The sequence below is a fragment of the Microbacterium meiriae genome, assembly GCF_040685015.1.
In the GTDB taxonomy this organism is placed as follows: domain Bacteria; phylum Actinomycetota; class Actinomycetes; order Actinomycetales; family Microbacteriaceae; genus Microbacterium; species Microbacterium meiriae.
The window spans coordinates 620,064-842,908 of record NZ_JBFBHD010000002.1 but is presented as its reverse complement, the minus strand read 5'-3'; the positions used below and the strand labels follow the sequence as shown (position 1 = coordinate 842,908).

Here is a 222,845-nt window from a genome sequence, read left to right as displayed (position 1 = left end):
CTCTTGCGTCGGAACTCGCGCCGCGTCTGCGGGGCGTTGGCGGCGTGCACGGCGGAATCGCCGTCGAGGTGGGCCTCGCCCTGCCGGTGGTGCGCGTTCTTCTTCTCGAGCGCTTCCTTGAACTTGCGCTTCATGTCCTCCGAGGAGGAGCCGGCGCCTTCTTCGGTGCTCATGCTCCCGAGCCTAGGGCACGGCAGGAGCAGCGGCGAGGGTCACCGCTCCCGTCCCCGCGTGAACCGGTCGAGCCCGAGCCCGAGACCGACGGCCAGGGCGACCGACACCGGGACCGCGACGAGGGCGCCGCCGGGCAGCACCGCGGCGACGAGCGCGCCGACCGCGGCCTGGTACGCCGCCCACCCGGTCGCAGCCAGCGTCACGAGTGCCAGGTAGCGGGGCGGGTGGATCCGGGAGGCGCCCGCCACGAGGTTCACGGCGAGCCGGGCGAACGGGACGAAACGAGCGGTGAACAGCACCGTGGCCGTGCCGCGGTCCAGCCGGTCGCGTGCCCAGCCGAGGGCCTGCCGCATGCGGCGGCCTCTCATCCAGCCCCAGCGCTCGGTGCCGACGACGCACCCGATCAGATAGCAGCAGGCGTCACCGAGCGCTGCCGCCCCCGCCGCGCAGAGCACCACCGCCCAGAGCGCGGGCGTTCCGGTCGTCATCGCGACCGCGCCGAGGGCTGTCACGGCGATCTCGCCGGGGACGACGACGAAGAACGCGTCCCCGAGCACGAGCAGGCTCATCGCGGCCAGGCTCCAGGGACCGGCGAGGACGTCAGCGAGCAGGTCTGTCGACACCCCGCCACCCTGCCCCGAGACGGTGAACGGGAACCAACGCGCGGATAGCCGGTGACCCGTGATCCAGCATCCGGTGAACATCCGGTGCTCGACGCCGGTTTCTCGCAGCGGGGGCGAGGTGCACCGTCATCCTGGGGGTGTGAGAGTCGCGATCGTCACCGAGTCCTTCCTTCCGCACATGAACGGCGTGACCGGATCCGTGATGCAGATCCTCCGCCACCTGGAGCGCCGAGGGCACGAGGCCTGTGTGCTCGCTCCCGCCGCCACGGGCATCCCGGAGCGGTTGCACGGTGCCCCCGTCACGGCGATCCGCAGCGTGCCACTCCCCGGATACCGGGATGTCCGCGTCGGCGCGGCGACGACCCGTCGGATCGGAACGGAGCTCGGCCGCTTCCGCCCCGATGTCGTCCACCTGGCGTCGCCGTTCGCCCTCGGGTGGCGCGGGCTGCTCGCCGCAGAACGCGGCGGCATCGGGACGGTCGCGGCCTACCAGACCGATGTGGCCGCATACACGGAGAGGTATCGCGTCGCCGCGACGACCGGCATGGCCCACGCCCATATCGCACGGCTCCACCGGCGAGCGACCCTCACGCTCGCGCCGTCCTCCGAATCCGCGCAGCAGCTGGGTCACCTCGGCGTCGACCGACTCCGATCCTGGGGGAGAGGGGTGGACGCGGAGCGCTTCCACCCCTCCCGGCGCAGCGACGCGCTCCGAGCGGAATGGGGAGCGGAGATCGTCATCGGCTACGTCGGACGCCTCGCCGCCGAGAAGCAGGTGGAGGATCTCGCCGCGCTGCACGGCATCCCCGGCGCCCGTCTGGTCATCGTCGGCGACGGGCCACGGCGGGACCGGCTGCAGGAACAGCTTCCCGACGCTCTGTTCCTCGGGAGGCTCGACGGGGATGCGCTCGCCACCGCGCTGGCCTCCTTCGACGTGTTCGTGCATCCGGGAGAGAGCGAGACGTTCGGCCAGACGCTGCAGGAGGCCCACGCGAGCGGGGTGCCCGTGGTCGCCACCGGTCGCGGAGGGCCGCTCGATCTGGTGAGGGCCGGCGTGGACGGTTGGCTCTACCGCCCCGGGGACCTCGCCGACCTCCGCCGACGCGTGACCGCTCTCGCCGGGGACGAGCAGACCCGCCGAGCGTTCGGGCACGCGGGCTGGAGCGCTGTGCAGGGACGAAGCTGGGAGCACCTCGGGGATCAGCTCCTGGGGCACTTCGAGGAGGCGCGGGCGCTGCACGCCGTGGACAGCCGTCTGCGCGCTCGCCGCCTCGTCCGACCGGAACCCGCCGCGCCCGCCCCGTCGCGACGGTGGCGGCGGGTGGTCGCGCTCGGCGACTCCTTGACCGAGGGACTGTGCGACCCCGGGCCGGACGGTGCACTCCGCGGGTGGGCGGACCGGCTCGCCCTTCTCCTCGCCGCGCGGGGCGGCCTCCACTACGCCAACCTCGCGGTCCGCTCGAAGCGCGTGGCCGACGTGTGCGGCCCGCAACTGGAGCGCGCACTGGAGCTCCGACCCGATCTGGTCACCGTGCTGGTGGGCGCCAACGATCTCGTGAAGCACCGTGCCGCCGTGCCGGCGCTCGCCGCGAGTCTGGAGGCCGCCGTGCGGCGAGTGCGCGCGACCGGCGCCGACGTGGTCCTGGTCACCCCGTTCCTCCCGGACCGACGCGCGGCGGCGCTGTACACCCGGCGCTTCTCCGCCTTCGCCACGGCCCTCGCGGGGATCGCTGCGCGGACCGGTGCGATCCTCATCGACACGGATCTGCATCCGGTGCTGGCGGAGCGGCAGCACTGGGGCGAGGACCTGGTGCACCTCAGCAGTCGCGGACACCGCTTCCTCGCCTATCGGGTCGCCGAGGTGCTCGGGGTGCCGCACGCGGACGCGCTCGGACTGCTGGATGCGGCCCTGCACGAGAACGAGCCGATCGGCCGCGCGGCCTGGTGGCGGCGGCACGCGCTGCCGTGGGTGTGGCGGCGACTCCACGGCCGTGCCGCGGGAGACGGCCGTCGGGCGAAGCACGACGACTACGTCTACGTGGGACGCTCCTCCGTCGAGCGTGACGCCAGCGTGGTCTGAGGGACGGCAGCCCTCAGCGTCGCCCCATCCCGCGGTACGTCCAGCCGGCGGCTCGCCAGGCGGCGGCGTCCAGACAGTTCCGTCCGTCGATCACGATCCGGCCCCGCACGAGCCCGCCGGCGTGCTGCGGACTGAGCTCGCGGCGGTACTCGTCCCACTCCGTGACGACGACGACGGCGTCCGCGTCCCGCAGGGCCTCATCCCTGGACGACGTGTATCCGAGCTGCGGATGCCGCGCACGGGCGTTCTCGATCGCCGCCGGGTCCGTCACCACGACATCCGCGCCGAGTCCGCGCAGCCGCACGGCCACCTCCAGCGCGGGAGAATCGCGGACGTCGTCGCTGAAGGGTTTGAAGGCCGCGCCGAGCACGGCGATCCTCCGCCCGAAGACCAGGCCGTCCAGGGCATCGACGACCAGACGCACGGCGCGATCACGCCGGCGGAGATTGATGGCGTCCACCTCGTGCAGGAAGGCGACGGCCTCGCCGCGGCCGAGCTCCTCGGCGCGGGCGGCGAACGCGCGGATGTCCTTCGGGAGGCAGCCGCCTCCGAACCCGATCCCGGAGCCGAGATAGCGGCGGCCGATGCGTGAGTCGTGGCCGAGGGCTTCGGCGAGGAGGGTGACGTCGGCACCGGCCGCTTCGGCGACCTCAGCCATGGCGTTGATGAAGGAGATCTTCGTCGCGAGGAAAGCGTTGGCGGCACCCTTGACGAGCTCCGCGGTGGCGAGGTCCGTGACCAGGAACGGGGAGCCCGCATCGATCGCCGCGGCGTATACGCGGCGGAGCAGGTCGACGGCGGCGGCACCCTCCGGGGTGTCATCGGCCCCCACCACCAGGCGGTCGGGGGTGAGCGTGTCGTGGACGGCCCAGCCTTCCCGGAGGAACTCGGGGTTCCAGGCGAGCGTCGCCCCGGTCTGTGCGATCCGACGGGCGAGGCGCGCGGCCGTGCCCACGGGGACCGTCGACTTCCCGGCCACCACCGCGCCCGGCCGCAGGTGGGGGAGCAGCCCGTCGATCGCCGCGTGGATGTAGCGGAGGTCGGCCGCGGGACCGGAGGCGGACTGCGGGGTGCCGACGGCGAGGAAGTGCACATCCGCCCCGGAAGCGGCCGCCGCATCCGAGGCGAAGCGCAACCGCCCGGATCGCAGCCCCGCGTCGAGGAGCTCGTCGAGGCCCGGCTCGAAGAAGGGCGCGGCGCCTGCGGCGAGGTCGGCCACCTTGCGCTCGTCCACGTCGATGCCCACGACGTCGTGACCGAGCGAGGCCATCGCCGCAGCGTGCACCGCTCCCAGATACCCGCAACCGATCACCGACATCCGCATGCGTCCAGCACAGCCGACCCGTCCCTCGCCCCGGCGGACGCGCGGTGAACGTCGGGTGACGGTGGGGTGTCGTGACCGAACCGCGTGAGGAACCCTCGGGACTGAGGGCGCACGCTGGTAGTGTGGTCGAGGGTGACCCCGGTCATCCGACAATTTCATATCGACTCATGGAGCGATCGGCGGAGAAGCTGGTCCCCTGTGGTGGGTTCCTCGGCACACGTCGGGTGGCTTTCTACTGGTGGCCAGCGCAGGCGAGATTCGCGGGAGTGCCCGCGCGCCCGAACCCTTCCGTTCCGCTCCTTTGAACATGCTCGCGCGTCACACGGATTCGCGAGTCTAAACAAAGAAGGAGAGACCTCTTGGAAGGTCCTGAAATCACCGCCACCGAGGCCGTTCTCGACAACGGCCGCTTCGGCACCCGCACCATCCGCTTCGAGACCGGCCGCCTCGCGCAGCAGGCTCAGGGCGCCGTCGCCGCCTACCTGGACGGCGAGACCATGCTGCTCTCGGCCACGAGCGCGGGCAAGCACCCGCGTGAGGGCTTCGACTTCTTCCCGCTGACGGTCGACGTCGAGGAGCGCTCCTACGCCGCCGGCAAGATCCCCGGCTCGTTCTTCCGTCGTGAGGGTCGCCCCTCGACCGAGGCGATCCTGGTCTGCCGTCTGATCGACCGTCCGCTGCGTCCGTCGTTCGTCGACGGTCTGCGCAACGAGGTCCAGATCGTCATCACGGTCCTCTCGATCGCCCCGGGCGAGTTCTACGACGCCCTCGCGATCAACGCCGCCTCCGCGTCGACGCAGATCTCGGGTCTGCCGTTCTCGGGCCCCGTCGCCGGTGTGCGCCTCGCGTTCATCCCCGGTCACGGCCAGCACGAGGACCAGTGGGTCGCGTTCCCGACCGCCGAGCAGGTCTCCGAGGCCGTGTTCGACCTGATCGTCGCCGGTCGCGTAGTCACCAAGGCCGACGGCTCCGAAGACGTCGCGATCATGATGGTCGAGGCCGAGGCGACCGAGGGCAGCTGGAACCTGATCAAGGCCGGCGCCACCAAGCCCGACGAGACCATCGTGGCCCAGGGCCTCGAGGCCTCGAAGCCCTTCATCGCCCAGCTCGTCAAGGCGCAGGCCGAGCTCGCCGCCACCGCGTCGAAGGAGCCGGGCGTCTACCCGGTCTTCCCCGCGTACAGCGACGAGGTCTATGACTTCGTGTCCGAGCGTGCCTTCGCCGAGCTGAGCGACGTGTACCAGATCGCGGACAAGAGCGAGCGTCAGAACGCCGACGACGCGATCAAGGATCGCGTCAAGGCCGAGCTCATCGAGGCCACCGAGGCGGGCTCGCTCCCGGCTGCGGCACCGCTGGAGTTCTCCGCGGCGTACAAGTCCGTCACGAAGAAGATCGTCCGCGGTCGCATCCTCACCGAGGGCACCCGCATCGACGGCCGCGGCCTGGCGGACATCCGTCCGCTCGACGCCGAGGTGCAGGTCATCCCGCGCGTGCACGGCTCCGCGATCTTCCAGCGCGGCGAGACCCAGATCCTGGGCGTCACCACGCTGAACATGCTCAAGATGGAGCAGCAGATCGACTCGCTGTCGCCCACGACGAGCAAGCGCTACATGCACCACTACAACTTCCCGCCCTACTCGACCGGTGAGACCGGCCGCGTGGGTTCGCCGAAGCGTCGCGAGATCGGGCACGGCTTCCTCGCCGAGCGCGCGCTCGTGCCGGTGCTGCCGAGCCGCGAGGAGTTCCCTTACGCGATCCGTCAGGTGTCCGAGGCGCTCAGCTCCAACGGCTCCACGTCGATGGGTTCGGTGTGCGCCTCGACCCTGTCGCTGCTGAACGCGGGTGTGCCGCTGCGCGCTCCCGTCGCCGGCATCGCGATGGGTCTGGTCTCCGACGAGGTGAACGGCGAGACCCGTTACGCGGCGCTGACCGACATCCTGGGTGCCGAGGACGCGCTGGGTGACATGGACTTCAAGGTCGCCGGTACCAGCGAGTTCGTCACCGCCATCCAGCTCGACACGAAGCTCGACGGCATCCCGTCGTCGGTGCTCGCGGGCGCGCTGACCCAGGCCAAGGATGCTCGTCTGACCATCCTCAACGTCCTCAACGCCGCGATCGACGCGCCTGACGAGATGGCGCCCACCGCGCCGCGCGTCATCAGCGTCCAGATCCCGGTCGACAAGATCGGTGAGCTGATCGGCCCGAAGGGCAAGACGATCAACGCGATCCAGGACGAGACCGGTGCGCAGATCTCCATCGAGGAGGACGGCACCGTCTACATCGGCGCGACCGACGGCCCCTCGGCCGAGGCCGCCCGCGCCCAGGTCAACGCGATCGCCAACCCGACCAACCCGGAGGTCGGCGAGCAGTTCCTCGGCACCGTCGTGAAGATCGCCACCTTCGGCGCCTTCATCTCGCTGCTGCCGGGCAAGGACGGCCTGCTGCACGTCACCGAGGTGCGCAAGCTCGCCGGTGGCAAGCGTGTGGAGAACGTCGAGGACGTGCTCTCCGTCGGCCAGAAGATCCTCGTCAAGATCACGAAGATCGACGACCGCGGCAAGCTGTCGCTCGAGCCCGTGCTCGACGACGCACCCGCCGCGGACGAGGCTCCGGCCGAGGACGCCGCCGCCGAGTAGGACACGGTCGGCACGGAACCCGGGTCCCTCCGTCGGGAGGGGCCCGGGTTCCGTCGTTTGATCCGTGATCGAAACGTTATGGGAAGTTTGCGCGCCGTTCCCCGGATTGGCCGGGACGCTCGCGCACGTCGCATACCCTCGAAGTACGCACCGGGGGGTGCCGGAGAAGCAGTGATGTCGATCGGTCCAGCCGATCGCAGCGGGGGTGAGAGTATGCGGTTGTTCGGCGTAGGCGCAGGTCCCGACGCGGAACGCGTCGCGCTCGAGCACGAGGATCATCCCTCCGCCCCGATCCCCATCGTCGGCCCCGGTGTGGGGGAGTCCATCCGCACCGCCATCGGCGAGACCGGATACGAGACGTTCCCGTTGATGCTCGGCGCCGCGGAGTTCGGGTGGAACGTCGATCTCGAGACGAGCCACGGCATCCTCGATCGCTACGTGGAGTTCGGCGGCAACGCCATCCATACGGCGGACGGATTCTCCGGCGGTCGGAGCGAGCACATCCTCGGGCAGTGGCTGCGGTCGCGCGACCAACGGGAGCGCGTCGTCCTCAGCGTCCGCATCGGAGCGCATGCCGACAACCCCGGTCTGGGGTCGGTCAACCTCGTCCGCGCCGTCGAGGGGTCGCTCACCCGGCTCGGCGTCGAGCGCATCGACGTGCTGTACCTGGACGCCACGCTGGATGCGACCACCAACCTCGAAGACACGCTGGCCACGGTCGAGTGGCTCGTCGAGGCCGGGAAGATCGGCGCGCTCGGCGCGTACGGCTTCACCCCGGAGCGGCTGGTGGAGGCCCGCATCCTCGCGTCCGCAGGGTACCCCCGGATCACTGTGATCGACACGCCCTACAACCTCGTGCGGCGGCAGCCGTTCGAAGGCGATCTGCGGCTCGTGGCCGGCGCGCAGAACCTCGCGGTCACGCCCTCCCATGCGCTGGAGCACGGGTTCCTGTCCGGGCGCCACCGCACCAAGGCGCTCGCGTCACGAGGCGTCCGCGGAGAGCAGTTGCGAGGGAATCTCAACCGCCGCGGTACGAAGGTGCTGCGCGCGCTGGATCAGGTGGCCGCCGAACTGGCAGTGCCGGTGGCCGCTGTGTCCATCGCCTGGCTGCTCGCGCAGCGCACGGTCGCCGCGCCGATCGTGAACACGTTCGCGACCGACCATGTCGACGAGCTCATGCAGGGCGCCGGTGTGACGCTGTCCCGGGCGCAGGTGGCCGACCTCACCCGCGCGGGCGCCTGAGCTTCCGCTGCCCGTGACATAGGGTGGAAGAGGAAGACCGGCGGATGCTGGCGATGAGGCGAGCGAGCGAGTTGTGACGCACTACATATATCTGGTCAGACACGGTGAACATCAGGATGCCGAGCACGGTCTCGCCGACGGACCCCTTTCGCCGCGCGGCCAGCGGCAGGCGGAGCTGATCGCGGATCGGCTGTCCGGGCTCCCGCTCGACGCCGTGTGGCATTCGCCGCTGCTCCGCGCGGCCGAGACGGCGCGATCGATCGCCGGTCGCCTCCCGTCCGTGGACCCCGCGCCGTCCGCTCTGCTGTTCGACTGCGTCCCCACGGGGATGACAGAGGAGACCCCGGCGGTGTTCGAACCCTTCTTCGGATCGGTGACCGAAGCCGAGATCGAGGCCGGTCGCGCCCAGATGTCCGACGCCGTCAACGAGTTCCTCGTGCGGAAGACCGGAGACGTGCACGAGGTGCTCATCACACACAACTTCGTGATCTCGTGGTTCGTGCGCGAGGTGCTCGCCGCACCCGACTGGCGGTGGATGACGCTGAACCAGTCGCACTGCGGACTGACGGTGATCGCCCAGAAGCAGGGTCGGCCGTGGACCCTGCTCACGCACAACGACACCGGCCACCTGCCGATGGAGTTGCGGACGGGGATTCCCGACGCGCTGTTGGTGTGATCACCGTATCCGCGCGCCGCGGCCTCCGCTCGACGCCCGGAAAATAGACTGGACGCATGACCACGAAGGTAGCCCTCGTCGGCGGGACCGGAAAGCTCGGAACGATCATCGGCGCGGTGATCGGCGAGCTGGAAGGCTTCGAGGTGAGCCGGGTGCTGACCTCGGCGAGTGACCTTTCGGAGCTCGCGGGAGCGGACCTCGTGATCGACGCGTCCACTCCGCAGATCAGCATCGATGTGGTCCGCACCGCCGTCGAGCACGGCCTCAACATCCTCGTCGCCACCTCCGGCTGGTCGGCCGAGCGGATCGCGCTCGTGCGGCCGCTGGTCGAGGCCGCTGACACCGGAGCGGTCTTCATCCCCAACTTCTCCCTCGGCTCCGTGCTCGGTTCGGCCCTCGCCGCGGCCGCCGCGCCGTACTTCGGCTCCGCGGAGATCGTCGAGGCGCATCGGGAGACCAAGGTCGACTCCCCGAGCGGTACCGCCGTCCGCACGGCGGAGTTGATCGCCGCCGCGAGGGCGTCCCAGGGCCCCGTCAGCGCCCCGCATGCGGATCAGCGCGCGCGGGGGCAGCAGGTCGGCAGCGTGCCCATCCACTCCCTCCGGCGGCCCGGGGTGATCGCGAAGCAGGAGGTGATCCTGTCCGGGCCGGGGGAGTCGCTCACGTTCACGCATGACACCACCGACCCGGCGCTGGCCTACGCGCCGGGGATCCGGCTGGCTGTGCCGTATGCGGCCACCGCGTCCGGAGTCGTGGTCGGTCTGGAGAACATGCTCGACATCGGCATCCGCTCGTGATGTCGCGGATCGGGGTCGCACTGATGGCGGCGGCCCTCCTGCTGTACCTCGCGGTCGCGGGCTGGCTCGCGGTCATGTTCCTGGCCGTCGGGACGCCGGTCTCCATCGGGATGGGCGTCACCCTCCTCGTGCTCGCCCCCGTCGGCGGATGGGCCCTGGTTCGCGAGATGCTCTTCGGTTTCGGAGCGGATCGTCTGGGGCGTCTGCTCGACGCCGAAGGCGGAATGCCGCCGGTCGAGACCGAGCTCACGCCCAGTGGCCGCATCGCCAGGAAGGACGCGGACGCGCTCGTCGCGCGCTACACGGCGGAAGCGGAGGCGGCACCCACGGACTGGCGTGCGCGCTACCGGCTCGGCGTCGTGCAGGATGCCGCGGGGCGCAGGAAGGACGCCAGGGCGAGCATCCGGCAGGCGATCAGCCTGTCCCGCGCCTGACGTCCACGGAGCTCAGGCGAGCGTCGCCTCGAGGGTGATCTCGATGCCTGCGAGAGCCTGGGACACCGGGCACCCGGTCTTGGCGCCCTCGGCGATCTCCTGGAACTTCTCCGGAGTCAGACCCGGAACCGTGGCGTTGACGTTGAGGTGGCTGCCGGTGATGCCGACGCCTGGCTTGAAAGTGACCGAGGCGCTGGTGTCGACGCGCTCCGGCGGGGTGCCGTTCTCGGCGAGGGCGTGCGAGAGCGCCATGCTGAAGCAGGAGGCGTGGGCCGCGGCGATGAGCTCTTCCGGCGTCGTGGTGGTGTCGCTGCCCTCGCTGCGGGACTTCCAGTCGATCGGGAACGTCCCCAGATGCGAGGAGGAGAAGGCGACCGTGCCGGAACCCTCCATGAGCGATCCGGTCCAGGTGGCGGCGGCTTCACTGGTGACGGGCATGGTTCCTCCGGTTCTGACGCCACCGGGGGAGCGGCGTCGCTTGGTCGCCAGCCTACCGAGCGACCCGGCCGTCGGAAACCGGGATCACGCGGTGCGGCGCGTTCTCCCGGTCAGCCCGACGCGCTGCAGCAGGAGGTAGAGCTGGCAGCCGAGACAGAATGCGAACACGGCGTTGAGGAAAGCGGCGAGGAACGCTGCGGCGGTGGCGATCGGAAGGGCCCACGGCACGCCGGCGAGGTGGAGCAGGAGGCCGAGCCCCACCACGACGAGGCCCACGCCTTGGGCGAACCGCGGGGGGCGGGGATCCTCCAGTTCGACGGGCGGCGCCAGGCGCGGACGGACGAGGCGGCGGTAGAGCACGCCCCACGGTGCGGTGGCCGGCGAGACCACTCCCCAGAGGAACAGCAGCGCGATCAGCGTCGCAAGGAGGAAGCCCGGGTCGAGCACGCGCGCGACGGGCTCTACTGACGGCAGTGCCCACGCGCCCGCCGGTACGAAGACGGAGCCGCTCTGCGGCTGGACGGCGAACCAGCCGGCGCGCTCTGCGCCGGCGGGAGTCGTGGAGATGCCGATGAGTGCGAGGAACGTCGCAACGGCGAGGAGGAATGCGGTGATCGCGGCGGCGAAACGGGGGCCTCGCGGGTCGATCCCAGCGGATGTCGTCATCGGGTTCTCCAGACTGCGCTTCAGACGAGGGTGGCGACGGCTGTGGCCAGGGCATCCCGGGCGGGCACGCCCCCGAATCGGGCTCGGACGACACCCGAGGCGTCGACGAGGAACGTGGTGGGGGTCTGCAACACCCGGTACCGGGCGGAGAGGTCGGGTCGGTGCGTGAGGTCGACCTCGATGTGTGCGAGCCCTGTCGTCTCGGCAGCGTACGCGCCGAGCAGCCGGCGCACCTGCGGACACCGGGTGCACATCTCGGTGCTGAACTGCACGAGGGTCGCGCTCGCGCCGAAGGCTGCGCCCGCCGCATCCGCCGGCTCGAACCTCAGGTCGCCGCCGTTGCGTCGACGACCCTCACGCCGACGAAGCGCGAGACCGACGAGGGTGGCGAGTGCGAGAAGCGCGGCCACGGCGGCGAGGGCGAGTGCGGGGGACACACGTCGAGCGTACGGCCGGAGGACCAGGGGTGCCGCGATGTGTCCATCCGTGACGAGAACATCGCGCCGATGACACCGCCTTCGGGGCGACCGAGGCGGGTATCCTGACAACCATGAGCGCCGCTGTCCCGACTCCGTACGAAGACCTGCTCCGCGACGTGCTCGAGACGGGCACGCACAAGAGCGATCGCACAGGGACCGGGACCACGAGCGTGTTCGGGCGGCAGATCCGCTTCGATCTCGCGGAGGGCTTCCCGCTCATCACCACGAAGCGCGTCCACTTCAAGTCCATCGCGTATGAGCTGCTCTGGTTCCTGCGCGGCGATTCCAATGTCCGCTGGCTGCAGGAGAACGGCGTCTCGATCTGGGACGAGTGGGCGGCCGAGGACGGCGACCTCGGCCCCGTGTACGGCGTCCAGTGGCGATCCTGGCCGACTCCCGACGGCGGCAGCATCGATCAGCTGGCCGAGGTCATCGAGCAGATCCGGACGTCGCCGGACTCGCGGCGCCTTCTCGTGTCTGCCTGGAACCCCGCGGACATCCCGGACATGGCCCTCGCACCGTGCCACGCGCTGTTCCAGTTCTACGTCGCCGACGGCAAGCTCTCCTGTCAGCTCTACCAGCGCAGCGCGGACATGTTCCTCGGCGTGCCCTTCAACATCGCCTCCTACGCGTTGCTGACGATGATGATCGCGCAGCAGGTGGGGCTGGAGCCGGGCGACTTCGTCTGGACCGGCGGGGACTGCCACGTCTACGACAACCACGTCGAGCAGGTGCGTGAGCAGCTCACGCGAGAGGCCTACCCGTACCCGACGCTGCGGTTCGCGCGGAAGCCGGACTCGATCTTCGACTACCGGTTCGAGGACTTCGTCGTCGAGGACTACCAGCACCATGCACCGATCCGGGCGGCGGTGGCGGTATGACCTGGGTGGGACTCATCTGGGCCGAGGCCGCCGGAGGCGTCATCGGTGCTGAGGGCGGTATGCCCTGGTATGTGCCGGAGGACCTGGCGCACTTCAAGGAGACCACGCAGGGCGCACCTGTCGTCATGGGACGGAAGACCTGGGATTCGCTGCCGGAACGGTTCCGGCCGCTCCCCGGGCGCGACAACATCGTCGTGACCCGCCAGCAGGACTGGGCGGCCGACGGCGCCCGCCGTGCGGCCACGGTGTCCGAGGCCGTCCGCGGCCAGGAGAAGGTGTGGATCATCGGCGGGGCGGAGATCTTCCGTCAGGTGATCGCCGACGCTGACCGGCTCGAGGTCACCGAGCTCGACCTCGAGGTCGCCGGCGACACGTTCGCTCCGCCCAAGACCGGGTGGCGCGTGGTCGACGAGGGGGACTGGCTGACGTCCCGTACCGGCGTCCGGTATCGCTTCGTGAGGTACGAGCGCTGATGCCCACCGCACTGATCACCGGAGCCAGCGCCGGGCTGGGAGCCGAGTTCGCCCGTCAGCTGGCTCGTCGGCGCGCCGATCTCGTGCTCGTGGCCCGCTCGGAGGAGTCGCTGTCGGCTCTTGCGACGGAGCTGCGCGGCGAGTGGGGAGTGGCCGTCGAGGTGCTTCCGGCCGACCTGTCCGAGGAGGACGGCGTCGAACGCGTCACGGCTCGGCTCCGCGACCGGGACGACCCGATCGACCTGCTCGTGAACAACGCCGGCTTCGGGCTGCCGCTGCAGTTCGCCGACAATGACATCGAGGACGAGGTGCGGCATCTGCGCCTGCACGTCGAGGCCTCCATGCGCCTCATGCACGCGGCCCTGCAGACCATGCGGGGGCGGGGCGGCCGGATCATCAACGTCGCCTCGGTCGCAGGTTTCATCTCTCGATCGACGTACTCCGCGTGCAAGGCCTGGCTCATCGACTTCAGCCGCTGGGCGAACACGGCCTACGGTCCGGACGGCGTGAGCGTCACCGCGCTCTGCCCCGGCTTCACGCACACGTCGTTCCACGAGCGGATGGGTCTCGCGGTCGGCGAGGAGGGCGTGCCGTCGTTCCTGTGGCTCGATGCCCGAGACGTCGTGCGCGAAGGCCTCCGGGACGCCGCGCGCGGGAAGTCCGTGTCCATCCCCTCGCTGCGTTACAAGGCCGTCGTCGCCGTGACGAAGGTGCTGCCCCGATCCCTCACCGCGGCGGTCGCGCGTCGGGGTCGGGTCTGACGGTTCCCGTCACCGTCCGCGGCAGCGGCATCCGACCCGATACGCTGGACGCATGACGCACTCGGGCAACCCTTTCGGACAGGTTCTCGTCGCGCTCGTCACTCCGATGACGGCCGACGGCGAAGTCGACTGGCCCGCCGTCGAGAAGCACATCGATGACGTGATCACCGCAGGCGCGGACGGCATCGTCGTGACGGGAACGACCGGCGAGACCTCGACCCTGACGGACCCCGAGAAGCTCAAGCTCGTCGAGGTCGGGAAGTCCGTCTCCGCCGGCCGGGCGAAGATCATCACGGGCGGCGGATCGAACGAGACCGCGCACGCCATCGAGCTGTACAAGGCCAGCGAGAAGGCCGGCGCCGACGGCATCATGATCGTCACGCCGTATTACAACAAGCCGACGCAGGCCGGCATCCTCACCCACTTCCGGCTCGTCGCCGACGCGACCGATCTGCCGGTCATCCTGTACGACATCCCCGGGCGCACCGGTGTGCCGATCAAGTACGAGACGATCCTCCGGCTCGCCAAGCACCCGAACATCCTCGCGGTGAAGGACGCCAAGGGCGACTTCTCCGAGGTGAGCCGCGTGCTCAATCAGACCGACCTCATGTACTTCTCCGGTGATGACGCGAATGTGCTTCCGCACCTGTCGATCGGTGCGACCGGCCTCATCGGCGTGACCGCGAACGTGGCGTCCGCGCCCTACCGCACGATCATCGACGCCGTGAACCGCGGCGACCTCGCCACGGCGACTGCGGAGCACAAGCGCCTGGAGCCGCTGGTCCGCGCTGTCATGACGCACGTCCCCGGCACCGTCGCCGCGAAGTACATCCTGCACGGGCTGGGTCGCATCTCCAGCCCGCGCGTCCGCCTTCCCCTCGTCGGCCCGGAAGAGTGGGAGGCCGCCCTCATCGAGGACGAGCTCGACCTCGTCAGCGGCGTGCCGGGGGCGGACTTCTCGAACTTCCGGCCCGACCGCAACGCGGCCGCGGGCGGCGCCCTGCCGAAGGTGCACGGCACGACGCGCTGAGCCGCGTCACCATGAACGAACGGACGCGTGGAGTGTCCGACTGAGGAGACAGCATGTCCATTCCCCTGGCCGAACCGTCCGCTCTCGACGAAGGGACGCTCCGGGTCATCCCGATCGGCGGCCTGGGGGAGATCGGTCGCAACATGACCATGTTCGAGTACGACGGGAAGATCCTGATCGTCGACTGCGGCGTGCTCTTCCCGGAGGAGCACCAGCCGGGGGTCGACCTGATCCTCCCGGACTTCGAGCCGATCCGTGATCGCCTCGATGACATCGTCGGCGTGGTGCTCACACACGGTCACGAGGACCACATCGGTGCCGTGCCCTACCTCCTGCGTCTGAAGAGCGACATCCCCCTGATCGGCTCCGGGCTCACGCTCGCGCTGGTCGAGGCGAAGCTCAAGGAGCACCGCATCAAGGCCTTCACCCTCACCGTGAAGGAGGGTCAGGAGGAGCGGGTCGGTCCGTTCGACCTGGAGTTCGTCGCGGTCAACCACTCCATCCCGGACGCCTTGGCGGTGGCCATCCGCACCCCTGCCGGCATGGTCCTCGCCACCGGCGACTTCAAGATGGACCAGCTGCCGCTGGACGGTCGGATCACCGACCTGCGCGCGTTCGCCCGCCTCGGGGAAGAGGGCGTCGACCTGTTCCTCGTCGACTCGACCAACGCCGACGTTCCCGGTTTCACCCCGACGGAACGCTCCATCGGCCCCGTGCTCGACCAGGTCATCGCGAAGGCGCCGCGTCGCGTCATCGTCGCGAGCTTCTCCAGCCACGTCCATCGCGTGCAGCAGGTGATCGATGCCGCACACGCCAACGGGCGCCGCGTCGCGTTCCTCGGACGCAGCATGGTGCGGAACATGACGATCGCCGAGCAGCTCGGCTATCTGAAGGTGCCGTCGGGCGTGCTGATCGACTTCAAGAAGGCACGCGACCTCCCGGACGAGCAGATCGTCTACATGTCGACAGGGTCGCAGGGCGAGCCGATGGCCGTGCTGAGCCGGATGGCGAACATGGACCACGCGATCGAGATCAGCGAGGGCGACACCGTCATCCTCGCCTCCAGCCTCATCCCGGGCAACGAGAACGCGGTCTACCGCGTCATCGACGGCTTGACCAAGCTCGGCGCCAACGTCGTGCACAAGGCGAACGCGAAGGTGCATGTCTCCGGACACGCCGCCGCGGGTGAGCTCATCTACTGCTACAACATCCTCAAGCCGAAGAACGTCCTGCCGGTCCACGGCGAGTACCGGCACCTCATCGCCAATGCCAAGCTTGCACAGGACACCGGGGTGCCGGAGGACAACACGATCATCGCCTCGAACGGCACCGTGATCGACCTCAAGGGCGGCATCGCGAAGGTCGCGGGCCAGCTCGACCTCGGCTTCGTCTACGTCGACGGCTCGACCGTCGGCGAGATCACCGATGCCGACCTCAAGGACCGCCGCATCCTCGGAGAAGAGGGCTTCATCTCGGTCATCGTCGTCGTGGACGCCACGACCGGACGCATCATCTCGGGTCCCGAGATCCACGCCCGAGGTGTGGCGGAGGACGACGCGGTCTTCGACGACGTCGCGCCGAAGATCGTCGCCGCGCTCAAGGAGGCGTCGGGCAACGGGGTGCGTGACACGCATGCGCTGTCCCAGGTCGTCCGCCGGACGATCGGTCGTTGGGTGAACCAGAAGCTGCGCCGCCGTCCGATGATCGTGCCTCTCGTCATCGAGGCCTGACCCTCCGATACGGCGTGCTGTCGCGCGCCGTATCGGCGAATTCCGCGTGGTGACGCGGAGATGTCGGTCGCGGGTCGTACCGTGGAGGCATGGCCAGGAGCAGCACCAAGACCGAGCGCGCCTCGACGAGCGCGCCGTCGCGCCCCAAGCGGCAGGCGGCTCCCAAGGCGCAGCCCGCCCCCAAGAAGTACATCGATGACGCGGACAAGCCGTCTGTCGCCGCGCGCGCCTGGACCGGGCTCGCGCACGGCGTCGGCGGACTCTTCCGCGCATTCGGACCGGAGACGCTGCAGAAGGACGACCGGAGGGACGGATTCCCGTTGCTCCTGGTCATCCTGGCGGCCCTCGGTGCCGTCAACGAGTGGTTCTTCATCGGCAACGAGGTCGCGTCGAACATCAGTGCCTACTCCGTGGGCCTCTTCGTGGGCCGCGTGGCGTTCATCATGCCCGTGCTTCTGCTGCTCTTGGCGGGCTGGCTGTTCCGGCACCCGTCGTCGGTGCACGACAACGGCCGCATCGGGATCGGCTTCGGCATGTTCGTCCTCGCCCTCGCGGGGATCTTCCACGTCGCCGGTCCCCGTCCCCACCCCAACCAGGGCATGCCCGCGCTGAGCGAGTCCGGCGGTCTGCTCGGCTGGCTTGTGGGGCAGCCCCTCACGTACCTCACCGACATCCCCGCCTACATCGTCCTCGGGCTCCTCGCCGCCCTCAGCATCCTGATCCTCACGAAGACACCGCCGAACCGCATCGGTGCGCGGCTCGGAGACCTCTACGCCTGGATGTTCGACGCCGAGCGCCCGGAGAAGCCGGCGAAGGACGCCTCGGCCACGGTCGACGAGGCCGACAAGGTCGACGACCCCGACGTGCTGCCCTGGTGGCGGCGCAACAAGACCGGCCGCGAGGAAGATCCTGACGAGGGCACGCTCGCGTCCGACGACATCACGGCGCTCCTGTCCACCACGGAGGCCACCCCGGCGTACGACCAGGCGGTGACGGTGGCGAACCCGTACGATGCCGCGACCGAGGTGCTGAGCGACGTCCGCTCCGTCACCGACACGCTCGCGGAGCAGCAGACGACCGCGCTGCTGGACGATGAGTCCGACACCGGCGAGATGCCGGAGCTCCCCGGGCTCGACGGGTTCGGCACTGAGGGACCCGGCGACCGCGGTCCGCAGGCGCCGGTGGCCCCGTACATCCTCCCGTCGCCGGGAGTGCTGTCCGAGGGTCCGCCATCGGTCGCCCGCTCCGAGGCGAACGACCGCATCGTCGAGCAGATCACCAGCGTCCTGGACCAGTTCAAGGTCGATGCCAAGGTCACCGGCTTCTCCCGCGGTCCGACGGTCACCCAGTACGAGGTCGAGGTCGGCCACGGCGTCAAGGTGGAGAAGATCCTCCAGCTGAGCAACAACTTCGCCTATGCCGTCGCTTCCAACGACGTGCGCATCCTCTCACCGATCCCCGGCAAGAGTGCGATCGGCATCGAGATCCCGAACACCGACCGCGAGACGGTCGCCCTCGGCGACGTGCTGCGCTCAGGTGCAGCGCAGAAGAGCACGCACCCGCTCACGATCGGCGTCGGCAAGGACGTGGGCGGCAACTTCGTCGTCGCCAACCTCGCGAAGATGCCGCACCTCCTGGTGGCGGGCTCGACGGGGTCCGGTAAGTCGAGCTTCGTGAACTCGATGATCACGAGCCTCCTCATGCGGGCCCGCCCCTCCGACGTGCGCATGGTCCTCATCGACCCGAAGCGCGTGGAGCTCACCAGCTACGCGGGTGTCCCGCACCTGATCACCCCCATCATCACGAACCCGAAGAAGGCCGCAGAGGCGCTGCAGTGGGTCGTGAAGGAGATGGACATGCGGTACGACGACCTCGCGTCGTTCGGCTTCCGCCACATCGACGACTTCAACCGCGCCGTGCGAGCGGGGGAGGTGGAGGTGCCCCCGGGCAGCGAGCGCGTGCTCAAGCCGTACCCGTACCTCCTCGTCGTGGTCGACGAGCTCGCGGACCTCATGATGGTCGCGCCGCGGGACGTCGAGGACTCGATCGTCCGCATCACGCAGCTCGCCCGTGCCTCCGGCATCCACCTGGTGCTCGCCACGCAGCGCCCGAGCGTCGACGTGGTCACCGGCCTCATCAAGGCGAACGTGCCGTCCCGCCTCGCGTTCGCGGTGACGAGCGTCACGGACAGCCGCGTGATCCTCGACAGCCCCGGCGCCGACAAGCTCATCGGCCAGGGTGATGCCCTGTTCTCGCCCATGGGATCGTCGAAGCCGTTCCGCCTGCAGGGCGCGTGGGTCGACGAGAAGGAGATCGACGCGGTCGTCAAGCACGTCACGCGTCAGGCGCGTCCCGAGTACCGCGCGGACGTCCAGGAGGCGATGGAGCCGGCGAAGAAGAAGGAGGTCGACGAGGACATCGGCGACGACCTCGAGCTCCTGCTCGCGGCGGCCGAGCTCATCGTCTCCTCGCAGTTCGGATCGACGTCCATGCTCCAGCGCAAACTGCGGGTCGGGTTCGCCAAGGCGGGACGCCTGATGGATCTCCTCGAGTCGCGTGAGGTCGTCGGCCCCTCGGAGGGCTCGAAGGCCCGGGATGTGCTCGCGACCCCCGAGCAGCTGCCGCAGGTCATGGCGAAGCTCCGTGGCGAGGACGTGCCGTCGGCTCCCGCTGCACCGGCTGCGCCCGCCGCCGCAGCGCCACCGGCCGAACGCGATCCGCTGGAGGCTCAGTACGACGGCCTGCCGGTCGTCGAAGCAGAGGGCGACGAAGACGCCTGGGGCCTGACGGGACGCGACTGATGGCGATTCCCCGACAGCTCCCCAACGCGATCACCGTGGCGCGCATCCCGCTCGCCGTGGTGTTCTTCGTCCTCCTGCTCGTCGGCGGGACATACGGTCTCACCGACCTCACCGTGCGCTGGATCGCCGCCGTCCTCTTCATCGTGGCCATCTCCACCGACTGGGTTGACGGCTATCTCGCCCGCCGGTACGACATCGTCAGCGACTTCGGGAAGCTGTGGGATCCGATCGCGGACAAGCTCCTCACCGGCGCGGGATTCGTAGGGCTGGCGATCCTCGGCGAGGTCTCCTGGTGGATCGTCGCGGTCATCCTCGTCCGCGAGTGGGGGATCACCATCCATCGCCTGGTCGTCGCGAGCGAGCACGTGGTGGCGGCCGCCTGGATGGGCAAGATCAAGACAGCGTTTCAGGGCGTCGCTCTCGGGTGGGCCCTCCTGCCGTTGCATGTGTTCATCGGTCTCGGGCCCTGGACCGTCGTGACCACCGTCCTGATGGTCATCGTTCTGGTGCTCACCGTGGTCAGCGGCATCGACTACATCGTCGCGCAGGTCCGCGGCGCCCGTCAGAGCCGATGAGCGGGACGACGCCGACCGAGGCGCTGACCGCTCTGCGGGGGCGGGGCTGGACGCTCGGCGTCGCGGAGTCCCTCACCGGCGGTGCGGTGTCTGCGGCGCTCGTCGCGGTCCCCGGCGCCTCGGCGGTGCTTCTCGGCGGCGTCGTCGCCTACGCGACCCCGGTCAAGCACACCCTGCTCGCGGTCGATGCCGAGCTTCTGGAACGATACGGGCCGGTGCACGCGGAGGTCGCGCGGCAGATGGCCGCCGGTGTGCGAGAGGCCGTCGCGGTCGACGGGCGCCCTGCCGACGTCGGAGTGTCCACCACCGGGATCGCGGGGCCGGAGTCCCCGGACGGCCAACCTGTGGGTACCGTCCACATCGGAGTGGTGACGCCGACCATGAGCCGCACCGAGCAGTTCCGCTTCGGAGGCGACCGCGACGCGGTGCGGGCGCAGACGGTCGCGGCCGTCCTCGACGTGATGGCCGCCGCACTGCGGGAATAGGGACGTGCAGCGTCATGTTGATACGGATGTGCTCACATTCAAACCACAGAGTGCAAGGGTAGATTCTGTGCAAGCCAGGAGGACTAGACTGGCCGTCTCTTCGGGGGAGACCCCGATCCATGAACTGCGGAGGAGGTTCCGATGATTCTTGTACGACAGGAGATCGGCGACGTGCTGAGGGACTTCCGTCTGCAGAAGGGGCGGACGCTCCGCCAGGTCGCGAGCAAGGCTTCGGTCGCTCTCGGTTACCTCAGTGAGGTCGAGCGCGGTCAGAAGGAGGCCTCGAGCGAGATCCTCGCCTCGGTGGCGGAGGCGCTCGACGTCCCCATCTCCACGATCATGCGCGAGGTCGGGGACCGCATCTCGGTCCTCGAGGGTATCCAGGTCTTCCCGGACGTCGTTCCGGACGACCTGGTCGCGTCCGTGGAACCCGAGCTCTCGCTCCGCTGAGTCCCGGAGATCCCTTCTATGCGACGCAGTGAGTTCCTGCGCGCCGTCGATGCCGAGTTCCACGCCCGAGCATCATCTCTGGTGAACGACCTCGTGCTGTCCGGGATGGACGGGCGCACCGCGCTCGAAGCGCTCGACGCCGGGGTGCCGCCGCGGGACATCTGGTTGGCGCTCTGTGCGGACATGGACGTCCCGGAGTCCCGCCGTCATGGCGTCGGACGCCTGGAGCCGCGAGGGCGATGACGGTCACGTCCCGGTGTGCGGATGTCCGACACGCCGATCCCGGCGTGGTGTCGAAAATCTGTTCGAAGCGGGCGTAGTCTTCTGCACAAGTGGTCAGACGGATCTGATCCCCACGATCCCCGGCTCCTGCGACCGAATGTCGGAGGCCCGCCGTACCGTGAGGGCCAGGCTGAAAAGCCATACGCCTTGTCGGAGAGTTCCTTCCAGCCGGAAGAGCCGCGACAGCCTACAGGCGGCAGCACACGCGCAGAAGGAGCACACCATGCCATCACCCGCCGACCGCGAGAAGTCCCTCGAGACAGCCCTCGCTCAGATCGACCGCCAGTTCGGAAAGGGCTCGGTCATGCGGCTGGGCAGCGATGAGCGCGCCCCTGTGGCCGTCATCCCCACCGGCTCCATCGCCCTTGACGTCGCTCTCGGCGTGGGAGGTCTGCCGCGTGGACGCATCGTCGAGATCTACGGCCCGGAGTCCTCGGGTAAGACGACGCTGACGCTGCACGCCATCGCGAACGCCCAGCGGGCCGGCGGCATCGCGGCGTTCATCGACGCCGAGCACGCCCTCGACCCCGACTACGCCGCGAAGCTCGGCGTCGACATCGACGCCCTTCTCGTCTCGCAGCCCGACACGGGTGAGCAGGCGCTGGAGATCGCCGACATGCTGGTGCGCTCCGGAGCCATCGACCTCATCGTCATCGACTCAGTGGCAGCGCTCGTGCCCCGTGCCGAGATCGAGGGCGAGATGGGTGACTCGCACGTGGGTCTGCAGGCGCGACTCATGTCGCAGGCCCTTCGTAAGCTCACCGGTGGGCTGAACCAGACCAACACCACCATGATCTTCATCAACCAGCTGCGCGAGAAGATCGGCGTCTTCTTCGGTTCTCCCGAGACCACCGCCGGTGGTAAGGCGCTGAAGTTCTACGCGTCGGTCCGCATGGACATCCGTCGTATCGAGACGCTGAAGGACGGAACCGACGCCGTCGGAAACCGCACCAGGGTCAAGGTCGTGAAGAACAAGATGGCCCCGCCCTTCAAGCAGGCGGAGTTCGACATCCTCTACGGCGTCGGCATCTCCCGCGAGGGCAGTCTGATCGACTTCGGCGTCGAGCACGGCATCGTCAAGAAGTCCGGGTCGTGGTACACCTACGACGGCGATCAGCTGGGCCAGGGCAAGGAGAACGCGCGGACGTTCCTGCTCAACAACGCGGACATCGCGTTGGCGATCGAGAGCCAGATCAAGCAGAAGCTCGGTATCGGCGGCCCGGCCGCGGCTCCGGGTGCTGATGAGCTGGCCGAGCGTCGCCCGGCCTGATGAGTGATCAGCGTGGGGGCGATTCCGAGCGGATCGCCCCCATCATCCCTCTCTTCGGCGGCACCGCGCGTGCCGAGCGCCCGGCGGATGACGGTGCGAGCGGCGCGTCGCCCGGTCGGCACGGCCGGTCGGCGCCGTCTACGGACGCTGCGGGACTCTGGCGGTCGACCTGGGACGATCCCGCGACAGCCGAGAAGCGGACTGCTGACGACGATGGTTCTCCCAGCGCACGTCATCCCGCACGCGGGACCGCGGGTGCGAAGAAGACCAGGCTGCGTGCAGTGGGTGACACGTCCCGGTCGGACGGTGGGGGAGAGGCCGGCGAGAGCGCGCCCTCCGCGGAGGAGGTCCGCACCACGGCGGAGGAGTCGTTGGTGCGGAAGCTCCGTACGCGATCGCTGTCCGTCTCCGAAGCGCGGCTGGTGCTGAAGGGCCATGGGCTCGCCGCAGACGCGATCGAAGACGTCATCGACGACTTCATGCGGCGAGGCTATCTCGACGATGCGGTACTCGCCGAGCTCCTCGTCACGGCCGGGGTCGAGCGCAAGGGCCAGGGCCGGGTCGCGCTGTCCCGGGCGCTGGCACAGCGGGGCATCCCTCGTGAGGTCATCGATGCCGCTCTCGACGAGCTCCCGGACGATGACGCGGAGCGGGCGCTGGAGTTCGCACGGACCAAAGCGCGCTCGATGAGCCGCCTCGATCCCGACGCGGCACTACGGCGATTGGTCGGGCAGCTGTCGCGCCGCGGATACGCCGGTTCCGTCGCCATGAACGCCGCGAAGACGGCGCTGCGGGAGGCGTCTTTCGGTAGCGGCGTCTCCGGCGTCCGGTTCGTGGATTCCGACTGACAGCCGCACGCGGTCGCCTCTCGGTGACGCTCGTACAATGGGAACATCATGACTATCCCCCGCAGCGAACCGACGATCATCAGCGCGTCGTCAGCGGCCGTCGACGATGACGGGCGCCAGCGATCGTACGAAGTGCGCACGTTCGGTTGTCAGATGAACGTGCACGACTCCGAGCGCCTGTCAGGGTCTCTGGAGAGTGCCGGCTACATCCGTGCCGACGCCGGGACCGAGGCCGACGTGGTGATCATCAACACCTGTGCCGTGCGGGACAACGCTGCCGGCAAACTCTACGGAACGCTCGGCCATCTGGCCGCCGTGAAGCGGCGCAAGGCCGGTATGCAGATCGCGGTCGGCGGCTGCCTCGCGCAGATGGACAAGCAGGCCGTGCTCGACAAGGCGCCCTGGGTCGACGTGGTTTTCGGTACCCACAACATGGGCTCCTTGCCCGGTCTGCTCGAGCGCGCCCGTCACAACGGCGACGCGGAGCTCGAGATCCTCGAATCCCTCGAGGTGTTCCCCTCGACGCTTCCCACCAAGCGCGACTCCGCGCACAGCGGCTGGGTGTCGATCTCCGTCGGCTGCAACAACACCTGCACGTTCTGCATCGTCCCCAGTCTCCGCGGCAAGGAGAAGGACCGTCGACCGGGCGACATCCTCAACGAGATCCGTCTTCTCGTCGAGGACGGCGCCATCGAGGTCACCCTCCTCGGGCAGAACGTCAACTCCTACGGGGTGGAGTTCGGGGATCGTCAGGCGTTCGGCAAGCTTCTCCGTGCCGCCGGTGAGATCGAGGGCCTCGAGCGCATCCGCTTCACGAGCCCGCACCCCGCTGCCTTCACCGACGACGTGATCGACGCGATGGCGGAGACCCCCGCGGTCATGCCGCAGCTCCACATGCCGCTGCAGTCCGGAAGCGATCGGATCCTCAAGGCGATGCGGCGCTCGTACCGCAGCGAGCGCTTCCTCGGCATCCTGGACCGCGTTCGGGAACGCATCCCGCACGCGGCCATCACGACCGACATCATCGTGGGCTTCCCCGGCGAGACCGAGGAGGACTTCGAGGACACGATGCGCGTCGTCGAGCAGTCCCGATTCTCCGGAGCCTTCACCTTCCAGTACTCGATCCGCGAAGGGACCCCCGCGGCCACCATGCCGGATCAGGTGCCCAAGGAGGTCGTGCAGGCCCGCTACGATCGGCTGATCGCGCTCCAGGAGCGCATCTCGTTGGAGGAGAACCAGAAGCAGGTCGGCCGGGAGGTCGAGGTGCTCGTCTCCACGGGTGAAGGCAAGAAGGACACGGAGACCCGTCGACTGACCGGACGAGCTCAGGACAACCGGCTCGTGCACTTCGAGGTGACCCCGGGTTCGGAGCTGCCGCGTCCGGGTGACGTCGTCACCGTGAGGGTGACCCACGCCGCACCGTTCCACCTCCTCGCCGACGATCCGACCGGCGCGCCGCTGCGCATCCGCCGTACGCGCGGTGGAGATGCCTGGGATCGGGGACAGGCGGAGTCGTGCGCCGTGCCGGCTCCGAGCGACGGGGCACCGCGCGCCGTCTCCCTCGGCCTGCCGACTCTCCGCGTCGGAGTGTGACCACACCTCGGCTCTGGGCCGTCGTCGGCGCGACAGGCACCGGGAAGAGCGATCTGGCGCTCGATCTCGCCGAGGAGCTCCGGCGTCGCGGCAACCCGGCGGAGATCGTCAACGCGGATGCGATGCAGCTCTACCGCGGCATGGACATCGGAACGGCCAAGCTGCCCGTCTCCGAACGACGCGGCATTCCGCACCATCTCTTCGACGTGCGAGAGGTGACGCAGGATGCCGCTGTGGCCTGGTATCAACCGCTCGCACGCGAGGCCGTGCAGAGGATTCACGCGGGGGGCGGCGACGCGATCCTCGTCGGCGGATCCGGACTCTACGTGTCCAGTGTCGTCTACGAGTTCCACTTCCCGCCTCGAGACCCCGTGATCCGCGAGCGTCTCGAGCAGGAGCTGGATCGGGATGGCGTCGATGCCCTCCTCCAGCGGCTGCGTGCGCGCGATCCGGAAGCCGCAGCCCGGGTGGACCCGCGCAACGGCAGACGAGTGATCCGTGCTCTCGAAGTCGTCGAACAGGGGAGCGCGACGCACGGCGCGACACTGCCCGAGAAGCCGACGCTCTGGTATCCGCGCACCCGGCTGATCGGTCTGCACGTGGATCGCTCCGATCTCGTCGCCCGACTGGATGCTCGTGTCCGGCGGATGTGGGAGCACGGCCTCGTGGCCGAGGTCGCGCGGCTGCGCGACGAGGGTCTGGAGCGCGGGACGACGGCTCCCCGGGCCATCGGGTACGCGCAGGCGCTCGCACAGCTGGAGGGACGCTCCACCGCCGAGGAGGCGATCGCTGAGACGCAGGCACTCACCCGGCGCTACGCGCGTCGTCAGGTGTCGTGGTTCAAGCGCTATCCGGAGCTCGAATGGATGGCGCCGCCGGTGGCCGTCGCCGACCTGCTGGCGCCCTGACCTGATGTCGGTGGCCCGTGCGACGATGCGCGCATGGCCACTCATTACTTCACCGCGTCCAGCCTTGACGGGTACATCGCCACGACGGAGCATTCGTTGGATTGGCTTCTGACGCAGGACATCGACATGGAAGGTCCCATGGCCTATCCGGCGTTCGAGAAGAGTATCGGGGCGCTCGTGATGGGGTCATCGACGTACGAATGGGTCATGCGCCACGAGGAGGGCCGGTGGGCGTATGAGCAGCCCACGTGGGTGCTCTCGCATCGTGAGCTCGCCGTGCCGACCGGGGCGGACGTCCGTGTGACGAGCGCGGCGATCCCCGACGTCCATGCCGCGATGCACGAGGCGGCGGAAGGAAAGGACCTCTGGGTCGTCGGCGGGGGAGACGTGGCAGGACAGTTCGCAGACGCGGGCCTCCTGGACGAGGTCTGGGTCCAATACGCCCCGGTGACCCTCGGGGGTGGTGCCCCACTGTTGCCCCGGCGTCTCGACCTGGATCTGATCGAGGTGGCCCGCAACCGCAGCTTCCTCTGCGGGCGTTACCGCGTCGCGGGGCGGAGCGCCGGCTCGACGGCTCCCTAGACTGGTCCCATGGTCGCATTCACCAAGGGGCACGGTACCGGCAACGACTTCATCATCATCGCCGATCCCGACGGCCAGCTGGAGCTGACCGCGGAGCAGGTCGCGGTGCTCTGCGATCGCCATTTCGGCATCGGGGCCGACGGCGTTCTCCGAGTCGTGCGTTCGTCCGCGATCGCGGAGGGGGCAGCGGCCCTGGCGGAGGAGCCGGATGCCGAGTGGTTCATGGACTACCGCAACGCGGACGGCTCGGTCGCCGAGATGTGCGGCAACGGGATCCGAGTCTTCGCGCACTACCTCGTGCGCTCCGGTCTCGCCGACATCGAGGCCGGCAGTACTCTCCCCATCGGCACCAGGGCTGGCGTCCGTGACGTCACGCGCGGCGTGAGCGGTTACCAGGTCGACCTGGGCGCGTGGCGCCTGTCGGGCGTCGACCCGCTGGTGCGCGCGGACGGGCTGACCGTGACCCGGCCCGGACTGGGCATCGACGTCGGGAACCCGCACGTCGTGGTGGCGCTCGCCTCCGACGCCGAGCTCGGCCTGCTGGAACTCACGCGCGCGCCCGAGTTGGAACCGGCTCCGCCCGCCGGGGCGAACGTCGAGTTCGTGGTGCCCGGCGAGCCCCTCGTGCGCGACGGCGTCGGCCACGTGCGGATGCGTGTGTTCGAACGCGGCGTCGGCGAGACCCTGAGCTGCGGCACGGGCGTGGCCGCCACCGCACTCGCCGTGCGCTACTGGGCCGGTGCCCAGGCGCCTGACAACTGGAAGGTCGAGGTTCCGGGTGGCACGCTCGGAGTCCGGATGTTGCCCGCCGAGGACGGGGAGCACGTCGCGCTGTCCGGACCTGCTCAGCTCGTCTACCAGGGCGAAGTCGATCTGGTCTGAGGGGTGAGGGGGGGCTCAGACGACGTCGATCGGTTCCGTCGGCGGCGTCCCGTGCTTCCTCACCTTGAGGATGCGGTAGCCCTTGCCCGTCGCCGTGCGGAAGACGCTGAAACCGGGGTGGAAGGTCGCAGCGATCCAGCGCTGCAGAGAGTCGGCGCCGAGATTGCGCTGGACGACGAGCCACGCGTCGCTGCGTTCGTCGAGCCGCGGGATCCACTTCTCCAGCAGCCCATGCAGTTCGTTCTTCCCGACGCGGATCGGCGGATTGGACCGGATCGTGCGGAAGGTCACGTCGTCGGGAACATCTTCGGGCAGGGAGGCGTTGATATTGGTGAGGCCAAGGGCAGCCGCGTTGCGACGTACGAGATCCAAGGCCCGCTCGTTCACGTCCACCGCCCAGACGGTCGCGTGCGGCGAGGCCAGTGCCATCGACAGGGAGATCGGCCCCCACCCGCTCCCGAGGTCGAGAAGATGACCTCCGGGAGGAACGGGAGGCATGTTGGCGAGGAGCACTGCGGTGCCGGCGTCGAGTCGATCCGGGCTGAAGACACCACCCGCGGTGGTCACTTCGAGCTCACGGCCTGCAAGGGATACGCGGATCTTGCGCAGGTTCTCGGGGCTAGCCGGGGCCGCAGTGAAATAGTGGTCGGACCCCATACGGTGAGCGTACCGGACAGCGCGGGCTAAGGTTAAGGCTCGCGAGGAAACCAGAGACAGGAACGGATGACGGAGACGAAGACACCCTCCACCGACGACCAGACGGTCGACCGCGTGCTGGCGAACGCAGAGAAGCGCTCCGAGGTGCGCACGTTCGGCGCCGCGCAGGCACTCCAGGACGAAGCGACGGCCGCGCATTCGACGGCCGACGGCGAACAGTGGGACCTCGAAGATCGGCACGCGCTGCGGCGCGTGGGTGGTCTGTCCACCGAACTCGAGGACGTCACCGAGGTCGAGTACCGCCAGCTCCGGCTGGAGAACGTCGTGCTCGTCGGGGTGTACCCGCAGGGTGCCCAGGAGGACGCGGAGAATTCGCTGCGCGAACTCGCGGCGCTCGCGGAGACAGCGGGCGCGGTCGTGCTCGACGGCGTGCTGCAGCGCCGCCCGCACCCGGATGCCGCCACCTACCTCGGGCGAGGCAAGGCCCAGGAGCTGAAGGACATCGTCGCGGCGGTCGGCGCCGACACGGTCATCGCCGACACCGAGCTGGCGCCCAGCCAGCGACGAGCGCTCGAGGACGTCGTGAAGGTCAAGGTGATCGACCGGACCACTGTGATCCTCGACATCTTCAGCCAGCATGCCAAAAGCCGGGAGGGCAAGGCCCAGGTCGAGCTCGCACAGCTCGAGTACCTGCTGCCGCGCCTGCGTGGTTGGGGTGAATCGATGAGCCGTCAGGCCGGTGGACAGGTCGGCGCCGGCGGCGCCGGTATGGGTTCGCGCGGTCCTGGTGAGACGAAGATCGAGCTCGACCGTCGACGTATCCGGACGAAGATGGCGCTGCTGCGCAAGCAGATCCGCGACTTCGCCCCGGCGCGTGAGGCGAAGCGCGCCGAGCGCAAGCGGAACACGATCCCGTCTGTCGCCATCGCCGGATACACGAACGCCGGAAAGTCCAGTCTGCTCAATGCGCTGACGAGCGCGGGCGTCCTCGTGGAGAACGCGCTGTTCGCCACCCTCGACGCGACCGTGCGGCGCTCGGAGACCGAGGACGGCCGCGTGTACACGCTGACCGACACCGTCGGCTTCGTGCGCAACCTGCCGCACCAGCTCGTCGAAGCCTTCCGTTCGACGCTGGAGGAGGTCGGGGACGCAGACGTCGTCCTCCACGTGGTCGACGGCTCGCACCCCGATCCGGCGGGACAGCTGCAGACCGTGCGTGACGTGATGGGCGACGTCGGTGTGCGTGACATGCCGGAGCTCGTCGTCTTCAACAAGGCCGATCTGATCCCCGAAGACGAGCGGCTGGTTCTCCGCGGCCTGGAGCCGCGGGCGCACTTCGTGTCGTCGCGGTCGGGGGAGGGCATCGCCGAACTCCGTGCAGCGATCGAGGAGGCCCTGCCGAAGCCCGCGGTCGAGCTCCACGCCGTGATCCCTTACGACCGTGGAGACCTTGTCGCCGCGATCCACGAGACCGGGATGCTGCTGTCGGTCGAGCACGAGGAGGCGGGTACCGCCGTCCACGCGCACGTGTCGGAGCGCCTCGCCGCCGACCTCGCCCCCTTCGTCGTCGCCGACTGAGGGCGCGGGTCAGCGAGCGAGGAACCGCGCCTCGACGGTTGCCGTGAGCACGATATCCTGCGGCTCGTACTCCATGGCCGGGGCGGCATCGGCCGCGAAGGCGACGGCGCCGCGTGCCTTCCCGAGCGGAGCGCCCGGCGCCGGCGTCGTGGAGGAGAGCAGGCCGGTGTCAGCGATCTCCACGGGAGTCACCTGGGCGAGACCGAGAGCAGCGGCGTAGGCCTCGGCCCTCGTCACGGCCACGCCGATGGCCTGTGCGGCGACCTCTCGTTCCACGCGGACGCGGGTCTCCGGGGTGAGATGCCAGTCGACCCAACCGATCTCGACACCGTCCCACGCGGAGATGTCGGAGATCCAGAGGGAAAGCTCCGAGGCCTCCGCGAAGGTCGCGGTCACGTCGATGCTCGCGTAGTACACCGGGGCGAGACGCTTCCCCTCGGCGTTCCACGGGCGCTCGGCACGCACCGAGAGTCGCGTGCTGCTCCAGTCGAGGGCGGTGCCGGCATCCACACGTCCCACGATGCTGCTGCGGACAGGTTCGGTCAGACGCAGGACGTGGTCGACGACGGTCGCGCGCTCCGGACCCTCTGCGCGCACCGTGACGCGGATGGTCGCCCGTTCCGGCGACAGACGCGCCTCGTGTTCGCCGCGGACGGTGACTGTCACATCGCTCATGGGCCGACTCTACGCGACGGGCATCGGCGGCGGGGAATGGCGGCCGAGGCGCGAACGTTGTAGTCTGAGATGCTCGGGTGTTCGTCGCCCGGGAGTGACAATTCCACAGTGTGACAGCGGCTCCTTCGAGAGAAGGACCACGGGGCTGATCGGTTTCGACAGCGCCTGTGAATCCACGAGAAGCGGGCCGAGGATGCAGAGTTATCTCGTAAACGCTCTCTGCAAAACAATAGTTGCCGAAACCAAGCGCAACGACTTCGCCCTCGCTGCCTAAGCGAGCCCGATAGTCCGTCAGACCGTATGTGATTCCGATACGGATCCTGGCGTCATCTAGGAATCTTGCTGCGTGACGGCGTCTGGACGTCACGTGGGACTCTTCCCAGGCTGGGCTCGTCGACTTAGGTGTCTGTGACAAAGGTCGGAGCCGAGCAGAACGCTTCCACAGACTGCGCCCGGAGAAGGCGTGGAGACTCAGCGTTGGACGGGGGTTCGATTCCCCCCAGCTCCACCAGGTCGCTGTCACCAGAAAGAAGCCCCGGTGGCTCGGACTCTCGTCCGGGACACCGGGGCTTCTCTTATGAGGTCACCCAGCGGACGCCGTCGGCGTCCGGACGGAAGCGGTGCGCGGCGTCCGTCTCCAGCTCCTCCATGAGGGGGACGATGACGCTCCACAGCGCCCAGTGCTCTGATGTCCCCTCTCCGCCCTGGACACGACCCTCCCACCGCGCGGCATTCGGGAGCGCCACGCGCATGCCGAATCGCGAGCCGGCGGGGTCGGCCACCTGAGCAGTCAACGATCCGGCATCGACCGTCACCTCCGTCAGCTGGAATCCCGAGGGCACGAGGATCGTTCCCCGCGCCCTGGCCCACGCCTCGCGGACTGCTGCCACCAGCGGCTCCGCAACGACATCGATCGTCATGAGAAGTCCTTCCGATCATGAGCGCCGGGCGATGCTCGGCGTGACCGGCCATCGACGCTCGCACCTCTCGTATCTCGCACGAGTCCCCTGATCCGGCCAGAGTATCGACGTATGCCAGGAGCCGTCTGTCCCCTCTTCGGGGGACGTCACTCAGCGGTGGGCGCTCATACAGACATGCTCGCGCTCAGATCCCGGCGGCCATGAACTCCAGAGGACCTGACTGCCTCTGGTGACGGATGGAACGCGGGCCTACGATTCGCACATGGGGTTCATCATGTACGACGGCACGAGCCAGCTCCACATCGAAGACCGAGCGCTCGCGCACCTCAAGGTCGTGATCGCGACGAAGCTCCGACGCAACGAGAGCTTCACGGTGTCCTGGACCCACCCCGAGGGAGAGGCCTACGGTCGCTCTACGATCTGGCTGCATCCGGCGATCCCGCTGCGCTTCACGTTCGAAGGTCGGGAGCCGCCGAAACTGAATCCGCAGTGGATCGAGGATCTGATGCAGTCGGCCAACTCGACTGGGGGGATCCACCTCGTCGACGAGATCGTCCAGGGGTCGACGCCCGGACGAGACGACAGGAGCCCCGCCTCGTCATGAGGCGGGGCTCCTGTGTTCGACAGGCTCAGTGCGAGCGGTCCGGATCCTCCGCGAGGACGTCGTCCCCGTCATCGTCGGACCGATCCGTGGGCGGAACCGTTCGCGGCTCGCCCTTGTTGTCCTCGGCGCCGAGGTTGTCGTTCTCCTCCGGGCCGGGGGAGGGCTCGGTGCTGATGTCGTTGCGGTCGCTGTCGTTAGCCATGCGCGTTCCTTTCCTCGACGAATACCTCCAGCATGCTCTCTCCGCGGAGAGGAGCCCAGACGCTTGACAACGTCGTCGGGATGATGCGCTGCTCAGTCCCGGCCTTCGACCAGAAGCAGCCCCTGTTTGGTGTCGGCGACCTTCACCCAGCCGTCGCCGAAGAGGTACGTCATGCCGTAGCCGTCTTCGTCGGTGCTCATCGCGTACTGAGGGTCCTCCGTGACGTAGACGCCCTGGGCGCTCTCCTCGCTCCGCCAGCCCTCGTCCTCGAGGCCCTCCCGCGCCCGTTCGGCGTCGGCGGGGGAGAGCGCAGACCAGCCGTACATCTGACCGTGATCGGACGGGACGGTGAAGTCCGCCCAGAAGCACAGGAGTCCCTCCGAGAGCTCGACGCCGCCGACGCGGAATTCCCGCGGCTCGGCGGTCCACCCGGCTTCGGTGAGGGCGGCGACCGTGCCCTCCGAGATCATCGACTCGCACGTCAGCTCATCCGTGGCCGCCGGCGTCGCCGCGGCGTCACCCGCGGCGGACGTGGGCTCCTGCGAGGGCGACGGGTCGGGTGCGCCGTCGTCGGTACACGCCGTGAGGAGCGCCCCGATCAGTACGAGGCTGGTCAGAGCCGCGAGTCGTCGGGGGTTCATGGTGCCTCGGAGGTATCAGTCGTGCAGAAGACGGAGGAAGTCGTCGTGAAGGATGCCGTTGGTGGCGAGTGTCGAGCGCGCCGAGATCGTCTCGGAACCGTCGAAAGCCGTCATGCGCCCACCCGCCTCGGTGACAATGGCCACGGCGGCGGCGATGTCGTATTCCTTCACATCGAACTCGGCGACGGCTTCCAATCGTCCCTCCGCCAGGAGCATGTACGCATAGACATCGCCGTACGCCCGATCGCGCCAGACGTGCTCGCTCAGACGCAGCAGGGCGTCCAGCTGCCCGGCGTCGCGCCACTGGGCGATGCTCTGGAAACTCACGCTGGCCTCATCCAGCGCCGAGACGGAGGAGGTGGCGAGGCGTCGCTCCGTGCGGTCATCGACGGTCCAGGCGCCGTGTCCCGTCGCCGCCCACCACCGTCGACCGAGCGCCGGCATGCTGACCACGCCGACCCGTGGCACACCGTCGATCGCGAGAGCGATCATCGTGCCCCACAGCGGGACGCCCCGGAGGAAGTTCGCCGTGCCGTCGATCGGATCGATGATCCACTGCCGGACGGTGCTGCCCTGGGCGCCGAACTCCTCGCCGAAGATGCCGTCGTCGGGACGTTCCTCCTCGAGGAGTCGGCGGATCGCGCGCTCCGTGGCGAGGTCGGCGTCGGTCACGTGGGAGTGATCCGCCTTCGTGGAGATCTCCAGATCCGCAGCGTCGAACCGGGGGAGCGACTGCGCGTCCGCGGCGTCGGCGAGGCGAAGGGCGAGCTGGAGATCGGCGCGCAGGTCAGCGGCGTCGGAAGTGGCGGTCACGCTCTCAGAATAGTCGCCGTCATCGACGCAGCCGCAGAGACCATCGGCCAGGATCGGCGGGCGAAACGCCCGAGCCACGCCCGGGTCGCCGTGGATTTCGTCTCGACGCCAACCGCTGGTAATGTAATTCCTCGGTCGGGGTTATCCCGGGCCACGCACCTCTAGCTCAATCGGCAGAGCAACTGACTCTTAATCAGTGGGTTCAGGGTTCAAGTCCCTGGGGGTGCACGGAACAAGCCTCAGAGATCTCGCCATCTCCGAGGCTTTTTCTTTTGTCTGTACGAACGAGACGCTCGCTGCATCCGCGGTCGCGTCCATGCCGGCCGCCAGGGCGCTCTTAGCGGGATCGAAACCGCGCCTCTGCAGGCTCGGGCAGGAGCCTTTTCGAGCCCGCACGGTGCGTGCGGGTCGACCTGCGCGAGAGGGTGGGAAACGTGCGCTCGGGTGGGCGGGTCGCGCGTCAGGCGCGACGGACCGACAGCAACTGCCAGCCCTCGGGCACTTTGGCCTCGATGCCTGCCATGTCGTCGGCCTCGATCTGCTCGACGCCGTCGATGCGATGGAACGTTCCCGTCGCCTCCATCTTCGCCTCGCCCTTGAGCATGCGCACCGGGGCGGACGTGAGCGCGTAGCCTGGCTCGCGATGAGTATCGAGCTGCGTGTGGACGTCTTCGAGGGATGTCCCGGTGACGTCGATGGTCATGGATCCTCGGGGGCGGATGAGAGCGACGAGCATCGGTCCAGTCTACGAGCGGGCCGCGCTCCTCAGAGATCCCAGTCGAGCGTCGAACGGGCGTCGATGGGGGCATCCTGCCCCGTGTCCTCGCGGATGAGGTAGACGACCACCCGGGATTGGGCGGTGATGAGCACGCTCGTCAGCGCATCGCCCGTCGCCAAGTCGACGAAGGTCGGTTGCGAGCGGGCGGCCGCTTCGATCCGAGACATGAGGTCCGCGACGTCCGTGCTGCGAGGCAGGAGGAAGTCGTGCCCATCGATCTCGATGTGCGTCGTCGTCATTCCCGTATGGTTCCCCATGGCTCCACGGTACGAAGGGACAGGACCGATACGAAGGGGGGTTGAACCCGCTCCGTCGGCGTGTTAGGAGCGCGTGAGAGCGCTCTCGCGCTCGTCCGGCTGCTGCTGCTCCGCGGGCTCGGGGACGAGATACAGCCCGCTCGGGGCGTTCGCCGTGAATGCGAGAGCCTCGATCCAGGCGCGGTTCACGCTGGGCTGACGGCTGCCGTGGTACTTGTACACGAGCGAGCTGCCGGCATGGATCCAGACCGTCGTCCGGCCGCCGCCCATGCTGACGTCGTCCTTCCACGTGAAGCCGAAGGGCTCGCCACGGCGGAGCTTCGCGGTCATGACCAGCTGGATGTGAGTGAGAGCGCGGTCTTCGATGTCGACCTTGACGCTGTTCTCGTAGATGAACTTGCCCATTGCAAGATTCCCTTCTCGCCACGGGAACCTGTGCCAAGAGGCGCGGACGCGATGACCGCTGGTGTGGGGTGTGCTCAGCGTTTCACACTTCTGCCCGTTCTCCTACCCGACCGGGGTGTCGTGCGTCGTCGCGTGTCTCCCCGTTTCAGGCCACCGGATCGAGAAGCGTGGGATCGGACGGGTCGACGGTGCGGGTGTTGCTCACCTTGCGGTCCACGACGTGGCCGCGGAGCGTCGCCGCGACGTCGGCGGAGGTGTGATCGAGCATTGCCAGCGTGTCCAACTTGGTCTGCCCGGTGAGCTTCTCCGGTGTGAGCCAGGCGTCCCACGTGTCGGGGGTCAGGAAGGCGGGCATCCGGTCGTGCACCTCGCCGCCGGCGTCGCGCGCCTCCCTGGTGACGACGACGAAGCAGCGCACCTTCTCGCCCTCGTGCTCCATCGACCAGGTGAGGCCGGCGGCGGCGAGCAGGCCGTCCCCGTGGAGGAAATGCGGCGTCTTGTGCCCCTTCTCACCTGTCCACTCGAAGTACCCGCGCATCGGGACGAGGCAGCGGGCCGCAGAAAACGCCGGCGCCCAGAATCCGGCGGCGAGCTTCTCCATCCGTGCATTGATCAGCGGGGCGCGCTGGGGACGGTTGGGGGGACTCTGCCAGTCCCACCGCACGAGTTCGAGGATGCGGCCCTCACCCCGGTCCCGGACGATGGGGGCGCTCTCGGTGGGCGCGATCGAGTAGGCGCCGTGCCAGGACTTCCACCAGTCCTCCGGTCGGCCGCCCTCGGCGACGAACTCCCGGATCAGCTCGTCCGTCGTCGCGTCGTTCGCGAATCGTCCGCACATGTCGTCGCCTCCCTGTCGTCGGTCACCCGACCGCGGCCGGTATCGCCTCCATCATGGGGCATGGGGCGGACATCCGGTCAGACGACCTCGATCACCGTGCCGGCGGTGAGGCTCGACAGCTGGGCGAAGGTCAGCGGCATGACGGTGTGCGGATGGCCCGCCGCGGCCCAGATCGCGTCGTGCTGCTGCAGGGCGCGGTCGATGAAGGTGGGGAGGGGTGCGGGATGGCCGACGGGCGCCACTCCGCCGATCGCCTGTCCGGTGGCCTCGCGGACGGCGGCGGGTGGCGCCATGACCACCTCGCTCGCTCCGATGTTCCGCGACAGAACGGCGAGGTCGGCGCGGTGCCCGCCGCTGGTCATGACGAGGACGGGGCGGCCGTCGGCGAGGAAGACGAGACTGTTGGCGATCGCGGCGACGTCGCAGTCGATGGCGGCGGCCGCCTCCGCAGCGGTGCGTGCCGAGTCCGGCAGGACCCGGATCTCGGTCTCGACACCGGCCGCAAGGAGGTGCTCCTGCACCCGTCGGCTGCGCTCGGGGAGGGAAGAGGGGTCGCTCATGCCCCCACGGTAGTCGAGCGTGTCAGCCGGCGTCACCGACGAGGATCGCCGCCGCGTCCTCCGCGGTCGCGTCGGCAGGTTCGTCGTCGATGTGCGCGAGGACCTTCCGGCCGAGGAGGATCGTCAGCGCTGCCAGAAGGACGGCGGCGGCGGCGAAGAGGTACGGCACGGTCGCGCTGAACAGGTGCCACAGGAGAGCCGCGATCGGCGGGGCCATCGCGCCGCCGAGGAAGCGGACCGCGGAGTAGGCCGAGGAGGCGACGGAGCGGGGGAGGTCGGTCGCCTCCATCACGGCTTCGGTCAGCACGGTGTTCATGACGCCGAGCAGCAGGCCGCCCACGATGATGCACACGACGAGAGCGGCAGGTTCGGCGACCACCAGCCCCGCGACGACGAGGTCGACGGCGAGCAGCGGCAGCACGGTGAGGATGACGTGGGTCCTCGGCATCCGGCGCATCAGCACGGGCGCGACCCACACGCTGGTGACCGCGAGGGCGACGCCCCAGCCGAAGAACGTCAGGCCGATGCCCATGGCCCCGAAGCCCAGGGGGAACGGCGAGAACGCCAGCAGCACGAAGAAGCCGATGTTGTAGAACAGGGCGGCCACGGCGAGGATCGCGAGAGCGGGACGGCGCAGGGCGGTGAAGGGGGCGGAGAACTTCACGGGGGTGCGCTTCTCGCCCGGCCCCCGCAGCAGCACCAGGACGGCGATGAACGCGATGGCCATCAGGGCGACGACGCCGAAGAACGGTCCGCGCCAGCTCTGCTCGCCGAGGATGCCGCCGAGCAGCGGGCCCACGGCGATGCCGAGGCCGAGAGCAGCCTCGTACAGCACGATCGCCGCGCTGCTGCCGCCGGATGCCGCGCCGACGATGGTGGCCAGCGCGGTCGAGATGAACAGCGCGTTGCCCAGACCCCAGCCGGCCCGGAATCCGATGACGGCGTCGACGCTGCCGCTGATCGCGCAGAGGAAGGCGAACACCACGATCAGTCCGAGTCCGACCAGGAGCGTGGCCTTGGCGCCGATCCGGCTGGAGATCCAGCTCGTGACGAGCATCGCGAGGCCGGTGACCAGGAGATAGCTGGTGAAGAGGAGCTCCGTCTCGACCGGCGTCGCTTCGAGGGACTCCGCGATAGCCGGGAGGATCGGATCGACGAGGCCGATGCCCATGAAGGCGACGACGCACGCGAAGGCGACGGCCCACACCTGGGCGGGCTGCTTCCAGACCGACGGGGTGCGGGATGCGGGGGCGGTGTTCAACGGATCTCTCCTGTCCGGTCTGCGGAGGTGCGGGCGGCGAGGATCTCTGCCGCACGGGTGAGGGCGTGCCAGTCATCGTCGTCGAGGTCGGTGAACCGCGGCGCGATCGTCTCCCGGAACTCGGAGCGCCAGGCAGTCAGGGCCGCCGTCCCGTCCGGGGTCACGGCGACGACGGTGGCACGGGAGTCGTCGGCATCGGGGGAGCGATGCACGAGACCCTCGCGTTCGAGCGTGCCGAGCAGCCGGGTCATCCCGGGCTGCGTGGTGCGAGCTGCTGCGGCGAGCTCGCCGACACGGCGGGGACCGGACTGATCGAGCAGGCTGAGCACCCGCCACTGCGCCGCGGGGGCGTCGTTCCCCGCGTCCTGGGCGGCGATGCGACCCAGCGCGTACCCCGACAGGACGAGCGACGGGATGACCTCCGAGCGATTCATACCAGAAAGTATATACCTACTGATATGTATCGAGGTCACCGCCGGGCGTGGGCGATCCTCGCCGAGAGCTGATGGGCGTGGGCGAGGAGGATCCGGCCCAGCTCGGCCTGACGCTCCGGGCTGAAGCGGAAGGCGACGCCGGTGAGGCTGAGCGCCCATTCCGGGCGCCCTGCACGGTCGAACACCGCCGCGCCGAGGCCCCAGCTCCCCTCGACGATCAGGCCGGGGTTGACGGCGAATCCGCGTTCCTTCGTCTCGGCGAGGCGCTTCCGCAGCGGGCGCTCGCCATGAGCACGCCCCCAGCTCTCGACGAGCTCAGGATGGCGCTCCAGATAGGCATCCACATCATGGTCGGGGAGGAACGCGAGGATCGCGAGGCCGGCGCTCGCCACTCCGAGCGGGAAGCGCACCCCCTCGCTCAGCACGAAGGAGCGGATGGGGAACGAGCCCTCCTCGCGCAGCAGGCAGACCGTCTCGTCCGCGCGCCGGACGGAGAAGAAGGCGCTCTCCTCGGTCTTCACGGCGAGCGACCGCACGATGTCCCGGGCCAGGGCCGTCACGTCGTATCGAGCGGCGGCCACGGATCCCATGAGGAAAAGCTCGGGTCCCGGCATCCAGCGGCTGCTGTCGCCGTCCCGGTCCACGAGCCCCTCCACGCGCAGGGCGCTGAGCAGGCGATGCGTCGTGGGGCGGGAGAGACCGGCGCTGCCGGCGAGTTCCTGCAGGGTGGCGCCGTCGGTGCCGGCGGCCGTCACCAGTCGCAGGAGCCGCGCCGCCCGCGCGACAGCCTGAGTGCCGGGGACGGGGTTCGTCGCAGTGTCCACATCGTGGACGCTAGTGGCGCGGGCGTCCACATCGCAAGAGGGTGCTGGCCGTGACTCCGCCGGGGCGGGAGGCTGGTGGGGACACGGAACCGAAGGAGCAGACGTGATCGACAAGCAGTGGGAATCCGCGGAGGCCGCCGTCGCCGACATCCCGGACGGCGCTTCGCTCGCCGTCGGAGGCTTCGGACTCTCCGGGAACCCGATCGCGCTCATCGAAGCGCTCCTCGCACAGGGCACGACCGACCTGAGCGTGGTGAGCAACAACTGCGGGGTGGACGACTGGGGGCTCGGCGTGCTGCTCGCCGCGCAGCGCATCCGCAAGATGACCTCGTCGTACGTGGGGGAGAACAAGGAGTTCGAGCGGCAGTTCCTGTCCGGGGAGCTCGAGCTGGAGCTGACGCCGCAGGGCACGCTCGCCGAGAAGCTGCGAGCGGGAGGATCCGGGATCGCCGCGTTCTACACCCAGACGGGCGTCGGCACCCAGGTGGCCGACGGGGGCCTGCCCCGCCGGTATCACCCCGAGGGATCGATCGCGGTGGGATCACCGCCCAAGGACGTGCGCACGTTCGCGGTGCACGGCGAGCCCCGCGAGTTCGTGCTGGAGGAGGCCATCACCACCGACTTCGCCCTGGTGCATGCGGCGCGCGGCGACCGGCACGGCAACCTCGTGTTCCGGAAGGCAGCCCGGAACTTCAACCCGCTCGCCGCGATGGCGGGACGCGTGTGCATCGCGCAGGTGGAGCGGCTCGTGGAACCGGGGGAGCTGGATCCGGACACGATCCACTTGCCCGGGGTCTTCGTGCACCGGATCGTCGAGGTCGGCGAGGACATCCCCAAGCGCATCGAGCGGCGGACCGTCGCCGCGGAAGGAGCCTGACATGGCGCTCACCAGAGATCAGATGGCCGCGCGCGCTGCGGTCGAGCTCCCGGACGGCGCGTACGTGAACCTCGGCATCGGCCTGCCCACGCTCGTCCCGAACCACGTCCCGTCCGACGTGACCGTGGTGCTGCAGTCGGAGAACGGCATCCTCGGGGTCGGGCCCTACCCGCGGGAGGACGAGGTCGACCCGGATCTCATCAACGCGGGGAAGGAGACGGTGACCACGCTCCCCGGAGCGGCGTTCTTCGACTCCGCCCTCAGCTTCGGCATGATCCGCGGCGGGAAGATCGATGCCGCCATCCTCGGGGCGATGCAGGTCTCCGCCTCCGGCGACCTCGCGAACTGGATGATCCCGGGCAAGGTGGTCAAGGGCCCCGGGGGCGCCATGGACCTCGTGCACGGCGCCGGACGGGTGATCGTGCTGATGGAGCACGTCGCCAAGGACGGCTCGGCGAAGATCGTCGACGCCTGCACGCTGCCGCTGACCGGCCGCGGCGTCGTGGACCGGATCATCACGGACCTCGCGGTGATCGACGTGACGCGGGAGGGCCTCGTGCTGGTCGAGGTCGCGCCCGATGTCACGGTGCAGCAGGTACGGGAGGCCACGGAGCCGTCCCTCCGCCTCGCCCCGGAACTGGAGAACGGAAGGACCGAGCAATGAGTGAGAACGATGTCGTCATCGTCGCCGCGGCGCGCACCCCGCAGGGCCGGCTGAAAGGACAGCTCGCCGCCTTCACCGCGCCGCAGCTCGGATCGTTCGCGATCCGCGGCGCCCTGGAGCAGGGGGGAGTGGATCCGGCAGACGTCGACGCGGTGATCGTGGGACAGGTGCTCGCCGCCGGATCCGGGCAGAACGCCGCCCGTCAGGCGGCGATCGGCGCAGGGATCGGCTGGGACGTGCCCGCGCACTCCGTGAACAAGGTGTGCCTGTCCGGGCTCACCGCGGTGATCGACGCGGCGCGCATGATCCGGACCGGGGACGCCGAGGTGGTCGTCGCCGCCGGCATGGAGTCCATGACCCGCGCGCCGCACCTGCTCATGGGATCGCGCGACGGCTGGACCTACGGCACCGTCGAGGTCCTCGACCACATGGCCTACGACGGGCTGACGGACGCCTACGACCGGGAGAGCATGGGCGCGTCGACGGAACGGCACAACGCGCGATACGAGCTCACCAGAGAGATGCAGGACCAGGTGGCGGCGCTCTCGCATCAGCGGGCCGCCGCCGCCCAGGAGAGCGGGGCGCTGGACGCGGAGATCGTCGCCGTCGAGGTGCCGCAGCGCCGGGGCGAGCCCGTGCGGGTGACCCGAGACGAGGGGGTGCGCCCCGAGACCACGGTGGAGACCCTCGCGGGACTGCGTGCCGCCTTCGCCGAGGGCGGGTCGATCACCGCAGGCAACTCGTCCCAGATCTCGGACGGCGCCTCCGCCGTGGTCGTCACGACGCGTGGGACGGCCGAGGCCAAAGGCTGGCCGGTGCTCGTGACCGTCGGGGCGAGCGGCCAGACCGCCGGCCCGGACAACTCGCTCCAGGCGCAGCCGGCGCGGGCGATCGAGCAGGCGTGCCGAAAACAGGGCATCACGCCGCAGGATCTGGATCTCGTGGAGATCAACGAGGCGTTCGGGGCCGTGGTCGCCCGCTCGCAGACCGAGCTCGGGCTGCACGGCGACATCGTCAACGTGCACGGCGGCGGCATCGCGATCGGTCATCCGATCGGCGCCTCCGGCAACCGTCTCGTGGTGCACGTCGCGCACGAGCTGGCCCGCCGGGGTGGCGGAACCGCGGCGGTCGGCCTGTGCGGCGGCGGCGGTCAGGGCGAGGCGCTGATCCTCACCCGTTGACGCGGGAGGCGCGGGGGTGCGTCAGGACCGCTTGTCCTGGGCGTGCCCCTGCGCATCGGCGAGGGCCTTCTGCGAACGGAACTGCAGACGCTGCGCCTTCTTGGACTTCTTCACCGACTGTGGGGAGTCGGCGTCCACCGGCACGCCGTGGCGTTCGCGGCGCATGTCGACGACCGCGCCGACCGCGAGCGCCATCGTGATGCCCCAGCTCACCCACGACAGGAGCGAGCGCCAGGTGATGGGTTCATTGCGGGTGCCGCGCAGCAGCGAGATCCCAGCCGAGATCGCGGCGACGAGTCCGGTGCTGAAGAGGTAGCGCATGCCCCTACGGTACCCGCAGCCGGGGCGCGGGGGCCGGAGCCTTGACAAGCCGGGTAGGAGGCTGGCAGGGCGTCCGTCCAGGGCCACCGGATATCATGGGAGGGTCGCGGTTCACCCGCGGCCGCAGAAACCGTGTATCTACCGGCCGTCGGCGTCTCCGGCGGACAGCGGCGGCACCCGACACGCGTCATCGACGCGCGAGAGCCATGACACACACCAGCACCACGCCTGACACCGCCGAGCCGAGCCTCTTCCGCCTCGCCGGCCTGCCGTACTTCCTCATCGCGTTCATCGCGCGACTGCCGTTCGCCATGATGGTGGTCGGCGTCCTCACCGTCGTCGTGTCGGCGCGGGGGTCGCTCTCCCTCGGCGGACTCACTTCGGCTGCGGTCGGTCTCGGTACCGCCTGCTTCGGACCGCTCCTGGGCGCCGCCGCCGACCGCTTCGGTCAGCGCACGGTCCTCCTCGCGCTCGCCGTGGGCAACGCGGCGATGCTCCTGCTCTTCACGGCGGTCGTCTACGGCCCGGCCGCTGATGGGTTCGTGCTCCTCGCCGCGATCGGCATCGGCGCGACCGCGCCCCAGGTGGCGCCGCTCTCGCGCTCCCGGCTGGTGACGATCATCGGCGAGCGGATGCCCGCGGAGCGCCGCGCGCGCACCGTCTCCGGCACGATGGCGTACGAGTCGGCCGCGGACGAGACCGTCTTCGTCTTCGGGCCCTTCCTCGTGGGTGTGCTCGCCTCGGCGCTCGCGCCGTGGGCCCCGCTGGTCGGGGCCGCCGCGCTGACCCTGGTGTTCGTCGGAGCCTTCGCCCTGCACCCGAGCGGGCGGCACGTCTCCCAGGACCGCACCGACGACGGTCGGGCACCGTCCGCCGTGTCCGAGCTGTTCCGTCCGCAGCTCCTCATCGTCGTCCTCGGCATCCTCGGCGTCGGGATCTTCTTCGGCACCATGCTCACCTCGCTCACCTCGTTCATGGCCGACCTCGGAGCCCCGGAGCAGGCGGGGCTGCTGTACGGCGTGATGGGCGTCGGCTCCGCGGTGCTCGCCCTCGGCGTCGCCTGGCTCCCCGTCCGGTTCTCCCTGCGCGCGCGCTGGCTCGTGTTCTCGGGGATCCTGCTCGCCGGATCGCTGCTCCTCGGCATCGTCGACTCCCCGGCGGGCATGATGCTGGCCCTGGCCATCATGGGCATCGGCATCGGTCCGACCCTCGTCACCCAGTACAGCTTCGGAGCCGCTCGAAGCCCCCGTGGCCGGTCCGCGACGGTGATGACGATGCTCGGCTCCGGTGTGATCGTCGGTCAGTCGATCGGCGCCGCGGTGGCGGGGGAGATCGCGGAGAGCCTCGGCACCTCCGCTGCGCTCGTCCTCCCGATGATCGCGGCCGGCATCGCGTTCGCGGCGGGCCTCGGGAACTGGGCTCTCAGCGGTGTGCACCGCGCGGCGTCCGCTGTCAAGGCCTGAGGGAGGACCGGCGGTCGGCGCGCATCCTCGATAGGTTGGAAGCTACTGGACCGAGGAGTGCCCCTGTGACCGCTGCTGATTTCGTCGTCGTCGCCAACCGCCTCCCGGTGGACCGGGTCGTGGGCCCCGACGGCGAGGAGACCTGGCGGACGTCGCCCGGCGGCCTCGTCGCCGCGCTCGAGCCCATGATGCGCCGTGTACACGGCGCCTGGGTCGGCTGGCCGGGCCAGCCCGACGTGGAGCTCGAGGCCTTCGACGCCGACGGCATCCACCTGATCCCGGTGGCGTTGAGCTCCGACGAGGTCGCCGACTACTACGAGGGCTTCGCCAACGACACGATCTGGCCGCTGTACCACGACGTCATCGCGCCGCCGCAGTATCACCGCGAGTGGTGGGACGCGTACGTGCGGGTGAACCGACGCTTCGCGGAGGCGGCCGCGGCCGCGGCCGCGCAGGACGGCACCGTCTGGGTGCACGACTATCAACTCCAGCTGGTGCCGCAGATGGTCCGCGAGCTGCGCCCCGACGTCACCATCGGCTACTTCCACCACATCCCCTTCCCGGCCCACGGCCTCTATGCCCAGCTTCCCTGGCGGGACCAGGTGCTGCGCGGACTGCTCGGCGCCGACGTCATCGGCTTCCAGCGGGCGCAGGACGCGACCTACTTCCTCACCGCGGTCCGGCGCCGGCTGCGCTACGAGGTGAAGGGGTCGAGCATCGCGGTCCCGGATGAGGGGGGCTCGCGGACGGCCATCGCCAAGGCCTTCCCGATCTCCATCGACACCGCCCCGTACCTCGAACTCGCCGCCCGCGAAGACGTCAGGGCGCGGGCCGCGGAGATCCGCGCCAGCCTCGGCAACCCCAAGCGCATCCTCCTCGGCGTCGACCGCCTGGACTACACCAAGGGCATCGGGCACCGGATCAAGGCATACGGCGAGCTCCTCGAAGACGGCCGCCTGGACGTGGAGGACGTCACCCTCATCCAGGTGGCGAGCCCGAGCCGGGAGCGGGTGGACGCCTACGCGCACCTCCGGGACGAGATCGAGCTCGCGGTGGCCCGCATCAACGGCGACCACGACACGGTCGGTCACTCCGCCATCCGCTACCTCCACCAGGGGTACCCGCGCGAGGAGATGGTCGCTCTGTACCTCGCGGCCGACGTCATGCTCGTGACAGCGCTGCGTGACGGCATGAACCTGGTGGCGAAGGAGTATGTGGCCACCCGGACCGACAACCGCGGCGTCCTCGTGCTCAGCGAGTTCACCGGCGCGGCGGACGAGCTCCGCCAGGCCGTGCGCGTCAACCCGCACGACATCGCGGGCCTCAAGGACGCGATCATGGAGGCGGTGGAGATGTCCCCCGCGGAGCAGTCGCGGCGCATGCGCTCCCTCCGCCGCCGGGTGCTGGACAACGATGTGAACGCCTGGTCGTCATCCTTCCTTGACGCTCTGGCCGACGTCCGCCGCCGCTGACCGCACTCCCTGCACACCCTTCTTCATCTCGATCGGAGACACCGTGACGCGCCCCTGGATCCCCGGAACCGCCGACGCCGACCTCACCGCCCTCGCGACGACGCCGCGCTTGGTCGTGGCCCTCGACTTCGACGGCACCGCGTCCCCGCTCGTCGCGGACCCGATGGCCGCGCGGGCGCTGCCGGAGGTCGCCGTGCAGATGGCCCGTCTCGCGGCGATGCCCGACACGATCGTGGCCTACGTCTCCGGTCGCAGCATGCACGACCTCAGAGAGATCACCGAGCACACCGACGACTCCGTGTTCGTCCTCGCCGGCTCCCACGGCGCGCAGTACTGGTTCCCCGGTGAGGGGGCCGCCGACGCCCCGGGGGACACGACCGAGCCCGGGGCGCGCGAGGAGCTGTGGGCCGCCGCGCAGCCGATCATCGACCGCTACGAGGGCGCGGAACTGGAGCCGAAGACCTTCGGCATGGGCGTGCACACCCGGCGCGCGGATCGGGAGACGGAGGAGAGGGTCTTCGCCGAGATCGACGCCCTCGTCGCCGAGCGCTTCCCGCAGTGGCGCCGGCGCGCCGGCCATCGGGTGCTGGAGTTCTCGTCGCGGAACGAGGGCAAGGACGCCGCGATGATCGCCCTTCGGGAGCGCTTCGACGCGACGGGCATCCTCTTCGCCGGTGACGACGTGACCGACGAGGATGCGATGCGTGTGCTGCAGGAGGGCGACCTCGGTGTGCGCGTCGGACCGGGGGAGAGCGCCGCGACCCTCCGTGTGGACTCTCCACAACAGATCGCCGCGCTTCTGGAGACGCTCGCGAACGAGAGGGCCGTCGCGCAGGAATAGACTCTCGTCATGTCCTCGCATGATCCCTCCACCAGCGCGCCCATCGACATCAAGCCCCGCAGTCGCGTCGTCACCGACGGCATCGAGGCCACGACCTCCCGCGGCATGCTCCGCGCGGTCGGGATGGGGGACGCCGACTGGGACAAGCCGCAGATCGGCATCGCGTCCAGCTGGAACGAGATCACACCCTGCAACCTGAGCCTCGACCGGTTGGCGCAGGGGGCGAAGGAGGGCGTGCACTCCGGCGGTGGCTACCCGCTGCAGTTCGGCACCATCTCCGTCTCGGACGGCATCTCGATGGGCCACGAGGGGATGCACTTCTCGCTCGTGTCGCGCGAGGTCATCGCCGACTCGGTCGAGACCGTCATGATGGCCGAGCGCCTCGACGGCTCCGTCCTGCTCGCGGGCTGCGACAAGTCGATCCCCGGCATGCTCATGGCCAGTGCCCGGCTCGACCTGTCCAGCGTGTTCCTGTACGCCGGATCGATCGCGCCGGGCTGGGTCAAGCTCTCCGACGGCACCGAGAAGGACGTCACCATCATCGACTCCTTCGAGGCGGTCGGTGCCTGCCGGGCCGGCCTCATGAGCGAGGAGGACCTCAAGCGCATCGAGTGCGCCATCGCTCCCGGCGAGGGCGCCTGCGGCGGCATGTACACGGCCAACACGATGGCCTCCGTCGCCGAGGCCCTCGGGCTGAGCCTGCCGGGCTCCGCCGCGCCGCCCGCTGCCGACCGCCGCCGCGACTACTTCGCGCACCGGTCGGGCGAGGCCGTCGTCAACCTGCTCCGCCAGGGCATCACGACCCGCGACATCCTGACCAAGGAGGCGTTCGAGAACGCGATCGCCCTGGCGATGGCCCTCGGCGGCTCGACCAACGTCGTGCTCCACCTCCTCGCGATCGCCCGGGAGGCCGAGGTCGAGCTGAGCCTGCACGACTTCAACCGCATCGGCGACAAGGTCCCGCACGTGGCCGACATGAAGCCGTTCGGCAAGTACGTCATGAACGACGTCGACCGGCACGGCGGCATCCCCGTCATCATGAAGGCGATGCTCGACGAAGGGCTGCTGCACGGCGACGCGCTCACCGTCACCGGCAAGACGCTCGCCGAGAACCTCGCCGAGCTCGACCCGCAGCCGATCGACGGCGAGGTCATCCACACGTTCGACAACCCCATCCACGCCACGGGCGGCCTGACGATCCTGCACGGGTCGCTCGCTCCGGAGGGTGCCGTGGTCAAGACCGCCGGCTTCGACGCGGCCGTCTTCGAGGGTCCCGCGCGGGTCTTCGAGCGCGAGCGCGCCGCCATGGACGCGGTCGCCGCGGGGACCATCGAGCCGGGGACGGTCATCGTCATCCGGTACGAGGGCCCCAAGGGCGGACCGGGTATGCGCGAGATGCTCGCCATCACCGCGGCCATCAAGGGCGCGGGGCTCGGAAAAGATGTACTACTCTTGACGGACGGTCGATTCTCAGGCGGCACAACCGGCCTGTGCATCGGACATATAGCACCCGAAGCGGTGGACGCAGGTCCTATCGCCTTCGTGCGCGATGGTGATCTGATACGGGTCGATATCGCAGCTCGCTCTCTCGACCTACTCGTCGACGAGGCGGAGCTCGCCTCCCGCCGCTCTGGCTGGGAGCCGCTTCCCCCGCGCTACACCCGAGGCGTTCTTGCCAAGTACTCGCGCCTCGTGCGGTCCGCCGCCGAGGGAGCGACGACCGGCTGATCCATCGACCGGCTCAGGAACCGCTCGATCGGAGCGCCGGTGTCCCGCACAGTTCATCAGAAGGAAAGTCATGACTGCTGACTCCGTCTCGGCCGTGCCGAGGCCGCCCGCCCGTCCATCCGCTCCGGAGATCACCGGTGCGGAGGCCGTCGTCCGCTCGCTCGAGCTTCTCGGTGTCACGGACGTCTTCGGCCTTCCCGGCGGAGCGATCCTCCCGGTCTACGACCCGCTGATGGATGCGTCGCAGCTGCGTCACATCCTCGTGCGGCACGAGCAGGGCGCGGGCCACGCGGCCGAGGGATACGCCTCCGCATCCGGCAAGGTCGGCGTGTGCATCGCCACCTCGGGCCCCGGGGCGACCAACCTCGTCACGGCGATCGCGGACGCCTACATGGACTCGGTGCCGCTGCTCGCGATCACCGGTCAGGTGTTCTCGACGCTGATGGGCACGGATGCGTTCCAGGAGGCCGACATCGTGGGTATCACGATGCCGATCACGAAGCACTCGTTCCTCGTGAAGGACGCCGCGGACATCCCCGGCGCCATCGCGGCTGCCTACGAGATCGCCGGCACCGGTCGCCCCGGTCCGGTGCTGGTGGACATCACCAAGGATGCGCAGCAGGCGACCGCGCCCTTCGTGTGGCCGCCGAAGATCGAGCTCCCCGGGTACCGCCCGGTGACGAAGGCGCACGGCAAGCAGATCCAGGCGGCGGCCGCCCTCCTCGCGGAGGCGAAGAAGCCGGTGCTGTACGTGGGCGGCGGTGTCGTCCGCGGCCGGGCCGCGGCCGAGCTGCTCGAACTGGCCGAGTCGACCGGTGCGCCCGTCGTCACGACGCTGATGGCGCGAGGTGCTTTCCCCGACTCGCATCCGCAGCACCTGGGAATGCCGGGCATGCACGGCACGGTCCCCGCCGTGCTGGCGCTGCAGGAGGCCGACCTCCTCGTCTCGCTGGGCGCACGGTTCGACGACCGCGTCACGGGCAAGGCGGCACTGTTCGCGCCGCACGCGAAGGTGGTGCACGTCGACATCGACCCGGCGGAGATCTCCAAGATCCGCACGGCCGACGTGCCGATCGTCGGAGACGTGCGCGACGTGCTCACCGATCTCGACGCGGCCTTCCGCGGAGCGACGGCCGACACGAAGCCCGACATCGAGGAGTGGTGGTCGTACCTCGACGGCCTCCGGAACGAGTTCCCCCTCGGGTACGCGCCGACGACCGACGGCCTGCTCGCGCCCCAGTACGTGATCCAGCGCATCGGCGAGCTCACCGGACCGGAGGGCATCTTCGCCTCCGGTGTGGGGCAGCACCAGATGTGGGCCGCGCAGTTCATCAAGTACGAGCGTCCGAACGCCTGGCTGAACTCCGGCGGTGCGGGCACGATGGGCTACTCGGTGCCGGCGGCCATGGGAGCGAAGGTCGCCGAGCCGGAGCGCCAGGTCTGGGCGATCGACGGCGACGGCTGCTTCCAGATGACCAATCAGGAGCTCGCCACCTGCGCGATCAACAACATCCCGATCAAGGTCGCGATCATCAACAACTCGTCGCTGGGCATGGTCCGGCAGTGGCAGACGCTGTTCTACGACGGCCGCCACTCCAACACCGACCTGAACACCGGGCACGGCACGATCCGCATCCCCGACTTCGTGAAGCTCGCGGAGGCATACGGCTGCCTCGCGATCCGCGTGGAGAAGGAGGAGGAGGTCGACGCCGCCATCCAGCTCGCGCTGGAGACGAACGACCGCCCCGTGGTGATCGACTTCGTGGTGAGCGCCGACTCCATGGTGTGGCCGATGGTGCCGCAGGGGGTCAGCAACAGCTATGTCCAGTACGCGCGCGACCACGCGCCCGCGTTCGACGAGGAGGACTGAGCCATGTCGACCCATGTCCTGAGCCTGCTGGTGGAGAACACCCCCGGCCTTCTGACCCGCGTCGCCGGCCTGTTCGCGCGCCGCGGCTTCAACATCGACTCCCTCGCCGTCGGCGTGACCGAGGTGCCGGGGATCTCCCGCATCACGGTCGTCGTCGACGTGGAGGAACTGCCGCTCGAGCAGGTGACCAAGCAGCTCAACAAGCTGATCAACGTCATCAAGATCGTCGAGCTCGACCCGGCGTCGTCCGTGCAGCGCGAGCACATGCTCGTGAAGGTGCGCACGGACAACGCCAGCCGCTCGAACGTGATCGAGGTCGTCAACCTCTTCCGCGCGTCGGTCGTCGACTACGCCGCCGACGCCCTCGTCATCGAGGTCACCGGCGACAAGGGCAAGGTCGAGGCGCTGCTTCGCGCTCTGGAGCCCTTCGGCATCAAGGAGATCGCCCAGTCCGGCCTCCTCGCGATCGGCCGCGGCGGCAAGAGCATCACCGAGCGCGTCTTGCGCGGCTGACCCTTCGACAGACTCTGGGACCGCGCGTCCCGCACAACCACAACCAAGGAGAGAAACCAGTGAGCACCGAGATCTTCTACGACGACGACGCCGACCTGTCCCTGATCCAGGGCAAGAAGGTCGCGATCGTCGGCTACGGCTCGCAGGGCCACGCCCACGCCCAGAACCTGCGCGACTCGGGTGTCGAGGTGGCGATCGCCCTCAAGGAGGGCTCGAAGTCCGCCGCGAAGGCCGAGGAGGCCGGCTTCCCCGTGAAGACCGTCGCCGAGGCGACCGAGTGGGCCGACGTCATCATGATCCTCGCGCCGGACCAGCACCAGCGCACGATCTACAGCGAGTCCATCGCCCCGAACCTGACGGCGGGCAAGACCCTGGCCTTCGCGCACGGCTTCAACATCCGCTTCGGCTACATCGACGCGCCCGAGGGCGTCGACGTGATCCTCGTCGCCCCGAAGGCTCCCGGCCACACGGTGCGTCGCGAGTTCGTCGCCGGCCGCGGCATCCCCGACATCATCGCCGTCGAGCGTGACGCCTCCGGCCAGGCCTGGGACCTCGCGCTGTCGTACGCGAAGGCCATCGGCGGCACCCGTGCCGGCGTCATCAAGACGACCTTCACCGAGGAGACCGAGACCGACCTCTTCGGCGAGCAGGCCGTGCTCTGCGGTGGCATGAGCCACCTGGTGCAGGCTGGCTTCGAGACCCTCGTCGAGGCGGGCTACCAGCCGCAGATCGCCTACTTCGAGGTGCTGCACGAGCTCAAGCTCATCGTCGACCTCATGTGGGAGGGCGGCATCGCCAAGCAGCGCTGGTCGATCTCCGACACCGCCGAGTTCGGCGACTACGTGTCCGGCCCGCGCGTGATCGACGAGCGCGTCAAGGAGAGCATGAAGGGCGTCCTGTCCGACATCCAGTCCGGCGCGTTCGCGAAGCGCTTCATCGAGGACCAGGACAACGGGGCCGAGGAGTTCCTCGCTCTCCGCGCCAAGGAGGAGCAGCACCCCATCGAGGCGACCGGCAAGGAGCTGCGTTCGCTCTTCGCCTGGAAGCAGCAGGACGAGGACTACGTCGACGGTAGCGCCGCGCGCTGATTCGACTCGCGAACGAACGGGCGTCCCTCCGGGGGCGCCCGTTCGGCGTTCCGTACGGCATTCCGCGGCGCAGACATCCGATGTCTGTGCCAGGATGGACGCATGCGACAGGAATGGTTTGATGACGCCCGCTTCGGCATGTTCGTCCACTTCGGCCTCTACAGCGGGGCCGCGCGGCACGAGTGGGTGCAGAACTACGAACGCCTCACCGACGAGGAGTACCGCCCGTACTTCGACAACTTCGATCCCGACCTCTTCGATGCCGCGGCCCTGGCGAAGACCGCCAAGGAGACGGGGATGGGCTACGTCGTGCTCACGACGAAGCACCACGACGGCTTCTGCCTCTGGGACTCGAAGCTGACCGACTTCACCTCCGTCGCGGCGGTCGGGCGCGACCTGGTGCGCGAGTACGTCGACGCCCTCCGTGCCGAGGGGATCCGGGTCGGCCTCTACCACTCGGTCATCGACTGGCATCACCCCGACTTCACGGTGGACTGGAACCACCCGCGACGCGACGACGAGAACGCGCACGCCCTGAACGAGGGGCGCGACATGGCCCGCTACCGCGAGTACCTGCACGGTCAGGTCCGCGAGCTGCTCACCGGGTACGGCGACATCGACTACCTGTTCTTCGACTTCACCTATCCCGAGTCCAAGGGCGGCTGGGAGGGGAAGGGGCCGCAGGACTGGGACGCCGAGGCGCTGCTCGCGCTGTGTCGGGAGCTGCAGCCGGAGATGCTCGTCAACGACCGGCTCGGCATCCCCGCGGACTTCGTGACGCCCGAGCAGTATCAGCCGACGGCTCCCATCGTCCGCGACGGCGTGCCCCTCGTGTGGGAGGCATGCCAGACGCTCAACGGCTCCTGGGGGTACCACCGGGACAACACCGACCAGAAGTCGCCGGTGCTGCTCGCGCAGATGCTCGTCGACTCGGTGTCGATGGGCGGCAACATGCTCCTGAACATCGGCCCGGACGGGCGTGGCGCGATCGCGCCCCGGGATGCGGAGACCCTCGCCGAGATCGGGGAGTGGATGCGCCTGCACGACCGCGCCGTGATCGGGGCCGGTCACGCGCCGTTCACGCCGCCCCGTGAGGGCGTGTACACGCTCCGCGGCGACCGGCTCTACCTGAGCCTGTTCAGCTGGCCGCTGGGCTTCGTGCATCTGCCCGGTCTTGCGGGCAAGGTCTCGTATGCGCGGCTGCTGAACGACGGCTCCTGGCTGCGTACGAGCGTCAGCGACCCGGACCAGCAGGCCGACCTGATGACGCCGGCGGGCGAGGCCGAGGGGACGCTCACGGTGCATCTTCCGGTACGGCGTCCCGACGTGCTGATGCCGGTCATCGAACTGCGCCTCACGGGGGAGTGAGGCTGACGGTGGCGGCGGCTCAGGCCGTCGCCACCGGGATGTCCATGCCCTCGAGCGCGAGGCGGGCGGCGCCGTGCAGGATCGCGTCCGCGCCGGTGGCCGCGGCCTCGATCCGCAGACGCTGGGTCGCGAGCGGGTGGCAGGCCTCGTAGACCCGGCTGCGCACCGCGGCGATGAACGGCTCGGAGGCGCTCATGCTCCCGGTGAGGAACAGGGCGTGCGGGTTGAAGAAGTTCACGACGCCGGACAGTGCCTGACCCAGGTGGGTCCCCGCGGTGCGGACGAGGGTCGTGGCGAGGGGGTCCGCGTCCCGCGCCAGCGTGAGGACGTCGGCCGTGGTGCGGACCTCGGTGTTGCCGCGCTCGCGCATCTGGCGGACGAGGCTCGCGCCGCTGGCCACGGTCTCCAGGCAGCCGGTGTTGCCGCAGGAGCAGGGGATGTCGCCGCTGCCGTCGATCCGCGTATGCGTGATGTCGCCGGCTGCGGCGGTCGCTCCCCGATGGATGTGCCCGTCCACGATGATCCCGCTGCCGATCGCGGTGCCCGCCTTGACGGTGATGCTGTGCTGGGTGTGCCCGAGCTGGCGACGGTGCTCGCCGAGCGCGGCGAGGTTGGCGTCGTTGTCGACGACGACGGGGACGCCGTGGCGCTCCGCGAGGTGCTCGCCGACGCGGAATCCGGGCCACCCCGGCATCCGCGAGGGCTGATCCACGGAGCCGGTCGCGACGTCGACGGGGCCGGGCAGGCTCACGCCGATCGCGTGGACCCGTGTCTCGGCGAGCAGGCGCTCGAAGACCTCCGACACTCTCTCCAGCGTCGCTTCCGGGCCGTCCGCGACGTCGATCGCGATGGTCTCCGAGTGGAGCAGGCCGCCGCTGAGGTCGTGCCGTCCGATGCGGGCATGGCGTCCGCCGAGATCGGCGGACAGCACGATGCCGTCGCCGGCGATCCGCAGCACGCGCGGCCGTCGTCCGCCGCGGGAGGTGCCGGCCCCCGCCTCCTCCAGCACGCCGGCATCGAGGAGCGCCTGTACGCGCAGGCCGACGGTCGACGCGGCCACGCCGAGGGCGGAGGCGAGTTCGGAGCGGGAGCGCGCCTGTCCGCGGGCGACGAAGTCGAGGATGCGCCGCGTGTGCGGGTCGTCGACGGTGGTGTCGGCGGGGTTCGTCATGGAGGCCCTTCGTCTCGAGGCATCGTCAGCGTAGCGGGGGTGCCGCGTGTTTCAGGCGAGTGACGAATTATCACCACCCTATAAACATCGGATGTTCAGCTTGCGGCACCTTGCGAACTATGACAGCGTAACTTCATACGAAATCCTAATTGGTTAGTTCGAGTCTCGAAATAACCTATCCCTTCTCAGGAGGCATTCAATGAAGAAGTTGCGTGTGGGGGCTGTCGCCGCTGTCGCGGGCGTGGCCGTGGCGATGACCGGCTGTGCGAGCAGCGGGGGATCCGGGGGCTCGGCTGACGGCGACACCATTGTGGTGGACATGTGGGCCGGCAGCGAGTCGGACGTCGATGCGCTGGAAGCGCAGATCGAGTTCGCGCAGAAGCAGAACCCGGACATCAAGATCAAGCTGCAGACGTCGCCGTGGAGCGACTTCTTCACCAAGCTCACGACCAACATGGCCAGCGGCAACATGGCGTGCATCACCGGCATGAGCGGCGCGCAGCTCGGCGGCTACACGGCCGGCTTCCGCGAGCTCAGCGACGAGGATCTCAAGACCGCGGGAATCGACTGGTCGGAGTTCAACCCGAGCGCCGACGGCATCCTCAGCTTCGAGGGCAAGGTCTACGGCGTGCCGTTCGACGTCGCCACGATGCTCGTCTACTACAACCAGGACATGCTCAGCGCCGCCGGTGCCGCCACGCCGGAGATCGGCTGGACGTTCGACGACTTCGACACGATCGCCGCCGACGCCACGAAGGACGGCAAGTACGGGTTCGGCATGGGCATGGGCGGCTACCAGTGGATGTCGATGCCGATCGCGTACTCCGCCACGCAGCCCGCCTCCGAGGACGGCACGCTGCACATCGACGACGAGGACTTCGTCGACGCCGCGTCCTGGTACGCCGGCCTGGTCACGGAGAAGAAGGTCGCGGCTCCGGTCGCCTCCGCCTCCGACACCGGCTGGGGCGAGAACCAGTACACGGGTGGCAACGCGGCCATGGCCGTCGACGGCACCTGGAACGCCGTCAGCTACCTCAACAACGAGTCCGGCTTCGCCGCCGGCATGGTGCCGCTGCCCGCGGGCGTGGACGGCAACCCCGGTCCCATCCTCGGTTCCGGCTACGGCATCGCCGAGAACTGCAAGAACCCGGAGGCCGCGCTGAAGGTGCTCGGCTCCCTCGTCGGCGAGGACGCGCAGGACTACATCGCGTCGTCCGGCCGCTCCTACCCGGCCCGCATCTCGTCGCAGCCGCTGTACTTCGAGTCGATCGACGAGCAGTACCGCGACCAGGTCCAGTCGGTGTTCGAGGCCGCGTTCGGCGACACGGTGCCGCTGTACATGACCAAGAACTGGCAGAAGCTCGACAGCTACATCCAGCCCAACCTCGTCAGCGTCTACAACGGCCAGATGACGATGGAGGAGCTGCTGTCGAACGCCCAGGCGCAGTTCGGCGAGTGAGCCGGATCCGGCCCGCACAGCAGTAACAGAGAAAGACAACGAGATGACGATCACGACGAGACGTCGAGGATCGCTCGCCAAGGTCGAGGGCCGCCAGGCGCTGGGTTTCGCAAGCCCAGCCCTGGTGGGCCTCGCCCTGTTCACGATCGTGCCCGTGGGGCTCTCGATCGTGATGAGCGTCTTCGACTGGCCGACCTTCGGCGAACGCACCTTCAACGGGGTGGACAACTACGTCAAGCTGTTCACCAGCAGCCCGGACTTCTGGCCCGCGCTGCGCAACTCGGCCGTGTACACGCTGCTGTACGTGCCGTTGAGCGTCGCTCTCTCGCTCGTGCTCGCCCTCGGCCTCGGTCCCCGCATCCGCGGCCGCGGTGCCCTGCGCGTCCTCTTCTTCATCCCCGTCGTGACCCCGATGGTCGCGAACGTCCTGGTGTGGAAGATGATGCTGCAGCCGCAGGGGCTCTTCAACGGCCTCTCGGTCACCTGGTTCGGCATCGAGCTGCCGAACTTCCTCGCCGACCCCAACTGGGCGATGATCATGGTCGTCGTGATGAGCGTCTGGCAGGGACTCGGCTACAACATGCTGATCTTCTCCGCCGCCCTCGAGCAGCTCCCGGAGAGCGTCCTGGAAGCGGCCAGTATCGATGGCGCACAGGGCATCCGGCGTGTGTGGAGCATCATCATCCCGATGATCTCGCCGTCGATCTTCTTCGCGACGATCATGACGATGATCACCTCGCTCCAGGTCTTCGTCCAGCCGCAGATGCTCACCGGAGGCGGCCCCGGCAACGCCACCAAGCCCCTCGTGATGTACATCTGGGAGCAGGGCTTCACCTTCGGCGATCTCGGACTCGCCGCCGCCGCCGCGTGGATCCTGTTCGCGATCATCATCGCGATCACGGGCATCCAGTTCGCCGCACAGAAGAAGTGGGTGCACTATGAGCACTGAGACCCTCGTCCGGCCCACCGGCACCGCCCCGCGGCGTCAGCGCGAGCGGGAGAAGGCGCGTGGTGCGGCGACCACGCCGGGCGCGCGCGCCCGGCTGATCCTCGCGCACGTCACCATCTACGTCGCGGCGCTCATCTTCATCGCGCCGCTCGTCTACGCGTTCTTCTCGGCCCTCAAGCCGAACTCCGAGATGTTCTCGATGCCGCCGACGCTCGTGGGCTCCGAGCTCCGCTGGAGCAACTTCGTCGACGTCTTCGCCTACGGACCGTTCCTCACGTACATCATGAACTCGTTCATCGTGGCGATCGGCGGCACCCTGGTCGTGCTCGTGGTGTCCACGACCGCCGGATACGCGTTCGGGCGCCTGCGGTGGAAGGGCCGCGACGCGGTCTTCGTCCTCTTCCTGGCCACGCTGATGGTGCCCGCCGAGGTGCTCGTCATCCCCATGTTCCAGGTCATGCAGTGGTTCAACTGGGTCGACACCTATCAGGCGCTCATCCTTCCCTTCGCGTTCGGCGCCTTCGGCACGTTCCTGATGCGGCAGTTCTTCCGCGGCATCCCCTACGAGCTGGAGGAGGCGGCCCGTGTCGACGGTGCCGGCCCTGTCCGGTCCTTCCTGCAGATCATCCTGCCGCTGTCGAAGTCCGCGGTCGCGGTACTCGCGGTCTTCACGTTCCTGTCCTTCTGGAACAGCTACCTCTGGCCCCTCATCGTCACGGTCGACTACAACGCGCACGGCACGCTGCCGGTCGGTCTGGCGAGCTTCGCCGGTCTCACCGGCACCCGGTGGGACCTGCAGATGGCCGCCGCGATCATCTCGATGATCCCGACCACCCTGCTCGTGATCGTGCTGCAGAAGCACCTGGTCAAGGGCATCGCGATGGCCGGACTGGGCGGACGATGAGCGCGGTCGGACAGCAGACGGACGACCCTCGACGAACGACCACGAGCCCCGGGTCCGACCTCGCGCTGGCGGGGGTGGACATCGGGGGCACGAAGATCGCGGCCCTCGTCGTGGACGCCTTCGGAGACGTCCTCGCACGCGGAAGCGTCCCGGCGCCCGCGAGCGTCGGCGGCTCGGCCATGGCGGATGCGGCGGCCGACCTCGTCGCGCGGCTGGCGGCCGAAGCCGGTGTCGCCGTCGCCGCGGTGGGGGTGGGTGCCGCGGGCGTCATCGACCATGAGAGCGGCACCATCCGTGCCGCGTCCGCCCTGTTCGCAGACTGGGCGGGTTTCCCGCTCGGCCCGGAGCTGGCGCAGCGCGTCGGCGTCCCGGTGCGGGTCGAGAACGACGTGAACGCCTTCCTCCTCGGAGAAGCCGCCGCGGCGGGTCCGAGCGTTCCCGATGTTCTCGGTGTGATGCTCGGCACGGGCGTCGGCGGCGCGCTGGTCATCGGCGGGGAGCTGCACCACGGCCCCCACGGCGCGGCCGGCGAGATCGGGCACACGCCCGGTTACAGCGACCTCGTCTGCACCTGCGGGCAGACCGGTCACCTGGAGACCCTGGCGTCCGGGACGTCGATCGCCCGGCGGTTCGAGGAGCGCACCGGTCGTCCGGTGAACGATGCCAGGGAGGTCGCGGAGGCCGCACGGGCCGGCGACGCCGACGCCCGCGCCGTGTTCGACGCCGCCGGACGGGCGCTCGCTCTCGCCTGCGCCAGTGCCGCGACGCTCCTCGACCTGCCGATCGCCATCGTCGGCGGCGGGGTCACGGCCGCCTGGGACCTCCTGGAGCCGTCGATCGAGCGGACGCTCGGTACCGATGCCCCAGTGTCGGGCATCGCGCTGCGCGTCGTCCCCGCCGTCCTCGGAGCCGACGCCGTCGCGCTCGGCGCCATCGAGAGCGCACGACGCGCCCTCGCCCCCGTTTCCTGACCACGACTGCGACCGCAGAGGAGAACACCACCGTGACCGCACGCCCGGAAGCCCACGAGATCTGGATGGGTCCGCTGCCGCCGCTCGCCGAGGGCGGGCTCGCGCGGCCCCGGATCGGCATCGGCGGCATCTCCATCGAGTCGAGCACTTTCTCCCCGCATATCTCCGGGGACGAGGCCTTCACGATCCGCACCGGCGATGCACTGCGGGCGTACTACCCGTTCCTCGACGCCGGACGCGAGCTCGCCGAGGCCGCGGAGTGGGTCCCGCTCACGCACGGCCGTTCGCTGCCCGGCGGTGCCGTGGACCCGGACACCTACCGCCGGATGAAGGACGCGATCGTCGAGGGGATCCGCACGCAGGGGCCGTTCGACGGATTCTTCTTCGACATCCACGGCGCGATGAGCGTCGTCGGGATGGACGATGCCGAGGGCGACCTCGCTCTCGCGGTGCGGGACGCCCTGGGCCCGGACACCCTCGTCTCCACATCGATGGACCTGCACGGCAACGTCTCGGAGACTCTGCGCGACGCGGTGGATCTGCTCACCTGCTACCGGATGGCGCCGCATGAGGACTGGCTGAACACGAAGGAGCGGGCGGTGTGGAACCTGCTCGACCGTCTCCGCGGCCCGCACGGCAGCGACGTGCAGGCACGGCGGCCCTTCACGGCCTGGGTGCCCGTGCCCGTGCTGCTGCCCGGGGAGAAGACGAGCACGCGACTGGAGCCCGCGCGGAGCATCTACGCCGAGCTGCCGGAGATCGAGGCGCTGCCTGGCGTCGTGGACGCGTCGGTGTGGATCGGCTATGCATGGGCCGACGAGCCGCGCTGCCAGGCGTACGTCGTGGTCACCGGGGACGACAGGGAGGTCATCGCCCGTGAGGCGGAGCGCGTGGCCCGGATGTTCTGGGAGGCACGGAAGGACTTCGTCTTCGTCGCGAAGACGGGAAGCCTCGACGACGCGCTGGAGGAGGCGCTGGCCCCCGGTGCCCCGCATCCGTACGTGATCTCCGACTCCGGGGACAACCCGACGGCCGGGGGAGCGGGCGATGTGACCTGGACCCTCGCCCACCTGCTGCAGCGACCCGAGCTCACCGACGGCACGCACACGACGCTGGTCGCCTCGATCTTCGATCCGCGGGCCGTCGCCGAAGCCGTGGAGGCGGGCGTCGGTGCGACGGTCACGCTGTCAGCCGGAGCCGCGGTCGATTCCGGGCCCCACGGACCGGTCGAGATCACCGGCACGGTGTTCTCCGTCACCGACGGCGACCCGGACGCCGGCACCCAGGTGGTGCTCGCGGTCGGCGGGCTGCACGCCATCCTGACCGAGCGCCGCAAGCCCTTCCACCACCTCTCCGACTTCCGGATTCTGGGGCTCGAGCCGACGACGGCCGAGATCGTGGTCGTGAAGATCGGCTACCTGGAGCCGGAGCTGTACGAGCTGGCAGCGGGATGGACGCTGGCGCTCACCCCGGGCGGGGTGGACCAGGACCTGCTCCGCCTCGGACACCATCGCCTGCGCCCCGGGGTGTTCCCGTTCGACACGACAGGCGACCCCGATCTGACCGCGGTGGTCGTGCGCCGCGGGGCCGACGAGGAGGACACGGCATCATGATGAACTTCGAGAAGCGCACCGGCCCCGACTTCGGTGCGGCGTCCCCGGTGTACCCCGCGAACGGCGTGCCGGACTGGTACCGCGACGCCAAGCTCGGCTTCTTCGTGCACTGGGGGCTGTATTCCGTGCCGGCGTGGGCCGTGCAGCACGGGGAGGGCGTGAACATCCCCACCGAGGATGCTTATGCGTGGCACCAGTACGCGGAGTGGTACGGCAACACGGTGCGCATCCCGGGCAGCCCGACGTGGGAGCGCCACCAGCGCACCTACGGTCCTGGGACCTCGTACGAGGACCTCGCCGACCGGTGGGACGCCGACGCCTTCGATGCCGAGGCCTTCGTCGGTGAACTCGTCGCGGCCGGAGCGCGCTATGTCGTGCCCACGACCAAGCACCACGAGGGGTTCTGTCTGTGGGACACCGCCACGACCGGATTCAACGCCGTCGCGCGCGGCCCTCGCCGTGACCTCATCTCCGAGTTCCACGACGCCACGCGGCGGGCGGGAGCCAAGTTCGGCGTGTACTACTCCGGAGCGCTCGACTGGCACGTCAGCGACTTCCCGCCGATCGAGTCGGACACCGACCTGTTCCGGTTCCGTCGCAACGACGCCCACTTCTCCCGGTACGCCGCCGCGCAGCTCGAGGAGCTCGTGGAGCGGTTCGCGCCCGACGTGCTCTGGAACGACATCGAGTGGCCGGACGGCGGCAAGGGCACGGAGGAGTACGCCGTGGCCGCACTGCTGCAGAGGTACTTCGACGCCGTCCCGGACGGTGTGGTCAACGACCGCTGGGGTGTGCCGTACCACGGCTTCCTCACCCGCGAATACACGGACATCCCGGACATCATCCCCGAGCCGTGGGAGTCGACCCGCGGGCTCGGCTACTCGTTCGGGTTCAACCAGGCGGAGGACGAGCGCCACTCGCTCTCCGGCGCGGCCCTGATCCGGCTCCTCGTCGACGTCGTCGCGAAGAACGGCAACCTGCTCATCAACGTGGGCCCCGCGGCGGACGGATCCATTCCGGCGCTGCAGCGGAAGGCGATGCAGGAGCTCGGCAGCTGGCTGGCCGTGAACGGTGCGGCGATCTACGGCACGCGGCCCTGGACGCGGATGGGGGAGCGCACGGGGGCTCCTCGCCGCTACACCACGTCCACCGACGCGGTGCACGTGCATGCGCTCGACCCGGCGGACGGCGAGTTCGAGCTGCCGTCCGAGCTCACGGCCGCTGCGCTGTCGTGGGCCGACGGGACCCCGGCGGAGGCGTCCGCAGACGGCGGTTCGACCCGCATCGTGATCCCGGCCGGTCTCCGCGAGGCTCCGGTCGCCGTGCTCACCGCGCACGGCGCCTGACACACGCTCCGCAGAAGGGTCCCCGTCGGTGATCCGACGGGGCCCTTCGTCGCTGAGCTAGGGGCGCGTGCGCTCCTCGAGAACCTCGATCACGTGGCGGTACGGGCGGCCGGTGGCGCGGGTCATGCCGATCTCGCACGTGCGGTTGGCCGACACGAAGGCGTCGAAGCCGCCGCGGGCCGTATCGGCCGCGGAGACTTCGGCCGATTCCTGGGCTGTCGCGCTCGCGGTGAGCTCGGGGTGCAGCATGCCGCGGTCACCGGCGAACGCGCAGCAGCCCCAGCCGTCGGGCACGAAGACCTCGTCAGCGACGGCGGCGGCGATCGCTGTCAGCGCCCCGGTCGCGCCGAGCGCGGTCGTCGAACAGGTCGGGTGCACGGCGATCGAGGGGAGCTTCGCATCGACGGAGAGGCGCGGCAGCACCTCCCGCGCGACGAACGTGGTGGCGTCCTCGATGCGCAGACCGGCGTACTCCGGATGGGCGGCGACGGCCTGGGTGAGCATGACGTCGAGGCCCTCGGTGCAGGAGGCCGCGTCGCAGACGACCGGGAGCTCCCCGTGGCGGCTGGCGTCCCAGAGCGAGGCCAGCACCCGGTCGGACATGAGGCGATAGCCGTCGAGGTGCCCCTTGGACTTCCACGGTGTCCCGCAGCAGAGCCCGCCGTTCTCCTCCGGGACCACGACGGGGATCCCGGCGCGGTCGAGCAGGGCGCGCAGGGCGTCGCGGGAGCCGGGACCCTCGTCCTCCGGACCGAACATCGTGCCGATGCAGGCGCCGAAGAAGACGGCCTGGGCGTCGGGAGGCGAGACCGGTCGAGGCGGCGCGGTGCCGCCGCGGGGGAGACCCCCGTCGTAGAGGGGGACGGTATCGGCGCCGAGCACCGCCCGTCCGACCCGCGTCGCGCCGCGCACGAGCGGGACGGGGAGAGCATCGGCGACCGTGAGGGCGACGCCGCCGGCGCGAGTGACGGTGCTCCAGTGCTTCGCCGCCGTCCCCCAGGCCGCACCCTCCACCGCGTTCTCCTGCTCGGCCCGGAGGCGGCGGACGAGGTCGCCGGTGTTGATGTCCACCGGACACGCGACGCCGCACATGCCGTCGACCGCGCAGGTCTGCACGCCGTCGTAGTCGTAGTCCGCGCGCAGGTCCCGCAGCAGCGCCGTGTCGCCCTGCTCCTCGGCCCAGGCCATGTCCCGGCGCAGCACGATGCGCTGCCGCGGGGTGAGCGTGATGCTCTTGCTCGGGCAGGTCGGCTCGCAGTAGCCGCACTCCACGCAGCGGTCCACCTCGCGCTCCACCGTGGGCACGCGCTTGAGATCCCGGAGGTACGAGTCCGGGTCGTCGGACAGCACGACGCCGGGGTTGAGGATCCCGTCCGGATCGAACAGCCGCTTGATCTCCCACATCATGTCGGTGAGCTCGTCGCCGTACTGACGCCGCACGAACGGCGCCATGATGCGTCCGGTACCGTGCTCGGCCTTGAGGGATCCCTCCTGTGCGAGGACGAGCTCGACGAGGTCGTCCGTGAAGCGGCGGTACCGCGCCACGCTCTCGGGGTCGTCGAAGCGCTCGTTCAGCAGGAAGTGGACGTTGCCGTCCTTCGCGTGCCCGAAGATCACGGAGCCCTCGTAGCCGTGCTCCGCGAACAGCTCGATCAGTCGCTCGCAGGTGGCCAGCAGCCGGGGGACGGGGACGACGATGTCTTCGAGGAGCGCGGTCGTCCCGGACGGCCGCGCCCCGGCGACAGCGGTGTAGAGGCCCTTGCGGACGTGCCACAGTGCGGCGCGCTCGGCGGCATCGGTCGTCAGGCGTGGGGCGACGGCGAGGGGGAGGGCATCGAAGTGCGCCTGCGCTGATGCGCTCGCGACGGCGAGGGCGTCGTCATCCACGGCGTGCACCTCGACCAGGAGGGCGGCGTGGCCCTGGACGTCGATCTCGGAGATCGCGGCGGGGACGTCGCTCAGGCCCTGGGCGACGCGCAGTGAGGCGGCGTCCAGGAGCTCGATCGTCGCGAGTCCGAGCTCCGTGAGAGCGGGGAGCGCGGTCATCGCCGCCGACAGCGTCTCGAAGACGAGCAGACCGGTGGCGATCGCGGGGCGCACCTCGATGGTGCGGAAACGGGCCTCCGCGACGAAGCCGAGGGTCCCTTCCGATCCGATGAGGAGGTGCTCCAGGATCCGCACCGGGTCGTCGAAGTCGAGCAGGGCGTTCAGGCCGTAGCCCATCGTGTTCTTCATCGAGAACTGCTGCCGCAGGAACGCGACGTTCCCGGGCGAGGCGAGCAGACGCTCCCGGAGCGACGACAGCCCGGCGAACAGGGCGGGTTCCGCGGCGCGGAGCACGTCCGCGGCGTCCGCGCGTCCGGTGTCCAGGACGGTGCCGCTGGGCAGCACGACGACCATCGACGTGATCGTCTGGTACGAGTTCTCCGTGATGCCGCAGGCCATGCCGCTGGAGTTGTTCGCGACGACGCCGCCGATCGTGCAGGCGATCTCGCTGGCCGGATCCGGCCCGAGCTTGCGGCGATACCGGGCCAGCCGCGTGTTCACCTGCCGGACGGTGGCCCCGGGGCCGACCCTGACCGCGGCGCCGTCGTCCTCGATGTGGATGTCGCGGAAGTGGCTGCGCGTGTCGACCAGGATATCGCCGCTGATGCCCTGTCCGGAGAGGCTGGTGCCGCCGGAGCGGAACGTGAGCGTGCGTCCGGCCGCCCGGACCGCCGAGAACGCGCGGGCGACGCCCTCCGCGTCCGCGGGGGACAGCACCGCGTCCGGGACGAGCAGGTAATGCGAGGCGTCGTGGGCGCGGGCGAAGCGGTCGATGGATCGGGCGTGGACCTGCGTCTCGGGCCCCAGCAGTGCGGGATCGAGGGGGTGGTCGAGGGTGGTGGGCACGGTGCTCCTCTGCTCCGCTCGAAGATTGTCAGACAAGTGTACTGAACGACGGACGCCTCACTAGACTGTTCCGCATGACCTCGATCGCGGAGCGCCCCCTCGGCGTGGTCGGCGTGGTCGACGCCGTGACCGGACAGCTGCGCAGCCGGATCCTCTCCGGCGAGATCCGCTCGGGGGAGCCTCTGACCGAGGCGGCCGTCTCCCAGACCTACGGCGTCGCCCGTCCCAGCGCGAAAGCGGCCATCGAGCAGCTCGTGGCCAGCGGGCTGCTCGTGCGGACGGCGCATCGCACGGCGCGCGTGGTCGGCATCGAGGCGGAGACCGTCCGCGACGTCTACCGCACGCGGATCCGGCTGGAGAGCGCGGCACTACGCGAGCTGGCGGAGAGCGCCGCCGTGCCGGCAGCCGCCGTGGCGGCGAACGCCGAGCTGCAGGCGATGGCACCTGGCCCTGATCCCGCGACGGTCGATCCCGACCTCCGCTTCCACACGGCGCTCATCGACGCCCTGGGCAGCGAGCGGACCAGCCGCATGTACCGGAGCGTGCTGGACGAGGTGCGGCTGTGCATGGCGCAGGTGCAGGGGCGGCGTCTCCTCGATGCCGAACTCATCGCCGCGCAGCACGCGGAGATGCTCGAGGCTGTCGCCGCCGGGGACGCGGAGCGCGCCGCCGCGGTGCTGCGCGCCCACCTCGCCTCGGCGGAGGACCGTCTCGTCGAGGCCCTGAGCGCCTCCTGACGTCAGCCTTCGTCGGCCGGGGCGTCCTGGATCTCGATGGGTGCGTCCGTCGGGTCGGCCCAGACCGGAGCGGGCAGAGGCGTGTCGACCTGACCGGCCTGGATCGCGCGGAGGGCCTCGGTGATCTCGTCGGCGTTCTCGGGTACCGCCAGGCCGCAGGTGCGCAGCTCGGACGCGAACTGCAGGGTGAGCCGGATCTTCCCCGCCTCGATGGCCTCGGAGGTGGTGCCGGTGCGGATCTCGCTGCCGGTCTGGATCGCGGGCACCTCGTCGCAGACGTGATAGACCTTGCCGCCGTCGACCCACACGACCTCATCGGCCCCGAGGAGCTGGATCACGGCCGACTGGTCCGCGGTGTACTGCTCGACGGACGGCGGGGCGAAGCTCGTCCCGACGATCGCGGCGAGGACGGCCAGGACGATGCCGACGATGCCGGCGGTCGCCTTCTGCCCCTTGTCCATGTCCTTGTTCAGGAAGATGAGGATGACCAGGGGGAGGAAGGCCACGACCGCGATGATCGCGCCGAGCTGGTTCTGGATGAAGAACCGCGTCTTGTCGGCGCGGCGGGCGGGGTCGAGAGTGTTGGCCTTCTTCCACAGGATCGAGCCGATGATCGACAGCGCCGCGATCACGACCAGCAGGACGAGCAGGGCGACGAACGCCCACTGGGGGAACTGCGCCGTCGCTCCCTGCTCTTCCAGGAGGCCGGTGTCCGGATCGCGGAGCAGCGCGCCGCCCTCGTCGACGAACTCGCGCTGGCGCAGGAGCCAGAAGATGCTGACGGCCTCACCCGCGATCGCGAGCGCCCAGAGGACCGCGGCGATGATGCGGAAGCGCGTCGCGGAGGCCTTCGCCTCCGGGCTCGGCGTCCAGCCCGCGGGCGGTTCGCCGGTCGTGGCGCCGGCCGTGGAACGACGCGGCGCAGCAGACGACGTGGGCTCGTTCTCGGCCATGGTTGTCCTTTCCCCCGAAAGCCCCCGGCGACCCCGCCGAGGCATCCCCGAGCCTAGTGGTCGGGGTGTCCTACTCTGGAGAGATGACATCCGATTCGGACGACGCCCTGAGCTGGGACGGCGACGACAGCGCGGAGCAGCGCCCGCGGGACGCCGCACGGCGTTCCACGCCTGCTCCGGAACCGACGCCGGCCGAGGCCGTCGCACCCTCAGCGTCCGCACCCGCGTCGGTGGACGAGGAGACCGCAACGCCCTCCGGTCTCAGCAACGCGATGCTGGTCCTCGTCGGTGTCGTCGGGGGCGTCTACCTGCTCTACACCGTGGGGTGGATCGCCGGCGGTCTCCGCCTGCAGCCGCTCGCCTCGTTCCTCGTCGCGGATTTCATGTTCCTGCCCTGGTTCGTGCTGGCGATCGCCGCCCCCGCGCTCTGGTTCCTCGCGACGTGGGTGCTGACGCGGGGCCGGGCCTCCTGGATCCGCGCCGCCGTGCTCCTGGCCGGCGTCGTGCTGCTCGTGCCGTGGCCGTTCGTGACCGTGGGGGTGATCGGCTCATGACCGCTCCGGAGTCACCGTCCGCCGTGGCGACCGGCTCGCCGCGCTGGCTCGTGTGGACCGTCATCGCCCTCGCGGGGCTCTTCTACGCGTATGCGGTGTGGAACGCGGTCGCGCACCTCATCACCATGGCCCAGACCGGCCTCACCGGCACCGGATGGGCGACGCTGCTGTTCGGCGTGGTGTTCCCCGTGATCGTGTTCGGGTTCGCCTTCGCCATCGGCCGACGCCGTCGTGTGGGCGAGCTCGCCCTGACCTTCCTCGCCGGACTCGGCATCGTCGCGGTGTTCTGGATGAGCCTGCTCGCGCTGAGTCTGACGCTGCCCAGCGCCTGAGCCGGATCCGTCACGCCGTCACACGGCACGGAGCGGTCCCGGCGCTCCGGTAGAGTTGTCGCGATCGCGCCCCCGACGGTGTGCGGCGCATCGGCCCCTCCCGCCTGTCGCGCTGCCCCGAAGGATCCACTGTGCCGAAGCCTGTCGTGCTCATCGCCGAAGTACTCTCTCCCGCCACGATCGAGGCGCTCGGCCCCGACTTCGACGTCCGCCACGTCGACGGCACCGATCGCGAGGCGCTCTTCGCCGCCCTCGCGGAGTCGGACGCGGTGCTCATCCGCTCCGCGACCCGCATCGACGAGGAGGCGCTGTCGCACGCGCCGAAGCTCAAGGTCGTCGCGCGGGCCGGTGTCGGCCTCGACAACGTCGACATCAAGGCTGCGACCGCGGCCGGCGTCATGGTCGTTAACGCCCCGACGTCGAATATCGTCTCCGCCGCCGAGCTGACGGTCGGCCACATCCTCAGCCTCGCCCGCCGGATCCCGGCCGCGCACGCCTCGCTCTCCGCCGGCCAGTGGAAGCGCAGCTCCTTCACCGGTGCCGAGCTCTTCGAGAAGACCGTCGGCATCGTCGGACTCGGCCGGATCGGCGCTCTCGTCGCCGCTCGCCTGGCCGCCTTCGACATGCGCGTCGTCGCGTACGACCCCTACGTCACCTCGGCGCGCGCCCAGCAGCTCGGCGTGCAGCTCCTCTCGCTGGACGAGCTCGTCGCCGAAGCCGACTTCCTCACGATCCACATGCCCAAGACCCCGGAGACGACGGGCATGATCGGCGCCGAGCAGTTCGCCGCCATGAAGCCGACCGCCTTCGTCGTGAACGTCGCCCGCGGCGGGCTCATCGACGAGGAGGCGCTGCACGAAGCTCTCGTCGCCGGTGAGATCGCCGGTGCGGGTCTGGACGTCTTCACCTCCGAGCCCCCGGCCGAGGGTGGCAGCGCCCGTGCCCTGCTCGACCTCCCGAACGTCGTCGTCACGCCGCACCTCGGTGCGAGCACGGAAGAGGCACAGGAGAAGGCCGGCGTCTCGGTCGCACGCTCGGTGCGGCTCGCGCTCGGCGGTGACCTCGTCCCGGATGCGGTCAACGTCGCGGGCGGCGTCATCGACCCGTACGTGCGTCCCGGCATCTCGCTCGTGGAGAAGCTCGGTCAGATCTTCGCCGCACTGGCCACGTCGCCGCTCACGAGCCTCGACGTCGAGGTGCACGGCGAGCTCAACGACTACGACGTGAGCGTGCTCAAGCTCGCGGCCCTCAAGGGTGTCTTCACGAACATCGTGAGCGAGACCGTGTCGTACGTGAACGCGCCCCTCCTGGCGGAGCAGCGCGGCATCGCGGTGCGCCTGCTCAAGGACGACGTGAGCGAGGAGTACCGGAACGTCATCACCCTCACGGGGGCGCTGTCCGACGGATCGCAGCTCTCGGTGTCGGGCACGCTGACCGGACCGAAGCAGGCCGAGAAGCTCGTCGGCATCAACGACCATGCCCTGGAGCTGCCGATCGAGAAGCATCACGTCGTGATGCTCTACACCGACCGCCCCGGCATCGTCGCCGTCTACGGACAGAAGTTCGGCGAGGCCGGGATCAACATCGCCGGCATGCAGATCTCGCGGCTCGCGGCGGGCGATCAGGCGCTCAGCGTGCTGACGCTCGACTCGCCCGTGTCCGAGGAGCTGCTGGACGACGTGCGCGGTGCCATCGACGCCGACCTCTTCCGTCAGATCGAGATCACCGAGGTCTGACACCGCAGAGCGGGGGAGAAGGGCGGGAGCGCGAGGCTCCCGCCCTTCTCCGTACCCGCAGCCTTGTCCGGCGTCAGGCGGTGGCGCGCAGCACGAGGGCGATGAGATCGGCGAGCTCGTCGCTGCGCGGGACCAGGCGCTCCGGCCCGTGCACGTCGAGCGAGTTGTTGAAGTAGAGGCCGTCGCTCACGAGCATCACGAGGTCGAGGCTGGCGGTGTCGCGGACGTGCGGACGGATCGTCTCCGCCCAGCGACGCCGGGTATCCCGGAGCATGTCGGAGGCGGCGGTCGAGCCGCCCTGGGCCAGCCGGGTCGTGGCGATGAGCGCCCGATCGAGGGCGTCGTCCTCCATCACCGAGGTCCGCACGTAGTACGCGACGGGGCCCTCCTCGGCGGCGCGCATGCGCTCCAGGTCGAGGGTGGTCAGGTGGTCCAGGCGCTCCAGGAGCCCGGTCTCCAGGTCGTCCTTGGAGCGGAAGTGGTAGAGCAGGCCGCCCTTCGACACGCCGGCGGCCTTCGCCGTGGCCTCGAGCGTCGCGGCGCGTTCGCCGTCGCCGATGAGGATCGCCTCGAAGGCGTCGAGGACCTTCTCACGGGCGAGGGGAGGGCGGGGCATCGGTCATCCTCTGAGCGGGATCGGGAGGGCTGCATCTGTTACTATACCAGCCGGACGGTTTAGTAACGAGCGGTCCACAGGAAGGAAAGGTGTTCCATGACCCGTACTGCGTCGATCCCGACGACAGAGACGGAAGCTCCCCGCGTCGGGGCTCGGGGGTGGGCGGCGCTCGTCGTCCTCATGCTCCCGGTGCTGCTGGTGTCGGTGGACAACACGGTGCTGAGCTTCGCGCTGCCCGAGATCTCGATCTCGCTCGCGCCGAGCGGGGCCGAGCAGCTGTGGATCATCGACGTCTATCCGCTCGTGCTCGCCGGACTCCTGGTGACCATGGGGACGCTGGGCGACCGCTTCGGGCGCCGCCGCCTGCTCCTCATCGGAGCCACGGGGTTCGCCGTGGTCTCCGCTCTGGCCGCCTTCGCGCCGACCGCGGGCCTTCTCATCGCGGCGCGCGCCCTGCTCGGCTTCTTCGGCGCCATGCTCATGCCCTCGACGCTCTCGCTGCTGCGGTCGATCTTCCAGAACCGCGACCAGCGCCGCATGGCCATCGCGGTCTGGGCGTCTGCGTTCTCCGCCGGATCCGCGCTCGGCCCCATCGTCGGCGGCTTCCTCCTCGAGCACTTCGCGTGGGGCTCGGTGTTCCTCATCGCCGTCCCCGTCCTCATCCCGCTGCTCATCGCCGCGCCGCTGCTCGTGCCGGAGAGCCGTGACCCGAATCCCGGCCGCACCGACCCGCTCAGCATCGTGCTTTCGATGGCCGCGATGATCCCGGTCGTCTACGCCATCAAGTCCTTCGCGGTCGACGGCCCGTCGCTGTACGCCGGGGGATGGGCGCTGCTCGGCCTCGTGATGGGGACGTTGTTCGTGCGCCGTCAGCTCCGTGCCGACACCCCGATGCTCGACATGGCCCTGTTCCGCCGCGGGTCGTTCTCGGGGGCGATCCTGGTGAACCTGCTCAGCGTCGTGGCCCTCGTCGGGTTCCTGTACTTCGTCTCGCAGCACCTGCAGCTCGTGCTGGGGCTCTCGCCGATGGTCGCGGGCCTCGCGCTCGTGCCGGGGATGGCGGCGATGATCGTCGCCGGACTCACGGTGGTGCCGATCTCGCGGCGGGTGCCGCCGCACGTGCTCATCCCGGCGGCGCTGGTGTTCTCCGTCGCGGGGTACCTCATCGTCGCCTTCACGACGCACGAGCACGGCGTGGCACCGCTCATCCTCGCCTTCGTCGTCCTCGGCATCGGCATCGGCGCGGCCGAGACCATCTCGAACGAGCTCATCCTCTCCAGCGCCCCCGCGGCGAAGGCCGGTGCCGCGAGCGCGGTGTCCGAGACGGCGTACGAGCTCGGTGCCGTGCTCGGGACCGCGATCCTGGGCGGCATCATCACCGCGTTCTACCGCGGCGCGCTGGTGCTGCCCGAGGGGCTTCCGGCCGAGGTGGCCCGCGCTGCGCAGGAGACGCTGGCCGGCGCGTACACCGCCGCCCACGAGCTCCCGGCCGCGCTCGGCGACGCCCTGTGGCAGGCAGCGGCCGACGCGTTCGGCTCCGGCGTCACCGTGACCTCGCTCATCGGCGCGGGCCTCGTCGTCGTCGCGGCGGTCATCGCGGCCGTCACACTGCGCAAGGCACCCACGCACTGACCACTACGCTGGGGGGACCGGCCCGTTCGACCCGCGGGCGCGCCGCGGCCGGTCCACCCCCGTGCAGTGCGCAAGGAGTCTCATGTCGCGTGTCGTGAAGCTGGCCGTCATCCCGGGTGACGGCATCGGTCCCGAGGTCATCGCCGAGGCGGAGAAGGTGCTCGACACCGTCACGGCCGACAGCGACGTGACGTTCGACAAGACCCGCTTCTCGCTCGGTGCCGGCCGGTACCTCGAGACGGGCGACACGCTCACGGACGACGACCTCGCCGCGATCGCCGCACACGACGCGATCCTCCTCGGCGCGGTCGGCGGGACGCCGGGCGACCCGCGGCTGAAGGACGCGAACATCGAGCGCGGGCTGCTGCTGAAGCTCCGGTTCACGCTCGACCACTACGTGAACCTGCGTCCCTCGAAGCTCTTCACCGGAGCTCCCGGTCCGCTGTCGGACCCGGGCGAGGTCGACTTCGTCGTCGTCCGCGAGGGGACGGAAGGTCCCTACGTCGGCAACGGCGGAGCGATCCGGAAGGGGACGCCGCAGGAGGTGGCGAACGAGACCTCCGTGAACACGGCGTTCGGTGTCGAGCGGGTCGTCCGCTATGCGTTCGCCCTCGCGGAGCGCCGCCGTCAGAAGCTCACCCTGGTGCACAAGACCAACGTGCTCGTGCACGCCGGCGCGATCTGGCAGCGCATCGTGAACGAGGTCGCCGCCGAGCACCCCGACGTCGCCGTCGACTATCTGCACGTCGACGCCGCCACCATCTTCCTCGTCACCGATCCCTCGCGCTTCGACGTGATCGTGACGGACAATCTCTTCGGTGACATCCTCACCGACCTCGCCGGCGCCGTCACGGGCGGCATCGGCCTCGCCGCCTCCGGGAACATCAATCCCGATGGCAACTTCCCGTCGATGTTCGAGCCCGTGCACGGCTCGGCTCCGGACATCGCGGGTCAGCAGAAGGCCGACCCGACCGCCGCGATCCTCTCCATCGCGCTGCTGCTCGACCACCTCGGCCTGACGGCCGAGTCGGCGCGTGTGAGCGCCGCGGTCGAGGCGGACATCGCCGCCCGCAGCGGTGCCCGCACCACCGCGGAGATCGGCTCCGCGATCACTGCCCGTCTCTGAACGGCGGGCGTAGGCTGACAGGGCGCGAGGATGCGCCCACCCCACGAGGATTGGATGACGACATGACGACGATCGACGCCGAGACGAGCGTGGCTCCCCTGGAGTTCGCCGTGACGAAGAACCTGAACGCGGCCTCGCCGGCACGCGTCGCCGAAGTGCTGGAGAACCCCGGTTTCGGGGTCGTCTTCACCGACCACATGGTCGACATCTGCTGGTCGGTCAAGGGCGGCTGGCACCGTCCGCGTGTGCAGCCCTACGGCCCGATCCCGCTCGACCCCGCGGCGTCCGTGCTGCACTACGCACAGGAGATCTTCGAGGGCATCAAGGCCTACCGGCACGCCGACGGCTCGATCCACACCTTCCGTCCCGACCGCAACGCCGCGCGCCTGCAGGCGAGCGCCCGCCGCCTGGCGCTGCCGGAGCTGCCGACGGAGTACTTCATCCAGTCGCTGCGGGAGCTCATCGCCGTCGACGGCCGGTGGGTGCCGTCCGGTGCCGACCAGAGCCTGTACCTGCGACCGTTCATGTTCGCCAAGGAGGCCTTCCTCGGCGTGCGAGCGGCGCAGAAGGTCGCCTACTACGTGATCGCCAGCCCCGCGGGCGCCTACTTCACCGGAGGCGTGAAGCCGGTGCGCATCTGGCTCTCCGAGGACTACGCCCGCGCCGGCCGCGGTGGCACCGGCAAGGCGAAGACGGGGGGCAACTACGCCTCCAGCCTCCTGCCGCAGGCCGAGGCCAGCGCGAAGGGCTGCGACCAGGTCGTGTTCCTCAACGAGAACCGCGACGTCGAGGAGCTCGGTGGCATGAACGTTGTGTTCGTCTTCAAGGACGGTCGTGTCGTCACGCCGGAGTCCGACAGCATCCTCGAGGGCATCACGCGGGATTCGCTGCTGCAGCTCGCCGAGGACCGCGGCTACACGGTCGAGAAGCGACCGATCTCGATCGACGAGTGGCGCGAGGGCGTGGCCTCCGGCGACATCGTCGAGGTGTTCGCCTGTGGCACGGCCGCGGTCGTGACGCCGATCGGCGCGCTCGTGGGCGAGGGTTTCGACGAGCCGCAGCCGCTGGGCGAGCTGGCGCTGTCGCTCCGCGAGGAGCTCACCGACATCCAGTACGGCCGCCGCGAGGACAAGCACGGCTGGCTCCTCCGCCTCGACGCCTGATTCCATTCCCCGAGACCCCGTCTTCCCGCCGACACCTCGCCGTGTCGACGCGTGGTAGGCGGGGTCTCGGCGTGTAACCGGGGTCTCGCGCGCCGGGGGCGTTCCTGCACAGTGCGGGGGGAGTGGGGGATGAGGGGTGGGGGGTGTGGAGAACGGGGGGAGGAGAGAGTGAGCGGGGGAGAGTGGGGGGATGTCGCGGCGCCTCTCGTTCTCCGATGCCTGGGATCTCGTGCGGTCGCGGGAGGAGGTCCTCGATGCGGGCGTCACGGAACGAGAGCTGGCGGCGGCGGTCGCGCACGGCAGGCTACGGCGCGTGCACCGCGGGGCGTACGTCGACGCGGATGTCTGGGACGAGCTGTGGCCAGAGGGGCGGCAGCTCGTGCGGGTGTGCGCCGTCCGCAGGGCCAGTCCGGGCGGGGGTCCCGTGTTCTCGCACCTCTCCGCCGCCGCGCTCTGGGGGCTGCCGCTCGTGGGGCCGATCCGGGACGACGTGCACACCGCGATCCGCAGCCGTCGGCACACCAGGACCGAGGCCGGGGTCGTCCGACACCAGATGATGCTCGACGAGGGCGATGTCGTCCGGCGGCACGGGCTCCGGTGCACGTCGCTGGCCCGCACCGTGTTCGATCTCGCCCGACTGCTGCGACCGGAGGCCGTCGTCGCCGCGGGGGATGCGGCACTGCGGCTGGTCTCGGTCGACGGGCACGAGGTGGACCAGGATGCCGTCGCCGCCTGGCGGGCCGAAGTCGAAGGCCTGTGCGCGGCGGGACTCCGGGGTGTGCGGCGCGCGCGATGGATCGGAGCCTTCGCGGATGGACGGGCGCAGCTCCCGGGCGAGAGCGTGAGTCGCCTCCAGCTCCACCGACTCGGCTTCCGAGACATCGATCTGCAGGTCCCTATCGTGGGCTCCGACGGTGCTCGGTACTTCGCCGACTTCGGGTTCCCGCGGTCGCAGGCCTTCGGGGAGTTCGACGGGGAGGACAAGTACCGGGATGCGGAGCTGCGGACGATGCCCACGGCGGCCGATGCGGTGATGGCGGAGAAGCACCGCGAGGACGAGATCCGAGGGGTCACGGGATGGCGGGTGGTGCGCTGGGGCTCCCGGCACATCCGCACCCCCGAGGACCTCGGACGACGGCTCGCCGCGTTCGGCGTCCGTCCTCCCGGTTGAGTTCCACCGAGGCCCCGGGCTTCCGTCGAGACCCCGCCTCTCCCGCGCAAGCGAACCGGGGTCTCGACGAGAAACCGGGGTCTCGACGATAAAGGAGGGGATCTAGGCTGGAGGCATGAAGATCGCCCGGTTCAGCCACGACGACGCCATCATGTACGGGATCATCGACGACCGCGAGCTCGTGGTCCTCGCCGGGGACCCGATGTTCTCGGGGTATGAGACCACCGGCGCCCGCGTCCCGCTGACCGAGGTCACGCTGCTCGCGCCCGTCATCCCGCGCTCCAAGGTCGTGTGCGTCGGCAAGAACTACCACGATCACGCCGCCGAGATGGGCGGAGTGGCCCCCGAGGAGCCGCTGCTGTTCCTCAAGCCGAACACCGCCGTGATCGGCCCGGATGACGCGATCGTGCGTCCCACCGCGCTGTCCGAGCGCACGGAGTACGAGGGCGAGCTCGTGGTCGTGATCGGACGGATCGCGAAGAACGTGAAGGCGGAGAACGCCCTCGACCACGTGCTCGGCTACACGATCGGCAACGACGTCACCGCACGCGACCTGCAGCGCAAGGACGGGCAGTGGTCGCGGGCGAAGGGCTTCGACACGTTCTGCCCGCTCGGACCCGTGATCGAGACGGACTTCGACCCCGCGCAGGCCACGATCGAGACGCGGGTCAACGGCGAGGTTCGCCAGCACGCGCCGCTCACCGACATGATCCACTCGGTCGCCGCGATCATCGAGTACGCCTCCGCGGTGTTCACGCTCCTTCCGGGCGACGTCATCATGACGGGGACACCCGCGGGCGTCGGCACGTTCGAGGCGGGCGACACCGTCGAGGTGGAGATCTCCGGACTCGGCATCCTGCGCAACCCCGTGCGCGACGCCGCTCCCGCGTCATGACCGACGTCGCCCTCACGGCGACGCAGCAGCAGGCGGTCCAGCGCCGCACCGTGCTCGTGCTGTCGCTGGGGCAGGTGCTGGGCGGCATCGCCTTCGGCGCCACCGTGTCGCTCGGTGCGCTGCTCGCCGCGGACATCTCCGGCAGCGACGCGCTCTCCGGGCTCGCGACGGCATCGGTGACCCTGGGCGCCGCGCTCTGCGCGATCCCGCTCGCCCGGATGGCCGCACGGCTCGGACGCCGCCGCGCCCTCACCCTCGGCAATCTCTTCGCCCTCGTCGGCATCGCCGTGGTGATCCTCGCGGCGTCGGTGCGCGTCTTCCCGCTCCTGCTCGTCGGCATCCTGCTGATCGGTGCGGGGAACGCGGGCAACCTGCAATCCCGGTTCGCGGCCACGGACCTCGCGGCGCCGCAGCACCGCGGGCGTGACCTCTCGATCGTCGTCTGGTCCACCACGATCGGCGGCGTGGCGGGACCGCTGCTGCTCGGCCCGGGGGAGATCGTCGGACAGGCGATCGGGATGCCTCCGCAGACGGGTTCCTACGTCTTCTCGTTCGTCGCGCAGTGCGCGGCGCTCGCGCTCTACCTCGTCGCCCTCCGCCCCGATCCGCTGCTGGCCGCGCAGCGACTCGCTCAGGCCGCCGCCGCGACGACGAGCGCCGTCGTGGCGGACCGCCCGCGCGTGGCCCGCTACGCGATCTTCGCCATCGCGGGGTCGCACGTGGTGATGGCGTCGGTCATGGCGATGACCCCGGTGCATCTCTCGCACATGGCCCACGGCGCTCACGGTGCGGCGGCGACACCGGCGGACGTCTCAGCGCTCGTCGGCATCACCATCGCGCTGCACGTCGGCGGCATGTACGCGCTCTCGCCGGTGTTCGGCGTGCTGGCCGACCGCTGGGGGCGGCTGCGCGTGGTGCTGCTCGGGCAGGCTCTGCTCGGCGGCGCCCTGGCCTTCGCCGTCTTCGCGGGCACCGAGGCGTGGGGCGTCATGGTCGCCCTCATCCTCCTCGGCCTCGGCTGGAGTGCCGCGACGGTCGCCGGTGCCGCGCTGCTCACCGAAGCCTCCGCGCCCGAGGTGCGCACTCGTCGTCAGGGACGCAGCGACTCGCTGATGAGCCTGTCCGCCGCCGCCGGGTCCGTCCTCGCCGGCATCGTGCTGTCGAACTTCCAGTACGCCGGGCTCGGCATCGCGGCCTCGGTGCTCGTCCTCGCGATCGTCGCGCTGTCACCGCTCGCCCGGAGCAGCGCGCGGTGAAGGCCTGGGACGGCGTCGGAGAGGCCTATGCCGCTTCGTACGCCGCCCTGTGCGCCGGGACCTTCGAGCCTCTCACCGCCGCACTCGGCCCGGCGGAGGGTCGTGGCCTGCTGGACGTCGGCGCGGGGGAAGGCCGTCTCACGTCCCGCTTCGCACGCCGGGGATGGGACGTCACAGCCTGCGAGCCCGAGCCGACGATGCGTGCCGTCGCCCACCGGGAGCACCCGACGCTGCGCATCGTCGAGGGCGGGCTGCCGACGCTGCCCTTCGGCGACGGGTCCTTCGATGCCGCCGTGGCGAACTTCGTGCTGAACCACGTCTTCTCCCCGCGGACCGCCGCCCGCGAGCTGGGTCGGGTCGCGCGTGGTCCGGTCGCCGCGACGATCTGGACCCGTTCGCCGTCGTGGTTCTGGGCGGAGGTCGTCGAACGCGCGGGGTTGCCGCCGTACGCGGGGGAGAGGCTCCCCGCCGAAGAGGACTTCGCACGCACCCCGGACGGCTTCGCGGACGTGCTCACCGACGCCGGGCTCCCGGAGGTCGTGGTCACCGAGCACACCTGGACGTGGGAGGCCGACCCCGGCGCGCTGTGGACCTCCGTCGAAGGGGGTGTGGCCGGCGCCGGCGCCCAGTACGCCCTGCTCTCCACGGCCGAGCGCCGCCGGTTCCGCGCGGGGTTCGAGGAGACGGTCGCGGCGCATCGGGTGGGAACAGTGCTGCCCCTGGAGCACCGCGCGGCGGTGGCGGTCTCGCGCCGGGGCTGACCCGCCCGCACCCGTAGAATCGAAGGGCTATGGCTACTCCGCATCCCCTCACCACGACCGCCAGCGGCGCCGACGTCCGCGTCCGCTTCTGCCCCTCTCCGACGGGGCTGCCGCACGTCGGCATGGTCCGCACGGCTCTGTACAACTGGGCCTATGCCCGTCACAACGGCGGGAAGATGGTGTTCCGCATCGAGGACACCGACGCCGCGCGCGACAGCGAGGAGAGCTTCCGCCAGCTCGTCGACGCGCTCACGTGGCTGAAGATCGACTGGGACGAGGGTGTCGAGGTCGGCGGCCCGCACGCCCCGTACCGGCAGTCCGAGCGGCACGACATCTACCGCGAGGTGATCGACAAGCTCCTCGCGACGGGCGCGCTCTACGAGAGCTACTCGACGGCCGAGGAGATCGACGCCCGCAACGAGGCCAACGGCCGCGCGAAGCAGCTCGGCTACGACAACTTCGACCGTGACCTCACCGACGAGCAGAAGGCCGCCTTCCGCGCCGAGGGCCGGCAGCCCGCCCTCCGCCTGCGGGTGCCGGACGAGGACCTCACGTACGTCGACCTCATCCGCGGCGAGGTCACCTTCCCCGCGGGCTCCTTCCCGGACTTCGTCGTCGTGCGCCCGAACGGGGTGCCGCTGTACACCTTCGTGAACCCCGTCGACGACGCGCTGATGGGCATCACGCACGTGCTCCGCGGCGAAGACCTCATGCCCTCCACCGCGCGCCAGCTCTCGCTCTACGCCGCTCTCATCGACGCGGGTGTGACGACGTTCGTGCCGCGGTTCGCCCACATGCCGCTCGTGCTGGGGGAGACCGGCAACAAGAAGCTCTCCAAGCGTGACCCCCAGGCCGATCTGTTCCTGCACCGGGAGCGCGGCTTCATCCATGAGGGCCTCCTGAACTACCTCGCGCTCCTGGGCTGGTCGATCGGCCCGGACCGCGACGTGTTCTCGCTCGACGAGTTCATCGCCGCGTTCGACATCGAGAACGTGAACCCCAACCCGGCCCGCTTCGACCAGAAGAAGGCCGAGTCGATCAACGGCGACCACATCCGCATGCTCGACGTGAAGGACTTCGCCGAGCGCACGGTGCCGTACCTCGCCGCGGCCGGTCTGTTCGACGAGCCGACCCACGAGCAGCTCGTCCTCGCCTTCCGCGCGGCGCCGCTGGTGCAGGAGCGCGTGCAGCTGCTGGGCGAGGTGCCGGGCATGCTCGGCTTCCTGTTCCGCGACGAGGTGTCGTACGACGCGGATGCGCTCAAGGGGCTGCCGGCCAACGCCGCCGCGGTGCTGGACGCCTGCGTCACCGCGCTGGAGCCGGTCGCCGACTTCACCCCGGAGAAGATCCAGGAGGCGCTCTCGACGGCGCTCGTGGAGAACCTCGAGCTCAAGCCGCGCGTGGCCTACGGGCCGCCGCGCGTGGCCATCACCGGCCGCCGCGTCTCGCCGCCCCTGTTCGAGTCGATGGAGCTGCTGGGCAAGGACGAGTCGCTGCGCCGCCTGCGCGCGCTCTCGGCGTTCCTCGCGAACTGATCCGCGACGCGCCCGAGCGGCGACACGGCACCGGTGGTTTTGGTGATCGGTCGCCGCTCGGGTAAGCTTGACTCTCGGTGCGAGGCTCCGGTTTCGCCCTTGGGGTATGGTGTAATTGGCAACACGGCTGATTCTGGTTCAGTTGTTCTTGGTTCGAGTCCAGGTACCCCAGCACTTCGAAAACCCCCGCTCCGGCGGGGGTTTTCTCGTTCCCCCGGCAGGAACGTCAGTGCTCACGCAGCTTCGAGGAAGGGCTCGTACCGGTAGCCCGCCTCGTCGAGGATCGAGACCGTGGATTCGGGGACCTCTTCGAACGCACCGGGCAGATCGTTCAGCGGCTCGGAGACGATCACGTGCGCCCGGCGACCGAAGACGCGAAGACGTTCCGCATCGGGGTACATCCGACGAAGAGTCTCGATGTCGGTGGAGTGGAAGAGGGAGCGGGAGCGTCCGGCGGTCGAATAGCGGATCGCCCACACGGTGGCGCCGTCGGAGACCGCGAAGGTGCCCTGCACCGGGAAGCGGATGCCATGCTCGTGGCCCACTCGCTCGGCCTCCCGGATGGCCGCCCGCATCCCCGCGATCGGATCGTCCTGCAGGCCGAGTGTCAGGGCGAGGTGGAACAGCACCTCGGAGTCGGTGGTGCCCTGGATCTCCGGGTAGAGGGAGGGATCGACGGCGAGAGTGAGGTCGCGTTTCACCGTCAGGAAGTCCGTCAGGCCGCCGTTGTGCATGAAGAGCCAGTTCGCGTGCCGGAACGGGTGGCAGTTGGTCTGCTGGACCGGCGGCCCGGCGGCGGCTCTCACATGGCTGAAGAACAGCGGGCTGCGGATCATGCGGGAGATCTCGCGCAGGTTCAGATCGTTCCAGGCGGGCTCCATGCTCCGGAACAGCGCGGGCCCCGGCGGCTGCCCCGAGTCCTCACGGTTCGACACCGGATACCAGCCGAGGCCGAAGCCGTCTCCGTTCACGGTCTCCGCACCGAGTGGCGAGTCCAGGGACTGCGCCACGAGCGAATGTCGCGCGTCGAGGATCACCTCCGACGGGTGCAGCGGTTCTCCCACATACGCCAGCCACCGACACATGTCGACACCTCGTCCCCGACCCGATCAGGTCTGTGCCCGACGATACGCTCGGTCGGCCTCCCCGGCGAGACCCGCGGATGGTGAACCGGCTACTCGCACTCCCCGAGGAACCCCAGATAGCACACGGCCTCGTGGGTGACGGCCGGCTCAGCATCGTCGTTCGAGACCTGGCGCGTCGCCGTCTCGGGCGTCCGGGTGAGGTGTCCGAAATCGCCGAGGGAGGCCACGTACATCCCGTCCGCGTCCTCCGCGATCATCCGGTCGATCTCGGCGCGGTGCTGGGCGCACAGGTCCGCGGCGGCGGGGACGAGGTCGACCCCGGCGCAGGCGCCCGCGTACTCGGCCTCCATGAGGCCGATGCAGTCCGTCCAGTCCTGGTCCACCGCGCACGGGCTCACGCCGTCGTCGGCGACGAGGTACTTGCCGGTCTCGTACTCCTCGCTGTGGAAGGTCTCGGGCTTCTCCGGCACGTCGACCTTGGTCCAGTGGCGTGCGGTCGTGAACGCGAACACCGTGACGATCGCGGCGATCAGCAGCAGCGCGCCCACGATGCCCAGCGTCACCCAGAGGCCGACCCGGCTCTTCCTCCCGGTGCTCTCCGAAGCGGGGAACGCGATCTCCGGCCCACCGGCGGAGACGGGTCCCTGCGCGGCCGGTGCAGGCGGCGGCGCCGCAGCGAACCCGGGCGCTGCGGCGATGGGGAGTTCGTGTCCGCCGAGCCCTGCCGCCGCGGGGGCGGGCGTCGTCGGCGCCGTGGTGGCGAGCCAGTAGTCGTACCAGGCCCGGCTCGCCTGCTCGTCCGCGGCGACCTGCTGCGCCTCGGCATCGGTGAGCACGAGGCCCCAGGCCTCACGGGTCGGTGCGTGGAGCAGGGCGGAGCGGAAGTCTTCGAACGACACGGGCATGTTCGCAGAATATCGGCTTTGTTCCCGGGAGCCCGGCGGTCATCCGATGTCCGCGGCTCCTGGAACAATGACGAGGTGATCGGTATGAGGTCTTTCTGGAACGCGTTGCCCACCGAGGGGCGCTGGCTGCTGTCGACCGTGGCGATCCAGACGCTCGGGCGGGGGATGACGCTGCCGTTCACCATCATCTACCTCCACGAGGTCCGCGGCTTCGACCTCGGGTTCTCCGGGGCGCTCATGAGCCTCATCGCGATCACGGGGCTCTTCGTCACGGGCCCCGGCGGTACGCTCATCGACCGCTTCGGCGCCCGCCGTGTGCTGATCGTGGGCCTGCTCTCGATGATCGCGGGGTGCACGCTCCTCGCCTACGCCACGCATCCCGCCGTCGCGACCGTCGCGGTCGTGCTCATCGGGGTCAACTTCGGGGTGTCCTGGCCCGGCTTTAACGCGCTCATCGCCTCGGTGGTCGACGGCGAGGTCCGCCAGCAGTACTTCGGCGTGAACTTCGCCCTCGTCAACCTCGGCATCGGCGTGGGCGGCATCATCGGCGGCTTCTTCGTCGACGTGACGGAGCCGTCGACCTTCACCACGATCTTCCTCATCGACGCGGCCACGAGCCTCATCCCGCTGGCACTGCTCCTGGGTCCGCTCCGGCACGTGCGCACGCAGGCGGAGCCCGACCCGGCGGTGACCACCGAGGGCGGCTACCGGGAGATCCTCCGTCGACCGGCGGTGCTGTGGATGACGCTTTTGACCTTCTTCTCCGTCTTCATCGGGTACGGACAGATCGAGGCGGGCTTCCCCGCCTACGCCCGTCAGATCGCCCAGGTGTCGACCGCCGTGGTCGGCATCTCGTTCGCGGTGAACACGGCTGTCATCGTGCTGCTGCAGTTCGCCGTCCTCCGCCTCATCAACGGTCGCCGCCGCACCAGGGTCATGCAGGTCATGGCGCTCATCTGGGCCGTCTCCTGGGTCATGCTCGGTGCCGCGGGTCTGCTCCCCGACTCGGTCACGGCCGCGATCGCGGTGATCGCGTTCATGGGCGTCTTCGCGTTCGGGGAGACCATGATGCAGCCGACGATCCCCGCCATCTACAACGATCTCGCGACCGACCGCACTCGCGGCCGCTACAACGCCCTCAACTCCGCCGCTTTCCAGGGCGGAGCGATCCTCGGCCCGCTCGTCGCGGGGGTGCTCCTCGGCGTCGGCGTCAGCGGGTGGTTCATCGCGGTCATGGTGGCGGGCAGTCTCGCCGTCGGCGTGCTGGCGATGGTGCTGGAGCGGGTGCTCCCGGAAGCAGCCAACGGCAGCGCCGAGCTCCATCGAACGGACGAGGTCGAGCGGACGCCGCCGGTCTAGGCTCCGAGCATGGCCCTCGAACCGCTCTTCCTCCGTCTCGACCGGATCGCGGGTGGGCGGCAGGCCGGCGTACTGATCAGCGACGCCGGCCGCACTCACCCCAGGACGGTCCGTGCCTTCACCTGGATCCTCTGGCTCCTCGTCGCCGAGCTGGTGCTCGGGGTGGGCGCTGTCCTGGTCGCGCTCGTGCTCGCCGCGGACGGGGACAGTGTGCCCTTCGCCGTGTGGATGCGCACGCTCGTGGTGCTCGCGATGACGGCGACGCTGTTCTACTTCGCGTGGCGTGCGCGCCGCGGATGGCGTTGGGCCTACCTCCGACTGCGGCTGTTCGCGCAGATCTTCCCGGTCATCACGCTCGTCATGGCGGCGACCCCCGGTCTCTATCCCGTCTGGATGGTCACCGAGCAGATCGTCTTCAGCCTGATCATGATCGGCATCGCTGACTTCCTCACCAGCGACCACATGCGGGCGGTCTTCGCGAAGGACGCCGACGCGGATAGCACGTCGGCGGGGTGAGACGCCACTCCCTTCCCGCCGAGACCGGGGTCACTCCACACTCGGAGGAGCTGCACGGCGGGAGGAGAGACGCATGGCGCGACTGGTGCGAGTGGTACCCGGTCAGGACCCGGGCTTCACGCGGAAGCGGACGAGCTCGGGATTCCGGTACGTCGATCCGATGGGGGAGCCTGCGCCCGAGGCGGATCGCGAACGCATCAGCGACCTGGTGATCCCGCCGGCGTGGCAGGACGTGTGGATCGCGGCCGACCCGCTCGCGCACATCCAGGCCGTGGGGATCGACACCGCCGGTCGCAAGCAGTACCTCTACCACCCGCTCTGGCGGGTCTCCCGCGACCGTCGCAAGTTCGTCCGCGCACTGGACCTCGCCGCGGCCCTGCCCAGCGCCCGCGCGCAGGTCACCAAGGCTCTCAAGGAGGACGGCCAGACGAAGGAGCGAGCCCTCGCGATCGCCTTCCGCATGCTCGACGACGCCGCGCTGCGGATCGGTTCGGAACGCTACCTGGCGCGCCACGGCAGCCGCGGCCTGACCACGCTCCGCCGCCGCGACGTCCGCATCGACGGCGGCGACGTCGCCCTGTCCTTCCCGGCGAAGAGCGGACAGACCGCCGCGATCGAGATCACCGACGAACCCCTCGCCGAAGCCCTCACGGATTTCGCGAGCGGCGCCTCCACCGCCTTCCTCCTGGCCTACCGGAAAGGCCGGCGGCGGGTGAAGATCACGCCCGCCGAGGTCAACACGTACCTCAAGGACGTGCTGGGGGCCAGCTTCTCCGCCAAGGACTTCCGCACCCTCCACGGCACGATCATCGCCGCAGACGCCCTGGCCCGCATCGGCGTCCTCGACCGCCGCGGACAGCGGAACCAGGCCGAGCGCCTCGCGGTGCAGGCGGCGGCGACCGCCCTGGGCAACACGACTGCCGTCGCCCGCAACAGCTACATCGACCCTCGGGTGTTCCGGCAGTACGGCCGGGGGAGGACGCTCGACCTCGACGTGACCCCGGAGACGGCGATCCGGCGGCTGCTGGGCGGGCCCGAAACGTCGCGGAAGGTCAACCGGCGCGGTGCCGGGCGGCGCGGATGAGGCCGCGGGAGCTCCCCGGCTGACCTCGGGAAGATGCCAGGATGGAGGGATGCACACCGCGAACCTGACCCGTGAGGAGACCGCGGCGCGATCCGCCGCGATCACCCTGCACCGCATCCGCGTCGAGCTGGACCTGACCGGGGCCCCGGAGCGGGCGCGCACGGGCTTCCCGACGACGACGGTCCTGGAGTTCGATGCGACGGTCCAGAGCACGTGGCTGGACTTCATCGGCGAGGAGGTCCGGCGCGTCGAGGTGAACGGGGAGGAGCGGGACGTCGTCTACGACGGGGCGCGCCTCACGATCGACGACCTCGCGGCGTCGAACGTCGTGCGCATCGAAGCGGTCGGCGCCTACAGCCGGTCGGGGGAGGGCCTGCACCGGTTCCACGACCCGGCTGACGACCGCACCTACCTCTACACGCAGTACGAGCCCGCGGACTCCCGTCGCGTGATGGCCTGCTTCGAGCAGCCGGACATGAAGGCGGAGTACACCTTCGTCATTGACGCGCCGTCCGGGTGGGAGGTGCTCTCGAACCAGTCGCCGGCCCACGTCGACCTCGGCGTCGGCGTCCAGCGCGTGCAGTTCGCCCCCACGCTGCCGATCTCCAGCTACATCACGGCGGTCGCGGCCGGCCCGTACGCCCGTGTCGACGGGGAGTGGACCAGAGACGAGCAGCGAGTGGCCCTCGGCGTGCTCGTCCGCCGCTCGCTCGTCGAGCACCTCGAGGCCGACGAGATCCTCGAGGTCACCCGGCAGGGGCTCGACTTCTTCACCGACGCCTTCGCCTATCCCTACCCGTGGGGCAAGTACGACCAGATCTTCGTCCCCGAGTACAACCTCGGCGCGATGGAGAACCCCGGCCTGGTCACCTTCACGGAAGGCTACCTCTCGCGTGGTGCTGCCACCGAGGCGCAGCGGGCCGGCAGGGCCAACACGATCCTGCACGAGATGGCGCACATGTGGTTCGGCGACCTCGTCACGATGACGTGGTGGGACGACCTCTGGCTCAAGGAGTCCTTCGCCGACTACATGGGATCGCACGCCTCGGCGGTGGCCACCCGGTTCCACGACGCGTGGGTGACGTTCGCCATGCGGCGCAAGGCCTGGGCCTATCAGCAGGACCAGCTGCCGACGACGCACCCCATCGTCGCCGACATCCCCGACCTGGAGGCCGCGAAGCTGAACTTCGACGGCATCACCTACGCCAAGGGCGCCTCGGTGCTGAAGCAGCTCGTCGCGTTCGTGGGTGACGAGGCGTTCTTCGAAGGCGCCCGGCGGTACTTCGCGGCCAACGCGTTCGGCAACACCACCCTCGACGACTTCCTCGTCGAGCTCAGCGCGGTGTCCGGCAGGGACATGACCGATTGGGCGGGCGCCTGGCTGCAGACGACGGGCGTCTCGACCATCTGGGTGGAGACCGACGCCGACGGCGCACGGCACCTCGTCCAGGACGACGTCCGTCCGCACCGCCTGCGGATCGGACTGTACGACCGCGTGGACGGCCGGACCGTGCGTCGGGAGCAGCGGGAGCTGGATCTGATCGGGGAGCGGGTCGAGATCGAGCTCCCCGAGGCCGATCTCGTGCTGCTCAACGACGACGACCTCACCTACGCGAAGGCGCGCCTGGACGAGCGGTCGCTCCGCACCGTCGAGGAATCCCTCTCGGACATCGAGGACCCGCTCGCCCGGGCGCTCGTGTGGTCGTCGTTGTGGAACGCCACCCGAGACGGCGAGCTCGATGCCGCCCGTTTCGTCGCGATCGTGCGCGCGCACGCACCGCGGGAGTCGAACGGCGGTCTGCTGGCTGCGGCCCTCCTCGACGCCGGGTTCGCGCTGCGGCACTTCGTCCCCGACGACCGACGCGCCGCGGAGCAGCGCGCCTGGACCGAGACGACGTGGGCGGCACTGCAGCACGCGGACGCCGGCAGCGACGCCCAGCTCTCCTGGGCGCGTGCGCTGGCAGCCGCCTCGGCGTTCGATGACGTCCACCACGCGGAGGTCCGGGCCCTGCTCGACGGCGACGTGCCGGAGGGCCTCGTCGTGGATCCCGATCTGCGCTGGCAGCTCCTCACAGCCCTCGTCACGACCGGTCACGCCGACGCCTCGGACATCGCGGCCGAGGAGGAGAGGGACGACACCGGCGACGGACGCACCGCCGCCCGCCGCGCCCGCGCCTCCGTCCCCGACGCGGCGGTACGCGCGGCCGCCTGGACCGCCGCGTGGGAAGACCAGTCGCTGACGAACGACCACCTCGATGCCGAGATCGGCGGCTTCCGCGCCGGTGGCCGCCGCGACCTCATCGAGTCCTACGACGAGGAGTACTTCGCGCGGATCGGGACCGCGTGGACGGACCGGAGCATCGAGATCGCTCGTCGGCTGGTGATCGGGCTGTTCCCCGCCCGTTCGTCGCTGGATCTCGTCGATTCCTGGCTGTCGGCCAGCCCCGAGGCCCCGGCGGCGCTGCGACGACTCCTCATCGAGCAGCGCGACCACCTCGCGCGTGACCTGCGGGTGCGTGGCGCTCAGGGCTGACCGACAGCGATTCCGGCAGCGGTCAGCGCCTCAGGCTCTTCGCGAGGGCCTTGCCCTCAGGGGACTCTGCCAGCGTGTCCCAGAGATCTGCAGAACTCAGCGACACGTACACCCCGGGGGCGCCCTGCTCACCGCAGCCGTCCCCGTAGGACACGATGCCGATCTGGTAGGCGGTGTCGCGAGCCGGAGGTCGGCGGAACAGCGGCCCGCCGCTGTCCCCCTGACAGGAGTCCTTGCCGACGACGCCGGCGCACATGTTCACCCCCGGTCGAAAGGAGTCGTAGGCGAGTTCACACTCCTCCGTCGCGAGCATGGGCACCTGGACCTGACGGAGGCGGTCCGGGAAGTTCCCGAGGGCGGTGTCGGTGTTGCCCCAGCCGATGACCGTCGCCGACTGTCCGGGACGAAGGAGGGCATCCGTCCCCTTGGTGGGCAGTTTCACGGGCACGATCCCCGAGACCGGGCGGTCGAGCGTCACGAAGGCGAGATCGTAGGCCTCGTCCCCTTGAAGGTAGCGAGGGTGGACGATGACCGGGCCACCGGCTTCCGCGCCGGCGAGACCGCGATCCTGACCCTGACTGCCGTCGGACAGCACGGTGCGGCCGACCGTGACGGTCACTCCGTCCACCTCCGGCACCGGGAGCCCGCTGAGGGGATCGGCGCCGGTGACGCAATGCGCGGCGGTCATCACGACGCGCGGCGCCACCAGCGAGCCGCCGCAGAAGGCCTCGCCGGCGAACTGGAGGGACGCCATGAACGGATAGGCGTCGTTCGGCACTGCCGTGCCTCCGATGATCCGTGAGCTGGCGCGTTCGTCGCGGTCGCCGGAGTCGCCGTCCGCCCACGCCGTCGTCGCGGGGGTGCCGACGATGCCGGACGCGACGAGGGCGACGCCGGCGAGGGCGAGCCCGATCCTTTTCCTGCTCTGGTGAACTCCGGTCATCATCATGAGGACTGTTCCTTTCGTGACAGGTAACACGTTACGACGGCCCAGTACAGCAGCCGCTCACGGCAGGAGCAAGAGTTCCCCGGTATCCTGGCCGGCTGTCAGGAGGGGCTGTCGGACACGCGTTCCACGGTCATGCCCATCACCGTGCGCACGATCCACGGATGGGCGCGATCGTCATCGATGTGGGTCATGCCGAGCTTCTCCGCCACACCGCGGGACGCCTCGTTCGCGGGGTGGATGATGGCGGTGAGGAGCGTGGGAGCGAAGGTCCGCGCGACGAGGTCGACACAGGCGCGTGCGGCCTCGGTGGCATAGCCTCGGCGCTGGCGATCGGCGCGGACGTGGTAGCCGACTTCGCGCACGGGAGCGCCGTTCACCGACTGCCAGGTGAGGCCGCAGTCGCCGAGGAACTCGCCGTCGTGCGTCTCGATGATCCAGAGACCGTGGCCGTCCTCGCGGTAGCGCTGCTGCATCCGCGCGATCCACTCGGCGGCTTCCGCTCGCGACTTGGGCGCGGGGTAATACGCCATGACCTCCGGATCACCCAGGAGCGCCGCCATGTCGTCGAGATCGTCCGCGATCATCTCCCGGAAGGCGAGTCGCGGGGTCGGGGCGGGCAGGAGGCGGCGTGGTCCGCTCACAAATCGATGGTGTCGCCGGGCTCGAGCACGAGGAACTCGCCGCCGCCCTGCTCGGTCGCCCACTGCAGCCGCTGCCGGTGCATGTTCTTGCCGATCACGGACAGGGTCATGTCGTGCGTGCCGAACGCCCGTCGGGGCTTCACGGCCAGGACGTAGTCGATGGCGTCCCCGATCTTGAGCCACGGCGCTCCGAGCGGCGCGGCGAGGGTGCCGACCTCGACGCCTTCCGGCACGGCATAGGAATCGCCCGGATAGTAGAAAGTGTCGTTGACGAGCACGCCCACGTTGTCGATCGTTGGGATCGAGGAGTGGATCACCGCGTGCGTGCCACCGAAGAAGCGCAGAGTGAAGGCGCCGACCTCCACGGTGTCGCCGGGGGAGACGACCGTGACCTCGTAGCCCTCCGCCGCCTTCGCCACGCCCTCCGGCCCGAAGATCGGGGTCCCGGGGGCCGCGCGGAGGATCCGGTCGAGGTGCTCCGGCGTCCAGTGGTCGGGGTGCTCGTGCGTGAGCACGATGGCGACCAGTCCGCTGAGGTCGTGAAGCGGGGCTGTGAAGGATCCCGGATCGATCAGGAGGGTGTCGTCGTTCTGGTCCAGGCGGAGGGTGGCATGTTCGAACTTGGTGACGCGCATGAGACGAGTCAACTCCTTCCCGGGGTCTGCGGCAAACGGAAATCGGCGCGCCACGCCCGGGATCTCGGGTGGACTGGCCTCGATTTGGCGCAGTGAGAATCGCCGTGGCATACTTGAACGGTTGTCGCGGAACGGAAAAGTTCCGCAAGACGGCCCCATCGTATAGCGGCCTAGTACGCCGCCCTCTCACGGCGGTAACGCGGGTTCGAATCCCGCTGGGGTCACACAACACGACGAAAGCCCTCCGGTTCCCCGGGGGGCTTTCGCCGTTCCCGGGCGTGCGCGTCAGCCATCCGCGCGCAGCGACAGGGTCCGGAACGCGCGAGCCCGGAGCGGCACGAGCATGAGCGCCGTCATCGCACCACCGGCCACGACGAACGGCACCCAGACGGCGGTGACGGTCGCGAGCGCGCCGAAGCCCGCCATCGCGAGCGGCATCAGGCAATCGTCGCCGAGCCGGGTGAGGGACCCCATCCGACCGAGGAAGGCGGTGTCCACCGTCGCGGCGAAGGTCGCGCTCAGCAGCACGGAGGCGTAGCCCGCGGTGGCGCCGACGACGGTGGCGGCGACGGCCACCGTCCAGACGGGGCCGAACCCGAGCGCGACGATTCCCGCTCCCTGGACGAGGAGCGCGCCGAACCCGCTCCGCGCCTCGTGGCGCGGCCGCCATCTCGCGACCGCGGCAGCCCCCACGGCGGCGCCGAGGCCGAGGAGGCCCTCGAAGAGGCCGACCGCGGGAGCCCCCCATCCCTCGTCGTGCGCCCGCAGAGCCAGGCCGATGCCGATGGCGGGGCCCACGGCGAGATTGAGTCCGGAGAGGGCGATGACGAGAGTGCGCGTCGTGTGGTTCGCTCCGAGGTGGGCGAACGCCGCGCCGATCGCGCGCAGGGACGAGGTGCGCGGGGCCCGGGCGAGCCGGAACCGCGGGCGCAGGACGATCGCCAGGAACCCGACGACCAGGGCGAAGGTCACCGCGTTCGCGGATGCGCTCCCCGCGAGACCGGCTTGGGCGACGAGCAGGCCGCCCAGTGCGGCGCCCCCCATCGTGCCGAGGCGCGACGCCGTCTGGATGACGGCCGCGTAGGAGGGGAGATCGTCGGTGCGTACCAGCTGTCGCCCGATGGTGCCGGCGGAGGGTTCGTAGAACGCGTCGCACACCCCGAACGCCACGGCGGCGGCGAGCAGGACGGGCACGGTGGGCGCATGCGAGACCGTCCACACGGCGGCGGCGACGAGCACCCCCACACGCACCGCATTGCAGGCGATCATCACCCGGCGGGCGTCGGCGCGATCCGCGATGACCCCGCCGAAGAGCAGCACCATCGCGCGCGGAACCGTGCCGGCGGCGACGATGAGTCCGGCGACGGCGGGGGAGGCGATCTGCACGGCCGTCCACGCCAACGCGATCGTCCACACGGCGTCGCCGGCGTCGGACAGAGCCTTCACGCCGATCCACGCGTGCACCATCCGGTCACGCCGGAACGGAGGAGGACTGGTGAGCTCGAGGGGCGGGGTGAGCGCGGTCATCACGGCTCCGTGGGGAACGCGTGAGCGAAGAAGAAGACGGGCGTGCGCGCCTGGCCGTCGCCTTCGTCGATCGAGGCCTGCCAGTCCCGCACCACGTCCAGCACGCGCGCGGAGAGGTCGCGCAGTTCCTCCGGGGTCGCCCACGCGGTGGTCTCCGTGTTGGAGGCGTCGTAGGCCGCGACGGCGGGCTCCCCTCGGCGTCGGTGCCAGCGCTGGAGGCGGTCGATCTGCATGCGGATGCCCTGCCGCTGTGCTTCCCGGGCGAGAAGGGCATCGGCGGGAGAGTCGACGAAGTCCTCCACCGACCAGGTGAGGCCGCGCCGGGCGACGGTCCACCAGCTCGTGCGCCGGTCGCCGGTCGGATCGGCGGCACGCTCGACGATCCCGGCCCGCTCGAGCATCCTGAGGTGATGGCTGATGCTGCCGACCTGGCTGTCGAGCGCACGGGCGAGGCCGGTCACCTGCGAGGTGCCGTACAGCAGCAGATAGTCGTAGATGCGGCGCCGCAACGGGTGATGCACGGCGGTGATCACGGAGATGTCTTCCACGCTCCGAAGGCTAAGCAGCGACCCGGATGCGCACAAGAGTTCTTGTATACCCCGGAACTGCGCGCTATTCCTCCGTGCGGGGCGAAGTGGACGCCGCTTCCCGGCGCCGGCGGCTGCGGCGGACGAGCCAGACGACCAGCACGACGACAGCGACCACCGCGAGCCAGGGGAGGAGGAAGCCGACCGCGATCACCAGGGCGTTGAGTGAGACCACGAGCCCGTTCCACCCGGCCAGCAGACCGTCGCCGAAGCCGGCGGGGTCTGCCGGCGCCGCGGTGCCGCTGCGGGACAGCTCCACGGTGAGCGACGACAGGGCCACCTGGTCCTCCAGCGCGGCGAGCTGCTGTTCGTACGACTCGAGCTGCGCCTGGCGATCGGTGAGCGCGACTTCGGCCTCGATGAGATCGGCGACAGTGCCCGACTGCCCCATGAGCTCCGTGAGCCGCTGCACTGACGCACGGGTCGACTCCACGCGGGCGCGGAGGTCGATCGCCGTGGCGGTGACGTCCTGCTTCGTGACGGAGGACGACAACACCTCACCGGTGTCGCCGAGGGCGGCGATCACCGTGGTCAGATCGTCGGCGGGGATGCGGATCGTGATCCAGCCGTACCCGGAATCCGCGGGAGCCGCTTCGGCGGGGGCATCCGACGAGACCGCTCGGCCGACCTCGGTGCTCTCGACGTAGCCGCCGTGCTCGACGGCGAGATCGCCGATGGCGGATGCGGCGTCGGCGATGTCCCGCACCTGCACCGACGCCTGGGCGGTGGCGACGATGTCACGGGCGTCCTCGGCAGACGCCGCGGCGTCCGATCCGACGGTGCCGGGAAGGGTCGCCCCTTCGACGGCGCGGTCCGGCACGGCCGAGCCCGCCTCGTCGGTCGACCAGCCCGCGGTGCCGTCCGCTGTGGATACGGACGAGCCGCCGCCTCCGACGGCGCCGAGGATCGGAGGGGTCACCAGGACCCCGACGACGAAGGCCGCCGCGATCCCTCCGGCGGTGAGCAATCGGCGTCGACGGTTCCGGGCGCGTTCGGTTCGCGGAGACAGCGGGCGCCGCTCGCTGCGGATCTCGGTGAAGACGGCCTCCTCGATCCGGGCGACGGTCGCGTCCGACAGTGGCGGGAGGCTCTCCTGCGGGGTCTGGTGGTTCATGCGTCCCTCACTTCCTTGACGGCGCCGCGCAGCTGGGTGCGCACGCGTGAGAGACGGTTCCGGACGACGGCGTGCGTCACGCCGAGCTCGTCGGCGGCGGCCTGGTACGCGTAGCCCTCGGACGCGCACAGCCGGAAGATCTCCCGGTCGAGCTCGCTCAGGGTGCCCACCTCCGCGGCGATCCTCGCGGCGAGCGCCGCCGTGATCACCTGCTCCTCGACGCTGACGACGTCCGGGAGCTGATCGTCCGCCGCGTCCGTCGTGTGCGCCTGGTCGCGACGGCGCTGGCGCAGCCGGTTCGCGGACTGGAAGCGGCAGATCGTCGCGAGCCAGGGGAGGATCGACTCTCCCTGCAGCTCCAGATCCGGAAGCTTCCGCCAGGCGACCACGAAGGTCTCCTGCGTCACGTCCTCCGCGTCGGCGGGGGAGCCCAGGATCCCGTGGGCGATCCAGTACACGGGGCGCACGTGGGCGCGGTACAGCGCGCGGAAGGCGCTCTGATCGCCGGCCGCCGCCTGGGCGGCCCATCGCTGGTCACTCGTCTGCGCGGGCATCCTGGTTCCGTTCGGTGTCTCTCCCTCGAGAGTGTCGGCGGATGACCCATCGTCTCAGCACGGCCTCAGATCCGCAGCGGGTGGGGACTTCCTCGTCCGCGCGGCTCCCACCTCCGGTAGCATGGCCCGGGCGAGAGGGAGTATCCCGAATCCGCGCGTAACGTCATCACGAGCATCGACACCGCTGCTCCGGGCGCGCGCCGCACATCTGCGGGGGAGAGACTTTCGACTCATTCCCGACCCCTCGCGAAAGGTGCACAGCGCCCGTGGACATCCCCGTCTGGTTCGAGATCACGTCGATGGTCGTCCTCACGATCATCCTGATCGGCGACCTGCTCCTCATCCGGCTGCGCCCGCACATCCCCTCCACCAAGGAGTCGACGCTGTGGGTCGTGTTCTACGTGGGCCTCGCGCTGCTCTTCGCGGTGCTGCTGGGCAATGTGGGCGGATGGCAGAACGCCGGGGACTTCATCACCGGGTGGGCGCTGGAGTACAGCCTCTCCGTCGACAACCTGTTCGTCTTCGTGCTGATCATGGCGCAGTTCGCGGTGCCGCGACGTCTGCAGCAGCAGGTGCTGATGGTCGGGATCATCATCGCGCTGGTCCTGCGCGGGCTCTTCATCCTCGTGGGCGTGACGATCATCGAGAACTTCTCGCCGATCTTCTACCTGTTCGGCGCCTTCCTCGTCTACACCGCCATCCGGCAGGCGATGCCGGAGGGCGAGCACGAGGACGACGTCAAGCGCGAGAACTTCATCGTCCGGCTGCTCCGCCGTCGGATCGACATCAGCGAGACCTACGACGGCTCGAAGATCCGCACGACCGTCGACGGGACGCGCATGTGGACGCCCATGATCATCGTGTTCATCACGATCGGCGTCACGGACCTCATCTTCGCGATCGACTCGATCCCCGCGATCTTCGAGATCACGACCAACGGCTTCCTCGTCTTCGCCGCGAACATCTTCGCCCTCATGGGGCTGCGCCAGCTCTACTTCCTCCTCGGCGACCTCCTGGACCGCCTCCGCTACCTGCACTACGGCATCGCCGTCATCCTCGGGTTCATCGGCATCAAGCTGATCCTCCACGCGCTGCACGTCAACGAGCTCCCGTTCATCAACGGCGGCGAGCACGTGGAGTGGGTGCCCGACATCGACAACATGGTGTCGCTCGGCGTGATCCTCGTGTCGATGACGGTCGCGACGATCGCGAGCCTGATCGCGTCGTCCAGGGAGAAGCGCGCGGAGAAGCGCGTCGCCCCCGTCGGAGACTGAGTCCGCGCGGAGCGGGTCAGAACGACTGCAGGTTGGCCTGCAGGCCGCCGTCCGCGTACTCGCGCCGGAGCAGCCCGCGGCGGCGGAGGATCGGCACCAGCTCGTCGAGCGTGCGGTGCAGGGTCACGGGGTGGAAGTCGCCCCAGAGCAGCACGCCGTCGTTGCCCCACTCACCGAGCTCCTCGACGAGATCGGCGAACTCCTCTGCGGTGCCCACGAAACCGCTGCGGTCGTGCAGCCGGCCGGTGCGGGCGAGTGCGGTGAGATGCGCGCGGAGCGGGGCATCCTCTCCGCGGTCGCCGATCAGCCGCTGGATGCTCCCGCGGGAGACATGGGCTCCGAAGACCGAAGGGTCGAGGGGACGGTCCAGATCGAGGGCCGTGAGATCGGTTTCCAGATCACTCGACTGCTTCCGGGCGATCTGCGCGAGTGCGGCGTCGTCCGGGCGTGCGGAGGCGGCCACGATCCGGTCGGCCTCCTCGGCGGACGCCGTGATCACGGGCTGGATCGCGAAGAGGATCTTGACGTCCTCGGCACGGCGTCCCCGGGCGATCGCGGCGTCGTGCACGCGCTGCCGATACTCCCGTACCGCCTTCTCGTGCAGCGGTGCGAGCGCGAGCTGGACGTCCGAGTTGGCACCCGCGAACGCCAGGCCGCGCCCCGAGCCGCCGGGGGAGACGATGGTCGGCTCCCCGTCCGTGAAGGGCAGGGCGTTCAAGGGGCCGTCGAAGTCGTAGTGCGCCCCGCGGTGCTGCACCGGGCGCATGCGGGTGCCGTCCGCATAGACGCCGGAGGCGGGGTCGGCGACCAGGGCGCCCTCGTCCCAGCTCCGCCAGAGCGCGCGGATGCCGGCGAGCCATTCCTCGGCACGGTCGTACGCCTCGTCGTGGCCGAGCTGCGGGGCCGCGGAGAAGTGACGGGCGCTGCCGGAGTCGGTGACCACGTTGAGGCCGAGCCGGTGCCCGCTCAGATGCTGCAGCGTCGCGAACTGGCGCGCCGACGTGTACGGCAGCGAGGCCGCCGGATTCACGGTCGGCACGACCCCGAGGTGACGGGTCGCCTGGAAGAGGTACGGCGCGAGCAGCAGGGGATCGTGCTTCGGGCCGCCGAACGCGTGACGCACGCGCAGATCGATCGTGTCCGCTGAGCCGAGGGAGGGGCTGTCCTCGACGATCACGAGGTCGAATCCGGCCTGCTCGAGGGTGCGCGCGGCCTCCTGGTAGATCTCCGGTCGTGTCCAGTCGTAGTCCCAGTCCAGGGATGGATAGCCCCACCCCTGAGGGCCGAAGCCCCGGGCGAGGAACCACCCGAAGTGCTGCAGGCGGCTCATGCCACCGTCTCCCGGACGCTCTCGAGCACCCGCGCCAGATCGCCGATCAGGTCGTCCACGTCCTCGATGCCGATCGACAGTCGGAGGGTGCCGGGGCCCACACCGAGGATCCGGCGCTCCTCGTCGGTGCGCTGCGCATGGCTGGTGGTGCCCGGGTGCAGCACGAGCGACCGCACGTCGCCGATGTGGGTCATGTGCGTGAAGACGGACACCTCCTCCACGAAGCGACGGGCCGCGGGGAGACCCCCGCGCAACGTGAAGGTGAAGATCGAACCGAAGCCGCCGTCGAGGTAACGCACCGCGGTCTCGTGGTGCGGGTGCGTGGGCAGGCCGACGTAGTCCACGCTCTCCACGGCGTCATGCGCGGCGAGCCAGCGTGCGACGGCGAGGGCGTTCTGCGACTGCCGCTCCACGCGCAGGCCGAGCGTCTCGGTGCCCTGGCCGATCAGGAACGCGTTGAGGGGCGAGGGCGAGGCACCGAACCGCGGAGCCACCGACTCTCTGGCGTACCCGATGCGCGCGCGGCCGCCGTGCCGGGCGAAGACGCTGGGGGCGCCGCCCCGTCCCGGCAGCACGAGGTGCGGGGCGTTGTGCCCGGCGCGGTCGGCATCGAATCGGCCGTCATCGATCACCACGCCGCCGAGAACCGCGCCCTGACCCGCGAGGAACTTCGACGCCGAGTGCACCACGATGGCCGCGCCGTGCTCCAGCGGCCGGAGGAGAGCCGGGGTGGCCAGGGTGTTGTCGACGATCAGCGGAACGGCGATCTCGTCGGCCACCGCGCTCACCGCCGCGACGTCGAGGATGTCGTTCCGCGCGTTCGCGAGCGATTCCGCGAACAGCGCCCTGGTCGTCGGGCGCACGGCGTCGCGCCAGGCATCCGGGTCCGCGATGTCGTCCACGAACGTCGTCTCGATGCCGAGTCTGGCGAGGTTGTCCAGGAACAGCCCGCGGGTGCCCTCGTAGATGTGGGTCGAGGACACGATGTGATCGCCCGCCCCCACGACCGAGAGCAGGGCGGTCGTCACCGCGGCCTGTCCGCTGGCCACGAGCACGGCGTCGGCACCGGACTCCAGGCTCGCGAGCTGCCGCTCCACCGCGTGCACCGTGGGGTTGCCGGTGCGCGTGTACCCGAATCCGGTGCCGGTACCGAAGTGGTCGGCGGCGTGATCGAAGTCGTCGAACTCGAAGCCCGCCGTCAGGTAGATCGGCGTCACGCGGGAGGCGGCAGCGGCTCGGCCTCTCGCGGCGTGGACGGCGCGGGTGGCGAAGCGGGCGGTCTCGACGGTCATGCGGGGGCCTCTCGGTCGATCGGGTGAGCAACAGAGTGTCACGGCGTGTCTCGGCGTGTCCGAGCGGTGGTAACCTGACGTCATGCGGACCGTGCTCCTTCTTAGCGGCCGCGGCGAGACCTCGATCTGAGCCCCTCCTCGTCGCGGAGTCCATCGTGGGCCGAACCGCCATCCACAGGAGACACGCCATGACCACCACCGCCGGTGCGGATTCCGCACGCCCCAGGACGCTCGCCGAGAAGGTCTGGGACGACCACCTCGTCGTCAAGGGCGAGGACGGCCAGCCCGACCTCATCTACATCGACCTGCACCTCGTGCACGAGGTCACCAGCCCGCAGGCCTTCGACGGCCTCCGCAGCGAGGGACGGCCGCTCCGCCGGCTCGACCTGACCATCGCCACGGAGGACCACAACACGCCGACGTGGGAGATCGACAAGCCCATCGCCGACCTGACCAGCCGCACGCAGATCGAGACGCTGCGCCGCAACGCCGCCGAGTTCGGCGTGCGCCTGCACTCCCTGGGGGACGCGGAGCAGGGGATCGTCCACGTCGTCGGCCCGCAGCTCGGCCTCACCATGCCCGGGATCACCGTGGTCTGCGGCGACTCGCACACGTCCACGCACGGCGCGTTCGGCGCGATGGCGTTCGGCATCGGCACCAGCGAGGTCGAGCACGTCATGGCGACCCAGACGCTGCCGCTGAAGCCGTTCAAGACGATGGCCATCAACGTCGAGGGCACGCTGCGTCCCGGCGTCACGGCGAAGGACATCATCCTCGCCGTGATCGCCAAGATCGGCACCGGCGGCGGTCAGGGCTACGTGCTCGAGTACCGCGGCAGCGCGATCCGCGCGCTCTCCATGGAGGGCCGCATGACGATCTGCAACATGTCGATCGAGGCGGGGGCCCGCGCGGGCATGGTGGCTCCGGACGAGACGACCTTCGCCTACCTCGAGGGGCGTCCGCACGCGCCGAAGGGGCAGGACTGGGACGACGCGGTCGCCTACTGGCGCACCCTGCCGACCGATGAAGGTGCCACCTTCGACGCCGAGGTCTTCATCGACGCCGACGAGCTGGAGCCGTTCGTGACGTGGGGGACGAACCCCGGCCAGGGCAGCTCGCTCTCCGCCTCGGTGCCGAACCCGGCGGAGATCGGCGACCCGAACGAGCGGGCCGCCGCCGAGCGGGCGCTGGAGTACATGGACCTGACGCCGGGCACGCCCCTGAAGGAGGTGCCGGTCGACGCGGTGTTCATGGGCTCGTGCACGAACAGCCGCATCGAGGACCTCCGGGCCTTCGCCTCCATCATCCAGGGCAAGAAGAAGGCCGACGGCGTCCGGGTGATGGTCGTCCCCGGTTCCGCCCGCGTGCGACTGGAGGCCGAGGCCGAGGGCCTGGATCAGGTCATCAAGGACTTCGGGGCGGAGTGGCGCTTCGCAGGATGCTCGATGTGTCTGGGCATGAACCCCGATCAGCTCGCCCCGGGGGAGCGCTGCGCCTCCACCTCGAACCGCAACTTCGAAGGGCGCCAGGGCAAGGGCGGCCGCACACACCTCGTGTCGCCGCTCGTCGCGGCGGCGACCGCCATCCGCGGCACCCTGTCCAGCCCGAGCGATCTGGAGGCCTGACCATGGAGAAGTTCACCACCCACACGGGGATCGCCGCGCCGCTGAAGCGGTCGAACGTCGACACCGACCAGATCATCCCTGCGGTGTTCCTCAAGCGCGTCACCAAGACCGGCTTCGAGGACGCGCTGTTCCACGGCTGGCGGCAGGACCCCGGGTTCGTGCTCAACCAGGCGCCGTACCAGGGGGCGTCCGTCCTCGTCGCCGGACCCGATTTCGGTACGGGTTCCAGCCGTGAGCACGCCGTGTGGGCGCTCCGCGACTTCGGCTTCAAGGTCGTGCTGAGCCCCCGCTTCGCCGACATCTTCCGCGGGAACGCGGGCAAGCAGGGACTCCTCGCCGCGACAATCTCGGAGGCGGATCTGGAGCGGTTCTGGGCCGTCATGGACGCCGATCCCGGCGCGCGGATGACGGTCGACCTCGAGGCCCGCACCGCCTCCATCGGCGACCCGACCGGGGGCGCGGAGGCGGGCTTCCAGGCCGACATCGGGATCGACGATTACACTAGATGGCGGCTCCTCGAAGGGCTCGATGACATCGGGCTCACGCTGCGCAACGAAGACAAGATCGCGCAGTTCGAGGCCCGTCGCGAGTCGTGGCGGCCGCGGACCCTTCCCGTCCAGTGAGACGGAAGGGGCGGGGGAGCCAGGGGTAACCCCGCCCCCGATGAATGAAGTGAGGCCCCGAATGACGACACCCGTGCGCGACGCTCTCTCCGACGACGTCCCCGCGCTGACCGGAGACGTCCTCGCCATCCGCGGAGGCCGTCCGCTGCGCGGACGCGTCGACGTCAAGGGCGCGAAGAACCTCGCCACCAAGGCGATGGTCGCGTCTCTGCTCGGGGAGACCACGAGCGTCCTGCGCGACGTGCCGGCCATCAGCGACGTCGCCGTGGTGCGCTCGCTGCTCGAGGTGCACGGCGTCCGCGTGTCGGAGGGTGACGAGCCCGGCTCCCTGGTGTTCGACCCCAGCGACGTCGAGTCGGCCCACTTCGAGGAGATCGACGCGCATGCGGGCGCCTCCCGGATCCCGATCCTGTTCTGCGGTCCGCTCCTGCACCGCCTCGGCCAGGCGTTCATCCCCGACCTCGGCGGCTGCCGCATCGGCGACCGGCCGATCGACTTCCACCTGGACGCGCTGCGGAAGTTCGGCGCGATCGTCGAGAAGCTCCCCAGCGGCATCCGCCTCTCGACCGGCGGGGCCCGTCTGCACGGTGCCAACATCCACCTCCCGTACCCGAGCGTCGGCGCCACGGAGCAGGTGCTCCTCACCGCTGTACGGGCGGAGGGCATCACCGAGCTGCGCAACGCGGCGATCGAGCCCGAGATCATGGACCTCATCGCCGTCCTGCAGAAGATGGGCGCGATCATCTCCTACGAGCCCAACCGCGTCATCCTCATCGAGGGCGTCGAGAAGCTCCGCGGCTACGACCACCGGTCGATCTTCGATCGCAACGAGGCGGCCTCGTGGGCTTCGGCCGCTCTGGCCACCGACGGCGAGATCTTCGTCGGCGGCGCGAAGCAGCAGGAGATGCTCACCTTCCTCAACGTCTTCCGGAAGGCGGGCGGCTGGTTCGACATCCAGGAGGACGGCATCCTCTTCCGTCGCGACGGCGACATCAAGCCGGTCGTGATCGAGACCGACGTGCACCCCGGCTTCATGACCGACTGGCAGCAGCCGCTCGTGGTCGCGCTCACCCAGGCGCACGGCCGCTCCGTCGTGCACGAGACCGTGTACGAGAACCGCATGGGCTTCACCGAGGCGCTCGTCAAGATGGGCGCCGACATCGTCGTGCACCCGCGCGGGCTGCAGGACGGCCCGCGGCGCGTGCCGCGTCGTGACCTGGAGCAGGCCGCCGTCATCACGGGCCCGACGCCGCTCCACGGCGCCGACATCGTCGTCCCCGATCTGCGCGGTGGCTACAGCCACGTGATCGCGGCGCTGACGGCCACGGGCGAGTCGAAGGTGTCGGGGGTCGACATCCTGAGCCGCGGATACGAGAAGTTCCTCGCCAAGCTCGACGCGCTCGGCGCCGACTTCGACGTCATCCGGTGAGCCCGATGGCGTCCCGGTCTCCGGAGAAGACGCGTCCGAGCGTCTTCTGGCCGCTCGCGGCGATCGTCGTCCCGGTGGTGTCGCTGATCGCGAAGATCCGGATCGTCGGTGCGGAGAAGCTGCCGCGCGAGGGCTCATTCGTCCTCGCGCCGAACCACTACTCGGAGTTCGATCCGCTGATCGTCGCCATGGCGGTCTGGCGGATCGGGCGCGCCCCGCGGTTCATGGCCAAGGAGAGCCTCTTCCGGGTGCCCGTTCTCGGATGGTTCCTGCGCAAGACGGGGATGATCCCGGTCGCGCGCACGTCCTCGGCGTCCTCCGCGAAGCAGACGATGGCCCAGTCGGCGGCTCTCGTGGAGCACGGTCGCGGTGTCATCGTGTACCCGGAGGGCACGCTCACCCGAGACCCCGACATGTGGCCGATGCGCGGCAAGTCGGGAGCGGTGCGGCTCGCCCTCGCCGACGGCATCCCGCTGATCCCGATGGCCCAGTGGGGGACTCAGGCGATCATGGGCCGCTACCAGAAGGGGCTCAGCCTCTGGCCGCTCCGGAAGCCCGTCACCGTGATCATCGGCGACCCCGTCGACGTGTCCGACCTCCGCGGTCGCGCCGGCGAGCCGGCGGCGCTGACGGAGGCCACCAACCGCCTCATGAACGCGATCACCGCGCTGCTGGAGCAGGTGCGCGGCGAGAAGGCCCCCGCGGAGCGCTGGAATCCGGCGAGCCACGGCCAGAAGGAGACCGGACGCCTTGACCCCTAAGAGAACCGCGCCGGCCGGACCCCGCGTCGCCGTGATCGGCGCCGGCAGCTGGGGCACCACGTTCGGCAAGATCCTCGCCGACGGCGGCGCTCACGTGACGATGTGGGCGCGCCGTGCGGAGCTGGCGCACGAGATCCATGAGGCGAAGCGCAACTCGCGCTACCTGCCCGGCATCAACCTGCCCCGCACGATGGCGGCCACGCATGAGCTGGCGACCGCCCTCGAGGGCGTCGACCAGGTGTACCTGTCCGTGCCGAGTCAGTCGCTGCGGGAGAACCTCAAGGCGCTGCGCCCGCTGATCGCTTCGGGCGACGCGAAGATCGTCAGCCTCATGAAGGGCGTCGAGCGTGGCACCGGACTGCGCATGAGCCAGGTGATCCAGCAGGAGCTGCAGTGCGATCCCGACCGGGTCGCCGTCGCGTCCGGTCCCAACCTCGCGCTGGAGATCGCGCGGGAGCAGCCGACCGCGGCCGTGATCTCGTCGCGCAGCCAGGAGACGGCGGACGTCGTGGCCCGCGCCGCGCGCAACTCCTACTTCCGCACGTTCGTGAACACCGACGTCATCGGCACGGAGTTCGGCGGGGTGCTCAAGAACCTCATCGCCGTCGCCATCGGGATCGTCGACGGCGTGGGCTACGGCGAGAACACGAAGGCCTCGATCATCACCCGCGGCCTCGTCGAGATGACCGACTTCGCGGTGGCGAACGGTGCCCAGCCGGAGACCCTGCAGGGACTGGCGGGGCTCGGCGACCTCATCGCGACGTGTCAGTCGCCGCTGAGCCGCAACAACACCGCCGGGCGGCTGCTCGGACAGGGATACAGCTTCCAGGATGTGGTGAAGCAGATGCAGCAGACCGCGGAGGGTCTGGCCTCGGTCGCCCCCGTGCTGCAGCTCGCCCGCGAAGCCGATGTGCACATGCCGATCGTGGAGCAGGTGAAGATGGTGCTCGACGGCAAGATGGATCCCCGGGACATCGCCCCGCATCTGACGACGGACGACGACACCCCGCAGGGGGAGAGGACCAACCATGGACAAGCAGACGGTGGTGGTGCTCTTCGGAGGGCGCTCCAGCGAGCATTCGATCAGTTCCGCAACGGCGGGGGGAGTGCTGGGCGCGATCGATCGTGACCGGTATGCCGTGATCCCGGTGGGGATCACCCGCGAGGGCGCCTTCGTCCTGGAGGACGACGACCCGGCGAAGTTCCCGCTCGACGCCGTGCATCTCCCGGAGGTGGTGGACAACGGCACCCGGGTGCTCTGGCCGGAACCCGGCGGCGACCGCACCCTGCGCGTCGTGCACCCCGGCGGCGCGACCGAGGGGCTGGGCGAGATCGACGTCGTGCTGCCGATCCTGCACGGACCCCACGGCGAGGACGGCACCATCCAGGGCTACTTCGACACGCTCGAGGTCCCCTATGCCGGCGGCGGCGTGCTCGACTCGGCGCTGTGCATGGACAAGCACTTCATGAAGATCGCGCTGCGGGCCGCCGGCATCTCGGTGGCACCGGGCGTGACCGTGCGCCGCCGCGAGTGGGACGTCGACCCTGCGGCCGTGCGCCGCCGTGCTGTCGAGCTCGGCCTGCCCGTCTTCGTCAAGCCGGCGCGCGCCGGATCGAGCGTCGGCGTCTCGAAGGTGACGGCTCCGGAGGAGCTCGACGCCGCCCTCGCCATCGCCTTCGCCGAGGATGACAAGGTCCTCATCGAGGCCGGTGTCACCGGGCGGGAGATCGAGGTCGCGGTCCTCGAGACCGCCGACGGCGTCCGCGCCTCTCTTCCGGGGGAGATCGTGCTGACCGATCGCGGCTTCTACGACTTCGAGGGCAAGTACCTCGGCGGCGACGGCGTGGATGTGGTGTGCCCCGCGGAGCTGACCGACGCGGAGGTGGCGGACGTCCAGGAAGCCGGCGTGCGTGCCTTCCAGGCGGTGGACGGTCGTGGCCTCGCCCGCGTCGACATGTTCCTCACCCCGGACGGCGAGCTCGTCGTCAACGAACTCAACACCATGCCCGGATTCACGCCCATCTCGATGTTCCCGAAGTGCTGGGTCGCGTCAGGGCTGAGCTACGGCGATCTCATCACCGAACTGGTCGAGGCGGGTCTGCGCCGCTGACATCGGCGTTCCCCGCAGGCGCTCAGCTCGCGGGGAACTCCACCCGGTCCGTGCACTGCGCGGTGGCCGGTGCGAGTCCGGACTGGATGTTCGACGAGAGGCTGTCGACGATCGACTGGAAGTCGACCTGCTCGCCGCGGCGGATGATGACCTCGATGGCCGGCTCCCGACCGTAGGTGACGAGGCGCTGGCGCTCGTCTTCCTGCTCCAGGACCAACCAGTCGACGCCACCGAGGGTGGTGCAGACGAGGTCGGACGGGGCGGGCGGCTCCACGCCGCAACGCAGGACGACCGTGGGATCGCCCCACGCGCCTGTCGCCTGCGCGTCGGTCCACACCCGCTCGTAGCCGCCGACGGTGTCCGGCAGGAGCACGGAGACGTTCGCGCAGGCCGGGTCGTTCGCGTCCTCCGCGGGCTCGAGATGCACGGTGGTGGAGCATCCGGCGAGTCCGGCGGCGAGGGTGATCGACCCCGCGACGGCAGCGAGGCGGCGGGAACGAAGCATGCATCCAGGCTACCTTTGACGACATGCCCTCCCGACCCGACTCCGACGATCCGCGCCTGGGAGATCTCTCGGAGGGCCGCATCCTCCGCGCCATCCTCCAGCGCACCGCGCCCGGCGCGCACACGCTCCTCGGGCCGGGTGACGACGCCGCCGTCATCGCGGCTCCCTCCGCCTCCGTCGTCGCGACGACCGACACCCTCGTGCACGGGCCGGACTTCCGCCTCGCCTGGACGAGCGGCTACGACCTCGGGTGGAAGGCGGCGGCGGTCAACCTCGCCGACATCGCCGCCATGGGCGCGCGTCCCACCGCCCTTCTCGTGGCTCTCGCCGTGCCGCGTGAGCTCCGGTTGTCCTTCGTGGAGCGCCTGGCTGACGGCTTCCGCGAGGCCTGCACGGCGCTGGCCCCCGGGTGCGCGGTCGTCGGCGGCGACCTCACGGTGTCCGAGGTGCTCACGGTCGCCGTGACGGCACTGGGCGACCTCGAAGGCCGCCCGCCGGTGACCAGGGCGGGGGCGCGACCGGGCGACGTCGTCGCCGTGGCGGGGGAGCTGGGCCATGCCGCGCACGGACTGGCGGTGCTGTTCGGACGCTTCCGGGACGGCGAGACGCCGGTGCCGGTCGATCCTGCGGTCCTCGCGGCGGGGGAGAGCGCCGCGGTCGCCGCGCAGCTGCGACCATCCCCGCCCATCGGCCTCGGCGTCGCCGCGGCGGCCGCCGGCGCGACCGCGATGATGGACGTCTCGGACGGCCTCGCCCTCGATGCGCGTCGCCTTGCGGAGGCCTCCGGCGTCACCCTCGCGCTGGACGGCGCGGCGCTCGGTGCGAACCCGGAGCGGGCGCTCGCGGGCGGTGAGGACCATGCGCTGCTCGCGACGTTCCCGGACGGCGTGCTGCCGCCGGGGTTCCGCGCGATCGGTGTCGTGCGGTCGCGCGGCGACGAGGACCTGCTCTGCGACGACCGTCCTGTGGATGTGAGCGGCTGGGATCCCTACCAGGACTGGGATTCCGTCTCCGGCTGAACGGACGCGGACGCCGGCTCGTCGCGGTCCGGCTCGGCCCACCAGAGGGTGGTGTCGCCGTAGGTCTTCTCCCGGAACACGCGGAGCCCGGCCGCCGTGAAGTCGGGGGTCGGGGAACGGCGGGCACGCTCGACGACCACGACGGCGTCGTCGCTGAGCAGCGGAGCCAGGGCGGCCAGGTCACCGTCCATCGCCTCGTCGTCGATGTCGTACGGCGGATCCGTGAACACGAGGTCGTACGACCCGGACGCTCGGCCGAGGAACGCCCGGACGGTCGCCTCCTGGACCTTCGCGGACGCGGCGCCGGATGCCTTCGTCACTGCCGCGACGTTGCGGCGTACGACGGCTGCCGCCTGCCGGTTGCGCTCCACGAGGTCGGCGCTTCGGGCGCCGCGGCTCAGGGCCTCGAGCCCGAGCGCGCCGGAGCCCGCGTAGAGGTCGAGCACCCTGGCACCCGCGATCGCGTCGAGCGACTCCAGGGCGCCGAACAGCGACTCGCGCACGCGATCGCTCGTCGGCCGTGTCCCGGCACCGGGGACGTCGAGCCGGGTGCCGCGTGCCGTTCCGGCGATGATCCTCGTCACCCGTTCACGATACGACAGGGCGCGGGCGGTCGTGTCCGTGCGGTTCCCTAGACTCGGAGCATGTCGCTCACGCTCGAATCCTCGCTGGAGGAGGCCCTTGGTGCGGCGTCGGCCAAGACGCTCGACCGCGCCTTCGGCATGAAGACCGTCGGCGACCTGCTCGCGCACTATCCGCGTCGGTACGCCGACCCCGGCGAGCTCACCCCCATCCGCGACCTCCCCATCGGAGAGACCGTCACCATCGTGGCGGAGGTCCTCTCGTCGAGCTTCCGTCGGATGCGCAACCGGCCGGGAGCCATGGTCGACGTCGTCATCGGCGACGGCGTCGGGCGCATGTCGCTGACCTTCTTCGCGAAGAACGTCGGCGCAGCGGAATGGCGCTCCAAGGATCTGGCGGTCGGACGCCGTGGCGTGTTCTCCGGCAAGGTCGGCGAGTTCAGCGGGATGACCCAGTTCGCCCACCCGGAGTACGAACTGTTCGACGACGAGGACGCGGCGCGGCGGCGTGCCGATGCCAGGGCAGCCGTGCCGATCCCGATCTACCCGGCCACCTCCGCGATCCAGACGTGGCAGATCGCCCGGCTCGTCGGTCGTGTCCTGGACGACCTCCCGACCGTGCCGGACCCGCTGACCCCGGAGATCCGCACCCGCGAGGAGCTGCTGACGGCGCGGGAGGCGCTGGAGGCGATCCACCGCCCGCGCTCCCGCAACGACATCGATCCCGCGGTGCGCACATTGCGCATGCACGAGGCGCTGACCCTGCAGACGGCCCTGCTCCAGCAGCGTGACGCGGTGCGGGCTCTGGCCGCCACCTCGCGGCCGGCGACCCCAGGCGGCCTCCTGGAACGCTTCGACGCCGCCCTGCCCTATACGCTCACGCCCGACCAGGAGACGGTCGGTGCACAGATCGCAGACGACCTCGTCGGCTCCTGGCCGATGAACCGACTGGTGCAGGGCGAGGTCGGTTCGGGAAAGACGCTGGTGGCCCTGCGGGCGATGCTGCAGGTCGCCGAGAGCGGGGGACAGGCGGCTCTGATCGCGCCGACGGAGGTCCTCGCGGGGCAGCATCTGCGTTCGATCACGAAGATGCTCGGTCCGCAGCTCGCCCCCCTGCTGATGCCGACCCTGCTCACCGGGCAGATGCCGGCTGCCGACCGTCGCAAGGCCGCGCTGCGCGTCGCCTCCGGCCAGGCGCTGATCGTGGTCGGCACCCATGCGCTCCTCGGGGAGAAGACCACGTTCGCCGACCTCGGGCTGGTCGTGGTCGACGAGCAGCATCGGTTCGGGGTCGAGCAGCGGGAGGCGCTGCGTGCGAAGGGATCCAGCCCGCACGCGCTCGTCCTCACCGCGACGCCCATCCCGCGGACGGTCGCGATGACGGTCTTCGGCGACCTCGACACCTCGGTCATCCGCACGATGCCGGCCGGCCGCGCCGGCATCGAGTCGTACGTCGCGCCGTTGGCCGAGCATCCCGGCTGGTTCAACCGGGTGTGGGAACGGGCAGCGGAGGAGATCGCGCAGGGCCGGCAGGTGTTCGCTGTCTGCGCGGCCATCGACACCGCAGCGAAGACGGCCGAGGCGGGGGAGCAGGCGCTGCTCGCCCCCGAGGGCGGCAAGGGCCCCCGCTGGGGCGTGGTCCAGCTCGACGAGGCCTTGGCCACCCATCCGACCCTCGGCGGGCTCCGGCGGGCGGTGCTCCACGGGAAGATGCCCTCCGAGGAGAAGGACGCCGTCATGCAGGCCTTCGCTCGCGGGGAGATCGACCTCCTCCTCGCGACGACCGTGATCGAGGTGGGCGTGGACGTCCCCAACGCCTCGACGATGATCGTGCTGGACGCGGACCGCTTCGGGGTCTCCCAGCTGCACCAGCTCCGCGGTCGGGTGGGGCGAGGCGGCGTCCCGGGACTCTGCCTGCTTGTGACCGAGGCCGAGGCCGGATCGGTGGCCCGTGAGCGTGTCGACGCGGTCGCCGCCACCCTCGACGGCTTCGCGCTGGCCGAGGTCGACCTCGAACTCCGCGGCGAGGGCGACGTGCTCGGCGCGGCACAGGCCGGTGTGCGGTCGTCCCTCAAACTGCTGCGCGTCGTCAAGGATGCCGCCCTCATCACCCGGGCTCGCGAGCTCGCGGAGGACATCCTCGCCATCGACCCCGAGCTGGCGGCGCATCCCGGGCTCCGGGAGGCCATCGGACGGCGCGTCACCGACGAGGATCGCGCGGCGCTCGCGAAGAACTGATCGCCGTTCCGGGTGCCCTAGGCTGGATGCCATGAGCAGCCGGATCGCCGTCGTCCCGGGTTCCTTCGATCCGCCGACCCTGGGTCACCTCGACGTGATCCGGCGTGCGGCCGCCCTCTACGACGAGCTGCACGTGCTCGTGGTGCACAACCCGGGCAAGGAGGCGATGCTGCCGATCGCGCAGCGGCTGGCACTCCTGGAGCGCTCGATCGCCGAGGACGGCATGGCGGGCGACATCGTCATCGGGTCCTGGAGCATGGGTCTGCTCGTCGACTACGCGCGCGATGTGAACGCCGGCGTGCTCGTGAAGGGGATCCGCTCGCAGGTCGACGTGGCGTACGAGTCGCCGATGGCGATCGTCAACCGGCACCTCGCCGACATCGAGACCGTCTTCCTGCTCCCTGACCCCGCGCATGCGATGGTCTCGAGCTCCCTGGTGCGGCAGGTCGCGAGCCTCGGTGGAGACGTGTCGCCTTTCGTGCCGCCGGCGGTCGCCTCGTTCCTCGACACCGGCGCGCGCGGGATCTGATCCGCGTCCCGCTCCCGGCGGTCTCCCGGCCCTCCTCTCCGGTGACCCGGGTAGCATGGCGGGGTGCGTTCCCGACTCAACAGCCCTTTCGTCCTCCCCGTCCGTGACATCGTCCGGCGCCCGGGGGAGATGCGCGAGCACTCCTTCTCGGTGCCCCTGACGGAGCAGTGGGGGGAGGGCATCGTCTCCTTCGAAGCGGGCTCGGAGCTCGATCTCGACGTGCGCCTGGAGTCCGTCCACGAGGGCATCCTCGTCACCGGAGAGGCGGAGGGCGAGTACGTCGGCGTGTGCGGTCGATGCCTCACCGACATCGCCCGGCCCGTCGAAGTCGAGTTCCAGGAGCTTTTCGCGTATCCTGGTGAGGAAGAAACTGACTTCGAGGTTCAAGACGACCACGTGGATCTTGAAACTCTCGTCAGGGATGCGGCCGTTTTGGCCCTTCCTTTTCAGCCGGTGTGTCAGCCGGATTGCCTCGGGCTCGACCCGGTCACAGGCGAGAGGCTGACCGAGAGCACCGGAACGGAGCAGGCCGCTCCCATCGATCCTCGGTGGAGCGCGCTCCAGCAGATCACAGACCAGGACGGCACGGCAGAACGCGGTGCCGCCGAGAAAGAAGAGAGCTAGTCATGGCTGGTAACCCCCCGAAGCGCAAGGTCTCCCGTTCGAACACCCGCTCGCGTCGCGCGCAGTGGAAGGCGGAGGCCCCCGCGCTCGTCAAGACCATCGAGAACGGCAAGGTCGTCTACAGCCGTCCGCACCAGGCGAAGGTCGTCACCGACTCGCAGGGCACCGAGCTCTTCCTCGAGTACAAGGGCCGCAAGGTCGCCGACGTCTGAGTCGCGAACCGTGACGGAGGTCCCCGGGGGGACGAGGCCTCTCCCAGACAAGCTCCGCGTCGATATCGACGCGGAGCTTCTGGAGTTGGCCCTCACCCACCGCTCCTACGCGTACGAGCACGGCGGCATCCCGCACAACGAGCGTCTCGAGTTCCTCGGCGACTCGGTGCTGGGGCAGGCCGTCACGGTCATGCTGTTCACACGGCACCCCGAGCTCGACGAGGGGGAGCTGGCGAAGCGTCGTGCGAGCGTCGTGTCGACGGTCGCCCTGGCGGAGGTCGCTCGCGGCATCGATCTGGGCAGTCACCTGCTGCTCGGACGCGGTGAGGAGCAGACCGGTGGTCGCGACAAGGACTCGATCCTCGCGGACACCATGGAGGCCGTCATCGGCGCCACCTACCTGTCCGCCGGGCCCGAGGCCGCGACGGCGCTCGTCCTGCGTCTGACCGAGCCGCTGCTCGCCGACCCCGAGCGGTACGGCGCGGCGATGGACCCGAAGACCAGCCTGCAGGAGCTCGCGGCACGCCTCGGCGCCACGCCGCCGCAGTACTCGGTCGAGGCCAGCGGCCCCGACCACGACCGGCGCTTCACCGCGACCGTGGCCGTCGGCGACGTTCGCATGACGGGTGCCGGCAGCAGCAAGAAGACGGCGGAGATGGCGGCGGCACTCAGCGCCTGGCGCACCCTCAGCGAACGTGCCTGAGCTCCCCGAGGTCGAGGTCGTCCGCTCGGGCCTCGCCCCGGCCGCGGTGGACGCCGTCATCACCGGCGTGAGCGTGTTCGATGAACGCGCTCTCACTCGGCATACCGCCGGAGCCGTGGACTTCGTCCATCGTCTGGAGGGTCGCCGCTTCACCGCGGCCGCGCGGCGGGGCAAATTCCTCTGGTTGCCGCTCGATTCCGACGACTCCGCTCTGATCGCGCATCTGGGCATGAGCGGCCAGATGCTGCTCCGCGCGCCGGACGCTCCATCCGAGCGGCACGAGCGGATCCGTCTGAGCATTGAGCACCCGCGACACGGCGAGCTCGCGATCGTGTTCGCCGATCAGCGCACCTTCGGATCGCTGGCCGTCGATGCCCTCGTCCCCGACGGTCCCTCCCGGATCCCGACGCAGGTGGCCCACATCGCGCGTGACCCGCTCGACCCGTTCTTCGACGACGCGGTCTTCCGTGCTGCCCTCGCCCGGCGGCACAGCGCGATCAAGCGGGTGCTGCTGGACCAGGGTGTCGTGAGCGGCATCGGCAACATCTACGCCGACGAGTCGCTGTGGGCGGCCCGCATCCATCCGGAGACACCGGCCGACGCTCTGCCGACCCGGGCCGTGAATCGCCTGCTCGCCGAGGTGCGGTCGGTCCTGCAGAAGGCTCTCGCCGAGGGCGGCACGAGCTTCGATGCCCAGTACGTCAACGTCAACGGGCAGGCCGGCTACTTCGCGCACTCCTTGAACGCCTACGGTCGTGGCGGGAAGCCCTGTCCGCGCTGCGGCACGCCGATCACCCGTGCCGCCTTCATGAACCGCTCCTCGCACTTCTGCCCGCGCTGCCAGCGGAGGCGCTGACCCGGGCCGGTATCCCCGGCCCGCGACCGCATCACGCCGGAGCGAAAGCACGATCCAGCAGCGGACGGGTCGCCCAGGTGCTCGCCCACACGACTCCGATGCCGACGGCGACGACGGTCGCGATCGTCATCAGCGAGAGGGGCGCGACAATCAGCGCGATCCCCACCAGCGGGAACACGAGCACCGCAGCGCACAGCGCGGATCCCACCGCCGTGACGAGCAGCGGCGACATGATCGCGCGACGGCGCGCGCGGTCCACGGTCTCGACGGGCATACCCAGGTGGTGCAGGCTCCGGTGCAGGTCGCTCTTGTCGAGCACGTCCGAGGCCTGATTCACACCGACGGAGGCGGCAACCATGAGGAACGAGCCGACGAGGGTGATGATGAGCCCGGTGCGGATGTCCTCCGCGAGCGCGATGCTGGAGGGATCGTCACCGGCCCCGATCGTGTCGAGGAGGGCGACGCCGGTGCCGGCGAAGACGGCCATGAAGCTCGCCATCGCGATGCCGCCGACCTGACGCCAGGCCGCCTTCGGAGCGTCGAGCACGAGGCGTGCGGCCAGCAGCCGTTCGGGACGCTCCGCCCGCCGAAGCTGACGTCCCGCCGACACCTTCAGCACCCATGGGCCGAGCACGTTCAGGACCGTGAGGGCGAGCGCGAACGTCGCCGCGAGCACCGCGATCGTCGCCACGATCCCGCCGATCATCGGGAAGACCTTGACGAGCACGAACGCGAAGGCGATGCCCACCACCGCGATGACGGCCCGGACCCAGTGCACGTTCGTCGGCGCCGTGCGCGTTCGGACTCCGAGTGGCGAGATGACGACGCGGCGCAGCCCCACGACGGCACTTCCGGCGGCGAGCACGAGCACGCCGGCCACGACAGCGGCGATCATCACCGGAGGGAGCACGACCGCAGGCAGGCCGAGCGGCTCGCCACGGAACGGGATCAGACCGATGAGCGGGCTCAGGGCCAGATGGCCGCCGACACCGATGATCGCGCCGGTGGCGGCGACGAGGACGGACTCGACGACGGTCGCCGTCGTCACCCCGCCCGGAGTCACCCCGAGCAGACGCAGAGTGGAGAGACGTTCGTCGCGGCGTCGGGCGGACAAGCGGGCGGCGGCGCCGCCGAGCGAGGCCAGCGGCACGACCAGGAGGACCAGGGCGATGGCGGCGAGCGCCTGGTACAGGACGGCCTCGTCGTCGGTCCAGGTCCAGAAGGCCTGGGCCCCGCCGACGACGGTGAGGACGAGGGTCGTGACGACCGCGAAGGCGACGATCGGGAGCGCGAGGACGCTCCGCTGTCCGGGAGCGGGACGCAGGAGCAGGCCGAGGACGGAGAGGTTCACGCGTTCACCGCCGAACCGAGGATGCGGCCGTCCCGGACAGCGACCGTGCGGGTGCAGCGGGCGGCGACGTCGGCGTCGTGCGTGACGACGATGAGGGTGCGGCCCTGTCCGGTCGTGGACCACAGGAGCGCGTCCATGACCTCGGCGGAGGTGTGCGAGTCCAGGGCGCCGGTCGGCTCGTCGGCGAAGACGAGGTCCGCACCCGTGGCCTGGGCTCTGGCGATGGCCACGCGCTGGGCCTGTCCTCCCGACAGCTCGCCGATGCGCCGTTCCTCCATGCCGCCGAGACCCAGTGCCGCGAGCCACGACGCCGCGTGGGGGAGTGCGTCCTTCTTCGCGACACCGTTGATCATCGAGGCGAGGGCGACGTTCTCCACTGCCGTCAGCTCGGGGATCAGCAGTCCCTGCTGGAAGACGAACCCGAATCGCTCGCGACGCAGCCGGGAGCGCGCCGCCTCGCCGAGCGCGGTCACCTCGATGGGCGTTCCGGTGGACGGGTGGAAGACCACGCGCCCGCTGTCCGGGGCGGTGATGCCCGCCAGCACGTGCAGGAGCGTGGTCTTGCCCGACCCCGACGCTCCCATGATGGCGACGGACTCGCCGCGGTGCACGGTGAGGTCGACTCCGGCGAGGGCGTGTGTGACGCCGTAGGTCTTCACGAGGGCGTGGGCTTCGATCACGGGAGTGTTCATGTTCCCAGCCTCGCCGGAGACCTGTGCCGGTGTCGTCGGTCAGGCGGATGAAGCTGAGCGGCAGCCGTCATCCGGGAGGATGACGGCTGCCGCTCGTCCTCAGATCTTCTTCTGCCACGCGCCCGCGTACGACACGGGAACGAAGCCGATCGCCTCGTTGATGTCGAGCATCGGCCGGTTCTCCTCGGCGTTGAACGTGGAGACCACGTCTGAATCCGGGACGAGCTCCCGCCACCGCAGGAGGTTGGCGCACTTCACGATCGTTCCGAGGCGATGGCCGCGGTGGTCCTTGGCGACCAGCGTCCCGAACTGGTGGGTGGTCCCGGTCTTCTCCGCACCGATCAGCAGCTCGTTGTACGCGACGAGGGTGCCGGACGGGACATGCTCCACGGCGACCACGGACACCGTCTGGCCGGCGCCCGTGAGACGAGCATCGCGGCGGACGACCCGATCGGCGTCGTAGACCTCGGCGACGAAGTCCATGTCGCCACTGGGGGCGTCGGTCGACAGTCGGGCGAGCACCGCGGCGTACCCGTCGCGGAACTCCGGCGGGGTGGGCAGCTCCCACTCGACCACGCGGTAGTCCGGTCCCGCGACCGCGAGCGCCGCGTCCAACGCGCGGCGCAGGGGCTCCGGGTCGGCACGCAGGTCGAGCTCGCTGTTGCGCTCCACCTGCTCCAGCGTGAAGTCGCGGGCTTCGACCACGTCGCTCAGCGGTGTCGCCGGGATTCGCCCCCATCCCGTGCGCGGCTGGAGCATGCGGTCGGCTTCCTCCGGTCGATGGAGGGTCCAGATCTGCAGGACGCTCCGGCCGCGCTCCCTGGCCTCGGTCTCGGCGCAGTCGAGCAGCGCGTCCTCGACACCGCGCCCGGTGTGGGCGGCCGGGACGAGGAGGTCGAGCTCGGCGGCGTGCGCGTCCTCCTCCTGTGCGAAGGACACGGTCACCATGCCGATGATGTCGTCCCCCTCGCGCGCCACGAATCCGAGGTCCAGCGCATCGGAGTCGTCCTGCCAGTTGGGCAGCATCTGCGCGGCGTCCGGGGCGAGGTCGGGGAGGCCGACCTGCTCGTCGCAGATCTGTCGATTGAGGGCGCCGTAGGCGCGGAAGTCCGCGGCGTTCACATCGGCGAGGGTGGCCGGGACGATCAGCGGCGTGATCGTCAGTGCGGCGGTCGTCATGTCGGGTCCTTCGTGTCGGAGGGAGGAGGTGCCGGGTGACCCGGCGTCCGTCCGCAGCTGTACGGACGGACGCCGGGTCGGCGTCGATGCGGTCGTCATCGTCTGTCAGCGCATTCCGCGCTGCATGTCGAACATGAGGAGGGCGTGCGCCTCCGCAGCCGAGCGGTGCCGCTGCTCTCCGACGAGGAACAGGTCGCCGGGATCGACGGTCCACGACCGGCGCGGACGCCGGGGCCGCTGCGCCCGCTGGAACAGCCAGAGGCCGATCCGGAGCGAGAGGCGGTCCGCGATGCCGAGCTGACGCAGCTCGTCGTCGCGGGGGATCTGGAGGACCTCGCGGTCCTCGGTATCGGGCGGATGGGTGGTGCTGCGTGACAGCGTGATGTTCACGATGGTTCCTTCGAAAGGGATGGATGGGGTGCGGAAGCACCACGTCAGGACCGAGTCGTCGGCCGCGACGGGTGCGGACGAGAGCAGCGCCTGTGGAGCCGCGGAATGCGGAGGCCGGAGGCGGGGATCCATGATCCGAGGGGATCAGAGGGTGGGACGCGACAGAACAGGCGGGAGAAGACCCGGATCGGGTCTGCGTTCCCAGGCTGCGGTTCTAGCCGAGCGAGCCGTGACGGACGCCGGCGGTCACCGATGCCGCGTGGCGCGGCGCAGAGTGCGCGGGCGCGGCGAGGCCAAAGACCTCTGCGGTGTGCTGAGTGATCATCATCGGTAACCTCCTTTCGTGTGGCGATCCGGAGGCCACCGTAGCGAAACTCTCAGGAGATCGTCAAGCATTTCGTGGTAGCACCGGCGTGTCGCGGTCGCGCCGGGGTCCGCGATGACCGCGCGGGATACCGGGCGTTCCGCGGGATTCCGGTAGCGTAGCGGCGTGAATCTCCCCGGACGAGCGGTCGCCCCATGCACCTGAAGAGCCTGACGCTCAAGGGGTTCAAGTCGTTCGCACAGCCGACGACCTTCGTGTTCGAGCCCGGCGTCACGTGCATCGTCGGACCGAACGGCTCCGGCAAGTCCAACGTCGTCGACGCCCTCGCCTGGGTGATGGGGGAGCAGGGAGCGAAGACGCTCCGCGGCGGGAAGATGGAGGACGTCATCTTCGCCGGCACGTCGACCCGCGGCCCCCTCGGGCGTGCCGAGGTGCAGCTCACCATCGACAATGCGGACGGCGCGCTGCCCATCGAATACGCCGAGGTGACCATCAGCCGCACGCTGTTCCGCAACGGCTCCAGCGAATACGCGATCAATGGGGAGGGCTGCCGTCTCCTCGATGTGCAAGAGCTGCTCAGCGACTCCGGCCTCGGCCGCGAGATGCACGTCATCGTGGGTCAAGGACGGCTCGACACGGTGCTCCAGGCCTCGCCGGAGGATCGACGCGGCTTCATCGAGGAGGCGGCGGGCATCCTCAAGCACCGTCGGCGCAAGGAGAAGACGCTGCGCAAGCTCGACGCGATGGAGGCCAACCTCACGCGTCTGAGCGATCTCGCGGGGGAGATCCGCCGCCAGCTCAAGCCGCTCGGCCGCCAGGCCGAGATCGCGCGCGAGGCGCAGACCATCGCCGCCGTCGTCCGCGATGCCAAGGCCCGACTGTTCGCCGACGACGTCGTTGCGCTGCGCACAGCCCTCGCCGACCACACCCGGACCGAGCAGGAGCGGCACACCGAGCGCCTGGTGCTGTCCGACCAGGCCGAGACCGTGCGCGCCGGGATCGCTCGGCTGGAGAAGAACCAGAACTCGATCGCCGTCGACGAGGCGCGCAGCGTCGCCTTCGGGCTCGAGCAGGTGCAGGAGCGGGTGCGCGGGCTCTACACTCTCGCCAACCAGCGCCTCGCGCTTCTCGGGTCCGAGGAAGACGACGCGGCCGTGACCGCGGTGACCGTCTCACAGGCGACGATCGACGAGGCAAAGGAGGACATCGAGACGATCTCGTCCGGCCTCGGCGATGCGCAGGACGCCGCGGCTGCGGCGAGTCGCGAGGTCGTGAACGCCCGCGCCGAGCTCGACACGCTCGACGTGGACATCGCGGAGCAGAGCGCGCTCGTCTCCGAGTACGACATGCGACTGTCCTCGCTCCGCGGGAACGCCGATGCGGCGGCATCGGCCCTGGCCGCCGTCCGCGGCGCAGTGCTCCGCCAGGAGAACGCCCTCGAAGCCGCGCACGCCCGGCGACGAGAGGCCGAAGAAGCCCTGGAGGCGATCGACGACGCCGAGGCCCCCGAGGGCACGGCCGTCGAGTACGCCGCGGCCTACGAGAGCGCTCAGCGTGCGGCGACGGCGGCGGAGGCGGAACGGGAGAGCCTGCGCGAACGGCTGCATGCCGCCGAGCGCGAGGTCGACGCCCTCACCGCGAAGGCCGCCGCCCTGAGCAGTGCCCTGTCGCTGTCGGGAGGCGCCGCCGAGATCGTTGCCGAGGGGGGTCCAGGGGTCCGCGGTCTCGTCGGTGATGCCGTGCAGGTGCGGGCGGGATACGAAGCCGCGATCGCGGCCGTCCTCGGTCCGCTGGCCGAGGGTGTGCTGGTCGGTTCCGCGGAGGATGCGTTCATCCTCGCGGCGGAGGCCGCAGAGCGCCGCCGGGGCGTGGTCGACTTCGTGGTCGCCGATGCCCCGAGGGAGCAGCCGACACCCCCGGCCGTCGACGGCGTGATCGCCGCGACGGAGACGGTGACCGCGCCGGACGGGATCCTCGGCATCCTGGCGCACGTTCTCATCGCCGACGACCTCGATGCGGCGCGTGCCGCGCGGCGCGTTCTCGACGCGAGAGGCGACACCTCGACCACGATCGTGACCACCGGCGGCGACGTCATCACCGCTCAGACCCTGCGCACGGGTTCCGGAGGGGAGCGTTCGCGCCTCGAACTCGCGGCGGAGCGGGACACCGCGACCGAGCGGCTCACCGAGATCCAGGTCGTCGTCGACTCCCTCCGCGAGGCGCGTATCGACGCCGACGAGGCCGTGGAGGAGACGCGGCGTCAGGCGAAGGACGCGCTGCGCGCGTTGCGCGAGCACGACGCCGCCCTCGCGACGCACGCGGAGCAGCTCAACAAGGTGACCGTGCGTCACGAGGCCGCTGTCGCCGAATGCGATCGCCTGGAGACCGGACTCGCCCAGGCGCAGGCCGCCGTGGCCGACGCGGAGGCGAAGGCGGAGGCGGCGAAGGCGGAGCTCGATGCCGCGGTCGCCGCGCCGCGTCCGGTGCTCGACGCCTCGGCGCGCGACGGTCTGTTGGAGGCACTGGAGAGCGCCCGCGAGGGCGAGGTCCGGGCTCGTCTGGAGGTCGAGACCCTGCGGGAGCGGGTCCGGGCGGCGCAGTCCCGGGTGACCGCATTGGAGCGGCAGCGCGAGCAGGAGCGGGACGCCGCGGCAGAGGCCGCCCGACGCGCCGTCATCCGCCGGGCGCAGCGCGAGGCGGCATCCGGAGTCGTGGACGAGCTGCCGCGCATCCTCGACTCCCTCGACCGCTCCGTGACCGAAGCCCGCGTCGCTCTCGCGGAGGCGGAAGCCGCCCGGTCGGCGCAGAACGAGGAGCTCGTCGCGCTGCGCGCCCAGGAGTCGTCGCTGCGGGAGCGTCTGGCCGGGCTCACGGAGAGCGTTCACGGCCTGGAACTGCAGATCCACGAGAAGAAGCTCCACCTGAACAGCCTGTTGGAGCGCGTCTCCTCGGAACTCGCGCTCGACGAGGACGTGCTCGTCGCCGAGTACGGGCCGGACCAGCTCGTGCCGCGGGATCCCGGGGCGGAGCCGGCCGATGGCGAGCTGCTCGACGACACCGCGATCCCGTTCGACCGCCGCATCCAGCAGCGGCGTCTCGCGGACGCGGAGCGGAAGCTCGCGCAGCTCGGGCGGGTCAACCCGCTGGCACTGGAGGAGTTCGCCGCCCTGGAGCAGCGTCACGCGTTCCTCACCACGCAGCTCACGGACCTGACGCAGACCCGGCAGGATCTGCTGACCATCATCGCCGACCTCGACGAGCGCATGCAGACGATCTTCGCCAGCGCGTTCGAGGACACCAAGGAGGCGTTCGGCCAGGTCTTCCCGCTGCTGTTCCCCGGCGGCACCGGCAGCATCTCGCTGACCGATCCGGACAACATGCTGACGACGGGCATCGAGGTCTCGGTCCGTCCCGTCGGGAAGAAGATCGAGCGGCTCTCGTTGCTGTCCGGCGGAGAACGGTCGCTGGCCGCGGTGGCGCTCCTGGTGGCGATCTTCAAGGCGCGTCCCAGCCCGTTCTACATCCTCGACGAGGTCGAGGCCGCCCTCGATGACGCGAACCTGGGCCGGCTCCTCACCGTCTTCGAGCAGCTGCGGGAGAGCTCCCAGCTCCTCGTCATCACGCACCAGAAGCGGACGATGGAGATCGCCGACGCGCTCTACGGCGTGTCGATGCGTCAGGATGGCGTCTCGGCCGTGGTGGGTCAGCGCGTCGGCGACCGCGCCGCCGCCGCCGTCTGAGTCCTGCCGCCCTCCCTCGGCGGGCACAGCTTCGGAGATCATGGCCCTCATCCGGCGTGTCGATGGTCGGATCCGGCGTGTCGCCCGCGGTCTCCGAAGCTGTGACCGGACGGACGGGGCCGGGTCACATCGCGAGGGAGCGTTCGAAGCCCGTGATCACAGTCGGGAAGTCGGGATGGTCCTGCGGGCGGTGAGCGAAGCCGGGGAGCATCATGTGGTCGGCTCCGACGTCGACGAGCCTGCTGGCGATGATCTCGTACTCCTCGTTCCATCCGCCGGTGACAACGAGGGTCGGCACGCCGGCGAGACAACGCTCCCGGATGCCGTGACCCCAGGGAAGGTTCGTGGTCGCCCACCGCTGCGCGACCGCGCGCTCGTCCTCCCAGCGCTCCCGGGTGGACGGGCCTCCGAACATGAGCGGGCGCAGGATGGACCAGAAGCCGAAGAGGTCGCCCTGCGTCACCCTCGCCCGTGCCTCCGTCACCACCGCGATATGCCGCTCGATCGGAGCTTCACCGCGGGCGATGTCGTACAGGGCGGGCTCGACGAGGACGAGGCCGGACACCCGCAGGCCGTCGGCGACGGCGCGGACGGCGGTCACCGCGCCGATCGAGTGCGCGAACACGAGCGGCGTCCGGTCACGCTCTCCCTCGACGAGAGCGCCCGCCTGCGCTTCGACGGACGACTCCGGCGGGAAGCTGAGGAAGGTCCCCGACTCCGGATCCTGCGAGGGCCACGCGGTGGTGCCGCGTCTCCCGGCACCGTGCAGGAACACCCGGTGCGGGAGCGGCGCGCGGTGCATCCCTGGATGCTACCCGTAGGCTGGACGCATGGCAGAGAAGTCCTGGTCTCTCGGTCGCGCGCTGCGCGGCATGTTCGTGAAGCCCACCATCGACGAGACGACGTGGGAAGACCTGGAGACGGCGCTCATCACGGCGGACTTCGGCCCCGACATCAGCGAACGCATCGTCGAAGAGCTGCGCGACAAGGTCGCGAAGTACCGCACCACCGACCCCAAGGACCTCCAGCGCATGTTGCGGGAGACCCTGGAGGAGCACTTCGCGAAGTTCGACACCACTCTGAAGCTCACCGAGCGGCCCGCCGTGGTCCTCGTCGTGGGTGTGAACGGCGTGGGCAAGACGACGACGATCGGGAAGTTCACGAAGTTCCTTCGCGGCTACCAGCGGAGCGTGGTGGTGGGGGCTGCCGACACCTTCCGTGCGGCCGCCGTCGACCAGCTCGCCACCTGGGCCCAGCGCGGGGGAGCGGCGATCGTCCGCCCGCAGCAGGAGGGGCAGGACCCGGCCTCCGTCGCCTTCCAGACCGTCGAATACGCCAAGCGCGAGGGCATGGAGATCGCGATCATCGACACGGCGGGGCGACTGCACACCAAGGGCGGTCTCATGGACGAGCTGGGCAAGATCCGCCGCGTCGTCGAGAAGCAGGCCCCGATCAGCGAGGTGCTCCTCGTCCTCGACGCCACGACGGGACAGAACGGGGTGATGCAGGCGGAGACCTTCCTGCAGCACGCGGGCGTGACGGGGCTCGTGCTCACGAAGCTCGACGGCTCGGCCAAGGGCGGCTTCGTGCTCGCCGTGCAGGAGCGGACGGGCATCCCGGTCAAACTCCTCGGACAGGGCGAGGGCATCGACGATCTGACCGGTTTCACGCCGCACGTGTTCGTGCAGGCGCTGGTCGGCTGACACAGGGCTTCCGCCCCGAGCACCAGGCTGGTTTCATAGCGTTATGGCGATCGAACACGACTACTTCGGACTGCTGTCGTCGGGCCCCGACGGCTCGATCTTCTGGTCGGAGACGGTCGAGCTCGGCGACCAGAGCGTGACCGTGGACCTGACGGCTCCGGACCAGGACGACGTCTCCGCCGACGCCCTCGACATCGCCGCCGGACTCATCGCCGGTCTGGAGAACGTGGACGCGACCGCGCGCCGCGGAATGCTCGCCGAGGTGGACGACCGCACGAGTGAGGTGACCGAGTACATCCTTCAGCAGCAGGAGGTGTTCGGCGACGACCTCCCCGACGTCCTCATCGACGTGTCCGGGGACGCGGCCGTGGACATCATCCGGTCGCTGCGCCTGATGAGCATGACGATCCTCGCCGACGAGCACGGTGGCTCCGAGCCGTTCGCCGTCCTGGAGTACGCGCTCGATGACAGCGCCACCGACGACGTGCTGCTCGTGAACCTCGGTTCCGACGGCAGCGTGCAGTCGGTGATGAGCGCCGACTGACCGCCGCCCGTCAGACGGCCTGCGCGAACCCGAGGTCGGCGCTGTCCGCGATGTGCGCGAGGTGAGCGGGGATCTCCCGTCCCTTCGAGCTCATCGACTGCGCCCAGAGCCGCCCGGCGCGGTACGAGGAGCGCACGAGAGGACCGGCGAGCACCCCGAGGAAGCCGATCCGCTCCGCCTCCTCCTTGAACTCGACGAACTCGGCGGGCTTCACCCACCGGGAGACCGGAAGGTGCCGCGGCGTCGGGCGGAGGTACTGGGTGATGGTGATGATGTCGCAGCCGGCGTCGTGGAGGTCCTGCAGCGCCTGGACGACCTCCTCCGGCTCCTCGCCCATGCCGAGGATGAGGTTCGACTTCGTGATGAGTCCGGCATCGCGAGCCTGCGTGAGCACGTTCAGCGAGCGCTCGTAGCGGAACGCGGGGCGGATGCGCTTGAAGATGCGGGGCACGGTCTCCACGTTGTGCGCGAACACCTCGGGGCGTGCATCGAAGATCTGGCCGAGGAAGGCGGGGTCGGCGTTGTGCTCGTTCGCCAGCAGCTCCACTCCGGTGTTCGGGTTGAGCTCGTGAATCTTCCGCACCGTCTCGGCATTGAGCCAGGCTCCGGTGTCGGGGAGATCGTCGCGGGCCACGCTCGTCACGGTCGCGTAGCGGAGGTTCATCCGCTGCACGCTCTCGGCGACGCGTCGTGGCTCGTCGGTGTCGTAGTCCGCGGGCTTGCCGGTGTCGATCTGGCAGAAGTCGCAGCGGCGCGTGCACTGCGACCCGCCGATGAGGAAGGTCGCCTCGCGGTCTTCCCAGCACTCGTAGATGTTCGGGCAGCCGGCCTCCTGACACACGGTGTGCAGGTCCTCGCTCTTCACGAGGGAATGCAGCGCCGAGTACTCCGGTCCCATCTTGGCCTTGGTCTTGATCCACTCGGGCTTGCGCTCGATCGGGGTCTCGGCGTTGCGGATCTCGAGGCGGAGGAGCTTGCGCCCCTCGGGTGCGGCGGTCATGCCGGGACTCCTGTCAGGTCGGGTGCGTGGGCGGTGCGGAAGGCGTCCTGCACGGCGTCGACGAGGTCGAGCGGGCCGATCACGCGGCCGGACACCTCGCTCACCGTGGTCACGCCGGCGTCGGTGATGCCGCAGGGGATGATGTCGCGGAAGGGCGCGAGGCTGTTGTCGCAGTTGATGGCGAAGCCGTGCATGGTGACGCCCTGCTGCACGCGCACGCCGATCGCGGCCACCTTGTCCTCCGACAACGGTCGACGCACCCATACCCCGCTCCGCCCCTCGACCTGGTGACCGTCGACTCCGAACGGGCGCAGCACCTCGATGAGGATCCGCTCCAGCCGCCGGACGTGCGCTACCACGTCCATCGGCTCCGGCAGCCGGAAGATCGGGTAGCAGACGAGTTGCCCCGGCCCGTGCCAGGTGATCTTCCCGCCGCGGTCGACGTCGATGACCGGGGTCCCGTCCTGGGGGCGCTCGTGATCCTCCGTGCGCTTCCCCGCGGTGTACACGGCCGCGTGCTCGAGCAGGATGAGGGTGTCCGGGCGGGCGCCGGAGACCACGTCCGCGTGCACGCGGCGCTGCAGGGCCCAGCCCTCTTCATAGGGGACGGGGGTCGGCATGAAGCCGGGAGTGAGGATGTCGAGCATGCGTCGTCCCTTCCCTCGAATACATGGATTGCGTCCAACAATACATCCTCGTCCGGGCCGCGGCGTCCCGCGCGGTACCGTGAAGTCATGAACCGGACTGGTCGCGCCGGCCGCCCGAAGGCTTCCTCGCGCGAGACCCTCGCCGAGGCCGCCTGCGAGCTCTTCCTGGAGCGCGGGTACGAGGCCACCTCCATCGCCGACATCACCCAGCGGGCGGGGGTCAGCCGGTCGAGCTTCTTCAACTACTTCACGTCGAAGAGCGACGTGCTGTGGTCCGGCATCGACGAGCGCATCGGCGTCGCGATCGCCGCGCTGAACGACCTCGGCCGGGCTGCCACGGGGGAGCGGGTGCGCGGGATCCTGCAGGGGATCGTGGACGATTTCGCCCCGGATCCGTTGGCGTTGGCGCTGCGGAATGCGGAGGCCATGGCGCTCGAGGTGGAGCTGGTGCGGGAGACGGGTGTCCGTCTGGCCCGCCTCGCCGCCGCGGTCTCCCGTGCGGCGTGCGCGGCGGGTATCGATGTGATGCGTGCGGACGTGCTGGGAGCGGCGCAGGCGGCCGCCGTCCTGTCCGCCCTGCGCGTCTGGGCCGAGGAGGGGGCAGGCCGCGGCACTCCGGAGTCCGTGCTCCGCGAGGCGCTCGCCCGCGTGCACGATCTGCCCTGGGGGGAGTGACGCGCGGACGGATCGGTGTCGGCCGGACACGTCAGTGATGAAGGCATCCCTGACGAGGAGGACACCATGACCACGGATCCGCTGGACGACCTGCTGGACGGCTCGGCGCCGCCCACCCCCGCCCTCGCTGGACACGAGCTGCGGGCGATGATCGACGCGTCCCGTGGGCGCGCTCGGCCCCGCCTCCGGTCGCGCGGTGTGATCGCCGCGGTCACGGCGGTGGTCCTGGTGGGCGGCGCCGGGGTGGCCACCGCCTCCTCCGACTGGCTCTGGGGCGACGGCCTCGAGGATCCCGCGCGGAGCTACCGGTTCACCGCGCCGACCTGGGGAGAGTGCGAGATCCGCTTCAGCCGCCTGGACACGCACAACCCGCTGATCCAGGCCGATGTCGATCGTGTGATCGATCAATGGTTCGCCTCGGCGGATGTGGAGGCGGAGGCCGCGCCCTACGTGCACGGCCAACTGCGGATGCTCGAGCAGGGCGACGAGGCCGCGGGTGTTCCGACGACGGATCAGAATGCGGCGGACACCCGCGCCTGGATGGCTCATGAGGGCGCGTTGAACGAGGCGCTCCACGCCGAACTCGAGGAGCACGGGTTCGGTCCGATCCCCGGAGCCGACTCCCACTCCCAGGTGCATTGCGACGACGAAGCCTGGAGCGGCGAGTGAGCAGCCGTGCCGACGACGCGGCGCTGATCGGCGCGTTCGAGGCGTGCGCCCCGGATCTCCTGGCCTACCTCGCGCGTCGGGTCGGGGCGGATGACGCCGGCGACCTGCTCGGCGAGACGATGGTCGTCGCCTGGCGGCGCGTCCGGCATCTGCCCGACGACCCCGAACGGGCGCGGATGTGGTTGTTCGGAGTCGCTCGCAAGACCCTGCTCAACCACGCCCGCGGTGAGAGGCGTCGGCGCGCCCTGCACGAACGGGTGCGGGGAGAGGGAGAGGGATCCCGGCTGCAGGCACCGCCGGCGGACGGGGGCGCGGAGGTGCGCGACGCCATCGCCCGCCTGGATCCCGACCTCGCGGAGGTCATCCGCCTGGTGCACTGGGACGGATTCAGCCTGACCGATGCGGCCGCACTGCTCGGGGTCCCCGCGTCCACGGTCCGGGGGCGTCACCAGCGGGCCAAGACACTGCTCCGTGCCGCGCTGAGCGTGGAGGCTCCGCTCGCGTAGAATCGTAGGCACCATGGCTACCTTTGGCACGCTCTCCGATCGGCTCACCGACACCTTCCGCAACCTGCGCACGAAGGGAAAGCTCACCGCCGCCGACGTCGACGGCACGGTGCGCGAGATCCGTCGTGCTCTGCTCGACGCCGACGTCGCGCTCGCGGTCGTCAAGGACTTCACCGCCAAGGTGCGCGAGCGCGCTCTCGGCGACGAGGTCAACAAGGCGCTGAACCCCGCGCAGCAGGTGGTGCAGATCGTCAACGAGGAGCTGGTCCAGATCCTCGGCGGAGAGCAGCGGCGCCTGCAGTTCGCCAAGACCGCGCCGACCGTGATCATGCTCGCCGGTCTTCAGGGCTCGGGAAAGACGACGTTCGCCGGCAAGCTGGCCAAGCAGCTCGAGGGCGAAGGGCACACGCCCCTCCTCGTCGCCGCCGACCTCCAGCGCCCGAACGCGGTGAACCAGCTCCAGGTGGTCGCCGAGCAGGCCGGAGCCACGGTGTACGCGCCCGAGCCGGGCAACGGCGTCGGCGATCCCGTCAAGGTGTCGCGCGACGGCGTCGAGCACGCCCGCCGCCAGCAGCACGACGTGGTCATCATCGACACCGCCGGCCGCCTCGGCGTCGACGCCGAGCTCATGAAGCAGGCCGCCGACATCCGCAAGGCCGTCGACCCGGACGAGGTGCTCTTCGTCATCGACGCGATGATCGGTCAGGACGCGGTCAACACCGCTAAGGCCTTCCAGGAGGGAGTGGACTTCACCGGCGTCGTCCTCTCGAAGCTCGACGGCGACGCCCGAGGCGGAGCGGCGCTCTCGGTCGCCTCGGTCACGGGGCGTCCGATCATCTTCGCCTCGACGGGCGAGCGGCTGGAGGACCTCGAGCCGTTCCACCCCGATCGTATGGCCAGCCGCATCCTCGACCTCGGTGACATCCTCACCCTCATCGAGCAGGCGCAGCAGGCGTTCGACGAGGACGAGGCGCGCAAGGTCGCCGAGAAGCTCGCGAACGAGGCCTTCACCCTGGAGGACTTCCTCGAGCAGCTTCAGCAGATGAAGAAGATGGGCTCCATGAAGAAGATGCTCGGGATGCTCCCGGGCATGGGGCAGATGAAGCAGCAGCTCGAGGACTTCGACGAGCGCGAGATCGACCGCACCGAGGCCATCATCCGCTCCATGACGCCGGTCGAGCGTCGCAACCCCAAGATCCTCAACGGTTCCCGTCGTCTGCGCATCGCGCGCGGCTCCGGCATGACCGTCACCGACGTCAACCAGCTCGTGCAGCGCTTCGAGCAGGCCGCGAAGATGATGAAGACCGTCGCTCGTGGCGGCACGCCGAACATCCCGGGCATGGGTCCGGTGCCCGGCATGGGCAAGCCCGGGGCCTCGTCGAAGCGCGGCAAGAAGGGCAAGGGCGGCGGCGGAAACCGCTCCCGCTCCGGCAACCCGGCGAAGCGCGCGGCGGAGAACGCCGGCCTCGCGGCTTCCACGGCACCCACCGGCTCGGGCTTCGGCCTCGGCGGGGGAGCGGAGGCACCGTCGGAGGCCGACCTCGCCGAGATCCAGAAGCTGTTCGGCAAGGGCTGAGCGGCCGGGACCTCAGCGCACGGCGACGGGCGCGGCCGAGGGATCGACCGCGGTCGCCGGCGTTCCTCGCGGCCCGCGCCGCGAACTGCCCGCCGACGAGGGCGGCGAGCGTGATCAGGATGCCCGCCACCTGGACCAGGGTGAAGCTCTCGCCGGCGATGAGCACGCCGAGCAGCGTCGCGACGATCGGCGAGAGCAGTGCGAGGAGGCCCGGCACGATCACGGGCAGGCGCTGGATACCGCGGAACCAGAGCGTGTAGGCGATGATCCCTCCCGCTGTCGCGAGCCAGAGGTAGCCGAGGAGCGCACCCGCGTCGAGGGCAGGAGGCGGACCCTCGACCACGAAGGTGAGGGGGAGGAGCAACAGCCCTCCCGCCGTGAGCTGCCACCCCGCGTAGGCCACGGGACCGACGCCGGAGGGGCGGCCCCAGCGCTTGGTCAGGATCATCCCGAGGCCGGTGGCGGTCACGCCGCCGAGAGCCGCGACGAGGCCCCAGAAGTCCAGCGCGGCGGCAGGGCCGAGGACGACGAGGGCGACCCCACCCGCTCCGGCGACGGCGGCGGCGGCGGATACCGGTCGGACACGTTCCCCGAGCACGATCGCTCCGAGCCCTAGCACGATCAGCGGCTGCGCTCCGGCGACGGCGGCGGCAACCCCACCGGGGAGGCGTTCGGCCGCAAGGAACAGCAGCGGGAAGAACGCGCCGATGTTCAGGGCCCCGAGCACGAGCACCTTGCCCCACCAGGACCCGTGCGGCAGACGGCGGGCCAGCAGCACCGCGAGGAGACCCGCAGGAAGCGAGCGGAGGAGGCCGGCGAGGAGCGGATGTCCGGCGGGGAGCAGCTCCGTCGTCACCAGGTACGTCGTACCCCACGTCGCAGGGGCGAGAGCCGTGACGAGGGTGAGGGTGAGGCGGTTCATGTCTCCAGGGTGCGCGCATCCGGGGTATGAGTCCAACGCATTCTTGTCACATGATCTATGAAGCGAGATCATGAGTGGATGGAGCTCCAGCATCTGCGGTATGTCGTCGCGGTGGCGGACACCGGTTCGTTCACCCGCGCGGCGGAGCGCTGTCATGTCACGCAGTCGGCGCTTAGCCACCAGGTCGCCGCTCTCGAACGCGAGTTGGGCGTGCGGCTGTTCGCGCGCACCAGTCGCAGCGTCCGCGCGACCGAGGCCGGAGAGGCGTTCCTCCGCCCCGCGCGTCTGGCGGTCCGCGCCGCAGACCAGGCCCGGGAGGACGCGGCGGCGGCGAGCGGGAAGGTGGTGGGCACGCTGCGACTGGGCGTCATCCCCACGGTGAGCGCTGTCGACGTCCCGGCGCTCCTCGTGGCCTATCGCGCCGCGCATCCAGCCGCCCGCGTGGAGCTCCGTGAGGGGAACAGCGATGCGCTCGTGGCGGCGATTCGACAGGGCGATCTCGACGCCGCATTCCTCGGGCTCCGGGAGGGCGTCGAGCCCGAGGGGGTCGCCTCCCGCGCGCTGTCCCGGGAACCGCTGGTGGCCGTGGTGCCCCGCGGGCATGAGCTGGGCCGGGCGAGGGAGGTGCAGCTGAGCGACCTCGCGGACTCCGCGTTCGCCGACTTCCCCGCCGGCACGTCGGGGCGAGCCCAGAGCGACGCGGCATTCCTGGCCGCGCGGGTGCGGCGTGATGTGGCTTTCGAATCCGACACGGCCGCGAGTCTGATCGGTCTGGTCGCGGCGGGCCTCGCCGTCACCCTGCTGGCGCCCGCGGTGGTGCGGGGGTACCGGGAGGTCGTCGACACGGTGGCGGTCCAGGATGGCCCGGTCCGTGTCGAGCACCTGGCCTGGGACGCCGCGGCAGCGCGCAGCGCCGCGCGCGCCTTCCTCGACATCGTCGCGGAAGGCCTCCTGAGCCCCTGATCGGTCTGCACGACCAGGGAACGGGTGTACGACGGAACCGCCGGAACGGGTGGGCAACCGTATTCGGATCGTGCAGGTGAACGGGCGGATGGCGGCCCGGAGACGACGAAGCGGGCCCGGGAAGAACCCGGACCCGCCTCGTCATGCGGTGATCAGCGCACGTCGTCGTCGACCCAGTCCATCGACTTGGTGACGGCCTTGCGCCACAGGCGCAGCTGACGGTCGCGCTCATCCGCGTCGAGCGAGGGCTCCCAGCGGCGGTCCTCCTGCCAGTTCGCGGACAGGTCGTCGAGACCGCTCCAGAAGCCGACCGCGAGACCGGCCGCGTAGGCCGCACCGAGCGCCGTGGTCTCCGCCACGACCGGACGCACGACCGGGACACCGAGGATGTCGGCCTGGAACTGCATGAGCGCGTCGTTGGCGACCATGCCGCCGTCGACCTTGAGCTCGCTGAGATCCACTCCGGCGTCCGCGTTGACCGCGTCGAGCACGTCACGGGTCTGGAAGGCCACGGCCTCCAGGGCGGCGCGCGCGATGTGGTTCTTGTTCGCGTAGCGGGTGAGGCCGACGATCGCGCCGCGGGCGTCAGGACGCCAGTACGGCGCGAAGAGACCCGAGAACGCGGGGACGATGTACACGCCGCCGTTGTCCTCGACCTTCTCGGCCAGCTCCTCGACCTCAGGGGCCGAGGAGATGATGCCGAGCTGGTCGCGCAGCCACTGGATGAGCGAGCCGGTGACCGCGATCGACCCCTCCAGCGCGTAGTGCGTGGGCTGGTCGCCGAGCTTGTAGCCGACGGTGGTGAGCAGTCCGTTCTTCGAGCGGACGATCTCCTCGCCCGTGTTGAAGATGAGGAAGCAGCCCGTGCCGTAGGTGTTCTTGCTCTCGCCCTTCTGGAACGCGGCCTGGCCGAACGTCGCCGCCTGCTGGTCGCCGAGGATGCCGGCGATCGGCGTCTCGCGGAGCAGCGATGAGCTCTCGGCCGCACCGTAGACCTCGGAGGAGGAGCGGATCTCCGGCATCATCGAGCGCGGCACGCCGAACGCCTCGAGGATGTCGTCGCGCCATTCCAGCGTCTCGAGGTCCATGAACATCGTGCGCGAGGCGTTGGTGACGTCGGTCGCGTGCACGCCGCCGTCGATGCCGCCCGTGAGGTTCCACAGGACCCAGGAGTCGGTCGTGCCGAAGAGCAGGTCTCCGGCCTCGGCCTTCTCGCGGGCGCCTTCGACGTTCTCCAGGATCCAGGTGATCTTGGTGCCGGAGAAGTACGTCGCCAGGGGGAGCCCGACGATCGACTTGAACCGGTCGACGCCCTCGTCGCCCGCGAGGCGGTTGACGATCTCCTGCGTGCGGGTGTCCTGCCAGACGATGGCGTTGTAGACCGGCTTGCCCGTGGTCTTGTCCCACACGACCGCGGTCTCGCGCTGATTCGTGATGCCCACGGCGGCGATGTCGTGGCGGGTGAGATCGGCGCGACCGAGGGCCAGACCGATCACCTCCTGGACATTGCGCCAGATCTCGGCGGCGTCGTGCTCGACCCATCCGGCCTTGGGAAGGATCTGCTCGTGCTCCTTCTGACCGGTGGCGACGATGCTGCCCTTCTTGTCGAAGATGATCGCGCGGCTCGACGTGGTGCCCTGGTCGATCGCGATGATGTAGTCAGCCATGTGTTCTCCTTTGAATTCCCGAGCGGTTGAGGGGGATCAGCCGGCGAGGCTGAGAAGGCCGGGGGCGGCGAGGGCGGCGATGACACCACCGATGAGCGGACCGACGACGGGCACCCACGAGTAGGACCAGTCGCTGGAACCCTTGCCCTGGATCGGGAGGATCGCGTGGGCGATGCGAGGACCGAGGTCACGCGCCGGGTTGATGGCGTATCCGGTCGGACCACCGAGCGATGCACCGATCGCGACCACCAGCAGGGCGACCGGAAGAGCGGTGAGCGGGCCGAGGCCACCGGGCGTGCCGACCTCGATGTCGCCGTAGTCCGCGAACGCGAAGATGACGAAGACGAGGACGAAGGTGCCGATGATCTCCGTGACGAGGTTCCAGCCGTACGAGCGGATGGCGGGGCCGGTGGAGAAGACGCCGAGCTTGTTGGCGGCCTCCGGCTCCTGGTCGAAGTGCTGCTTGTAGGCGAGCCAGACGACGATGGCACCGATGATCGCGCCGAGGAGTTCCGCCCCGGTCGCGGTGAGGAACATCGTGAAGTCGATGCCCTTGGCGGGATCCAGCAGGTTCTGCACCCAGAGGCCGATACCGACGGCCGGGTTCAGGATGGCACCGGAGTACGCCGAGACGAGCACACCCGCGAACACCGCGAGACCCCATCCCCAGTTGACCATCAGGAAGCCGCCGCCGAAGCCCTTGTTCTTCGCCAGGGCGACGTTCGCCACCACACCGCAGCCGAGCAGGACCAGCATCGCTGTGCCGACGAGCTCCGAGAGGAAGTAGAGACCGAGATTGACGTCAGTCATGTCTTCGTTGACCTTTCTTGCGGGTCGGGGCCCCTCTGCCCCGACCCCTTATGGGGTAGCACCGCGAGGAGGGCGCGGTGGTCGGGGCCCCGTCAGCCGCGGGTGCGGGACGGGATGTCGAGTCCGTGTCGCTCGTTCAGCAGCAGGCGCGTCTGCTCCACCTCGGCGTCGTGACGCTCTCGGTCCCATCCGAGGAGCGGTGCCAGGGCGTCGGCGATCTCGTCGAGGACTTCTGCCTGCGCTCCACCGGTGAAGGCGATGCTGGTGCGGCGGAGGATGACGTCCTCGAGACGGGCGACCATCTCCTCGTTGACCATCCACTCCAGCTCACGGGTCGACAGGTCGCCGCCGGCGAGGGGGGCGTCGTCCCCCTGCTCGACGAACGCCCAGACGGCCGCCGCTCCGGTGCCGTAACGGGCGAGGAGCTGATCGGCCCGAGCGCCGGCGCCGGCGAGGTTCTCCTGGATCCAGATCCGCTTCGCCTTCTCGGTGCGCGGGAACTCGCGTCCGCCGCCGATCGCGCGTCCGGCCGTGGAGACGGTGCGCGTGCGGCCGAGGAGGCCGAGCACGGTGTCGGAGAGCGACTCTCCCAGGGCGCGGAACGTGGTCCACTTGCCGCCCACGAGGCTCACCAGCGGGACGGCGCCCTTGCGGTCGACCTCGACGCGGTAGTCGCGCGAGACGAATCCGGGAGCGGTGTCCTCGTGGCGGGGGAGCGGCCGGATGCCGGAGAAGTTGTAGACGATCTGCTCGCGGGTCACCGAGATCGACGGGAACACGTGGTGGATGAGGTCGAAGAAGTAGTCGATCTCCTCCTCCGTGCACACCGGCACCTCGCGCGGGTCGGCGTCGATGTCGGTGGTGCCCACGAGGACGCGCCCCTTGAGCGGGTAGATCAGCACGATACGGCCGTCGGAGTGCTCGAAGAAGATCTCGCGACCTCGCGTCGCCTCGAGCAGCTCCGGGTGGTCGAGCACGATGTGCGAGCCCTTGGTGCCGCCCATGAAATGGGTGTCGGTGCCGAGCGCGTCGTTCGTGAGGTCGGTCCACGGGCCGGAGGCGTTCACGACGACATCCGCGGTCACGGTGAACTCGGTGCCGCTCTCGCGGTCACGGAGGGTGATCTGCTCGCCGTCGCGGCCGATCGCCTCGACGTAGTTGAGAGCCACCGCACCCGGGTGGCTCGCGCGGCCGTCCTGCAGCACGTCGAGCGCCAGGCGCTCCGGATCGTGCATCGAGGCGTCGTAGTACGTGGCCGTGTACTTGATCTTCGGGTCCATCGACGGCAGCTCGGCAAGGGACTTCTTGCGTCCGAGGAAGCGGTGGCGGGGCACGGTGCCGCCGTCGCGGGAGAACGTGTCGTAGATGGTGAGGCCGACCTTGATGAGGAAGGCGCCGCGCTCCTTCGGCTTCCCGCTCTTGTGCGTGAGGAACCGGAGGGGAGCGGAGAGGATCCCCGAGAACGTGGAGTAGATCGGGATCGTCGTCTGCAGCGGCTTGACGTAGTGCGGGGCGATCTTGAGCAGGCCGTTGCGCTCTTCCACCGACTCCCGGACGAGGCGGAACTCGCCGTTCTCGAGGTAGCGGATGCCGCCGTGGATCATGTGGCTCGAGGCCGCGGAGGCACCGGAGGCGAAGTCGCCGCGTTCGACCAGGACGACGTCCACACCCTGCAGGGCCAGATCACGGAACGTCGAGATGCCGTTGATGCCGCCGCCGATGACGAGGACGCTGGTGCGCCCGGATTCCCGGAGCGCGCGGACCGCGTCCCGCTCCGGGGACGTGTGGGTGGAATCGATCATCATCGACCCTCTCTTCCTTGCTTGCCACCAGCATCGACCTCCGTGACGCCGCGCGCAAGCTGGCTGCACATATGTGCAAGGATCGAGGGAGAGGAGGTCATCATGGCGGGATCCGGAGCACCGTCGCGCGACGGGAAGCTGATCGCCGCGCTCACGGCCGCGCAGCTGTACTACATGCAGGACAAGACCATGGAGGTCATCGCGCAGGAGCTCGGCACCTCCCGGTCGTCCGTGTCACGGTTGCTCAGCTTCGCGCGGGAGAGCGGCCTCGTCGACATCCGGATCAACTCCCCCCTGGAGCGTCTGGGAATGCTCGAGCAGCGCATCAGGGATCGGCACCGCGTGGTGGCGCACGTCGTGCCGATGGCGGAGATCGTGAGCGAGGTCGAGCGACTGGAGCGCGTGGCGCTGACCGCAGGACGCCTCCTGTCCCAGTTCGTCGACTCCAACATGATCGTCGGCGTGGCGTGGGGATCGACGATCAGCGCGGTCAGTCGCGGTCTCACCCAGAAGGAGACGCACAACACGACGTTCGTGCAGCTCAACGGCGCCGGGAACACCCAGACCAGCGGTGTGGAGTACTCCAGCGACATCCTGCAGCGCTTCGGGAGCGCGTTCGGTGCGCAGGTGCAGCAGTTCCCCGTGCCCGCCTTCTTCGACGACCCCGCCACCCGGGAGGCTATGTGGCGCGAGCGCAGCACCCGCCGCGTGCTCGATCTGCAGGCGAAGATGGACATTGCCGTGTTCAGCCTCGGGTCTCCGGCGGCGGAGGTGCCCAGCCGCGTCTACGTCGGCGGTTACCTCGGGCGGGAGGACTACCGCAGTCTGCGGGAGGACCATGCGATCGGCGACGTGGCGACGGTCTTCTTCCGTGCCGACGGCTCCTGGCGCGACATCCGGCTCAACGCGCGGGCGACGGGGCCGGGACTCGACCGGCTCCGGCGGGTGCCGCGTCGCGTGTGCGTCGTCTCGGGTGTGCCCAAGCTCGCGAGTCTGCGGGCGGCGATAGCCGCCGAGCTGATCACGGACGTGGTGCTCGACGAGGGTCTCGCACGTCGACTCGTCGAGGACTGAGTCGCGTCCGCGTCACTCGCCTTCGATCGACGACTGCGGTCCGGTCCGGAACTCCCGGATGAGGTGCTGGACCACGGCGCGGAGATCGCCGTCCGTGGCGTCGGCGACCGCGAGCTGACGGGCATAGCTCGCCCCGCCGTCGAGGATCGACGCGATGCTGCCGAACTCCCGGACGCATCCGAGCTCGACGGCGACCGGGGCCAGTTCCTCGATCTTCTCGGTCAGGTGCTCGCGAACGGGGCGCTGCGTGCCGATCGTGTCGACGATGACGCGCGCGTCCAGGCCGTATCGGGCCGCGCGCCACTTGTTCTCGCGGTGGAACCAGGCCGGAAGATCGGGGAGTGCCGCGCCTTCGTCGAGAAGTCGGGAGAAGTGCTCGACGAGGACCTGTACGAGCGCGGCCACCGCGGCCATCTCGGAGAGCGTCGAGAGGCCGTCGCACGCGCGGACCTCGATCGTGCCCCAGCGCGGAGCGGGGCGGATGTCCCAGCGCACCTCGGTGGCATCGGCCATCACGCCGGTGCGGACCATGTCGTCCAGATACCGCTCGAACTCCGACCAGTCCCGGAGCGGCCAGGGCAAGCCCGCCGTCGGCAGCTGCTGGAAGACGAGCGCGCGGTTGGAGGCGTACCCCGTGCGCTCCCCGGCCCAGAACGGACTGGACGCCGACAGAGCCTGGAGATGGGGAAGATACGCCGACAGTGCGTTGATGATGGGGAAGACCTTGCGCTGCTCGTCGACGCCCACGTGCACGTGGATACCCCAGATCATCATGTTGCGCCCCCACCACTGGGTGCGCTCGATGAGGCTGTGATAGCGGGTCTTGTCTGTCACCGACTGGTCGTACCACTGGGCGAAGGGGTGGCTTCCGGCGGAGAGCAGCTCGATGCCGGCCGGATCGGTGGCCGACCGCACCGCCGCGATCGCGTTCGCGATGTCATCGACGGCGTGCGCGACGGAATCGCCGATCCCGCTGGTCACCTCGATGGTGTTCGTGAGCAGCTCGCCGGTGACGGTGTGGCGCTCGTCCTCGCTCTCCGCCTCCAGTGCGGCGAGGAGCTCCGGTGCGCGACCGACGAGATCACCGGTCTCGGGATCGGCGAGCATGATCTCCCACTCGAGACCGACGGTGGAGCGGGCCGAAGCGGCGAAGTCGAGCTGCACGGGGACAGTCTGACACGGGCCGGGGCCGACTCCGCAACGCCGTGTCGCCGGGTTTCGCGCCCGGCGCGCGCATCTGGCAGAATAGAGGGTCGGACGACGTGCTCGACCCTCTATCCAGCACTCGTCCTCCTCATTTGAGCTTCCGCCGGGTGTGCACCCCACGCTCCAGGCGACCGGTTCGTTTCCTTCCACACCATTCAGGAGAATCGTGGCTGTCAAGATTCGTCTCAAGCGCATGGGCAAGATCCGCGCGCCGTACTACCGCATCGTCGTCGCCGACTCGCGCACCAAGCGCGACGGTCGTGTGATCGAGGAGATCGGCAAGTACCACCCCACCGAGGAGCCCTCCTTCATCGAGGTCGACTCCGAGCGTGCGCAGTACTGGCTCTCCGTCGGCGCGCAGCCGACCGAGCAGGTCACCGCCATCCTCAAGATCACGGGCGACTGGGGCACCTTCAAGGGCGACAAGGACGCCAAGTCCACCCTCAAGGTCGCCGAGCCGAAGGCCGCCTTCGAGGTCGACGCCTCCAAGAAGTCCGTCGTGAAGCCCAAGGCGGAGAAGAAGGAGGAGGCCCCCGCTGCGGAGGCCCCCGCCGCTGACGCCGACGCGGAGGCCGCTGAGGCTTCCGCCGCCGACGCCGAGTAATCCATCGTGCTCGCCGCCGCGCTCGAACACATCGTCAAGGGGATCGTCGATCACCCCGAAGATGTGCGCATCCACGAATCCTCGTCGCCCCGTGGCGACCTGCTCGAGGTGCGTGTGCACCCCGACGACCGTGGACGCGTGATCGGGCGCGGCGGCCGCACGGCCAAGGCCCTGCGCACCCTCGTGAGTGCACTCGCCGACGGGCGTCGTGTCCGCGTCGATGTCGCGGACGACTGACGTGGTGTCGCAGGACCGCACCCAAGGCCGTAACCAACTGCGCGTCGGGCGCCTGGTCAAGGCTCACGGGCTCAAGGGCGCGCTGAAGCTCGAGCTCTACACCGACAATCCGGAGCGGCGCTTCGTCCCCGGGGCCGCGTTCACGTTGCAGGTGCCAGAGGCATCTCCGTGGCACGGCAAGGAGATCGTCGTCCGCGAATACCGCGTGATGAACGGCAACCCCGTCGTCTTCTTCGAGGACGTGGACGATCGCACCGCCGCCGAGAGCCTCGTCCGCGCCATCCTCTGGATGGACCAGGACGAGGACGAGACCGAGGACAACGCCTGGTTCGACCACCAGCTCGTCGGCCTGGACGTCGTGCGGGACGAGGTCGTCGTCGGCCGCGTGGTCCGCGTCGAGCACCTGCCGGCGCATGACCTCCTGATCGTGAAGCCGTCGTCGGGCGGGAGCACGGACGAGGTGATGGTCCCGTTCGTCGAGGCCATCGTCCCCACCGTCGACGTCGCGGCCGGACGGGTCATCGTCACCCCTCCCGCCGGGCTCTTCGAGGAGCTTCCCGAGTCGGAGGACGAGACCACCGCCTCCGACGCTGCCGAGTGACCGCTGATACGGTTCCCCCGTGCGCATCGACGTCGTCTCCATCTTCCCCTCGTACTTCGACGGACTGACGCTCTCCCTGCTCGGCAAGGCCCGCGGCTCGGGTCTGCTCGACCTCCAGGTGCATGATCTTCGCGACTGGACGCACGACCGCCATCGCACCGTCGACGACACTCCGTACGGCGGAGGAGCGGGCATGGTCATGAAGCCCGAGCCGTGGGGGCTCGCCCTCGACGAGCTCACCGCGGATACCGCCGCGCCGCCGACCATCATCTTCCCGTCGCCGGCGGGCGAGGTCTTCACCCAGGCGACCGCGCGGGAGCTCGCGGGGCGCGACCACCTCGTGTTCGGCTGCGGGCGCTACGAGGGCATCGACGAGCGCGTCTTCGAGTACGCCGCCGAGCGTGGCGAGGTCCGGCTGCTGAGCCTCGGTGACTACGTGCTCAACGGCGGCGAGGTCGCGACGATGGCCATGATCGAGGCCATCGGCCGTCTCATCCCCGGGGTCGTCGGCAATCCGGAGAGCCTGGTCGAGGAGTCGCACGAGGACGGCCTCCTCGAGTACCCGTCGTACACGAAGCCCTCCGTCTGGCGTGACCGTGCGGTACCGGATGTGCTCCTCAGCGGCAACCACGGGGCGATCGCGGCATGGCGGCGCGAGCAGCAGCTCGTCCGCACGCGGCTGCGCCGCCCCGATCTGCTTCCGGACGCGCCGACCGACGACTGACCGCACCGCGACCGTCTGCGGCGACGACTGCTGTTAGCGTCGAGACATGGTGGATGTGACACGCGCGCGATCGTTCGAAGGCATCGGCGAGGAGTACGACCGCTACCGACCGGGCTTCCCGGAGCGTGCGGCCGACATCATCGTTCCGGCGCCGGTGGCCACGGCGCTCGACCTCGGCGCCGGCACCGGCAAGTTCACCAGCCTGCTCGTCGAGCGTGCGGCGCGGGTGATCGCCGTCGAGCCTTCCGCGCCGATGCTCGCCGTCCTCGCCCGGACGCTGCCGACGGTCGAGGCGCGGCCAGGGACCGCGGAGAGCATCCCCGTGCCGGACGGTTCCGTCGATGTCGTCAGCGTCGCGCAGGCGTTCCACTGGTTCGACCGGGATACGGCGGCGGCCGAGATCGCCCGCGCACTCGTCGCCGACGGGACGCTCGGGCTGCTCTGGAATCGCGCCGACCCCGCCTGTGCGTGGGATCTCGCCTGCCATCGGGTGGCGCATCCCGCGGTCGGCGCGGACGACGACACCTCCGCATCGGCGACCGACATCCCCGGCTTCGTCCTGGAAACCCACGAGGAGGTGCGCTGGACGGAGCGGATCAGCCGCGAGGTCTACCTCCGACGCTGGGGCACGGTGAGCAGTCTCCTCGTGGCGGACGACGCGGAGCGTGCAGGGATGGTGGCGGCCCTGGAGGCGGTGCTGGACGGCGCGGACGAGACGCGCGGGAAGGCGGAGTTCGGCCTCCCCCATCTCACCGATGTGTTCCGCTACCGCCGCGTATGAGGATCTGGTCGCTGCACCCTGAGTACCTCGACCGTCAGGGTCTCGTCGCCTGCTGGCGGGAGACGCTGCTCGCGCAGGCGGTGCTCGCCGACGCCACGAAGGGGTATCAGCGACACCCGCAGCTCGAGCGCTTCCGGGAGGCAGCGGATCCGCTGGCCGCGGTGGGCGCGTACCTCGTCGCTGTCGCCGACGAGGCGGACGCCCGCGGCTACCGTTTCGACCGCACGCGCATCCGGCGCCGGGAGCCTGCCGTTCCGACCATGCCGGTCACCGCGGGCCAGCTCGCGCGGGAATGGGAGCACCTGCGTGCGAAGCTCGCCGAGCGCAGTCCTGAGGTGCTTCAGCGGCACGGGGATGTGGCGCTCCCGAAGGCGCACCCGCTGTTCACCGTCGTGCCGGGGCCGGTCGCATCCTGGGAACGCGCCGACCCGGCGGCCGAGGTCAGTCCACCCCGAGGAACGAGCGATCCGTCAGGATGATCGGCCCGTCGTCGGTGATCGCGATGGTGTGCTCGGAGTGCGCCCCTCGGGACCCGTCCGCGCTGCGCAGCGTCCACCCGTCGGGGTCGGTGACCAGCTCGTCCGTGGTCGCGAGGAACCAGGGCTCCAGCGCGAGCACAAGGCCGGCGCGGAGCGGGAACCCGCGGCCCGCGCGGCCGTCGTTCGCGACGTGGGGGTCGCCGTGCATCGTGCGGCCCACGCCATGCCCGCCGAAGTCGGTGTTGATGGAGTACCCCTCGCCGTGCGCGATCTCTGCGATGGCAGCGGAGATGTCACCGATGCGGTGCCCGACCACCGAGGTCTCGATCGCGGCGGTCAGCGCGCGCTCGGTGGTGTCGATGAGACGCAGGTCCTCATCCCGCGGCGTGCCCACGACGAAGGAGACCGCGGAATCCGCGACCCAGCCGTCGACCGAGACGGCGAAGTCGAGGGTGACGAGGTCGCCGTCCTTGAGTGCGTAGTCATGGGGGAGACCGTGCAGCACCGCGTCGTTCACCGAGGTGCAGATGACCTTGCCGAACGGGCTCGCGCCGAACGACGGGTGGTAGTCGATGTAGCAGGACTCGGCGCCCGCCTTGCGGATCATGTCGTGGGCCCGGCGGTCGATCGCCAGGAGGTTGGTGCCGACCTTCGTCTCGTCGCGCAGGGTCGCCAGCGTCTCGGCGACGAACCGGCCTGCCGCGCGCATCTCATCGATCTCGGCAGGGGTGCGCAGTTCGATCATCAGTGTCCTCTCGTCCCGTCCATTCTCCCTGATCGTGCGGACACCCGGCGCCTCCCGCTCTCAGCGAACACCTGTGACGCGGACGTGACGTCCCCGTAGCATCGGAGCATGTGGATCCGACAGGCCTTCTTCCGCTGGCTGCTGCCCTCGGCCTTCCTCCTGCCGCTGTGGCTGCTCATCGGCTGGGCCGTCTTCCAGGGCGGGTGGTCGATCCTCTGGGTGCTGCTCATCGCGATGCCCTCGGTCTTCGTGGGACAGCTCCTGCTCACGCTGCTGACGCGTTCCCGGCCGTCTGTCCGCGCCGAGCGCGCCCTGTCGTGGTGGGACGTCGCCGGGTTCGGTCTCTGGCACGCGCTGACGATCGCGGTCGGCTTCTTCATCGATGGCGCTTTCGGTTGGCTCCTCGCCGCCGCCATCGTGGTGGGCATCGGACTGGTGTGGCTGCAGCTGTGGCAGCTCTGGAACGAAGCACGGGGGAGTGGAGCGCGGATTCGCGAGACCATCTCCTGGTCGACGATGACCGCGCCCCGCGCGGAGACGACGCAGACCAGCGTGCACGAGGTGATCGTGGTGCGGGAGACCGACGACCGGCCCTGAGCGCTCGTTTTGGTGGGGCCTGCCATCCGTGGCAGAATGGTTCTTTGTGCCGTGACCGGCTCTGCCCCAGGGGAGCCCGCGGACGCGTCAGCGCCGTTCGGCACACTCCCATTCTTGTTCCTTCCTAATCCGTGCATCCGACCTGAGGCGAGTGCAGAGAGAGACGATCATGCAGATCCTCGACGCCGTCGACGCGGCTTCGCTCCGTTCCGACATCCCCGAGTTCTTCCCCGGTGACACCGTCAAGGTGCACGTCAACATCACCGAGGGCAACCGTTCTCGTATCCAGGTCTTCCAGGGCGTCGTCATCGGCCGCCAGGGCGACAGCGTCCGCGAGACCTTCACCGTCCGGAAGATCAGCTTCCAGGTGGGCGTCGAGCGTACTTTCCCCGTGCACTCCCCGGTGATCGACCACATCGAGGTCGTCACCCGCGGTGACGTGCGTCGCGCCAAGCTCTACTACCTGCGCGAGCTCCGCGGCAAGAAGGCGAAGATCAAGGAGAAGCGCGTCAACAACTGACGCGAAGCTTCTTCACAGCACCCCGGGACACGATGTCCCGGGGTGCTTTCGTTCTGTCCCCGGTGTGCGAACCTTGTTACTGCCGTGCGCTCACGGTGCACTCTTCGAGAAGGAACCAGATGACTGACTCTCCGTCCGCACGCCCGACACGACGGCGGCGCGGGTTCCTGGTCTTCCTCCGTGACGTGCTGGTCATCGTCGTCATCGCCGCGCTGGTGTCGTTCGTCATCAAGACGTTCGTGGTCCGATCGTTCTACATCCCGTCGGCCTCCATGGAGCGCACGCTGCTGATCGACGACCGCATCCTCGTCGACGAGCTCACCCCGCGCTGGACCGGCTATGAGCGCGGTGACATCGTCGTCTTCAAGGATCCGGGCGGCTGGCTCGACCCGATGCCGCAGACACCTGCACAGCCGCCGCTGGTCCAGGCCATCGACTGGGTGCTCACATTTGTCGGCATCTCGGCAACCGACACCCAGGACCATCTGGTCAAGCGGGTGATCGGCGTCGAAGGTGACCATGTGGTGTGCTGCAACGCGCTGGGGCAGATCACGATCAACGGTGCCCCGATCGATGAGCTGAGCTACCTGAACCTCCCCGAGGGCGACACCGCGGCCTCCAACGAACCTTTCGACGTCGTCGTGCCCGAGGACTCCGTGTGGCTCCTCGGCGACAACCGGGACCGCTCCCGCGACGCCCGTGCACACCAGGAGCTGCCCAGCGGCGGTTTCGTCCCGGTGTCCAACATCGTGGGCAAGGCGTTCCTGACGACCTGGCCGCTCGACCGCTTCGGACCGATCGACGGCCACCACGAGATCTTCAACGGAGTGCCGGACCCCGAATGACTGTCATCGCGCCTCGACTGACCCTGGAGCGGAAGCTGCTGGGGGAGTGCGACCTGATCATCGCCCTCGACGAGGTCGGTCGCGGGGCGCTGGCCGGGCCGGTGGCCGTCGGGGCGGCGGTGATGGACGCCAAGGGGGCTCGTCGCCGCGTGCCGGAGGGGCTGCGCGACTCGAAGCTCGTCCCCGAGCGCCGGCGCCCCGACGTCGCCGCCCGCGCGGCTGCGTGGGTGCAGGCCTCGGGCGTCGGCTGGGCGACCGCCGCGGAGGTCGACGAGGTCGGGATCATGCGGGCGCTGGGCCTTGCCGCCTCCCGCGCCGTGCTGGCGGTGGTGGCGCAGGGTGCCACGGTCGAGAACGCTCTGGTCCTCCTCGACGGCAACCACGACTACGTCTCGCGCGTGCATCCTGGGCCCTTGAACGTCCGGCCGGTCGTCAAAGCGGACCGCGACTGCGCCTCGGTGTCGGCGGCGTCGGTGATCGCGAAGGTCGCCAGGGACGGGTACATGGCCGAGCTCCACGAGGATCACCGCGATTACCAGTGGGACCGCAACAAGGGATACGCGAGTCCGGAGCACCGGGAGGCAATCCGGTCGTTCGGCCTCTCACCGTTCCACCGTTCGTCGTGGGCGATCGCCGACGCACCGACGCTCTTCTGAGCGGTCGCGGCCGGGATGCCGCGACCGGCGCCCGCCGACCATAGGATGGACTCATCATGGATGAGGAAGCCTTCGACGACTACGACCGTGAGCTCGAGCTCGCGCTGTTCCGCGAGTACCGCGACGTCGTCTCTCAGTTCCAGTACGTCGTGGAGACCGAGCGTCGCTTCTACCTGGCCAACGAGGTCAACGTCGTGCGCCGGGACACCGAGCACGACTTCTACTTCGAGATCTCCATGAGCGATGTGTGGGTGTGGGACATCTACCGTGCGGACCGGTTCGTGAAGGCCGTCCGGGTGCTCACGTTCAAGGACGTGAACGTCGAGGAGCTGCAACGCCGCGAGTTCGAACTGCCGCAGGAGCTCTCGCTCGACGGAGAGTGACTCCAGCCGCCGTTCCTGCACAACGGTGACGTTCTCCGTTGTTTCCACAGCGGCCGGGCTGTCTGCTCCGGACCGCGGGGGTCACGGGGTGGCCCCGGGAATCCTGTGGGGATGGCAGCGAAAGACGACCTCGGGCGAGCCGGGGAACAGCAGGCAGCGGACTACCTGACGAAGCGCGGGTATCGCATCGTCGATCGAAACTGGCGGTGTCCGCAGGGCGAACTGGACATCGTCGCCGTCGTCGGTCGGCATCTGTCCGTGGTCGAGGTGAAGACACGGCGGTCGGCGTCCTTCGGGCACCCGTTCGACGCCATCGACGACCGGAAGCGCCGGCGGCTGTGGCAGCTCGCCTATGCGTGGCGGGCTGCGCATCCGGATCTGGCAAGGGGACGGGTGCTGCGGGTGGAGGCGGTCGGCATCGTGGGGGCGGTTCCGGAGACCGCGTCCATCGAGCACCTCGAGGACATCGCGTGAGCACCGCTCGGACGTGGTCGGTGGCCCTCACCGGGGCGGAGGGGCATGTCGTCGAGGTCGAGGCCGACCTCTCGCCGCAGACGCCGGAGTTCCGCATCATCGGCCTCCCCGACAAGTCTCTGGGCGAGGCGGTGCAGCGCGTGCACAACGCCTGCGTGAACTCCGGGCTCTCGCTGCCCCGGCGGCGTCTGACGGTGAACCTCTCGCCGGCGAGTCTGCCCAAGCACGGGTCCGCCTTCGACCTCGCGATCGCGGTCGCCTCCCTCGCCGCGAGCGACATGCTCGCTCGTCGTGCCGTGCGGCAGACGGTGCACCTGGGGGAGGTCGGGCTGGATGGCCGTCTGCGGCCCGTCCCCGGTGTGCTTCCCGCGGTCTTCGCCGCTGCACGCGCCGGCTTCGAGCGCGTGATCGTGCCGCACGGCAACGCGACGGAAGCCGGTCTCGTCGCCGGCGTCGAGGTGCGCGCCGCCGCGTCGCTCGCCGAGGTGGCAGTCTGGCACGGGGCCGAGGTGGAGGTGCCGGATGTCGAGCCGGTTCCCGGCCCGCAGCCGCCGGAGGGAGAACCGGACGACCGGGACCTCAGCGATGTCCTCGGACAGGAGGAAGCCGTCGAGGCCCTCATCGTCGCGGCCGCGGGCGGCCACAACATGCTCCTGAGCGGTCCGCCGGGAGCAGGCAAGACGATGCTCGCCGGGCGACTGCCCGGGATCATGCCGCCGCTGACGGAGCAGGAGGCCATCGAGGTCGCTTCCGTGCGCTCCCTCTGCGGCGAGGCCGTGACCGGGCTCGACCACCAGCCTCCGCTGGTCGCTCCGCACCACAGCGCCTCGGTGGCGGCGATGGTCGGCGGCGGGTCGCGGACGGCGCGCCCCGGCGCGGTCGCACGGGCTCATCGGGGCGTGCTCTTCCTCGACGAAGCGGCCGAGTTCCCCCGGGTGGCCTTGGACGCGCTCCGTCAGCCACTCGAGACCGGCTTCGTCGACGTGCATCGATCCGGCTTCGTCGTGCGGTTCCCGGCGCGGTTCCAGCTGCTCCTGGCGATGAACCCGTGTCCGTGCGGGAACCGGGGGGTGCGTGACGGCGACTGCATCTGCCCACCGCAGGCGCTGCGACGCTACGCGACTCGCCTCTCCGGGCCATTACGCGATCGTCTCGACATCGATCTGCCGGTCTCGCGCGTCGCCGCCTCACGCTCGCTCGCGGGGGAGCGCTCCGGGGTGACCACCGTCGAGGCCCGGCGCCGCGTCGGCGAGGCGCGCGCTCGAGCGGAGCGGCGATGGCGTGGCACGCCCTGGCGACGCAATGCGGAGGTTCCCGGGACCCTGCTCCGGCACGGCGGATTCCGCCTCCCGCCAGACGCGCGGGCCGGTCTCGATCGGGCACTGGAACGAGGGGCGTTGACGCTCCGCGGATACGACCGCGTCCTCCGGGTGGCCTGGACCATGGCCGACCTCGCCGGACACGACCTCCCCGGAACGGACGAGATCGGCCGCGCGCTCCTTCTGCGGACGGGGGTGGCGCGGTGATCGACGAACTCGTCTCCCAGCAGGATGCGCTCGACGCCGCTCGGAGACTGCGCGGCACCGACGACGTGGCGGAGGCGCTCGCACGTGTCGCCTGGTCCGTCATCGCCGATCCCGGGGACGCCGTCGCCGCGACCCTCGTGCGCGAGTTCGGACCTGTCGACGGCATGCGTTTCGCTCTCGACGCGCGGGGACGGTCATGGCCGATGGTCCGCGCCGCGGGCGCACGACGGGCGCTCGACGAGGCGCGGGCGCGGTGGCGACAGCGTGCCGATCCGGCGGCTGTGATCGATGCCCTCCGGCGGGCGCAGACGACGGGCGCCCATCTGCTCCTTCCGGGAGATCCCGACTGGCCGCTCGCCGTCGACGATCTGGATACGGAGGGTCCGGTGGTGCTGTGGGCGCGCGGGCGCCCGGAGCTCCTGACCAGCGCGGCACGCGTCGCCATCGTGGGCGCCAGGGCGGCCACCGCCTACGGGGAGCGCGTCGCCGCCGACCTCTCCGGCGATCTGGCCGCCGCGGGGACGGCTGTCGTGTCGGGCGGCGCGTACGGCATCGACGGGGCAGCCCACCGCGCCGCGTTGACTGTCGGTGGGGGGACGATCGCGGTTCTCGCCGGAGGCGTGGACCGCCCGTACCCCGCCGGGCACCGCAACCTTCTCACGCGGATTGCTGTCGACGGGGTCGTGGTCAGCGAGGTGCCCTGCGGGACGGCGCCGACCCGGTGGCGCTTCCTCGCCCGCAACCGACTGATCGCGGCACTGGGGCAGGCGACGGTGGTCGTCGAGGCCGGGTGGCGCAGTGGCTCCCTCAACACGGCGGGGCACGCGGCAACGCTCGGCAGGCCACTCGGCGCGGTGCCCGGTCCCGTCACCTCCGCCTCGTCGGCCGGCTGTCATCGGTTGCTCCGCGAGTACGACGCGGTGTGCGTCACCTCCGCGGCGGAGGTGGCCGAGATGCTCCCGATCGACGCGCGGTCGCCGCACGCACACGATGCCACGGAGGAGGGGCGGGTCCTGCTGCTCCGTGCCCTGAGCACCCGGACCGCTCGGACGGAGGCGGAGCTCGCGCAGCGCGCGGATCTCACCGTCGAGCGGACCAGGGCACTGCTCGGCCTCCTCGATCTCGACGGCCTTGCGCGGCGGGACGGGGACGGCTGGCGCGGGATCGGCGCGGCACGGACGTCATAGGACGGCTCGCGGCGGGGCGCGCGGCTCGGGGGGCGGGGGCGGGCCAGGGTGGAGGTATGGACTTCGCGGTCGCTGTCGAGGCGTTCGCCGACCACCTGGAGAAGGTGCGCCGGCTGTCGCCCGCGACCGTGAAGGCGTATCGCTCCGACCTGCGGGACCTCGGGGCGAGCGTGGCGGGCGGTCCGGTGGACCGGATCGACCTGGAGATGCTGCGTGAATGGCTGTGGCAGGCGACCCAGCGCGGCGACGCGCGAGCGACCCTGGCCCGACGTGCGGCCACCGCGCGAGCGTTCTTCGGCTGGGCGCGCGAGCAGGACATCATCCCCATCGACCCGAGTCTTCGGCTCGTGGCGCCGAAACGGGCCAAGACGCTGCCGACCGTGGCATCGAAGGACGCGATGTCCGAGCTGTTGGAACGCCATCGGCAGGCCGCATCCTCGGGCGAGCCCGTCGCCCTCCGTGACCACGCCGTCCTGGAGCTTCTCTACGGCTCCGCGGTCCGCGTCTCCGAGCTCTGCGGTCTCGACATCGACGACCTCGATCTCGACCGCGGGACGGCTCTTGTGCGGGGCAAGGGCGACAAGGAGCGCGTCGTGCCATTCGGTGCCCCGGCCAGGGATGCACTCGGTGCGTACCTGCGCCGCGCTCGCCCGGCGCTCCTCAGCAGGGCCGCGGGTGCCTCGCCTGCCGTCTTCCTCGGAAGCCGCGGCGCCCGGCTGGGACCGCGGACGGTCTACGAGGTGGTCGCCCGTGCGCTCGCACCCGTCGTCGGCGCGGAGACCGTCGGGCCGCACGCCCTCCGCCACACGGCGGCGACGCATCTGCTCGACGGCGGCGCCGACCTGCGCGCCGTGCAGGAGATCCTGGGGCACGCGAGCCTCGGCACGACGCAGATCTATACGCATGTCTCGGCGGAGCGGCTGACGGCGACGTACCGGCTGGCGCATCCTCGCGCCTGAGCGGCTGCCCGCTCGGTCGGAGATCAGGTCCCGCAGCAGGGCAGGAGACGGGCCCGCAGGACGGCGCCGAACAGCAGCATCGGGTTGATGTACTCCCCATCGCGCCGCACACCGACATGCAGCGCGCCAGGAGCCGTGTGCCCACCTGTGGAGACCCGACCGATCTCCTGACCCCGGCTGACCGTGTCGCCCGCCCGGAGCGAAGACTCCAGCGGCTCGAACGAGCTCACCAGGCCATCTGTGTGTCGGATGGTCAGCACGGGACGATCGACGACCACGCCCTGGAATGCGACCACTCCGTCCGCCGGAGCGCCGACAGCGGTACCGACGGCGGCGGTGACGTCCATGCCCCGGTGTCCGGGACCGTAGGCGTGCGCCGGTGCGCGATACGCGGCGCTCACATGGCGGCCACCGTCGACGGGCCATCGCCATGCACCCTCCGAGGCGGAACTGTCGGCCGGGGACGGGCCGGAGCGGGATGCCGTCGCCGTGTGTACGGACGCAGGGGCGGCGAGTGGGGCGCCGCCGCCGCCCAGAAGCACGAGACAGGCGAGCGCCGCCGTGATCGCGACGCGAGCGGCACGAGACGAGTGTGAACGGACAAGGTGAGGGGAACCGGAGGGAGAAGTCATGCGGTGAGTGTGCGCCGGGGGCGATCGCGCGGACCGGACGCCCGGGGGAAGAACCCTGTAGCGGGGGAGAAGGGCGAGGATTGCGCTCCTGTGCAGGACGAGCCGGCGGCGCATGATCCTGTATGCTGGACGAGCACCTCGATCTCGGGGTGACTACGCGTGCCCAGAGCGACTCCGTCGTGGCATCCACTCCCGCAGGTCCCGTTCTCCGAACGGGTGGGCGTGAGCCGGGCACCAGGATGTCCGACCGTCCGGTCGGCATGACAACCTCAACGGCGCTCCGCGCCAGAATCAGGAGACGACCATGGCTGTGGTCACCATCCGCCAGCTGCTCGACAGCGGCGTGCACTTCGGACACCAGACCCGTCGGTGGAACCCGAAGGTGAAGCGCTTCATCCTCACCGAGCGCAGCGGCATCCACATCATCGACCTCCAGCAGTCGCTCGGCTACATCGACAAGGCGTACGACTTCGTCAAGGAGACCGTGGCGCACGGCGGCACGATCCTCTTCGTCGGCACCAAGAAGCAGGCGCAGGAGATCCTCGCGGAGCAGGCCACGCGCGTCGGCCAGCCCTACGTGAACCAGCGCTGGCTCGGCGGCCTCCTCACCAACTTCTCCACCATCGCGAAGCGTCTCGCCCGCATGAAGGAGCTCGAGGAGCTCGACTACGAGAACCCCTCCGCCTCCGGCTTCACGAAGAAGGAGCTGCTGCTCAAGAAGCGCGAGCTGGACAAGCTCCACAAGTCGCTCGGCGGTATCCGCAACCTCACCAAGACGCCGTCCGCCCTCTGGGTGGTCGACGCCAAGCGTGAGCACCTCGCCATCGACGAGGCCAAGAAGCTCGGCATCCCGGTGATCGGCATCCTCGACACCAACGCCGACCCGGACGACTTCCAGTACCCGATCCCCGGCAACGACGACGCCATCCGTTCGGTGTCGCTGCTGACGCGCATCATCGCCGACGCCGCCGCCGAGGGCCTGCAGCAGAAGCACAACCCGGAGTCGGGCGACGCCGAGCCGCTGGCCGAGTGGGAGAAGGAGCTCCTCGAGGCTCCCGTCCAGGAGTCCGCTGACGCCGCCGAGGTCGTTACCGCCGACGACGAGGCCGCTGTCGTCGAGACCCCTGCCGCCGACGCCACCGCCGCCGACGAGGCCGGTGCCGAGGCGCACGACGAGGCGATCGCCGCCGCTTCCGGTGAGGAGACCGCCGAGGTCGCCGCCGCCGAGGCCGCAGACGCCAAGTAATCCCTCGTACACCCACACAACGAAGCAAGGAGCCACCACACATGGCCAACTTCACCATCGCCGACCTCAAGGCGCTGCGTGAGCAGCTCGGCACGGGAATGGTCGACACCAAGAAGGCACTCGAGGAGGCCGACGGCGACGTCGAGAAGGCCACCGAGATCCTGCGCCTGAAGGGTGCGAAGGGCAACGCCAAGCGCGCCGACCGTTCGACCAGCGAGGGCCTCGTCGTCGCTCGCGAGCAGGACGGCGCCGTGACGCTCGTCGAGCTCGCCTGCGAGACCGACTTCGTCGCGAAGAACGAGCGCTTCATCGCGCTGGCCGACAAGGTCGCCGACGCCGTCGCCGCCGTGAAGGCCGACTCGGTCGAGGCCGCTCTGGCCGCTCCGGCGGGCGACAAGACCGTCGAGCAGCTCATCTCGGAAGAGGCCGCCATCATCGGCGAGAAGGTCGAGCTCCGTCGCGTGCGCACCGTCACCGGTGACAGCGTCGAGGTCTACCTGCACCGCACGAGCAAGGACCTGCCGCCGCAGATCGGTGTCGTCGTCGCCTACACGGGTGACGACGCCGAGACTGCGCGCAGCATCGCCCAGCACATCTCGTTCGCCAACCCGTCGTACCTGTCCCGCGAGGACGTGCCGGCGGATGCGGTCGAGAAGGAGCGCGAGATCGTCACCGAGATCTCCCGCAACGAGGGCAAGCCCGAGGCCGCTCTGCCGAAGATCGTCGAGGGCCGTGTCTCCGCGTTCATCAAGCAGGTCGCCCTGCTCGAGCAGGACTACGCGAAGGACAACAAGCTCTCCGTCGCCCAGGTGGCGAAGGACGCCGGTATCACCGTGACGGACTTCGCGCGCTTCAAGGTCGGCGCGTAGCACTGTCGAAGGGGTTCGGATCGCTCGATCCGAACCCCTTCTTCATGCCCACCAGGCACTATCTTGAATCGGGACGAGAGGACATCCCCCATGACTGAACGCACCGGACGCCGTCGCGTCCTCCTCAAGCTCTCCGGAGAGGCGTTCGGCGCCGGGCAGCTCGGCGTCAACCCCGACGTGGTCAGCCAGATGGCGCGCGAGATCGCCGCTGCGGTCGACCGGGTCGAGGTGGCGGTCGTCGTCGGCGGCGGCAACTTCTTCCGCGGGGCCGAACTCAGCCAGCGGGGCATGGACCGGGGGCGGGCCGACTACATGGGCATGCTCGGCACCGTGATGAACGCGCTCGCGCTGCAGGACTTCCTGGAGCAGGCGGGCGCGGCGACGCGCGTGCAGTCGGCGATCTCGATGACACAGGTCGCCGAGCCCTACATCCCGCGTCGCGCGGAGCGGCACATGGAGAAGGGCCGCGTGGTCATCTTCGGTGCCGGTGCGGGCCTGCCGTACTTCTCCACCGACACGGTCGCCGCGCAGCGCGCACTGGAGATCGGTGCGCAGGAGGTCCTCGTCGCCAAGAACGGCGTCGACGCGATCTACACCGCCGACCCGAACAAGCACGCCGACGCCGAGCGCATCGAGCGCGTGACCTACCGCGATGCGCTCCAGCAGGGCCTCAAGGTCGTCGACTCGACGGCGTTCAGCCTGTGCATGGACAACAACATGGACATGCGCGTCTTCGGCATGGAGCCGGCGGGCAACGTCACCCGCGCTCTCCTGGGCGAGCCCATCGGCACGCTCGTCACCGCCTGAGCGCCTGCACGGGACGGGGGCCCGCTCCCGATAGAATTTCCAGAACACCCCGACGATAGGAGCCACCGTGATCGCGGACGTCCTCGCTGAAACCACCACCCGCATGTCCCGGGCCGTCGAGGCTGCCAAGGAGGACTTCTCCACGGTGCGCACGGGTCGTGCGAACCCGCAGCTCTTCCAGAAGGTGCTGGTCGACTACTACGGCACGCCGACGCCGCTCGCTCAGCTCGCGTCGCTCGCGAACCAGGAGGCGCGCACGCTCATCATCACGCCGTACGACAAGTCGGCGCTGAAGGCGATCGAGCAGGCCATCCGCGACATGCCGAACCTCGGCGCGAACCCGACGAACGACGGCAACCTCGTGCGCGTCACGATGCCCGAGCTCACGGCGGAGCGCCGTAAGGAGTACGTCAAGCTCGTGAAGTCGAAGGCGGAGGACGCCAAGGTCCACGTCCGCGGCATCCGCCGGAAGGCGAAGGACGAGCTCGACGGCCTGAAGAGCGAGCTCGGCGAGGACGAGATCTCCCGTGGTGAGAAGGAACTCGACGCGCTGACCCGTCAGCACGTCGACCTCATCGACGACGCGCTGAAGCGCAAAGAGGCAGAACTCCTCGAGGTGTAGTCCGCATGTCCGACGAATCGCGAGGCACCGACGAGGGCGCTCCGGTGGCGCGGCCGGAGGTCGGCCCCGACGGCGGCGTGCCGCTCGGCGACGCGGCCTTCCCGGCCTTCGACGCCGACCGCGTGCCCCCGCGACCGCCGCTTCCGGCGACGCCGGGTGCAGCGCCGATGACCGCCGACCGGCTGGACACCGCGGATCACAATGCGATCCGCGAGCAGTGGCGCCAGGCGCGGGACGAGTTCGGCACGCACGTGTCGCATGCGCGGGATCAGCTCGACCAGGCGAACGAACGCATCAAGCAGCGCACCGGACGTGACCTCGTCCTCGCGATCCTGATCGGCCTCGCCTTCGGTGCGGCGCTCCTCGGCTCGCTGCTCTTCATCAAGGCGCTGTTCGTCCCGTTCGCGTTGGCCGCGGCGCTCCTCGGCGTCTACGAGCTCTCGCGCGCGCTGCGCGCCGCCGGGCGTCGCGTCGACGTGATCCCGCAGTTGATAGCGGCGACCTTCCTCGTGCTCTCCGCGTACTTCGCGGAGCCCTGGCTGAGCTGGGTCATGCTGTTCGTCTCCGTGGCGTTCGTCATCGTCTGGCGCCTGCTCGCCCAGATGGTCGCGAAGGATGGGCGCACGTACGGCGATGTGCTCACCGACGCCGTGATCGGCGGGTTCGTGCAGGTGTACGTGCCATTCCTCGCGGGTGTGGCCCTCATCCTGCTCGAGCAGGAGGGTGGCCAGTGGTGGGTGCTCAGCTTCATCTCGATCGCCGTGGCGGCCGACACCGGCGCTTACGCCGCGGGGCTCGCGTTCGGGCGACACCCGATGGCGCCGCGGATCAGCCCCAAGAAGACCTGGGAGGGCTTCGGCGGTGCGGTGGTGGCGTCGCTCGCGGCGGGCGTCCTCCTGGCGATGTTCCTGCTCGACCTGCCCTGGTGGGGCGGTGTGATCTTCGGGGCCGCGATCCTGCTGTCCGCCACGCTCGGAGACCTCGGCGAGTCGATGCTGAAGCGGGATCTCGGGATCAAGGACATGAGCTCCTGGCTCCCCGGGCACGGTGGGCTCCTCGATCGGCTGGACAGCATCCTGCCGTCGACCGTCCCGGCCCTCTGCCTGTACTTCCTCCTCTCTCCCTGGTTGGTGCTGTGATGAACGACAGTGGTGCTGTGATGAACGACGACCGTCGCGAGGTCGCCACGCAACGCGCGGCCACGCCGGCCTTCGCGCTCACGACCGGACGCACGAAGGGGTACCACCGTGCGGCGGTGGACGGATTCCTCGCCTCGGCGCGGCGGGCGTTCGAGAGCGGCGCTGACGATCTCACGGCCGATGACGTCCGCACCGTCTCCTTCCCCCTCGTCAAGGAGGGGTACGTGGTGGCTGACGTCGACGCGGCCCTCGGACGGGTCGAGGACGCTTTCGCCGCCCGAGAGCGGGAACGCGCCGTGCGGTCTCTCGGAGCGGGCGCCTGGGTGGAGCAGGCCAGAGCCGACGCGCAGGTCATCCTGGACCATCTGGCGCGTCCGCGTCGCCACCGGTTCGCCCGTACCGGCTTCCTCACGTTCGGGTACCGCGTCGACGAGGTCGACCACGTCACCTCCCGGATCGTCCGCTACCTGCGGGACGGCGACGCGCTGTCCGCTGAGCAGCTGCGGTCCGCAGCGTTCCGCATGCAGCGTGGCGGCTACCGCGAGGAGCAGGTCGACGCGCTCCTGGATGCCACCATCGACGTGATCCTGGCGGTCCGCTGAGCCGTCTGATGGCCTCTTCAGGCAGGTATGCGTAAACTGTCCTCCATCGTGAACTCCCGAAACGACATGATTCCCGAACGAAGCGACGCCGTGCTGGTACCCGCAGCCACGGCTGCATCAGCCTCCCGCGGCACGCGCCGCTGGTCGCGCCGCCGCGGTGTCGTGGGCGTCTTCAGCTCGCTCGCGGTCGTCGCATTCGCGGCCGCGATGGTCGCGCCCACCGGCGTCGCGCTCGCTCAGCCCGTCGCCACGGAGGCCCCGGACTCCGTGTATGCGGTGGCCCTGGCGGACACCCAGAACCTCACGGTCACGGTGGAGGGCGCGGCGATCACTCCCGTCGAGCGCGGCTCCTTCGACGTCTACGTCAAACCCAAGCCGAAGCCCAAGCCGAAGCCGGCCCCGGTGACCACCTCCTCGTCGTCGTCCGAGGGCTCGCAGGGCGGGTCGTCCGGGGGCGGCGGACTCCCGCCGTACAGCGGCGGAGGCGCACCTGCGGAGTGGATGGCGGCCGCCGGGATCGCGCAGGGCGACTGGCAGTACGTCGACTACATCGTCTCGCGGGAGAGCGGCTGGAACCCCAACGCGACGAACTCCTCCTCCGGCGCCTGCGGCCTCGTCCAGGCCCTGCCCTGCAGCAAGGTGCCGGGGAACGGCTACAACCCGGTCGACAACCTCCGCTGGGCGACCGGATACGCCACGGGTCGCTACGGCAGCTGGGCCGGCGCGTACAACTTCTGGGTCACCAACCACTGGTGGTGAGCCGGCACCATGCCCCGCTCACGCCGACGTCCTTCCGCGCGCCCTGAGGGCGAGGACTCGTTCGACCGTCTCCTCGCCGGCTGGAAGCGCACCGAGGTCCGCCGAGGCGTGGAGTGGACGGTGCAGCCCGTCTCCGCGCTCCAAGCGCAGAAGGCGTACATCTGCCCGGGCTGCGGACGATCCGTCGAACCGGGTACCGCCCATCTCGTGGCCTGGCGCGCCGACGGCGTGCTCGGCGATGCCGCAGCCCTGGCTGACCGCAGACACTGGCACAACCACTGTTGGAGGATCGCATGACCATGGAGATCCGGGGACCGCTGGAGCTCCCGGCGCGCCGCGAGGACATCGAGCTGCACACCGCGGACGGCCTGACGCTCGTCGGCGAGCTCGCGACGCCGGAAGCCGCAGCCCCGGTGGCGACGCTGGTCACGCTGCACCCGTTGCCGACCGCCGGTGGCTTCATGGATTCGCACATCATCCGCAAGGCGTCCGCGCGTCTTCCCGCCCTGGCCGATCTCGCGGTGCTGCGGTTCAACACCCGTGGCACCACCTCGCCGCGCGGCACCAGTGAGGGGACGTTCGACGGCGGCGCTGCAGAGCAGTTCGACGTCGCGGCCGCCATGGACGTCGTCCGCGACCGCGCGCTGCCGCGCCCCTGGCTCGTCGGGTGGTCGTTCGGGACGGAACTCGCCCTCAAGTACGGTGCCGACCACGACATCGAGGGCATCATCCTCCTCTCGCCGCCGCTGCACCGCGCGACGGCGGAGGAGGTCGCCGCCTGGGGGGAGACCGGCCACCGCGTGGTCATCCTCGTGCCCGAGTTCGACGACTACCTGCGCCCGGCGGAAGCGCGGGAGCGCTTCGCGACGATCCCGCAGGCGCAGCTGATCGCCGTGGAAGGGGGCAAGCACCTGTGGGTGGGGGAGACGCAGACGCGCCGGGTGCTCACCGAGATCGTCGCCGCCGTCAATCCGTCGGCGCTGCCGCTGCCGACCCACTGGCCGGCAGCGGACTGACGGCGAGGCCCGCCCCGGTCACCGCTCGTTCATGCGCGGGATGAGCACCTGCCGGTAGAGGATCAGGATGCTGGCCGCCACGGGGATCGCGATGAGCGCCCCGAGCAGGCCCAGCAGGCTTCCTCCCGCGAGGGCTGCCACCACGACGACGGCGCCGGGCACGGAGACGGCGCGGCTCATGATGCGCGGCGAGATGACGTACGCCTCGATCTGCATGTAGATCAGGTAGTAGATCGCCGCCGCGAGAGCCGTGCCGGGGGAGCCGAGGCCCGGGATGAGGCAGACGAGGACGATGATCGTCGAGCCGGTCAGGGTGCCCACCAGGGGGATGAGCGAGAAGAAGAACGCGACGACCGCGAGAACGGCGGGGAACGGCGCGTCGATGATCGTCAGGTAGATCGCGCTGAGGACGCCGTTGATGACGCCCTGGCTGACCTGGCCCATGACGTAGTAGCCGACCGAGTCGGTGATCTGCTCGGAGAGATCGATGAAGCGATCCCGCTTGGACGCCGGGACCAGCTGGTACACCGCGCGCTTGAGCGAGGGCGTCGAAGCCGTGAGATAGATGGTCAGGATGAGGACGATGAAGGCGCCGAACACGCCGCTGAGCACGGCGCCGCTGGCGATCAGCACGCCCTGACCGATAGACCCGCCGATCTCCGCGAGATTGGTCGTCAGCCAGTCCTCCACATACGCGAAGACGTCGTCGACGAGGAGGTTCGGGAATGTCTCCTGGATCCAGCTCCTCAGATCCTCGATCGCGGTTCCCCGTTGCACGATCGCCGTGATCTGGGCGATGAGCTGCGAGATCTGGTCGACCAGCACGGGCAGCACGATGAGGATGATCCCGACGAAGACGGCCAGCACGGCGACGATCGTCACGAGGACCGCGAGCCAGCGGGGCAGGCGTCGACGCTCGAGGAACGTGACGAGAGGGTCGAGGCCGAGGCTGAGGAAGAGGGCGGTGCCGATGTAGAGCAGCACGGTCGACAGCGTCTGGACGCTGCTGATCAGGACGATCCCGAGCCCCACGCCGAGTGTCGCCACGAGGGCGGTGCGGAACGGGTTGTGGATCTTCATGCGGACTCCTCGGTACGGCTGCAGCAAGGCTACCCATGACGCGGCTCGACGCGCCGCCGACGTGCCGGACGACGGACGAGGGAGGGCCCTCGTGGTCAACACACAGGTGGGTTCGCTAGTCTGAAATGTCGAGTGTGGCGTCGTGGGCGGGAAGCCGCGATGCGTGAGGAGACTATTCGTGCGTTTCGTATGGGCCGTGGTGGCCTTCGTGCTGGCTGCCGTGCTGATCGGTGCGGGGATCGCCCAACGCACCATCTTCGTCGGCCCTTCGTCCGAGGAGGCCCGTGTCGACATCGAGGAGCCCGCGCCCTTCGTTCTCCTGGACGGCGACGTCCTGCGGATCAACGCCGGCGCGCAGAAGCTGCTCATCCGCGGCGAAGGGGAGATCTTCACCAGCTACGGGCGCACGGCCGACATGGAGGCCTGGCTCTCCGACTCCGAGTACAACCACGTGACCGTCGGGGACGAGGACGAGCTCGTCGTCGAGCATGTCGCCGCAGCGGACGACGAGGGGTCCACCGAGACGCCGGCGCCCGAGACGACCGCGACCCCGGCGCCGGAGGAGGACGCCGAGGTGCCCGCGGGCCGGAACCCTGCCGGCTCCGATCTGTGGCTCGACTCCTTCAGCGAGGAGAACTTCCTCGCCACTGACAAGATGCAGCTCCCGGAAGGGACCAGCGTGCTGATCGCCTACGACGGCACCAAGGACGCGCCGGACGACATCGTGGTCTCCTGGCCGCTGGACACGCGGACGCCGCTGGCGGGCCCGCTCATGGCGGCAGGCGGGTTGGTGCTCCTCGTGGGCCTGGTCCTGTACGTGCTCGCGATCCGTCACCAGCGCCGTGGCCGCGGCCCGCGCCGGAAGGGGCCCGGGCCGCTTCCCACGACGCAGCCGATCGACGTGGCGGCCCTTCCGCCGTCCGAGCGCGAGGCCCTGGAGGCCGCGGACGGCGAGCAGGCGCCGACACCGGCGAGGAAGGACGACGTGGAGGACGCGGAGATCGTCGACGAGAAGGAGCAGGACGGGAAGAGCACGATGCGCGCTGAGCGCCCGAGGCGTCGTCGGCGCCTGCTCGCCCTCCCCGCCCTCGGTCTGACCGCCCTCCTGGCCTCCGGCTGCACGGCGGAGTCCTGGCCGGAGTTCGGGGCCCCCTCCGCATCGCCGTCTCCGACCCCGACCGTGATCGCCCCCGAGAACCAGAAGCCGCCGGCGGTCACCGAGACGCAGGCCGAGCGGATCCTCCGGGAGGTCTCCGAGACCCTGGTGCAGGCCGATGAGGCGAAGGATCTGGACCTCGCGGCCACCCGTCTCGACGGCGCACCTCTCACGACGAGGACCACCGACTACGCCCTGCGCGCGAAGCTGCCGGATCGGGCGGCGCCCGCCGCGATCCCGACGGACGACGTCGAGGTGGTCCTCCCCGAGGCGACGGACCGCTGGCCACGCACCGTCCTCATGCTCTCGAAGAGCACCGGCGACGACACCGTGCCGCCGGTGGTGCTGACCATGACGCAGGCGGACCCCTGGTCCAACTACAAGGTCACGAACATGGCGGAGATGTCGGCGGACGCGGCGTTCCCCGAGGTGGCGGCCAGCTGGCTGGGGACCTCGCTGGTCCCGGCGGATTCGGCCTTCCTGTCGGTGCCGCCGAACGAGGTCGCCGCGGCTTTCGCCGACGTCGTCGACAACGGTGAGAAGAGCGCCTCCTACGGGCAGTTCGACGATCTGGCGCTGAACCTGGCCACATCGATCAGGGACAGCCGACAGAGCCTGGTGAAGGGACTCGCCGACGCCGGGGCTGCGAAGACCTCCAAGGCCGCGTTCGACATGAAGCCGACGACGGCGGAGCCCGTCTCGATGACGACGCTGGACAGCGGCGCCATCGTCGCCGTCTCCGTCCTCGATGTCGAGACCATCACGCCCACGTCCTCCGATGTCGTCATCCGCTTCGGTGACAACAAGGAGGCCAAGGCGCTCACCGGGGCCAACGAGTCCGCGAAGGGCGCCCAGACGACCTATGAGTTCCAGCTGTTCTTCGCCGTCCCGTCCCAGGGGTCGAGCGAACCGATCCGTCTCCTGGCGTCCCGTCAGGATCTCGTGTCCGTGAAGGTGATCAAGTGAGTGAGATGTCTCCCGCGGCCCTGCGTGGCGCCGTCGATCTGTCCAGCCTGCGCAACCGTCCGTCCCCGCCGGCGGGTGGTGCAGCGGCGCCCGCGACCGCACCGGTGGCTGACGTCGTCGTCGACGCGACCGACGAGAACTTCGGTCAGGTCCTGGAGCTGTCGCGCACCGTCCCGGTGGTCGTCGACCTGTGGGCCGAGTGGTGCGGGCCGTGCAAGCAGCTGAGCCCGATCATCGAGAAGGTCACTCGGGAGCTCGGCGGCCGCGTGCTCCTGGCGAAGGTCGACGTGGATGCGAACCCGCAGCTCGCGCAGAGCTTCCGCGCGCAGTCCATCCCGATGGTCGTCGCCCTCATCGCCGGCCAGCCGGTGCCGATGTTCACGGGCGCCGTACCGGAGCAGCAGGTGCGTGAGGTCTTCGCGCAGCTGCTCCAGGTGGCGGCGCAGAACGGCGTCTCGGGAACGCTCCCCGTCGGCGACGCCGAGACCGGGGAAGCCGAAGCCGCTGCCGAGCCCGAGCTGCCGCCGCTGCACGCGGAGGCGTTCGCCGCCATCGAGCGCGGCGACTACCGTGCGGCCATCACCGCCTATGAGAAGGCACTCGCGGAGAACCCGCGCGACGAGGACGCCATCGCCGGCCTGGGCCAGGTCCGCCTGCTCGACCGTGTGCAGGGACTCGACCTCCAGACCGCCCGAGCCGCGGCCGCAGCGGCTCCGCTGGACGTGCAGGCCCAGTTCGACGTCGCGGACCTCGACCTCGCCGGTGGACATGTCGACGACGCCTTCGGCCGGCTCCTCGACCTGTTCGCTCAGCTGCCGTCCGACCGGCGCACTCCCGTCCGGGAGCGTCTCATCGAGCTCTTCGGCCTCATCGGCGCCAGCGACCCGCGCGTGATCGCGGCTCGGAACCGACTCTCCTCGCTGCTCTTCTGATCGGCCTGCGCGGGGATCGTTCCTCCGCGCAGACCGATCGTCGCCGGCCGTCGGTCAGCCGTTGTTCACCGTCGGCACGTGCGGCTCGGGCTGGTGGCGGAGCCAGAGCGTCGACAGCGCGGGCAGCGTGATCGACGCCGTGGGGGCGCCGGCGTCCGCGGGCTCGGCGATCACCATCCCGAGGTTGCCCGACCCCCGTCCGCCGTAGGCGACGGCATCGGAGTTCAGGATCTCCTGCCACACGCCCTCTCTGGGCAGCCCGAGACGGTAGCCGGTGCGTTCCACTCCGGCGAAGTTGCTGACGACGACGAGGCGCCCGCCGTGCGCGTCCCGTCGTTCGAAGGCGATGACCGACGGGTCCCAACTCGGGGCGCCGAGGCGGGTGAACCCGGAGCCGTCGTTGTCGCGCTCCCAGAGGGGGGCCTGCGACCGGTACACCCCGTTCATCGCGGCGACGAAGTCCTGCAGCTGGGCGTGAGAGGGCTGGTCACGGAGCCACCAGTCCAGCTCCCGACCCTCCGACCACTCCGCGAGCTGACCGAACTCCTGTCCCATGAACAGCAGCTTCTTCCCGGGATGCCCCCACATGTAGGCGAGGTAGGCACGGACGTTCGCAAGCTTGTGCCAGTGGTCGCCCGGCATCTTGGACAACAGGCTGCCCTTGCCGTGCACCACCTCGTCGTGGCTGATGGGCAGGACGTAGTTCTCGCCGAACGCGTACACGAACGAGAACGTCATCTCGCCCTCGTGGTGCGCGCGGTACATCGGATCGCGTCCGATGTACTGGAGCGAGTCGTTCATCCAGCCCATGTTCCACTTGAAACCGAACCCGAGGCCGGCGTGATCCGTCGGTGCCGTGACGCCGGGGAAGCTCGTGGACTCCTCGGCGATCATCAGGATGCCGGGGTGGAGCCGGTAGGCGGTGGCGTTGACCTCCTGGAGGAAGCGGATCGCCTCGAGGTTCTCGCGTCCGCCGTGGATGTTCGGCTCCCACTCGCCCTCCCGGCGCGAGTAGTCGAGGTAGAGCATCGACGCCACGGCGTCGACCCGCAGGCCGTCGACGTGGAACTCGTTCAGCCAGTAGAGGGCGTTGGCGACGAGGAAGCCGCGTACCTCGGGCCGGCCGTAGTCGAAGATGAGTGTGCCCCAGTCCTGATGCTCGCCGCGGCGGGGATCGGGGTGCTCGTACAGGGGCTGGCCGTCGAAGCGGGCCAGCGCGAAGGCGTCCTTGGGGAAGTGCCCGGGGACCCAGTCCATGATGACGCCGATGCCGGCCTGGTGCAGGCGGTCGATGAGGTAGCGCAGGTCGTCGGGGGAGCCGTACCGGCTCGTCGGTGCGTAGTATCCACTGACCTGGTAGCCCCACGAGCCGCCGAACGGATGCTCGGCCAGCGGCATGAACTCGACGTGGGTGAACCCCGTCTCCTGCACGTGTGCGATCAGCGGATCGGCCATCTCGCGGTAGCCCAGCCCCTCGCGCCAGGAGCCGACGTGCACCTCGTACACCGACAGCGGCTGCGCGACGGCATGGGTGGCGGCGCGACGGGTCATCCACGCGCCGTCCTGCCAGGCGTAGGACGAGGCGGTGACGACCGACGCGGTCTCCGGCGGCACCTGCGCCGCCAGCGCCATCGGGTCGGCCTTGAGGATCCAGGCGCCGCTCCGGGTGCGGATCTGGTACTTGTAGCGGGTGCCGACGGGCAGGTCGGGGATGAAGATCTCCCAGACGCCGCTGGCGCCGAGCGAGCGCATGGCGTGGCTCTCGCCGTTCCAGCCGTTGTGATCGCCCACGACCCGGACGGCCGAGGCATCGGGGGCCCAGACCGCGAAGGACACGCCCTGTTCGTCGCCCTGCGTACGGGGATGCGCCCCCAGCGCCTCCCACAGACGCTCGTGCCGCCCCTCGGCGATGAGGTGCAGGTCGAGTTCGCCCAGTGTCGGTGCATGCCGGTACGGGTCGCCGGAGACGATCTCCTCCTCGCCGCGGTAGCGCGTCGCGATGCGGTAGGGGAGCGGCGGCCCTGGGTGCGTGCCCTCCCAGAGGCCGTGCGCGACGTGGGACAGGGCGAGTCGGCTTCCATCGCTGAACACGGCCTCGACGCTCTCGGCGAGCGGTCGGCGGACGCGGATGGCGGTGACGGTACGGTCGGCGGCATCCTTGGCGGGGTGCGCGCCGAGCAGGGAATGCGGGTCGTGATGCTGACCGGCCGCGACGGCCTCCCACTCGGCGTTCGGGGTGTCCTCGATGCGGCTCATGCGCGCTCCCTCACCTTCAGGATGTGGACGGGCTCGGCGAAGGCGTCGAGCCGGACGTAGTTGTGATCGCTCCAGGTCCAGACAGCGCCGGTCAGGAGATCCTCCACCTCGAAGGTCTCGCCCAGGGGGACTCCCCAGCGCGTGGTGTCGAGGTGGACGGTGGTCTCGCGCACCGAGTGCGGGTCGACGTTCGCGACGACGATGAGGGTGTCCGGTCTCCCGGTACCGGTGAAGGCGGCGTCGAGATGCTTGCTGAACACGAGGATGGCGTCGTCGTCGCTCCAGTGCAGCTCGAGGTTGCGGAGCTGGCGCAGCGCGGGATGCGCCGCACGGATCTCGTTGAGCCGCCGGAGCAGCGGGGCCAGCGACTCCCCGCGTTCCTCGGCTCCCGCCCAGTCGCGGAACTTGTACTCGTACTTCTCGTTGTCGATGTTCTCCTCGGAACCCGGGCGAGCCACGTTCTCGACGAGCTCGTACCCCGCGTAGACCCCGTACACGGGCCCTGCCGTCGCGGCGATGCAGGCGCGGATGCGATACGCCGCGCGTCCGCCGAACTGGAGGTACTCGGTGAGGATGTCGTGGGTGTTCACGAAGAGGTTCGGACGCATGTAGTCGGCCGTCTCGTGGGAGATGGAGGTGAGGAACTCCTCCAGCTCGGATTTGGTGTTGCGCCAGGTGAAGTAGCTGTAGCTCTGCTGGAAGCCCACGGCGGCGAGCGCGCGCATCACGGCGGGCCGGGTGAAGGCCTCGGCGAGGAAGATGACGTCGGGATCCGTCGCGTTGACCGTCGCGATCAGCCACTCCCAGAACTGGAGCGGCTTGGTGTGCGGGTTGTCCACGCGGAAGATCCGCACACCCTCGGCCACCCAGTGCCGGACGATCCGGAGCATCTCGGCCGCGATGCCCTCCGGGTCGTTGTCGAAGTTCAGCGGATAGATGTCCTGATACTTCTTGGGCGGGTTCTCCGCGTACGCGATGCTGCCGTCCGGGAGGGTGGTGAACCACTCGGGGTGTTCGCGGACCCACGGGTGGTCGGGGGATGCCTGCAGCGCGAGATCCAGGGCGACCTCCAGCCCCTCCTTCCGCGCGGCGCGCACGAACGCGCGGAAGTCCTGCGGGGTGCCGAGGTCGGGATGGATGGCGTCGTGCCCTCCTTCAGTGGCGCCGATCGCGTACGGCGAGCCCGGGTCTCCCGCCTCGGCGACGAGCGTGTTGTTGCGCCCCTTGCGATTGGTGCTGCCGATGGGGTGGATCGGGACGAGGTAGATCACATCGAAGCCCATCCCGGCGACCTCGGGCAGGCGCTTCGCCGCCGTGCGGAACGTGCCGCTGCGCACCGTGCCGTCCTTGAGCCGTCTGGCACCTTCGGAGCGTGGGAAGAACTCGTACCAGGCGCCCACGCCCGCACGGGTGCGCTCGACGCGGACGACCTGCTCCGCGGAGATGGAGCGGAGGGTCGCGATCGGGCGGTCGCGGAAGATCGTTGCGAGTTCGGGGTCGACGGCCATCGCCGCAGTGGTGGTGGCGTCGCCGGCCTGGAGCTCATCGGCTCGGACGCGCAGGCGCGTGCGCTGTGCCGCGGGGCGATCCTTCTCCGCCGCGGCCCGCCGCAGCAGCTCCGCGCCGAGCGCGGCCATCACGTCCACATCGACGCCTGCGGCGACCTTGACGTGCGCGGCGTGCGCCCAGGTGGCGAAGTCGTCGGAGAACGCCTCGAAGTGGAAGTGCCAGACGCCCTCCGCGTCGAGGGCGATCTCCGCCTCCCAGCGGTCGGTGCCGTCCGCGAGGGCGGTGAGCCGGTGCAGGCTCTCCTCGCCGGTCGGGGACGTCAGCCGCACGTGCACGCCGATGAGGTCGTGACCTTCCCGGAAGGCGACCACGCGGAACGGCACGACCTCGCCGGCGAAGGCCTTGGCCGGGAAGCCACCGGGGACCGCGGGGCTCCCGTCGAGCAGCGGGATCCGCGTCGTGCGCAGCGCTCCGGGGCGGTCCGCGTCGGCGGCGCGCGTCGGGATCTGAACGGGGCTCCGCAGAGCCGTGGGCCGGGTTCCAGCACGAGCAGTCACATGCCGAATCTACCGGTCGGGCGTGCGGGAACCTACCGCTCGACCAGGGCGGCGAACCGTGCTATCACTCGACGCGGAACAGGCGCATCGAGGTGCCGGGGATCGGCAGCACCTCGCCCGGTACGAAGGTCTCCTCGGCGTCCGACGGCCGCTCATCCGCGCTCGACCAGAGCGAGACGAACCGGGTGGCGCCGTCGATGTCCTCCGGGAGCCGGACGTCGATCGGAGCCTCCGTGCCGTGCACGATCAGCAGGATCCGGTTCGCGGCTTCCTTGTCCGGCGTGGACGCGGCGACGTACTGCAGGGTGCGGTTGCCGGGGTCCGTCCACTGGGCCGGCTCCATCGTCGCGCCGTCCTGGTCGTACCAGTCCATGACCGACGCGTTCGGGATGTGCTCGCCGAGGCGCGCGTACCGGCTCGGGCGCAGCGCGGGGTTCTCCTCACGGAGCCGGAGGAGGCGCGCGACGTGGGCGCGGAGGTCCTCCTGCCACGGCTCGAACTCCCAGGAGAGCCAGGACAACGGAGAGTCCTGCGCGTAGGCGTTGTTGTTGCCCCGCTGCGTCCGTCCCACTTCATCCCCGGCGGTGAGCATCGGGATGCCGGCCGAGAGCAGCAGGGTGCCGAGCAGGTTGCGCATCGCCTTCCGCCTGGCGGCGAGGATCATCGGATCGTCGGTGGGGCCCTCCACGCCGTGGTTGAAGGACCGGTTCAGATCCGCGCCGTCGCGGTTCTGCTCGCCGTTGGCCTCGTTGTGCTTCACGTCGTACGACACGAGGTCGTGGAGAGTGAAGCCGTCGTGCGCGGTGACGAAATTGATGCTCGCGAGCGGTCCCCGATCCTCGCTGAAGGTGTTGGACGAGCCGGCCAGACGTGTCGCGAAACCGCCGATCCCCACCGGTGCCGAGGCCCGCCGGGCGTAGTCGATGTCGCTGAGCCAGAAGTTGCGCACCCGGTCGCGGTAACGGTCGTTCCACTCATGCCAGCCCGAGGGGAAGTTCCCGGTCTGCCAGCCGCCCAGACCGACGTCCCAGGGTTCCGCGATGAGCTTGGTCTCCGCGAGCACGGGGTCGGCGGCGATCGCCTGCAGAAGGGGATGGTCGGGGGTGTAGGTATGCGCGCCGTCGCGGGCGATCGCCGTGGCCAGATCGAAACGGAATCCGTCGATCTGCATCTCCTCGGCCCAGTACCGGAGGGAGTCCACGACGAGGCGCGCCCCGGCGTCGGTGGCGGTATTGAGCGTGTTGCCGCATCCGGTGGTGTCGATGTAGACGCCCGCGTCGTCCTGCCGGTAGTACCGGGCATTGTCGAGGCCGCGGAGGCTGGAGCGCGGGCCGCCGATCCCCTCCTCGGATGTGTGGTTGTACACGACGTCGAGGATCACCTCGAGACCCGCTTCGTGCAGCAGCCGCACCATGCCCTTGAACTCGGCGATGATCGCCTCGGGCCCGGCCTTGCGCGCGCCCTCGGTGGCGTACGCGGCGTGCGGTGTGAAGAAGTTCAGGGTGTTGTAGCCCCAGTAGTTCGTCAGACCGCGCTCGAGGAGTCGGGGTTCCGGGACGAACGCGTGGACGGGGAGCAGCTCCACCGAGGTCACCCCGAGCGTGCGGAGGTGCGCGATCATGGCGGGATGCGCGAGGCCCGCATACGTCCCGTGCAGCGCCGGCGGGATGTCGGGGTGACGCTTGGTCAGCCCTTTCAGGTGGCCCTCGTAGATCACGGTCCGGTCGGCCGGGACCCGCGGCTTGGTGGAGTCGCCCCAGTCGAAGCCGTCCTCGATGACCACGCCGCGCCACTCCTGGTAGCCGTGGCCCTGGGCGAGACCACGCGCGTACGGGTCGAGGAGCAGCGTCTCCGGGTTGAACGTGTTGCCGGGGCCGTGCGGTCCCTCGACCCGGAGGGCATACCGCACGCCCGGCTGGAGCAACGGCGTCGTGACCTCCCAGACCCCTCCGGGCCGCCTTTCCAGCGCTGCCTGGTCGACCACCCAGTCGAGGTCCGTGGCGTCGAACACGACGAGCTCGACGGCCGAGGCGTTCTGCGACCAGACCCGGATCGTGCCGACGCCGTCGTGCAGGCGAACGCCGAGATCGTCGAGGGCCGCCCCACCGGGCACGACGGAGGCGGGGGACGAAGGCATGGATACACCCTAAACGTGCTGCATTTCAGTCTCATGACAGGACGCACCCGGTCTCACGCCCAGACGGAGCGTTCGCCGCGCGGATCGGGGAGAATCGACGTATGCGGCACTATCTCGACCACGCGGCGACGACCCCGCTGCGCCCGGAGGCCAGGGACGCGTGGCTGGAGGCGTCCGTCATCGTCGGCAACGCCTCGTCGACGCACGGGGCAGGGCAGGATGCGCGCCGGGTGCTGGAGGAGTCCAGGGAACGCGTGGCCGCGGTTCTCGGGGCCGACCCGATCGAGGTGGTGCTGACATCCGGCGGGACCGAGTCCATCAACCTCGCTCTCCAGGGCCTGTGGCGCTCGCGTCGTCCGGGCTCTTCGGCGGTCGTCGTGCCGGACGGTGAGCATCACGCGACGATGGACACGGTCGCCGCCCTCGTCTCCGACGGAGCCGAGGTGCGCGCTGTTCCTCTCTCTGCCCAGGCGCGCATCGACGGAAGCCGCTTCGCGTCGGCCCTGCCCGGTGCGGCGTTCGCGACCGCGCTCGTCGCGAACAACGAGACCGGGACGGTCAACGACGCGGCGGCTCTGACCGCGGCCGCCGCCGATGCCGGAGTGCCGCTGCACCTCGACGCGGTCGCCGCGCTCGGGCACCTCCCGCTGTCGTTCCGGGAGCTGAGGGGCGGTGCGGACGAGGGGACGGGCCTGGTGGCGCTCAGCGTCGCCGGTCACAAGGTCGGCGCGCCCGTGGGCGTCGGTGCGCTGGTGGTCGCTCGGTCCGCCCGACTGACCCCGCTTCTGCGGGGCGGGGGCCAGCAGCGGGGTCTGCGTGCGGGTACGCAGGATATGCCGGGAGCCGCGGCACTGGCGACCGCGCTCGAGCTCGCCGAACGGGAGCGGGCCGCCGAGACCGTCCGGGTGGGCCGCTTGCGCGACCGTCTCGTCGAGGGGGTCCGTGCGCGGGTGCCGGCGGCGGAGCTCCTGGGCGACCCCGATCACCGTCTTCCCGGGACCGCGCATCTGCTCTTCCCCGGTGCCGTGGGGGAGAGCCTGCTGTTCCTGCTGGACGTGGCCGGGGTCTCGGCCTCCACGGGATCCGCCTGTCAGGCGGGGGTCGCCGAGCCCTCGCACGTCGTGATGGCGATGGGGCGCAGCGAGTCGGACGCCAGGAGCGTGCTGCGATTCTCTCTCGGCCGGACCTCGACGGACGCCGACGTCGACGCGGTGCTCGGGGCGATCGGCGATGCCTACGCCCGGGCATCCGGGGCCCGTGCAGCCGAGCACTCGTAGACTGGACCCATGCGAATCCTTGCGGCCATGAGCGGCGGTGTGGACTCCGCCGTCGCGGCCGCCAGGGCCGTCGAGGCGGGGCACGATGTGGTGGGCGTGCACCTGGCGCTCTCCCGCGCCGGGGGGACCCTGCGCACCGGCAGTCGAGGCTGCTGCACGATCGAGGACGCGCTGGACGCCCGCCGGGCCGCCGACCTCCTGGGCATCCCCTTCTACGTGTGGGACTTCTCCGAGCGCTTCCGGGATGACGTGATCGACGACTTCGTCGCGGAGTACCGCGCCGGTCGTACTCCGAACCCGTGCATGCGGTGCAACGAGAAGATCAAGTTCGCGGCCCTGCTGGAGCGCGCCCTGGAGCTCGGCTTCGACGCCGTCTGCACCGGACACTACGCGACCCTGGTGGACGGTCCTGAGGGTCTCGAGCTGCACCGGGCCTCGGACAACGCGAAGGACCAGTCCTACGTGCTCGGTGTCCTGACGGCCGACCAGCTCGCGCACACCTATTTCCCGCTCGGGACCACGCCGTCGAAGGCCCTCGTGCGGGCGGAGGCGGCGCAGCGCGGTCTCAGCGTGGCCCAGAAGCCGGACAGTCACGACATCTGCTTCATCCCCGACGGCGACACCCGGGGGTGGCTGGCCGAGAAGGTCGGCACGGCCACCGGTGAGATCGTCGATCGCACGGGCGCGGTCGTCGGCGCGCACGAGGGCGCGCACGCGTTCACCGTCGGCCAGCGGCGCGGGCTCAAGCTCGGTGTCCCGGCGCCGGACGGCAAGCCCCGCTTCGTCCTCGAGGTGCGTCCCGTGTCGAACACGGTGGTCGTCGGCCCCAAGGAGGCCCTGGCGATCGCCGAGATCGCGGGGCAGCGTTTCAGCTGGGCCGGCGCCGCACCTGCCGCGTCGACGTTCGCGTGCGATGTGCAGATCCGCGCGCACGCCGAGCCGGTGCCCGCCACGGCCACCGTGACCGCGGAGGGCGTTCGCGTGGTGCCGCAGACTCCGCTCGACGGCGTCGCTCCGGGACAGACCGCCGTGCTCTACGTCGGCACACGTGTGCTCGGGCAGTTCACGATCGATACGACCGTCTCCGCCGTTCCGGTCGGCGTCTGATCCGGGTGGATGTCGGTCCCCGCTCCTAGACTGGCGGGGTGCCGGAGAACATCTCACTGGAAGACGCCCGCAGCGAGGCGGAGGAGCTGACCACCCGCATCCTCGAGGCGAAGGACGCGTACTACGGGCGCGACACGTCGCTCGTCGACGACGCGACGTACGACGGCTGGATGCGGCGCCTGGAAGAGCTCGAGCGCCTGCACCCCGAGCTCCAGGGTCAGGACTCGCCGACGCAGATGGTCGGCGCGGCCGAGGCGACAGGGCTCGCGACCATCGAGCACGCCGAGCGCATGCTCAGCCTCGACAACGTCTTCTCGATCGAGGAGTTGCGGGAGTGGGCGCAGAAGACGCGGGCGGCCGCCGGGCGCGACGTCGATTGGCTGACCGAACTCAAGATCGACGGGCTCGCGATCAATCTGCGATACGAGCACGGCGTCCTGACGTCGGCCGCGACCCGCGGTGACGGGCGGGTCGGCGAGATCGTCACCGAGAACGCGCTCCGGCTCCCCGAGATCCCGGAGCGGCTCGCCGGGGAGGGACACCCGCCGATCGTCGAGGTCCGCGGAGAGGTCTTCATCCCCGTCGCCGCGTTCGAGCGCCTGAACGCGGCGCAGGCGGCTTTCCGCGACCGCGCGTATGCCGACGCCCTCGCGCGGTGGGAGGCCAGGGGCGGCGCGAAGAGGCCGTTCGATGAGGAGAAGGCGCGCACCGCGGCGGCGCGGCGCTTCCCGGCCTTCGCCAATCCCCGCAACGCCGCCAGCGGCGGCCTGCGTCAGCAGATCGACAAGAAGGACGGCCTGGAGCTCGAAGCGGGCCTGCTGCGCATCGAGTCGCTCGCGCTCTACGTGCACGGCATCGGCGCCTGGACGAACCCGCCGGTCGCGGCGCAGAGCCAGGTCTACGAGCTGCTGGCCGCCTGGGGGCTGCCGACGAGCCCGCACACCAAGGTGTGCCGCAGCATCGACGACGTCGTCGCCTTCGTCGAGCACTACGGGGAGCACCGGCACGACATCGAGCACGAACTGGACGGCATCGTGGTCAAGGTCGACGAGCTCGACCTGCACGACGAGCTCGGGGCCACGAGCCGGGCCCCCCGCTGGGCGATCGCCTACAAGTACCCGCCGGAGGAGGTGCAGACGAAGCTCCTCGACATCGTCGTCTCCGTCGGGCGCACCGGTCGCGCCACTCCCTTCGCGGTCATGGCACCGGCTCACGTCGCCGGATCCGTGGTCCGTCAGGCCACGCTCCACAACAAGGACGTGGTCAAGGCCAAGGGCGTGCTCATCGGCGACACCGTGGTGCTCCGGAAGGCGGGCGACGTGATCCCCGAGGTGCTCGGCCCCGTGGTCGAGAAGCGGGACGGGACGGAGCGGGAGTTCGTCATGCCGGCCGACTGCCCCGAGTGCGGCACGCCGTTGCGCGCCATGAAGGAGGGCGACATCGACCTCCGCTGCCCGAACGCGCGGTCGTGCCCTGCGCAGGTGCGCGGACGCGTCGAGCACATCGGTTCCCGCGGCGCCCTCGATGTCGAGGCCCTGGGCGAGGTCACCGCGGCGGCCCTGACCCAGCCCACGACTCCGGCCGAGCCCCCTCTGAGCACGGAGGCGGGGCTGTTCGCCCTCACGCTGGAGCAGCTCGTGCCGATCGAGGTCGTCGTACGTGATGCGGAGACGGGTCTGCCGCGCGAGGACGAGGACGGCCTCGTGAAGACGCGCGCGCCGTTCCGACGGAACCCGACCGCCGCCGAGAAGAAGTCGGGTCTGGAAGGTCCGCAGCCGTCCTCGCAGGCGCTGACACTGCTCGCGGAGCTGGAGAAGGCGAAGACCAAAGACCTCTGGCGGCTGCTCGTCGCCCTCAACATCCGCCACGTCGGACCGGTCGCGGCGCGGGCGCTCGCGCAGTGGTTCGGGTCGCTCGACGCGATCCGGGAGGCATCGCGGGAAGAGCTCGCCGCGGTCGAGGGCGTGGGCGGCATCATCGCCGACTCCTTGCTCGCGTGGTTCGACGTCGACTGGCACCAGGACATCGTCCGGCAGTGGACGGATGCGGGCGTGCAGTGGGCGACGCCGGGCCACCCCGGGCCGGGAGCAGCTGTCGCCGCCGGGGGAGTGCTGGAAGGCCTCACGGTGGTCGCGACGGGATCTCTCGACGGCTACACCCGTGAGGGCGCGCAGGAGGCGATCATCAAGGCCGGCGGCAAGGCGGCCTCGAGCGTCTCCAAGAAGACCGACTTCGTGGCCGCGGGTCCCGGCGCCGGCTCCAAGCTCGCGAAGGCGGAGGAGCTCGGCGTCCGCATCCTCGACGCCGCGCAGTTCCACGTGCTGGTCACGGAGGGCCCTGCGGCGCTGGAGTGAGGCTCAGGCGCTCTCCGGGGCCGCCGTGGTGGGCGCGAGGAACTGTTGCAGCCGCGGTGAGTCCGCGAATCCCAGCTTCTGGTAGAGACCCACGGCGGCCTCGCTCGAATGCACGGTGATCCGCTCGGCACCGACGGACACGGCGTGCGCGCAGGCGGCGGCGACGAGGCCGCGGCCCGCTCCGCGCCCTCGATGCTCCGGGAGGACGAAGACGCTCTGGATGTCCGCGGAGATGCGATCGACCGCCCCGGGCCGCGGCACACGCGGCACGAGGGCGACCCAGGCGGCACCGACGATACGGTCATCCTCCTCGGCGCGCGCGACGAAGGCGACGTGGGTGCGGGCGTGCGCCTGCCACCAGTCGCCGAGTTCCGCGGTGTACGTGTCGAGCGATCGACCGGCCGTCAAGTCCCTCGGCACGTCCTGCCACTTGAGCTGGGCGAGCGCGGGGAGATCCTCCCTGCCGGCGCGGTCGATGCGCATCGTCGGTCCGCTCAGGCCTTGTGACGGGGCTTCCGGAAGGGCTTCTCCTCGCGGTCGCCGTGCGCCGGGCGCTCGTCGCGGTCGCGCTTGTCGTAGCGGGTCGGGCGACCACGGCCGTCGCCGTCGCGCGAGGACGACCCGCGTCGCGCCCCGGGGCCACGGTCGGGAGCGATCTCGATCAGTCGTCCCGAGATACGGGTGTCGCGGAGCTTGTCGAGGACGGCGGGGTCGAGGTTCGCCGGAAGCTCGACGATCGAGAAGTCGGGACGGATGTTGATCGCCCCGAAGTCGTCGCGGCCCAGACCGCCCTCGTTCGCGAGCGCGCCCACGATCTGTCGCGGCTCGACGCGGTGCCGGCGACCCACCTCGATGCGGTACGGCGTGTAGTCGCCGCGGCCGCGACGCTCCCGGGGTTCGCGCGGCTCCCGCGTCTGCCGCTCGCGCGGCGGGCGGTTGTCGGCGGCCACCGCCTGCGACAGGGCGTCCTGGGCGGGGTCGAGGAGCAGCGGCGTGGCGCCCTGGGCGACCACGGCGAGAGCGGCCGCGACGTCGCCTTCCGGCACATCGTGATGCCGCACGTAGTGGGCGATGATGTCGCGGAACGCGTCGATGCGCGTCGTCTCCGAGAGCGCGGTCGTGATGGCGTCGTCGAAGCGGGCGAGCCGCGTCGTGTTCACGTCCTCGGTGCTCGGGAGCTGCATCTGCGTGGGCTGCTGACGCGTGGCCTTCTCGATGTGCTTGAGCAGGTAGCGCTCGCGCGGGGTGATGAAGCTGATCGCGTCACCCGTCCGGCCGGCCCGCCCGGTCCGTCCGATGCGGTGGACGTACGACTCGGTGTCGGTGGGGATGTCGAAGTTGACCACGTGGCTGATGCGCTCGACGTCGAGGCCGCGGGCGGCGACGTCCGTGGCGACGAGGATGTCGAGCTTGCCGTCCTTGAGCTGGTTGACGCTGCGCTCGCGCTGCACCTGCGGCACGTCGCCGTTGATCGCGGCGGCGGAGTATCCGCGGGCGCGGAGCTTCTCGGCCAGGGTCTCGGTCTCGTTCTTCGTGCGGACGAAGACGATCATCCCGTCGAAGTTCTCCACCTCGAGGATGCGGGTCAGAGCGTCCACCTTCTGCGCGTAGGAGACGACGAGGTAGCGCTGGGTGATGTTCGTGTTGGTCGCGGTCTTGGACTTGACCGTGATCTCCTCCGGGTCGCGGAGGTACTGCTGCGCGAGGCGGCGGATCTGCGCGGGCATCGTCGCCGAGAACAGGGCGACCTGCTTCTCCTCCGGCGTCTGCGCGAGGATCTGCTCGACGTCTTCGGCGAAGCCCATCTTCAGCATCTCGTCGGCTTCGTCGAGCACGAGGTACTGCAGCTCGGAGAGGTCGAGCGTGCCCTTGGCGAGGTGGTCCATGATGCGGCCGGGGGTTCCCACGACGACGTGCACGCCACGGCGAAGCGCGGACAACTGCACCCCGTAGCCCTGACCGCCGTAGACGGGGAGCACGTGCACGCCCTTCATGCGCGACGCGTAGGACTCGAAGGCCTCGCAGACCTGCAGCGCGAGCTCGCGGGTCGGGGCGAGGACGAGGGCCTGCGGCGTCTTCTGCGTGACGTCGAGCCGCTCCAGCACGGGGAGGGCGAAGGCGGCGGTCTTGCCGGTGCCGGTCTGCGCCATGCCGACCACATCGCGGCCGGCGAGCAGCGTCGGGATGGTCGCGGCCTGGATGGGCGAGGGGGTCTCGTAACCGAGATCCTTGATGGCCTTGAGGACCGGCCCGGTGATGCCGAGGTCCTCGAATCCGGGGGTTGCGGGGGACTCGTCAGGGGCGTCGGTGGGGGTCACTTCTTCAGGGGTCACTTCCCAAGGGTAGCGCGCCCGGCGACCCGCTTCCTGTGCGACCGGGTCAGACGCCCGAGGTGAGGGCGAGCAGCTTCTCCTTCACCTGCCGGCGGAGCACCTTGCCGATCAGCGACGTCGGCAGCTCGTCGACGACGAAGACGCGGCGCGGCACCTTGTACGGCGTGAGGATGCTGCGGGCGTACTCGCGGATCGCCTCGACATCGACATCGGCCCCGGGGTCGACGACGATCGCCGCCACGACCTCCTCGCCCGAGTGGTCGCTGGGCAGTCCGACGACCGCAGCGTCGACGACCGACGGATGCTGGCGCAGAGCGTTCTCGACCTCGGTGGGGGCGACGTTGAAGCCGCCCGTGATGATGAGCTCCTTGATCCGGTCGACGATCCGCACGAATCCGGCGTCGTCGATCGTGACGATGTCGCCCGTCCGGTACCAGCCGTCGACGAACACGGCCTCCGTCTCCTCGGGCTTTCCGTAATACCCGGAGAAGACCTGAGGGCCGCGCACGACGAGCTCGCCGGCGGAACCGGCCGGGACGTCCTCGGTGGGGTTCTCCGGATCGACGACGCGGCACTCCGTCCCGGGGAGCGGGAGGCCCACCGTGCCGGGGACACGGTTGTCGGCCACCGGGTTCGCCATGAGGACGGGGGAGCACTCGCTCAGACCGTAGCCCTCGACGAGATAGCCGTGCGTCGCGGCTTCGAACGGGACGACGAGTTCGTGCGGCAGCGCCATGGCGCCGGAGATCGCCACTTCGATGCCGTCGAGGGAGACGCCCTTGGCGTTGGCGGCCGCGAGCAGCCGGTCGGCGATGGGCGGCACGAGCGGCAGGAACGTCGCCGGGTGCTTCTTGACCACGTCCAGCACGAGATCGGGATCGAACTTCGGGAACAGCACGAGGCGCGCCCCCATCGACATCGCGAAGGTGAGGCAGAGGGTCAGGCCGTAGGCGTGGAACATGGGCAGCACGGCGTACACGACGCAGCCCTTGCCGCGCTGGATGGACGGGACCCAGGCCTGGGACTGTGCCGCATTGGCGAGGAGGTTGCGGTGGGTGAGGGCGGCGCCCTTCGGCGTGCCCGTGGTCCCCGACGTGTACTGGATGATCGCCAGGTCGTCCGTGCCGGGCTGCGGATGCGAGGCGGGGATCGGGGCACCAGCGACCACCGACTCCCAGAGGACGGTGCCGCGGACGCGCTCGGTCAGCGCCGCCCGCGATTCCCTCGCCTTCGCCACCGGCAGCCGGAGCGCGAAGCGGGTGAGTGCGGGCATGGCGCGAGTGACGTCAACGGACACGAGCGTCGAGACGGCCAGGTCGCTCGGGAACTCCTGAACCGTCGCCACGACCTTGTTCCAGACGATCGCGTGCTTGGCGCCGTGGTCCTCGAACTGCTTACGCAGCTCGCGGGGCGTGTAGAGCGGGTTGTGCTCGACCACGACCGCTCCGAGTCGCAGCACGGCGTAGAACGCCACGATGTGCTGCGGGCAGTTCGGCAGGACGATGGCGACCGGGTCGCCGGCGCGCACGCCGAGATCCCGGAGCCCCGCGGCGGCGCGATCGATCGCCTCCTGCAGCTGTGCGTAGGTGGTCTCCCTGCCGAAGAACTGCAGGGCCGGGGCATCGGGATAGTCCCGCGCCGACGCGGCGACGATGTCCACGAGGGAGCCGCTGACGGGGGCGAGGTCCTCCGGGACGCCGTCGGCGTAGCTGGCGATCCACGGGCGAGGGGGCTGGAACGTGCTCACGCGCCCAGCTTAGGCGGGCCGCGCCGCACCGAGCGGCGGGCGGCTCGCCAACTAGACTGGGGAGCGTGTCTGAAATCACCCCTGATCTTGTGCGCCATCTCGGCGTGCTCGCGCGCATCCAGCTGAACGACGACGAGGTGACGCGGCTCACCGGCCAGCTCGACGCCATCGTCGACAACATCGCCAAGGTGTCCGAGGTCGCGACCGCCGATGTCGCCGCGACCAGCCACCCGATCCCGCTGAGCAACGTGTTCCGTCCCGACGTGGTCGGCGAGACGCTGACGCACGAGCAGGTGCTGCAGAACGCCCCGGACCAGGCCGACGGCCGGTTCCGCGTCACCGCGATCCTGGGAGAAGAGCAGTGAGCGACATCATCCGACTGACGGCGGCGGAGCTCGCCGACAAGCTCGCGACGCGCGAGGTCTCCAGCGTCGAGGCCACGCAGGCGCACCTCGACCGCATCGCCCAGGTCGACGGCGCCGTGCACGCGTTCCTGCACGTCAACGAGCACGCGCTCGAGGCCGCGGCCGACATCGACGCCCGCCGTGCCGCGGGGGAGGAGCTCGGACCTATCGCCGGCGTCCCGCTCGCGATCAAGGACGTACTCGTCACGACCGACCAGCCGACCACGAGCGGCTCGCGGATCCTCGAGGGCTACCGCTCGCCGTATGACGCGACGGTCGTGGCCCGCTCCCGTGCCGCCGGACTCATCCCGCTCGGCAAGACGAACATGGACGAGTTCGCGATGGGCTCGTCGACGGAGCACTCCGCCTACGGCCCGACCCGCAACCCCTGGGATCTCGACCGGATCCCCGGGGGCTCGGGTGGGGGCTCTGCCGCCGCCGTCGCCGCCTTCGAGGCCCCGCTCGCCCTCGGCTCCGACACCGGCGGATCGATCCGTCAGCCTGCACACGTGACCGGCACGGTCGGCGTGAAGCCGACGTACGGCGGTGTCAGCCGATACGGCGCCATCGCGTTGGCGTCGAGCCTCGACCAGGTCGGCCCGGTCACCCGCACGGTGCTCGATGCCGGTCTGCTGCACGACGCGATCGGCGGCCATGACCCGAAGGACTCCACGTCGCTCGACGAGCAGTGGCCGTCCTTCGCGGCGGCCGCGCGCGAGGGTGCGCGCGGGGACGACCTCAAGGGTCTGCGCGTCGGCGTCATCCGCGAGCTCCCCGACAGCGGTTTCCAGCCGGGCGTCGCGGCGTCGTTCCGCAGCGCGCTGGCGCTGCTCGAGGCGCAGGGCGCGGAGATCGTGGAGATCGGTGCGCCGCACTTCGAGTACGGCGTGGCCGCCTACTACCTGATCCTGCCGGCGGAGGCCTCGAGCAACCTGGCCAAGTTCGACTCGGTGCGCTTCGGTCTCCGCGTCACCCCGGCCGGGAACCCCACCGTCGAGGACGTGATGTCCGCCACGCGCGACGCCGGCTTCGGCGACGAGGTCAAGCGCCGCATCATCCTCGGCACCTACGCGCTGTCGGCGGGCTACTACGACGCGTACTACGGCAGCGCGCAGAAGGTCCGCACGCTGATCCAGCAGGACTTCGCCGCGGCCTTCGCCGATGTCGACGTCATCGCGACCCCGTCGGCGCCGACCACCGCGTTCAAGCTCGGTGAGAAGATCGACGACCCGCTGCAGATGTACCTCAACGACATCACGACGATCCCGGCGAACCTCGCCGGTGTCCCGGGCATCTCGATCCCGAGTGGTCTTGCGGACGACGACGGCCTGCCCGTCGGCATCCAGTTCCTCGCCCCGGCGCGGGAGGACGCTCGTCTGTACCGCGTGGGCGCCGCCCTCGAGACGCTGCTCGTGGACTCCTGGGGCGCGCCGCTGCTGTCCCGTGCCCCCCAGCTGGAAGGAGGCGCGCGCTGATGGCCGCTGCCAAGCTCATGGACTTCGACAAGGCGCTCGAGATGTTCGAGCCGGTCCTCGGATTCGAGGTGCACGTCGAGCTCAACACGAACACGAAGATGTTCTCCGACGCGCCGAACCCCGCGAACGAGGCGTACCACGCGGCGGAGCCGAACACCCTGATCGCGCCGGTCGATCTGGGTCTGCCCGGTTCGCTGCCGGTCGTCAACGAGACGGCCATCCGATCCTCGATCAGCCTCGGCCTCGCGCTCGGCTGCTCGATTGCCGAGTCCAGCCGTTTCGCCCGGAAGAACTACTTCTACCCGGACCTCGGCAAGAACTATCAGATCTCCCAGTACGACGAGCCGATCGCCTTCGAGGGCTCGGTGGAGGTGGAGCTCGAGGACGGCACGATGGTGACGATCCCGATCGAGCGCGCGCACATGGAGGAGGACGCCGGCAAGCTCACGCACATGGGCGGCTCGACCGGGCGTATCCAGGGTGCCGAGTACTCGCTCGTCGACTACAACCGTGCCGGTGTCCCGCTCGTCGAGATCGTGACGAAGACCATCTTCGGCACCGATCACCGGGCCCCCGAGGTCGCCAAGGCCTACGTCGCCGCCATCCGCGACATCGTCCGCGGGCTCGGGATCTCCGAGGCTCGCCTCGAGCGCGGCAACCTCCGTTGCGACGCCAACGTGTCTCTCCGTCCTCGTGGCGAGGAGAAGCTCGGCACGCGCACGGAGACGAAGAACGTCAACTCGATGCGCTCGGTGGAGCGTGCGGTGCGGTACGAGATCCAGCGCCAGGCGCAGATCCTCGCCGACGGCGGCACCATCACCCAGGAGACGCGGCACTGGCACGAGGACACCGGGACCACCTCTCCCGGCCGTCCGAAGTCGGATGCCGACGACTACCGCTACTTCCCCGAGCCCGACCTGCTTCCGGTGCAGCCTCCCCGCGAGCTGATCGAGGAGCTGCGTGCGGCGCTGCCCGAGCAGCCCGTCGCCCGCCGTCGCCGGCTCATGGACGAGTGGGGCTTCACCCCGCTGGAGTTCCAGGACGTGCGCAACGGCGGTCTGCTCGACGTCGTCGAGGCCACGATCGCCGCCGGGGCCACGCCCGCCGCGGCACGGAAGTGGTGGACGGGGGAGATCACCCGCCTCGCCAACGCGCAGGAGAAGGACGCGGTCGACCTGGTCAGGCCGGAGAGCGTCGCCGCACTGCAGCAGCTCGTCGATGCCGGCACGCTGACCGACAAGCTCGCGCGCCAGGTGCTGGAGGGCGTGATCGCCGGGGAAGGCACGCCGCAAGAGGTCGTCGACGCCCGTGGTCTCGCCGTGGTCTCGGACGACGGCGCCCTCATCGCGGCGATCGACGAGGCTCTCGCCGCGCAGCCCGACGTGATGGCCAAGATCCAGGATGGCAAGGTCCAGGCGGCCGGTGCCATCATCGGCGCGGTCATGAAGGCCATGAAGGGCCAGGCCGACGCCGCACGCGTCCGCGAACTCATCCTCGAGCGCGCCGCGCAGTGATTCTCGCCCCCGGGCCTCCGTGTCGGAGGCCCGGGGGACAATGGACTCATGGGACACGGTGATGGCAGAGGCCGCATGGTGTCCTCCGCCGACGCCGACGATTCCGGGACGCGGATCCTCCACGTCGACATGGATGCGTTCTACGCCGCCGTCGAGGTGCTGGATGATCCGGGTCTTCGCGGGCTGCCGCTGATCATCGGATCCCCGGACGGACGATCGGTCGTCTCCAGTGCTTCCTACGAAGCACGGCGCTACGGCGTGCGCTCCGCCATGCCCGTGTCGCAGGCTCTGCGGTTGTGTCCCACCGCACGTATCGTCCCGCCGCACTTCTCTCGGTATCAAGAGGTCTCGCGGCAGGTGATGGCGATCTTCGAGTCGTTCACGCCGCTCGTGGAACCGCTGTCGGTGGACGAGGCCTTCCTCGACGTGCAGGGTGTGCGCCGGCTCTGGGGGAGTCCCGCCCGGATCGCCGCCCAGATCCGCGAGCGCGTCCTCGCGGAGGTCGGCATCACCTGCAGCGTCGGCGTGGCCGCGACCAAGCACGTCGCGAAGATGGCATCGACCATGGCAAAGCCCGACGGAATGCTCGTAGTCGCCGAGCACGACACTCTCGCGTTCCTCGCGCCGCGCCCGGTACGGGCGCTGTGGGGAGTGGGGCCGAAGGCGGCGGAAGCTCTGGAAGCCCGCGGCCTCCGCACGATCGACGACCTGCGCACGGCGCCGCCGGAGATGCTGGACCGGGCGGTCGGGCCGGCGCTCAGCACGCGGCTCGCGCAGCTCGCCCGGGGAGAGGACCCCCGCGCCGTCGACACCGAGCGCGTGGAGAAGAGCATCGGCCACGAGGAGACGTTCGACCAGGACATCACGGATCGAGCGTTCCTCCGCGCCGAACTGCTCCGGCTCGCCGATCGCGTGGGCGCCCGCCTGCGTCGGGCCGGGTGGGAGACCTCCACGGTCGCGATCAAGATCCGCTTCGACGACTTCCGGACCGTCAACCGATCGCAGACGCTGAGTGAACCCACCGCGGTCGGGCAGCGCATCGGCGAGGCGGCGCAGGGTCTGTTCGCGCTCATCGAGCGTCGCGACCCGATCCGCCTCGTGGGAGTCCGCGCCGAGAACCTCCGGCCTGCGGGAGGCAGCGCGCTGGCGCTCTGGGATGACGACGAGGGCTGGCGCAAGGTCGAGGGGGCGGTCGACGAGGCCATGGCACGGTTCGGTTCGGCGACGATCAGCAGAGCGCGCCACATCGGACGAGGTGAAGGACGAGGTGCCGCTCGCCATCCGAAGGATCACGGCGTCGATTGACCGCGCGCCGGAGGCCGCCGTCGGCTACCGTGGGAACATGCCGAACATTGCACTGGAACTCGGGAATCAGGTCGCGTCCTTCGGCGTGAAGAGCGCATACGGGGAGCCGCAGGAGATCGACGGTGTCACCGTCACTCCGGTGGCGTTCACCTACGCCGGCTTCGGCGGCGCCAGCGGCGACGGAGGAGAAGGCGGCGGGGGCGGCGGCGTGTCGGTCCCGGTCGGTGTCTACGTCCGTCGCGAAGAGGGACTGCGCTTCGAGCCGAACATCGTGACGCTCCTGGTCGTGGCCGTGCCCTTCGTCTGGGTCACAGGTCGGGCACTCACGCGCATCATCCGTGCCCTCAAGAAGTGACGACGCGGTCGCAGCTGCTCTCTCGCACGCCGCGACACTGATCGTCGAGGACGTCCGCGCACTCGCGGCGTCCAATCCTGTCGTGATCATCGACGGGGGAAGCGGCGCCGGCAAGACCTCTCTGGCTGCGCGTGTGGCACATGCCTGGCCGGTTGCCGGCCGCGTGCAGGTCATCGCGCTGGATTCGCTGTACCCGGGCTGGGACGGACTCGACGGGGGCGCGGAGAAAGCGCTGGAGGGCATCCTCCGCCCGCACGGACGCGGCCTGCTCGGCGCCTGGCGTCGCTGGGATTGGGAGCGCGGCGAGGAGGCGGAGACCCACGCCGTGGATCCCGCACTCGGGGTCATCGTCGAGGGCAGCGGGATCCTGCGTCCGTCCACGGCACGGCTGGCGGATGTCCGCGTCTGGGTGGAGTCCGGGGAACAGTCACGCAAGTCACGGGCGCTCGCCCGGGACGGAGACACCTACCGCCCGCACTGGGACCGCTGGGCGGCGCAGGAGCGCCGTCACGTCGAGCGGGACCACCCCCGCGAACTCGCCACCCGAGTCGTCGAGGTTCCCTGAGCGCGCTCAGCGGAGGGCGTCGGCGTCGCTCTCATCCACGGCTTCGATGAGGAGCTCGAGGCGGTATCCCAGCCAGTCGTACACCGCTTGGCCATCGCCCCCGACGTCGGGCTCGTCGTCGGTGATGCCGAGGCGCGTCGCGATCACGAGGCGGATGGCGGTGAGGGTGCGCAGCCAGGCGTCCACGTGGTCACGGCGCACCACGACATCGCGGGGGATCCGGGCGTCGGCATCGGTCACCTCGGCGTCGGGGTCGAACATCTGCAGCGATGCGCGAACCGTGCGGGCGTCGTGCAACCGCCGGTCGAGGAGGTCCGCGCGCGTGGCGGAGGCGAATGCGGCCGACGCATCGTCGTCGTCCGGGTAGGCGTTCGGGGTCAGCCGGGCCACTCCCGGGTCGTCCTGTTCGGAGTCCCGCAGCACCTCCATGAAGTCATCGACGAGTCGGGCCAGGTGCATCCCCTCGATCGTGGCGACGGAGACGGTGATCGGCGTGGCGTTCATGCGGCCTTCCTGACGGTCGCCCAGAGTCCGTAGTCGTGCATCGCCTGAGCGTGCACCTCCATGGTCTCTCGCGGGCCGGTGGCGACGATCGCGTGGCCGTCGTGATGAACGGCGAGCATGAGGCGGGTGGCGTGTTCGGTCGTGTAGCCGAAGTAGGTGCGGAAGACGCGCACGACGTAGCTCATCAGATTCACGGGGTCGTTCCATACGACGACCTCCCAGGGCTCCAGCGGAGCAGCGAACAGGTCAGTGGTCTCCTCGACCTCGGGAAGAGCGGTCGACATGGTCATGCCCACCCGAGCTCATGCAGCTGCGCGTCGTCGATGCCGTGGAAGTGCGCGATCTCATGGACGAGCGTGGTGTGGATCTCGTCACGGAGTTGGTCGATGTCGTCGCACTGTGCGAGGTGCGGCTCCCGGTAGACGATGATGCGGTCGGGCAGCTCGCCCATCCCGTATTGCGTGCGCTCCGTCAGCGCCAGGCCGTCGTAGAGGCCGAGCAGGTCGAGACCGCCGTCCTCCGGACGGTCCTCCACGACGAAGACGACGTTCTCGAGCTGCTCGACCATCTCGTCAGGCAGCTGGTCGAGCTCGTCGATCACGAGGGCCTCGAAGGCCGCGGCGTCCATGTCCATCCCCTCCAGCCTACGGCGACGGCCGGGTGCTCAGTGCAGAAGGACGAGGAGGGCTGCCACGCCGATGAAGAGGGTTCCGAACACCGTGTTGAGGATCCGCTGTCCCTGCGGGGAGCGCGTGAGACGCCGGAAGGGACGCGCCGCCGTGGCGAAGAACCCCCACATCACCAGGACATCGACGACCACGACCGTCGCGACGAGTGCCAGGTACTGGGGCAGCGGTGGCTGGTCCAGTCGGATGAACTGCGGGATGAACGCGAGGAAGAACACGATCGCCTTCGGGTTCAGCAGGTTCACCCAGAACCCGCGGCGCATCATCGACCAGTGGCTCTCCCGGGCGTCCACAGGATCCGGCGCGTCGTCGAGTGCCGGCGCGGGCCGGGTCAGGATCAACCGGATCCCGAGGTAGACGAGGTAGGCGGCGCCGGCGTACCGGATGACGTTGAACAGGAGATCCGAGCGCGAGACGAGGAGCCCGACTCCGGCGGCGACGATCACCACATGGACGATGAGCGCGATCTGTTGGCCGATGATGCCCCAGATCGAGCGCTTCCAGCCCTGCGTGAGGGAGTTGGACATCGTGTTGATCGCGCCGGCTCCCGGCGTGAAGCTGATCACCACGGATGCGGTGAGAAGGGAGAACCAGACCGCCAGTGACACCAGGACAGTCTAGGGCCGCGCGATCGCGGGGCTGGACCGGCCGAAAGGTGAAGAGGCTCGGACCGAACGGTCCGAGCCTCTTCGAGCTGGGGTGCCTGAGTAGTACGTTCGGCAACTCCGCCCCCAAGACGAAAACCCTGGTCAACCGCCTAGACCGTGGGGTCTACGAGGTCTCTCGACGTCCCCAGAATACCGCTCCGAAGGACGATCGTGGCCCCGTCGTGAGGACTGTCGAGACGGCTCAAACTTTTCTCACCGCCTCCGAAGTGGACGCCCTCGTCGGCGACTACCTCGCCGGGATGAGCGTCAAGACACTCGCCGAGAGGTACGGCATCCACCGCGCAACGGTGTTCTCCCACCTGCGCCGCCGCAACGTGCCGAGCCGCCGCCCGGGGTTGGGCCTCGACGAGAAGGCGGAGGCGGTGCGGCTCGCCCGTGCGGGTGTCTCGATGCGAGCGATCGGTCGTCGGATGGGCGTGGACCGCAAGGCAGTGCGTGCAGCTCTGGTCGAGGCTGGCCTCATCGCGGACAAGATCATCGACGGCGTGTCGTGAAGCAGGATGGTGGTCTGGCTCCGCGCGAGGGCGCATCAAAGTTCGAATGTCAGTGGTCCACCGTAGGCTTGGATTGACGGTACGAGAGCGGCTCGACCGCAGGTGACGGGAGAGTCAAGCATGGCCAAGTCAGTCTTCTACAGCTTCCACTACGACCGCGACGCATGGCGGGTGCAGCAGATCATCCAGATGGGCGCGTTGGAGGGACAGCCCATCCTCAACGCGCAGCAGTGGGAGGAAGTCAAGCGCAAGGGTGACGCGGCCATCAAGAAGTGGATCGCCGATCAGATGGCCTACAAGTCGGCAGTCGTAGTCTTGATTGGCGCTCAGACTGCCAGCCGTCCGTGGGTGCGCCACGAGATCGCGCACGCCTGGGACAACCACAAGCCGCTGGTTGGCATCCGAATCCATGGGCTGGCCGACCGCAACGGCAACACCGACTCATACGGAGAGAACCCGTTCAGCAAGGTGTCGCTCAAGGGCGGCGGCACCGTCGGCGACTACGTGCCGGTCTACAGCCCCAGCGGATCGAACAGCCAGGCCGTCTACGCGGACATCAAGGCGAACATCACTTCTTGGGTCAACAATGCCTACAAACGATCCTGACTGCCCCTTCTGCGAGATCGTCCAGAGAGACGACCCCGATGCCCGCGAGGTCTATCGCGATCAGCATATCGTCGCGTTCTTCCCCCACAACCCGGCAACCCTCGGACACACCCTGGTCATCCCTCGCATCCACGTTCCCGACATCTGGACGCTTGACCGAAGCACTGCAGAACAGCTCGCTGACGCAACAACCCGGCTCGCCGCAGCGGTCAAACGTGCAGTCAATCCGGACGGGCTCAATGTCATCCAGTCCAACGGCAGTGCGGCGAGCCAGACTGTCTTCCACCTGCACATTCATCTTGTGCCTCGCTGGGAAGGCGACCCCATCGGCCACATCTGGCCGCCCGAAAGCAACTACAGCGAGAAGGAGAAGGACGACGCGTGGGAAGCGCTGAGAGTCGAGTGTCGGAAGGCGAGCAACAGTTGAGCACGTCGAGCGCACCCTCTGAAGAAGATCGGCGGAAGCACCTCGACTTCATCCAGGCAGTCGTCACTCGCATGTCCGCTGCGTCATCAAGCGCGAAGGGGTGGCTGCTGCCAGTTGCGACGGCCACCTATGGGTTCGCGCTGATCCAGCACTCCCGGGCGGTAGCTCTGCTCGGACTCGCTGCGGTCGTGCTCTTCATGTTCCTCGACGCCAACTACTTGCGACAAGAACGCGCCTATCGGCGCCTGTACGACACAGTTGCACGGGGCACGCGGGCCGTCCCGCAGTTCTCACTCGACCCATCCGAAGCTGACGATCCGATACCGGCGTCGGCCGGATGGCGTGAGCGAGTCAAGACTGTTGTTGGCCGATGGGTCCCGACCTGGAGCGTTTGGTCTTCGTGGTCGATTCTGCCCTTCTACGGCGCGCTCTTGCTCATAGGAGTCGGCATCTATATCCGCGCCGTCCTCTCCTAGCTGCGGCCCAACCGGGGCCGACCGTGTACCTCGTCGGTAAGTGAAACGCCGAGAGGAACCGATGATGGCCAACTTGAGCGATGTTGCGAGCGACGAGCGCACCGCGAGGATGGTGCTGTCCATGCTCGTCGAGCCCAATGACCCGGTGACAGGACGCATCTTGGCCAGGCTCAGAGCAGTCGAGACGCTTTGGCTCGCTGAGCACGACCGCGAAGTAGTCGGCTGAGCCCAGTGGACGCGCAGGTCTGGCGCGAACGCCTCAGGGTGCCAGATGCAAGGGAGCTCGCCGGGCGAATCGACCAGGTGCACCAATCGGGGGTTCGAGCACTTATCCCAGGCGATAACGACTGGCCTACCGCCTTCGACGATCTTGGTGAAGTTGCGCCCTACGTGCTGTGGACTCGCGGCACGTCGTCCTTCCTCTCGCGTCCGATGAGCGATCTCGTCACGATCACCGGGGCTCGGGCATGCACCTCCTACGGTGAATACGTGGCTCGGGAACTCGCCAGTTCCGTTGCCGCAGAGGAACGAGCTGTCGTCGCGGGAGGTGCCTACGGGATCGAAGGCGCGTCGCACCAGGCCGCCCTCGCTGCAGGTGGCGACACGATCGCCATTCTCGCCAACGGAGTCGATCGCCCGTACCCTGTCGGCCATCGCGACCTGCTTGATCGCGTCGCTGATGTCGGCCTTCTCGTCAGTGAGGTTCCGCCGGGTGCCGTTCCGACCCGACACCGGGTCATCGCCCGAGCCCGGCTGATGGCTGCGCTGTCCTACGCGTCGGTGATCGTCGAAGCGGGTGCTCGATCTGGCTCACTGCTGGTTGCCCAGCGAGCCGACGAGCTCGGCCGACGTGTCGGTGCCGTTCCCGGACCAGTCACGAGCGCCGCCAGCATAGGACCGCACCGCTTGTTGCGCGACGGCATCGCGACCTTGGTGGCGGACACTTCGGACCTCGCCAAGCTCGTGGAGCGGGGCCAGGTGTCACGAGAGCGACTCGACATGGAGCAGGTCGGCCCACCTTCGCCTGCTCCGACGCGCACGCTGTAGCGCGCCGGTCAGCGGTGGACGCCGGAGCCTGAACTCAGCGAGAGCTTCGAGTGAACTCACCCAGTGGCACATCCTCGGAGAGCTCCTGCCGCTGCTCGCGGTATTCACGGGCGCGAGCCCTTACGAGGAGAACGACGCTCACTGGGCCGATGGCCATCATCTTGAGAGCGTTCCAGAGGCAGACCAGCACGACGAGGTGGAGCCATCCTGGGCCGCCGTTCTCAATGAGTGTGGTGCACCAGAAGGCGATGACCAGGTAGGGACCGGCCAGGAGCATCGCGGGGACGCCCCACTTCAGTCCCTTCCTCGTGCGGATCAGATCGAGCAGGATGTTGCTCGGCATGTAGCAACGCAGGAAGTAGCGAACCTCGGCGCTGGCTGTCCACAGTAGGCGGATCATGATGGGCTCCTCTCAACACGCGAGTCGTTGTCGAGACGGTGCGTGGAGAGTGACCCGAAGGTCTGCCGCGAGCGGCCCAAAGGTAAGGAGAAATCCGCCTCACCTCAAGGCTACGCCCCAGTCATGACATTGGGAAGGGTCAGATGCTGCGCCCAGGCCCGGGCTGGTCGCGCCTGACGGCCTGGAGATCGACCTCTGTCTGACGGCTCTCATCAGCGACCAGCTGACGTACCTTGTCGAGCGCGGAGCGCGCTCGGGCGGCGTCGATCTTCTGCGCGGCCGACTCGGGCGGGGCACCGATGGGCGCGTCGTCGGTGATGCGGTACCGGTCTCGGTAGGCCGCGACCACACGTGCGGACTTGCGCCAGGCCGCGGCTCGTCGTCGATCGGCGAGCGGTGTTCCGAGTGCCTTCGTCCACGCTGCGTTCTCGGTGAGCGCGGCTTCGAGTGTGGCGTCGGCGCGTGCCTCGATCAGTTCCTCTCGCTCGTCGAGAGCTGCTCGCATCTCGGCGTCGATGACTCCATGCGCCCGTGGGAGCAGGCCGGCGATGAGTCGTGCTGGCTTGCGGGTTCGGCCTGATCCTGAGGGCCGGGCGGTCGCCCGCTCGACTCGGTAGTGGAGGACGGCGGCGATGTCGTCCGCGTCACCGAACCCGCGCACGGCCACGAGGCGCGGCAGGAGGGCATCGACATTGTGATGGTTCGCTTCAGCGCGTCGGAGTTCAGCCGCGAGCGGGCCGAACGCCTCGGACTCGATGGCACTCTCGGCCTGTTCCTCGGTGAGCCCGGAGCCCCGAACGAGAGTGGCCCAGCGGTCGCGTTGGGCTGCGGCGGCGATGGTCTCGTACTCGGCGGCGAGCTGGGCGATCGAGCCCCACTGTTCCTGTTCGGCGACGATGGTCTCGTGCGCCGAGAGTTCGGCCCCACTGTGCTGCAGGACTCCGTAGAGCACGCTTCGCGCGGTGGCATGCGGGTCGTCGCCGGGGTGCGGCTGCGCATGGTCGTCTGCGCGGTCGAGAGTCACGTAGGCGTGGTTCGAATGCCGCCCTCGGGTCATCGCGACGTAAAAGGTCTCCCTTGTCGAGGTTGGTTCGACCAGGACGTGCGCGGTGTCGGTCGTGATGCCTTGCGCTCGGTAGGCGGTGACCGCGTAGCCGAGATCGACATGCTCGGCCACGTAAGCGGCGGGGAGGAGGATGCTGCCGCCGAACCTCCGTCCTCGCTTCCGAGCCCTGATGGTTCCATCGTCGCGGACGGTAGTGCCGGCCCCATAGTCGCGTGCGATGGTGATCGTCCCGTCGTCACCGACGGCGGTGACGGTCCAGATGTCACCGTTGCGCACCCAGTCCCGCCCGGCCAGGGTGCGCAGGTTCCGGTTGTTGAGTCGCGTGATGATGGTGTCGCCAACGCCGGCGGCGGTACCGTCGCGCAGCTCGACCTCGCGGTCGGGCTTCAGCGTCTTGTTGAGGATCAGATCGGCACGGGCGCGACCGTTCAGCGCGGTCACGTCCTCATGGGTCTCGGCGATCAGCACCGAGACGAGTCCGGCGTCGCGATCGGCGCGCCAGGCGCTGTAGGCGGCATCGGTCATGGCCTCGCCGTCGCCGTCGGTGATGCGCTGATGGGCGAGGTAGGTGTCGATAGCCGCCGTGCGGCCGTGGCGTAGCTCAAGTGAGGCGGTCTTCTCCCAGACGTGGGTGAAGCGGTGAACGTCGACCAGTTCGGGGGTGTCGGCTCGGTCTCTGGCGATCATCGCGAATGCTCCGCCGGCGTCCACGGATTGCAGTTGCGCGTAGTCGCCGACCAGCAGCACCTTCGCGCCCGCTTCATGGGCGAGGTGGGTGATGCGGTCCAGCGACAGGGCGCCGGCCAGGGATGCTTCGTCGATGATGACGAGCTGTCTCGCCTCGAACGTGGTGCCGTGGATGAGGTGGTTCTGCCACCACTTCGCCGTGTTCTCCGTCGCGATCCCGAGATCGTCCGCCAGCACCTGGGCGGCAACCGCCGACGGTGCCAACCCGACGACCGAACCGGAGCCGTGCTCGGCTTCCCACGCTCGTCGGAGCGCGTTCATGGCGGTGGTCTTGCCCGCCCCAGCAGGACCGACCAGCACGTCAAGCATCCGCCCCGACACCGCGATCCGGGTCAAGGCATCGGCTTGGTCGTCGCCGAGCATTCGACCATCCGCGGCGGGTCTGCGCGTGGTATTTTCGATCGTCGCGAGCTGCACCGTCGGCCCGGCCAGGTTCGCTGCTCGTTCGAGGAGTCTGTCCTCGGCCGCGAGCTGGGCCTCGGAGGTGAACACCGTCGAGCTCTTCGGTCGGAACACGGAACTGCCGTCGGGCCGACGGAACACGACAGGCGAGGAGGCGAGTTCGGGGGGCGTCAGCCGAAAGGAAACGAGCTCGGCGGCATCGGCAACCATCGCGACGATCGCTTCCCGATCGTGCATGGTGGCGAACCGCCAGCCCATCGTCTGCCGGGATGCCTCGGCCATGAGATTCCACCGTCGCCAGGTCGAGCGCTTCTCACCGACCACCTCGACGACCGAACGCCCAATCTCGCCGATCACGTCGAGCGGCACGTCGTCGGCGCGCAGCAGGAGCGGCTTGTTGTTGTCGGTGACTTCGCGTGCCCACGTCGTCGCGTCCCGGCCGAGGGTCTTCGTTGCGCGCTCCCGCCACTCGGCTGTGAGTTCAGCCAGGGATCGGACCTGTTTCTCAGGCCGCGTTGCAAGGGTCGCCTGGGCTCGGAGTTTCATGATGGCTGCCGGTGCCGGGCGTCGTCCGTGCGCTGCGATGTACTCGGCGATGAGGCGGTCGGTCTCGGCGTCGATGTGACGGGCGCGGGTCGAGAACTCTGCGATCAGTTCCTCGGGCACTCCCGTGATCGCCCATGCCGGGTTGTGGTCGCGGCCCATCTCTCGGGCCTCCCACGAGACGCCGAAAGTGCGCGTCATATGGTCGGCGAACACCGCTTCGTGTAGCTCGGAGAGCGCGACGACGGCGGCGTGCATCGGTCTGCCGTCGAGCGAGCGCCACTTCCCGTCGAGGACGGTCTTGGCCTTGTTGCTGATGACCACGTGCGTGTGGAGGTGGGGGTCGCCAGCGCGGGAGTCGAAGTGATCGAACGCGGTCGCGATCAGCCCCGTGACATCGACCTGCGCAACCGCGCCGTCCCCGGCGGTTGCGCCCGTGCGGGTGGCTGCAACCTCGCGCTCCATGAACGCAACCACCTCCGCAACCGCTCGATGATGCGCCTCCCCGATGAGCGCTTGGACCCCGGCGTCCGCGACTGCCCACAGCACGCTCGTGGACTTCGGGATGGAGAAGGTGAAGTCGAAGCCCGCCACAGCACGCCGTGTGCTGCGGGCAGTCTCCTCGGCAACGATCTGCGCGACAGCCTCGCCCTTGGCCCCAGGCGTCATCGTCGGCTCAAGAGCGGCGATCCGCGCCTCGATCCGCTCGTCCTGGCTCTTGTACGCCGGGAAGCCCAGGCCGAGCTTGTCACCTGTGATCGGATCACATCCCGTGCCCATCAGGAGCTGGAGCTGGTCTTCTGACACTCGGTCGCCCACCTGAATCTCGCCCTTGCCCAGGGCCGCTACGCCAGCGCCGACCCAGCGACCAGGCGGGGTGCCTTCCTCCATGTAGTAGCGGGTCAGCGGCGTTGAAAGCGGCCGGTTGCCGTCGGCCGCCGCGACGGTCCTGAGTAGGTACTTGTAGCCGTCACCTGCCGACATCACGCGCATCGAAACCGTCATTCTCGTCTCCGTTCCTGTCGGGCAGGTGAGCACCCTCACCTGGCCACTTCTGCTGCGGTGACGCCTGGCTCTACCTCGACCTGCAAGAGGCGTGTGACCTCCGAGGGCGGATGGAACGAAGGCCGGAGGTGGAGGAGTCGGGCGGTAGGCGCGTGTGGGTGTCGTGCACCTGACAGGTGGCCAGCTCGGCATCAGTTCTCGGTGAGGCACGGATGCCGGGGCGACCGTTACCGGAGCAGACTTCATGTGCGACCTCACCGTCAGCGGCGAATCGCGACTCAGGATCGGGTCGCTGCTCAGCGGCCACGGCGGCCTCGACCTCGCCGTCGAGCACGTCTTCACCGCCAACACCGTGTGGTTCTCCGGACTCAACGCGCCCATCGCCCGCGTCTTCTCCCACCACTAGCCAGATGCACCGAACCTCGGCGACATCTCGACCATCGACTGGAGTCAAGTCGAGCCCGTGGACATCCTCATCGGCGGGTTCCCGTGCCAAGACGTTTCGACGGTAGGCAAGCGCGCCGGCCTCGCTCCGGATACCCGCTCGGGGCTCTTGGCGCACGTGGCCGCAGCCATCGACGCGCTCCAGCCCGAGTGGTGACGGCGCTCACTGAAATTCCCCACTTCAACTCTGAGGAATTTCGCTCAGCGCCGTCAACGCTGTGGTCCCTGATCGACGGACTGTTCAGCGCTGGGGAGGCTACGCCGACGCCATCACCCGCTGGGAACACATCACCGGGCGACCCGCGCCCGCACCAGCCCTCCTGAACGACGCCGACGGCGCCGGCCCAGCACCCGCGTTCGTGGAGTGGCTCATGGGCCTACCGACCGGATGGGTCACCGATACCGACCAGCTGACGCAGAATCAACAGATCACCGCGCTCGGCAACGGAGTGCTACCTCTCCAGGCCGTGTCCGCACTGTCGCTGCTCGCCGCGTGAACGTGGACTATGAGAGAGGCACGTCCTCCGGCGCTCCCGGTGTGGTTCCCAGAGCGGCGAGCAGGCGGGTCCGGATTCGCTGCTTGCGCTGCTCGAAGAACGACGTGAAGTCGGCCAGGTCGAGAGGGAGGCCGTCGAGGTCGTTCTCGGCGAGGTAGGTGGCTCGCTTGTCCTCGCCCGGGAAGGCGGTGTCGATCCACTCCGCAGGCAGGCTGTCCTGCTTCTCGATGTTGGCGGTCCCGGCGAGCAGCTGGAGGTTCGGCAGGAGGTTCACGGCCGCCAGGTAGTTGTCAATCTTGTCGAGCGGAATCCCGGCGTCGAGGAGCTTCTTCCTGGTGAACCGGGACTTGGGAAAGATGTGGTCTTCGTGGAACTTCTTGCTCAGGTCCAGCCCCGGGTACAGCACGGACAGCACTGAGAACGTCCGCTGACCGGCGTACTTGAGGTTGAGCAACTCGTCGATCTCGGCGTTGTCGAACGCGAGGCTCTTGCCGACGGCCGCCATCGCCTCCTCGACCGCAGCGACCGGGAAGCCATTGGTCGAGTTGGTGCGGAGGACATCGCGGATGCGGGTGAGGAGCGTGTCGAGCCCCGACCCCCAGATGCCACGCTTGACCAGCGAGCGCGTCACCCACCGTTGCAGGGCGAGCCTGTCGGCCGCGTCCGCAGTGGAGTCGAGGTAGGAGTCGCCTGCACCTCGGAGGTGCAGGTAGTGCGCGACCGGGACGATCACGCTGTTCGCGGTGAGGTTGCGCTCGTTGTACCCGAACTGCTGAAGCAACGTAGCGGCACGGAGCAAGGCTCCCTTGATCTGCGGCCACGCGGCCTCCACCCTGGCCATGTTCCCCTGGGTGAAGTTGGTGACCTTGAACCGCACATCCACGTCCGCGATCGTCAGCGCGGTCTTCAGCACCACATCCTTGGAGAACGAGAACTGGCGGCCGGCGTTGCTGTTGATCTCGGAGACCAGCGAACGGACCTCCTCACGAGCGTCCAGCTCCTGCCACTGGTTCGTTGCCATCGACAGCAGAAGGTCGGAATAGGAGAGCGTGGTGCCGCCGCTGTTGACGCGGACGAAGATTTCGAGCACCTTATCGGCATCCTGATCGGTGACCAGGAAGTAGTTCATCGGCTTGAGAACCCGCACCGCCTCGTACAGGTCGTAGAGCCGCTGGAATGCGTCAGCCGATCCGGCGATGCCCCGTTGCTCCAGCTCCCGCATGATCGCAGGGCCGGCGTTGGCAAGATCGAGGACCGCGCCGACCCGGAACCACTTGTCGGCCTCGCCGTCCGCCGGGGCCGCCTCCCGGTCGGTGAGGAACCGCAGGTCATACTTGGTGCCGAGTTCCTCGTCGTCGGGCTCGTCGACGAGGTTGAGATAGAGGCGCTTGACGGGGAACGCATCCGCGCTGTTCCACCACGCGTACTTCTTCTTCTCCGCGAAACTGCCGTACAGCGCGATGTTCAGCGAGGTGAGCCGCTGCTGCCCATCGAGCACCGCCGTCGTGCCGCTCCCCGAGGGAACAGTCGCCTTGTCCGCGTAGGGGTTATCGCGCTCGTGGTAGTTCGTCAGAAACTCATAGAACGTGTACGACTGCGCCGTCTCGGGCTTGACGTCCCAGAGCAGGAAGGACCCGACGGGGTACCCACGCATGAGGCTGTCGACGAGCTTGGTGATCTGGTCGGCGCCCCAGACGAACTCGCGCTGGATCGCCGGCATCAGGTACTCGCGCTTGTGGATAGCGGTCAGCATCTCCTCGATGCTGCGCGGGGTCTGGAACGACATACGGTGTGACTTCTCTCAATCAGACTGGCGGATGGTCAGGCTATGGTCTTATCTTCATGGCGACGACAGTGTCGCACGGGGGTCACAGCGACAAAGCTCGTTGCGGGATTCGATGCAGGTCCAGGGCAGAGCGGCGCGAACCCAATGAGCACCGGCCATCAGATCACCCGCTCGTTCGGCCGCATGGAAAGTCTGACCGTCTGCTTGTTCATTCGTCGAGCGCTTTCACGAGAGCGTCCTGCGCGTCACTGTAGAAAACGAACGAGACCTTCGTAGCAACCTCGTCGCTGACGTCGAGGAGTTGGCGGCGGGCTGATACCGGGAGCAAGAGGGCCGTCGCTCCCTTCTCCATCGCGTGCTCGGCAAGCTGCGCTGCGTTGAGGATCGTCTCGACGCCGCCGCCGAGCGACAGATTGCCGACAGCGATTAGGCCACCCCGGATTGACCGCTGGAGCATCGCCGAGGCCAGCGCGAGGAGGATCGGCAGTCCTAGGCCGGCACCGGTCTTGGCAGCGTCGAGCGCGCGTATCTGAGCGGTGAGGTTGTGCTCGCGCGGGTCGCGGTCGCCCACGAGTTGTCTTGCCTGGGCAATGAGGTTCTGCTCTGCGACCTTGAAGCTTTCCCGGAGCGCGGCGGGTGCGGCCTGGTTGAGTAGACCGCGTGCGCCAGAGCCGGGCGTGTCCGCCGCCTCGATTCGGTAGAGTCCCGGGCCGACGTCGCCGCCGCCCTCGGAGATCGCCCACACCTGGCCTGGGGGCAGCGGATCGAGCCCGATCGAGTCGGGGCTCGCGAGCTCGGGGGTCGAGACGAACTGCTCGACTCCCTCGCCGAGGCGGTAGCCGAACTGGGTGTTACGGAACTCTGCTGCGCCAATGCGGCGCTGCTGTTCCTTGACGCGGCGCCGGCACTCCAGTGCGATGCGCACCGCCCATTCGAGGTCCTCGTCGGAGATCGCGGCTTCGGCGTCGGGATACAAGAGCTTGAGCAGGCCATCGACCGTCTTGTTGACGGCCGACAGATCCCGGCCCGACAGTGCATCGGAGTAGTTGACCCGCCCCTGGATCGAGGTGAGGCGAGACTGGTCGCGAAGGCGCGACCAGCACTCGGACAGGAAATCACTCACGAGTCCGAAGTGGTGAGTGAAGTAGGTCGGGTTGAGCTTCGGAACATCCCAGCCGGGCAGGTAGGCGTGGATGCGGTCCATGAACGCCGTGTCGTCACGCATCTCCGGGGGCAGCGGCGAGAGCAGGTGGCCGATCCGCTGCTGGTGGGCGACATCCACGTCGAAGTTCCCGACCAACATGATCGAACCGTCAGCACGGATGGACTCACGGCCCCGGGAGAACTCACCCGACTCCATGTAGCCCTTCATGATGTTGACGCCGTCCTTTTGGTCGAAGGAGACGCCGGAGACTTCATCGAAGCAGACGACGTCGTACTGCGCGACGAGGCCGCGTTGCCCAGTGGCATTGTTGACGAACATCCGGGCGACGGTGGCCTTGCCGCCGGAAATCAGGTGCGCGTAGGGCGACACCTGCTGGAACAGGTGGGACTTGCCGGTGCCACGAGGCCCTAGTTCGACCATGTTGAAGTTCCGCTGGACGAACGGGACCATGCGCAGCAGGAGCACGTCTTGCTCGCGCTCGGTGAGTTGCGCAGGTTCGAAGCCCACTGACCGAAGCAGGAGGTGCTTCCACTGCTCTGTGGTGAACCGTGAGCGGCCTTCGGCCAGACGCGAGAGCGAATCGCGGGTTGAGAGCTGGATGGGGCGGAGCGACCCGATAGCGAAGGGCTTGCCGTTGTTCTCATCAGCGATCGCGGCGTCGTAGAACAGATCAACCTCGGCATAAAAGCCACCGGTCAGCATGCGCTCGTTGTCACGGACAACGTCATCGTCGATGCGCACGTCTCGGAGCCCAAGGCTCGGCAGCTCGGCAACGTAGGCGTTCGACTTCGCATCGAGTCGGGCCTTCACGAGATCAATGAGCTTGACAGTCATGCGCTCACGCGCGCGTGACTTGAAGAGCTCTTCTTCGCCTGCCCGTACAGTGCGGTCAGCGAGCAGTCGTCGTACGACCTGGAGCCCTTCTTCGATCTCCTCCGGGTCGGTTGTGGCGCAGTAGCGTCCGATGAGGAATTCTCCGACATAGGTCGGGACGGGATACGCGCCCTTGAACTGCTGGGCGAGGTCCTTGCGAACGACGTACCCCTCGAAGGCGGATGCTGCGATCGTGTCGATCTCGTCGAGCGTGATTGCCTCGGTCATTCGACGCCTCCTACCGTGGTTTGTGCTTGCGCTAGAACTCCACCGCTCGGGTCGAGTAGTACAACCCAGGCGCTCGCCCCAGCAGGAGCCTGTTCCTCATCGACGAGCACCTTGACCTCGCCCGGCTCGGTGGGCGCCTTCGGGCCGCCGACGGCGCTCGATGCGTCGGCGGGGTGAAGCCGAACTTCGGCGGCCACTTCGGCTTCGGCAGGGCCGTAGTCGATGCGGCAGCGCTGTCCTGTCCATCGAACAGCTTCAATCTGGACGGGCGCAACGACCGAGTCGCCGCGGGTCACGGTGACGAAGGGAATCACGCATTCCTGGAGACTCAATCCGCCGTGCTCGTACAGGCAGCCCGCTTCAAATGCGGCAGCTCCGGGTGCGCTGACCATGTCGACAGATGAGTCCCAAGTCCAGGGCAGGATCGGGAAATCCGGGCGCGCCGCGGCGGCCTTCAACCGCGCCACACGCGGTTTGCGGGCAGCATCACCTTCCGTCACCTGTATCGGGAGGGTGACCTTCTGCGCTGCCTGGCCGGGCAAGAGGAACCCGTGATCGGTGACCACGACGACCTTCCGCCACCCTGCGTCAAGCAGCGTACGAACGCGCTCGGCGATGAGGTCGAGGTGGTGGTCGATGAGGTCCGCCATCTGATGCCCGTGCGAGTGGCCCAGCGAGTCGATCATGTTCGTCTGCGTCCACGCTGTTCCGGCCGGGTCGCCGACCTGAGCGGTGTCCCAGTCGAGGAACTGCACCTCCGCCCCAGCGAGGGCCGATCGCAGCACTGCACCCTTCACAGATCGCCCCTGATCGTCGGCCGCGTCGAAGGCCGCGCCGCCAGCCATGCTGATCCTGATCGGCGCCACCGCCGGCTGGCCGGTTGGCGTGACGCTGGGGAAAGCCGCCTGGCGCGGCTCCACAACTACCGCGAGACCCGACAGTCGGCGAGCAACACGGGTGGCCAGGTCGTAGCGCAGTGCATCGACGTAGACCACGCATGTTCCGGCGGCTACGTCGAGGCCCGTCTGGCCGAGGTAGGTGCCAACTGCGGCCTTCTGGAATGCTCGTGCCGACTGATCGACCCACGGGTCGTAGATCGCGCCGAGAGCGTGGGTGACAGCGGCCCTGTCTTGTGCGGTCTTGGCCGTCGCGATCGTCCGCAGTGCGAGGTCGTCAATCACGTGGCCCTCGTGGCTGTACCAGGCAACTTGACTCTGGAGATCTGTTGCTGTCGAAGCGGTCGCTACACGTTTTGCCAGTTCCGCGAGGTGACCGGCGGCCCTCGCAAGGGGCGCCTGACCGAGAGCAGCCCATACGTTGTCTTCGCGCGGCGTGTGCGCGGCAGCGAGCTCTTCAACGCGACCACGCGGGTCGGGATGAGTGCCCAATGCATTGAGTGCCGACCTGAGCGCGTCCTCCTGGTCGCGGTTCCACGAAGGCCACGAGTCAGGGTGTGGGTCGGTGTCTCCAAAGAGCGGCACCACAGAGGGCCGCGCCTGGTCGAGCAAGGCAGGAAGGTTCGGATAACGGCTCGGGTTCTCCGCAAACCGTTGCCAGACAGCTCCCCACTCGCCAGTTCGGCCGCCGAGCTTACTGGCTGCAGTGAGCGCGCCGTCCTTCTCAGGTCTAAAGCCGTAAACGGACTTGCAGGAGGCGACAAGGGCCTGCCACTGCGCACCTTCGAGCGAAGCCCGCACAGCGTCCGGGTCGTTCATCCAATCGAGGAGCGTGCGCACTGAGTCATCGAGCACAAGGTGGTGCAGGCGAGACGAATCGAGACGCCCCATACGTTTGAGATCGGCGATGTCCTTGAAGAGGAGCTTGTCCAGCACCTGAGCGAGGGCCGCCTTCGTCGCACTGTCACTCGCGATGTCGAGCCCCGCACCCTGCTTCGACGCAAGGAACGAGTGCGGCGTCCAGGGCGTCTGACCGTGGGCAGAGGGCCACCAGTTCGAGCGGATCGCAACGTCGGCCAGCGGCGCGAGCGAGTCGTCGAGCGCCGCTGCCTCTGCCACGGAGCCTCGACTGACACCCGGCAGGTAGATAACCCACGGGTTGCGTTCGTCTGGTTCGGCAAGATGAGCAGGCAGTTCCGCTGACTCGGGCGAGGCGAGAACGGCTCGAAGCCAAAGCGCTGGACCTCGTGCAGCTGCAGGGTCGTACTCTCCGAGCACCAAGATGGGCACTGCCTCCTGGAGGATGCGAATCACCGGCTCCCAGGTGCGCTCAGGATCGGCCCACAGAACAGCCGCTGGGGCAGAGTTCGCCCCCGCATTGAAGGCAGCAGCGTCACGGAGGGCTTTCGCGACGATGGCACGGACAAGCGTCATTTGGCGTCCCCCGCCTCGCGCCGGGCGGCACGCCGCTCCTCAAGCGTTGGGTGAAGGTCATTGATCCGCTCCGAACCATCAGGATTCGTTCCACGGTCTTTCTTCCAATGCACGTTAACCTTCGACCGGAGCACACCAGCAGTAACAAATGGCCTGATGTTGAGTCGCACCCCGTCGTCAAAGTCGGGCTCCCAGCCGATCGGCTGCTCGGCCATGGTCTTCCACCGCACGTAAACGTCGTACGGCGGCGCGCCCTCAAGGATCAGCTTGAGTTTGCGCTGAAGCTCTTCGGCGGCAGCGAGTCGCGCATCGGCACCGGGACGCTCTGCCCGGGCCTCGTGCTTCTGTCGGTCGATCCATGCGCCGAGGACGGTAAATGTGAGCTTCTCAAGCGTCCGCCGATCAAGGCGATGGTAATTGACGATTGCCGAGAACCCGTCCTTCCGACCATCCCAGATGTGCCACAGGAACGGCCGGTTTTTGAAAACCTTCACGTGCTGGGCGAAGAACGAGTCACGGAGCCAGTCGTCAAGCTTGCCGTTTTTTCCGCCCGCCTCCATCACGAGTCTCCGCTCAGTCGCGGCGGACCATTCGCTATCGAAGGCCGTTGCAAGCAGCTCTCGGACGCGCGTAACCAGATCAGGTTCGTTTGGGAGCGGCTGCAAGGAGGCTATACCGTCGGCATCGGCGAACCGGTCGAGTTTGTCCGGCTCCTGAGTGGGCCAGCGATATCCAAGGACGCGGGCGACGGCGACCTGGAGCGGGTTCAGCGATCCCGCAGGGTTGCCGCCAAATAGCCACTGCGTCGGATCGTAGGAGCAAGGACTGGGCAGTGCTCCTCGCACCTGGGCCGTGTCCCGCCAGCGGTCACGCTCGAAGGCGACCTTGACAAGAGTCGCGTTAGTGACGTTGAGTTTCGAGTCAACTGCTCGGACATCGCGCGCATACTTGTCGCTTGAGAGGTAAGCCCAGAGGGCTGGTAGATCGGTCTCATCGTGTGGCACGACAACGGCTGCATTCATGTCGAATATCTCGCCGGTGTACAGGGTTACGGGCAAGTCGCCCATTTGCGAAACGACAATGCCGCGCTTGCCCCACACTGAACTTCCCTGAATCCGAGCCTGGGGGTTGTTGATCAGAACCGCGCCCTCATCTTGCCACCAGATGATCTGATCTCGTCCTGCATACGGTTCGGTCCCGCTAACCGAACTCTGGATATGACGGAACTCTGGATGTGGCAGTTGGACCTCCCACATCTTCCGCATGAATTGGGGGTTGTCCCCCGTAGTCACACCCTGTGAGGATGTCGCGCTCGCAGCCAAGAGGGTAGAGCGGTCGATCACACTAAGGGTGATCCGGTGATCAGGATTCGCCAACTGGCTATCCGCCGATACCGCTGAAAGATCGCCTTCCGCTAGCAAGGAAGCGACCTCTGTCGGGGTAGCGCCCTGCCCGGCATCGACACCCACCAAAGAACGCTCTCGCGCAGGCGATGAGATAACAAGATCGGTGTGGAAATCCCACATGCTCGTCGAAAATCCGTTCACACCGAGGGCACCCACGAGATGACGGGCACGATCGCTCAGGACTTCCTTCCGAAGGGTTGAGTAGGTGACCTGAAAACGCCAGTTCTGCGGAATGACGAACGCGACACCCGCGCCTTTCCACCGACGCCACATCGAGTAAGCGAGGTTGCCGCTCGCAGCAGGGTCTGAGGCCTTCGCGTATTCCTTCAGCACTTCAGACTGACGACCGGAGGACAAGAACGGTGGGTTCGTCGCGACAAGGACGTAGTCGCGTCCGAGCATTCCCGCTGCGTGCATAACATCGTCTGCCGCATTCCCCAGAACCGTTGGAGCGTCCGGCTCCGCAAGGATCGCTTTCGCCAGGACCTCTCGGGCGTCGTTCCACTCGACGCCAATACTCAAGTCCACGCCGAAGAGCCCGCCACTGCGTGCAGGCGCCGGGCGAGGGTCGATAAGAGACCCGAGCGAGTCTGCATTACGGAACAAACCATGTAGACGAGTCATTACCTTCTGAAGCTCGGCGTCTTCGCCGGCCAGCGACTCCCATTCGGACTGCGACGCTCGAACCGGCACGCCCGAACAAGCAATCCGCAGGGCCGGGAGTTCACGGAACCCTCCCTGCTTCCATGCCTCCAGCGCCACGTTGAAGGTCGCGATCTGGGTGCATCGCGGGTCGAGTTCGAGGCCATGGAGGTTGTCGCGGAGGACTGCATCTTGTGCCTCAGTCGGCGTGAGGCCCTCCTCCTCGGCACGCATGCGCCAGAGCATGCCGAACATTGCGACGAGGAAGTGACCGGAGCCGCAGCAGGGGTCCATCACCGTCACGTCGGCAGCATGCTCGGGCCAGTCGCTGAACGAACCGGCGGCAGGGGTTCCGTCCTCGTTGCGGCGCAGGTACTCCCAGCCGTCAAGCAGGGCAGATTCGGGGTGACGCGCGGCCCACCATGCTCCTAGAGAGTTCTCGAGCAGGAATCGAACCATGTAGTTCTCGGTGAAGAGCTGTGTGACGGGCGAGAGGTCGGCCCCGCCGATCTTGATGCCTGACTCGTTGACGCGCTTCTTCTCGGCCGTCTGCCAGAACTGATACACCCAGCCAAGCGCGTCCTCCGTCGTGAAAACCTCGGACGGAATGTCAAGAAGGAGGCGCTCCAGCGCACTACGGTGTTCGGCTGCGAACTGGACTTGTACCGCGGGGTCGGTGAGGCGGAACACGCCGGGCAGAATCTCCGAGGCGAACCGCGCGGCAACGGCCCAGGCATCCGGCTCGCCAAGGTCAGACGCGAGATCGCTGCAGTCTTCCAATGACAACGGGATATCGCGGTAATCCGGATGCCGGAGCAGGCCATTGACTTCCAGGAAGCGCGCGAACAGCAAGCGATGCCACTGCTCGTAGGCAACGTCGTGCACCAGGTTGGTGAGCGGTGCACCTGCGCATGCGGTGTCATCGCCGAGCTGCCGTGCTTTGTCGCGGAGCGCGAGCCGGAGCTTGTTCTGCTCGTCACTCAGGTAGCCCGGACGGCTCGGCTCGGCAACCGCGAGAGCGCGCAGAGCATCCTCGGCTGCGCGTTGTGCAGCCTCGCGGGCGCGCTGCGTCTGGGCATCTAGAAAGCGTCGTTGGTCGAAGTTGAGGACTTTCGTCGTTTCTGTCGTCATGTCAGCCCTTCACCACCACGGTGTCGCTACCGTTGTTCAGGGCGTCGAGAAGCTGCATCCGCAGGGCCGTGATGTAGCGCTCGACCTCGTCGGCGCTGCTCAGGCTCGCCGTCGAAACCCGCACTGTGGCCGTCTTGGCCGCAGGTGTCGTGAGGCGAATGGCCGCTTCCAGCGCCCGCGAAGCCCGTTGCGGGATGGCGTCGAGTTCAGCGGTCCACCCCTGGAGCGGGCGAGTCTGCGCCGCACTCAGGACGGCAGCAGCATCTGCAAGGTTGGGCTCCGCCTCGATGCCGAGATGATGTTCCGTGAGGAGCGCCTCGCGCTGCGCTTCGTCGAGAGCCGTCCATGCTGGCTGCTGTTCGAGGCTGGCGACAGCCGTCGCGCGGGCGTCGCGCAACGCAACTGCCGCTTCGTGGATGGCATCGCGGAGCGCCTCGGCGAGTTCTTTCACGATCGGGGCGACTGGATCGGCCTCGGTGAGGAGATCACGGCTCGCGGCCAGTGCGTCGAGCCGCTCACGGGCCGCCGCCGCGGACTCCAGCTCCGTGGCCGAGGATGCAAGCGAACGCGCCAGTTCGAGCGAGGGTGTGCGACTCTTGAGCCTACGTTCCAGGTCTCCGAGTTGGTCGCTGAAGCTCGTGAGGTCACTCTTCGCTGCCAGCAGGGCGTGCACACGGTCGTTTCCCGACGAGCTCAAGATCACCTGAATGCTGCCTGGCACTGTGATGTCAGGCAGCGGAGCAGGCCCGCTCACGCCTTTCGCGCGGTCGACGAGCGACTTGACGGCCTGTTCGGCGGCCGAGACGAGTCCGTCGTTGTCGGTCGGGAAGCCGAGGTTGCTCAGCACCTGGCGGGCCTGGATCTTCTCGGCGGGCTTGAGCACCGTGACCTCGCGGCGGAGTTGCACGTTGCCGAGGCGGGTCTGCTTGAGTACATCGGCCGTGGTCGCATCGCTCCCGTTGAGCGTCGCACGGATCACTCCTGTGTCTAGGAGCACGCCGAGGGAGGCCATGAGTGCGTCGCGCGGCCAGCCTAGCGGCTTCGATGTCACGGCCTTCTCGACCTCACTCGCGGACGTGCCCGCCGGGCCGACGTGGCCGAGAATCTCTTTGACGACGGGATGCTGCTCTGGGTCGGCATCGAACTGGAGCGCCTTCAGCGCGTCGGCCGCCGATCCACTCCGCACGCGCGCGATGACCTGCGGCCACCGGTTGTCGTCAGCTTCGGAGAACCGCGGGAATAGGCGGGTCGCGGCGGACTGTGCGCCCGCCTCGATCCGCTCGCGCAGGCTGACGCCGCTCGGCGAAGTCCCACCCCCGAGGAGTACGTTCGCCCGGCCGATGACATCGCGGACGTGGGCGTTCACTTGGTCGGTTGCACGGTTGAGGCGGGTTTGCATCGCGCTTCGTGCCTGCTTGCCCTCGTCGTCCTGCGGGATTCCGTGCTGGTCGATCACGCGCTGCGCGGCGAGCTTGTTGCGGACTGCCGCGGCGAACGCTGGAGCCTGGAGTCGGGGAAGGTGTACGAGAACGATTGGCGACTCGATGCCGAGGCTGCGGGCGGCCTCGTCGAACTGCTTCGCCGTGATTCCTTCGTCCCACTCGGAGCGGAGCCACACCGGGATCGCATCAGACTCCGGCGGAAGCGAGGCGTCGGTGTGCAGCGCGAGCTTGCGGGATTCCTTGGCACGACCCTGCTGGATCGAAGCGGGCAGAGCCCGGTTGACCTCCGCGAGTAGCAGCGAGTCGCGCTCTGTGCTCACCTCGCTGTCGGTGACTTGCGCGTGGTGCCTGCGGAATGCCTCGTCCCACTCACGGCCCGCCTTAGTTTGAAGGCGGAACTCCTCGCCATCCTGCTGAATGACGCCCTCTTCGGCGAGCGCTTCGAGCACCGCAGGCACCTGCTGCCGGAGCCGGTCCCCGTCGTGGGAGAGGTCCTCGACGAGGAGGTCGACGAGATGGTCTGCCGTCGCGCGGACGCCGATGTCGCCGTGGCCCGATGTAGGGAGCAGACCGATGAGGTGGATGAGGCCGAGGATGCGGCCGCGCAGGGGGTCCTTCTGCCCCTGTTCGTGGATGAGCGTCTGCGTCTCTTTGAGAAGCAGGCCTGCGCCGTTGAGGTCTTCGTTCTTCTGCGAGTAGAGGAAATCGGCGCCGACCACAGTGCCGACTGACTGGGGAGCGACCTTGCGGTTCGCCTCATGCACGATGCGGAGCTGGGAGCGCAGCTGACCGGCGCGGCCGGCGTCGGCCTGGCGGAGCACGCTCTCCCAGAAACGACGGCGCAACGGGAGCAGCGGGTAGTCCTCGGCGAGGTCTTTGTCGTCCGCCGCGGTGTGCTGAATCCGGCTGCCGATGAGTTGGCGGGAAATCTGCCCGGAAACCGACGCCAACGTGGCGTCAAGAGCAGGCTTCCTGGCGGGCTCCTTGCTAAGGAGCACACGGCGGACAACGGCGTCGACGTCCTGGTTCTTGAGCACGACCTTGACGGTGAAACGGTCCTGAATCTTCTGAAGCGTCGAATCAGCCGTCAGTTCCTGCTGGCCGGTGGCGACGAGCAGCACCCGACCGTTCAGTTCGCGCGACACAGACTCAACAAGGTTCTGCACCTCCATCGCTCGGCCGCCGTCGCCGCTGATGTACTGCTGCACCTCGTCGAGGACGATCAGCGACGGCGGGATCTGGCCATCGCCGACGTACTGAAGAATCTTCTTGAGCAGCGCGATCGTCTCGTCCGTGGAGAACGAGCGGGTGTCCGGTGGGAACTGGTTGCGCAGCGCGGCACGTACGTCGCGGGCCGACGACGCGAACGCGGGGTCCGCGGCGAGGATCGCGTTCGCGAGTGGCGTGCTGAGGTTGTATTCACTCAGCTCGTGGACAAGGTCTCCGCCGTTGGCCGCTACGTGATCGCGAACAGCGTCGAGGTGCCCGTTGCCCGCGAGCCACAGCGCAACCTGGGCGGGGGCGACACGCGTCGGCAGTCCCGCCGACCCGAGGACGATCGAGAGAAACACCGAGTTGAGGGTGTCGCCGCTGCGGTCGAGTGCACCTGCTGCCGCCCACGGTGCGGCACCGTCGCGTCGGCCGAGAGTTGTCAGCTCGGTCAACTGGTCCTGGATGCCCTGGGGGATGTTCGTCAGACCGCGCGCGGTCGCACCGTTCGGAAACTTCGTGTCGGCCCACAGGTGCTGGAGGACGCGGACGAGGTGAGACTTCCCGCTGCCATAGAAGCCCGACACCCACACGGCAGGCTGCGTCGTCCGATTCCGATGCCCGGTGTAGGAGTCAAGGATGCGCTGGAGGCCGTGCTCGTACTCGCCCTCGCAGACGAAGCTCTCCAGCTCGTACTTGAGGACTTCCCACTGGTTGGAGTCCTCGGGACGGTCCACATTGGTAACACCGTCGTTCGGAATCTCGAAGCTCAGGGGCGGCCGGATGAACAGGTCGTTGTTGATCGTCACGCGATGTCCTTCTGCGGGTCGATGACGCGCGCGCGGTAGTTGAATCCGTCACGCGCGTCGAGCAAACGGAATGAATGAGTCTCCGGGTCGTGAAGCCCAGGAAAGAGCACGAGAAGGCGTCCGGTGACCGCGGAGTCAACGGACTTGATTACGCTCGATGCTCGCAGGAACGGGAAGATCGAGCCGATGCCGACGAGTGCCACGACAGCGTTTTCAGGTGCCGTTTCGAGAGCCTGGCGGATGCGCGCGACAAGCGCTGTCTCAAACTGATCCAGGATCGACTGAGTGAGGTCGCTCGGGTCCTCGTAGAACGCTTCCGCATGCCGGTGAGCGGACAGCCAGCGCCCGAAGTCGTCGGTGACGTCGAGTACAGCCCAGACGCGGCCGGCCTGGGTAGTCGCCAACTCGATGCTCGGCAGAGCGTGCCGCATTTGGCGTTCCAGGTCGGGCGGGTAGACGAGCATCCAGACGCGCTCACCGCCCGAGACATTGTCCTTCCATGCCAGCGGCAACTCGGCCTTGTAGGCGTCGACGAGATCGGAGACGCGGCTCATGCGACGCCGCCGAAAGTCGGGAAGGACACATCCACCACGTTGCCCGCAACGAGCAAGTCAAGGAGGCCTTGGGTGTGCGCGTCACGCAGTGCCTCCAACGTGCGGCCAGGGGCCAGCCCCAGAATCTGCGACCAGGGGTTGTCGAGTACGCCGATGCCGCGTCCGCCGGCGAGGTGACCGAGGTAGGCCGCATACGCGATGGCCGCCGGACGGGCCTCCACCTCGGTGCGCACCTTCTTGGCGCGGCCCGCAAGGTGCCCGGTCTGGGTCCAGCAGGCCCCGGTATTGCGGCCAGTCTTCCCAAGGGTTGACTCGGACATCTCGCTGCCGAACTGAGCGGCGACGGCAGCGGTGAGGTCTGCCGAGGTCACGCTCGAACCCACCGGGAGGTCCGCGATCGCGGCGAACGACGCTCGGAGGACCTCGTCACGGGTGAAGGCCAGCAGCCCCGCCAGGAGTTGGCGCGATGCAGGGTCAATGTCCCAGAAACGCCGCAAGGCCGTGAACTCAGCACGCCCCGGATCAAGGAAGTACAGCTCGCGCAGGTGGCGGAACGAACGCTGCCGCCCGGCCAAAGTTGGCCGTCCGAGGACGTTGCCGTCGACCACCGCTTGGCGGTACTGCTCGGCGGGCGCATCGGATGGCACTTCGCGGAGGAGCTCCACCAGGTGGGGAATGCCAATCGTATGGCTGGCGGTCGTCCGCAACGTGCCGAGCGTGAAGTCGCTCCCAGCGACATGTGAACTCGTCATCTCTCGGTCGTCCTCCTTCCGGTCGCGCGCATCGCGTCACGCACCCGGAGCGGGGCGTTGCGAATCTCGCTCACGAGGGGCTTCATCGCAGGTTCGATCTCAGCAGAAACCTCTGACATTCGAGCCTTCATGGGGTGTCGTCTCCTGCGGCGCCGCCTCGTCGCACCCAGTCGTCGATCTCGCTGGCTTGGAACTTCCAGAGGCGTCCGACCTTGTGGGCGGGCATGGCCTTCTCGGCGATCCAGGTGTAGACGGTGTCTTTGGTGACCCCGAGGTGGGCGGCGATGTCGTCTGCGGACAGCCACGGCTCAGCCACGTTGGTCCTCCCTCGCTCCATGGCCTAGGCAGGCCAACACTCATGATGATACCGGCGGAGGTACGGCTTGAGTTGGGTTTCTCCGGGCGTGGCCGAACGAGATGGGTGCCGAGGGTGGTCGCTCCGTTCTGCCGATCAGCGTGGGACACGCGCGTTTAGCCAGGTAGTCACCGTTTCGTGCCACCGGTCGGGGTCGGTGTTCCAGCAGAGGGTGTGGCCGGCGTCGAAGGTCTCCAGCTCGACGAGGTCCGGGTGGGCGTCTCGGAGTCCTTGTGAGAGCCGGATCGGTGCGGAATCGTCTCGGGTGCCGTGGAGGATCAGGGTCGGCGTGGCGAGGTCTGCGGCTCGGGATGTCCAGTCGAAGGAGCGAAGTGGGATGCTGCCCGGCAACCCGACTGCACGCGCCAGCGGGGTGACGGTGAGCCACGGGATCGCGAGGTGTCCGGCTGCTGCGGGCAGTCCGCTGCGAACACAGTTGGACTTGATGACCTCGCGCCAGTTCAGGACTGGTGAGTCGAGCACAAGCGCGGCGATCAACCCCTCGTGTCGCGGCCGGTCGGCGAGCTGGAGGGCAATCGCGGCACCCATCGACCAGCCGAAGAGCACGATTCGTTGGGCTCCGCGTCGGACGGCGCATCCGATGGCTTCGTCAACGTCTCTCATCTCGGTGCGGCCGAGGGTCACTCGGCCGGTGCCAACGTGTGGCCCTTCTGCTGTGTTGCGGTAGCTGACGACCAGTGAGGTGTACCCGAGCTCGGTCGCGACGCGAACGCCTCGAAGCGTGCCGGCACGGGTGCTGCCGAGGCCGTGGATGTGTATCGCCCAGGTCGAAGGGTCGCCGTCGATGCGCCAGGCCGGGCACGATCCTGCGGGAGCGGCGATGGCGATTTCGCGGGCATGAAGTCCGGCCTCGGCTGGGGTGGCGTAGTAGATGCCGCTCCACGAGGCGCGGTCGCCGACCTTCGGAGTGAAGCCCGATGTGGTGCCCGTGATCCTGCGGGCGACGCGAGTAGGTCCGCGATCGGTGATCTCTGCGGAGAGCTGTGCCCAGCGGTCGTGCTCGATCCAGAGGTTGTAGATGCCGTGCGCGGTGGTCTGGTCGGTGCGGTCGAGCACGATCAGGTCACCGTCGTCGTCGTGCTCGACTCCTCGGACGGGGAGGTCAAACGTGCGCGGGCCGACGGGTGCGGTGAGGCGCCTTGCGATTGCCCACCCGAGCCCGCCGACTGCTGCTGCCGCGATCCCGCCGCCGAGGGCGATGCGCCCGATCACGATTCACGCTCCTCGACGTTTGGAACGGGCAGCGTCGTTGCGACGGTGGTGTCGTTTCCGACGAGGTGGCTCTCGGCTCGTTCGAGCAGGGCGCGGTCTTCGGCGCTGATGTCGAAGGTGATGCGGGGGTCGATCATTGCGTCGCGGATTTCCACGATCACTCGGTGCAGGTGTCCCTCCGGGTCGTCGCTGTTGGCGGCGAGGGGGTCGGCTTGGCTCAGCCCGGGTCGCGCGCGTGTCGCTCGGAGCCAGAGCGGCTCCAGCTGCGCCGTGAACGAGATCGTGTTCCGTCGTCGGGCGTGGTGCTGGGCGCGGCGGACGGCGGGCTGGACCGCGAACCCGGCGCAGAGGAACACGAAGGTGAGGACGGAGAGCGGATCGTAGGCGGCCTGGATGGCGTGCATGAGGTCGAGTTGACCGGCTGCATGGGCGATGTCCATGACGATCACGGCGAGGCAGAGGGCGACGCCGAAGGTTGATCCGAGGCTGAGCAGCGCGGCGGGGAGGCGCTGGATGCCTGTGCTGTGTCGATACTGCCGTGCGGCGAGGACGAGCATCGTTGCGATGACGAGTGCTCCGTAGCTGAAGTTGATGATTGAGTAGACCGCTGTTGCTGGCTGTGCGCCGAGGTCGCTCATGAATCGTGTGGTGGTGGTGCCGCGGTCGATGAACAGGAACGATGCGGTGATTGCGAGTAGCGCGATGAGCAGGACGGGTGCGCTCACGGCGGCACGGACAAGCCGGGGCCGGTACTCGCCGGACTTCATGACGCCGCGCCCGAGGAAGAACAGCCCGGTCATCAGCAGGGCGTCCGCGATCAGCGTCGCGATGTTCGTGCCGCCGAGGAGCGGATCGACGACCGTGTAGATGTCATCGACGTTCAGCGTCATCGCGATGGCAATGGTGATCGCGGCGTAGGTGATGCTTCTGTCGGTGCGCTTCCGGCGGAAAATGAGCAGGCTCGCCACGAGCGCCCACATGAGCGTCGCGACGAGCGTCTGGATCATCCGAAGACCTCCGAGTAGGCCGATTCGGCGAACACCGCCCCTCGGATGCCTGCGGCGAGCCGGTCGGCGAGGGACTCGGCGGCGATCTCGGTTTCGCTGTCGAGGTCTTGCCGAGTGAGCAGGCGTGCGCGGGTGTGCGGCGGGATGTTGGGCAGTAGTGCCTCGTCGACGGTGCAGTCGTCGCCGTCGCAGTGCCCGAGGATCATGTGGGCAAGCTCGTGGAGCACGAACTGCTGACGGTGCAGTGCGGAGTCGCTGCGGGCGTGGAGCACGAAGTCTTCGGCGGCGGTGGAGAGCAATGCCGCGCAGAGGCCGTCGTGGGCGTCGAGGTCTGCGAGTTCGACGATGCGGAGCCGCCGGTGCCGGCGGTCTTGGACGGTGTGGCGGAGGTTGTCGAAGGTGAAGGTGTTGCCGAGCTGAAGGCCCGCGACGGCCGCCGATACGGTCTGTTCGATATTCACGGTTCGCCCCTTGTCTGTGGGGAGCAGGACCGGTGGCGGCTCCGTGTCGTGCGGTACCGGTCAGTGCTCGGGCATGTGTGTCATTTCCTCGTCCAGGAACTTGGTGATGGCGTGGAGGGCTTTCGGCGAGATGTCGCCGAGGGTGCGCGCTGCGTAGGACTTCACCTTCGCTGCCCGCATGGACCGAACCAGATCGAGCTGCGCTGAGACCTTCTCGGGGGTAGCGGCACCGTCCTCGCCGAGCAGGAACGCGGCGTCCACGTCGAAGAACGCAGCGAGCCCCTCGAACACAGCGGGGTCTTGGACGTAGCGGTGGCCGTTGACCATGTACGTCCAGCGCGACCGTGACAGGTTGGTGCCTCGTTCGTGGAGGTAGTCGGCGATCTGCGAGTAGGTCGGCTCAGTGCCGGACTCGGCAACGGCGACATCCATCAGGAGCCGTAGACGCTTGGCGAGGTCTTCGGCCGCAGCCTGGCTCTCGTCTTCGGTCATGGTGGCTGACCCCCTTCCCTTCGCGACGGGCAAGGCATCGATGTAGTCCACCCGGAGGGTGGTTGTGCATGCTCAACCGTACTCGTTGAGCATGCACAAATCAAGGCTTGCGCATGCTCAATGGGCGGTGTTAGAACAGGACTCCGGGACATTTTGAGCATGCTCAATGCCGCGTCCCGGTCTCGGCTCGGGCTGCCTCAAGGAGGTGAACGATGTCCAGCTCACGGTTCGGGCACGGGTGTTCGCGCCTACCTGCCAGGTGTACCGCCGCGCGCAACCTTGGCGCGGCCCGCCGAAGAGGAGGCCGGAGCATGGCATCGAACGAGGACGCCCGCGCGGCGCGAGAGGCGAAGCTCGACGAGCTGCACGAGAAACTGACCGGCGCGGTCGAGTCGCTGGTCTCGGGTGACGACTGGCGGCAGGCGCTCGCCTTCGCCGCACGGTTCAGGTCGCGGTCATTCAACAACACGATGCTGATCTGGGTGCAGCACGAGGCCGCGTTCGAGGCGGGCCGCGTGCCCGAGCCCTTCCCCACCCTGGTCGCCGGGTACTGGCAGTGGCAGGGGCTCGGGCGGCAGGTGATGAAAGGGCAGACCGGGTACATGATCTTCGCGCCGGTGACGGGCCGGTTCGCGTCGTCCAATCCTGCCGATCCGAACTCCTGGCGTCGCTTGGGGCCGCGAGAGAAGCACAAGGTCAACGAGGTGGTGCGCTCGCGGATGGTCGGAGCGCGCCCGGCCTACGTGTGGGATGCCTCGCAGACGGACGGCGAACCGCTGCCGGTGCCGCCCGCTCCGACGCTGCTGGAAGGCGAAGCACCGTCAGGGTTGTGGGAGGGGCTGGCCGGGCAGATTCGCGTCGCGGGGTTTGAGGTGCGGCGGGTGCCGCACGAGGGGATGATCTCCGGCGCGAACGGCATGACCGACTACGAGGCGCGCACGGTCGCGGTGCGGGAGAACATGGACCCTGCCGCGCAGGTCAAGACCCTCGCGCACGAGTTGGCGCATGTGCTGATGCACGATCCCGACGACGAGGAGGCGCGGCAGCATCGCGGCATCCGCGAGGTCGAAGCCGAGTCCGTCGCGCTGATGATCGGTGCCGCGCACGGCATGGACACCGCCGGGTACACGATCCCGTACGTCTCGACCTGGGCCGCCCGAGTGGACGGCCACGAGCCCGTCCAGGTGGTGCAGGCCACCGGCGAGAGGGTGCGGAAGACCGCGCTGGCGATCCTCGACCAGCTCGACACGCTCCAGGTCGGCGACGGCACCCCGCCCGGCCTCGACCGTGACACCCCCAGTCCGCGCACTTCCCGCACGGCTGCGCCTGCGGTAGAGACCGATCGTCCGCGTGCTGCGTCGGCGCTGGCGGGGCGGGGGCTGTGATGCCCGATCCATTCGATGTCCTTGCGGCGCTCATTCGCGTGGATCGCTCACCAAACCTGGCCTTGGCTGCGCAGAGTCTCGCGGCGGCGGGGGTGCCCGTGTTCCCGTGCCTCGTGGAGGGGAAGCGTCCGCTGACCCGCCGTGGGTTCCTCGACGCGAGCAGCGACCCGGAACAGGTTGCCGCGTGGTGGTCGCGCACACCGAATGCGAACATCGGCATCCCGACGGGAGCGGCATCGGGCGTTGTCGTCGTGGATGTCGATGTCCACGGCCCCCACGATGGCCGCGCGGCGTACCAGCGCGCCACCGAAGCGGGGCTCGTCGATGGAGCGGGTCTGCTGGTGCGCACACCCACCGGTGGCGCGCACGTGTACTTCCCGGCGACACCAGGCAGCGAACAGCGTTCGTGGCAGGCAGCCGCTGCGGGTGTCGATTTCCGGGGCGACGGCGGCTACATCATCGCTCCTCCTTCCCGGCGAATCATCGACGGCAATGTGAAGCTCTACCAGGTCGCGGACATCGCCGCGCACTCGGTCGGCGCGGTGGATGCGGCACGTCTGCGGGACTTTCTCGACCCGCGCCCCGTCGCCCCACCACGTCCCAGCAGCGGCTCGATGGATATGGAATCTGAGCGGTTGGCGGCGTGGGTCGCCGGGCGGGATGAGGGCGAGCGGAACCGTGGCCTGTTCTGGGCTGCCTGTCGCCTCGCCGAGAACGGCGTCTCGGCCGCCGATGCGCTCGATGCGCTGGGTGCTGCGGCACAGTCGGCGGGTCTGGGTGATCGCGAGATCGCCACGACCGTGCGCTCTGCCTACCGAGCCATTCAGCCCGCATCCGAGACCGCGTCAGACGGCCGGAGCCGGAACGTGGGTCGCTGGTTCGGTCGTTCGGCGAGCCCACCGTCCGCAGCCTTCGGGAGGGCGGGGCTGTGAGGCGTGAATCGGAGGGGCGGCGGTGGGCCGCGATGACGGCGGTCGCGGGGACGGTGTTCATCGCTGCCGGGGCGTTCTGGCTGTCGTTCACGTCGTTGGCCGATCTGGCCGCTCGCTCCGGGATCGGGGCGGGGCAGGCGTGGGCGTGGCCGCTGATCGTGGACGGCATCATCGTCGTCGCCACGGTCGCCGTCGTCGCGCTCGCCGGGCAGCGCTCGGCCTGGTATCCGTGGGCGCTGCTGGTCGGCGGCGCGCTTGTCTCAGTGACAGCGAACGCCATTCACGCAGTCGTCGCCGCAGACGCCGACGTGCCACGGATGCTCGCAGCCTCGGTCGCCGCGGTGCCGCCCGTCGTTCTGCTCGCCATCACGCACCTGACCGTGATCCTCACCCGCACCACCGACCCCGACAAGGAACCGGCCGCCGCGTTCTCTACGGTCGCCGTCGAGCCCATGCCAGAGCTGCCGTCTGGCGGGCCGGAACCGACCCGTCGAAACGACGGTGTGGCGGATCGGCGGGCGCTGGGGTGGGAGCTGCGCGAGGCGGGCTGGTCGAACAAGCGGATCGCCCGCGAACTCGGGGTGCATCCCTCGACCGTGGGCAGATGGTTCGCCGTCGCGCACCTCACTGACACCACCGACACCGCAGACGAGCGGGAGGAGACGACCCCATGAACACCACCGACAACCCGCAACAGAACGACCCCGCGAGGCCCGATCCCGCACGCCTCGTGCCCGAGGAGCCGCGGGAGCGACCCGAGCCCGTCGAAGCGACGAGCACGCCGGAAGCGGTGCGGGCCGCGCAGGTCGCCCGCGACGACAAGCAGCACGCGCTCGTTCGCGGGCGCGGCGTGGAGTGGGTGCGCCCCACCGACCTGATCGCCCGGCATTCGGCGCACGCCGCCGGGCGTGGCCTCGACTTCCAGGCCGAGCTGGCACGCCACACCCGCACCCCCATCGGTGCCGGTGTTCGTCGTCTTGGAGATCGCGCCCGGCGGTTGCCACCGATCTCCGCGTTCGGGCGCAGCACCGCACCTGCGTCGCAGCTGTCCCGCTCCGGGGTCTCGATGAGTTGACGGTGGTGACAGGTCATGGCTGCGACGGCACCGGCATGCAGGACGCACTCGTGGGAGCGCGTGCGCACCTGCCTGCCAGGAGGTGCCGACACCATGACCACACCAACCAGCACCAGCAGGAACACCAGGACCGAGCCGACGGCCTTCGGGGCTGAGGACTTCACCACCGGCGAGGGCCTGCGCGCCCTGCTCAATCGCCTCGCCGAGAGCGGCGAGGACGCCTGGGTTCACGACGCGGTGGCACGCGACCTGATGGAGTTCGCCGCCGATAAGTACCGCGCTCTCGCGAGGAAGCACAAGCTCGACACCTGGGAGGCGGTCACGGCGGCGTTCGACGCGATGCAGTACCGCTCGACCCGCGAGGCCAACGATCCGTGGGCGATCATCACCCACGCCGTGCGGATCACCTGCGTCTACGAGGAACGCGCCCAAGGTCTGCTCTGCTCGGTGCACCAGGCCCGCCGCGCGCACGTCTCGGCGTTCCACGACCCCGAACGGTTCTCCGAACGCGACACCGCCCTGGCCGACTACCACCCCGCGTTCCACACCACCGACCTCCACTCCAGCGACCTCAAACCGGAGCCGCGCGACAGTCTCGGGTCGGCGCAGGCGTGCATGTCCGCCGGATCGGCGGCCGAGGACGCCATCGCGATGCTGTGCCTGCTCGACTGGCCGGCCGATACGGCAAGGGCCGCTGTCGAGCACGTCTGCGGAGCGTTGATGAAGGCCGGCACCCGCCAGTCCGCCCACGAGGCACTGCGCCGCGATCGGCACGCGCGGGCACTACTCGACCTGCCGCGCCGATCCTGGGCCGCGCTCCTGAAAGCGCTACTCGGGAACCCACACCCGGCCTACGTGGCCACCAGCAGCGGTCGCGGCATCCTGCTCCGGCTGCTACTGGGCGAGACCCTCGACCTGCTGCTCCGCGACGACGACCTGATCCTTGCGCTCGCACTTGCCGCTCCGAGTGGTGGAGGCGGTGAGTCGTCATGACCGAGCCACAGATCGGCAGCATCCAACTCGACCGCACCGTCGATTCGATCCTCGTCGGCACCCGGCACCGCGCCGACCTCGGCGACATCGACGCTCTGGCCGCGTCCATCGGGCGCGACGGCCTGCTGCAACCGCTCACGATCACCATCGACGGCGTGCTGGTGTGCGGGGCACGACGCCTTGCCGCGATCAAGATGCTCGGCTGGCGCACCGTCAACGTGTGGGTTCGCAGTGGCCTGTCCGACCGGCTCGGGCAGCTCCTCGCCGAGCAGGACGACAACATGCTCCACAAGCCGTACACCCAGCTCGAAGCCGCCGGACTCTACCGCGAGATTAAGCAGGTCATGGCCGAAGACGCCGCCCGACGCAAGAGCGCTACCCAGTTCAGCAGCGAGAACCAGCCGGGGAACGACGGTGGTGCAAACTTTGCACCACCGTCGAACGGGCCGCTCGGAAAGGCCCGTGAACAGGCGGCGGCGATGATTCCCGGCGGTGCCTCGCACACGACACTGGAGAAGATCGGCTACCTCGAAGACATCGCCAACAACCCGATCCAGCCCGAGACTCTGCGCGCCGAGGCCGCCGCCGGGCTGGAGCGGATCGAGGCTGGCGACCCGGTGCATCCTATCTACCAAGCGATCCGCGATGCCGATACCAGCGAGCGAGAGCGGCGCGAGGCCGAACTGCACGCCCGCGCCGAAGCCGCCGTGGCCAGAGCGAAGTCGATAAAGAAGGGCAAGCGCACCCCACCGCGTCCGTTGCCCCTGGCCACCGACGACGGGCAACCCGTCCGTTACCCACCGCGCGCGTTCATCCAGACCTGGGGCGAACTGACGAACTGGTGGACCCACTACGACGCCGACACCCTCGCCGGTGAACTGACCGACGAGCAGTTCGAGAACTTCCTCGCCACCGCCGACGGGACCGTCCGGTTCGCCGATGCACTCCGAGCCGCGCGCGAAGGCGCGGCGGAGCGGCCCCGACTCCGCGCGTTCTGACCACAGCAAGGTGCCGGGTGTGCACCTGCTCGGCATGAGCCCTGCACCCACTGATCCCGGGAACCGCCGCCGATTCGTCGCCCTCATCGCCGCCGGCATCGTCCTGCTGCTCCTCGCCAGCGTCGGCGTCTACGGACTGCTCGCCGGCCCCCGCAGCAACACCAGCCCCGATCCCGACCCGGAGCCCGGCCCGGTCGCGACGGCACCGCCGACGGTGGCACCGAGCACACCCCGGCCACCGCGGGTTCCAGCGGTTCCGCGTTCTGCCGATCCTGAGACTTTCGCGCGTGGGGTCGCGTCCACGCTGTTTGCGTGGGACACGGCGTCGGGGCTGTGGCCGCTGGACTACACCTCGGTGATCCTCGCGGTCGGAGACCCCAGCGGCGAGGAACAGGCGGGGCTGGCCTCCGACGTGGCCGCGTACCTGCCGACCCGCGACGCCTGGATCGAGCTGCGGCAGTACGCCACCCGCCAGCACCTCACCATCGACACCGCCTACGTCCCCGATGCCTGGGCCGAGGCGGCGGCGCAGGCCCAGCCGGGGCAGCTCGCGGCAGGAACGACGGCCGTCACGATCGAGGGCACTCGCCATCGTGCCGGGGTCTGGAACGGGCAGCAGGTCACCAGCGAGCATCCGGTCGCGTTCACCGTGTTCGTCGTCTGCGCACCGACCTACGCGACCTGCCATCTGCTGCGGCTGTCGCAGCTCGACAACCCGCTGCGCTGAAGGGGTTGGCGTCGTGTTCCGCAAAGCCGCCATCGCAGCCTTGGTGCTGCTGTTCTTCGCACCCGCCGCATCACTCCTCGGGATCGGGGTGCTGATGAACCCCGCCGCGGCCTACTGCGCCACCTCCGCCGGGACCGTGAACCTCGGCCCGATCCCTGACTCGCTCACCGTGACCACCGCCAACGGCGAGACCTTCACCCTGAATCGTCAGCAGCTCACGCACGCGGCAACGATCATCGCCGTCGGCAACGGCATCACCGACGTGGGCAGGCCGGGAATCAAGATCGCGCTGATGGCCGCGCTCACCGAGTCCACGCTGCGGATGCTCACCAACACAGGCGCCTACCCGGAGTCGGCGAACTATCCGAACGACGGCAACGGCGGTGACCACGATTCCCTCGGCCTGTTCCAGATGCGCCCACAGTCGGGGTGGGGCACCGTCGCCGAACTCATGGACCCCACCTACCAAGCGCGAGCGTTCTTCGGCGGGCCGACCGGACCGAACTACCCCTCACCGCGCGGCCTGCTCGACATTCCCGGCTGGCAACAGATGGACCCCGGCGAAGCCGCCCAAGCCGTTGAGGTGTCCGCCTACCCCGACCGGTACCGCAACTACGCGCCCGTCGCCGACAGCATCCTCGCCGCCCTCACCAGAGGTGGCAGTGCCGCTGGTGGCGTGGATGGTCCGGCGGTCTCGTCGTCGCGGGTGGTGTTGCCGCTGCCCGAGGGCACCTGGGTGCTGACCTCGCCGTTCGGGATGCGGGTGCACCCGATCACCGGCGAACGAAAGATGCACACCGGCACCGACTTCGCCGCGCCCGACGGCACGCCGATCCTCGCCGCCGCTGACGGCACCGTCACCGTCGCGGAGTTCTCCGGTGGGTACGGCGGCCTCATCGTCATCGAGCACACCATCGCCGGCAAGACTGTCGCAACCGCGTACGCGCACATGTGGCAGAGCGGCATCCACGTCGGCCGCGGAGACCGCGTGAGCGCCGGCCAGCACATCGGCGATGTCGGCTCTTCCGGCATGAGCACCGGCGCACATCTGCACTTCGAGGTCCGGCCCGGCGGCACGAACGGTGAGGCCATCGACGCCGCCGCCTGGCTCAACGAGCACGGTGCCGCGAACCTGCCCACGGCGACCGGCGGATCACCCGCCGCCTGCAACAACGCCACTGCGGGCACGCCGACCGGAGTCGATGGAGACCCCGACCGGCTCGTCGACGATCCCACCAGCTCGGGCAAGATCACCGCCCGCATGCTCCACCTCTACCAGCAGACCCTTGCCGCGTTCCCCGACACCGGCTGGGGCTGCTACTCACCGCGCCCCGGCACCAAGTCCGAGCACTCCCTCGGCAGGGCGTGTGACATCACCTTCGGCAACCACATCGGCCAGCGACCCACCCCGGCGCAACTCGACGTCGGCTGGAAGGCCACCAACTGGATGAAGGACAACGCCGACGTGCTCGGTGTCGAGTACCTGATCTGGCAAGGCCAGATCTGGTCAGTCGCCCGTGATAGCGAGGGCTGGCGTCCGTACAACGGCGGCGGCATGCACGACCCCGCCTCCATCACCGGAGGCCACTTCGACCACCTCCACGTCACAGTCAAGGGGTGATCTGCGATGGGAGTGTTCCCTGATTTCGACGGGCTTGGCGGCATCGGCGACCTTCGCGCCGTGGTCGGCGCGCTCCTGACCTTCGTCCTGATCGTCGCCGTCCTCATGCTGATCGTCTCAGCGATCGTGTGGGCCATCGCAACCGCCCACGGCAACTACGCGACCGCCAGCAAGGGCCGAACCGGAGTCCTCGTCGCCGTCGGTGCCGCCGCCCTCGCCGGAGGCGGAGTCGCTTGGATGAACTGGCTCCTCAACCTCGGCCAACAACTCTGACGCCGAACGTCTCCGAACCTTTCGATGCCCACGTCCTCACCGGCGTGGGCATCGACGTTTGCACTGCCGAGGGGCCGCAGGTGCACCTGTCGCATGTACCCCGTCTGCGAGTTCGTGGGCGGGCCGCCCGTCGCCAAGGAGACCTACCGTGTTCGATCTGCTCGCCAACGTGATGTCCGCGCCGCTGCTGGTGCCGATGGACATCAACATCGACCCCAACACCGACGGCCTGCCGGGGATCAACCAGTTGCGCACCATCGTCGGCGCGGTGATGACCATCGGCCTGATCCTCAGCGTGCTCGCGCTGATCGTGTCCGCGATCGTGTGGGGCTTCGGCGCGAACTCGTCGAACCCGCACCTCGCCTCGCGCGGGAAGATCGGCGTCCTCGTCTCCTGCGGCGCAGCGGTGATCTGCGGCGCGAGCGTGACGCTCATCAACTTCTTCTGGAACGTCGGCCAGTCCGTCTGACCCGCCTGTCGTCATCGAGAGCTGGTGTTCGTGATGGGCGTATGCGACGTTCCGGTGATCTCCTCGGTCTGCGATGCCGTCGGCGAAGGTGCCGCCTCGTTGGTCGCGGCCCCGTTCGACTGGCTCGCGCAGGCGATGGGTGCCGCCGCGGGGTGGCTGTTCGAGGCGGTCTGGTCGGTCTTCGACACCACGACGCTGGTGGATGTCACCAAGCCCGGCTACATCGCCGTCTACAACCTGCTGTTCGGCATCGCGGTCTTCGTGATGCTGATCTTCTTTTGCCTCCAACTCATTACCGGGCTGATCCGCCGCGACCCCACCGCCCTCACCCGCGCCGCGCTCGGCCTGGCGAAATCCGTCCTCGGATCGTTCGTGGTCATCACGCTCACGGCGCTGCTGCTGGAAGTCGTCGATCAGCTGTGCATCGGGATCGTGCAGGCCGCGGGAGAGACCACCGAGTCGATGGGCGACAAGATCGCCCTCCTCGCCGCAGGACTGGTCGGGATCAACATCGCCGCCCCCGGCGTCGGTGCCATCATCACGATCTTCATGGCCGGCCTCGCGATCACCGCCGCCGCGATCGTGTGGCTCTCTCTCCTCGTCAGGAAGGCACTACTGCTGGTGGCGGTCGTGTTCGCGCCGCTCGCGTTCAGCGGCGCATCCTGGGACGCCTCACGGGGGTGGATCGGGAAGTGGGCGATGTTCGTCATCGCCCTGATCTGCTCCAAGCTCGTGCTCGTCGTGATGTTCCTCGTCGCGATCACCCAGGTCTCCGCACCCATCGACGCCGACCTCGCCTCGATCAGCGACCCCATCGCGGGAATCGTGCTGATGGCGATGGCCGCGTTCGCCCCGTATCTCACGTACAAGTTCATCGCGTTCGTCGGGTTCGACATGTACCACGCGATCGGCTCCGAGCAGGACGCCAAGAGCGCCCTCAACCGCCCGATCCCCGTCCCGACCAAGCCGCAAGCAGGTGGCGGAGAGCCGAAGAAGGTACTCGACGGAACAAGCGGCGGAGGTGGGAACACGGACGGAGCCTCTGGCGGTGGGAGCAGCGCACCGCCACCGCCGAAGACCCCGGCACCAGGACCCGCCGCGAGTGGCGGAGGTGCCGCCACTGGTGGAGGGGCCGCCGCTGGTGGAGGGGCCGCAGCAGGCGGGGGCGGCGCATCCGCAGCCGGTCCCGTGGCAGCGGGCGTCGTGGTCGGGGCGAGTGTCGCCAAGGGGGCCGCGACCGCCGGACCGAAGGCCGGAACCGCGCTGGGAGCCCAAGGCGAACACGCCGACGCCGCCGCCGCGCAGACACCGCCACCGCCCGCAGCAGCGCCTGCGGCACCGCAGTCGAGCCCGGCACCACGACCGCCGAGCACCGATCCGTCACCGCCGCCGAAGCCGCCCCCGCCGCCCGCGCCACGCCCACCGAAGGAGTAGACGATGAGCAGCACGAACCACGACCGGCCCGCCGCGGGCGAACTCGTGCCGGTGAAGTTCTCCCGCCTTACCCGCCGCGGTGTCCTCCTCGGCCTGTCGCTGACCCAGCTCGTCACGCTCGCCATCGGCGGAGCCACGCTCATCGGCGCGTTCTACGCCGGCGGCGGGATGCTGCTCGCCTACACCGCTCCCGTCTGGGTACTCGCCGCCGCGCTGACCTGGATACCCATCGCAGGCCGGCCCATCGTGGAGTGGCTGCCCATCGCCTGCTGGTGGCTGTGGCGCACCACCGGCGGGCAACTGCTGTACCGGCGCAGGATCGTCGTCCCGCGCCCCGTCGGCACTCTCGCTCTGCCTGGCGACATGGCGCGACTGCGCGAGTACACCGACCCCGACACCGGGGCCGGGATGATCCACGACCCCCACGCCGCCACGTTGACCGTCGTGTGCGAGGTCACCCACCCGGCATTCGTGCTGCTCGATCCCGGCGAGCAGGAACGCCGTGTCAGTTCGTGGGGCCGCGTCCTCGCCACCGTCTGTCGCTCCGGGCGGATCGCGACCCTGCAAGTCCTCGAACGCACCCTCCCAGACTCCGGCACCGGACTCGCCGAATGGTGGGCAACCCACGGCACCCCGGACGGATCGTGGGCGGCCGACACCTACGCCGAACTCATCGACCGCGCCGGACCCGCCGGCGAACGCCACGCCACCACACTCTCGCTGTCACTGGACATGAAGACCAGTGCCCGGCAGATCAGGACCGCGGGCGGCGGGATTCGCGGTGCTGCCGCGGTGCTGCGGCAAGAGATGAACACGCTCGTCGCCGCGCTCCGCTCCGCCGACCTGTCGCCGTCGGGATGGCTGACACCAGGGCAGATCGCGGTGATGCTGCGCTCCGCCTACGACCCCGCCATCGCCGCCACCCTGGAACGCCACGGCAGACTCGGCCAGTCCCTCGCCACCGCCGGACCGGTCGCCGTCACCGAAACCTGGGGCAAGCTCCGCACCGACTCCGCCCACCACGCTGTGCTCTGGGTCAGCGAGTGGCCGCGATCGCTGGTGTACCCGGGGTTCCTGTCGCCGGTGCTGCTGTCCACCGGCATCCAGCGATCGTTCTCACTGATCTGCACCCCGATGCGGTCCGATGCCGCTGCCCGCGACATCCGCAAGAAGAAGGTCGAGCACATCTCCGACCAGGCCCAGCGCGCGAAGATCGGCCAGATCGAAGACGCCTCCCAGACCGCCGAATACCACGACGTGCTCCAACAAGAAGCCGACCTCACCGCCGGACACGGCATCCTCCGCTACACCGGCCTCATAGCCGTCTCCGCACGCACCGTCGAAGAACTCGACGCCGCAGTCGCCGCCATCGAGCAGGCCGCGATCCAAGCGTCGTGCGAGACCCGGCTCCTCGTCGGCCAGCAAGCCGCCGCGTTCACCGCCGCCGCGCTCCCGCTCTGCCGCAAGGTGTAGAGGCTACGCGGACGGTGACTCAGCGGCAGCGATAGCAGCCCGTGCTTCGGTGCGACCAGAGGCGCCGTCTGCGATCGCGGTCACCAGGGCATCAATGCTCTCGGGGTCGGCATCAGCAGGGAACATCCACTGGACATCACTTCGTTCTGTGGTGACGCCGATGGTTGGCCGCACTCGCTCGTCGTGATTCGTTCTCGGCCGCACGTATTTCACCTCATCGAGTGGGTACGTGGCGCCAAGCTCGCCACGGCGTAGAAGCGTCTTCGGTGTCGCGGTGATGATTCGACGGTCAGTTACCGCGACGAAGGTGCTGGACGTGAGTATCTCGACGATCGCGCCGGCTCTTCCTGGGGCGAGCGCGTCCCAGGCGGTATCGACACGCTTGGCCAGGAGCGCTGGCACCACTCCTGTGAGGTTGTGCGCGCCGGTCTGGTAGGGGAATGCAATGCTGCGGAGTTGCTCTCCGTCCTCCAAGAACCACCGAAGCACATGCAGATAGGGATCAAGATCGAGCCCTTCGGGTCCGCACACCGTATCCGGAACGGCAGGCATGCCGACGGCAGGATGGAGCATGTCGGCCAAGGGCTCGATGGCTTCCAGGAGCTGCCTGCAAGTGAGCTGGGACGCCTTTGCGTCCTTCCGCTTCTTCGTGAGAGGCACGGTGGCGCGGCCAGGGAGTTCGGCGATGATCCGCAACTCCCGGACGAGCGACTCGGTCAGCGAACGGATTTCGGAGAGCGACTCGTCTATCTCGACGGGAGTGTTCCGAGCGATCCGGTCGAAGAGCTGCGCCTCGCTCTCGTCGTTGGTGCTTCGTGTTCTGGCGAGGGCAGCTCGGACAGCCTGGTACTCCGCGTGGGTCTTGAGCGAGCTGAGAAGCGCGTACGTATCGAAGACGATCGCTTCGGCGTTGGATTCGAGGTACTGGCGGCGAGCACGACCGTCGAGCTTTCCAAGTTCCTGGACATGGCCTGCCACGTTCTTGCGGTATAACTTCAACTGCTTGCGGATGTTGGGACCGCTAGGAGCGATGGGCTCCCAGACAGAGTCTGTGATGGCGTCGAGTTCGCGGGTCTCCTTGACTGCCTCATCCACGGACTCCGCCAGCCCTTCAAGCTCTGCCCATTGCTCGTTCCGGATGGCCTTGAGCGTCTGCGTCGTGAGCTGGATGTTGGAGCGGACGAGGCCCGAAATCTCACCTAGCTGCATCTGGAGCGCGATCATGGCGACAGCCGGGCCGATGGCTGCGATCGCCGTGGCGGCCGTCATCGACGCGGGGATGAAGCGTGCCTGCGCGACCAGTTCACCGTTCTTGAAGATCGCTCCGAGCTTTGCGCCGTCCTTCGCGGCCATCTGACCGCCGCTCTTCAGCAGAGACAGCGTCGCATCGTTGACGCGGAAGAGGCCTTGCGCGCTCGACACAGCCTCCGCGATGTTCCCGACGATCGTGCCTGCGTTGCCGAAGGAGCCGAGAGCGGTGGAGAGCTGAACGCGGTCGAAGGACGGCACCATGTCAAGGCTGATGAGTTCAAGACCGTCGGGGACTTCGCCGAATACGACTGCGACGCCTGGCGTCACCTCGACGAGGGTCGTGGAAGCTGCGAGTTCAAGTGCGTCGGACCTGATCTGACCATCTTCCGAGGTCTGCGTGCCAACGGCGTCGTCGCTACCGGACTCGTCGCGCGGGTCGTCCATATGGGCTCTCCTTCTCGCCGGTGACTGCCTCGTGCCTCCCTCCGACGCCTCCATCAAGTATGTCAGCCACCTCCGACAGCGCCTGGGGTCATCGCAGCACACCTCCCCATCACACAACTTGCGAGGAGGCCACCATGCCCACGTTCTTCGATTCGACTGCCGACGCCGCAGAGGCGTCCGAGGCGCTGCCGGGGTTGGCCCACGCGAGCCGGGGCTTCGATCAGCCCGCCGAGATGTACGGCGTGATCGGTGATCTGTCCTCGGGGATGCGCTCGCTGCGGCAGGCGCTCGACCAGATCGCCGATGTTCACGAGCGCAAGGCCGCGCACGCCTTCGACGACGCCGGCAACCACGAAGCAGGAGTGGGAGACGCCCTCGCTGCCGCGGAAGAGCTGCGTCAGGCGGCGAACCTCGTCGACCGGGCGTATGACCGGCTCGCGGAAGGGTTCATCGCTGCGGGACGGATCGCCTGGCACCCCGAGCCCGCCGTCGAGGAGGCCGCGCCTTCGCGGTGGGTCAGCGTGGTGTTCCTCCAGGGAGAGGAGGCTGACCGGCCGTTGCGCATCCTCGGCGAGTTGGGGCATGTCGATGCGGTGGACTTCCTCGCGCAGTGGGACTACGGCGACGAGACCACGCAGGCCGCTCTGGAGAACGGGTACGTGTACGACGAGCCCGGCGAGGGCACCAACGACCGGGTGGCGCTCTCGGGCGACTACGCGCTGGTCGTGAACCCGCACGTCGGCTACGTCTCGCTACTGAGGCGCTACACCGAACCGGAGGCAGAGGCCCCGGATGCCGAGCCGGTCGAGTCCGCTCCGGCGCAGGCTGGGCCGGAGTTGATGGTGTCGTACTCGTCGCCGGGCGCGCCGGAGCGGGCCGATCTGCCGACGGCGAAGCGGGATCGGTCGTGGTTCGAGCCGGCCAAGATCACGGCGGTCAAGCAGGCGCGGGGGCTGGTGCGGTGACCGAGGATTGCGCGCGGCTGCACACAGCCGTTCTAGTGGCACCGTCGAAGGAGCGGCGGAGGCTCCGCAAGCAACGCCGCAAGGCAGAGGCCCGGCTCCACGCTGAGCAGCGAAGGACCGCGCTCGCCGCTGCGAAGGCGAAGGCTGAGGAGGAGCGTGCCGAGCGGCGCGCCACGGTGTACTTGCCGAAGGCGGGCGAGCCGGGTGCTGCGCGGCTGCGGACTCCGGGTCGGTTCCATCTGACGCGGCATCAGGACACGTCGGCGACGCTGGCGGGTGCGTACCCGTTCGTCGCTGAGGGCGGGCTCGGCGCGGATGGTGTGTTCGTCGGTCAGGACCTGTACTCGGGTGGGAGCTTCGTCTACGACCCGTGGGTGCTCTACGCGCGCGGGATCATCACCGCGCCCAACGTGGTGCTGGCCGGGATCGTCGGCTCCGGCAAGTCCTCGCTGGCGAAGTCGCTCTACACGCGGTCGCTGCCGTTCGGGCGGCGCGTGTACGTGCCAGGCGACCCGAAGGGCGAACACACCGCCGTCGCGAACGCCGTCGGCGGGCGCGCGATCGTCCTCGGCCACGGCCTCAACACTCGCCTGAATCCACTCGATGAAGGCCACCGGCCCAGTGGCCTGTCGGATGAGCAGTGGGCCTCGACCGTCGCGGCGCGGCGTCGTGACCTGATCGGTGCGCTCGCGGAGACCGTGCTCGCGCGCGGGTTGTCGCCGCTGGAACACACCGCGATCGACATCGCCCTGACCCAGACGGTGAGGGAGAACGACGTGCCGATCCTCCCGATGGTCGTCGATCACATTCTCGCCCCAAGCTCGGATGCCGACGGCCGGTTGGCCGAGGACGGCAGGCTCGTCGGCCACGCACTGCGCCGCCTCGTCGCAGGCGACCTGGCCGGGCTGTTCGACGGTCCTTCGACGGTCGCGTTCGATCCGTCGTTGCCGATGATCTCGCTCGATCTCTCGCGGGTCACCGAGAACTCGACGCTGATCTCGGTGTTGATGACGTGCTCGTCGGCGTGGATGGAATCCGCACTGCTCGACCCGAACGGTGGGCAGCGATGGGTGATCTACGACGAGGCATGGCGACTCATGTCCCACCCGGCGCTGTTGCGGCGGATGGATGCGCACTGGCGACTCGCACGGCACTACGGGATCGCGAACATGCTGATCTTCCACAAGCTCACCGACCTCGACAACGTGGGCGACCAAGGCTCCGCCATGCGCTCCCTGGCCAACTCGCTGCTGGCGAATGCAGAGACGCGGATCGTGTACCGGCAGGAGTCCGACCAGCTCGGGCCGACCGCAACTGCCCTCGGCCTGACCGGCACCGAGCAGCAGCTCTTGCCGAACCTCGGCGTCGGCCAAGGCCTGTGGCGGATCAAGGCCAGGAGCTTCGTCTGCCAACACCAGCTCCACCCCGACGAACTCGCACTGTTCGACACCAGCAGCCGCGCAGCGGGAGGTCACCGATGAACGTCACTGGTCCGTGCCGATCCACCACGACCGACGACGAGAACATGGCTCCCGTCGAGCTGCCGCACGTCCTCGTGACCGTTGCCGATGACGGCACCCTCACCGCCACGGTGGATGGAACCCACTTCGAGGAGTCGGGTGCGAGCGCGTGGACGCGGGCGAGGTTCGGGCCGCTCATGGATGCCATTACCAAGGACCGCACGATCGCGGTCCGGGTCGAGGTCCGCGAGAGCGACGGAAGTGTGTTCACCGACATCCTCCGCACCCGCAAGCCTCGACGCGCAGTCGCACCGCCCGAGACTCCGGTGCCGGAGACTCGTCGGAGTCGTCACGCCCGACGGGTGCCGCGCTTGGCTGAGGTCACCGCGGAGGGGTTCGTGCCTGGCGAGGATGTCGCCGTCGCGACGATCGTCTCCCATACCGACGCCACCGGAACCGGGGAGGCACGTGCGCTCATCGACCTCGATGACCTGCCCGCCGGAACATCGCACGAGGTGATCCTGTTCGGGCGTATCTCGGGCACGCTCGCGGTGCGGCGGCTGACATGAACCAGCGGCAGGCCGGGGGCATGGGCGACGAACTCACCAACGCCGCACCGATTGGCCTGATCGGCATGTTCGGGATCGCTCTCGTCCTCCGCGCCGCTGGCAGCGTCGCCGCGTTCCTGACAGGCACACCGCAGCCCGACGCCGGTGCAGCGGCGGGTCTCGCCGTGTTGTTCAACCCTGGTGATCCGGCGACCGCGCTCGGTGCCGACGGGCTCAACCCAGTCGTCTACTGGCTCGTCAGCACGGCACTGCTCGCCGGACTCGCTGCCGGGATCGTTTGGGTATGGATCGTGCTGCGCCGACACACCCGGAAGACAGAGACCGATCCGCACCGACTCGCCGGGATCGCGACCAGTCACGAGGTCAAGACCGCAGCATCCGCGAAGGCACTGCTTCACCGCGCGGCCACCCTGCGACCCTCCTTGGAGTCACCTGCACCACAGGATGTCGGCTACCTCCTGGGTGCCAGTCGTGGCAAGAAAGTCTGGGCATCGGTCGAGGACTCGATCCTGCTGATCGGCCCGCCCCGCTCAGGCAAGGGCCTGCACGTGGTCATCAATACGATCCTCGACGCCCCCGGCGCGGTCGTCACCACCAGCACGAGACCCGACAACCTCACCGCGACCCTCCGCGCTCGACGCCGCAAGGGCGGGCCGGTCGCCGTGTTCGACCCCCAACACCTCGCCGAGGGCATCCCCGCTGGGCTGCGCTGGTCACCCATTCGCGGCTGTGACGATCCGTTGACGGCGATGATCCGCGCTAACGGACTCGCAGCCGCCACGGGACTGTCCGCCGGAGGCGTCGAGTCCGGCGGGTTCTGGGAGGGCAAGACCCGCACCGCACTTCAGAGCCTGCTGCACGCTGCCGCGCTGGACGGCCGCCCGCCCGCCGAGCTGTTCAGGTGGACTCTTGATCCCAGCGCGGCGTCCGAGGCCGTCGCGATCCTGAACTCGCACCCGAACGCGGCGATGGGTTGGGACGACTCCCTGGCCGCGATGATCGACGCCGACCCCAAGACCCGCGACAGCATCTGGCAAGGCGTCTCCCTCGCACTCGCCGCGCTCGCCGACCCGCGCGTGCTCGATGCCGTCACCCCAGGCCCGCACGAACACTTCAACCCCGAGACCTTCCTCACCGAACAAGGCACCCTCTACCTGCTCGCCACCGGTGCCGGAGCGGGAGCCTCCGCATCGCTTGTCGCGGCGTTCGTCGAAGACCTCATCGAAACCGCCCGCCGGCTCGCCGCCCGCTCACCCGGAGCACGGCTCGACCCACCACTGCTGCTCGCACTCGACGAGATCGGAAACCTCGCCCCTCTGCCGTCACTGCCGACGCTCATGGCCGAAGGCGGTGGCACTGGGATCACGACCATGCCGGTCTTGCAGTCCCTCGCCCAGGCTCGCGACAGGTGGAGTGAGCATCAGGCCGGAGCGATCTGGGACGCCAGCATCGTCAAGATCATCCTCGGCGGCGCATCCAACAGTCGCGACCTTCAAGACCTCTCCACCCTCATCGGCGAGCGTGACGAGTACACCGACAGCGTGACCCTCGGCGACCACGGCACCCGCTCCAACCAGCGCTCGATCCGTCGCGTCCCGATCCTGCCGCCCGACCGCATCCGCACCCTGCCATTCGGCACCGGCATCACGATGCTGCGCTCCGCGCCGCCCATCGTCACCGACCTGCGCGCCTGGCCGACCCGGCCCGACGCCGCGCAGCTCCGCAGCGACCGCAGCGAACTCGAATCACTACTGCGCCGCCCGGCCCTCTGAGCGCAGACCTGGGTACGGAAGCGCACCTGCCTGACACAGCGGCCACACACGGCTGGTCGCCCGAGTTCAGGAGGGCGCCATCATGGCCATTCACACCCACCAGTCCATCTCCGGGTTCGTCGCCTCGGATCCGCAGCTCAGCTACACCGAGCGCGGCGACGCGCGCCTCTACATGAAGGTCGGCATCGAGCACTACCGCAAGGAGTCCGATAACACCTTCACGCAACTGGAGACGACCTTCCACGACCTCATCGCGTATCGCGGTGCCGCCGAGCAGGGAGCCGAGCGGCTCGCCAAGGGCGACAACATCATCGCCGACGGGCGGGTGCGCGACTACTCCTACGAGCGCAACGGCCAGCGCTACGAAGGCGAGGAGTTCATCGCGACGCGCATCGGACACGACCTCGCCCGCACCCGCTACGAAGTGGATCGCAGCGAACGCACTTCCGGCCGTGACGCGACCGCGTTCGCCGCACCTCAGCAGGCTGTGCCGTCCACCGCGACGGCTATCGGAATGTGAGCAACCGAGCCATGACCGATCAGTTCCTCCCCGAGCACGACGACATGCCACCCGAGGCAGGCCCGGCGTCCCCGCGATTCGATGCGCCCGAGCCACCGCACCCGGTCAACTGGAACCTGCTGACCGCCAACGATCTCGAAGCCGAGTTGCTCGAACTGAACCGCTGGGTGGACTGGCTTCGCCACACCTAC

The 222,845-nt window shown here is 69.4% G+C and carries 218 protein-coding genes, 3 tRNA genes, 1 other RNA gene and 1 pseudogene (2 of these 223 cut by a window edge); 145 read left to right on the top strand and 78 right to left on the bottom strand.

Annotated elements, in window-relative coordinates:
• On the bottom strand, positions 1 to 173 hold the 5' portion of the coding sequence (locus AB0N68_RS12645) for a DUF5302 domain-containing protein (protein WP_136052140.1). Its footprint begins 7 nt before the window's first position; 173 of the gene's 180 nt are visible here — the first part of the coding sequence; its start codon is at positions 171 to 173; its stop codon lies beyond the left edge, outside the window.
• Between the two features lie 39 nt (positions 174 to 212).
• Complete coding sequence (locus AB0N68_RS12640) at positions 213 to 797, bottom strand: DedA family protein (protein ID WP_280566041.1); 585 nt, start codon at positions 795 to 797, stop codon at positions 213 to 215.
• A gap of 139 nt (positions 798 to 936) precedes the next feature.
• Between AB0N68_RS12640 and AB0N68_RS12635 the strand changes: the two genes are divergently transcribed.
• Positions 937 to 2,877 carry a GDSL-type esterase/lipase family protein gene (locus tag AB0N68_RS12635; protein ID WP_280566040.1) on the top strand — a complete coding sequence of 647 codons (1,941 nt, stop codon included), beginning with the start codon at positions 937 to 939 and terminating at the stop codon, positions 2,875 to 2,877.
• Between the two features lie 13 nt (positions 2,878 to 2,890).
• Here the strand turns inward: AB0N68_RS12635 and AB0N68_RS12630 are convergent, their stop codons facing one another.
• Positions 2,891 to 4,201, bottom strand: coding sequence for a UDP-glucose dehydrogenase family protein (locus AB0N68_RS12630; protein WP_280566038.1), 1,311 nt, complete (start codon positions 4,199 to 4,201; stop codon positions 2,891 to 2,893).
• A 359-nt stretch (positions 4,202 to 4,560) separates the two neighbouring features.
• On the opposite strand from AB0N68_RS12630, the gene AB0N68_RS12625 reads away from it, so the two are divergent.
• From AB0N68_RS12625 to AB0N68_RS12605, 5 genes are all read left to right on the top strand, one after another.
• Positions 4,561 to 6,837, top strand: a complete 2,277-nt coding sequence (locus AB0N68_RS12625; RefSeq protein ID WP_259953993.1) for a polyribonucleotide nucleotidyltransferase — start codon at positions 4,561 to 4,563, stop codon at positions 6,835 to 6,837.
• 213 nt (positions 6,838 to 7,050) lie between these two features.
• A complete protein-coding gene (locus AB0N68_RS12620) occupies positions 7,051 to 8,079 on the top strand; it encodes an aldo/keto reductase (protein ID WP_187664141.1) in 1,029 nt (342 codons plus the stop codon).
• Positions 8,080 to 8,152: 73 nt separating this feature from the next.
• The gene (locus AB0N68_RS12615; protein ID WP_187663877.1) at positions 8,153 to 8,755 is read left to right on the top strand and encodes a histidine phosphatase family protein; all 603 of its coding nucleotides are present in this window, start codon (positions 8,153 to 8,155) and stop codon (positions 8,753 to 8,755) included.
• A 56-nt stretch (positions 8,756 to 8,811) separates the two neighbouring features.
• On the top strand, positions 8,812 to 9,552 hold the full coding sequence (gene dapB / locus AB0N68_RS12610; RefSeq protein WP_187663878.1) for a 4-hydroxy-tetrahydrodipicolinate reductase: 741 nt from the start codon (positions 8,812 to 8,814) through the stop codon (positions 9,550 to 9,552).
• A 23-nt stretch (positions 9,553 to 9,575) separates the two neighbouring features.
• A complete protein-coding gene (locus AB0N68_RS12605; protein WP_396654851.1) occupies positions 9,576 to 9,986 on the top strand; it encodes a tetratricopeptide repeat protein in 411 nt (136 codons plus the stop codon).
• 12 nt (positions 9,987 to 9,998) lie between these two features.
• Here AB0N68_RS12605 and AB0N68_RS12600 read toward each other — a convergent pair whose 3' ends face one another.
• The 3 genes from AB0N68_RS12600 to AB0N68_RS12590 all read right to left on the bottom strand — a co-directional run bounded on the left by AB0N68_RS12600 (position 9,999) and on the right by AB0N68_RS12590 (position 11,527).
• The gene (locus tag AB0N68_RS12600) at positions 9,999 to 10,424 is read right to left on the bottom strand and encodes an OsmC family protein (protein ID WP_259953991.1); all 426 of its coding nucleotides are present in this window, start codon (positions 10,422 to 10,424) and stop codon (positions 9,999 to 10,001) included.
• Positions 10,425 to 10,508: 84 nt separating this feature from the next.
• Complete coding sequence (locus AB0N68_RS12595; RefSeq protein ID WP_280566031.1) at positions 10,509 to 11,090, bottom strand: DUF4395 family protein; 582 nt, start codon at positions 11,088 to 11,090, stop codon at positions 10,509 to 10,511.
• 20 nt (positions 11,091 to 11,110) lie between these two features.
• A complete protein-coding gene (locus AB0N68_RS12590; RefSeq protein WP_187663882.1) occupies positions 11,111 to 11,527 on the bottom strand; it encodes a TlpA family protein disulfide reductase in 417 nt (138 codons plus the stop codon).
• 113 nt (positions 11,528 to 11,640) lie between these two features.
• Here AB0N68_RS12590 and AB0N68_RS12585 point away from each other — a divergent pair, with 113 nt between their 5' ends.
• The 16 genes from AB0N68_RS12585 (at position 11,641) to dapF (ending at position 27,120) form a co-directional block, all read left to right on the top strand.
• Positions 11,641 to 12,450 (top strand): thymidylate synthase, encoded by an 810-nt coding sequence (locus AB0N68_RS12585; RefSeq protein ID WP_280566029.1) that lies wholly within the window; start codon positions 11,641 to 11,643, stop codon positions 12,448 to 12,450.
• Positions 12,447 to 12,923 (top strand): dihydrofolate reductase, encoded by a 477-nt coding sequence (locus AB0N68_RS12580; protein WP_187663884.1) that lies wholly within the window; start codon positions 12,447 to 12,449, stop codon positions 12,921 to 12,923. The genes AB0N68_RS12585 and AB0N68_RS12580 overlap by 4 nt, the downstream gene beginning before the upstream one ends.
• Entirely contained in the window at positions 12,923 to 13,684 is a 762-nt protein-coding gene (locus AB0N68_RS12575; protein WP_259953987.1) for an SDR family NAD(P)-dependent oxidoreductase, read from the top strand. The genes AB0N68_RS12580 and AB0N68_RS12575 overlap by 1 nt, the downstream gene beginning before the upstream one ends.
• Before the next feature lie 52 nt (positions 13,685 to 13,736).
• Positions 13,737 to 14,714 carry a 4-hydroxy-tetrahydrodipicolinate synthase gene (gene dapA / locus AB0N68_RS12570; protein WP_187663886.1) on the top strand — a complete coding sequence of 326 codons (978 nt, stop codon included), beginning with the start codon at positions 13,737 to 13,739 and terminating at the stop codon, positions 14,712 to 14,714.
• 53 nt (positions 14,715 to 14,767) lie between these two features.
• On the top strand, positions 14,768 to 16,444 hold the full coding sequence (locus AB0N68_RS12565) for a ribonuclease J (protein WP_259953985.1): 1,677 nt from the start codon (positions 14,768 to 14,770) through the stop codon (positions 16,442 to 16,444).
• 89 nt (positions 16,445 to 16,533) lie between these two features.
• Positions 16,534 to 19,245, top strand: coding sequence for an FtsK/SpoIIIE family DNA translocase (locus AB0N68_RS12560; protein WP_280566024.1), 2,712 nt, complete (start codon positions 16,534 to 16,536; stop codon positions 19,243 to 19,245).
• Positions 19,245 to 19,820: a CDP-diacylglycerol--glycerol-3-phosphate 3-phosphatidyltransferase gene (pgsA, locus tag AB0N68_RS12555; protein ID WP_268776433.1), complete on the top strand. Its 576-nt coding sequence runs from the start codon at positions 19,245 to 19,247 to the stop codon at positions 19,818 to 19,820. Before AB0N68_RS12560 ends, pgsA begins: the two co-directional genes overlap by 1 nt.
• Complete coding sequence (locus AB0N68_RS12550) at positions 19,817 to 20,305, top strand: CinA family protein (protein WP_187663890.1); 489 nt, start codon at positions 19,817 to 19,819, stop codon at positions 20,303 to 20,305. The genes pgsA and AB0N68_RS12550 overlap by 4 nt, the downstream gene beginning before the upstream one ends.
• A 141-nt stretch (positions 20,306 to 20,446) precedes the next feature.
• Positions 20,447 to 20,755 (top strand): helix-turn-helix domain-containing protein, encoded by a 309-nt coding sequence (locus AB0N68_RS12545; RefSeq protein ID WP_025103227.1) that lies wholly within the window; start codon positions 20,447 to 20,449, stop codon positions 20,753 to 20,755.
• An 18-nt stretch (positions 20,756 to 20,773) separates the two neighbouring features.
• Entirely contained in the window at positions 20,774 to 20,998 is a 225-nt protein-coding gene (locus tag AB0N68_RS12540; protein WP_187663891.1) for a DUF3046 domain-containing protein, read from the top strand.
• A gap of 262 nt (positions 20,999 to 21,260) precedes the next feature.
• Positions 21,261 to 22,307, top strand: a complete 1,047-nt coding sequence (gene recA, locus AB0N68_RS12535) for a recombinase RecA (protein ID WP_187663892.1) — start codon at positions 21,261 to 21,263, stop codon at positions 22,305 to 22,307.
• Between the two features lie 281 nt (positions 22,308 to 22,588).
• The gene (locus AB0N68_RS12530; RefSeq protein ID WP_232089223.1) at positions 22,589 to 23,155 is read left to right on the top strand and encodes a regulatory protein RecX; all 567 of its coding nucleotides are present in this window, start codon (positions 22,589 to 22,591) and stop codon (positions 23,153 to 23,155) included.
• Positions 23,156 to 23,203: 48 nt separating this feature from the next.
• Positions 23,204 to 24,748: a tRNA (N6-isopentenyl adenosine(37)-C2)-methylthiotransferase MiaB gene (gene miaB, locus AB0N68_RS12525; RefSeq protein ID WP_280566019.1), complete on the top strand. Its 1,545-nt coding sequence runs from the start codon at positions 23,204 to 23,206 to the stop codon at positions 24,746 to 24,748.
• Positions 24,745 to 25,656, top strand: a complete 912-nt coding sequence (miaA, locus tag AB0N68_RS12520) for a tRNA (adenosine(37)-N6)-dimethylallyltransferase MiaA (RefSeq protein WP_280566018.1) — start codon at positions 24,745 to 24,747, stop codon at positions 25,654 to 25,656. The genes miaB and miaA overlap by 4 nt, the downstream gene beginning before the upstream one ends.
• A gap of 33 nt (positions 25,657 to 25,689) precedes the next feature.
• Positions 25,690 to 26,238 carry a dihydrofolate reductase family protein gene (locus AB0N68_RS12515; protein WP_259953973.1) on the top strand — a complete coding sequence of 183 codons (549 nt, stop codon included), beginning with the start codon at positions 25,690 to 25,692 and terminating at the stop codon, positions 26,236 to 26,238.
• Between the two features lie 9 nt (positions 26,239 to 26,247).
• Positions 26,248 to 27,120 (top strand): diaminopimelate epimerase, encoded by an 873-nt coding sequence (dapF, locus tag AB0N68_RS12510; RefSeq protein WP_280566014.1) that lies wholly within the window; start codon positions 26,248 to 26,250, stop codon positions 27,118 to 27,120.
• Positions 27,121 to 27,135: 15 nt separating this feature from the next.
• Here the strand turns inward: dapF and AB0N68_RS12505 are convergent, their stop codons facing one another.
• Positions 27,136 to 27,777: a class I SAM-dependent methyltransferase gene (locus AB0N68_RS12505; protein ID WP_259953970.1), complete on the bottom strand. Its 642-nt coding sequence runs from the start codon at positions 27,775 to 27,777 to the stop codon at positions 27,136 to 27,138.
• A 66-nt stretch (positions 27,778 to 27,843) separates the two neighbouring features.
• On the opposite strand from AB0N68_RS12505, the gene hflX reads away from it, so the two are divergent.
• Positions 27,844 to 29,355: a GTPase HflX gene (hflX, locus tag AB0N68_RS12500; RefSeq protein WP_187663899.1), complete on the top strand. Its 1,512-nt coding sequence runs from the start codon at positions 27,844 to 27,846 to the stop codon at positions 29,353 to 29,355.
• A 9-nt stretch (positions 29,356 to 29,364) separates the two neighbouring features.
• Here the strand turns inward: hflX and AB0N68_RS12495 are convergent, their stop codons facing one another.
• Positions 29,365 to 30,030 carry an SIMPL domain-containing protein gene (locus AB0N68_RS12495; RefSeq protein ID WP_280566411.1) on the bottom strand — a complete coding sequence of 222 codons (666 nt, stop codon included), beginning with the start codon at positions 30,028 to 30,030 and terminating at the stop codon, positions 29,365 to 29,367.
• Between the two features lie 141 nt (positions 30,031 to 30,171).
• Between AB0N68_RS12495 and ssrA the strand changes: the two genes are divergently transcribed.
• Positions 30,172 to 30,541: a transfer-messenger RNA gene (gene ssrA, locus AB0N68_RS12490) on the top strand.
• A gap of 64 nt (positions 30,542 to 30,605) precedes the next feature.
• On the opposite strand, the gene AB0N68_RS12485 is transcribed toward ssrA, so the two are convergent.
• Positions 30,606 to 30,950 (bottom strand): hypothetical protein, encoded by a 345-nt coding sequence (locus tag AB0N68_RS12485; protein WP_268776425.1) that lies wholly within the window; start codon positions 30,948 to 30,950, stop codon positions 30,606 to 30,608.
• Between the two features lie 262 nt (positions 30,951 to 31,212).
• On the opposite strand from AB0N68_RS12485, the gene AB0N68_RS12480 reads away from it, so the two are divergent.
• Positions 31,213 to 31,554 (top strand): DUF7882 family protein, encoded by a 342-nt coding sequence (locus tag AB0N68_RS12480; protein ID WP_187663902.1) that lies wholly within the window; start codon positions 31,213 to 31,215, stop codon positions 31,552 to 31,554.
• 25 nt (positions 31,555 to 31,579) lie between these two features.
• Here the strand turns inward: AB0N68_RS12480 and AB0N68_RS12475 are convergent, their stop codons facing one another.
• From AB0N68_RS12475 to AB0N68_RS12465, 3 genes are all read right to left on the bottom strand, one after another.
• Positions 31,580 to 31,756, bottom strand: coding sequence for a hypothetical protein (locus AB0N68_RS12475; RefSeq protein WP_280566408.1), 177 nt, complete (start codon positions 31,754 to 31,756; stop codon positions 31,580 to 31,582).
• A gap of 92 nt (positions 31,757 to 31,848) precedes the next feature.
• Positions 31,849 to 32,397, bottom strand: a complete 549-nt coding sequence (locus AB0N68_RS12470; RefSeq protein ID WP_280566405.1) for a hypothetical protein — start codon at positions 32,395 to 32,397, stop codon at positions 31,849 to 31,851.
• 15 nt (positions 32,398 to 32,412) lie between these two features.
• Entirely contained in the window at positions 32,413 to 33,210 is a 798-nt protein-coding gene (locus AB0N68_RS12465) for an inositol monophosphatase family protein (RefSeq protein ID WP_280566402.1), read from the bottom strand.
• 155 nt (positions 33,211 to 33,365) lie between these two features.
• Here AB0N68_RS12465 and AB0N68_RS12460 point away from each other — a divergent pair.
• Positions 33,366 to 33,438 (top strand) — tRNA-Lys (locus AB0N68_RS12460).
• 232 nt (positions 33,439 to 33,670) lie between these two features.
• Here AB0N68_RS12460 and AB0N68_RS12455 read toward each other — a convergent pair.
• From AB0N68_RS12455 to AB0N68_RS12420, 8 genes are all read right to left on the bottom strand, one after another.
• Positions 33,671 to 33,946: a hypothetical protein gene (locus AB0N68_RS12455; RefSeq protein ID WP_280566400.1), complete on the bottom strand. Its 276-nt coding sequence runs from the start codon at positions 33,944 to 33,946 to the stop codon at positions 33,671 to 33,673.
• 29 nt (positions 33,947 to 33,975) lie between these two features.
• Positions 33,976 to 34,227 (bottom strand): hypothetical protein, encoded by a 252-nt coding sequence (locus tag AB0N68_RS12450; RefSeq protein WP_187663907.1) that lies wholly within the window; start codon positions 34,225 to 34,227, stop codon positions 33,976 to 33,978.
• Positions 34,228 to 34,308: 81 nt separating this feature from the next.
• Positions 34,309 to 34,650 carry a DUF7882 family protein gene (locus AB0N68_RS12445; RefSeq protein ID WP_187663908.1) on the bottom strand — a complete coding sequence of 114 codons (342 nt, stop codon included), beginning with the start codon at positions 34,648 to 34,650 and terminating at the stop codon, positions 34,309 to 34,311.
• A 145-nt stretch (positions 34,651 to 34,795) separates the two neighbouring features.
• Positions 34,796 to 35,488, bottom strand: coding sequence for an SOS response-associated peptidase (locus AB0N68_RS12440; RefSeq protein ID WP_280566397.1), 693 nt, complete (start codon positions 35,486 to 35,488; stop codon positions 34,796 to 34,798).
• Positions 35,489 to 35,565: 77 nt separating this feature from the next.
• Positions 35,566 to 36,048 (bottom strand): YbaK/EbsC family protein, encoded by a 483-nt coding sequence (locus AB0N68_RS12435; RefSeq protein WP_313366747.1) that lies wholly within the window; start codon positions 36,046 to 36,048, stop codon positions 35,566 to 35,568.
• A 22-nt stretch (positions 36,049 to 36,070) separates the two neighbouring features.
• A complete protein-coding gene (locus AB0N68_RS12430; protein WP_280566394.1) occupies positions 36,071 to 37,309 on the bottom strand; it encodes an MFS transporter in 1,239 nt (412 codons plus the stop codon).
• On the bottom strand, positions 37,306 to 37,743 hold the full coding sequence (locus AB0N68_RS12425) for a MarR family winged helix-turn-helix transcriptional regulator (RefSeq protein WP_268776417.1): 438 nt from the start codon (positions 37,741 to 37,743) through the stop codon (positions 37,306 to 37,308). The genes AB0N68_RS12430 and AB0N68_RS12425 overlap by 4 nt, the downstream gene beginning before the upstream one ends.
• Before the next feature lie 35 nt (positions 37,744 to 37,778).
• The gene (locus AB0N68_RS12420) at positions 37,779 to 38,567 is read right to left on the bottom strand and encodes an IclR family transcriptional regulator (protein ID WP_232089224.1); all 789 of its coding nucleotides are present in this window, start codon (positions 38,565 to 38,567) and stop codon (positions 37,779 to 37,781) included.
• A 103-nt stretch (positions 38,568 to 38,670) separates the two neighbouring features.
• Between AB0N68_RS12420 and AB0N68_RS12415 the strand changes: the two genes are divergently transcribed.
• Genes AB0N68_RS12415 through AB0N68_RS12405 form a run of 3 tightly spaced genes read left to right on the top strand, consistent with a single transcriptional unit; the run spans position 38,671 to position 41,289 of the window.
• The gene (locus AB0N68_RS12415) at positions 38,671 to 39,444 is read left to right on the top strand and encodes a CoA transferase subunit A (RefSeq protein ID WP_280566392.1); all 774 of its coding nucleotides are present in this window, start codon (positions 38,671 to 38,673) and stop codon (positions 39,442 to 39,444) included.
• Between the two features lies 1 nt (position 39,445).
• On the top strand, positions 39,446 to 40,108 hold the full coding sequence (locus AB0N68_RS12410) for a CoA transferase subunit B (protein ID WP_363332829.1): 663 nt from the start codon (positions 39,446 to 39,448) through the stop codon (positions 40,106 to 40,108).
• Positions 40,105 to 41,289 (top strand): acetyl-CoA C-acetyltransferase, encoded by a 1,185-nt coding sequence (locus AB0N68_RS12405; protein ID WP_280566390.1) that lies wholly within the window; start codon positions 40,105 to 40,107, stop codon positions 41,287 to 41,289. Before AB0N68_RS12410 ends, AB0N68_RS12405 begins: the two co-directional genes overlap by 4 nt.
• Positions 41,290 to 41,310: 21 nt before the next feature.
• On the opposite strand, the gene AB0N68_RS12400 is transcribed toward AB0N68_RS12405, so the two are convergent.
• Positions 41,311 to 41,610 carry a hypothetical protein gene (locus AB0N68_RS12400; RefSeq protein ID WP_025103262.1) on the bottom strand — a complete coding sequence of 100 codons (300 nt, stop codon included), beginning with the start codon at positions 41,608 to 41,610 and terminating at the stop codon, positions 41,311 to 41,313.
• Between the two features lie 206 nt (positions 41,611 to 41,816).
• Between AB0N68_RS12400 and AB0N68_RS12395 the strand changes: the two genes are divergently transcribed.
• From AB0N68_RS12395 to AB0N68_RS12360, 8 genes are all read left to right on the top strand, one after another.
• A complete protein-coding gene (locus AB0N68_RS12395) occupies positions 41,817 to 43,073 on the top strand; it encodes an MFS transporter (protein WP_280566387.1) in 1,257 nt (418 codons plus the stop codon).
• Between the two features lie 65 nt (positions 43,074 to 43,138).
• A complete protein-coding gene (locus tag AB0N68_RS12390) occupies positions 43,139 to 44,545 on the top strand; it encodes an alpha,alpha-trehalose-phosphate synthase (UDP-forming) (protein WP_259953919.1) in 1,407 nt (468 codons plus the stop codon).
• A gap of 43 nt (positions 44,546 to 44,588) precedes the next feature.
• The gene (otsB, locus tag AB0N68_RS12385; RefSeq protein ID WP_259953918.1) at positions 44,589 to 45,386 is read left to right on the top strand and encodes a trehalose-phosphatase; all 798 of its coding nucleotides are present in this window, start codon (positions 44,589 to 44,591) and stop codon (positions 45,384 to 45,386) included.
• Between the two features lie 9 nt (positions 45,387 to 45,395).
• Complete coding sequence (gene ilvD, locus AB0N68_RS12380) at positions 45,396 to 47,114, top strand: dihydroxy-acid dehydratase (protein WP_259953917.1); 1,719 nt, start codon at positions 45,396 to 45,398, stop codon at positions 47,112 to 47,114.
• A 70-nt stretch (positions 47,115 to 47,184) separates the two neighbouring features.
• Positions 47,185 to 48,984 (top strand): acetolactate synthase large subunit, encoded by a 1,800-nt coding sequence (locus tag AB0N68_RS12375; RefSeq protein ID WP_259953916.1) that lies wholly within the window; start codon positions 47,185 to 47,187, stop codon positions 48,982 to 48,984.
• A gap of 3 nt (positions 48,985 to 48,987) precedes the next feature.
• Positions 48,988 to 49,497 (top strand): acetolactate synthase small subunit, encoded by a 510-nt coding sequence (ilvN, locus tag AB0N68_RS12370; RefSeq protein WP_025103268.1) that lies wholly within the window; start codon positions 48,988 to 48,990, stop codon positions 49,495 to 49,497.
• A gap of 59 nt (positions 49,498 to 49,556) precedes the next feature.
• A complete protein-coding gene (gene ilvC / locus AB0N68_RS12365) occupies positions 49,557 to 50,585 on the top strand; it encodes a ketol-acid reductoisomerase (protein WP_025103269.1) in 1,029 nt (342 codons plus the stop codon).
• Positions 50,586 to 50,687: 102 nt separating this feature from the next.
• A complete protein-coding gene (locus tag AB0N68_RS12360; RefSeq protein ID WP_280566381.1) occupies positions 50,688 to 51,953 on the top strand; it encodes an alpha-L-fucosidase in 1,266 nt (421 codons plus the stop codon).
• Positions 51,954 to 51,972: 19 nt separating this feature from the next.
• Here the strand turns inward: AB0N68_RS12360 and AB0N68_RS12355 are convergent, their stop codons facing one another.
• Entirely contained in the window at positions 51,973 to 53,124 is a 1,152-nt protein-coding gene (locus AB0N68_RS12355) for an ROK family transcriptional regulator (protein WP_187663923.1), read from the bottom strand.
• A 199-nt stretch (positions 53,125 to 53,323) separates the two neighbouring features.
• On the opposite strand from AB0N68_RS12355, the gene AB0N68_RS12350 reads away from it, so the two are divergent.
• From AB0N68_RS12350 to AB0N68_RS12325, 6 genes are all read left to right on the top strand, one after another.
• Entirely contained in the window at positions 53,324 to 54,583 is a 1,260-nt protein-coding gene (locus tag AB0N68_RS12350) for an ABC transporter substrate-binding protein (protein WP_060920976.1), read from the top strand.
• Between the two features lie 43 nt (positions 54,584 to 54,626).
• Positions 54,627 to 55,532: a carbohydrate ABC transporter permease gene (locus tag AB0N68_RS12345; protein ID WP_060920975.1), complete on the top strand. Its 906-nt coding sequence runs from the start codon at positions 54,627 to 54,629 to the stop codon at positions 55,530 to 55,532.
• Entirely contained in the window at positions 55,522 to 56,436 is a 915-nt protein-coding gene (locus AB0N68_RS12340) for a carbohydrate ABC transporter permease (RefSeq protein ID WP_060920974.1), read from the top strand. The genes AB0N68_RS12345 and AB0N68_RS12340 overlap by 11 nt, the downstream gene beginning before the upstream one ends.
• Complete coding sequence (locus tag AB0N68_RS12335) at positions 56,433 to 57,407, top strand: ROK family protein (protein WP_280566374.1); 975 nt, start codon at positions 56,433 to 56,435, stop codon at positions 57,405 to 57,407. The genes AB0N68_RS12340 and AB0N68_RS12335 overlap by 4 nt, the downstream gene beginning before the upstream one ends.
• Positions 57,408 to 57,472: 65 nt before the next feature.
• Positions 57,473 to 59,020 carry a M81 family metallopeptidase gene (locus AB0N68_RS12330; RefSeq protein WP_311198663.1) on the top strand — a complete coding sequence of 516 codons (1,548 nt, stop codon included), beginning with the start codon at positions 57,473 to 57,475 and terminating at the stop codon, positions 59,018 to 59,020.
• A complete protein-coding gene (locus AB0N68_RS12325; protein ID WP_280566373.1) occupies positions 59,017 to 60,366 on the top strand; it encodes an alpha-L-fucosidase in 1,350 nt (449 codons plus the stop codon). The genes AB0N68_RS12330 and AB0N68_RS12325 overlap by 4 nt, the downstream gene beginning before the upstream one ends.
• A 57-nt stretch (positions 60,367 to 60,423) precedes the next feature.
• Here AB0N68_RS12325 and AB0N68_RS12320 read toward each other — a convergent pair whose 3' ends face one another.
• The gene (locus AB0N68_RS12320; RefSeq protein WP_187663927.1) at positions 60,424 to 63,258 is read right to left on the bottom strand and encodes an FAD-binding and (Fe-S)-binding domain-containing protein; all 2,835 of its coding nucleotides are present in this window, start codon (positions 63,256 to 63,258) and stop codon (positions 60,424 to 60,426) included.
• A gap of 74 nt (positions 63,259 to 63,332) precedes the next feature.
• Between AB0N68_RS12320 and AB0N68_RS12315 the strand changes: the two genes are divergently transcribed.
• Positions 63,333 to 63,995: a GntR family transcriptional regulator gene (locus AB0N68_RS12315; protein WP_280566369.1), complete on the top strand. Its 663-nt coding sequence runs from the start codon at positions 63,333 to 63,335 to the stop codon at positions 63,993 to 63,995.
• 2 nt (positions 63,996 to 63,997) lie between these two features.
• Here AB0N68_RS12315 and AB0N68_RS12310 read toward each other — a convergent pair whose 3' ends face one another.
• Complete coding sequence (locus AB0N68_RS12310; protein ID WP_280566368.1) at positions 63,998 to 64,948, bottom strand: hypothetical protein; 951 nt, start codon at positions 64,946 to 64,948, stop codon at positions 63,998 to 64,000.
• 83 nt (positions 64,949 to 65,031) lie between these two features.
• On the opposite strand from AB0N68_RS12310, the gene AB0N68_RS12305 reads away from it, so the two are divergent.
• The 3 genes from AB0N68_RS12305 to serA all read left to right on the top strand — a co-directional run bounded on the left by AB0N68_RS12305 (position 65,032) and on the right by serA (position 67,570).
• Positions 65,032 to 65,502 carry a hypothetical protein gene (locus tag AB0N68_RS12305; protein ID WP_280566366.1) on the top strand — a complete coding sequence of 157 codons (471 nt, stop codon included), beginning with the start codon at positions 65,032 to 65,034 and terminating at the stop codon, positions 65,500 to 65,502.
• Entirely contained in the window at positions 65,499 to 65,834 is a 336-nt protein-coding gene (locus tag AB0N68_RS12300) for a hypothetical protein (RefSeq protein WP_259953906.1), read from the top strand. Before AB0N68_RS12305 ends, AB0N68_RS12300 begins: the two co-directional genes overlap by 4 nt.
• A gap of 131 nt (positions 65,835 to 65,965) precedes the next feature.
• On the top strand, positions 65,966 to 67,570 hold the full coding sequence (serA, locus tag AB0N68_RS12295) for a phosphoglycerate dehydrogenase (protein ID WP_105949735.1): 1,605 nt from the start codon (positions 65,966 to 65,968) through the stop codon (positions 67,568 to 67,570).
• 73 nt (positions 67,571 to 67,643) lie between these two features.
• Here serA and AB0N68_RS12290 read toward each other — a convergent pair whose 3' ends face one another.
• Positions 67,644 to 68,186: a TetR/AcrR family transcriptional regulator gene (locus tag AB0N68_RS12290; RefSeq protein ID WP_280566362.1), complete on the bottom strand. Its 543-nt coding sequence runs from the start codon at positions 68,184 to 68,186 to the stop codon at positions 67,644 to 67,646.
• A gap of 96 nt (positions 68,187 to 68,282) precedes the next feature.
• On the opposite strand from AB0N68_RS12290, the gene AB0N68_RS12285 reads away from it, so the two are divergent.
• From AB0N68_RS12285 to AB0N68_RS12245, 9 genes are all read left to right on the top strand, one after another.
• Entirely contained in the window at positions 68,283 to 69,818 is a 1,536-nt protein-coding gene (locus AB0N68_RS12285; RefSeq protein WP_313362602.1) for an MFS transporter, read from the top strand.
• Positions 69,819 to 69,900: 82 nt separating this feature from the next.
• Positions 69,901 to 70,944: a 3-isopropylmalate dehydrogenase gene (locus AB0N68_RS12280; RefSeq protein ID WP_187663935.1), complete on the top strand. Its 1,044-nt coding sequence runs from the start codon at positions 69,901 to 69,903 to the stop codon at positions 70,942 to 70,944.
• A gap of 62 nt (positions 70,945 to 71,006) precedes the next feature.
• Positions 71,007 to 72,107, top strand: a complete 1,101-nt coding sequence (locus tag AB0N68_RS12275; RefSeq protein WP_187663936.1) for a branched-chain amino acid aminotransferase — start codon at positions 71,007 to 71,009, stop codon at positions 72,105 to 72,107.
• Between the two features lie 190 nt (positions 72,108 to 72,297).
• Positions 72,298 to 73,278 (top strand): type IV toxin-antitoxin system AbiEi family antitoxin domain-containing protein, encoded by a 981-nt coding sequence (locus tag AB0N68_RS12270; protein ID WP_280566357.1) that lies wholly within the window; start codon positions 72,298 to 72,300, stop codon positions 73,276 to 73,278.
• A gap of 115 nt (positions 73,279 to 73,393) precedes the next feature.
• Positions 73,394 to 74,173, top strand: a complete 780-nt coding sequence (locus AB0N68_RS12265; RefSeq protein WP_187663938.1) for a fumarylacetoacetate hydrolase family protein — start codon at positions 73,394 to 73,396, stop codon at positions 74,171 to 74,173.
• On the top strand, positions 74,170 to 75,429 hold the full coding sequence (locus AB0N68_RS12260; protein ID WP_187663939.1) for an MFS transporter: 1,260 nt from the start codon (positions 74,170 to 74,172) through the stop codon (positions 75,427 to 75,429). The genes AB0N68_RS12265 and AB0N68_RS12260 overlap by 4 nt, the downstream gene beginning before the upstream one ends.
• Positions 75,426 to 76,190, top strand: a complete 765-nt coding sequence (locus AB0N68_RS12255; RefSeq protein WP_280566353.1) for a class I SAM-dependent methyltransferase — start codon at positions 75,426 to 75,428, stop codon at positions 76,188 to 76,190. The genes AB0N68_RS12260 and AB0N68_RS12255 overlap by 4 nt, the downstream gene beginning before the upstream one ends.
• A gap of 29 nt (positions 76,191 to 76,219) precedes the next feature.
• Positions 76,220 to 77,725, top strand: a complete 1,506-nt coding sequence (gene gltX, locus AB0N68_RS12250; RefSeq protein ID WP_268776396.1) for a glutamate--tRNA ligase — start codon at positions 76,220 to 76,222, stop codon at positions 77,723 to 77,725.
• A 100-nt stretch (positions 77,726 to 77,825) separates the two neighbouring features.
• Positions 77,826 to 77,897, top strand: a tRNA-Gln gene (locus AB0N68_RS12245).
• A 61-nt stretch (positions 77,898 to 77,958) separates the two neighbouring features.
• On the opposite strand, the gene AB0N68_RS12240 is transcribed toward AB0N68_RS12245, so the two are convergent.
• Both AB0N68_RS12240 and AB0N68_RS12235 read right to left on the bottom strand, forming a co-directional pair.
• Positions 77,959 to 78,810 (bottom strand): class II glutamine amidotransferase, encoded by an 852-nt coding sequence (locus tag AB0N68_RS12240; protein WP_187663942.1) that lies wholly within the window; start codon positions 78,808 to 78,810, stop codon positions 77,959 to 77,961.
• Positions 78,811 to 78,899: 89 nt separating this feature from the next.
• Positions 78,900 to 79,715: a hypothetical protein gene (locus AB0N68_RS12235; protein WP_280566350.1), complete on the bottom strand. Its 816-nt coding sequence runs from the start codon at positions 79,713 to 79,715 to the stop codon at positions 78,900 to 78,902.
• Between the two features lie 84 nt (positions 79,716 to 79,799).
• Between AB0N68_RS12235 and AB0N68_RS12230 the strand changes: the two genes are divergently transcribed.
• The 4 genes from AB0N68_RS12230 to pepN all read left to right on the top strand — a co-directional run bounded on the left by AB0N68_RS12230 (position 79,800) and on the right by pepN (position 85,207).
• On the top strand, positions 79,800 to 81,074 hold the full coding sequence (locus tag AB0N68_RS12230; RefSeq protein ID WP_280566348.1) for an MFS transporter: 1,275 nt from the start codon (positions 79,800 to 79,802) through the stop codon (positions 81,072 to 81,074).
• Between the two features lie 9 nt (positions 81,075 to 81,083).
• Entirely contained in the window at positions 81,084 to 81,590 is a 507-nt protein-coding gene (locus AB0N68_RS12225; protein ID WP_280566346.1) for a hypothetical protein, read from the top strand.
• A 73-nt stretch (positions 81,591 to 81,663) separates the two neighbouring features.
• Positions 81,664 to 82,674 carry a DNA topoisomerase IB gene (locus tag AB0N68_RS12220; protein WP_187663945.1) on the top strand — a complete coding sequence of 337 codons (1,011 nt, stop codon included), beginning with the start codon at positions 81,664 to 81,666 and terminating at the stop codon, positions 82,672 to 82,674.
• 49 nt (positions 82,675 to 82,723) lie between these two features.
• On the top strand, positions 82,724 to 85,207 hold the full coding sequence (gene pepN, locus AB0N68_RS12215) for an aminopeptidase N (protein ID WP_280571674.1): 2,484 nt from the start codon (positions 82,724 to 82,726) through the stop codon (positions 85,205 to 85,207).
• Between the two features lie 22 nt (positions 85,208 to 85,229).
• On the opposite strand, the gene AB0N68_RS12210 is transcribed toward pepN, so the two are convergent.
• From AB0N68_RS12210 to AB0N68_RS12200, 3 genes are all read right to left on the bottom strand, one after another.
• Complete coding sequence (locus tag AB0N68_RS12210; RefSeq protein ID WP_280569533.1) at positions 85,230 to 86,156, bottom strand: S1 family peptidase; 927 nt, start codon at positions 86,154 to 86,156, stop codon at positions 85,230 to 85,232.
• 98 nt (positions 86,157 to 86,254) lie between these two features.
• Complete coding sequence (locus tag AB0N68_RS12205; RefSeq protein ID WP_280569530.1) at positions 86,255 to 86,797, bottom strand: GNAT family N-acetyltransferase; 543 nt, start codon at positions 86,795 to 86,797, stop codon at positions 86,255 to 86,257.
• Positions 86,794 to 87,432 (bottom strand): MBL fold metallo-hydrolase, encoded by a 639-nt coding sequence (locus tag AB0N68_RS12200; RefSeq protein WP_187663947.1) that lies wholly within the window; start codon positions 87,430 to 87,432, stop codon positions 86,794 to 86,796. Before AB0N68_RS12200 ends, AB0N68_RS12205 begins: the two co-directional genes overlap by 4 nt.
• Before the next feature lie 151 nt (positions 87,433 to 87,583).
• Between AB0N68_RS12200 and AB0N68_RS12195 the strand changes: the two genes are divergently transcribed.
• Positions 87,584 to 87,656: transfer RNA gene (locus AB0N68_RS12195), tRNA-Glu, on the top strand.
• A gap of 61 nt (positions 87,657 to 87,717) precedes the next feature.
• Here the strand turns inward: AB0N68_RS12195 and AB0N68_RS12190 are convergent.
• From AB0N68_RS12190 to AB0N68_RS12175, 4 genes are all read right to left on the bottom strand, one after another.
• Entirely contained in the window at positions 87,718 to 88,959 is a 1,242-nt protein-coding gene (locus tag AB0N68_RS12190; protein WP_280569526.1) for an MFS transporter, read from the bottom strand.
• Positions 88,959 to 89,507 carry a helix-turn-helix domain-containing protein gene (locus AB0N68_RS12185; protein ID WP_280569523.1) on the bottom strand — a complete coding sequence of 183 codons (549 nt, stop codon included), beginning with the start codon at positions 89,505 to 89,507 and terminating at the stop codon, positions 88,959 to 88,961. Before AB0N68_RS12185 ends, AB0N68_RS12190 begins: the two co-directional genes overlap by 1 nt.
• A 64-nt stretch (positions 89,508 to 89,571) precedes the next feature.
• Positions 89,572 to 90,660 carry a DUF4349 domain-containing protein gene (locus tag AB0N68_RS12180; RefSeq protein ID WP_280569520.1) on the bottom strand — a complete coding sequence of 363 codons (1,089 nt, stop codon included), beginning with the start codon at positions 90,658 to 90,660 and terminating at the stop codon, positions 89,572 to 89,574.
• The gene (locus tag AB0N68_RS12175; protein ID WP_280569517.1) at positions 90,657 to 91,214 is read right to left on the bottom strand and encodes an RNA polymerase sigma factor; all 558 of its coding nucleotides are present in this window, start codon (positions 91,212 to 91,214) and stop codon (positions 90,657 to 90,659) included. Before AB0N68_RS12175 ends, AB0N68_RS12180 begins: the two co-directional genes overlap by 4 nt.
• Before the next feature lie 266 nt (positions 91,215 to 91,480).
• Between AB0N68_RS12175 and AB0N68_RS12170 the strand changes: the two genes are divergently transcribed.
• On the top strand, positions 91,481 to 92,488 hold the full coding sequence (locus AB0N68_RS12170; RefSeq protein WP_259951691.1) for a TerC/Alx family metal homeostasis membrane protein: 1,008 nt from the start codon (positions 91,481 to 91,483) through the stop codon (positions 92,486 to 92,488).
• A gap of 16 nt (positions 92,489 to 92,504) precedes the next feature.
• On the opposite strand, the gene AB0N68_RS12165 is transcribed toward AB0N68_RS12170, so the two are convergent.
• Positions 92,505 to 93,818 (bottom strand): LLM class flavin-dependent oxidoreductase, encoded by a 1,314-nt coding sequence (locus tag AB0N68_RS12165; RefSeq protein ID WP_280569513.1) that lies wholly within the window; start codon positions 93,816 to 93,818, stop codon positions 92,505 to 92,507.
• On the bottom strand, positions 93,815 to 95,110 hold the full coding sequence (locus AB0N68_RS12160; RefSeq protein WP_280569510.1) for an O-acetylhomoserine aminocarboxypropyltransferase/cysteine synthase family protein: 1,296 nt from the start codon (positions 95,108 to 95,110) through the stop codon (positions 93,815 to 93,817). Before AB0N68_RS12160 ends, AB0N68_RS12165 begins: the two co-directional genes overlap by 4 nt.
• A 188-nt stretch (positions 95,111 to 95,298) precedes the next feature.
• Here AB0N68_RS12160 and leuC point away from each other — a divergent pair, with 188 nt between their 5' ends.
• From leuC to AB0N68_RS12130, 6 genes are all read left to right on the top strand, one after another.
• Complete coding sequence (leuC, locus tag AB0N68_RS12155) at positions 95,299 to 96,735, top strand: 3-isopropylmalate dehydratase large subunit (RefSeq protein WP_280569509.1); 1,437 nt, start codon at positions 95,299 to 95,301, stop codon at positions 96,733 to 96,735.
• Between the two features lie 2 nt (positions 96,736 to 96,737).
• Positions 96,738 to 97,358 (top strand): 3-isopropylmalate dehydratase small subunit, encoded by a 621-nt coding sequence (leuD, locus tag AB0N68_RS12150; protein ID WP_280569507.1) that lies wholly within the window; start codon positions 96,738 to 96,740, stop codon positions 97,356 to 97,358.
• Between the two features lie 61 nt (positions 97,359 to 97,419).
• Entirely contained in the window at positions 97,420 to 98,787 is a 1,368-nt protein-coding gene (gene murA, locus AB0N68_RS12145) for a UDP-N-acetylglucosamine 1-carboxyvinyltransferase (RefSeq protein ID WP_280569504.1), read from the top strand.
• A gap of 5 nt (positions 98,788 to 98,792) precedes the next feature.
• A complete protein-coding gene (locus tag AB0N68_RS12140; protein ID WP_187663958.1) occupies positions 98,793 to 99,548 on the top strand; it encodes a lysophospholipid acyltransferase family protein in 756 nt (251 codons plus the stop codon).
• Complete coding sequence (locus AB0N68_RS12135) at positions 99,538 to 100,677, top strand: NAD(P)H-dependent glycerol-3-phosphate dehydrogenase (protein WP_187663959.1); 1,140 nt, start codon at positions 99,538 to 99,540, stop codon at positions 100,675 to 100,677. The genes AB0N68_RS12140 and AB0N68_RS12135 overlap by 11 nt, the downstream gene beginning before the upstream one ends.
• Positions 100,577 to 101,659 carry a D-alanine--D-alanine ligase family protein gene (locus tag AB0N68_RS12130; protein WP_280569501.1) on the top strand — a complete coding sequence of 361 codons (1,083 nt, stop codon included), beginning with the start codon at positions 100,577 to 100,579 and terminating at the stop codon, positions 101,657 to 101,659. Before AB0N68_RS12135 ends, AB0N68_RS12130 begins: the two co-directional genes overlap by 101 nt.
• 22 nt (positions 101,660 to 101,681) lie before the next feature.
• Here the strand turns inward: AB0N68_RS12130 and AB0N68_RS12125 are convergent, their stop codons facing one another.
• The gene (locus AB0N68_RS12125; RefSeq protein ID WP_280569499.1) at positions 101,682 to 102,164 is read right to left on the bottom strand and encodes a DUF3515 family protein; all 483 of its coding nucleotides are present in this window, start codon (positions 102,162 to 102,164) and stop codon (positions 101,682 to 101,684) included.
• 23 nt (positions 102,165 to 102,187) lie between these two features.
• On the opposite strand from AB0N68_RS12125, the gene thiL reads away from it, so the two are divergent.
• Complete coding sequence (thiL, locus tag AB0N68_RS12120) at positions 102,188 to 103,183, top strand: thiamine-phosphate kinase (RefSeq protein ID WP_313366778.1); 996 nt, start codon at positions 102,188 to 102,190, stop codon at positions 103,181 to 103,183.
• Here thiL and rsmD read toward each other — a convergent pair.
• Positions 103,153 to 103,767, bottom strand: coding sequence for a 16S rRNA (guanine(966)-N(2))-methyltransferase RsmD (gene rsmD / locus AB0N68_RS12115; RefSeq protein WP_280568059.1), 615 nt, complete (start codon positions 103,765 to 103,767; stop codon positions 103,153 to 103,155). The two genes, thiL and rsmD, sit on opposite strands and share 31 nt — an antisense overlap.
• 60 nt (positions 103,768 to 103,827) lie before the next feature.
• Between rsmD and AB0N68_RS12110 the strand changes: the two genes are divergently transcribed.
• The 6 genes from AB0N68_RS12110 (at position 103,828) to mutM (ending at position 108,926) form a co-directional block, all read left to right on the top strand.
• Positions 103,828 to 106,002 (top strand): ATP-dependent DNA helicase RecG, encoded by a 2,175-nt coding sequence (locus AB0N68_RS12110; RefSeq protein WP_313366777.1) that lies wholly within the window; start codon positions 103,828 to 103,830, stop codon positions 106,000 to 106,002.
• Between the two features lie 31 nt (positions 106,003 to 106,033).
• A complete protein-coding gene (coaD, locus tag AB0N68_RS12105; RefSeq protein ID WP_187663965.1) occupies positions 106,034 to 106,531 on the top strand; it encodes a pantetheine-phosphate adenylyltransferase in 498 nt (165 codons plus the stop codon).
• A gap of 129 nt (positions 106,532 to 106,660) precedes the next feature.
• On the top strand, positions 106,661 to 107,155 hold the full coding sequence (locus AB0N68_RS12100) for a YceD family protein (protein ID WP_025103319.1): 495 nt from the start codon (positions 106,661 to 106,663) through the stop codon (positions 107,153 to 107,155).
• A gap of 2 nt (positions 107,156 to 107,157) precedes the next feature.
• A complete protein-coding gene (rpmF, locus tag AB0N68_RS12095) occupies positions 107,158 to 107,367 on the top strand; it encodes a 50S ribosomal protein L32 (protein ID WP_013586329.1) in 210 nt (69 codons plus the stop codon).
• A 10-nt stretch (positions 107,368 to 107,377) separates the two neighbouring features.
• Positions 107,378 to 108,070: a ribonuclease III gene (gene rnc, locus AB0N68_RS12090; protein WP_060923098.1), complete on the top strand. Its 693-nt coding sequence runs from the start codon at positions 107,378 to 107,380 to the stop codon at positions 108,068 to 108,070.
• Positions 108,063 to 108,926, top strand: a complete 864-nt coding sequence (gene mutM, locus AB0N68_RS12085) for a bifunctional DNA-formamidopyrimidine glycosylase/DNA-(apurinic or apyrimidinic site) lyase (RefSeq protein ID WP_259951669.1) — start codon at positions 108,063 to 108,065, stop codon at positions 108,924 to 108,926. Before rnc ends, mutM begins: the two co-directional genes overlap by 8 nt.
• Before the next feature lie 31 nt (positions 108,927 to 108,957).
• On the opposite strand, the gene AB0N68_RS12080 is transcribed toward mutM, so the two are convergent.
• The 4 genes from AB0N68_RS12080 to AB0N68_RS12065 form a co-directional block, all read right to left on the bottom strand.
• Complete coding sequence (locus AB0N68_RS12080) at positions 108,958 to 110,277, bottom strand: FtsX-like permease family protein (protein ID WP_187663967.1); 1,320 nt, start codon at positions 110,275 to 110,277, stop codon at positions 108,958 to 108,960.
• The gene (locus AB0N68_RS12075; RefSeq protein ID WP_187663968.1) at positions 110,274 to 110,969 is read right to left on the bottom strand and encodes an ABC transporter ATP-binding protein; all 696 of its coding nucleotides are present in this window, start codon (positions 110,967 to 110,969) and stop codon (positions 110,274 to 110,276) included. Before AB0N68_RS12075 ends, AB0N68_RS12080 begins: the two co-directional genes overlap by 4 nt.
• A gap of 99 nt (positions 110,970 to 111,068) precedes the next feature.
• Entirely contained in the window at positions 111,069 to 112,148 is a 1,080-nt protein-coding gene (locus AB0N68_RS12070) for a GNAT family N-acetyltransferase (protein ID WP_280567992.1), read from the bottom strand.
• Positions 112,149 to 112,253: 105 nt separating this feature from the next.
• On the bottom strand, positions 112,254 to 112,538 hold the full coding sequence (locus AB0N68_RS12065; protein ID WP_280567989.1) for a hypothetical protein: 285 nt from the start codon (positions 112,536 to 112,538) through the stop codon (positions 112,254 to 112,256).
• 519 nt (positions 112,539 to 113,057) lie between these two features.
• Between AB0N68_RS12065 and smc the strand changes: the two genes are divergently transcribed.
• Entirely contained in the window at positions 113,058 to 116,603 is a 3,546-nt protein-coding gene (gene smc, locus AB0N68_RS12060) for a chromosome segregation protein SMC (RefSeq protein WP_259951662.1), read from the top strand.
• 124 nt (positions 116,604 to 116,727) lie between these two features.
• On the opposite strand, the gene AB0N68_RS12055 is transcribed toward smc, so the two are convergent.
• The gene (locus AB0N68_RS12055) at positions 116,728 to 117,405 is read right to left on the bottom strand and encodes an alpha/beta hydrolase (RefSeq protein WP_259951659.1); all 678 of its coding nucleotides are present in this window, start codon (positions 117,403 to 117,405) and stop codon (positions 116,728 to 116,730) included.
• A gap of 28 nt (positions 117,406 to 117,433) precedes the next feature.
• Between AB0N68_RS12055 and ftsY the strand changes: the two genes are divergently transcribed.
• On the top strand, positions 117,434 to 118,306 hold the full coding sequence (gene ftsY / locus AB0N68_RS12050) for a signal recognition particle-docking protein FtsY (RefSeq protein ID WP_025103328.1): 873 nt from the start codon (positions 117,434 to 117,436) through the stop codon (positions 118,304 to 118,306).
• A 43-nt stretch (positions 118,307 to 118,349) separates the two neighbouring features.
• Complete coding sequence (locus AB0N68_RS12045) at positions 118,350 to 118,850, top strand: DUF2004 domain-containing protein (protein ID WP_060922216.1); 501 nt, start codon at positions 118,350 to 118,352, stop codon at positions 118,848 to 118,850.
• Positions 118,851 to 118,860: 10 nt separating this feature from the next.
• Here AB0N68_RS12045 and lipA read toward each other — a convergent pair whose 3' ends face one another.
• Both lipA and lipB read right to left on the bottom strand, forming a co-directional pair.
• On the bottom strand, positions 118,861 to 119,850 hold the full coding sequence (gene lipA, locus AB0N68_RS12040; RefSeq protein WP_259951656.1) for a lipoyl synthase: 990 nt from the start codon (positions 119,848 to 119,850) through the stop codon (positions 118,861 to 118,863).
• Positions 119,847 to 120,497: a lipoyl(octanoyl) transferase LipB gene (gene lipB / locus AB0N68_RS12035; protein WP_259951655.1), complete on the bottom strand. Its 651-nt coding sequence runs from the start codon at positions 120,495 to 120,497 to the stop codon at positions 119,847 to 119,849. Before lipB ends, lipA begins: the two co-directional genes overlap by 4 nt.
• 87 nt (positions 120,498 to 120,584) lie before the next feature.
• On the opposite strand from lipB, the gene AB0N68_RS12030 reads away from it, so the two are divergent.
• The 4 genes from AB0N68_RS12030 to ffh all read left to right on the top strand — a co-directional run bounded on the left by AB0N68_RS12030 (position 120,585) and on the right by ffh (position 123,923).
• Entirely contained in the window at positions 120,585 to 121,172 is a 588-nt protein-coding gene (locus tag AB0N68_RS12030; RefSeq protein WP_259951654.1) for a TetR/AcrR family transcriptional regulator, read from the top strand.
• A gap of 66 nt (positions 121,173 to 121,238) precedes the next feature.
• Complete coding sequence (locus AB0N68_RS12025) at positions 121,239 to 121,841, top strand: hypothetical protein (protein ID WP_259951653.1); 603 nt, start codon at positions 121,239 to 121,241, stop codon at positions 121,839 to 121,841.
• On the top strand, positions 121,838 to 122,347 hold the full coding sequence (locus AB0N68_RS12020; protein WP_232089225.1) for an RNA polymerase sigma factor: 510 nt from the start codon (positions 121,838 to 121,840) through the stop codon (positions 122,345 to 122,347). Before AB0N68_RS12025 ends, AB0N68_RS12020 begins: the two co-directional genes overlap by 4 nt.
• 13 nt (positions 122,348 to 122,360) lie before the next feature.
• Positions 122,361 to 123,923 carry a signal recognition particle protein gene (gene ffh / locus AB0N68_RS12015; protein WP_187663977.1) on the top strand — a complete coding sequence of 521 codons (1,563 nt, stop codon included), beginning with the start codon at positions 122,361 to 122,363 and terminating at the stop codon, positions 123,921 to 123,923.
• Between the two features lie 154 nt (positions 123,924 to 124,077).
• Here ffh and AB0N68_RS12010 read toward each other — a convergent pair.
• Positions 124,078 to 124,845, bottom strand: a pseudogene (locus AB0N68_RS12010) (EamA family transporter); the annotation flags it as partial.
• A 78-nt stretch (positions 124,846 to 124,923) separates the two neighbouring features.
• Here AB0N68_RS12010 and AB0N68_RS12005 point away from each other — a divergent pair.
• Positions 124,924 to 125,808: a LysR family transcriptional regulator gene (locus AB0N68_RS12005; RefSeq protein ID WP_280567973.1), complete on the top strand. Its 885-nt coding sequence runs from the start codon at positions 124,924 to 124,926 to the stop codon at positions 125,806 to 125,808.
• Between the two features lie 152 nt (positions 125,809 to 125,960).
• Here the strand turns inward: AB0N68_RS12005 and glpK are convergent, their stop codons facing one another.
• The 3 genes from glpK to AB0N68_RS11990 form a co-directional block, all read right to left on the bottom strand.
• Complete coding sequence (gene glpK / locus AB0N68_RS12000) at positions 125,961 to 127,475, bottom strand: glycerol kinase GlpK (RefSeq protein ID WP_187663980.1); 1,515 nt, start codon at positions 127,473 to 127,475, stop codon at positions 125,961 to 125,963.
• Between the two features lie 36 nt (positions 127,476 to 127,511).
• Complete coding sequence (locus AB0N68_RS11995; protein WP_187663981.1) at positions 127,512 to 128,285, bottom strand: MIP/aquaporin family protein; 774 nt, start codon at positions 128,283 to 128,285, stop codon at positions 127,512 to 127,514.
• A 92-nt stretch (positions 128,286 to 128,377) separates the two neighbouring features.
• Positions 128,378 to 130,087, bottom strand: coding sequence for a glycerol-3-phosphate dehydrogenase/oxidase (locus AB0N68_RS11990; RefSeq protein ID WP_187663982.1), 1,710 nt, complete (start codon positions 130,085 to 130,087; stop codon positions 128,378 to 128,380).
• Between the two features lie 102 nt (positions 130,088 to 130,189).
• Here AB0N68_RS11990 and AB0N68_RS11985 point away from each other — a divergent pair, with 102 nt between their 5' ends.
• A complete protein-coding gene (locus AB0N68_RS11985; protein WP_187663983.1) occupies positions 130,190 to 131,161 on the top strand; it encodes a sugar-binding transcriptional regulator in 972 nt (323 codons plus the stop codon).
• A gap of 12 nt (positions 131,162 to 131,173) precedes the next feature.
• On the opposite strand, the gene AB0N68_RS11980 is transcribed toward AB0N68_RS11985, so the two are convergent.
• Positions 131,174 to 132,325, bottom strand: a complete 1,152-nt coding sequence (locus tag AB0N68_RS11980; protein WP_187663984.1) for a glutamate--cysteine ligase — start codon at positions 132,323 to 132,325, stop codon at positions 131,174 to 131,176.
• Positions 132,326 to 132,533: 208 nt separating this feature from the next.
• Here AB0N68_RS11980 and rpsP point away from each other — a divergent pair, with 208 nt between their 5' ends.
• From rpsP to AB0N68_RS11950, 6 genes are read left to right on the top strand one after another with little or no spacing between them, the layout of a single operon-like run.
• Positions 132,534 to 132,971, top strand: coding sequence for a 30S ribosomal protein S16 (gene rpsP / locus AB0N68_RS11975; RefSeq protein ID WP_280567961.1), 438 nt, complete (start codon positions 132,534 to 132,536; stop codon positions 132,969 to 132,971).
• Between the two features lie 6 nt (positions 132,972 to 132,977).
• A complete protein-coding gene (locus tag AB0N68_RS11970) occupies positions 132,978 to 133,208 on the top strand; it encodes an RNA-binding protein (RefSeq protein WP_025103341.1) in 231 nt (76 codons plus the stop codon).
• Entirely contained in the window at positions 133,192 to 133,809 is a 618-nt protein-coding gene (gene rimM, locus AB0N68_RS11965; RefSeq protein ID WP_187663986.1) for a ribosome maturation factor RimM, read from the top strand. The genes AB0N68_RS11970 and rimM overlap by 17 nt, the downstream gene beginning before the upstream one ends.
• Positions 133,810 to 133,828: 19 nt before the next feature.
• On the top strand, positions 133,829 to 134,533 hold the full coding sequence (gene trmD / locus AB0N68_RS11960; RefSeq protein ID WP_280567952.1) for a tRNA (guanosine(37)-N1)-methyltransferase TrmD: 705 nt from the start codon (positions 133,829 to 133,831) through the stop codon (positions 134,531 to 134,533).
• 46 nt (positions 134,534 to 134,579) lie between these two features.
• The gene (locus AB0N68_RS11955) at positions 134,580 to 135,314 is read left to right on the top strand and encodes a class I SAM-dependent methyltransferase (RefSeq protein WP_280567949.1); all 735 of its coding nucleotides are present in this window, start codon (positions 134,580 to 134,582) and stop codon (positions 135,312 to 135,314) included.
• Positions 135,311 to 135,793: a pyrimidine dimer DNA glycosylase/endonuclease V gene (locus AB0N68_RS11950; RefSeq protein WP_187663989.1), complete on the top strand. Its 483-nt coding sequence runs from the start codon at positions 135,311 to 135,313 to the stop codon at positions 135,791 to 135,793. Before AB0N68_RS11955 ends, AB0N68_RS11950 begins: the two co-directional genes overlap by 4 nt.
• Here the strand turns inward: AB0N68_RS11950 and map are convergent.
• Positions 135,756 to 136,538, bottom strand: coding sequence for a type I methionyl aminopeptidase (gene map / locus AB0N68_RS11945; protein ID WP_280567943.1), 783 nt, complete (start codon positions 136,536 to 136,538; stop codon positions 135,756 to 135,758). The two genes, AB0N68_RS11950 and map, sit on opposite strands and share 38 nt — an antisense overlap.
• Positions 136,539 to 136,646: 108 nt before the next feature.
• On the opposite strand from map, the gene AB0N68_RS11940 reads away from it, so the two are divergent.
• The 9 genes from AB0N68_RS11940 to AB0N68_RS11900 all read left to right on the top strand — a co-directional run bounded on the left by AB0N68_RS11940 (position 136,647) and on the right by AB0N68_RS11900 (position 143,685).
• On the top strand, positions 136,647 to 137,135 hold the full coding sequence (locus AB0N68_RS11940) for an MFS transporter permease (RefSeq protein WP_280567940.1): 489 nt from the start codon (positions 136,647 to 136,649) through the stop codon (positions 137,133 to 137,135).
• A 169-nt stretch (positions 137,136 to 137,304) separates the two neighbouring features.
• Positions 137,305 to 137,655 carry a 50S ribosomal protein L19 gene (gene rplS, locus AB0N68_RS11935; protein WP_025103348.1) on the top strand — a complete coding sequence of 117 codons (351 nt, stop codon included), beginning with the start codon at positions 137,305 to 137,307 and terminating at the stop codon, positions 137,653 to 137,655.
• A gap of 119 nt (positions 137,656 to 137,774) precedes the next feature.
• Positions 137,775 to 138,500, top strand: coding sequence for a signal peptidase I (gene lepB, locus AB0N68_RS11930; RefSeq protein WP_187663992.1), 726 nt, complete (start codon positions 137,775 to 137,777; stop codon positions 138,498 to 138,500).
• The gene (gene rnhB, locus AB0N68_RS11925) at positions 138,497 to 139,156 is read left to right on the top strand and encodes a ribonuclease HII (RefSeq protein ID WP_280571768.1); all 660 of its coding nucleotides are present in this window, start codon (positions 138,497 to 138,499) and stop codon (positions 139,154 to 139,156) included. Before lepB ends, rnhB begins: the two co-directional genes overlap by 4 nt.
• A 56-nt stretch (positions 139,157 to 139,212) precedes the next feature.
• Positions 139,213 to 139,539, top strand: coding sequence for a DUF2469 family protein (locus tag AB0N68_RS11920; RefSeq protein WP_017204525.1), 327 nt, complete (start codon positions 139,213 to 139,215; stop codon positions 139,537 to 139,539).
• Positions 139,540 to 139,650: 111 nt separating this feature from the next.
• A complete protein-coding gene (locus AB0N68_RS11915) occupies positions 139,651 to 140,013 on the top strand; it encodes a YraN family protein (protein ID WP_187663994.1) in 363 nt (120 codons plus the stop codon).
• Entirely contained in the window at positions 140,010 to 141,539 is a 1,530-nt protein-coding gene (locus tag AB0N68_RS11910; protein WP_280567138.1) for a YifB family Mg chelatase-like AAA ATPase, read from the top strand. The genes AB0N68_RS11915 and AB0N68_RS11910 overlap by 4 nt, the downstream gene beginning before the upstream one ends.
• Positions 141,536 to 142,726: a DNA-processing protein DprA gene (dprA, locus tag AB0N68_RS11905; RefSeq protein WP_280567137.1), complete on the top strand. Its 1,191-nt coding sequence runs from the start codon at positions 141,536 to 141,538 to the stop codon at positions 142,724 to 142,726. The genes AB0N68_RS11910 and dprA overlap by 4 nt, the downstream gene beginning before the upstream one ends.
• 56 nt (positions 142,727 to 142,782) lie before the next feature.
• Entirely contained in the window at positions 142,783 to 143,685 is a 903-nt protein-coding gene (locus AB0N68_RS11900) for a tyrosine-type recombinase/integrase (RefSeq protein ID WP_280567136.1), read from the top strand.
• A gap of 23 nt (positions 143,686 to 143,708) precedes the next feature.
• On the opposite strand, the gene AB0N68_RS11895 is transcribed toward AB0N68_RS11900, so the two are convergent.
• Complete coding sequence (locus AB0N68_RS11895; protein ID WP_313362708.1) at positions 143,709 to 144,086, bottom strand: murein hydrolase activator EnvC family protein; 378 nt, start codon at positions 144,084 to 144,086, stop codon at positions 143,709 to 143,711.
• Between the two features lie 535 nt (positions 144,087 to 144,621).
• On the opposite strand from AB0N68_RS11895, the gene rpsB reads away from it, so the two are divergent.
• The 9 genes from rpsB to AB0N68_RS11850 all read left to right on the top strand — a co-directional run bounded on the left by rpsB (position 144,622) and on the right by AB0N68_RS11850 (position 151,377).
• Positions 144,622 to 145,563, top strand: coding sequence for a 30S ribosomal protein S2 (gene rpsB, locus AB0N68_RS11890; protein WP_259951634.1), 942 nt, complete (start codon positions 144,622 to 144,624; stop codon positions 145,561 to 145,563).
• Between the two features lie 41 nt (positions 145,564 to 145,604).
• On the top strand, positions 145,605 to 146,432 hold the full coding sequence (gene tsf, locus AB0N68_RS11885; RefSeq protein WP_187664000.1) for a translation elongation factor Ts: 828 nt from the start codon (positions 145,605 to 145,607) through the stop codon (positions 146,430 to 146,432).
• Between the two features lie 90 nt (positions 146,433 to 146,522).
• Entirely contained in the window at positions 146,523 to 147,239 is a 717-nt protein-coding gene (gene pyrH, locus AB0N68_RS11880; protein ID WP_025103358.1) for a UMP kinase, read from the top strand.
• Positions 147,240 to 147,306: 67 nt separating this feature from the next.
• Positions 147,307 to 147,861, top strand: a complete 555-nt coding sequence (frr, locus tag AB0N68_RS11875; protein ID WP_187664001.1) for a ribosome recycling factor — start codon at positions 147,307 to 147,309, stop codon at positions 147,859 to 147,861.
• Positions 147,862 to 147,866: 5 nt separating this feature from the next.
• A complete protein-coding gene (locus tag AB0N68_RS11870) occupies positions 147,867 to 149,000 on the top strand; it encodes a phosphatidate cytidylyltransferase (protein ID WP_280567132.1) in 1,134 nt (377 codons plus the stop codon).
• Positions 149,001 to 149,020: 20 nt separating this feature from the next.
• Complete coding sequence (locus AB0N68_RS11865; RefSeq protein WP_187664144.1) at positions 149,021 to 149,602, top strand: DivIVA domain-containing protein; 582 nt, start codon at positions 149,021 to 149,023, stop codon at positions 149,600 to 149,602.
• Between the two features lie 66 nt (positions 149,603 to 149,668).
• The gene (locus AB0N68_RS11860; protein ID WP_187664003.1) at positions 149,669 to 150,361 is read left to right on the top strand and encodes an aggregation-promoting factor C-terminal-like domain-containing protein; all 693 of its coding nucleotides are present in this window, start codon (positions 149,669 to 149,671) and stop codon (positions 150,359 to 150,361) included.
• Between the two features lie 9 nt (positions 150,362 to 150,370).
• Positions 150,371 to 150,658 carry an Rv1322 family protein gene (locus tag AB0N68_RS11855; RefSeq protein WP_232089226.1) on the top strand — a complete coding sequence of 96 codons (288 nt, stop codon included), beginning with the start codon at positions 150,371 to 150,373 and terminating at the stop codon, positions 150,656 to 150,658.
• Positions 150,659 to 150,660: 2 nt separating this feature from the next.
• Positions 150,661 to 151,377, top strand: coding sequence for an alpha/beta hydrolase (locus AB0N68_RS11850; protein WP_268776563.1), 717 nt, complete (start codon positions 150,661 to 150,663; stop codon positions 151,375 to 151,377).
• Between the two features lie 18 nt (positions 151,378 to 151,395).
• Here the strand turns inward: AB0N68_RS11850 and AB0N68_RS11845 are convergent, their stop codons facing one another.
• On the bottom strand, positions 151,396 to 152,457 hold the full coding sequence (locus AB0N68_RS11845; protein ID WP_060922797.1) for an AI-2E family transporter: 1,062 nt from the start codon (positions 152,455 to 152,457) through the stop codon (positions 151,396 to 151,398).
• 178 nt (positions 152,458 to 152,635) lie between these two features.
• On the opposite strand from AB0N68_RS11845, the gene AB0N68_RS11840 reads away from it, so the two are divergent.
• On the top strand, positions 152,636 to 154,579 hold the full coding sequence (locus tag AB0N68_RS11840; protein ID WP_280567128.1) for a DUF8094 domain-containing protein: 1,944 nt from the start codon (positions 152,636 to 152,638) through the stop codon (positions 154,577 to 154,579).
• Between the two features lie 5 nt (positions 154,580 to 154,584).
• Positions 154,585 to 155,511 carry a tetratricopeptide repeat protein gene (locus AB0N68_RS11835; protein WP_396654786.1) on the top strand — a complete coding sequence of 309 codons (927 nt, stop codon included), beginning with the start codon at positions 154,585 to 154,587 and terminating at the stop codon, positions 155,509 to 155,511.
• Between the two features lie 54 nt (positions 155,512 to 155,565).
• Here AB0N68_RS11835 and glgB read toward each other — a convergent pair whose 3' ends face one another.
• The 3 genes from glgB to glgX all read right to left on the bottom strand — a co-directional run bounded on the left by glgB (position 155,566) and on the right by glgX (position 161,970).
• The gene (gene glgB / locus AB0N68_RS11830; protein ID WP_280567123.1) at positions 155,566 to 157,767 is read right to left on the bottom strand and encodes a 1,4-alpha-glucan branching protein GlgB; all 2,202 of its coding nucleotides are present in this window, start codon (positions 157,765 to 157,767) and stop codon (positions 155,566 to 155,568) included.
• Positions 157,764 to 159,833, bottom strand: coding sequence for an alpha-1,4-glucan--maltose-1-phosphate maltosyltransferase (locus AB0N68_RS11825; protein ID WP_280567119.1), 2,070 nt, complete (start codon positions 159,831 to 159,833; stop codon positions 157,764 to 157,766). The genes glgB and AB0N68_RS11825 overlap by 4 nt, the downstream gene beginning before the upstream one ends.
• Positions 159,834 to 159,897: 64 nt before the next feature.
• Entirely contained in the window at positions 159,898 to 161,970 is a 2,073-nt protein-coding gene (gene glgX, locus AB0N68_RS11820) for a glycogen debranching protein GlgX (RefSeq protein ID WP_280567116.1), read from the bottom strand.
• 101 nt (positions 161,971 to 162,071) lie between these two features.
• On the opposite strand from glgX, the gene AB0N68_RS11815 reads away from it, so the two are divergent.
• Genes AB0N68_RS11815 through ligA form a run of 3 tightly spaced genes read left to right on the top strand, consistent with a single transcriptional unit; the run spans position 162,072 to position 166,708 of the window.
• Positions 162,072 to 163,247 carry a cysteine desulfurase family protein gene (locus AB0N68_RS11815; protein ID WP_280567113.1) on the top strand — a complete coding sequence of 392 codons (1,176 nt, stop codon included), beginning with the start codon at positions 162,072 to 162,074 and terminating at the stop codon, positions 163,245 to 163,247.
• Between the two features lie 9 nt (positions 163,248 to 163,256).
• Positions 163,257 to 164,354, top strand: coding sequence for a tRNA 2-thiouridine(34) synthase MnmA (gene mnmA / locus AB0N68_RS11810; protein ID WP_259951627.1), 1,098 nt, complete (start codon positions 163,257 to 163,259; stop codon positions 164,352 to 164,354).
• Positions 164,355 to 164,392: 38 nt separating this feature from the next.
• Positions 164,393 to 166,708 carry an NAD-dependent DNA ligase LigA gene (gene ligA, locus AB0N68_RS11805; protein ID WP_268776357.1) on the top strand — a complete coding sequence of 772 codons (2,316 nt, stop codon included), beginning with the start codon at positions 164,393 to 164,395 and terminating at the stop codon, positions 166,706 to 166,708.
• A gap of 3 nt (positions 166,709 to 166,711) precedes the next feature.
• Here ligA and AB0N68_RS11800 read toward each other — a convergent pair whose 3' ends face one another.
• Genes AB0N68_RS11800 through AB0N68_RS11790 form a run of 3 tightly spaced genes read right to left on the bottom strand, consistent with a single transcriptional unit; the run spans position 166,712 to position 170,788 of the window.
• Complete coding sequence (locus AB0N68_RS11800) at positions 166,712 to 167,191, bottom strand: GNAT family N-acetyltransferase (protein ID WP_280567107.1); 480 nt, start codon at positions 167,189 to 167,191, stop codon at positions 166,712 to 166,714.
• Positions 167,192 to 167,202: 11 nt separating this feature from the next.
• A complete protein-coding gene (locus AB0N68_RS11795; protein ID WP_396654857.1) occupies positions 167,203 to 169,041 on the bottom strand; it encodes a DEAD/DEAH box helicase in 1,839 nt (612 codons plus the stop codon).
• 46 nt (positions 169,042 to 169,087) lie between these two features.
• A complete protein-coding gene (locus AB0N68_RS11790; RefSeq protein WP_187664013.1) occupies positions 169,088 to 170,788 on the bottom strand; it encodes a long-chain-fatty-acid--CoA ligase in 1,701 nt (566 codons plus the stop codon).
• A gap of 65 nt (positions 170,789 to 170,853) precedes the next feature.
• Between AB0N68_RS11790 and gatC the strand changes: the two genes are divergently transcribed.
• The 6 genes from gatC to AB0N68_RS11760 are packed head-to-tail and all read left to right on the top strand — an operon-like array spanning position 170,854 to position 176,406.
• Positions 170,854 to 171,153, top strand: a complete 300-nt coding sequence (gene gatC, locus AB0N68_RS11785) for an Asp-tRNA(Asn)/Glu-tRNA(Gln) amidotransferase subunit GatC (protein WP_025103377.1) — start codon at positions 170,854 to 170,856, stop codon at positions 171,151 to 171,153.
• Positions 171,150 to 172,667: an Asp-tRNA(Asn)/Glu-tRNA(Gln) amidotransferase subunit GatA gene (gene gatA / locus AB0N68_RS11780; protein WP_280567102.1), complete on the top strand. Its 1,518-nt coding sequence runs from the start codon at positions 171,150 to 171,152 to the stop codon at positions 172,665 to 172,667. The genes gatC and gatA overlap by 4 nt, the downstream gene beginning before the upstream one ends.
• On the top strand, positions 172,667 to 174,181 hold the full coding sequence (gatB, locus tag AB0N68_RS11775; RefSeq protein ID WP_280567098.1) for an Asp-tRNA(Asn)/Glu-tRNA(Gln) amidotransferase subunit GatB: 1,515 nt from the start codon (positions 172,667 to 172,669) through the stop codon (positions 174,179 to 174,181). Before gatA ends, gatB begins: the two co-directional genes overlap by 1 nt.
• Positions 174,182 to 174,229: 48 nt before the next feature.
• Positions 174,230 to 175,486: a DNA polymerase IV gene (gene dinB / locus AB0N68_RS11770; protein ID WP_187664016.1), complete on the top strand. Its 1,257-nt coding sequence runs from the start codon at positions 174,230 to 174,232 to the stop codon at positions 175,484 to 175,486.
• A gap of 37 nt (positions 175,487 to 175,523) precedes the next feature.
• Complete coding sequence (locus AB0N68_RS11765) at positions 175,524 to 175,841, top strand: hypothetical protein (protein WP_071328758.1); 318 nt, start codon at positions 175,524 to 175,526, stop codon at positions 175,839 to 175,841.
• Positions 175,825 to 176,406 (top strand): nucleoside/nucleotide kinase family protein, encoded by a 582-nt coding sequence (locus tag AB0N68_RS11760; RefSeq protein WP_187664017.1) that lies wholly within the window; start codon positions 175,825 to 175,827, stop codon positions 176,404 to 176,406. Before AB0N68_RS11765 ends, AB0N68_RS11760 begins: the two co-directional genes overlap by 17 nt.
• Positions 176,407 to 176,412: 6 nt before the next feature.
• Here the strand turns inward: AB0N68_RS11760 and AB0N68_RS11755 are convergent, their stop codons facing one another.
• From AB0N68_RS11755 to AB0N68_RS11740, 4 genes are read right to left on the bottom strand one after another with little or no spacing between them, the layout of a single operon-like run.
• Positions 176,413 to 176,910, bottom strand: a complete 498-nt coding sequence (locus tag AB0N68_RS11755; protein ID WP_268776352.1) for a DUF2017 family protein — start codon at positions 176,908 to 176,910, stop codon at positions 176,413 to 176,415.
• Positions 176,907 to 177,200, bottom strand: coding sequence for an ATP-dependent Clp protease adapter ClpS (gene clpS, locus AB0N68_RS11750; protein ID WP_268776351.1), 294 nt, complete (start codon positions 177,198 to 177,200; stop codon positions 176,907 to 176,909). The genes AB0N68_RS11755 and clpS overlap by 4 nt, the downstream gene beginning before the upstream one ends.
• Complete coding sequence (locus AB0N68_RS11745; protein WP_187664020.1) at positions 177,197 to 177,544, bottom strand: metallopeptidase family protein; 348 nt, start codon at positions 177,542 to 177,544, stop codon at positions 177,197 to 177,199. Before AB0N68_RS11745 ends, clpS begins: the two co-directional genes overlap by 4 nt.
• 30 nt (positions 177,545 to 177,574) lie before the next feature.
• Positions 177,575 to 178,204, bottom strand: a complete 630-nt coding sequence (locus tag AB0N68_RS11740) for a LysE family transporter (RefSeq protein ID WP_187664021.1) — start codon at positions 178,202 to 178,204, stop codon at positions 177,575 to 177,577.
• Positions 178,205 to 178,425: 221 nt separating this feature from the next.
• Between AB0N68_RS11740 and AB0N68_RS11735 the strand changes: the two genes are divergently transcribed.
• The 5 genes from AB0N68_RS11735 (at position 178,426) to AB0N68_RS11715 (ending at position 181,314) form a co-directional block, all read left to right on the top strand.
• Entirely contained in the window at positions 178,426 to 178,758 is a 333-nt protein-coding gene (locus tag AB0N68_RS11735) for a hypothetical protein (RefSeq protein WP_231559520.1), read from the top strand.
• Positions 178,759 to 178,878: 120 nt separating this feature from the next.
• Complete coding sequence (locus AB0N68_RS11730) at positions 178,879 to 179,364, top strand: TIR domain-containing protein (RefSeq protein ID WP_363332786.1); 486 nt, start codon at positions 178,879 to 178,881, stop codon at positions 179,362 to 179,364.
• Complete coding sequence (locus AB0N68_RS11725) at positions 179,345 to 179,791, top strand: HIT family protein (protein WP_363332784.1); 447 nt, start codon at positions 179,345 to 179,347, stop codon at positions 179,789 to 179,791. The genes AB0N68_RS11730 and AB0N68_RS11725 overlap by 20 nt, the downstream gene beginning before the upstream one ends.
• On the top strand, positions 179,746 to 180,267 hold the full coding sequence (locus tag AB0N68_RS11720; RefSeq protein WP_363332782.1) for a hypothetical protein: 522 nt from the start codon (positions 179,746 to 179,748) through the stop codon (positions 180,265 to 180,267). The genes AB0N68_RS11725 and AB0N68_RS11720 overlap by 46 nt, the downstream gene beginning before the upstream one ends.
• A 231-nt stretch (positions 180,268 to 180,498) precedes the next feature.
• Positions 180,499 to 181,314 (top strand): DNA-processing protein DprA, encoded by an 816-nt coding sequence (locus AB0N68_RS11715; RefSeq protein WP_363332780.1) that lies wholly within the window; start codon positions 180,499 to 180,501, stop codon positions 181,312 to 181,314.
• A gap of 34 nt (positions 181,315 to 181,348) precedes the next feature.
• Here AB0N68_RS11715 and AB0N68_RS11710 read toward each other — a convergent pair whose 3' ends face one another.
• On the bottom strand, positions 181,349 to 181,714 hold the full coding sequence (locus AB0N68_RS11710) for a sulfate permease (protein WP_363332778.1): 366 nt from the start codon (positions 181,712 to 181,714) through the stop codon (positions 181,349 to 181,351).
• Positions 181,715 to 181,853: 139 nt separating this feature from the next.
• Positions 181,854 to 185,477, bottom strand: a complete 3,624-nt coding sequence (gene mobF / locus AB0N68_RS11705) for a MobF family relaxase (protein WP_363332776.1) — start codon at positions 185,475 to 185,477, stop codon at positions 181,854 to 181,856.
• Positions 185,478 to 185,721: 244 nt separating this feature from the next.
• Here mobF and AB0N68_RS11700 point away from each other — a divergent pair, with 244 nt between their 5' ends.
• The 3 genes from AB0N68_RS11700 (at position 185,722) to AB0N68_RS11690 (ending at position 186,418) form a co-directional block, all read left to right on the top strand.
• Positions 185,722 to 185,883 (top strand): hypothetical protein, encoded by a 162-nt coding sequence (locus AB0N68_RS11700; protein ID WP_227007193.1) that lies wholly within the window; start codon positions 185,722 to 185,724, stop codon positions 185,881 to 185,883.
• A 57-nt stretch (positions 185,884 to 185,940) separates the two neighbouring features.
• Complete coding sequence (locus tag AB0N68_RS11695) at positions 185,941 to 186,078, top strand: DNA cytosine methyltransferase (protein ID WP_363332774.1); 138 nt, start codon at positions 185,941 to 185,943, stop codon at positions 186,076 to 186,078.
• A 214-nt stretch (positions 186,079 to 186,292) separates the two neighbouring features.
• Entirely contained in the window at positions 186,293 to 186,418 is a 126-nt protein-coding gene (locus tag AB0N68_RS11690) for a hypothetical protein (RefSeq protein WP_259862334.1), read from the top strand.
• Between the two features lie 7 nt (positions 186,419 to 186,425).
• Here AB0N68_RS11690 and AB0N68_RS11685 read toward each other — a convergent pair whose 3' ends face one another.
• The 12 genes from AB0N68_RS11685 to AB0N68_RS11630 form a co-directional block, all read right to left on the bottom strand.
• Entirely contained in the window at positions 186,426 to 188,204 is a 1,779-nt protein-coding gene (locus tag AB0N68_RS11685) for a DUF262 domain-containing protein (RefSeq protein ID WP_208098686.1), read from the bottom strand.
• Between the two features lie 208 nt (positions 188,205 to 188,412).
• On the bottom strand, positions 188,413 to 190,470 hold the full coding sequence (gene brxL, locus AB0N68_RS11680; RefSeq protein ID WP_363332771.1) for a protease Lon-related BREX system protein BrxL: 2,058 nt from the start codon (positions 190,468 to 190,470) through the stop codon (positions 188,413 to 188,415).
• Complete coding sequence (gene pglZ / locus AB0N68_RS11675) at positions 190,467 to 192,800, bottom strand: BREX-1 system phosphatase PglZ type B (RefSeq protein WP_363332769.1); 2,334 nt, start codon at positions 192,798 to 192,800, stop codon at positions 190,467 to 190,469. The genes brxL and pglZ overlap by 4 nt, the downstream gene beginning before the upstream one ends.
• Positions 192,797 to 195,979 carry a BREX-1 system adenine-specific DNA-methyltransferase PglX gene (locus AB0N68_RS11670; RefSeq protein ID WP_363332767.1) on the bottom strand — a complete coding sequence of 1,061 codons (3,183 nt, stop codon included), beginning with the start codon at positions 195,977 to 195,979 and terminating at the stop codon, positions 192,797 to 192,799. The genes pglZ and AB0N68_RS11670 overlap by 4 nt, the downstream gene beginning before the upstream one ends.
• Position 195,980: 1 nt before the next feature.
• On the bottom strand, positions 195,981 to 199,439 hold the full coding sequence (gene brxC, locus AB0N68_RS11665; RefSeq protein ID WP_363332765.1) for a BREX system P-loop protein BrxC: 3,459 nt from the start codon (positions 199,437 to 199,439) through the stop codon (positions 195,981 to 195,983).
• Complete coding sequence (locus AB0N68_RS11660) at positions 199,436 to 199,993, bottom strand: BREX protein BrxB domain-containing protein (protein ID WP_129392764.1); 558 nt, start codon at positions 199,991 to 199,993, stop codon at positions 199,436 to 199,438. The genes brxC and AB0N68_RS11660 overlap by 4 nt, the downstream gene beginning before the upstream one ends.
• Complete coding sequence (locus AB0N68_RS11655; protein WP_363332763.1) at positions 199,990 to 200,745, bottom strand: hypothetical protein; 756 nt, start codon at positions 200,743 to 200,745, stop codon at positions 199,990 to 199,992. The genes AB0N68_RS11660 and AB0N68_RS11655 overlap by 4 nt, the downstream gene beginning before the upstream one ends.
• 127 nt (positions 200,746 to 200,872) lie before the next feature.
• Complete coding sequence (locus tag AB0N68_RS11650; RefSeq protein WP_129392770.1) at positions 200,873 to 201,061, bottom strand: helix-turn-helix domain-containing protein; 189 nt, start codon at positions 201,059 to 201,061, stop codon at positions 200,873 to 200,875.
• A gap of 135 nt (positions 201,062 to 201,196) precedes the next feature.
• A complete protein-coding gene (locus AB0N68_RS11645; RefSeq protein WP_363332761.1) occupies positions 201,197 to 202,333 on the bottom strand; it encodes an alpha/beta hydrolase family protein in 1,137 nt (378 codons plus the stop codon).
• Positions 202,330 to 203,340 (bottom strand): MAB_1171c family putative transporter, encoded by a 1,011-nt coding sequence (locus AB0N68_RS11640; RefSeq protein ID WP_363332759.1) that lies wholly within the window; start codon positions 203,338 to 203,340, stop codon positions 202,330 to 202,332. Before AB0N68_RS11640 ends, AB0N68_RS11645 begins: the two co-directional genes overlap by 4 nt.
• Positions 203,337 to 203,801: a hypothetical protein gene (locus AB0N68_RS11635; RefSeq protein ID WP_048548410.1), complete on the bottom strand. Its 465-nt coding sequence runs from the start codon at positions 203,799 to 203,801 to the stop codon at positions 203,337 to 203,339. Before AB0N68_RS11635 ends, AB0N68_RS11640 begins: the two co-directional genes overlap by 4 nt.
• Positions 203,802 to 203,861: 60 nt before the next feature.
• On the bottom strand, positions 203,862 to 204,344 hold the full coding sequence (locus AB0N68_RS11630; RefSeq protein WP_369826320.1) for a hypothetical protein: 483 nt from the start codon (positions 204,342 to 204,344) through the stop codon (positions 203,862 to 203,864).
• Positions 204,345 to 204,604: 260 nt separating this feature from the next.
• On the opposite strand from AB0N68_RS11630, the gene AB0N68_RS11625 reads away from it, so the two are divergent.
• From AB0N68_RS11625 to AB0N68_RS11570, 12 genes are all read left to right on the top strand, one after another.
• On the top strand, positions 204,605 to 205,678 hold the full coding sequence (locus AB0N68_RS11625; protein WP_363332756.1) for an ImmA/IrrE family metallo-endopeptidase: 1,074 nt from the start codon (positions 204,605 to 204,607) through the stop codon (positions 205,676 to 205,678).
• Positions 205,678 to 206,610 (top strand): bifunctional DNA primase/polymerase, encoded by a 933-nt coding sequence (locus AB0N68_RS11620; RefSeq protein ID WP_094182231.1) that lies wholly within the window; start codon positions 205,678 to 205,680, stop codon positions 206,608 to 206,610. The genes AB0N68_RS11625 and AB0N68_RS11620 overlap by 1 nt, the downstream gene beginning before the upstream one ends.
• Before the next feature lie 32 nt (positions 206,611 to 206,642).
• The gene (locus AB0N68_RS11615; RefSeq protein WP_363333152.1) at positions 206,643 to 207,284 is read left to right on the top strand and encodes a DUF2637 domain-containing protein; all 642 of its coding nucleotides are present in this window, start codon (positions 206,643 to 206,645) and stop codon (positions 207,282 to 207,284) included.
• On the top strand, positions 207,281 to 207,685 hold the full coding sequence (locus AB0N68_RS11610) for a hypothetical protein (protein WP_363332754.1): 405 nt from the start codon (positions 207,281 to 207,283) through the stop codon (positions 207,683 to 207,685). Before AB0N68_RS11615 ends, AB0N68_RS11610 begins: the two co-directional genes overlap by 4 nt.
• A 93-nt stretch (positions 207,686 to 207,778) precedes the next feature.
• Positions 207,779 to 208,678 (top strand): hypothetical protein, encoded by a 900-nt coding sequence (locus AB0N68_RS11605; protein ID WP_363332752.1) that lies wholly within the window; start codon positions 207,779 to 207,781, stop codon positions 208,676 to 208,678.
• Complete coding sequence (locus tag AB0N68_RS11600; protein ID WP_363332750.1) at positions 208,675 to 209,676, top strand: ParB N-terminal domain-containing protein; 1,002 nt, start codon at positions 208,675 to 208,677, stop codon at positions 209,674 to 209,676. Before AB0N68_RS11605 ends, AB0N68_RS11600 begins: the two co-directional genes overlap by 4 nt.
• A gap of 34 nt (positions 209,677 to 209,710) precedes the next feature.
• Positions 209,711 to 210,403, top strand: a complete 693-nt coding sequence (locus AB0N68_RS11595) for a hypothetical protein (RefSeq protein WP_363332748.1) — start codon at positions 209,711 to 209,713, stop codon at positions 210,401 to 210,403.
• A gap of 13 nt (positions 210,404 to 210,416) precedes the next feature.
• Positions 210,417 to 212,024, top strand: a complete 1,608-nt coding sequence (locus AB0N68_RS11590; protein ID WP_363332746.1) for a VldE C-terminal domain-containing protein — start codon at positions 210,417 to 210,419, stop codon at positions 212,022 to 212,024.
• A gap of 6 nt (positions 212,025 to 212,030) precedes the next feature.
• On the top strand, positions 212,031 to 212,297 hold the full coding sequence (locus tag AB0N68_RS11585) for a DUF6112 family protein (RefSeq protein WP_363332744.1): 267 nt from the start codon (positions 212,031 to 212,033) through the stop codon (positions 212,295 to 212,297).
• Between the two features lie 172 nt (positions 212,298 to 212,469).
• Positions 212,470 to 212,766, top strand: coding sequence for a DUF6112 family protein (locus AB0N68_RS11580; protein WP_241263536.1), 297 nt, complete (start codon positions 212,470 to 212,472; stop codon positions 212,764 to 212,766).
• Positions 212,767 to 212,799: 33 nt separating this feature from the next.
• Positions 212,800 to 214,200 carry a conjugal transfer protein TrbL gene (locus tag AB0N68_RS11575; RefSeq protein WP_363333150.1) on the top strand — a complete coding sequence of 467 codons (1,401 nt, stop codon included), beginning with the start codon at positions 212,800 to 212,802 and terminating at the stop codon, positions 214,198 to 214,200.
• A gap of 3 nt (positions 214,201 to 214,203) precedes the next feature.
• Complete coding sequence (locus tag AB0N68_RS11570) at positions 214,204 to 215,673, top strand: SCO6880 family protein (RefSeq protein ID WP_363332742.1); 1,470 nt, start codon at positions 214,204 to 214,206, stop codon at positions 215,671 to 215,673.
• 3 nt (positions 215,674 to 215,676) lie between these two features.
• Here AB0N68_RS11570 and AB0N68_RS11565 read toward each other — a convergent pair whose 3' ends face one another.
• Positions 215,677 to 217,368 (bottom strand): hypothetical protein, encoded by a 1,692-nt coding sequence (locus tag AB0N68_RS11565; RefSeq protein WP_363332740.1) that lies wholly within the window; start codon positions 217,366 to 217,368, stop codon positions 215,677 to 215,679.
• A gap of 134 nt (positions 217,369 to 217,502) precedes the next feature.
• Between AB0N68_RS11565 and AB0N68_RS11560 the strand changes: the two genes are divergently transcribed.
• The 6 genes from AB0N68_RS11560 to AB0N68_RS11535 all read left to right on the top strand — a co-directional run.
• Positions 217,503 to 218,333 carry a hypothetical protein gene (locus AB0N68_RS11560; RefSeq protein WP_363332738.1) on the top strand — a complete coding sequence of 277 codons (831 nt, stop codon included), beginning with the start codon at positions 217,503 to 217,505 and terminating at the stop codon, positions 218,331 to 218,333.
• Positions 218,330 to 219,814 carry a putative type IV secretion/conjugal transfer ATPase gene (locus tag AB0N68_RS11555; RefSeq protein WP_363333148.1) on the top strand — a complete coding sequence of 495 codons (1,485 nt, stop codon included), beginning with the start codon at positions 218,330 to 218,332 and terminating at the stop codon, positions 219,812 to 219,814. Before AB0N68_RS11560 ends, AB0N68_RS11555 begins: the two co-directional genes overlap by 4 nt.
• Complete coding sequence (locus tag AB0N68_RS11550; RefSeq protein ID WP_363332736.1) at positions 219,811 to 220,362, top strand: hypothetical protein; 552 nt, start codon at positions 219,811 to 219,813, stop codon at positions 220,360 to 220,362. Before AB0N68_RS11555 ends, AB0N68_RS11550 begins: the two co-directional genes overlap by 4 nt.
• Positions 220,359 to 222,134: a TraM recognition domain-containing protein gene (locus AB0N68_RS11545; RefSeq protein ID WP_363332734.1), complete on the top strand. Its 1,776-nt coding sequence runs from the start codon at positions 220,359 to 220,361 to the stop codon at positions 222,132 to 222,134. Before AB0N68_RS11550 ends, AB0N68_RS11545 begins: the two co-directional genes overlap by 4 nt.
• Positions 222,135 to 222,216: 82 nt before the next feature.
• On the top strand, positions 222,217 to 222,654 hold the full coding sequence (locus tag AB0N68_RS11540) for a single-stranded DNA-binding protein (RefSeq protein WP_363332732.1): 438 nt from the start codon (positions 222,217 to 222,219) through the stop codon (positions 222,652 to 222,654).
• A gap of 11 nt (positions 222,655 to 222,665) precedes the next feature.
• Positions 222,666 to 222,845, top strand: partial view of a hypothetical protein gene (locus tag AB0N68_RS11535; protein WP_448804018.1) — the beginning only. The gene runs 384 nt beyond the window's last position; 180 of the gene's 564 nt are visible here — the first part of the coding sequence; its start codon is at positions 222,666 to 222,668; the stop codon falls past the right edge of the window.

What these genes read in the sequence shown, in the direction of transcription:
- AB0N68_RS12630 (WP_280566038.1), bottom strand. Translation starts at nt 4,201, where the DNA reads ATGCGGATGTCGGTGATCGGTTGCGGGTATCTGGGAGCGGTGCACGCT.
- AB0N68_RS12620 (WP_187664141.1), top strand. Translation starts at nt 7,051, where the DNA reads ATGCGGTTGTTCGGCGTAGGCGCAGGTCCCGACGCGGAACGCGTCGCG.
- dapB (WP_187663878.1), top strand. Translation starts at nt 8,812, where the DNA reads ATGACCACGAAGGTAGCCCTCGTCGGCGGGACCGGAAAGCTCGGAACG.
- AB0N68_RS12605 (WP_396654851.1), top strand. Translation starts at nt 9,576, where the DNA reads ATGGCGGCGGCCCTCCTGCTGTACCTCGCGGTCGCGGGCTGGCTCGCG.
- AB0N68_RS12600 (WP_259953991.1), bottom strand. Translation starts at nt 10,424, where the DNA reads ATGCCCGTCACCAGTGAAGCCGCCGCCACCTGGACCGGATCGCTCATG.
- AB0N68_RS12595 (WP_280566031.1), bottom strand. Translation starts at nt 11,090, where the DNA reads ATGACGACATCCGCTGGGATCGACCCGCGAGGCCCCCGTTTCGCCGCC.
- AB0N68_RS12585 (WP_280566029.1), top strand. Translation starts at nt 11,641, where the DNA reads ATGAGCGCCGCTGTCCCGACTCCGTACGAAGACCTGCTCCGCGACGTG.
- AB0N68_RS12580 (WP_187663884.1), top strand. Translation starts at nt 12,447, where the DNA reads ATGACCTGGGTGGGACTCATCTGGGCCGAGGCCGCCGGAGGCGTCATC.
- AB0N68_RS12575 (WP_259953987.1), top strand. Translation starts at nt 12,923, where the DNA reads ATGCCCACCGCACTGATCACCGGAGCCAGCGCCGGGCTGGGAGCCGAG.
- dapA (WP_187663886.1), top strand. Translation starts at nt 13,737, where the DNA reads ATGACGCACTCGGGCAACCCTTTCGGACAGGTTCTCGTCGCGCTCGTC.
- AB0N68_RS12565 (WP_259953985.1), top strand. Translation starts at nt 14,768, where the DNA reads ATGTCCATTCCCCTGGCCGAACCGTCCGCTCTCGACGAAGGGACGCTC.
- AB0N68_RS12560 (WP_280566024.1), top strand. Translation starts at nt 16,534, where the DNA reads ATGGCCAGGAGCAGCACCAAGACCGAGCGCGCCTCGACGAGCGCGCCG.
- pgsA (WP_268776433.1), top strand. Translation starts at nt 19,245, where the DNA reads ATGGCGATTCCCCGACAGCTCCCCAACGCGATCACCGTGGCGCGCATC.
- AB0N68_RS12550 (WP_187663890.1), top strand. Translation starts at nt 19,817, where the DNA reads ATGAGCGGGACGACGCCGACCGAGGCGCTGACCGCTCTGCGGGGGCGG.
- AB0N68_RS12545 (WP_025103227.1), top strand. Translation starts at nt 20,447, where the DNA reads ATGATTCTTGTACGACAGGAGATCGGCGACGTGCTGAGGGACTTCCGT.
- AB0N68_RS12540 (WP_187663891.1), top strand. Translation starts at nt 20,774, where the DNA reads ATGCGACGCAGTGAGTTCCTGCGCGCCGTCGATGCCGAGTTCCACGCC.
- recA (WP_187663892.1), top strand. Translation starts at nt 21,261, where the DNA reads ATGCCATCACCCGCCGACCGCGAGAAGTCCCTCGAGACAGCCCTCGCT.
- miaB (WP_280566019.1), top strand. Translation starts at nt 23,204, where the DNA reads ATGACTATCCCCCGCAGCGAACCGACGATCATCAGCGCGTCGTCAGCG.
- AB0N68_RS12515 (WP_259953973.1), top strand. Translation starts at nt 25,690, where the DNA reads ATGGCCACTCATTACTTCACCGCGTCCAGCCTTGACGGGTACATCGCC.
- dapF (WP_280566014.1), top strand. Translation starts at nt 26,248, where the DNA reads ATGGTCGCATTCACCAAGGGGCACGGTACCGGCAACGACTTCATCATC.
- AB0N68_RS12505 (WP_259953970.1), bottom strand. Translation starts at nt 27,777, where the DNA reads ATGGGGTCCGACCACTATTTCACTGCGGCCCCGGCTAGCCCCGAGAAC.
- hflX (WP_187663899.1), top strand. Translation starts at nt 27,844, where the DNA reads ATGACGGAGACGAAGACACCCTCCACCGACGACCAGACGGTCGACCGC.
- AB0N68_RS12495 (WP_280566411.1), bottom strand. Translation starts at nt 30,030, where the DNA reads ATGAGCGATGTGACAGTCACCGTCCGCGGCGAACACGAGGCGCGTCTG.
- AB0N68_RS12485 (WP_268776425.1), bottom strand. Translation starts at nt 30,950, where the DNA reads ATGACGATCGATGTCGTTGCGGAGCCGCTGGTGGCAGCAGTCCGCGAG.
- AB0N68_RS12480 (WP_187663902.1), top strand. Translation starts at nt 31,213, where the DNA reads ATGGGGTTCATCATGTACGACGGCACGAGCCAGCTCCACATCGAAGAC.
- AB0N68_RS12475 (WP_280566408.1), bottom strand. Translation starts at nt 31,756, where the DNA reads ATGGCTAACGACAGCGACCGCAACGACATCAGCACCGAGCCCTCCCCC.
- AB0N68_RS12470 (WP_280566405.1), bottom strand. Translation starts at nt 32,397, where the DNA reads ATGAACCCCCGACGACTCGCGGCTCTGACCAGCCTCGTACTGATCGGG.
- AB0N68_RS12455 (WP_280566400.1), bottom strand. Translation starts at nt 33,946, where the DNA reads ATGCTCGTCGCTCTCATCCGCCCCCGAGGATCCATGACCATCGACGTC.
- AB0N68_RS12450 (WP_187663907.1), bottom strand. Translation starts at nt 34,227, where the DNA reads ATGACGACGACGCACATCGAGATCGATGGGCACGACTTCCTCCTGCCT.
- AB0N68_RS12445 (WP_187663908.1), bottom strand. Translation starts at nt 34,650, where the DNA reads ATGGGCAAGTTCATCTACGAGAACAGCGTCAAGGTCGACATCGAAGAC.
- AB0N68_RS12440 (WP_280566397.1), bottom strand. Translation starts at nt 35,488, where the DNA reads ATGTGCGGACGATTCGCGAACGACGCGACGACGGACGAGCTGATCCGG.
- AB0N68_RS12435 (WP_313366747.1), bottom strand. Translation starts at nt 36,048, where the DNA reads ATGAGCGACCCCTCTTCCCTCCCCGAGCGCAGCCGACGGGTGCAGGAG.
- AB0N68_RS12425 (WP_268776417.1), bottom strand. Translation starts at nt 37,743, where the DNA reads ATGAATCGCTCGGAGGTCATCCCGTCGCTCGTCCTGTCGGGGTACGCG.
- AB0N68_RS12410 (WP_363332829.1), top strand. Translation starts at nt 39,446, where the DNA reads ATGGCGCTCACCAGAGATCAGATGGCCGCGCGCGCTGCGGTCGAGCTC.
- AB0N68_RS12405 (WP_280566390.1), top strand. Translation starts at nt 40,105, where the DNA reads ATGAGTGAGAACGATGTCGTCATCGTCGCCGCGGCGCGCACCCCGCAG.
- AB0N68_RS12400 (WP_025103262.1), bottom strand. Translation starts at nt 41,610, where the DNA reads ATGCGCTACCTCTTCAGCACCGGACTCGTCGCCGCGATCTCGGCTGGG.
- AB0N68_RS12395 (WP_280566387.1), top strand. Translation starts at nt 41,817, where the DNA reads ATGACACACACCAGCACCACGCCTGACACCGCCGAGCCGAGCCTCTTC.
- ilvD (WP_259953917.1), top strand. Translation starts at nt 45,396, where the DNA reads ATGTCCTCGCATGATCCCTCCACCAGCGCGCCCATCGACATCAAGCCC.
- AB0N68_RS12375 (WP_259953916.1), top strand. Translation starts at nt 47,185, where the DNA reads ATGACTGCTGACTCCGTCTCGGCCGTGCCGAGGCCGCCCGCCCGTCCA.
- ilvN (WP_025103268.1), top strand. Translation starts at nt 48,988, where the DNA reads ATGTCGACCCATGTCCTGAGCCTGCTGGTGGAGAACACCCCCGGCCTT.
- AB0N68_RS12360 (WP_280566381.1), top strand. Translation starts at nt 50,688, where the DNA reads ATGCGACAGGAATGGTTTGATGACGCCCGCTTCGGCATGTTCGTCCAC.
- AB0N68_RS12355 (WP_187663923.1), bottom strand. Translation starts at nt 53,124, where the DNA reads ATGACGAACCCCGCCGACACCACCGTCGACGACCCGCACACGCGGCGC.
- AB0N68_RS12350 (WP_060920976.1), top strand. Translation starts at nt 53,324, where the DNA reads ATGAAGAAGTTGCGTGTGGGGGCTGTCGCCGCTGTCGCGGGCGTGGCC.
- AB0N68_RS12345 (WP_060920975.1), top strand. Translation starts at nt 54,627, where the DNA reads ATGACGATCACGACGAGACGTCGAGGATCGCTCGCCAAGGTCGAGGGC.
- AB0N68_RS12340 (WP_060920974.1), top strand. Translation starts at nt 55,522, where the DNA reads ATGAGCACTGAGACCCTCGTCCGGCCCACCGGCACCGCCCCGCGGCGT.
- AB0N68_RS12335 (WP_280566374.1), top strand. Translation starts at nt 56,433, where the DNA reads ATGAGCGCGGTCGGACAGCAGACGGACGACCCTCGACGAACGACCACG.
- AB0N68_RS12330 (WP_311198663.1), top strand. Translation starts at nt 57,473, where the DNA reads ATGGGTCCGCTGCCGCCGCTCGCCGAGGGCGGGCTCGCGCGGCCCCGG.
- AB0N68_RS12325 (WP_280566373.1), top strand. Translation starts at nt 59,017, where the DNA reads ATGATGAACTTCGAGAAGCGCACCGGCCCCGACTTCGGTGCGGCGTCC.
- AB0N68_RS12315 (WP_280566369.1), top strand. Translation starts at nt 63,333, where the DNA reads ATGACCTCGATCGCGGAGCGCCCCCTCGGCGTGGTCGGCGTGGTCGAC.
- AB0N68_RS12310 (WP_280566368.1), bottom strand. Translation starts at nt 64,948, where the DNA reads ATGGCCGAGAACGAGCCCACGTCGTCTGCTGCGCCGCGTCGTTCCACG.
- AB0N68_RS12305 (WP_280566366.1), top strand. Translation starts at nt 65,032, where the DNA reads ATGACATCCGATTCGGACGACGCCCTGAGCTGGGACGGCGACGACAGC.
- AB0N68_RS12300 (WP_259953906.1), top strand. Translation starts at nt 65,499, where the DNA reads ATGACCGCTCCGGAGTCACCGTCCGCCGTGGCGACCGGCTCGCCGCGC.
- AB0N68_RS12290 (WP_280566362.1), bottom strand. Translation starts at nt 68,186, where the DNA reads ATGCCCCGCCCTCCCCTCGCCCGTGAGAAGGTCCTCGACGCCTTCGAG.
- AB0N68_RS12285 (WP_313362602.1), top strand. Translation starts at nt 68,283, where the DNA reads ATGACCCGTACTGCGTCGATCCCGACGACAGAGACGGAAGCTCCCCGC.
- AB0N68_RS12280 (WP_187663935.1), top strand. Translation starts at nt 69,901, where the DNA reads ATGTCGCGTGTCGTGAAGCTGGCCGTCATCCCGGGTGACGGCATCGGT.
- AB0N68_RS12275 (WP_187663936.1), top strand. Translation starts at nt 71,007, where the DNA reads ATGACGACGATCGACGCCGAGACGAGCGTGGCTCCCCTGGAGTTCGCC.
- AB0N68_RS12270 (WP_280566357.1), top strand. Translation starts at nt 72,298, where the DNA reads ATGTCGCGGCGCCTCTCGTTCTCCGATGCCTGGGATCTCGTGCGGTCG.
- AB0N68_RS12265 (WP_187663938.1), top strand. Translation starts at nt 73,394, where the DNA reads ATGAAGATCGCCCGGTTCAGCCACGACGACGCCATCATGTACGGGATC.
- AB0N68_RS12260 (WP_187663939.1), top strand. Translation starts at nt 74,170, where the DNA reads ATGACCGACGTCGCCCTCACGGCGACGCAGCAGCAGGCGGTCCAGCGC.
- gltX (WP_268776396.1), top strand. Translation starts at nt 76,220, where the DNA reads ATGGCTACTCCGCATCCCCTCACCACGACCGCCAGCGGCGCCGACGTC.
- AB0N68_RS12240 (WP_187663942.1), bottom strand. Translation starts at nt 78,810, where the DNA reads ATGTGTCGGTGGCTGGCGTATGTGGGAGAACCGCTGCACCCGTCGGAG.
- AB0N68_RS12235 (WP_280566350.1), bottom strand. Translation starts at nt 79,715, where the DNA reads ATGCCCGTGTCGTTCGAAGACTTCCGCTCCGCCCTGCTCCACGCACCG.
- AB0N68_RS12230 (WP_280566348.1), top strand. Translation starts at nt 79,800, where the DNA reads ATGAGGTCTTTCTGGAACGCGTTGCCCACCGAGGGGCGCTGGCTGCTG.
- AB0N68_RS12225 (WP_280566346.1), top strand. Translation starts at nt 81,084, where the DNA reads ATGGCCCTCGAACCGCTCTTCCTCCGTCTCGACCGGATCGCGGGTGGG.
- AB0N68_RS12220 (WP_187663945.1), top strand. Translation starts at nt 81,664, where the DNA reads ATGGCGCGACTGGTGCGAGTGGTACCCGGTCAGGACCCGGGCTTCACG.
- pepN (WP_280571674.1), top strand. Translation starts at nt 82,724, where the DNA reads ATGCACACCGCGAACCTGACCCGTGAGGAGACCGCGGCGCGATCCGCC.
- AB0N68_RS12210 (WP_280569533.1), bottom strand. Translation starts at nt 86,156, where the DNA reads ATGATGATGACCGGAGTTCACCAGAGCAGGAAAAGGATCGGGCTCGCC.
- AB0N68_RS12200 (WP_187663947.1), bottom strand. Translation starts at nt 87,432, where the DNA reads ATGCGCGTCACCAAGTTCGAACATGCCACCCTCCGCCTGGACCAGAAC.
- AB0N68_RS12190 (WP_280569526.1), bottom strand. Translation starts at nt 88,959, where the DNA reads ATGACCGCGCTCACCCCGCCCCTCGAGCTCACCAGTCCTCCTCCGTTC.
- AB0N68_RS12180 (WP_280569520.1), bottom strand. Translation starts at nt 90,660, where the DNA reads ATGAACCACCAGACCCCGCAGGAGAGCCTCCCGCCACTGTCGGACGCG.
- AB0N68_RS12175 (WP_280569517.1), bottom strand. Translation starts at nt 91,214, where the DNA reads ATGCCCGCGCAGACGAGTGACCAGCGATGGGCCGCCCAGGCGGCGGCC.
- AB0N68_RS12165 (WP_280569513.1), bottom strand. Translation starts at nt 93,818, where the DNA reads ATGAGCCGCCTGCAGCACTTCGGGTGGTTCCTCGCCCGGGGCTTCGGC.
- AB0N68_RS12160 (WP_280569510.1), bottom strand. Translation starts at nt 95,110, where the DNA reads ATGACCGTCGAGACCGCCCGCTTCGCCACCCGCGCCGTCCACGCCGCG.
- leuC (WP_280569509.1), top strand. Translation starts at nt 95,299, where the DNA reads ATGACCACCACCGCCGGTGCGGATTCCGCACGCCCCAGGACGCTCGCC.
- leuD (WP_280569507.1), top strand. Translation starts at nt 96,738, where the DNA reads ATGGAGAAGTTCACCACCCACACGGGGATCGCCGCGCCGCTGAAGCGG.
- murA (WP_280569504.1), top strand. Translation starts at nt 97,420, where the DNA reads ATGACGACACCCGTGCGCGACGCTCTCTCCGACGACGTCCCCGCGCTG.
- AB0N68_RS12140 (WP_187663958.1), top strand. Translation starts at nt 98,793, where the DNA reads ATGGCGTCCCGGTCTCCGGAGAAGACGCGTCCGAGCGTCTTCTGGCCG.
- AB0N68_RS12130 (WP_280569501.1), top strand. Translation starts at nt 100,577, where the DNA reads ATGGACAAGCAGACGGTGGTGGTGCTCTTCGGAGGGCGCTCCAGCGAG.
- AB0N68_RS12125 (WP_280569499.1), bottom strand. Translation starts at nt 102,164, where the DNA reads ATGCTTCGTTCCCGCCGCCTCGCTGCCGTCGCGGGGTCGATCACCCTC.
- thiL (WP_313366778.1), top strand. Translation starts at nt 102,188, where the DNA reads ATGCCCTCCCGACCCGACTCCGACGATCCGCGCCTGGGAGATCTCTCG.
- AB0N68_RS12110 (WP_313366777.1), top strand. Translation starts at nt 103,828, where the DNA reads ATGTCGCTCACGCTCGAATCCTCGCTGGAGGAGGCCCTTGGTGCGGCG.
- coaD (WP_187663965.1), top strand. Translation starts at nt 106,034, where the DNA reads ATGAGCAGCCGGATCGCCGTCGTCCCGGGTTCCTTCGATCCGCCGACC.
- AB0N68_RS12100 (WP_025103319.1), top strand. Translation starts at nt 106,661, where the DNA reads ATGCGCGAGCACTCCTTCTCGGTGCCCCTGACGGAGCAGTGGGGGGAG.
- rpmF (WP_013586329.1), top strand. Translation starts at nt 107,158, where the DNA reads ATGGCTGGTAACCCCCCGAAGCGCAAGGTCTCCCGTTCGAACACCCGC.
- AB0N68_RS12075 (WP_187663968.1), bottom strand. Translation starts at nt 110,969, where the DNA reads ATGAACACTCCCGTGATCGAAGCCCACGCCCTCGTGAAGACCTACGGC.
- AB0N68_RS12070 (WP_280567992.1), bottom strand. Translation starts at nt 112,148, where the DNA reads ATGACGACCGCCGCACTGACGATCACGCCGCTGATCGTCCCGGCCACC.
- smc (WP_259951662.1), top strand. Translation starts at nt 113,058, where the DNA reads ATGCACCTGAAGAGCCTGACGCTCAAGGGGTTCAAGTCGTTCGCACAG.
- AB0N68_RS12055 (WP_259951659.1), bottom strand. Translation starts at nt 117,405, where the DNA reads ATGCACCGCGCGCCGCTCCCGCACCGGGTGTTCCTGCACGGTGCCGGG.
- ftsY (WP_025103328.1), top strand. Translation starts at nt 117,434, where the DNA reads ATGGCAGAGAAGTCCTGGTCTCTCGGTCGCGCGCTGCGCGGCATGTTC.
- AB0N68_RS12045 (WP_060922216.1), top strand. Translation starts at nt 118,350, where the DNA reads ATGGCGATCGAACACGACTACTTCGGACTGCTGTCGTCGGGCCCCGAC.
- lipA (WP_259951656.1), bottom strand. Translation starts at nt 119,850, where the DNA reads ATGACCGCCGCACCCGAGGGGCGCAAGCTCCTCCGCCTCGAGATCCGC.
- lipB (WP_259951655.1), bottom strand. Translation starts at nt 120,497, where the DNA reads ATGCTCGACATCCTCACTCCCGGCTTCATGCCGACCCCCGTCCCCTAT.
- AB0N68_RS12030 (WP_259951654.1), top strand. Translation starts at nt 120,585, where the DNA reads ATGAACCGGACTGGTCGCGCCGGCCGCCCGAAGGCTTCCTCGCGCGAG.
- AB0N68_RS12025 (WP_259951653.1), top strand. Translation starts at nt 121,239, where the DNA reads ATGACCACGGATCCGCTGGACGACCTGCTGGACGGCTCGGCGCCGCCC.
- ffh (WP_187663977.1), top strand. Translation starts at nt 122,361, where the DNA reads ATGGCTACCTTTGGCACGCTCTCCGATCGGCTCACCGACACCTTCCGC.
- AB0N68_RS12005 (WP_280567973.1), top strand. Translation starts at nt 124,924, where the DNA reads ATGGAGCTCCAGCATCTGCGGTATGTCGTCGCGGTGGCGGACACCGGT.
- glpK (WP_187663980.1), bottom strand. Translation starts at nt 127,475, where the DNA reads ATGGCTGACTACATCATCGCGATCGACCAGGGCACCACGTCGAGCCGC.
- AB0N68_RS11995 (WP_187663981.1), bottom strand. Translation starts at nt 128,285, where the DNA reads ATGACTGACGTCAATCTCGGTCTCTACTTCCTCTCGGAGCTCGTCGGC.
- AB0N68_RS11990 (WP_187663982.1), bottom strand. Translation starts at nt 130,087, where the DNA reads ATGATCGATTCCACCCACACGTCCCCGGAGCGGGACGCGGTCCGCGCG.
- AB0N68_RS11985 (WP_187663983.1), top strand. Translation starts at nt 130,190, where the DNA reads ATGGCGGGATCCGGAGCACCGTCGCGCGACGGGAAGCTGATCGCCGCG.
- rimM (WP_187663986.1), top strand. Translation starts at nt 133,192, where the DNA reads ATGTCGCGGACGACTGACGTGGTGTCGCAGGACCGCACCCAAGGCCGT.
- AB0N68_RS11955 (WP_280567949.1), top strand. Translation starts at nt 134,580, where the DNA reads ATGGTGGATGTGACACGCGCGCGATCGTTCGAAGGCATCGGCGAGGAG.
- AB0N68_RS11950 (WP_187663989.1), top strand. Translation starts at nt 135,311, where the DNA reads ATGAGGATCTGGTCGCTGCACCCTGAGTACCTCGACCGTCAGGGTCTC.
- map (WP_280567943.1), bottom strand. Translation starts at nt 136,538, where the DNA reads ATGATCGAACTGCGCACCCCTGCCGAGATCGATGAGATGCGCGCGGCA.
- AB0N68_RS11940 (WP_280567940.1), top strand. Translation starts at nt 136,647, where the DNA reads ATGTGGATCCGACAGGCCTTCTTCCGCTGGCTGCTGCCCTCGGCCTTC.
- rplS (WP_025103348.1), top strand. Translation starts at nt 137,305, where the DNA reads ATGCAGATCCTCGACGCCGTCGACGCGGCTTCGCTCCGTTCCGACATC.
- lepB (WP_187663992.1), top strand. Translation starts at nt 137,775, where the DNA reads ATGACTGACTCTCCGTCCGCACGCCCGACACGACGGCGGCGCGGGTTC.
- rnhB (WP_280571768.1), top strand. Translation starts at nt 138,497, where the DNA reads ATGACTGTCATCGCGCCTCGACTGACCCTGGAGCGGAAGCTGCTGGGG.
- AB0N68_RS11920 (WP_017204525.1), top strand. Translation starts at nt 139,213, where the DNA reads ATGGATGAGGAAGCCTTCGACGACTACGACCGTGAGCTCGAGCTCGCG.
- AB0N68_RS11915 (WP_187663994.1), top strand. Translation starts at nt 139,651, where the DNA reads ATGGCAGCGAAAGACGACCTCGGGCGAGCCGGGGAACAGCAGGCAGCG.
- AB0N68_RS11900 (WP_280567136.1), top strand. Translation starts at nt 142,783, where the DNA reads ATGGACTTCGCGGTCGCTGTCGAGGCGTTCGCCGACCACCTGGAGAAG.
- rpsB (WP_259951634.1), top strand. Translation starts at nt 144,622, where the DNA reads ATGGCTGTGGTCACCATCCGCCAGCTGCTCGACAGCGGCGTGCACTTC.
- tsf (WP_187664000.1), top strand. Translation starts at nt 145,605, where the DNA reads ATGGCCAACTTCACCATCGCCGACCTCAAGGCGCTGCGTGAGCAGCTC.
- pyrH (WP_025103358.1), top strand. Translation starts at nt 146,523, where the DNA reads ATGACTGAACGCACCGGACGCCGTCGCGTCCTCCTCAAGCTCTCCGGA.
- AB0N68_RS11870 (WP_280567132.1), top strand. Translation starts at nt 147,867, where the DNA reads ATGTCCGACGAATCGCGAGGCACCGACGAGGGCGCTCCGGTGGCGCGG.
- AB0N68_RS11865 (WP_187664144.1), top strand. Translation starts at nt 149,021, where the DNA reads ATGAACGACGACCGTCGCGAGGTCGCCACGCAACGCGCGGCCACGCCG.
- AB0N68_RS11860 (WP_187664003.1), top strand. Translation starts at nt 149,669, where the DNA reads ATGATTCCCGAACGAAGCGACGCCGTGCTGGTACCCGCAGCCACGGCT.
- AB0N68_RS11855 (WP_232089226.1), top strand. Translation starts at nt 150,371, where the DNA reads ATGCCCCGCTCACGCCGACGTCCTTCCGCGCGCCCTGAGGGCGAGGAC.
- AB0N68_RS11850 (WP_268776563.1), top strand. Translation starts at nt 150,661, where the DNA reads ATGGAGATCCGGGGACCGCTGGAGCTCCCGGCGCGCCGCGAGGACATC.
- AB0N68_RS11845 (WP_060922797.1), bottom strand. Translation starts at nt 152,457, where the DNA reads ATGAAGATCCACAACCCGTTCCGCACCGCCCTCGTGGCGACACTCGGC.
- AB0N68_RS11835 (WP_396654786.1), top strand. Translation starts at nt 154,585, where the DNA reads ATGTCTCCCGCGGCCCTGCGTGGCGCCGTCGATCTGTCCAGCCTGCGC.
- glgB (WP_280567123.1), bottom strand. Translation starts at nt 157,767, where the DNA reads ATGAGCCGCATCGAGGACACCCCGAACGCCGAGTGGGAGGCCGTCGCG.
- glgX (WP_280567116.1), bottom strand. Translation starts at nt 161,970, where the DNA reads ATGCCTTCGTCCCCCGCCTCCGTCGTGCCCGGTGGGGCGGCCCTCGAC.
- AB0N68_RS11815 (WP_280567113.1), top strand. Translation starts at nt 162,072, where the DNA reads ATGCGGCACTATCTCGACCACGCGGCGACGACCCCGCTGCGCCCGGAG.
- mnmA (WP_259951627.1), top strand. Translation starts at nt 163,257, where the DNA reads ATGCGAATCCTTGCGGCCATGAGCGGCGGTGTGGACTCCGCCGTCGCG.
- AB0N68_RS11800 (WP_280567107.1), bottom strand. Translation starts at nt 167,191, where the DNA reads ATGCGCATCGACCGCGCCGGCAGGGAGGATCTCCCCGCGCTCGCCCAG.
- gatB (WP_280567098.1), top strand. Translation starts at nt 172,667, where the DNA reads ATGGCCGCTGCCAAGCTCATGGACTTCGACAAGGCGCTCGAGATGTTC.
- dinB (WP_187664016.1), top strand. Translation starts at nt 174,230, where the DNA reads ATGGGACACGGTGATGGCAGAGGCCGCATGGTGTCCTCCGCCGACGCC.
- AB0N68_RS11765 (WP_071328758.1), top strand. Translation starts at nt 175,524, where the DNA reads ATGCCGAACATTGCACTGGAACTCGGGAATCAGGTCGCGTCCTTCGGC.
- AB0N68_RS11755 (WP_268776352.1), bottom strand. Translation starts at nt 176,910, where the DNA reads ATGAACGCCACGCCGATCACCGTCTCCGTCGCCACGATCGAGGGGATG.
- clpS (WP_268776351.1), bottom strand. Translation starts at nt 177,200, where the DNA reads ATGACCATGTCGACCGCTCTTCCCGAGGTCGAGGAGACCACTGACCTG.
- AB0N68_RS11745 (WP_187664020.1), bottom strand. Translation starts at nt 177,544, where the DNA reads ATGGACATGGACGCCGCGGCCTTCGAGGCCCTCGTGATCGACGAGCTC.
- AB0N68_RS11730 (WP_363332786.1), top strand. Translation starts at nt 178,879, where the DNA reads ATGGCCAAGTCAGTCTTCTACAGCTTCCACTACGACCGCGACGCATGG.
- AB0N68_RS11725 (WP_363332784.1), top strand. Translation starts at nt 179,345, where the DNA reads ATGCCTACAAACGATCCTGACTGCCCCTTCTGCGAGATCGTCCAGAGA.
- AB0N68_RS11710 (WP_363332778.1), bottom strand. Translation starts at nt 181,714, where the DNA reads ATGATCCGCCTACTGTGGACAGCCAGCGCCGAGGTTCGCTACTTCCTG.
- mobF (WP_363332776.1), bottom strand. Translation starts at nt 185,477, where the DNA reads ATGACGGTTTCGATGCGCGTGATGTCGGCAGGTGACGGCTACAAGTAC.
- AB0N68_RS11700 (WP_227007193.1), top strand. Translation starts at nt 185,722, where the DNA reads ATGTGCGACCTCACCGTCAGCGGCGAATCGCGACTCAGGATCGGGTCG.
- AB0N68_RS11690 (WP_259862334.1), top strand. Translation starts at nt 186,293, where the DNA reads ATGGGCCTACCGACCGGATGGGTCACCGATACCGACCAGCTGACGCAG.
- AB0N68_RS11685 (WP_208098686.1), bottom strand. Translation starts at nt 188,204, where the DNA reads ATGTCGTTCCAGACCCCGCGCAGCATCGAGGAGATGCTGACCGCTATC.
- brxL (WP_363332771.1), bottom strand. Translation starts at nt 190,470, where the DNA reads ATGACCGAGGCAATCACGCTCGACGAGATCGACACGATCGCAGCATCC.
- pglZ (WP_363332769.1), bottom strand. Translation starts at nt 192,800, where the DNA reads ATGACGCTTGTCCGTGCCATCGTCGCGAAAGCCCTCCGTGACGCTGCT.
- AB0N68_RS11670 (WP_363332767.1), bottom strand. Translation starts at nt 195,979, where the DNA reads ATGACGACAGAAACGACGAAAGTCCTCAACTTCGACCAACGACGCTTT.
- AB0N68_RS11660 (WP_129392764.1), bottom strand. Translation starts at nt 199,993, where the DNA reads ATGAGCCGCGTCTCCGATCTCGTCGACGCCTACAAGGCCGAGTTGCCG.
- AB0N68_RS11655 (WP_363332763.1), bottom strand. Translation starts at nt 200,745, where the DNA reads ATGACGAGTTCACATGTCGCTGGGAGCGACTTCACGCTCGGCACGTTG.
- AB0N68_RS11640 (WP_363332759.1), bottom strand. Translation starts at nt 203,340, where the DNA reads ATGATCCAGACGCTCGTCGCGACGCTCATGTGGGCGCTCGTGGCGAGC.
- AB0N68_RS11625 (WP_363332756.1), top strand. Translation starts at nt 204,605, where the DNA reads ATGGCATCGAACGAGGACGCCCGCGCGGCGCGAGAGGCGAAGCTCGAC.
- AB0N68_RS11620 (WP_094182231.1), top strand. Translation starts at nt 205,678, where the DNA reads ATGCCCGATCCATTCGATGTCCTTGCGGCGCTCATTCGCGTGGATCGC.
- AB0N68_RS11615 (WP_363333152.1), top strand. Translation starts at nt 206,643, where the DNA reads ATGACGGCGGTCGCGGGGACGGTGTTCATCGCTGCCGGGGCGTTCTGG.
- AB0N68_RS11610 (WP_363332754.1), top strand. Translation starts at nt 207,281, where the DNA reads ATGAACACCACCGACAACCCGCAACAGAACGACCCCGCGAGGCCCGAT.
- AB0N68_RS11605 (WP_363332752.1), top strand. Translation starts at nt 207,779, where the DNA reads ATGACCACACCAACCAGCACCAGCAGGAACACCAGGACCGAGCCGACG.
- AB0N68_RS11600 (WP_363332750.1), top strand. Translation starts at nt 208,675, where the DNA reads ATGACCGAGCCACAGATCGGCAGCATCCAACTCGACCGCACCGTCGAT.
- AB0N68_RS11595 (WP_363332748.1), top strand. Translation starts at nt 209,711, where the DNA reads ATGAGCCCTGCACCCACTGATCCCGGGAACCGCCGCCGATTCGTCGCC.
- AB0N68_RS11585 (WP_363332744.1), top strand. Translation starts at nt 212,031, where the DNA reads ATGGGAGTGTTCCCTGATTTCGACGGGCTTGGCGGCATCGGCGACCTT.
- AB0N68_RS11580 (WP_241263536.1), top strand. Translation starts at nt 212,470, where the DNA reads ATGTCCGCGCCGCTGCTGGTGCCGATGGACATCAACATCGACCCCAAC.
- AB0N68_RS11575 (WP_363333150.1), top strand. Translation starts at nt 212,800, where the DNA reads ATGGGCGTATGCGACGTTCCGGTGATCTCCTCGGTCTGCGATGCCGTC.
- AB0N68_RS11570 (WP_363332742.1), top strand. Translation starts at nt 214,204, where the DNA reads ATGAGCAGCACGAACCACGACCGGCCCGCCGCGGGCGAACTCGTGCCG.
- AB0N68_RS11565 (WP_363332740.1), bottom strand. Translation starts at nt 217,368, where the DNA reads ATGGACGACCCGCGCGACGAGTCCGGTAGCGACGACGCCGTTGGCACG.
- AB0N68_RS11560 (WP_363332738.1), top strand. Translation starts at nt 217,503, where the DNA reads ATGCCCACGTTCTTCGATTCGACTGCCGACGCCGCAGAGGCGTCCGAG.
- AB0N68_RS11550 (WP_363332736.1), top strand. Translation starts at nt 219,811, where the DNA reads ATGAACGTCACTGGTCCGTGCCGATCCACCACGACCGACGACGAGAAC.
- AB0N68_RS11545 (WP_363332734.1), top strand. Translation starts at nt 220,359, where the DNA reads ATGAACCAGCGGCAGGCCGGGGGCATGGGCGACGAACTCACCAACGCC.
- AB0N68_RS11540 (WP_363332732.1), top strand. Translation starts at nt 222,217, where the DNA reads ATGGCCATTCACACCCACCAGTCCATCTCCGGGTTCGTCGCCTCGGAT.